Origin of the sequence: Bartonella sp. CL71SXKL (assembly GCF_042194935.1) — a bacterium.
Taxonomy (GTDB): domain Bacteria; phylum Pseudomonadota; class Alphaproteobacteria; order Rhizobiales; family Rhizobiaceae; genus Bartonella.
The window spans coordinates 1-230,686 of the sequence record NZ_JBHINI010000001.1; the positions used below are offsets into that span (position 1 = coordinate 1).

General features: G+C 37.2%; 171 protein-coding genes and 4 tRNA genes (1 of these 175 cut by a window edge). 90 read left to right on the plus strand and 85 right to left on the minus strand.

Annotated features, from left to right (window positions below):
- The first annotated feature begins 27 nt into the window (after nucleotides 1–27).
- The 4 genes from ACFILA_RS00005 (at nucleotide 28) to ACFILA_RS00020 (ending at nucleotide 2,663) form a co-directional block, all read left to right on the plus strand.
- Nucleotides 28–255, plus strand: a complete 228-nt coding sequence (locus tag ACFILA_RS00005) for a hypothetical protein (protein WP_375660454.1) — start codon at nucleotides 28–30, stop codon at nucleotides 253–255.
- Nucleotides 256–386: 131 nt separating this feature from the next.
- Complete coding sequence (locus ACFILA_RS00010) at nucleotides 387–599, plus strand: hypothetical protein (RefSeq protein ID WP_375620805.1); 213 nt, start codon at nucleotides 387–389, stop codon at nucleotides 597–599.
- Between the two features lie 324 nt (nucleotides 600–923).
- The gene (locus ACFILA_RS00015; RefSeq protein ID WP_375657463.1) at nucleotides 924–1,835 is read left to right on the plus strand and encodes a DUF488 family protein; all 912 of its coding nucleotides are present in this window, start codon (nucleotides 924–926) and stop codon (nucleotides 1,833–1,835) included.
- Between the two features lie 9 nt (nucleotides 1,836–1,844).
- Nucleotides 1,845–2,663, plus strand: a complete 819-nt coding sequence (locus ACFILA_RS00020; RefSeq protein ID WP_375657464.1) for a hypothetical protein — start codon at nucleotides 1,845–1,847, stop codon at nucleotides 2,661–2,663.
- 261 nt (nucleotides 2,664–2,924) lie between these two features.
- Here ACFILA_RS00020 and ACFILA_RS00025 read toward each other — a convergent pair.
- From ACFILA_RS00025 to rplU, 4 genes are all read right to left on the minus strand, one after another.
- A tRNA-Ser gene (locus ACFILA_RS00025) sits at nucleotides 2,925–3,014 on the minus strand.
- A 1,543-nt stretch (nucleotides 3,015–4,557) separates the two neighbouring features.
- A complete protein-coding gene (gene ptsP / locus ACFILA_RS00030; protein WP_375660455.1) occupies nucleotides 4,558–7,089 on the minus strand; it encodes a phosphoenolpyruvate--protein phosphotransferase in 2,532 nt (843 codons plus the stop codon).
- A gap of 1,406 nt (nucleotides 7,090–8,495) precedes the next feature.
- On the minus strand, nucleotides 8,496–8,765 hold the full coding sequence (gene rpmA, locus ACFILA_RS00035) for a 50S ribosomal protein L27 (RefSeq protein ID WP_100130483.1): 270 nt from the start codon (nucleotides 8,763–8,765) through the stop codon (nucleotides 8,496–8,498).
- Nucleotides 8,766–8,777: 12 nt separating this feature from the next.
- Nucleotides 8,778–9,257, minus strand: coding sequence for a 50S ribosomal protein L21 (gene rplU, locus ACFILA_RS00040; protein ID WP_273790289.1), 480 nt, complete (start codon nucleotides 9,255–9,257; stop codon nucleotides 8,778–8,780).
- Between the two features lie 285 nt (nucleotides 9,258–9,542).
- On the opposite strand from rplU, the gene ACFILA_RS00045 reads away from it, so the two are divergent.
- Nucleotides 9,543–9,632 (plus strand) — tRNA-Ser (locus ACFILA_RS00045).
- A gap of 318 nt (nucleotides 9,633–9,950) precedes the next feature.
- Here the strand turns inward: ACFILA_RS00045 and pgi are convergent.
- From pgi to ACFILA_RS00060, 3 genes are all read right to left on the minus strand, one after another.
- A complete protein-coding gene (pgi, locus tag ACFILA_RS00050; RefSeq protein ID WP_273790288.1) occupies nucleotides 9,951–11,615 on the minus strand; it encodes a glucose-6-phosphate isomerase in 1,665 nt (554 codons plus the stop codon).
- A gap of 190 nt (nucleotides 11,616–11,805) precedes the next feature.
- Entirely contained in the window at nucleotides 11,806–14,940 is a 3,135-nt protein-coding gene (locus ACFILA_RS00055) for an efflux RND transporter permease subunit (protein ID WP_273790287.1), read from the minus strand.
- The gene (locus tag ACFILA_RS00060) at nucleotides 14,937–16,076 is read right to left on the minus strand and encodes an efflux RND transporter periplasmic adaptor subunit (protein ID WP_375630490.1); all 1,140 of its coding nucleotides are present in this window, start codon (nucleotides 16,074–16,076) and stop codon (nucleotides 14,937–14,939) included. The genes ACFILA_RS00055 and ACFILA_RS00060 overlap by 4 nt, the downstream gene beginning before the upstream one ends.
- A gap of 355 nt (nucleotides 16,077–16,431) precedes the next feature.
- Between ACFILA_RS00060 and ACFILA_RS00065 the strand changes: the two genes are divergently transcribed.
- Nucleotides 16,432–16,508, plus strand: a tRNA-Arg gene (locus tag ACFILA_RS00065).
- A 365-nt stretch (nucleotides 16,509–16,873) separates the two neighbouring features.
- Here ACFILA_RS00065 and ACFILA_RS00070 read toward each other — a convergent pair.
- On the minus strand, nucleotides 16,874–17,155 hold the full coding sequence (locus tag ACFILA_RS00070) for a hypothetical protein (RefSeq protein WP_375654267.1): 282 nt from the start codon (nucleotides 17,153–17,155) through the stop codon (nucleotides 16,874–16,876).
- Between the two features lie 108 nt (nucleotides 17,156–17,263).
- Between ACFILA_RS00070 and ACFILA_RS00075 the strand changes: the two genes are divergently transcribed.
- The 3 genes from ACFILA_RS00075 (at nucleotide 17,264) to ACFILA_RS00085 (ending at nucleotide 21,538) form a co-directional block, all read left to right on the plus strand.
- Nucleotides 17,264–18,937, plus strand: coding sequence for a formate--tetrahydrofolate ligase (locus ACFILA_RS00075; protein ID WP_375642979.1), 1,674 nt, complete (start codon nucleotides 17,264–17,266; stop codon nucleotides 18,935–18,937).
- A gap of 186 nt (nucleotides 18,938–19,123) precedes the next feature.
- Nucleotides 19,124–19,357: a 30S ribosomal protein S21 gene (gene rpsU, locus ACFILA_RS00080; RefSeq protein WP_012754552.1), complete on the plus strand. Its 234-nt coding sequence runs from the start codon at nucleotides 19,124–19,126 to the stop codon at nucleotides 19,355–19,357.
- Nucleotides 19,358–20,977: 1,620 nt separating this feature from the next.
- Complete coding sequence (locus ACFILA_RS00085) at nucleotides 20,978–21,538, plus strand: SH3 domain-containing protein (protein WP_026500127.1); 561 nt, start codon at nucleotides 20,978–20,980, stop codon at nucleotides 21,536–21,538.
- A 45-nt stretch (nucleotides 21,539–21,583) separates the two neighbouring features.
- On the opposite strand, the gene irrA is transcribed toward ACFILA_RS00085, so the two are convergent.
- On the minus strand, nucleotides 21,584–22,096 hold the full coding sequence (irrA, locus tag ACFILA_RS00090; protein ID WP_273790284.1) for an iron response transcriptional regulator IrrA: 513 nt from the start codon (nucleotides 22,094–22,096) through the stop codon (nucleotides 21,584–21,586).
- 232 nt (nucleotides 22,097–22,328) lie between these two features.
- Between irrA and fabA the strand changes: the two genes are divergently transcribed.
- From fabA to ACFILA_RS00110, 4 genes are all read left to right on the plus strand, one after another.
- A complete protein-coding gene (gene fabA, locus ACFILA_RS00095) occupies nucleotides 22,329–22,838 on the plus strand; it encodes a 3-hydroxyacyl-[acyl-carrier-protein] dehydratase FabA (RefSeq protein ID WP_273722474.1) in 510 nt (169 codons plus the stop codon).
- 57 nt (nucleotides 22,839–22,895) lie between these two features.
- Complete coding sequence (fabB, locus tag ACFILA_RS00100) at nucleotides 22,896–24,116, plus strand: beta-ketoacyl-ACP synthase I (protein WP_375630494.1); 1,221 nt, start codon at nucleotides 22,896–22,898, stop codon at nucleotides 24,114–24,116.
- Nucleotides 24,117–24,164: 48 nt separating this feature from the next.
- Entirely contained in the window at nucleotides 24,165–24,983 is an 819-nt protein-coding gene (gene fabI / locus ACFILA_RS00105; RefSeq protein WP_273790282.1) for an enoyl-ACP reductase FabI, read from the plus strand.
- Between the two features lie 1,097 nt (nucleotides 24,984–26,080).
- Entirely contained in the window at nucleotides 26,081–26,272 is a 192-nt protein-coding gene (locus ACFILA_RS00110) for a hypothetical protein (protein WP_375660456.1), read from the plus strand.
- A 648-nt stretch (nucleotides 26,273–26,920) separates the two neighbouring features.
- On the opposite strand, the gene gpsA is transcribed toward ACFILA_RS00110, so the two are convergent.
- The 11 genes from gpsA to acnA form a co-directional block, all read right to left on the minus strand.
- A complete protein-coding gene (gpsA, locus tag ACFILA_RS00115) occupies nucleotides 26,921–27,928 on the minus strand; it encodes an NAD(P)H-dependent glycerol-3-phosphate dehydrogenase (protein WP_273790281.1) in 1,008 nt (335 codons plus the stop codon).
- A 398-nt stretch (nucleotides 27,929–28,326) separates the two neighbouring features.
- Nucleotides 28,327–29,175: a cytochrome o ubiquinol oxidase subunit IV gene (cyoD, locus tag ACFILA_RS00120; protein ID WP_273790280.1), complete on the minus strand. Its 849-nt coding sequence runs from the start codon at nucleotides 29,173–29,175 to the stop codon at nucleotides 28,327–28,329.
- Complete coding sequence (locus tag ACFILA_RS00125; RefSeq protein WP_273790279.1) at nucleotides 29,175–29,843, minus strand: cytochrome (ubi)quinol oxidase subunit III; 669 nt, start codon at nucleotides 29,841–29,843, stop codon at nucleotides 29,175–29,177. The genes cyoD and ACFILA_RS00125 overlap by 1 nt, the downstream gene beginning before the upstream one ends.
- Nucleotides 29,840–31,858, minus strand: a complete 2,019-nt coding sequence (gene cyoB / locus ACFILA_RS00130) for a cytochrome o ubiquinol oxidase subunit I (RefSeq protein ID WP_273790278.1) — start codon at nucleotides 31,856–31,858, stop codon at nucleotides 29,840–29,842. Before cyoB ends, ACFILA_RS00125 begins: the two co-directional genes overlap by 4 nt.
- Before the next feature lie 76 nt (nucleotides 31,859–31,934).
- On the minus strand, nucleotides 31,935–32,906 hold the full coding sequence (cyoA, locus tag ACFILA_RS00135) for a ubiquinol oxidase subunit II (RefSeq protein WP_273790277.1): 972 nt from the start codon (nucleotides 32,904–32,906) through the stop codon (nucleotides 31,935–31,937).
- 130 nt (nucleotides 32,907–33,036) lie between these two features.
- Entirely contained in the window at nucleotides 33,037–33,489 is a 453-nt protein-coding gene (gene aroQ, locus ACFILA_RS00140; protein ID WP_273790276.1) for a type II 3-dehydroquinate dehydratase, read from the minus strand.
- 54 nt (nucleotides 33,490–33,543) lie between these two features.
- A complete protein-coding gene (gene recF, locus ACFILA_RS00145; protein ID WP_375660457.1) occupies nucleotides 33,544–34,674 on the minus strand; it encodes a DNA replication/repair protein RecF in 1,131 nt (376 codons plus the stop codon).
- Nucleotides 34,675–34,694: 20 nt separating this feature from the next.
- A complete protein-coding gene (gene dnaN / locus ACFILA_RS00150) occupies nucleotides 34,695–35,816 on the minus strand; it encodes a DNA polymerase III subunit beta (RefSeq protein ID WP_273790274.1) in 1,122 nt (373 codons plus the stop codon).
- A 186-nt stretch (nucleotides 35,817–36,002) separates the two neighbouring features.
- Complete coding sequence (dnaA, locus tag ACFILA_RS00155) at nucleotides 36,003–37,574, minus strand: chromosomal replication initiator protein DnaA (protein ID WP_273790273.1); 1,572 nt, start codon at nucleotides 37,572–37,574, stop codon at nucleotides 36,003–36,005.
- Nucleotides 37,575–38,273: 699 nt separating this feature from the next.
- Entirely contained in the window at nucleotides 38,274–38,540 is a 267-nt protein-coding gene (rpsT, locus tag ACFILA_RS00160) for a 30S ribosomal protein S20 (protein ID WP_273790272.1), read from the minus strand.
- A gap of 238 nt (nucleotides 38,541–38,778) precedes the next feature.
- On the minus strand, nucleotides 38,779–41,466 hold the full coding sequence (gene acnA, locus ACFILA_RS00165; protein WP_375642984.1) for an aconitate hydratase AcnA: 2,688 nt from the start codon (nucleotides 41,464–41,466) through the stop codon (nucleotides 38,779–38,781).
- Between the two features lie 297 nt (nucleotides 41,467–41,763).
- Between acnA and ccmA the strand changes: the two genes are divergently transcribed.
- The 4 genes from ccmA (at nucleotide 41,764) to ACFILA_RS00185 (ending at nucleotide 44,684) form a co-directional block, all read left to right on the plus strand.
- Nucleotides 41,764–42,375 carry a heme ABC exporter ATP-binding protein CcmA gene (gene ccmA / locus ACFILA_RS00170; RefSeq protein ID WP_273790270.1) on the plus strand — a complete coding sequence of 204 codons (612 nt, stop codon included), beginning with the start codon at nucleotides 41,764–41,766 and terminating at the stop codon, nucleotides 42,373–42,375.
- An 11-nt stretch (nucleotides 42,376–42,386) separates the two neighbouring features.
- Nucleotides 42,387–43,052, plus strand: coding sequence for a heme exporter protein CcmB (ccmB, locus tag ACFILA_RS00175; protein WP_273790269.1), 666 nt, complete (start codon nucleotides 42,387–42,389; stop codon nucleotides 43,050–43,052).
- A 46-nt stretch (nucleotides 43,053–43,098) separates the two neighbouring features.
- Entirely contained in the window at nucleotides 43,099–43,878 is a 780-nt protein-coding gene (locus ACFILA_RS00180; RefSeq protein WP_375630513.1) for a heme ABC transporter permease, read from the plus strand.
- Nucleotides 43,879–44,069: 191 nt separating this feature from the next.
- Nucleotides 44,070–44,684 carry a DsbE family thiol:disulfide interchange protein gene (locus ACFILA_RS00185; RefSeq protein ID WP_375637349.1) on the plus strand — a complete coding sequence of 205 codons (615 nt, stop codon included), beginning with the start codon at nucleotides 44,070–44,072 and terminating at the stop codon, nucleotides 44,682–44,684.
- 847 nt (nucleotides 44,685–45,531) lie between these two features.
- Here the strand turns inward: ACFILA_RS00185 and ACFILA_RS00190 are convergent.
- From ACFILA_RS00190 to ACFILA_RS00200, 3 genes are read right to left on the minus strand one after another with little or no spacing between them, the layout of a single operon-like run.
- Nucleotides 45,532–46,533, minus strand: a complete 1,002-nt coding sequence (locus ACFILA_RS00190; RefSeq protein WP_375642987.1) for an Hsp33 family molecular chaperone — start codon at nucleotides 46,531–46,533, stop codon at nucleotides 45,532–45,534.
- A 36-nt stretch (nucleotides 46,534–46,569) separates the two neighbouring features.
- Nucleotides 46,570–47,505, minus strand: coding sequence for an ornithine carbamoyltransferase (argF, locus tag ACFILA_RS00195; RefSeq protein WP_375660458.1), 936 nt, complete (start codon nucleotides 47,503–47,505; stop codon nucleotides 46,570–46,572).
- Nucleotides 47,502–48,716 carry an aspartate aminotransferase family protein gene (locus tag ACFILA_RS00200; protein ID WP_273790265.1) on the minus strand — a complete coding sequence of 405 codons (1,215 nt, stop codon included), beginning with the start codon at nucleotides 48,714–48,716 and terminating at the stop codon, nucleotides 47,502–47,504. The genes argF and ACFILA_RS00200 overlap by 4 nt, the downstream gene beginning before the upstream one ends.
- A gap of 486 nt (nucleotides 48,717–49,202) precedes the next feature.
- Between ACFILA_RS00200 and ACFILA_RS00205 the strand changes: the two genes are divergently transcribed.
- Complete coding sequence (locus tag ACFILA_RS00205; protein ID WP_375660459.1) at nucleotides 49,203–49,739, plus strand: GcrA family cell cycle regulator; 537 nt, start codon at nucleotides 49,203–49,205, stop codon at nucleotides 49,737–49,739.
- A 913-nt stretch (nucleotides 49,740–50,652) separates the two neighbouring features.
- Here the strand turns inward: ACFILA_RS00205 and ACFILA_RS00210 are convergent.
- Nucleotides 50,653–51,243 (minus strand): Smr/MutS family protein, encoded by a 591-nt coding sequence (locus ACFILA_RS00210; protein WP_273790263.1) that lies wholly within the window; start codon nucleotides 51,241–51,243, stop codon nucleotides 50,653–50,655.
- A gap of 52 nt (nucleotides 51,244–51,295) precedes the next feature.
- Complete coding sequence (locus ACFILA_RS00215) at nucleotides 51,296–51,988, minus strand: Tim44/TimA family putative adaptor protein (RefSeq protein ID WP_273790262.1); 693 nt, start codon at nucleotides 51,986–51,988, stop codon at nucleotides 51,296–51,298.
- Nucleotides 51,989–52,162: 174 nt separating this feature from the next.
- Between ACFILA_RS00215 and ACFILA_RS00220 the strand changes: the two genes are divergently transcribed.
- Both ACFILA_RS00220 and secB read left to right on the plus strand, forming a co-directional pair.
- The gene (locus ACFILA_RS00220; protein ID WP_375630525.1) at nucleotides 52,163–52,657 is read left to right on the plus strand and encodes an FxsA family protein; all 495 of its coding nucleotides are present in this window, start codon (nucleotides 52,163–52,165) and stop codon (nucleotides 52,655–52,657) included.
- A 143-nt stretch (nucleotides 52,658–52,800) separates the two neighbouring features.
- Complete coding sequence (secB, locus tag ACFILA_RS00225) at nucleotides 52,801–53,277, plus strand: protein-export chaperone SecB (protein WP_375630527.1); 477 nt, start codon at nucleotides 52,801–52,803, stop codon at nucleotides 53,275–53,277.
- A 67-nt stretch (nucleotides 53,278–53,344) separates the two neighbouring features.
- Here secB and ACFILA_RS00230 read toward each other — a convergent pair whose 3' ends face one another.
- Nucleotides 53,345–55,645: an NADP-dependent malic enzyme gene (locus ACFILA_RS00230; RefSeq protein ID WP_375637207.1), complete on the minus strand. Its 2,301-nt coding sequence runs from the start codon at nucleotides 55,643–55,645 to the stop codon at nucleotides 53,345–53,347.
- 195 nt (nucleotides 55,646–55,840) lie between these two features.
- On the opposite strand from ACFILA_RS00230, the gene mutS reads away from it, so the two are divergent.
- Nucleotides 55,841–58,585 carry a DNA mismatch repair protein MutS gene (gene mutS / locus ACFILA_RS00235; RefSeq protein ID WP_273790258.1) on the plus strand — a complete coding sequence of 915 codons (2,745 nt, stop codon included), beginning with the start codon at nucleotides 55,841–55,843 and terminating at the stop codon, nucleotides 58,583–58,585.
- A 1,039-nt stretch (nucleotides 58,586–59,624) separates the two neighbouring features.
- On the opposite strand, the gene ilvD is transcribed toward mutS, so the two are convergent.
- The 3 genes from ilvD to ACFILA_RS00250 form a co-directional block, all read right to left on the minus strand.
- Nucleotides 59,625–61,463: a dihydroxy-acid dehydratase gene (gene ilvD / locus ACFILA_RS00240; protein ID WP_273790257.1), complete on the minus strand. Its 1,839-nt coding sequence runs from the start codon at nucleotides 61,461–61,463 to the stop codon at nucleotides 59,625–59,627.
- A gap of 994 nt (nucleotides 61,464–62,457) precedes the next feature.
- Nucleotides 62,458–62,709 (minus strand): DUF1150 domain-containing protein, encoded by a 252-nt coding sequence (locus ACFILA_RS00245; RefSeq protein ID WP_012754519.1) that lies wholly within the window; start codon nucleotides 62,707–62,709, stop codon nucleotides 62,458–62,460.
- 26 nt (nucleotides 62,710–62,735) lie between these two features.
- Nucleotides 62,736–63,167: an Hsp20 family protein gene (locus tag ACFILA_RS00250; protein ID WP_012754518.1), complete on the minus strand. Its 432-nt coding sequence runs from the start codon at nucleotides 63,165–63,167 to the stop codon at nucleotides 62,736–62,738.
- Between the two features lie 120 nt (nucleotides 63,168–63,287).
- Here ACFILA_RS00250 and nth point away from each other — a divergent pair, with 120 nt between their 5' ends.
- From nth to ACFILA_RS00300, 10 genes are all read left to right on the plus strand, one after another.
- Nucleotides 63,288–64,028 (plus strand): endonuclease III, encoded by a 741-nt coding sequence (gene nth, locus ACFILA_RS00255; protein ID WP_273790256.1) that lies wholly within the window; start codon nucleotides 63,288–63,290, stop codon nucleotides 64,026–64,028.
- Nucleotides 64,029–64,183: 155 nt separating this feature from the next.
- Entirely contained in the window at nucleotides 64,184–64,387 is a 204-nt protein-coding gene (gene rpmI, locus ACFILA_RS00260; RefSeq protein WP_183193590.1) for a 50S ribosomal protein L35, read from the plus strand.
- A 33-nt stretch (nucleotides 64,388–64,420) separates the two neighbouring features.
- Complete coding sequence (gene rplT / locus ACFILA_RS00265) at nucleotides 64,421–64,822, plus strand: 50S ribosomal protein L20 (protein ID WP_012754515.1); 402 nt, start codon at nucleotides 64,421–64,423, stop codon at nucleotides 64,820–64,822.
- 94 nt (nucleotides 64,823–64,916) lie between these two features.
- Nucleotides 64,917–65,993, plus strand: coding sequence for a phenylalanine--tRNA ligase subunit alpha (gene pheS, locus ACFILA_RS00270; RefSeq protein WP_375630537.1), 1,077 nt, complete (start codon nucleotides 64,917–64,919; stop codon nucleotides 65,991–65,993).
- A gap of 39 nt (nucleotides 65,994–66,032) precedes the next feature.
- Nucleotides 66,033–68,447, plus strand: a complete 2,415-nt coding sequence (gene pheT, locus ACFILA_RS00275) for a phenylalanine--tRNA ligase subunit beta (RefSeq protein WP_375659781.1) — start codon at nucleotides 66,033–66,035, stop codon at nucleotides 68,445–68,447.
- A gap of 290 nt (nucleotides 68,448–68,737) precedes the next feature.
- The gene (locus ACFILA_RS00280; RefSeq protein WP_273790253.1) at nucleotides 68,738–69,646 is read left to right on the plus strand and encodes a metal ABC transporter substrate-binding protein; all 909 of its coding nucleotides are present in this window, start codon (nucleotides 68,738–68,740) and stop codon (nucleotides 69,644–69,646) included.
- Nucleotides 69,643–70,473, plus strand: a complete 831-nt coding sequence (locus ACFILA_RS00285) for a manganese/iron ABC transporter ATP-binding protein (RefSeq protein ID WP_273790252.1) — start codon at nucleotides 69,643–69,645, stop codon at nucleotides 70,471–70,473. The genes ACFILA_RS00280 and ACFILA_RS00285 overlap by 4 nt, the downstream gene beginning before the upstream one ends.
- Nucleotides 70,470–71,336, plus strand: a complete 867-nt coding sequence (locus tag ACFILA_RS00290; RefSeq protein ID WP_273790251.1) for a metal ABC transporter permease — start codon at nucleotides 70,470–70,472, stop codon at nucleotides 71,334–71,336. The genes ACFILA_RS00285 and ACFILA_RS00290 overlap by 4 nt, the downstream gene beginning before the upstream one ends.
- Nucleotides 71,333–72,238 (plus strand): metal ABC transporter permease, encoded by a 906-nt coding sequence (locus ACFILA_RS00295; protein WP_273790250.1) that lies wholly within the window; start codon nucleotides 71,333–71,335, stop codon nucleotides 72,236–72,238. The genes ACFILA_RS00290 and ACFILA_RS00295 overlap by 4 nt, the downstream gene beginning before the upstream one ends.
- 408 nt (nucleotides 72,239–72,646) lie before the next feature.
- Nucleotides 72,647–73,033, plus strand: a complete 387-nt coding sequence (locus tag ACFILA_RS00300; protein WP_273790249.1) for a YbaN family protein — start codon at nucleotides 72,647–72,649, stop codon at nucleotides 73,031–73,033.
- Between the two features lie 1,562 nt (nucleotides 73,034–74,595).
- Here the strand turns inward: ACFILA_RS00300 and pncB are convergent.
- From pncB to aroA, 5 genes are all read right to left on the minus strand, one after another.
- The gene (gene pncB / locus ACFILA_RS00305; protein ID WP_273790248.1) at nucleotides 74,596–75,900 is read right to left on the minus strand and encodes a nicotinate phosphoribosyltransferase; all 1,305 of its coding nucleotides are present in this window, start codon (nucleotides 75,898–75,900) and stop codon (nucleotides 74,596–74,598) included.
- Nucleotides 75,901–76,033: 133 nt separating this feature from the next.
- Complete coding sequence (locus ACFILA_RS00310; RefSeq protein ID WP_375660460.1) at nucleotides 76,034–84,604, minus strand: GH36-type glycosyl hydrolase domain-containing protein; 8,571 nt, start codon at nucleotides 84,602–84,604, stop codon at nucleotides 76,034–76,036.
- 228 nt (nucleotides 84,605–84,832) lie between these two features.
- Nucleotides 84,833–86,533 carry a 30S ribosomal protein S1 gene (gene rpsA / locus ACFILA_RS00315; RefSeq protein WP_026500132.1) on the minus strand — a complete coding sequence of 567 codons (1,701 nt, stop codon included), beginning with the start codon at nucleotides 86,531–86,533 and terminating at the stop codon, nucleotides 84,833–84,835.
- 133 nt (nucleotides 86,534–86,666) lie between these two features.
- Nucleotides 86,667–87,314, minus strand: a complete 648-nt coding sequence (gene cmk, locus ACFILA_RS00320) for a (d)CMP kinase (protein ID WP_375617510.1) — start codon at nucleotides 87,312–87,314, stop codon at nucleotides 86,667–86,669.
- Nucleotides 87,311–88,639 carry a 3-phosphoshikimate 1-carboxyvinyltransferase gene (gene aroA / locus ACFILA_RS00325; protein ID WP_375660461.1) on the minus strand — a complete coding sequence of 443 codons (1,329 nt, stop codon included), beginning with the start codon at nucleotides 88,637–88,639 and terminating at the stop codon, nucleotides 87,311–87,313. The genes cmk and aroA overlap by 4 nt, the downstream gene beginning before the upstream one ends.
- A gap of 187 nt (nucleotides 88,640–88,826) precedes the next feature.
- On the opposite strand from aroA, the gene ACFILA_RS00330 reads away from it, so the two are divergent.
- Nucleotides 88,827–89,207: a TIGR02300 family protein gene (locus tag ACFILA_RS00330; protein ID WP_273790244.1), complete on the plus strand. Its 381-nt coding sequence runs from the start codon at nucleotides 88,827–88,829 to the stop codon at nucleotides 89,205–89,207.
- 117 nt (nucleotides 89,208–89,324) lie between these two features.
- A tRNA-Ala gene (locus tag ACFILA_RS00335) sits at nucleotides 89,325–89,400 on the plus strand.
- Between the two features lie 1,479 nt (nucleotides 89,401–90,879).
- Here ACFILA_RS00335 and ACFILA_RS00340 read toward each other — a convergent pair.
- The 3 genes from ACFILA_RS00340 to ACFILA_RS00350 form a co-directional block, all read right to left on the minus strand.
- Entirely contained in the window at nucleotides 90,880–91,002 is a 123-nt protein-coding gene (locus tag ACFILA_RS00340) for a hypothetical protein (RefSeq protein ID WP_375630550.1), read from the minus strand.
- The gene (locus ACFILA_RS00345) at nucleotides 90,993–91,580 is read right to left on the minus strand and encodes a hypothetical protein (protein WP_273790243.1); all 588 of its coding nucleotides are present in this window, start codon (nucleotides 91,578–91,580) and stop codon (nucleotides 90,993–90,995) included. Before ACFILA_RS00345 ends, ACFILA_RS00340 begins: the two co-directional genes overlap by 10 nt.
- A gap of 111 nt (nucleotides 91,581–91,691) precedes the next feature.
- Nucleotides 91,692–92,873 carry a DNA recombination protein RmuC gene (locus ACFILA_RS00350; protein ID WP_375660462.1) on the minus strand — a complete coding sequence of 394 codons (1,182 nt, stop codon included), beginning with the start codon at nucleotides 92,871–92,873 and terminating at the stop codon, nucleotides 91,692–91,694.
- Between the two features lie 96 nt (nucleotides 92,874–92,969).
- Here ACFILA_RS00350 and def point away from each other — a divergent pair, with 96 nt between their 5' ends.
- From def to truA, 3 genes are read left to right on the plus strand one after another with little or no spacing between them, the layout of a single operon-like run.
- Nucleotides 92,970–93,506 (plus strand): peptide deformylase, encoded by a 537-nt coding sequence (def, locus tag ACFILA_RS00355; protein ID WP_273790310.1) that lies wholly within the window; start codon nucleotides 92,970–92,972, stop codon nucleotides 93,504–93,506.
- Nucleotides 93,506–94,435 (plus strand): methionyl-tRNA formyltransferase, encoded by a 930-nt coding sequence (fmt, locus tag ACFILA_RS00360; RefSeq protein WP_375637218.1) that lies wholly within the window; start codon nucleotides 93,506–93,508, stop codon nucleotides 94,433–94,435. Before def ends, fmt begins: the two co-directional genes overlap by 1 nt.
- 1 nt (nucleotide 94,436) lies before the next feature.
- Nucleotides 94,437–95,180, plus strand: a complete 744-nt coding sequence (gene truA / locus ACFILA_RS00365; RefSeq protein WP_375630555.1) for a tRNA pseudouridine(38-40) synthase TruA — start codon at nucleotides 94,437–94,439, stop codon at nucleotides 95,178–95,180.
- Between the two features lie 32 nt (nucleotides 95,181–95,212).
- Here truA and ACFILA_RS00370 read toward each other — a convergent pair whose 3' ends face one another.
- A complete protein-coding gene (locus tag ACFILA_RS00370) occupies nucleotides 95,213–96,076 on the minus strand; it encodes an LOG family protein (RefSeq protein ID WP_375630557.1) in 864 nt (287 codons plus the stop codon).
- A 106-nt stretch (nucleotides 96,077–96,182) separates the two neighbouring features.
- On the opposite strand from ACFILA_RS00370, the gene dapD reads away from it, so the two are divergent.
- Nucleotides 96,183–97,031, plus strand: a complete 849-nt coding sequence (gene dapD / locus ACFILA_RS00375) for a 2,3,4,5-tetrahydropyridine-2,6-dicarboxylate N-succinyltransferase (protein WP_375630559.1) — start codon at nucleotides 96,183–96,185, stop codon at nucleotides 97,029–97,031.
- Between the two features lie 517 nt (nucleotides 97,032–97,548).
- On the opposite strand, the gene lepA is transcribed toward dapD, so the two are convergent.
- From lepA to argB, 3 genes are all read right to left on the minus strand, one after another.
- Entirely contained in the window at nucleotides 97,549–99,354 is a 1,806-nt protein-coding gene (lepA, locus tag ACFILA_RS00380; protein WP_375660463.1) for a translation elongation factor 4, read from the minus strand.
- A 1,424-nt stretch (nucleotides 99,355–100,778) separates the two neighbouring features.
- Nucleotides 100,779–101,690 (minus strand): DMT family transporter, encoded by a 912-nt coding sequence (locus tag ACFILA_RS00385; protein ID WP_375660464.1) that lies wholly within the window; start codon nucleotides 101,688–101,690, stop codon nucleotides 100,779–100,781.
- A 32-nt stretch (nucleotides 101,691–101,722) separates the two neighbouring features.
- Nucleotides 101,723–102,628: an acetylglutamate kinase gene (argB, locus tag ACFILA_RS00390; RefSeq protein ID WP_273790235.1), complete on the minus strand. Its 906-nt coding sequence runs from the start codon at nucleotides 102,626–102,628 to the stop codon at nucleotides 101,723–101,725.
- Nucleotides 102,629–103,823: 1,195 nt separating this feature from the next.
- On the opposite strand from argB, the gene ACFILA_RS00395 reads away from it, so the two are divergent.
- A complete protein-coding gene (locus ACFILA_RS00395; RefSeq protein ID WP_375660465.1) occupies nucleotides 103,824–104,003 on the plus strand; it encodes a hypothetical protein in 180 nt (59 codons plus the stop codon).
- Nucleotides 104,004–104,336: 333 nt separating this feature from the next.
- On the opposite strand, the gene dnaJ is transcribed toward ACFILA_RS00395, so the two are convergent.
- The 3 genes from dnaJ to ACFILA_RS00410 form a co-directional block, all read right to left on the minus strand.
- Entirely contained in the window at nucleotides 104,337–105,479 is a 1,143-nt protein-coding gene (gene dnaJ, locus ACFILA_RS00400; RefSeq protein ID WP_375660466.1) for a molecular chaperone DnaJ, read from the minus strand.
- 158 nt (nucleotides 105,480–105,637) lie between these two features.
- Nucleotides 105,638–107,530 (minus strand): molecular chaperone DnaK, encoded by a 1,893-nt coding sequence (dnaK, locus tag ACFILA_RS00405; protein ID WP_273790233.1) that lies wholly within the window; start codon nucleotides 107,528–107,530, stop codon nucleotides 105,638–105,640.
- Nucleotides 107,531–107,849: 319 nt separating this feature from the next.
- The gene (locus ACFILA_RS00410) at nucleotides 107,850–108,026 is read right to left on the minus strand and encodes a hypothetical protein (protein WP_273790232.1); all 177 of its coding nucleotides are present in this window, start codon (nucleotides 108,024–108,026) and stop codon (nucleotides 107,850–107,852) included.
- A 470-nt stretch (nucleotides 108,027–108,496) separates the two neighbouring features.
- Here ACFILA_RS00410 and ACFILA_RS00415 point away from each other — a divergent pair, with 470 nt between their 5' ends.
- Complete coding sequence (locus tag ACFILA_RS00415; RefSeq protein ID WP_273790231.1) at nucleotides 108,497–109,051, plus strand: copper chaperone PCu(A)C; 555 nt, start codon at nucleotides 108,497–108,499, stop codon at nucleotides 109,049–109,051.
- A 120-nt stretch (nucleotides 109,052–109,171) separates the two neighbouring features.
- Here ACFILA_RS00415 and lysM read toward each other — a convergent pair whose 3' ends face one another.
- Nucleotides 109,172–109,627, minus strand: coding sequence for a peptidoglycan-binding protein LysM (gene lysM, locus ACFILA_RS00420; RefSeq protein ID WP_375657972.1), 456 nt, complete (start codon nucleotides 109,625–109,627; stop codon nucleotides 109,172–109,174).
- A gap of 386 nt (nucleotides 109,628–110,013) precedes the next feature.
- Between lysM and ACFILA_RS00425 the strand changes: the two genes are divergently transcribed.
- The 6 genes from ACFILA_RS00425 (at nucleotide 110,014) to thpR (ending at nucleotide 115,054) form a co-directional block, all read left to right on the plus strand.
- On the plus strand, nucleotides 110,014–110,736 hold the full coding sequence (locus ACFILA_RS00425; protein WP_005774392.1) for a response regulator transcription factor: 723 nt from the start codon (nucleotides 110,014–110,016) through the stop codon (nucleotides 110,734–110,736).
- A 39-nt stretch (nucleotides 110,737–110,775) separates the two neighbouring features.
- Entirely contained in the window at nucleotides 110,776–112,560 is a 1,785-nt protein-coding gene (locus tag ACFILA_RS00430; protein ID WP_273790229.1) for a sensor histidine kinase, read from the plus strand.
- A 23-nt stretch (nucleotides 112,561–112,583) separates the two neighbouring features.
- Nucleotides 112,584–113,048 carry an HPr kinase/phosphatase C-terminal domain-containing protein gene (locus tag ACFILA_RS00435; protein ID WP_375630571.1) on the plus strand — a complete coding sequence of 155 codons (465 nt, stop codon included), beginning with the start codon at nucleotides 112,584–112,586 and terminating at the stop codon, nucleotides 113,046–113,048.
- A 135-nt stretch (nucleotides 113,049–113,183) separates the two neighbouring features.
- Nucleotides 113,184–113,585, plus strand: coding sequence for a PTS sugar transporter subunit IIA (locus ACFILA_RS00440; RefSeq protein ID WP_273790227.1), 402 nt, complete (start codon nucleotides 113,184–113,186; stop codon nucleotides 113,583–113,585).
- Nucleotides 113,586–113,595: 10 nt separating this feature from the next.
- Nucleotides 113,596–113,889, plus strand: a complete 294-nt coding sequence (locus ACFILA_RS00445) for an HPr family phosphocarrier protein (protein WP_012754483.1) — start codon at nucleotides 113,596–113,598, stop codon at nucleotides 113,887–113,889.
- A gap of 625 nt (nucleotides 113,890–114,514) precedes the next feature.
- Nucleotides 114,515–115,054, plus strand: coding sequence for an RNA 2',3'-cyclic phosphodiesterase (gene thpR, locus ACFILA_RS00450; RefSeq protein ID WP_375637228.1), 540 nt, complete (start codon nucleotides 114,515–114,517; stop codon nucleotides 115,052–115,054).
- Between the two features lie 108 nt (nucleotides 115,055–115,162).
- Here thpR and grpE read toward each other — a convergent pair whose 3' ends face one another.
- Together grpE and hrcA are read right to left on the minus strand one after the other, a co-directional pair.
- Nucleotides 115,163–115,825 (minus strand): nucleotide exchange factor GrpE, encoded by a 663-nt coding sequence (gene grpE / locus ACFILA_RS00455; RefSeq protein ID WP_375611384.1) that lies wholly within the window; start codon nucleotides 115,823–115,825, stop codon nucleotides 115,163–115,165.
- A 124-nt stretch (nucleotides 115,826–115,949) separates the two neighbouring features.
- Nucleotides 115,950–117,020 (minus strand): heat-inducible transcriptional repressor HrcA, encoded by a 1,071-nt coding sequence (gene hrcA / locus ACFILA_RS00460; RefSeq protein ID WP_273790224.1) that lies wholly within the window; start codon nucleotides 117,018–117,020, stop codon nucleotides 115,950–115,952.
- A 505-nt stretch (nucleotides 117,021–117,525) separates the two neighbouring features.
- On the opposite strand from hrcA, the gene rdgB reads away from it, so the two are divergent.
- Entirely contained in the window at nucleotides 117,526–118,173 is a 648-nt protein-coding gene (gene rdgB, locus ACFILA_RS00465) for an RdgB/HAM1 family non-canonical purine NTP pyrophosphatase (RefSeq protein ID WP_375660467.1), read from the plus strand.
- Nucleotides 118,170–119,369: a radical SAM family heme chaperone HemW gene (hemW, locus tag ACFILA_RS00470; protein WP_273790222.1), complete on the plus strand. Its 1,200-nt coding sequence runs from the start codon at nucleotides 118,170–118,172 to the stop codon at nucleotides 119,367–119,369. The genes rdgB and hemW overlap by 4 nt, the downstream gene beginning before the upstream one ends.
- A gap of 1,598 nt (nucleotides 119,370–120,967) precedes the next feature.
- On the opposite strand, the gene dapE is transcribed toward hemW, so the two are convergent.
- From dapE to ACFILA_RS00485, 3 genes are all read right to left on the minus strand, one after another.
- Nucleotides 120,968–122,140: a succinyl-diaminopimelate desuccinylase gene (dapE, locus tag ACFILA_RS00475; RefSeq protein WP_375660468.1), complete on the minus strand. Its 1,173-nt coding sequence runs from the start codon at nucleotides 122,138–122,140 to the stop codon at nucleotides 120,968–120,970.
- Between the two features lie 222 nt (nucleotides 122,141–122,362).
- Entirely contained in the window at nucleotides 122,363–123,109 is a 747-nt protein-coding gene (locus tag ACFILA_RS00480; RefSeq protein WP_375660469.1) for a M48 family metallopeptidase, read from the minus strand.
- A 31-nt stretch (nucleotides 123,110–123,140) separates the two neighbouring features.
- Nucleotides 123,141–123,920 carry an alpha/beta hydrolase gene (locus ACFILA_RS00485; RefSeq protein ID WP_375660470.1) on the minus strand — a complete coding sequence of 260 codons (780 nt, stop codon included), beginning with the start codon at nucleotides 123,918–123,920 and terminating at the stop codon, nucleotides 123,141–123,143.
- Nucleotides 123,921–124,115: 195 nt separating this feature from the next.
- Here ACFILA_RS00485 and infC point away from each other — a divergent pair, with 195 nt between their 5' ends.
- Together infC and ACFILA_RS00495 are read left to right on the plus strand one after the other, a co-directional pair.
- Nucleotides 124,116–124,634: a translation initiation factor IF-3 gene (gene infC / locus ACFILA_RS00490; RefSeq protein ID WP_273790218.1), complete on the plus strand. Its 519-nt coding sequence runs from the start codon at nucleotides 124,116–124,118 to the stop codon at nucleotides 124,632–124,634.
- 595 nt (nucleotides 124,635–125,229) lie between these two features.
- Nucleotides 125,230–126,996, plus strand: a complete 1,767-nt coding sequence (locus tag ACFILA_RS00495) for an ABC transporter ATP-binding protein (RefSeq protein WP_375628498.1) — start codon at nucleotides 125,230–125,232, stop codon at nucleotides 126,994–126,996.
- A 1,439-nt stretch (nucleotides 126,997–128,435) separates the two neighbouring features.
- Here the strand turns inward: ACFILA_RS00495 and ACFILA_RS00500 are convergent.
- Complete coding sequence (locus ACFILA_RS00500) at nucleotides 128,436–133,094, minus strand: translocation/assembly module TamB domain-containing protein (RefSeq protein ID WP_375660471.1); 4,659 nt, start codon at nucleotides 133,092–133,094, stop codon at nucleotides 128,436–128,438.
- Nucleotides 133,094–135,058, minus strand: coding sequence for an autotransporter assembly complex family protein (locus tag ACFILA_RS00505; protein ID WP_273790214.1), 1,965 nt, complete (start codon nucleotides 135,056–135,058; stop codon nucleotides 133,094–133,096). Before ACFILA_RS00505 ends, ACFILA_RS00500 begins: the two co-directional genes overlap by 1 nt.
- Nucleotides 135,059–135,465: 407 nt before the next feature.
- Here ACFILA_RS00505 and ACFILA_RS00510 point away from each other — a divergent pair, with 407 nt between their 5' ends.
- Entirely contained in the window at nucleotides 135,466–136,998 is a 1,533-nt protein-coding gene (locus tag ACFILA_RS00510; RefSeq protein WP_375630585.1) for a YifB family Mg chelatase-like AAA ATPase, read from the plus strand.
- Nucleotides 136,999–137,009: 11 nt separating this feature from the next.
- On the opposite strand, the gene ACFILA_RS00515 is transcribed toward ACFILA_RS00510, so the two are convergent.
- The gene (locus ACFILA_RS00515) at nucleotides 137,010–137,915 is read right to left on the minus strand and encodes a transporter substrate-binding domain-containing protein (protein WP_273790212.1); all 906 of its coding nucleotides are present in this window, start codon (nucleotides 137,913–137,915) and stop codon (nucleotides 137,010–137,012) included.
- A gap of 1,303 nt (nucleotides 137,916–139,218) precedes the next feature.
- On the opposite strand from ACFILA_RS00515, the gene gyrB reads away from it, so the two are divergent.
- From gyrB to coaBC, 4 genes are all read left to right on the plus strand, one after another.
- Nucleotides 139,219–141,651 carry a DNA topoisomerase (ATP-hydrolyzing) subunit B gene (gyrB, locus tag ACFILA_RS00520; RefSeq protein ID WP_273790211.1) on the plus strand — a complete coding sequence of 811 codons (2,433 nt, stop codon included), beginning with the start codon at nucleotides 139,219–139,221 and terminating at the stop codon, nucleotides 141,649–141,651.
- 118 nt (nucleotides 141,652–141,769) lie between these two features.
- Nucleotides 141,770–142,552 carry a bifunctional demethylmenaquinone methyltransferase/2-methoxy-6-polyprenyl-1,4-benzoquinol methylase UbiE gene (ubiE, locus tag ACFILA_RS00525; protein ID WP_273790210.1) on the plus strand — a complete coding sequence of 261 codons (783 nt, stop codon included), beginning with the start codon at nucleotides 141,770–141,772 and terminating at the stop codon, nucleotides 142,550–142,552.
- A 2-nt stretch (nucleotides 142,553–142,554) separates the two neighbouring features.
- Nucleotides 142,555–144,141: a 2-polyprenylphenol 6-hydroxylase gene (gene ubiB / locus ACFILA_RS00530; protein WP_273790209.1), complete on the plus strand. Its 1,587-nt coding sequence runs from the start codon at nucleotides 142,555–142,557 to the stop codon at nucleotides 144,139–144,141.
- A gap of 68 nt (nucleotides 144,142–144,209) precedes the next feature.
- Nucleotides 144,210–145,631, plus strand: a complete 1,422-nt coding sequence (gene coaBC, locus ACFILA_RS00535; protein WP_375630590.1) for a bifunctional phosphopantothenoylcysteine decarboxylase/phosphopantothenate--cysteine ligase CoaBC — start codon at nucleotides 144,210–144,212, stop codon at nucleotides 145,629–145,631.
- Nucleotides 145,632–147,504: 1,873 nt separating this feature from the next.
- Here the strand turns inward: coaBC and ACFILA_RS00540 are convergent.
- A complete protein-coding gene (locus tag ACFILA_RS00540; RefSeq protein ID WP_375630592.1) occupies nucleotides 147,505–148,224 on the minus strand; it encodes a sulfate transporter family protein in 720 nt (239 codons plus the stop codon).
- Nucleotides 148,225–149,198: 974 nt separating this feature from the next.
- On the opposite strand from ACFILA_RS00540, the gene accD reads away from it, so the two are divergent.
- The 6 genes from accD (at nucleotide 149,199) to tsaE (ending at nucleotide 157,633) form a co-directional block, all read left to right on the plus strand.
- Complete coding sequence (gene accD, locus ACFILA_RS00545; protein ID WP_273790206.1) at nucleotides 149,199–150,119, plus strand: acetyl-CoA carboxylase, carboxyltransferase subunit beta; 921 nt, start codon at nucleotides 149,199–149,201, stop codon at nucleotides 150,117–150,119.
- Nucleotides 150,120–150,123: 4 nt separating this feature from the next.
- Nucleotides 150,124–151,443 (plus strand): folylpolyglutamate synthase/dihydrofolate synthase family protein, encoded by a 1,320-nt coding sequence (locus tag ACFILA_RS00550; protein WP_273790205.1) that lies wholly within the window; start codon nucleotides 150,124–150,126, stop codon nucleotides 151,441–151,443.
- A gap of 43 nt (nucleotides 151,444–151,486) precedes the next feature.
- Nucleotides 151,487–152,485 carry a complex I NDUFA9 subunit family protein gene (locus ACFILA_RS00555; RefSeq protein WP_375657977.1) on the plus strand — a complete coding sequence of 333 codons (999 nt, stop codon included), beginning with the start codon at nucleotides 151,487–151,489 and terminating at the stop codon, nucleotides 152,483–152,485.
- Between the two features lie 713 nt (nucleotides 152,486–153,198).
- Nucleotides 153,199–154,596 (plus strand): adenosylhomocysteinase, encoded by a 1,398-nt coding sequence (ahcY, locus tag ACFILA_RS00560; RefSeq protein WP_375660472.1) that lies wholly within the window; start codon nucleotides 153,199–153,201, stop codon nucleotides 154,594–154,596.
- A gap of 34 nt (nucleotides 154,597–154,630) precedes the next feature.
- Nucleotides 154,631–157,096 carry a PAS-domain containing protein gene (locus tag ACFILA_RS00565; protein WP_375660473.1) on the plus strand — a complete coding sequence of 822 codons (2,466 nt, stop codon included), beginning with the start codon at nucleotides 154,631–154,633 and terminating at the stop codon, nucleotides 157,094–157,096.
- Nucleotides 157,097–157,147: 51 nt separating this feature from the next.
- Entirely contained in the window at nucleotides 157,148–157,633 is a 486-nt protein-coding gene (gene tsaE / locus ACFILA_RS00570) for a tRNA (adenosine(37)-N6)-threonylcarbamoyltransferase complex ATPase subunit type 1 TsaE (RefSeq protein ID WP_375637249.1), read from the plus strand.
- Nucleotides 157,634–158,300: 667 nt separating this feature from the next.
- On the opposite strand, the gene trxA is transcribed toward tsaE, so the two are convergent.
- The 3 genes from trxA to addB all read right to left on the minus strand — a co-directional run bounded on the left by trxA (nucleotide 158,301) and on the right by addB (nucleotide 165,400).
- On the minus strand, nucleotides 158,301–158,624 hold the full coding sequence (gene trxA / locus ACFILA_RS00575) for a thioredoxin (RefSeq protein ID WP_375611361.1): 324 nt from the start codon (nucleotides 158,622–158,624) through the stop codon (nucleotides 158,301–158,303).
- A 177-nt stretch (nucleotides 158,625–158,801) separates the two neighbouring features.
- Nucleotides 158,802–162,278, minus strand: coding sequence for a double-strand break repair helicase AddA (gene addA, locus ACFILA_RS00580; protein ID WP_375660474.1), 3,477 nt, complete (start codon nucleotides 162,276–162,278; stop codon nucleotides 158,802–158,804).
- A gap of 2 nt (nucleotides 162,279–162,280) precedes the next feature.
- Entirely contained in the window at nucleotides 162,281–165,400 is a 3,120-nt protein-coding gene (gene addB, locus ACFILA_RS00585; RefSeq protein ID WP_273790198.1) for a double-strand break repair protein AddB, read from the minus strand.
- A gap of 318 nt (nucleotides 165,401–165,718) precedes the next feature.
- Between addB and ACFILA_RS00590 the strand changes: the two genes are divergently transcribed.
- A complete protein-coding gene (locus ACFILA_RS00590) occupies nucleotides 165,719–165,835 on the plus strand; it encodes a type II toxin-antitoxin system RelE/ParE family toxin (protein WP_375645451.1) in 117 nt (38 codons plus the stop codon).
- Between the two features lie 547 nt (nucleotides 165,836–166,382).
- Here the strand turns inward: ACFILA_RS00590 and ACFILA_RS00595 are convergent.
- From ACFILA_RS00595 to ACFILA_RS00605, 3 genes are all read right to left on the minus strand, one after another.
- A complete protein-coding gene (locus tag ACFILA_RS00595; protein ID WP_375660475.1) occupies nucleotides 166,383–167,957 on the minus strand; it encodes a peptide chain release factor 3 in 1,575 nt (524 codons plus the stop codon).
- Nucleotides 167,957–169,618 (minus strand): lysine--tRNA ligase, encoded by a 1,662-nt coding sequence (locus tag ACFILA_RS00600; RefSeq protein ID WP_375660476.1) that lies wholly within the window; start codon nucleotides 169,616–169,618, stop codon nucleotides 167,957–167,959. Before ACFILA_RS00600 ends, ACFILA_RS00595 begins: the two co-directional genes overlap by 1 nt.
- A 373-nt stretch (nucleotides 169,619–169,991) precedes the next feature.
- The gene (locus tag ACFILA_RS00605) at nucleotides 169,992–171,227 is read right to left on the minus strand and encodes an argininosuccinate synthase (protein ID WP_375630607.1); all 1,236 of its coding nucleotides are present in this window, start codon (nucleotides 171,225–171,227) and stop codon (nucleotides 169,992–169,994) included.
- 171 nt (nucleotides 171,228–171,398) lie between these two features.
- Here ACFILA_RS00605 and ACFILA_RS00610 point away from each other — a divergent pair, with 171 nt between their 5' ends.
- Nucleotides 171,399–172,040: a LysE family translocator gene (locus ACFILA_RS00610; RefSeq protein WP_375660477.1), complete on the plus strand. Its 642-nt coding sequence runs from the start codon at nucleotides 171,399–171,401 to the stop codon at nucleotides 172,038–172,040.
- A gap of 779 nt (nucleotides 172,041–172,819) precedes the next feature.
- Here ACFILA_RS00610 and rlmN read toward each other — a convergent pair.
- From rlmN to lptC, 6 genes are all read right to left on the minus strand, one after another.
- Nucleotides 172,820–174,046 (minus strand): 23S rRNA (adenine(2503)-C(2))-methyltransferase RlmN, encoded by a 1,227-nt coding sequence (gene rlmN / locus ACFILA_RS00615; RefSeq protein ID WP_375654291.1) that lies wholly within the window; start codon nucleotides 174,044–174,046, stop codon nucleotides 172,820–172,822.
- A 42-nt stretch (nucleotides 174,047–174,088) separates the two neighbouring features.
- A complete protein-coding gene (locus tag ACFILA_RS00620) occupies nucleotides 174,089–174,592 on the minus strand; it encodes an invasion associated locus B family protein (protein ID WP_273790192.1) in 504 nt (167 codons plus the stop codon).
- Between the two features lie 1,841 nt (nucleotides 174,593–176,433).
- Nucleotides 176,434–176,898 carry a PTS IIA-like nitrogen regulatory protein PtsN gene (ptsN, locus tag ACFILA_RS00625; RefSeq protein ID WP_273790191.1) on the minus strand — a complete coding sequence of 155 codons (465 nt, stop codon included), beginning with the start codon at nucleotides 176,896–176,898 and terminating at the stop codon, nucleotides 176,434–176,436.
- 891 nt (nucleotides 176,899–177,789) lie between these two features.
- Entirely contained in the window at nucleotides 177,790–178,584 is a 795-nt protein-coding gene (lptB, locus tag ACFILA_RS00630; protein ID WP_273790190.1) for an LPS export ABC transporter ATP-binding protein, read from the minus strand.
- Between the two features lie 6 nt (nucleotides 178,585–178,590).
- On the minus strand, nucleotides 178,591–179,190 hold the full coding sequence (locus ACFILA_RS00635; protein WP_375643020.1) for an LptA/OstA family protein: 600 nt from the start codon (nucleotides 179,188–179,190) through the stop codon (nucleotides 178,591–178,593).
- 76 nt (nucleotides 179,191–179,266) lie between these two features.
- Nucleotides 179,267–179,911 (minus strand): LPS export ABC transporter periplasmic protein LptC, encoded by a 645-nt coding sequence (gene lptC / locus ACFILA_RS00640; protein ID WP_375660478.1) that lies wholly within the window; start codon nucleotides 179,909–179,911, stop codon nucleotides 179,267–179,269.
- Nucleotides 179,912–180,094: 183 nt separating this feature from the next.
- Between lptC and ihfB the strand changes: the two genes are divergently transcribed.
- The 7 genes from ihfB (at nucleotide 180,095) to ACFILA_RS00675 (ending at nucleotide 186,007) form a co-directional block, all read left to right on the plus strand.
- A complete protein-coding gene (gene ihfB / locus ACFILA_RS00645) occupies nucleotides 180,095–180,373 on the plus strand; it encodes an integration host factor subunit beta (protein WP_273790186.1) in 279 nt (92 codons plus the stop codon).
- A 7-nt stretch (nucleotides 180,374–180,380) separates the two neighbouring features.
- Nucleotides 180,381–180,677, plus strand: coding sequence for a lipopolysaccharide assembly protein LapA domain-containing protein (locus ACFILA_RS00650; protein ID WP_273790185.1), 297 nt, complete (start codon nucleotides 180,381–180,383; stop codon nucleotides 180,675–180,677).
- Between the two features lie 173 nt (nucleotides 180,678–180,850).
- Nucleotides 180,851–181,783: a class I SAM-dependent methyltransferase gene (locus ACFILA_RS00655; protein ID WP_375637260.1), complete on the plus strand. Its 933-nt coding sequence runs from the start codon at nucleotides 180,851–180,853 to the stop codon at nucleotides 181,781–181,783.
- Between the two features lie 2 nt (nucleotides 181,784–181,785).
- Complete coding sequence (locus ACFILA_RS00660; RefSeq protein ID WP_375630618.1) at nucleotides 181,786–182,640, plus strand: TrmH family RNA methyltransferase; 855 nt, start codon at nucleotides 181,786–181,788, stop codon at nucleotides 182,638–182,640.
- A complete protein-coding gene (gene lspA, locus ACFILA_RS00665; protein WP_375630620.1) occupies nucleotides 182,630–183,133 on the plus strand; it encodes a signal peptidase II in 504 nt (167 codons plus the stop codon). Before ACFILA_RS00660 ends, lspA begins: the two co-directional genes overlap by 11 nt.
- Before the next feature lie 1,124 nt (nucleotides 183,134–184,257).
- Nucleotides 184,258–185,031 (plus strand): Bax inhibitor-1/YccA family protein, encoded by a 774-nt coding sequence (locus tag ACFILA_RS00670; RefSeq protein ID WP_273790181.1) that lies wholly within the window; start codon nucleotides 184,258–184,260, stop codon nucleotides 185,029–185,031.
- Nucleotides 185,032–185,143: 112 nt separating this feature from the next.
- Nucleotides 185,144–186,007, plus strand: coding sequence for an endonuclease/exonuclease/phosphatase family protein (locus ACFILA_RS00675; RefSeq protein ID WP_273790180.1), 864 nt, complete (start codon nucleotides 185,144–185,146; stop codon nucleotides 186,005–186,007).
- Nucleotides 186,008–186,012: 5 nt separating this feature from the next.
- Here ACFILA_RS00675 and polA read toward each other — a convergent pair whose 3' ends face one another.
- The 6 genes from polA to ACFILA_RS00705 form a co-directional block, all read right to left on the minus strand.
- Entirely contained in the window at nucleotides 186,013–188,922 is a 2,910-nt protein-coding gene (gene polA, locus ACFILA_RS00680; protein WP_375660479.1) for a DNA polymerase I, read from the minus strand.
- A 299-nt stretch (nucleotides 188,923–189,221) separates the two neighbouring features.
- A complete protein-coding gene (gene dnaQ / locus ACFILA_RS00685) occupies nucleotides 189,222–189,929 on the minus strand; it encodes a DNA polymerase III subunit epsilon (protein ID WP_273790178.1) in 708 nt (235 codons plus the stop codon).
- A 4-nt stretch (nucleotides 189,930–189,933) separates the two neighbouring features.
- Nucleotides 189,934–190,518 carry a dephospho-CoA kinase gene (gene coaE, locus ACFILA_RS00690; RefSeq protein ID WP_273790177.1) on the minus strand — a complete coding sequence of 195 codons (585 nt, stop codon included), beginning with the start codon at nucleotides 190,516–190,518 and terminating at the stop codon, nucleotides 189,934–189,936.
- Entirely contained in the window at nucleotides 190,515–191,387 is an 873-nt protein-coding gene (locus tag ACFILA_RS00695; protein WP_375660480.1) for a shikimate dehydrogenase, read from the minus strand. Before ACFILA_RS00695 ends, coaE begins: the two co-directional genes overlap by 4 nt.
- Entirely contained in the window at nucleotides 191,380–191,976 is a 597-nt protein-coding gene (locus ACFILA_RS00700; protein ID WP_375611343.1) for a Maf family nucleotide pyrophosphatase, read from the minus strand. Before ACFILA_RS00700 ends, ACFILA_RS00695 begins: the two co-directional genes overlap by 8 nt.
- A complete protein-coding gene (locus ACFILA_RS00705; protein ID WP_273790174.1) occupies nucleotides 191,973–192,812 on the minus strand; it encodes a pyruvate, water dikinase regulatory protein in 840 nt (279 codons plus the stop codon). The genes ACFILA_RS00700 and ACFILA_RS00705 overlap by 4 nt, the downstream gene beginning before the upstream one ends.
- A 549-nt stretch (nucleotides 192,813–193,361) precedes the next feature.
- Here ACFILA_RS00705 and rho point away from each other — a divergent pair.
- From rho to ACFILA_RS00735, 6 genes are all read left to right on the plus strand, one after another.
- Complete coding sequence (gene rho, locus ACFILA_RS00710) at nucleotides 193,362–194,627, plus strand: transcription termination factor Rho (protein ID WP_015857121.1); 1,266 nt, start codon at nucleotides 193,362–193,364, stop codon at nucleotides 194,625–194,627.
- Between the two features lie 31 nt (nucleotides 194,628–194,658).
- On the plus strand, nucleotides 194,659–195,966 hold the full coding sequence (gene mnmE / locus ACFILA_RS00715) for a tRNA uridine-5-carboxymethylaminomethyl(34) synthesis GTPase MnmE (RefSeq protein ID WP_375660481.1): 1,308 nt from the start codon (nucleotides 194,659–194,661) through the stop codon (nucleotides 195,964–195,966).
- 106 nt (nucleotides 195,967–196,072) lie between these two features.
- Nucleotides 196,073–197,941 carry a tRNA uridine-5-carboxymethylaminomethyl(34) synthesis enzyme MnmG gene (mnmG, locus tag ACFILA_RS00720; protein WP_375660482.1) on the plus strand — a complete coding sequence of 623 codons (1,869 nt, stop codon included), beginning with the start codon at nucleotides 196,073–196,075 and terminating at the stop codon, nucleotides 197,939–197,941.
- The gene (gene rsmG, locus ACFILA_RS00725; RefSeq protein ID WP_375630633.1) at nucleotides 197,941–198,588 is read left to right on the plus strand and encodes a 16S rRNA (guanine(527)-N(7))-methyltransferase RsmG; all 648 of its coding nucleotides are present in this window, start codon (nucleotides 197,941–197,943) and stop codon (nucleotides 198,586–198,588) included. Before mnmG ends, rsmG begins: the two co-directional genes overlap by 1 nt.
- Nucleotides 198,589–198,594: 6 nt before the next feature.
- A complete protein-coding gene (locus ACFILA_RS00730; RefSeq protein ID WP_273790170.1) occupies nucleotides 198,595–199,392 on the plus strand; it encodes a ParA family protein in 798 nt (265 codons plus the stop codon).
- Between the two features lie 40 nt (nucleotides 199,393–199,432).
- Nucleotides 199,433–200,329, plus strand: a complete 897-nt coding sequence (locus tag ACFILA_RS00735; protein WP_273790169.1) for a ParB/RepB/Spo0J family partition protein — start codon at nucleotides 199,433–199,435, stop codon at nucleotides 200,327–200,329.
- 21 nt (nucleotides 200,330–200,350) lie between these two features.
- Here ACFILA_RS00735 and ACFILA_RS00740 read toward each other — a convergent pair whose 3' ends face one another.
- From ACFILA_RS00740 to dapF, 7 genes are all read right to left on the minus strand, one after another.
- Nucleotides 200,351–200,818 (minus strand): hypothetical protein, encoded by a 468-nt coding sequence (locus ACFILA_RS00740; RefSeq protein ID WP_375630635.1) that lies wholly within the window; start codon nucleotides 200,816–200,818, stop codon nucleotides 200,351–200,353.
- A 196-nt stretch (nucleotides 200,819–201,014) separates the two neighbouring features.
- Nucleotides 201,015–201,470: a hypothetical protein gene (locus tag ACFILA_RS00745; RefSeq protein WP_375643032.1), complete on the minus strand. Its 456-nt coding sequence runs from the start codon at nucleotides 201,468–201,470 to the stop codon at nucleotides 201,015–201,017.
- A gap of 44 nt (nucleotides 201,471–201,514) precedes the next feature.
- Complete coding sequence (gloB, locus tag ACFILA_RS00750; RefSeq protein WP_273790166.1) at nucleotides 201,515–202,276, minus strand: hydroxyacylglutathione hydrolase; 762 nt, start codon at nucleotides 202,274–202,276, stop codon at nucleotides 201,515–201,517.
- Between the two features lie 62 nt (nucleotides 202,277–202,338).
- Nucleotides 202,339–203,025 (minus strand): septation protein A, encoded by a 687-nt coding sequence (locus tag ACFILA_RS00755; RefSeq protein WP_375654297.1) that lies wholly within the window; start codon nucleotides 203,023–203,025, stop codon nucleotides 202,339–202,341.
- The gene (ftsY, locus tag ACFILA_RS00760; RefSeq protein ID WP_375660483.1) at nucleotides 203,022–204,275 is read right to left on the minus strand and encodes a signal recognition particle-docking protein FtsY; all 1,254 of its coding nucleotides are present in this window, start codon (nucleotides 204,273–204,275) and stop codon (nucleotides 203,022–203,024) included. The genes ACFILA_RS00755 and ftsY overlap by 4 nt, the downstream gene beginning before the upstream one ends.
- A gap of 14 nt (nucleotides 204,276–204,289) precedes the next feature.
- Nucleotides 204,290–205,573 (minus strand): tRNA (N(6)-L-threonylcarbamoyladenosine(37)-C(2))-methylthiotransferase MtaB, encoded by a 1,284-nt coding sequence (mtaB, locus tag ACFILA_RS00765; RefSeq protein WP_375660484.1) that lies wholly within the window; start codon nucleotides 205,571–205,573, stop codon nucleotides 204,290–204,292.
- Nucleotides 205,573–206,424, minus strand: coding sequence for a diaminopimelate epimerase (dapF, locus tag ACFILA_RS00770; protein WP_273790162.1), 852 nt, complete (start codon nucleotides 206,422–206,424; stop codon nucleotides 205,573–205,575). Before dapF ends, mtaB begins: the two co-directional genes overlap by 1 nt.
- Before the next feature lie 226 nt (nucleotides 206,425–206,650).
- On the opposite strand from dapF, the gene ACFILA_RS00775 reads away from it, so the two are divergent.
- The 8 genes from ACFILA_RS00775 to lpdA all read left to right on the plus strand — a co-directional run bounded on the left by ACFILA_RS00775 (nucleotide 206,651) and on the right by lpdA (nucleotide 217,787).
- Complete coding sequence (locus ACFILA_RS00775; protein ID WP_375660485.1) at nucleotides 206,651–207,196, plus strand: AprI/Inh family metalloprotease inhibitor; 546 nt, start codon at nucleotides 206,651–206,653, stop codon at nucleotides 207,194–207,196.
- Nucleotides 207,197–207,294: 98 nt separating this feature from the next.
- The gene (zapE, locus tag ACFILA_RS00780; RefSeq protein WP_273790309.1) at nucleotides 207,295–208,494 is read left to right on the plus strand and encodes a cell division protein ZapE; all 1,200 of its coding nucleotides are present in this window, start codon (nucleotides 207,295–207,297) and stop codon (nucleotides 208,492–208,494) included.
- A 288-nt stretch (nucleotides 208,495–208,782) separates the two neighbouring features.
- Nucleotides 208,783–209,745 (plus strand): malate dehydrogenase, encoded by a 963-nt coding sequence (gene mdh, locus ACFILA_RS00785; protein ID WP_273790160.1) that lies wholly within the window; start codon nucleotides 208,783–208,785, stop codon nucleotides 209,743–209,745.
- Between the two features lie 95 nt (nucleotides 209,746–209,840).
- On the plus strand, nucleotides 209,841–211,037 hold the full coding sequence (sucC, locus tag ACFILA_RS00790) for an ADP-forming succinate--CoA ligase subunit beta (protein WP_273790159.1): 1,197 nt from the start codon (nucleotides 209,841–209,843) through the stop codon (nucleotides 211,035–211,037).
- Between the two features lie 3 nt (nucleotides 211,038–211,040).
- Entirely contained in the window at nucleotides 211,041–211,943 is a 903-nt protein-coding gene (gene sucD / locus ACFILA_RS00795; protein WP_273790158.1) for a succinate--CoA ligase subunit alpha, read from the plus strand.
- 162 nt (nucleotides 211,944–212,105) lie between these two features.
- Nucleotides 212,106–215,105, plus strand: coding sequence for a 2-oxoglutarate dehydrogenase E1 component (locus ACFILA_RS00800; RefSeq protein WP_375660486.1), 3,000 nt, complete (start codon nucleotides 212,106–212,108; stop codon nucleotides 215,103–215,105).
- Between the two features lie 32 nt (nucleotides 215,106–215,137).
- Entirely contained in the window at nucleotides 215,138–216,349 is a 1,212-nt protein-coding gene (odhB, locus tag ACFILA_RS00805) for a 2-oxoglutarate dehydrogenase complex dihydrolipoyllysine-residue succinyltransferase (protein ID WP_375660487.1), read from the plus strand.
- A gap of 31 nt (nucleotides 216,350–216,380) precedes the next feature.
- Nucleotides 216,381–217,787, plus strand: a complete 1,407-nt coding sequence (lpdA, locus tag ACFILA_RS00810) for a dihydrolipoyl dehydrogenase (protein ID WP_375660488.1) — start codon at nucleotides 216,381–216,383, stop codon at nucleotides 217,785–217,787.
- A 1,155-nt stretch (nucleotides 217,788–218,942) separates the two neighbouring features.
- On the opposite strand, the gene ACFILA_RS00815 is transcribed toward lpdA, so the two are convergent.
- Together ACFILA_RS00815 and ACFILA_RS00820 are read right to left on the minus strand one after the other, a co-directional pair.
- Nucleotides 218,943–220,181 carry a saccharopine dehydrogenase NADP-binding domain-containing protein gene (locus tag ACFILA_RS00815; protein ID WP_375660489.1) on the minus strand — a complete coding sequence of 413 codons (1,239 nt, stop codon included), beginning with the start codon at nucleotides 220,179–220,181 and terminating at the stop codon, nucleotides 218,943–218,945.
- Nucleotides 220,182–220,235: 54 nt separating this feature from the next.
- The gene (locus ACFILA_RS00820) at nucleotides 220,236–221,333 is read right to left on the minus strand and encodes a carboxynorspermidine decarboxylase (protein ID WP_273790153.1); all 1,098 of its coding nucleotides are present in this window, start codon (nucleotides 221,331–221,333) and stop codon (nucleotides 220,236–220,238) included.
- A gap of 167 nt (nucleotides 221,334–221,500) precedes the next feature.
- Between ACFILA_RS00820 and ACFILA_RS00825 the strand changes: the two genes are divergently transcribed.
- From ACFILA_RS00825 to mnhG, 7 genes are all read left to right on the plus strand, one after another.
- Nucleotides 221,501–221,998, plus strand: a complete 498-nt coding sequence (locus ACFILA_RS00825) for a BA14K family protein (RefSeq protein ID WP_273790152.1) — start codon at nucleotides 221,501–221,503, stop codon at nucleotides 221,996–221,998.
- A gap of 227 nt (nucleotides 221,999–222,225) precedes the next feature.
- Nucleotides 222,226–225,147, plus strand: a complete 2,922-nt coding sequence (locus ACFILA_RS00830) for a monovalent cation/H+ antiporter subunit A (RefSeq protein ID WP_273790151.1) — start codon at nucleotides 222,226–222,228, stop codon at nucleotides 225,145–225,147.
- Nucleotides 225,147–225,488, plus strand: coding sequence for a Na+/H+ antiporter subunit C (locus tag ACFILA_RS00835; RefSeq protein WP_273790150.1), 342 nt, complete (start codon nucleotides 225,147–225,149; stop codon nucleotides 225,486–225,488). The genes ACFILA_RS00830 and ACFILA_RS00835 overlap by 1 nt, the downstream gene beginning before the upstream one ends.
- Nucleotides 225,488–227,110, plus strand: coding sequence for a monovalent cation/H+ antiporter subunit D (locus ACFILA_RS00840; protein WP_273790149.1), 1,623 nt, complete (start codon nucleotides 225,488–225,490; stop codon nucleotides 227,108–227,110). The genes ACFILA_RS00835 and ACFILA_RS00840 overlap by 1 nt, the downstream gene beginning before the upstream one ends.
- Complete coding sequence (locus tag ACFILA_RS00845; RefSeq protein ID WP_273790148.1) at nucleotides 227,107–227,592, plus strand: Na+/H+ antiporter subunit E; 486 nt, start codon at nucleotides 227,107–227,109, stop codon at nucleotides 227,590–227,592. Before ACFILA_RS00840 ends, ACFILA_RS00845 begins: the two co-directional genes overlap by 4 nt.
- Nucleotides 227,589–227,870, plus strand: coding sequence for a K+/H+ antiporter subunit F (locus ACFILA_RS00850; RefSeq protein ID WP_273790147.1), 282 nt, complete (start codon nucleotides 227,589–227,591; stop codon nucleotides 227,868–227,870). The genes ACFILA_RS00845 and ACFILA_RS00850 overlap by 4 nt, the downstream gene beginning before the upstream one ends.
- Nucleotides 227,867–228,277 (plus strand): monovalent cation/H(+) antiporter subunit G, encoded by a 411-nt coding sequence (gene mnhG / locus ACFILA_RS00855; RefSeq protein ID WP_273790146.1) that lies wholly within the window; start codon nucleotides 227,867–227,869, stop codon nucleotides 228,275–228,277. Before ACFILA_RS00850 ends, mnhG begins: the two co-directional genes overlap by 4 nt.
- A 16-nt stretch (nucleotides 228,278–228,293) precedes the next feature.
- Here mnhG and ACFILA_RS00860 read toward each other — a convergent pair whose 3' ends face one another.
- The 4 genes from ACFILA_RS00860 to ACFILA_RS00875 form a co-directional block, all read right to left on the minus strand.
- Complete coding sequence (locus ACFILA_RS00860) at nucleotides 228,294–228,686, minus strand: MliC family protein (protein ID WP_375660490.1); 393 nt, start codon at nucleotides 228,684–228,686, stop codon at nucleotides 228,294–228,296.
- Nucleotides 228,687–228,703: 17 nt separating this feature from the next.
- On the minus strand, nucleotides 228,704–229,099 hold the full coding sequence (locus tag ACFILA_RS00865; protein ID WP_273790144.1) for an MliC family protein: 396 nt from the start codon (nucleotides 229,097–229,099) through the stop codon (nucleotides 228,704–228,706).
- A 416-nt stretch (nucleotides 229,100–229,515) separates the two neighbouring features.
- Nucleotides 229,516–230,649: a 3-dehydroquinate synthase gene (gene aroB, locus ACFILA_RS00870; RefSeq protein ID WP_375660491.1), complete on the minus strand. Its 1,134-nt coding sequence runs from the start codon at nucleotides 230,647–230,649 to the stop codon at nucleotides 229,516–229,518.
- A protein-coding gene (locus tag ACFILA_RS00875; RefSeq protein WP_375660507.1) for a shikimate kinase crosses the window boundary here: on the minus strand, nucleotides 230,624–230,686 show its final stretch. Its footprint extends 570 nt past the window's final position; only the last 63 of its 633 coding nucleotides appear in the window; its start codon lies beyond the right edge, outside the window — the gene reads right to left on this strand; the stop codon is at nucleotides 230,624–230,626. The genes aroB and ACFILA_RS00875 overlap by 26 nt, the downstream gene beginning before the upstream one ends.

The following is a 230,686-nucleotide window of genomic DNA, read 5'->3' on the forward strand; positions in this document are numbered from 1 at the left end:
TGCTAAACGCTTTCAGGAGCATCGTCTATGATCTTATGGATGAAAAGAAATCTGATGCTAACAGGCGCGGCTTTAGCTGCTTTTTTTATGATTTTAGCAAGAGCTTTTACTCTTGGGAAAAAAGCAGAGCAACAAAAGCAAACAGAAAAAGCTTTAAAAGCAGCCACAACACGTCTGGAGGTGGAAAGTGAAGTTAATCAAAAAAGTGATGCTGATGTGCGTGCTGCTCTCTCTGACTGGTTGCACGACAAATAAATATGCTTCTTCTTGTGTTGGCTGGTTGCCAATTTATTTAGATAAGCAAGATCTGAACGCCATCAGTTCAAACTTAGCAAGAGAGATCTTAAAGCACAATAATCTAGGTGAACGCGTGTGTGGGTGGAAACATGGCTAGAAAAAAAACACAAGACGATACAGAGCTTACAGAAGCAGAAAAAGAAATCCTTCAAGAAATCATCATGACCTACAAAAGTGTAAAAGTGATGTCGCGTTATACGAAATGGATTGTACTCATTATACTCTTATTAGCGCTTGATTTTTCACGTATTATGGATGCGTTTGTAAGTATTTTTACACAAAAACCAAATATCCGACTCTAAACATACTCTGAGACGCGCGAAATTCTTTAGAAAATGGTTTCTTAATTTTGCTCGTCTCATGGAGACGATAGACAATGTCTTCTTCCATTTAAAACAGTGGATTTCAAAAAATTAAAATATAGTAAATATAGAGTAAATAAGTTATGCCTTCTCCAGCGCATGAAATTTATAACCGCAATCTTGTTTTTTTAGAATTTTTTTCATGGTATAATCTCAAATATTAGGAAGAAACTACGTTTTTTTGTTTTTATCTGGATTTGTGTCAGAAAATTTTAACTTAGTACAAACTTTTGATTTGATAGAGTGGGGTCTTGGGATGAACATATGGAAAAAATAAAAGGGAAAATTTTATTTAAACGGCAAAAAATATTATTGACTCTACTTCAAGAATTTGGAGGGTGTCTTTCAAGTACAGATTTTCAAAAATATTTATTTTTATTCACACAACGTGAAAAAATGCACAGTTATGATTTTGTGCCCTACAAATTTGGTTGTTTTTCTTTTCAATCTTATGCTGACAAACGTCGACTTGTAGAAATGGGAATCCTTGCTAACAATCATAATTATTGGCAGTTGGTGTCAGAAAATAATGATTACAGTACCAATATTGCACCTTCTATACAGAATAAAATTTTTTCATTTGTTGAAGAATTTAGTACGATAAGAGGTAATGAACTTATCCGGTATGTATACAAAAATTACCCATATTTTGCGATTAATAGTCAGATAGCAGATGAGGTTATGGATGAAGAAGACTTAGAAAAAATCGATGAATTTCGATCAAAGGATGAAAGCTTTTGTTTTTATACTATCGGTTATGAAGGAGCGTCTTTTGATGACTATCTTAACCGCCTCATCAGAAATAATGTCAAACTTTTGTGCGATGTTCGCAAAAATCCTATAAGCCGAAAATATGGGTTTTCCCAAATACAATTGTCCAATAACGTGGCTAAGTTTGGTATTGAATATGTGCATATACCAGAATTGGGCATTGTGTCTGAAAAGCGTCAGAACCTCAATACACAAAAAGATTATGAATGTCTTTTTGAAGATTATCAAAATACAATTCTCAAGAACAATAGCAACGCAATCAGCAGGCTATATCAACTTTTTTTAGATAATAAGCGTATTGCAATTACTTGTTTTGAAGCTAATGTATGTATGTGCCATCGAGGGCGAATCGCATTAGCCCTCACTCAATTGCCGAATTGGAACTATGAAATAAAACATATCTAAAGAATAAATATGGCAGTAATAAAAAAAGAACGAGTGTTGATTACGGTGAAAACTTATCCAACACCTTCTACGAAGTATATAGAATTAGTGTGTACTGCTGGCGTTAAGGAAGATGGTTCTTGGATTAGGATTTATCCAGCGCCATTCCGCTTTCTGAAAACAAAATACAAAAAATATCAATGGATAGAACTTTCTCTTGAAAAAAATCCCAAAGATTATAGGCCAGAGAGTTATAGGCCATGTAACATTGAAGATATTAAGCTTTGCGAGTTCATTTCATCTAAACGGGATTGGGAAGAACGTAAGCGTTTAATACTGGCTAAGAATACGATATACACCGATTTACATGCTGTAATTGCAGGGGCAAAATCTAATGAATTTTCACTGGCTATTTTTAAGCCATCACGAATTAAAAAGTTTGTTTTTAAACCGATTAATCCAATACTGAATCCTAAAAGGGAAGAAGTTGTTTGTGAGTTAATCCGGCAGGGTTCACTTTTTGAAAAAACGGACAATTTTATACGAACAAAACAATTGCCTTACAAATTTTCATATGAATTTACAGATGATAAAAATGTTAATAGCACGCTAATGATAGCAGATTGGGAAATAGGTCAGCTTTACTGGAACTGCAGGAAAAAGGTCGAATCCGACGAGAAAGCAATTCAGCTAGTTCAGCAAAAATACTATGACGATATTGCCAATACAAAAGACGTTTATTTCTTTTTAGGAACAACGTTTAAAAGTCATAGAATAGCGAAAAATCCATATATTATCATCGGAGTATTCTATCCACAACATACATCGCAACTACAGTTAGATTTTTAAGTTTACTTGAAAGAATCTGGAGTAGTAAGGATATTAATCACGGAATGCTCTACACGCCTCATGGAGGCGATAGAGAATGTCTTTGCACATTTAAAACAGTGGATTTCAAAGAATTCAAAAAATTATTAGAGAATGTTGGAGGAAAAAGATGAGCTTTGTAACGGTATGTTGGAAAATCCTATTCCCGAACTTTTGTTAACGCTCCCGAACCTTTAAAAAGATTACAAAGAATCAATACGTTATACATAGGAGAAAATTGTATGGCGGAGAGAGAGGGATTCGAACCCTCGATATGGTTTCCCATATACACGCGTTCCAGGCGTGCGCCTTCAACCACTCGGCCACCTCTCCAGAAGTTTGCACTATACCCAGAAAGAAATAACGTGCAAGTCTAAACTATACATTCAAAACCCAAAAAATAAATTCATTTATTAAAGTAAGAGCTTATATCTGTTGAATAACAAGCACATCCCTTCTTTTTAAGAAAAAACTTTTTTCGTGGATAGGTTTGTAGAATACAATAATGGGAATAAAAAGATTGTCACCAGTTATAAATTTTCATACTCATTTACGCACTTTCTGCTTCACAAAAAAATACTTCTCTTAAAATTGGCATACAGTCCATGGTTTTGCATAACCAAATAATTAATATCTCTCACTTAACACCATTGATTACCCTAATAATAAATAGAATAATAACGATATGAACTTCTTATATGTATATAATATTAAAATTGTTTATTCAGATAATAAATTTCATTTCAATAAAAATCGTTTTCAACCTTCTTCTTGCCTCCAAGGATGAAAATACTTAATCACTGTAACTTTGATTACAAACAACTCTCTCTTGAAATGAGATCTACCTGCTAATCACTTTTATGTTTCAGATAATATATAAATATTGATTTATAATAATAAATTATCGTTTATACGTCATAAGCGGGGATGGTATGTGGAGGAAGAACATTTTAAGAGAGGATAAGTGCCTCTTATGTATTTTTTCAAATAGCACGAATTCTTGCAACATTGAGGGCTGTAAAATAGTGTGATGGTGTCAGTTTCCTCTTTCATAGGATTACAGAATAAGCCCTACTCTAAATCCTCTATTCAATTTCACACTTCTATATTTAGTTGATACTAAAGAAAATAAAATTCAGACAAAAAAAACCTTTGCATTTTTAATTTAATATGTATGAATATATCTTATTTTCTGAAATGAAAAAATAGTCATTTTGGTCAAATACAAAATCATAAAAATGCAAACCTGTTTTCATTTTTACCATATACTTTTAAATTCAGCTTTACAGTTTTCAAAATATCTAAAGTAATCTCTATTATTTAAAAGAGATTACGTATTACTTCATACTTTTGATTATCGCATTCTTTAAGTGGGATATGGTCTCATAACAAAACAGAATACTCTAAAAATACTATTTTCTTTCTCATCCACACGTTTGTTAAAAAACATCTCTTAAAGCTTGTCACATCTACCTCATACGGTGTCTATGAATGGTATAAAATCTATTGGATAGAATCATCTTTCCTTAAATAAAAAGTAAAAGCCAAGTACCATCACGCTATTTATCACCTAATATTACAACATCCATTGCGATTTGAGAAAATGCATAAAAGGCATTTATTCTTTCTTAGAGTGTTTTTATCCATACATTACTCCTCTTTGTAATGTATAAAAGAATAATTTTTATTAATTTAATATAGAGAAATTTAAAACGAGAAAACCCTACAATATTTAAGGCTCTCATTATGTAACACGATAAATTACCATTACAAATTAATATGCTGCTTATAATTGTCCTAAAGGATAATGTTTTACAACACTAAAGATCTGATTAGTCTGAAAAATGAGCTCGTTTTTTCCCCTTAATGTTCTCTATCACCTTATATCCTTGCTTAGAGCACGTACAGCTCGTGCAGTTTCACATTGTAATGCTTTTTGTGCTAAAATTTTCATATCTTCAAAACTATGAGTCTGTAAACACGCCTTTACTGGAGAAATATCGCAAGATATCATAGAAAGCTCATTAATTCCCAATCCAGTCAAAATCATTGCACCAAAAGGATCTCCAGCCATACCACCACATACACTAACCCAACACTTATTTTGTGCAGCTCCCTGAATAGTCTGATAAATCATACGCAAAACTGCTGGATCAAGGCTATCAGCTTCAGACACAAGGTACGGATTTTGCCGATCAACAGCCATTGTATACTGTGTTAGGTCATTGGTTCCAATTGAAAAAAAATCAACATGGGCGCTTAATACATCTGCCATAATGGCCGCTGCTGGAACTTCGATCATAATACCAAGTTTTAATTTTGGTGCATCAATATCGTTGCGGATTTCCTCTGCAATCTTTTTTATAGCGACAATCTCTGAAACAGACATGACCATCGGAAACACAATCCATAGATCTCCGCCCTCTTTTGCTGCTCGATATAAAGCACGTAATTGAGGCACCAAAAGATCACGTCGACGTAACAAAAGCCGCGTTCCTCGAACACCTAAAAAAGGATTGTCCTCTTTAGATAAATGTAAATGCGTAACCTGTTTATCCCCACCAATATCAAGTGCACGAATAATTAATGGCTTATCTCCTACAGCTGTAATCATCGTCCGATATATATTAAATTGTAGCTCTTCATCCGGAATATGTGGATTCTCTAAAAACAAAAATTCCGTGCGCATGAGTCCAACACCTTCAGCCCCCAAATCAAGCGCAACAGGAACCTGATTTGCGTAGTTGACATTGGCCATGATACGAATTCTTTGACCATCTATCGTTTGCGCTGGTAATCTACACGCACTTATTTCACTGACACGTTTTTGCGCAACAGTATCAATATGCCTTTGAGCATCTTCAACGTCTTCAAGCGTAGGATCAAGGTAAATAAACCCGTTATCGCCATCAATAATAGCCTGAATATCAGACTGAATCGCTAAAATATCATCACCTGTAGCAACAACCATTGGAATACCAAGAGTACGCGCCAAAATAGCTGTATGAGATAATGGACCTCCCCATGCTGTTGCTAATCCTTTTACCCTTGTACAATCAAGTTGTGCTACATCAGAAGGAGAAAGGTCATTTGTAACCAGAATTACACCATGTGGAATATCATTTAAAAAGAACGATCTATAGGATGGATTGATTTCACCTAAAACACGTCGACCAACATCAACTAAATTAACAGCACGTGCTGCTAACAAAGGATTATCTACCTTAAAAAACATATCTGAAAATTGACGAACCGCTCTATCCCAAGACCAAGCGACACCATGACCTTCCGCTATAAAACGACAAGCTTGAGCTATTAAATTTTCATCGTCAAGCAAAACCATTTGCGCAGAAAAAATTGCAGCAGAATCTGCTCCCATACGCACTGTAATATCAGAAATTACAGATGCCATTTTATGTTTTGTTTTTGTAAGAGCATTTTCAAGACATGCTGCACCAGCTGCAAAATCAATTGGCTGGTCTATTATGGAAATATCATTTTGCCTTAAAACAAAAATCTTACCAAATGCTAATCCTGAACTCGCTCCAACACCAGAAATGCCTTTTTGCATAGAGCGTGGATACCAACCATGAAAAGCCTTTGTTTGAGATTCCATTGCTTTCATCAAGCATTTTTCACTAATACTCACTTTTTTTGCAATAGCAATGGCATCATTGAGAAGTTGTGCTCCTTCTGAAGCATCTGTAGAAAAAATCAGAACATCACCGTTTTTTGCTCCTAATTGCAATAAACCAACCAAATTTTTCATTTCAACGGTATATTGACCATGGCGAACTCTGATGGAACTTTGAGCCTTTTTCGCAAAATCAACCCAAAGAGAAGCTGGTCGTGCATGGAGACCACTTGGATAATCTAAAGTCCATTCCTGACACACAGAAAGGTCACCAATAAAAGTTTTTTCTATCTTCATATTTTGGTCAAACAAAGTTGTAACAATTTGTTGTTTGTCCATAGTGGTTGCAAGTACTTCAAGCTGTTTTTTATCAAATAAAAGAGACGTCAATTTTTTACAAATTTCTCTATAGCGATCTGGACACGCTGCAATGGCAATAACCAAATATGCTTTCTTGCCATCCTGCCACTCAACACCAGCAGGAACCTGTATAACAGCAACAGCATCCTTGATAATTAAATCACGATTTTCAGCCATACCATGAGGAATGGCTATACCATTTCCAAGCCAAGTATTGGTTGTTTCTTCACGTGCAAGCATGCTTGCCAGATAACACTTATCAACTGCACCAACCTGCACAAGCAATTCAGCAGCAGCATAAATTGCATCATTTTTATGATCAAAAGCAGCTGCAAGTTGTACAGATCTTATAGACAAGATTTCACCATCAGCAAAATCTACATTCATTGCTTCTGCTTTCTCATATCTCATCATGAATTCAAATTGCCTCACATTTGAACACCAATATCTCTGACACATTCCTTTTCAAAGCTGCATTTCCCAAAATACAAGCTATAAATACCACCACAGCTTTATTTATATTTTACGGAATATAGCTAAGTGAGGTGCTTAAATACCTCAATATAACCGATAAAACAATTGGATATTATTATCTAGCGAAGTGCTTAAAACCATTATAAGCAAATCTGCCTCTTACTCTTTTACTTTACAAAGACAAAACCCCATTTTCTACAGAACCAATCACCTGAAAAACTATGTTTTCGAAACGCTCTCATTATCCTAAGTTATTCAACATAACTTTTCATTATTTTTCCTACAAGAAAGCATCCTTCCCAATCATCCGTAACTTCAGCTAATATTTTGATTGATTCCTCAAAGTTTATTTAACCTATTATCCCTCTTTATAAATTCATTACATAATTACAAATTGCTCCATGCAACTTATCATCTTTAAAATTCCGTGCTGCCCATCTTATGATATCAAACCCTCGATATATAATATTTATATATTTTAAGCTACACCTTTACTTCAATCAATATCGCAAATACACAATACCCTCTGTCGCACATTTGCAAAGTACGAACATCCCCCCAAGCACCATCATCAATTACTAAAATAAAGAAAAACTCTACAAATAAGATAAATAAAGTAAAAAATGAAACGCAATGATTGCCTTAACCCTAGCTCTTATGCTTATTTACTTTCAACAATACACAATAATAGTGAAATCAGAAAAAATATTCTTGAAGGGCGCTGATTGCACGTTGGTTATTTTTATATCTTTAAACACCGTCCTCCTTAAAAATATAATTTCACTCTTGATTTACCGAAAATTCCTTAATGCACGTCACTTTCAAAGTAGTTTTGGCTGCCTTCTTATGGATTTTTTATCCCTATGTCTTTTTAAATGAATAGCCACACCTATCCACACTACCACCTAAAAACAGTATGACAACTCATCAATACCACAATGCCGATAAAAAGACCCATCTTTATCAAAATGATTACATAAAGAATGCTCTCATTAAATTTCTCATAATTTTCTGAAAACAAACTGCTTCTCTTATAAGAAATCACTAGACACTTCTTCATGCATAAAAAGAAAGTCTCTCTCACTATTATTATACAGAAATTTATCAACAAATTCTATCATAATATCAATATGTTCAGTACTAAATACTAACATAACATCGCACAAACTTTTTCCCTCATTGAGAAAAGCCATTTCCTCAATTCTACCTTTTTCGCATATCTTCTACATTTATTATAGTACCAACGCAAAAAGGGAAAGATAAGACTCTATCTTTCCCTTTTAATACTTATAAAACCACGACTATAATTCAATGAAATCCTGTTGATTGCTAGAGAGTGTTACAGATTACTCTGCTGCCTCCAGCATAGGAATGACTGAAACATAGGAACGATTACCCGCTTTGCGTTGAAAAGAAACCTTTCCATTTGATAATGCAAAAAGCGTATGATCTTTTCCAATACCAACATTGTTACCAGGATGCCAACGTGTACCACGCTGGCGAATAATAATATTTCCGGCAATAACGGTTTCACCACCAAATTTTTTAACGCCTAGACGTTTCGATTCTGAATCACGACCATTACGCGAGGAACCACCAGCTTTTTTATGTGCCATAGACGCTCTCCTTTAATCTTTCTTACTCTTTGATGCTACAGACGCTTTCTTCTGCGGCGCAGTCTTTTTTTCAACCGTTTTTTTAGCCGTCTTCTCAACAGAAGCAGCAGCTTTTGTTTCTTGTGGTGTAGTTGCTTCTTCTTTTATCGGTTTCGCAGCAACTTTTTTAGGTTTTGAACCACCCATTAAAATTTCTAAAACACGAAGCCTCGTAAATTCTTGACGATGGCCACGCGTGCGTTTAGAATTTTGACGACGGCGCTTCTTAAATGCGATAACCTTGCGCCCACGTGCCTGTTCTAAAATCTCAGCTGTCACCAATGCATCAGCAACGACAGGGGTACCAATAACCGCATTACCTTCTTGCCCAACCATTAATATGTCATTGAATTCAACAACATCACCCGCATTTCCACTAACTTTTTCAACTTTTACCACTTGATTAGCAACAATGCGGTATTGCTTACCACCAGTTTTAATGACTGCGAACATTTTTTATCCTTCCGTTCACTCCAGCTCTTATTTAATTTCTGCCTTGAAATAAGGGAAAATAGGCTGCTTTTTATCAGTCGTAATAAATCTCAAAGAAGGATAAAACCTTCTTCAACACAAATATGCGCAGATTTCCCCACGCTTATATTTTGTATATATGAAGGAATTTCTATTCTCTGTCAATAAAGTCCCATAAAAAAGAAAAAAAGGTTGTACCAAAAACAATTGAAGGTTATCTACCCCTTATACACTCAAATAGTGCCGATTTTTGTTTCACTTTATTATGGAGAGATGGCTGAGTGGTTGAAAGCACCGCACTCGAAATGCGGCATAGGGGCAACTCTATCGGGGGTTCAAATCCCTCTCTCTCCGCCATTAATTTATAAAACCATATTATTAAAATGTCTTCAATCGTAGCTTGCCGGTTGTAGCTTGTCAGCAAATTTTGTACCATTTTATTTTTTTCGAAGGATTTTAAGGGGGGCTCAAAGGGTCTTCAAAGACCTCTCAAAGGTCTTTATCGTTTTTGCGAATAAATTCTCCTTTTTACAATTTTTGCACTTTTTTGATTTTCTGTTACATAAATCTAGTTCAGATAATAAGAGAACGCATAGTAAAATTAAAGAATTATCTCATATTTCTCTCTCATTCTACTTTTGCTTAGTTAGTGCAAAACCTACTGTCAAATTATATTTATTTTGCACGTCTTGCTTGAATATGTGCTAGCAACCCTAATGTTGAACTATCGCGATTATCCGCTTTACTTTCTCCACGAAGAATTGGTAGTAACTCGTTTGCTAATTCTTTACCAAGTTCAACCCCCCATTGATCAAATGAATTAATATTCATTAAAATCCCTTCAACAAAAGTACGATGTTCATAAAGTGCAATAAGACGACCGAGTGCAAAAGGTGTTAATAAATCTTGAACCAACGTAATGCTGGGACGGTTTCCTTTAAAACTTCTATGAAGTGCTAAATGATCTGCCTCACCCTCACCAACTCCATTTTTTATCAAGATATGCCGAGCATCTTCAATACTACGCCCCTTCATCAATGCTTTTGATTGTGCTAAACCGTTTGCTAGCAACATCTCATACATAGAATGTAAATTTTTCTCATGCCCTTTTATAAATAAAATAAATTCTACAGGAATAATATCTGTTCCTTGATGCAGAAGCTGAAAAAAAGCATGTTGACTATTTGTTCCTGAATCCCCCCAAACAATTGGACCACTTGAAAAACTTAATGGTTTTCCATCCAGCGAAACTTGCTTACCATTTGATTCCATATCAAGCTGTTGTAAATAAGCTGGAAAATGTATTAAACGCTGTGCATAAGGAATGATCGAACGTGATGAATAACCACAAATAACACGATGCCAAAATCCTAAAAGAGCAAAACGAATAGGAATATTTTTATGCAAAGGCATAGTTTTAAAATGTTGGTCCATTTGCAAAGCACCGTTGAGAAATTTGCGAAAATTTCCACCACCTATTGCAAACATAACAACAAGTCCAATGGCTGACCAAATTGAATAACGTCCTCCAACCCAATTCCAAAATTTAAAAACGCTTGTGGAATCTATGCCAAATTCTGCCACTTTATCAAGCGCACTTGAAACAGCAACAAAATGCGTACAAACAGCTTTTTCTCCTAAATGTGAACAAATCCACTGACGTGCAACTTGAGCATTTACCATTGTTTCAGCCGTTGTAAAAGTTTTAGAAGCAATGACAAACAGCGTTGTTGCTGGATTCAAAATAGAGAGAGTATCAGAAATATGGGCACTGTCAGCATTCGAAACAAAATGACACTGTGGACCATCATGATAAGGTTTTAAAGCGTATGTGACCATTGCAGGACCAAGATCAGAACCACCAATACCAATATTGACAATATCACTTATTCTCTCGCCACTGCTTCCCTTATAGCTTCCATCACGCACCTTTTCAGAAAATCTTTCCATATCTTCAAGGACGTCTTGAATATCGCGAATAAGATTATGACCATCCAACATGAAAATTTCATCAGCAGGTAAACGTAATGCAATATGAAGAACTGAGCGTTTTTCAGTTGTATTAATCGCCTTACCAGAAAACATTGCATCACGCCGGCCTAACACATCTGCTGCGACCGCTAAATCATCTAGAAGTTGCAATGTTTTAAATGTCACACCACATTTTGAAAAATCGAAAAGAAGATCATCAAGTCTGAGGGAAAAATGGGAAAAACGCTGTTCATCTTCTACAAAATGCCGACGAATATCATAGACCCCATCCTTTGCGGCATGGTTTCTTAAAGCTTTTAATGTGGCTTCAAAAGCCATTTCATTTCGAATCGAAAAGCTATCTCCCATAAGCTTATCCTATACGGTTATTGATAATGAAATCTATGCCCAAACAATAACAAAGCAGAAAGCATCTCTTTTATTGCTCGCTATTTTCACTGCTCACATAAAAATGAAGGAATATACAAAATATAAAGGATAAGATCCGAAAATGATATTTTTACAAGAATAAATTTTCAAATCTTTTCTATCATATACATCATTTAACTTGATTGAGTTCTTTTGTTAAACGTAAATCTTCTTCTGCTTTTGGTCTTATAAAACGCCCTAGAAAAAGATAAACAACCGGTGTAACATAAAGCGTAAAAATAGTTGCTAAACCTAAGCCACCAACGATAACCCAACCTAAAGCTATACGAGCTTCTGCGCCAGCACCTTTGGCTAAAACCAAAGGAATACCTCCTAAAATGGCACAAATCATTGTCATACAAACTGGACGAAGGCGAATGTTTGCTGCTTCTTCTACGGCTTCACGCACGCTTCTTCCCTGATCACGTAATTGATCTGCAAATTCAACAATGAGAATACCATTTTTTGCCATAACACCAATTAACAAAATTAATCCAATTTGGCTGTAAATATTAAGACTCACACCACTTAATAGCATAGCAATTACAGCACAACCAATCCCTAATGGGACAGTGGCCATGATAATGAATCCTGAAATAAAACTTTCAAACTGAGCAGCCAAAATCAATAAAATAATCAAAAAGGCAATGCCAAAAACAATCATAAAATTGGAAGATGTTTCATTAAGCGTTTCGGCTTCCCCTAAGGGAACCAAGTAGGTTCCTTTTGATAACAAAGGAGAAGCAATTTTCTGTACAGTTTGGTAAGCTTCTCCTAAAGCGATATCTGGAGCAAGATTTGCGCTTAAAACAACAGCATTCATGCGTTTTTCCCGTTTTAATTGAGGAGCAATAGCTTTTTCATGTAAACGCGCAATAACCGATAAAGGAACATATCGATTGTCTTTGGTTTTTAAAAAAATATTTTCTAAATCGCTAGGACTCTTCATAGAATTTGTACGCGATATCAATTTAACATCGTAAGAATGATCATCCACGTTAATGGAACCAATCTTTTTACCATCCAACATTGTTTGTAATGTATCGCCCAAATTGGCGATATCAATCCCTAAATCGGAGGCTTTTTTTCGATTGATTTCAATAAAAAATTGCGGTTGTGTTGCATCAACAGTAAGGCGTGGGCGAATAAAACGCGGATCATCTTGTAAAGCACTCACCAGCTTATCAGCAATGGGTTGTAATGTTGCATAATCATTGCCAAGAATTGCAAATTGCAACCCTTGCCCAGTTCCTCTCACACCCAAAGAATTTCCCTGCGCAGCAAATACAAAAACTGCGGGAAACTGTTTAACCTTTGCATTAATATCTTTCACGATTTCTTGCTGACTACGTAAACGTTTATCCCAAGATGAAAGCAATAAAATCAAAAAAGCAGTATTGGGTGAACCGCCAGCACCCGCGATAGAGTAACTGTTAGCAATCTCCCCTGCATCACGTAATGGCTGTAGACTTGCTTCAATTTGCTCTATTTGCTCGTTCAAATATTGTGTTGAAATACCTTGTGGTCCATTAATAACCAAAAAGATCACAGCTCTGTCTTCTGCTGGCGTTAATTCCTGTTGTAGCTTCGTATAGCCTCCAACACAAAGACCCCCAAAAATAAGTGAAGCAAAAACAACAGCCCAAGGCTTTTCTAAACACTTATGCAAACTGTAAGTATATGCCTTATGAAAAAAAGTACCTAATTTATATAAAAAAGCAAAATGATGGGACTCTTCCTCTTTATCCTCAATATGTTCTTTGAGAAAACGTGAAGCCAACATGGGACAAAGCGTTAAGGCAACAACTGAAGAAAGCAAAATAGAAATTGCCAAAACAAAACCGAATTCTCTAAAAAGCCCTCCAACTTGCCCAGGAAGAAAGGAAATAGGAACAAACACAGCCACTAATGTCAGTGTTGTTGCTAAAACAGCAAAAAATACTTCACGTGTTCCTATCACCGCTGCTGCTCTGGAACCTAATCCCATGTTGCGCCACCGAACAATATTCTCAAGAACAACAATGGCATCATCCACAACAAGCCCTGTTGCTAAAACAAGTCCTAAAAATGTGAGAATATTCAATGAAAACCCTACAAGATAAATAGCCGCAATGGTACCAATCAAAGCGACAGGAAGAGATACAGCAGGTATCAGCGTTACACGAATGTCTCTGAGAAAAAGAAAAATGACCAAGATAACGCTCAAAATAGCAATGACCAACGCAACTTCAACCTCATGAAGAGCGCTTTTAATAAAAATTGCATCGTCATTAATAACGTCTATATGTACAGAAGAAGGAACAATACTTTTGAGATTATCAACAACGGCTCTCACACCTTCAGAAATATTAAGAGTGTTGGATTGTGCTTTACGCACGATACCTAATCCAATACCTGTCTTTCCATTGATACGAAGAATAACTGTTTCTATATCCGGCGATAAAGTAACATGCGCAACATCACCAAGGTGCACATGAGGCTTTAAAACAACTTGTTCAAAAGATTCTGGTGTTGTTAAACGTGCAGTAGCACGTACAACTAAAGTTTGCTTAGAATTGCGTAATGACCCTACTGGCACATCTGTTGTCATATCAGCAAGAACACGTGAAATATCTGCTACAGTTAATCCATAACTTGCAAGTTTTGCTTGATCTATATCAATCTGAAAAATCTTTGTGCGAGCACTATCGACCTGTACATCACCAACACCATCAACAGCAGAAATTGCATCAACAATCTGATCGTTTACAATCGTGGTTAAATCATCAACACTCATTGTTGGTGACGTCACAACCAAATACATCATGGCAGCAGCATTCGAATCTGCTTTAATAATCAAAGGCGAATCCGCATCTTTCGGTAAAGAATAGGTAATACGGGAGAGAGCATCACGAATATCAGATGCCGCAACATTCAAATCAACACCAACATTAAAATTAATCTGTACACGGGAGCGCCCAAAAGAAGACGTTGAAGAAATCGTCTTAACACCTGAAACACGAGAAACGGCATCTTCTATAACTTTTGTAACTTCACGATCAATTGTTTCTGCCGACGCACCAGAAAACACCGTCACAACCGTCGTTACGGGAGTATCAACATCGGGTAATTCTCTTACATCAACATTTAACCATGCTGCAAATCCTGCAATGATGATCATAGCATTTAAAACAAAAGTAAAAACCGGTCTGCGAATAAATAAGGTAATGAGACCACCTTGCTCCACCTTTGACGTAGGCTGTTTTGTGCTCAATTCTTGGCTCATTGTATATCCGTTCCGTAAACTGCTGGTAATTGCTGTTGATGAGACTTTGGATCATCAATAGTTACTTTACTTCCTGGATAAAGCATTTGCACCCCTTGAATGACAACTTGATCACCATTTTCTAGGGGTGCTTTTACGAAAACTTGATCTGCTTTATGCTGAATAATTGATACGGGTATAGCCTCTACTTTCCCTTCTCTCACACGCCAAACGAATGACCCTTTACTATTCCATTGAACTGCAAGAGGATTAACGACAGGAAAAGAACCACCATGAAATTGCAAGGCAACAGAAAAGGACATACCAGACATGAGCGTATCTTTTTCATTATTGATTTCAACCTGAACATGAAGTGTGCGACTTTCTGGATCAACGATATTATCAATCGCATAAATATGACCAACAAAAGACATATCTGGCTGCGCGACTAACGTTGCCGTTACCTCATCTCCTTTATGGATGCGCGACACATATCGTTCAGGGGCCCATATATCGACCAAAATACGTTCTCTATTCTCAATACGGCCTATTACAGTATTAAGGGTCACGTTATTCCCCGCATCAACGGGCAAAATACCAACAACTCCAGGAATCGGTGCTCGAATTGTTCGCCGATCGAGATCTAATTCAGCATTACGCAAAACTAAATTTGCGTTATCCAACTCTAAGCGTGCCATAATTTCTTGAACTTCCGTTGCTGTATTGCTGGCGCGTAATTTAAGAATGCGCGAAAGCGTTAACGCATTGTTATCACGTTGCACTTTTGCTTTTGCAGCCGCTATTTCTTCTTTTTTAGAATCAAGCTTTGCAATCACATCATCGGCTTGTACTTTTGTACCTGCTGATACAAAAAGCTTATCAATAACACCTGAGGATAAAGGGGTAAGCTCAACTTCTGCAAGAGCTTTTCCACTCCCTAAAACGTTAAGTTGTTCATAAAAATCTTGAATTTTTACAAGATCAACGACAACATTTACCGGTGGCCTTCCCATTTTTCCATTTGAAGTTTTATCTGATACTTTTGTTTTATCCACCATAGAAATGGGTTGTTCTGCACTCTTTTTTCCAGCCCAATAAGTAACCGTTAAAACAACGATTAAAAACACTAATGGAAAGCTCTTTTTTAATAACGCCATACATCCGCCCTTGCTGTGTCATGTTTATCTGAAATAGTTTTCAACAGTAATATCGGCGTTTTACACAAAAACCCAACAGCGGGTGTGTGTGTCTTACCCCCACCGCAAAAAACAGATCTCATCTCTGCTTGATTATCTTTCATCTATAAAAACGTCAAGTTAACTATCGTTCATATTGCTTTGTATGGTCACAACAAAAAAATGTTCATATCAAAACCAACTGAAGCCATAATATTTTTAAAATATCTCATAAAAAAGAGAGATTTTTTTATTACTATCCAAGTTTCACTTGCATTTCTTTAATGAAACGATTAGGAACCCTTTGTCTTAGACAATGTAAAAAATTGAAATATATGCACCCGTAGCTCAGCTGGATAGAGCACCAGACTACGAATCTGGGGGTCAGGAGTTCGAATCTCTTCGGGTGCGCCATCTATCAATATCTTACTTATAAAGTCAGACTTTTTAAATTCTTTATTTTGTGATTTGTTTTTATCTATCTTTGTATTTTGTTATTTCATTCTGTTGTGAGTCGTTTCTTTAGCCATTTTGCTAGAATAAGATGTTATGAGTCCTTCAATTCAGCCCTAAGGGCTTTTATTAGCTAATAATCGTAGCGATTGCATGAGTAGCGTGTATTGTTGTTTTCTTTTTTCAATCTACGCGCTTGTTTTTGGTCTCTTCCGGATTATACTCTCTAATCAGTTAGGTAATTTTTTACGTTCTTATTTCTAACTGTTCCATAACTGGATGTTGCTGGATATTTTATTCCTAGCAGTCCCATCTTAAGAGGGACTTCAAATGTGCCGCCATAAATTCCGGGTTACCACCATGTAAAACTTTTTCAGTGTGTTATTGGAAAGAATAAATAAACTACTTCTCAAACGTACCACTATAAAACACTTATGGTATCCATTAATATCATCAGCATTTTGTTGCAAACCACAGCTTCTTTCTGCAATATTTTTAATTGAATTAAACGTATTTTTACTGCTTAAAAGCAAAGTGATTCTTTTTCCTAAAAAACAATAAAACTCTTCTTGTGCTTCTTTAGCATTATCTCTTGCATGGCATATCATCGACTTCTATGATATCTTAATATTTTCTGTTCTCTATGAATTTTTCTAATTAACCCATGGGGTACAGATCTCGAATATTAATAAAAGATAAGTTTAAAGAATTTTTCCATGCCTAAAACTGATATTGAAATTGCTCGCACTGCTAAAAAGCAACATATTGTTGAAATTGCACAAAAAATTGGTATCTCACATGAAAATCTCATTCCCTATGGCCATGATAAAGCTAAAATTTCTTCTGAATACATAAAATCGCTTAATAAAAATCCAGACGGTAAACTTATCCTTGTCACAGCTATCAATCCCACACCTGCCGGAGAAGGCAAAACAACAACAACAGTTGGACTAAGTGATGCTCTTAATCTTATTGGTAAAAAAACAATAGCTACCTTGAGAGAACCGTCTTTAGGTCCCTGTTTTGGTGTAAAAGGTGGTGCTGCTGGTGGTGGTTATGCGCAAGTCATTCCAATGGATGACCTTAATTTACATTTTACCGGTGATTTTCATGCTATTACAGCTGCTCATAATCTTCTTGCCGCAATGATAGATAATCATCTTTATTGGGGAAATACTCTAAACATTGATCCACGTCGCATTGTTTGGAAACGCGTTCTTGATATGAATGACCGTGCATTGCGCGATATTGTCATTTCATTGGGGGGCATAACAAATGGTTTTCCACGTCAAGCAGGTTTTGATATTACTGTTGCATCAGAAATTATGGCGCTTCTTTGTCTCTCTGAAAATTTAGAAAACCTTACACAAAGACTCAAAAAAATTATTGTTGCTTATCGTTATGATAAAACGCCCATCACCGTTGCTGATCTCAATGCGGAAGGTGCAATGGCAGTTCTTCTCAAAGATGCTATACAACCCAATCTCGTACAGACAATTGAAAATAATCCTGTTCTCGTTCATGGAGGACCTTTTGCCAACATTGCTCATGGTTGCAATTCAGTTATAGCAACAAAAACTGCTTTAAAACTTGCGGATTATGTTGTCACAGAAGCAGGGTTTGGAGCAGATCTTGGAGCAGAAAAGTTCTTCAATATCAAATGTAGGCAAGCAGGTATTGTACCAAATGCTACAGTGATCGTCGCAACTATTCGTGCATTAAAAATGAACGGTGGTCTGGATAAAAATAACCTGACAGAAGAAAATATTACCGCTTTAGAAAAAGGAGCTGCCAATCTTTTACGACACATAAAAAATATGAAGCACTACGGTATTCCTTGTGTTGTGGCTATCAATCATTTTGACAGCGATAGCGATGCTGAAATAAAAACATTACAAAAAATAGTTGCAACAACTGGACACAAAGCTATTATCTGTAAGCATTGGGAACAAGGTGGAAAAGGCGCTATAGAACTTGCACAAGAACTCGTTACCTTGATTGAAAAGCACGATTCTGATTTTAAAGTTCTCTATCAAGATGATATTCCACTCGTTCAAAAAATTAATTGTATTATAACAAAGCTATACGGTGGACGTGGCGCCATCATCTCAGCCCCTATTCTCAAACAACTTGAATCTTGGGAAAAAGAGGGGTTTGGCGTCTACCCTATTTGTATGGCAAAAACACCTTATTCTTTTTCTTCTGATCCCAAGCAATACGGCGCTCCTGTTGATTTTGAAATTCCCATACGAGAAGTTCGTCTCTGTGCGGGAGCCGGTTTTATTGTTGTCATTTGTGGAGATGTTATGACCATGCCGGGACTACCCCATTATCCCGCGGCTGAAAAAATTCATCTTGACGAAAATGATCAAATACAAGGACTTTCATAAATTTATAACCGTAAATTCTATCATTCATTATAAAAAGCGTTTTATTGTAAAAAAATAGAATTTTAAAAAGCGATATAGACAAATGTCTTATTTATATGATATAAGTGCTTGTCCTTTTGGATATGCCTTTAAAAGGACGTAGGTTTTTTCCTATCATTTATGACACTGAAAAAAGCAGGATAGATAGTGCAAGTACTCGTTCGTGATAATAATGTTGACCAAGCGCTCCGTGCGTTGAAAAAAAAGATGCAGCGTGAAGGTATCTTCCGTGAAATGAAAATGCGTAGTTATTATGAGAAGCCATCTGAGAAGCGTGCTCGTGAAAAAGCTGAAGCTATTCGTCGTACACGTAAGCTTGCTCGTAAGCGTGCACAAAGAGAAGGTTTTGTTAGTAACGGACGAACTGTTGCGGTAAAGTAATATACTTTATGATATTATATAACTGCATAACCAATAGGTAATAAGCTACTAGAAAATTTTTCTTCATAGGCGATTGCAATAAATTGCTTGTGTGTAGGTTTTTGTGTACAATGTTATCTAATATGTTAGTTATTTGAAAATAATAAGATTTCTATCATAAAGGTGGTTTTTATTTCACTCTTATATTTTAAAAATAGATAACAAACTACACTTTAGATATTTAAGCGACTTTTTCCTATGTGAATTGAGTGTGAGGTGTTTTATTATCACTTTTCACTATAATTTTCTCCTTCTGGATATCTCTTACATCACTGCTTCTTATGTACAAATTTCATGATGAACTTCTTTTTTGTCATTAAATATTCTACATCTTTCGATCATCCTAGGTCTGATTACAAAACAAAAATAACTATCGCAATATGCGATTGTGTTTAAAATATAATATCAAATTCATAATCCTCTTTCCCTTCAGTTATGTAACGAAACGATATAATTCCATAACTTTTTATATCTCTTGATTCTGTCTCTCTAAAGGATGACGAATTTCAACCACTGCACTACAGATTCTTTTTTCTTGATAAATTTCTTCTATTCATCACTTATGTAATTACCCTCATAATTGTATCGAATAAGCCCTTCTATTTCTTTCAACTTTCTTCTATACTGAGTTAGAGAAAAAGAAATTTGACAATAAACAGAGAAAACACTGTATTTTAATATGGATGAATGTGCCTTTTATTACCATTGTTGATGGAAATATTTTTACAATTTAAATAACGAGTTAAAGTTTTTAACGCAGTGATTTGTTATTATAAGTAATTGTTTTTCATATTAATTAATAATTCTGAATAACGTAAAGTTTCTCAATGCCTTCTCATATTGAATCAATCAAGATTATCTTCTTGTACATCATAAGCGGGATCCGTATGCAAATAGAATAAAAGCTATTTAAGAAAAAACAAAAATGCTTCTTATGAACACTATAAATAATAGGAACTGCATAACATTGAAAGCTGGTAAATAGAACGATGAAGCCCGCTTATCTACCATACGGATAAGCATTATCATGGCATAAGATTAGAGTGTAGCAAATTTTATAAATGGAATTATCACGAAAAAGTGTCCTGTTAAAATTAGCCCTTCATATATCAATCTACTCTATAATGTAGCTCATATTTTTACGCTTAAATGTTTTATTTATCGTATTATTTTGTTCATTCAAAACTTCTTTTCAAGCCACACAATAATCCCTTTCTGAACAGCTCTTTGTTCGTAGTATGCATACATGCACTTTTACTTCGAGAAACAAACTCAGAAAAGAGATGCAATACTTTAGCCCTAATTTCCTGTACAAAAACTGCTAAGGCTCCAGTAATACTTTACTGTTTTATCACGCGTACAGCTACATAAAAATCCAATGTTTATTTATATCTATCCCCTCATAAAAAAGATACGCACTAAGAAATACAAGCTTTTGTTTTCCTTATTTTGATATTTTTGTAGCAATTTTTTCATCGTTTAGATCTCTTTAACGAGCAGTGTGTCATACTTTTTATCAGTTTCCAGTCTTATCTTTCAGATTTTAAATTTCCAATATATGATGAAATAAAGGAGTTCGGTGTGCAAAATTCTCGTTGGTTTCGCGTTTCAATACTCGCATCATGTATCTTAATAGCAACAGTCATTGTATTAGGTTCACCTCATTTGTTGCATGCACAAACATTTAATCAAAATTTAGGGCCCAGTGGTTTACCACTTCCGCGATTTGCTTCGATTAAACCCACCAGCGTTAATGTACGCGTCGGACCAGGAAGCAACTATTCTATCATTTTTACCTACAAAAAGAAGGGATTACCTATTGAAATCATTCAAGAATATGATCAATGGCGCAAAATTCGTGATGCAGAAGGCGATGAGGGATGGGTGTATCAATCACTTTTATCGGGAAAGCGAACTGCTATAACTATTCCATGGCAAAAAGATAAAACTAAAAGACTGATGCTACGAAAAAACCCCACCGACAACGCAGAACTTGTGGCAGAAGTAGAACCTAATGTCATTGGTAATATCCGCCAATGTGATGGACAATGGTGCGAACTAAATATTAATAATACGCGCGGATGGCTTCAACAACCACAGTTATGGGGAATCTATCCTGATGAAAAAGTAAAAGGCTGGTGAATACTCAAACTCAATAAGTTTAATTTTATTCCTTATTGAATATCCTCACTGCCTATCACAAGATCGATTTTTTGGTTTCAATCGCACGATTAAATCAACATGTGAAATTTCCATACCTTCTGGTGGCTTAGGCAAATTTCTAATAATGGGAGATTCTTCCAAATTGTAAGGAATATCAAGAATACGATTTTCACCTTCTATATAAAAATGGTAGTGATCAGAGGTATTGGTATCAAACCAAGTTTTTGAGCCTTCTACGGCAATAATCCGTAATAATCCCGCTTCCGTAAATTGATGAAGCGTATTATAAACCGTTGCTAAAGATACAGGTACACCTGCCCTCACCGCTTCCTCATAGAGCTCTTCAGCAGTAATATGACGATTTCCTTGAGAAAAAATCATATGTGCAAGTTCCAACCGCTGACGTGTTGGACGCAGACCATTTTGACGCAAACGTTTTTCTAACATAGAAATGGAATAATATTGCACCATTTTTCCACACTCTTTTGTGCACTGTTGCTCTTCATTCATATCTAAATTGTCTGCACTCACTGACATATTACAAACCCAAATACATTCCTGCTAAATAAGATCAAAATACAAAAAAATGGGAATAGTATGGTGTAATCTTGTATTCCATTTTTAAATAATTACCTATGTAGAATACATAAAAAAAGGCTTTTGTCATTAAAAATGATATAAAATCATTTCCCTCTCTTTAAAATTTGCTCTAAAAGTAGGTTGGGAAAAGCGCAGAAATTAAAGATATATGCAAATAAATGGAGTAACAATGGCTGAACAAAAGTCTCGCTACACATATGAAGAGCTTCTAAGCTGCGCTCGCGGCGAAATGTTTGGTAGAGGTAATGCGCAATTGCCAGCACCGCCAATGTTGATGATTCATCGAATCACTCAAATTAGTGAAACTGATGGTAAATACGATAAAGGAATGGTTCGCGCCGAATTTGACATTACACCAGACATGTGGTTCTTTAATTGTCACTTTATAGGCGATCCCGTCATGCCAGGATGTCTCGGACTGGATGGTATGTGGCAATTAACAGGTTTTTTTCTTGGTTGGCTAGGCGAACCAGGAAAAGGAAGAGCAATATCAACAGGTGAAGTAAAGTTATCAGGGATGGTAACTCCACAAACCAAAATTCTTGAATATGAAATAGATTTTAAGCGTATTCGACGTGGAAATTTAGTCTTAGGAATAGCTGATGGGTGGCTAAAAGCAGATGGAGAGACTATTTATAAGGCGAATGATTTACGCGTTGCTTTATTCAAAGAAGATTGAACGTTATTTCCGTCAGAAAGAACTTTTCACTATTCTGTATGGAACGAGGAGGTATGAATGCGTCGAGTTGTTGTAACCGGAATGGGAATTGTCTCCGCGATTGGAAATAACCCTAGAGATGTTTTAACCAGTTTACGTGAAGCAAAATCCGGAATTTCTTACGCACCTCAATATGCCGAATTAGGCTTTCGTAGTAGAGTTTATGGCAAACCCGATATTAATATAGAAGAACTCGTAGATCGACGTGCTCTACGTTTTCATGGGCGTGGAACAGCATGGAATCACATCGCCATGGATCAGGCGATTGCTGATGCGGGTCTAGAACCGCATGAAGTATCGAACGAACACACGGGTATTATTATGGGTTCTGGAGGTGCTTCAACACATTCAATCGTAGAAGCTGCTGACATTACACGCCAAAAAGGTCCAAAACGTGTTGGACCTTTTGTTGTCCCTAAAGCGATGAGTTCTACAGCATCTGCAACATTAGCAACTTTCTTTAAAATAAAGGGAATCAATTATTCAATCTCTTCAGCTTGTGCTACCTCCAATCATTGTATTGGTAATGCTTACGAAATGATTCAATATGGTAAACAAAAGCGCATCTTTGCCGGTGGCTGCGAAGATTTGGATTGGACACTATCTGTTTTATTCGATGCCATGGGCGCTATGTCCAGCAGATATAATGACATTCCTCACAAAGCTTCACGTGCTTATGATGTTAATCGTGATGGTTTTGTCATTGCTGGAGGGGCTGGCGTTTTAGTCCTTGAAGATTTAGAACTTGCTAAAGCACGTGGTGCAAAAATCTACGGAGAAATCGTTGGATACGGTGCGACATCCGATGGACATGATATGGTTGCCCCATCAGGAGAGGGAGCGGAGCGGTGCATGCGCATGGCTCTTGCAACAGTCAATAATAAAATTGATTATATCAATCCCCATGCGACAGCAACTCCTGTTGGTGATCCTCCTGAGATAGAAGCTATCCGTCGTGTCTTTGGAGCAGGTGATCAATGTCCCCCCATTTCTGCTACCAAGTCTCTAACAGGACATTCCTTGGGAGCAGCAGGTGTTCACGAAGCAATCTATACATTGTTAATGATGAATCATAATTTTATTTGTGAAAGTGCCCATATTGAAGAACTTGATCCAGCTTTTGCTGATATGCCAATCGTTCGTGAACGACGTGATCATCAACAACTGAATACCGTATTGTCGAATACTTTTGGCTTTGGCGGTACCAATGCAACGCTTGTTTTCCAACGTTATGTATAAACAAAAGCTCTTAGTAATTGAAAAAAGTACGGTCTTACGGAGAATAATATGAAAGGTTTGATGGAGGGCAAACGCGGCCTTATTATGGGAATTGCGAATGACCATTCAATTGCTTGGGGCATTGCCTGTCAGCTCGCACAAGCAGGAGCGGAATTAGCGTTGACTTATCAAGGAAATGCTTTTGGAAAACGTGTTCATCCCCTAGCAGATAAACTTGGGTGCAAATTAGTGCTAGAGTGTGACGTTGAAAAAAGTGAAAATATTGATTACGTCTTTGAGCAACTTGAAAAAGAATGGAAAACAATTGATTTTATTGTCCATGCCATTGGTTTTTCAGATAAAACTCAGCTAAAAGGGCGTTACGTTGATGTTACAACACGTGAAAACTTTCAACGTACGATGGTTATTTCAGCTTATTCCTTTACTGAAATTGCCCAGCGCGCGGGTAAGCTTATGCCCAATGGAGGAACACTTTTAACTCTTACCTACGGTGCTTCACAGCAAGTTGTGCCTAATTATAACATCATGGGTGTTGCTAAAGCAGCTTTAGAAGCTATGGTACGTTATTTAGCAGCGGACTTTGGTCCTCAAAATATCCGTGTCAATGCGATTTCCGCTGGTCCTGTTAGAACTTTAGCAGGTAATGGTATTGCAGCTGCGCGGGCAATATTTTCACATCAACGCCGTAATGCCCCATTACGGCGTACCGTAAATATTCATGAAATTGGAAAATCTGCTCTTTATCTACTCTCTGACTTATCATCAGGTGTTACAGGTGAAATCCATTATGTTGATTCAGGCTATAACATCATGTCTATGCCAATACTTGAAGAACTGAAAAAAAGTGACGATTCCCAAGAAGAATAAAATTTATTTCATTGCACTAAAAAAGAAAATAAATCATGTCCATAGTGCTTTAATCGGGTATTGAGTACTTTCTCAGCTATATAATAGTGTATTGACTTATAATAATATGACGTAAGGCATATGTGCAAATGTTTGTAAGAATAAGTCAATACAAAACCAGATGTACGATGCCTTGTTTCGCAAAATATTTTATAAAAAGCCGGAGTATTTCTTCAATCCATGGTTGATAAAGTGTGTATTTTATGACGTTATTTACCTTACTAAAGCATACGCTTTTGTCGTTGCTTATAAAGCAATATCCAGCCCTCATGCTACCGTAGTTTGAAACAGAGATTAGAGAATTATTAAAATCCTTAGTTTCAGCTTTTGTGTAGCAAATTGAAAAAAATATTCCTACCGTTTGATTTATTCTTGAAACGCAAATACAATCTAATTTAGGACGAATATGAAGGCGTAAAGAAATCAATCATTAATCTTACTATTATTCTTTAATGAGGCTTTACGATTTTAAAAGCATGTACATCAATGTTTTTTTAATAATGGAGGTTACGCTTTACCTCACACCTTTATTTTTCTTGTTCTTTAATGAAAGCATTTCTCTGATGTGTCAGGTAAAATAGAACACCCAAAAACACTATAGCTGTTTCTCCTTCATGCATTTTTTAAAGATATCTCTCAATGCACGCCATTCCATTTCACAATGGTACCTGTAGAACGTATAAAAAATCCCTGTGAAGTACATAAAATCCTTTTTTACCACCATTTTAATGTTTATACAGATGACAAACCGACACCGTCATTTTACTTGCCATGTTCTAATATTGAAACAACCCTTGACACTTGAGATGATTCATTAGAAGTATCTTTAATAATTTTTATCCACATACTAACCCGCTTGTGACAAGCAAACACATATTTTTAATTAACTCAATACAAAAATAAAATGAATTATTTATATAAATCAATTTTTTATCTTTATAATCACATTATTTTTCAGTGTAAATGACAGCCACAAACAAGTACAATAATATTTTTTTCAATCTTAGACTTTCAAAGTTATAATTCCAAAAATCATTTCTTGCATATAAAAAACAGAATTGACATGTGAGAAAATAAAAGACTTAAATATTTCTACTGAACAGCTTCAAGTGCTTAGAGCTGTCTCAACATTGGGGGGTGTAATGATGCTCGGCTTCCTCCTTCATAAACGTAAAGATGGGGATGTGCACAATGGCTTTATCGTTACACTATTCACGGTTACCGTCGCGAAGTGGACTTGGAAGTTTTAAGAGAGGTCTCTTTAAAACAAGCGCGTGAATATACAACAGCTATCGTGTTTTTTTGGGCGTTCTATTTTACCTGACACATCAGAGAAATGCTTTCATTAAAAAATGAGAAAATAAAGGTGTGAGATAATCTCCATTATTTAAAAGATATTGCTTTAGATAGCGTAAAACTGAATTTAAAAATGATTGTAGAAATGGGAACTGGTTTTCATCTTTAAAATTTCATCTTCTTCCCAAAACAGATTGTCTTCTTGTTTTAAAGAATTACAAAAACAGAGATACATAATATCCCTGCCCCGATATTCTTAACTTATACGTTACATAAATAAGATGCTTCTACCTAATGAGTCTTGTATTATTCTGTTTGCAAACATCATTGTGAGATGAATTTAAGAGACAATAAAAATATCTTGTTCATTACATTACATAAACATGTGTAAGTGGAAACGATAATTTATCTTCAAAGAGATAGCTCTTAGATAAAAGCAAAAACTTTTATATTTCAGCCATGTTTCATAAAGAATCGAATGATATGAATCTATAATTTGCTGGAATATGACTACCTTATACAACCATCAATAAAATCTATTTTATATGTCTATCATAGCATGTTTCTATTTTTTACGATTTGAATTATTAAAAAACAGGATATCATTGTATTTCGTCCTTGAGGGCGCGGCTTAGTAATGTATTTGCCGCTTCAGTTATGTTTTTACCACAATAGAGAATTTGATAAATTTGTTCTACAATGGGCATTTCTACCCCAATACGCTGCGCCAACGTATGTACTTCCTTGGTATTTAAGTATCCTTCCACAACCTGACCAATTTGTTTTTCCGCTTCTTTTATATCTATTCCTTTACCAAGAAGTATTCCAAAACGACGATTACGTGACTGATTATCAGTACATGTCAAAACCAGATCACCTAAGCCTGTCATTCCCATAAATGTGGAAAGCTCAGCACCCATAGCCCCCCCTAAACGACTGATTTCAGCTAGTCCTCGTGTGATAAGAGCTATTCGTGCATTTGCCCCAAAACCTATGCCATCTGATATTCCTGCACCAATAGCAATAACATTTTTGACTGCTCCCCCTAATTGAACACCAATCATATCTGAACTTTTATAAACTCTAAAACTTTTGTCACAATAAAAAAGTTGCTGCAATTCTTTACCAAACTCAACATCAGAAGCTGCTATCGTCATTGCAGTAGGCCAACCAATAGCTAGTTCTTGAGCAAAAGTTGGTCCAGAAAAAACAGCTAAAGGAATTTTTTCACCTAAAATCTCACGAGCAACCTCTTGTAAAAAACGTCCAGTACCATGTTCTAAACCTTTTGTAGCCCAAATAACACGTGAATACTGATCTAAATAAGGCTGAATATTACACAAAACTTGATGAAATACATGGCTTGGAACTGCGATTAATATATTGTGACTCGCCGTTATTGCAGTTTCAAGCGAAGCTTCAAGTAATAAATTGTCAGGAAATCGAATATCGGGTAAATATACTTGATTACAACGTTGTTCCTGTAATTCTTTGATATGTTGAGGACTATATCCCCAAAGTAAAACATTATGACCATTACGGGCAAGAGCTATCGCTAATGCAGTACCAAAAGAACCAGCACCAATAACTGTCATTGCAACGGTTTTCATTAAGTTTTCTGATTATTCTCTAAATTTTTGATTTCAATTGCATATTATTATTACAAATAACTTTAATGCTATCTTTAATATAAATTCTGTAAATCTAAAAACATTACTGCTTCGTGTTTTTTTATCTCACACAACATAAAAACTTGTTTCTCACATTCTCTTTCTTTGTAGTAAATTTTACAAACATCACTTTTTGTATATTCTACAAATAGCTATTTGTCTCAAAAATTAAAGCTTGACTAAATACCCCACGGACTTTCTCTTTTAAATTAAAAGTATATTCAAAATAATGATACTCATATCCACTGATATCTTGTATTTTTTCCCTTCTTTATATCCTACGAATTTCTTCTACGAGCTGATACATGCCGCATCAGCTCCATAGATATTTCTAACAACTACTCCACAGGAAACTGTGTATTTGGATCTTGATCCATGGGTATTTCTGAACCAGGCGCTTGATCTACAGGAGTTTGCGTACTTAGACCTTGCCCCATGGGTATTTCTGAACCAGGTGCTTGATCTACAGGAGTTTGCGTACTTAGACCCTGCCCCATGGGTATTTCTGAACCAGGCGCTTGATCTACAGGAGTTTGCGTACTTAGACCTTGCCCCATGGGTATTTCTGAACCAGGCGCTTGATCTACAGGAGTTTGCGTACTTAGACCCTGCCCCATGGGTACTTCTGAACCAGGTGCTTGATCTACAGGAGTTTGCGTACTTAGACCCTGCCCCATGGGCATTTCTGAACTAGCTTCTTGATCTACAGGAGTTTGCGTACTTAGATCTTGCCCAATGGGCATTTCTGAACCCTGTATCTTTTCTGGCTGTTTTCTTACGGATATATCTTTGCTTGATAACTGCTCAGACACTGAAGAATCATCTCTACTTGATATTTCCGGTTCAATAACACGTCCTGAACCACCCATCATATTATAATTTAAATGAGAAATAGCCCACCAAGTTCCCCCAATAATAACAAAAACGCAAATAGCAGCAAACCATAACGCGCTTAAATTCCACTTGGCGTCTGGACCAGAATTCAAGTGCAAAAAGAAAACAATTTGTACTATAATCTGAATGATCGCCATCCCAATAAGATACGCAACCTTTGTACTAACTGCCCAACTTTCCATCATTCCATACATCACAGGAACAAAAGAACCCAAAGTGAAAAATACAGCCAGAATAAAACCAACCAAATAGGAACCAGTACTGGGACCATGTGTTTCATTTTGCACGCTCATCACAACGCTCCTAATAGATAAACCATGGTGAAAACACCAATCCATACAATATCAAGTAAATGCCAAAAAATGGAAAGGCATGCTAAACGTGTTTTATTGTTCTGATCCAAACCATTACGACGAAGATGAAAAAACATCACAACCATCCAAAGAAGACCAACACTTACATGAAGTCCATGGGTGCCAACCAAAGCAAAAAATGCTGACCAATAAGCAGAGAGAATTTCCCGTCCAAAAAGCTGTAAACCTGTTGCAGGATCAATACCCGCATAAGCATTTGGATCGTAATAAAAAACCTCACTCAAAAGTTCATGAAATTCGTAAAGTTCCATACCAATGAAGCAACACCCCAATACAAAGGTAATAGCCATCCATAAACGCACACCACTGATGTTATTTTTATGTGCTTGTACCATTGCAAAGCCATAAGTGACGGATGAAAACAACAAGAAAGCAGTCTCAACCAAAACAAACTTTAAATCTATAAACTCATTACCCGCTTTACCACCGCCATAAGAAGCAGAAAATACAGCAAAACTTGAAAACAATGTCGAAAACAGGATTAAGTCTGAAAGAATATAGACCCAAAAACCAAACGTCATTACCGAGCTACTATCGTGGTGAAGTTCATCTATAGTACTCGCGTTATTCATTATTACAGCACTCATACTGTCACTCCTTGTTCTTTAAGAACAGCCGTAAAGGCATCTTCAGTTTTTTGCACTTCTTCAGCTGGAATATAGTAACCATGATGATCACCTGTTAATGAATGACACACAAGCGTTGCAATAAAACCAACCAGTCCAACCGCAACAAGCCACCAAATATGCCAAACAAGTGCAAAACCAACAACTAATGAGAAGAATCCCGCAATAATTCCAGCAGATGTATTTGATGGCATATGAATTTTTGTAAATCCACTTGTCGGCCGTTGATAACCACTTTTCTTCATATTCCAATAAGCGTCATCAGACTGTATCTTTGGAAGGAGGGCAAAATTATAGGAAGGAGGCGGTGAAGAGGTAAACCATTCAAGTGTACGTGCATCACCCCAAGAATCATTTAATGTTACCGGTAAGTGACCTTTATGCTTAATACCGTACCAAATCGCCAAAACAACCTGTAACACAAAACAAAGAATACCAAGTAAGATAATACAAGCACCTAATGCAGCAATAATAAACATCGGCTGCCAACTAGGTTCCATGTAATGCTGAAGACGACGCGTCGCCCCCATTAAACCAAGCGCATAAACGGGGAAAAAGGCAAGGTAAAAACCAATAAACCAACACCAAAAAGATGCAATACCTAGTATGCGATTTGGTTTATAACCAAAAACTTTTGGAAACCAAAATGCAATCCCCGCTAAGTACGCAAAAACCACACCTCCAATAATTGTATGATGGAAATGTGCTATCAAAAAGAGCGAATTATGAAACTGCCAATCAGCAGGGACAATAGATAATAAAACACCGGTTAATCCACCACCAACAAATGTAAAGATCATGCCCATGCACCAAAGCATTGGAGGCTCAAAGCGAATTCGACCTTTATACATCGTAAGCAGCCAATTAAAGACTTTTACACCTGTTGGAACTGCGATGATCATTGTCGCAATACCAAAGAAAGTATTTACAGCTTCACCGCCACCCATTGTGAAAAAATGATGTCCCCAAACAAGAAGCGAAAGAATCAAAATAACCAACATGGCCCATACCATCGAAGTATAACCAAAGAGGCGCTTTGAAGAAAAAGTTGACACAACTTCAGAAACAATTCCAAAAGCAGGAACAACCAAAACATAAACCTCAGGATGACCAAAAACCCAAACATAGTTAATCCATACCATCGGATTTCCGCCACCAACATTAGAAAAGAAATTCATGCCCAAATAACGATCGCATGCCAAGAGTGCAAATGCTACAGCCAAGACAGGGTAAATAACTAAAATAAGAACATTGCTGACAAAAGCACTCCAACAGAAAATAGGCATTCTCATCATTGTCATTCCAGGAGCACGCATTTTAATCATCGTTGCAATAAAATTTACTGATCCCATTGTTGTTGCAATACCAGAAAGCTGAAGTGACCATAAATAATAATCTACCCCTGTATCTGGACTCGTTTGCAATTCTGTAAAAGGTGGGTACATCAGCCAACCACCACGACCAAAATTACCAACACCTAGGGATATGTTAATTAATATTGCCCCCGCAGCCGTAATCCAAAAACCTAGATTATTTGCAAAGGGAAAAGCAACATCACGCGCACCAATTTGAAGCGGTATAAGATAATTAAAAAGACCAAATAAAATAGGCGTGGCCATGAAAAAAATCATGATCGTACCATGCGCCGAAAAAATTTGATCAAAATGCTCAGGGGGCAAATAACCAGCTGTTTCACTCCCAAGAGCTAAAGCTTGATGCGTTCGCATCATAAGTGCGTCCGCAAAACCGCGAACAAGCATAATAATTCCAAGAACGATGTACATAATACCTATGCGTTTATGGTCAACCGTTGTAATCCAATTTCGCCATAGAATCCCCCACCACCCAAGTGCTGTTAAAGCAATAACAGCAATTAAACCAACCAAAACAATCGCAATACATGTATACAAAACGATCGGTTCATGTGCAAGCGCATGAAAAGCACCTGCCGTAGGATCTGTAAGTCTTCCAAACATTTCTCAACCCATTTCAAATGAAATTCAAGTTTAAAAGAAACCTTTGTTAAAAGGGCTCTTTACTTTATTGACTCTGTTAAATAACATCAGGATCAAATACTGAACATAGTGCACCCCACAGCGTCTGAGCAGCAGCACGTTTCATTAAATCTTCATTACATACCGTCTTTTCATCGACACATCGATTAACAACACGATAGTAAAGCCGCTTCTCAACAGGTGCAAAATAACGAACTTCAGCATCTTTTTCCTTCGCAGCAATATCACCCATACGAGGCGCAATAGAAAGTTGACGATAAGATGCACGATCAAGTACTCGACCATTAGCCCGAGCTTTTACAATCCAATCCTCAAAATCCTGCAAAGACACAGAATGCCACTTAAACCGCATACTCGAAAAACCATCACCACTGTAATTTGCTGAGGCTCCTTTGAATACTCCTTGCTCTTCAGCGACCAAATGCAACTTAGCATTCATCTGCGGCATAGCGTAAAGAACTGTACCCAACTTGGGAACCCAAAAAGCATTGACAGAATTCTCTGACGTTAATTGCAATAAAACTTGACGTCCTTCAGGCGCATAAATCTCATTAATCGATGCAACACCATATTCAGGATAAATAAAAAGCCATTTCCAATCAAGAGCAACAGCATCAATCTGTAATGGCTTTCCTTCACCCACAACTTCCACTGGAAGAGGATTTGTAGGTTCAAGCTTATAGGTATAATAAGCTGTTAATGAACCTAAAACCATTACAATTACAACTGGAATACCCCACATCAATGCTTCAATTTTATTTGAATGCGCCCAATCAGGAGAATAGTCCGCTTTCATATTCGATGCACGATATTTTATAGCTAAAAATACCACACTCACCATAACTGGGATGACAATACAAAGCATCACCACCACACAAACAACGATCAAAATGAGCTGTTGACGTGCAACATAACCTGATGGCTGTATAACATCAATTTTACAACCAGACAAAAGCAGTGCTCCCCCTAAAATCACAAGCATTTCTAATTGTCTAACAAAGCTTTTCACCTTTATTTACCCCCGTCATACGCACTAAAAATTGTCATAAATATATACCTCACATTGTACAGATTTGAAAATAATTATCAAGAGAATTCAATGCCTATATTACTCTTATTAAACGCCTACTCTTTATCTATCACAATTTAATTGTTTTGCTTAATTGTTTTGCAATATACTCAAGTGCAAACCAATATCCATCACCTCCACACCCAGTTATGACAGCGTCTACACCTGCAGATGTATAAGAATGGTGACGAAAAGCTTCACGCTGATAAATATGAGATAAATGAACTTCTACTTTCGGCCCTGAAAACATTTTTAGGGCATCAAGAAGTGCAACAGATGTATGACTGTAAGCCGCTGGATTAATGATCAATCCAGAACTTGCCTCTATTGCTTCTTGTATCCATGCTACTAATTGCCCTTCACAGTTACTTTGATAAAAATTTATTATAATATCATTTTTTTTTGCCCATTCTCTGCATCTTTTTTCAATATCTTCTAGAGTTTCAATTCCATAAATTTCTGGCTCACGTTGACCTAGAAAATTTAAATTAGGACCATTTAAAATTGTTATTATCTCTGACATAGCAAGCCTTTTCTTTCAGACCTATCACTTATTAAAAAAATATTTAGCATGTTTTTATGGCAATAAAGCTCCATCCTTAATCTCAAAGAATTCTGCGCGTCCTTTTAAGTCATCGAATAAAAGACGATCTGTTCCTGTCATAAATGTTTGTACAGCTAAATCATCAAGAATATCAAATAGAGCAGCACGTCGATGCGAATCAAGATGGGCAGCCATTTCATCAAGAAGAAGAATGGGAGATCTTTCCGATATCATACCTGTTAGACGTGCATGACACAAAACTAAACCTGTCAGCAGCGCTTTTTGTTCACCTGTTGAACAAGATGTTGCTGCTCTATTTTTATCAGCATAAAAAACCTGCAAATCTGCACGATGTGGTCCTTCTAACGTCCGACCAGCAGCACGATCCATTGCGCGATTATGCCGTAATCGATCACAAAATTGTTCTTCAACTTCAGTTGCTGATATTTCACTAAGAGCTGTTTCCAAAAAACCATCAATTTGCAAAAAAGCTCGTGGAAAAGGTATCTGTGATGGCATTTGTGTAAACATGTCATTTAAAAGACGAATAACATCAACACGCGCCGCAGAAATAGCTATCGCCAGTTCTGCCATCTGCTTTTCTAAAGCATCAAACCAAGCACAATCTTCATTTCCATCTAAAAACAAACGATTACGTGCGCGCATAGCTCTATCATAATCGGCTATGCGGCGCCTATGCAAGGGATCAATCGCCAAAACCATACGATCCAAAAAACTACGGCGCTCAAGTGAAGGACCTGTAAAAAGACCATCCATAGACGGTGTTAGGACACTAATATGACAATAATCTGTTAGGCAATCACTCGACTCATTCACACCATTAATATGGATATTTCGACTGTTATCGCTAACCTCGAAAGCTGTACCAATCTTTACTTCACCATAAAGAGCGCATTCAAGACGCGCAAATACAACAAATCCTCCACCACCATCTACAAAGCTAACGTCAGAATAAACAGCGCGCCGCAAACCACGGCCAGGAGAAAGAAAAGATAATGCCTCTAAAAGATTCGTCTTACCAGCACCATTATGGCCAGTAAAAACCACATGCTGACCAGAAAAATGAATATTGAAAAAAGAATAATTGCGATAACGTAAAAGCTTCAGCTGCCTCACTGCCACTTTGTGCACATGACCGGCCATACATTGCAAAACAACCGCCCCTAAACGCGAATAGGCATCAGTACATAGAGCACATCCACATCATCATTATCACGAATCAGAGCGGGTGCTCCAGCCTCAGCCAACATAAAAACCATCTCATCGCTTGAAAGCTGCCCAGCAATATCCAAAAGATAACGTGAATTAAACCCTATCTCAAGCGGTTCAGATGCATAAGTTACTGATAATTGATCTTCTGCACTGCCCGAATCTGGGCTATTAACAACAAGCCTTAACTGTCCATGCTCAATCGTTAATTTAACTGCACGCCCCCGATCACTTGAAATCGTTGAAACACGATCAACGGCAGAAGAAAAGTCCTGCCTATTAACAATTAATTCTTTATCATTTCCAAGAGGGATAACACGTTGATAATCTGGAAATGTTCCATCAATTAATTTTGATGTAAAAATCACAGAGCCTATAGAAAAACGAATTTTTGTCTCTGAAAGCTCTATACACACATCACTATCATTTTCTTCTGAAAGAAGTTTTTGCAATTCTCCTACAGCTTTACGGGGAACAATAACACCAGGCATTCCCTCAACGCCCGAAGGAGCTTCCATCTCAACTTGTGCCAAACGATGACCATCAGTTGCAACCAAACGCAATTTCAAAACATCATCATTAATAATATGGAAATAAATACCATTAAGATAATAACGGGTTTCTTCAGTAGAAATAGCAAATTGTGTACAATCAAGTAAATGTTTTAAGCCTGATGCCGATAAAGAAAAACGATAACCAAACTGCCCAGGAAGCGACTCTGGAAAGTCTGACTTCGGAAGACATTGAAGCTGAAAATGTGCACAACCCGAAACCACGGACATTGTACCTGCTTGATTCTCATCGACGGATAATACAACTTCATTGCTATCAGGAAGTTTTCGAATGATATCATAAAGCAAATGTGCTGGAACAGTTGTTGCTCCAGCTTGTTTAACATTAACTGCAAAAGATTCCATAACCTCTAAATCAAGGTCTGTTGCTTTTAACTGTACACGGCCATTTTCTGCATCAATCAACACATTCGATAAAATAGGAACAGTATTACGGCGCTCTACCACACGGTGAACCCGACCAAGAGACTTGAGAAATTGACTGCGATCAACTGTAATACGCATAAAAGCCCCGTATGATTTACTAAAAACTATAAGAATTCTTTAGACTTAAAGAATAGACCCTCTTTAAGAATCGCCTGCTAGAGTTTATTAAACCTCTCTTAAAATGGCAAGTCACTCCTGCATAAGAAAAAATAAATCTTTTCATTAAATTCTTTAAAGTCTCTCCAAGGAAAGAAACGATAAACACTATACAGCCTGTTCTCCAATCAACCGCTTAAGCAATTCAAGTTCCTTAGCCAAGGTCTGATCACCACAAACCAAATCTTCAATTTTACGCACAGCGTGTAAAACTGTTGTATGATCACGCCCACCAAAACGGCGCCCAATTTCTGGCAACGAGCGAGGAGTCAATACTTTTGCTAAATACATTGCAACTTGCCGTGGCTTCACAACCGTGCGTGTTCGACGATTAGATAACAAGTCCTGTTTAGAAACATTATAATGGCGTGCTACCGTACGCTGAATTTCTTCAATCCGAATACGCTTAGGTTCACCAGGACGTGTCAAGTGACCTAATAACTCATCAATCCGCTCTAAAGATAAATCAGACTCAAAAGATTGACGAAACAAGAGCTGATTAAATGCACCTTCAATATCACGCCCCGACCCTAAAACCGTTTTCGCAATATATTCCAAGATATCATCAGAAATTGATACCATGCCATCATCTTGTTGTGCCACCTTCAACCGCTGGCGCAACATTTGCAAACGCATTTCATAATCTGGTGCTTCAATTTCAAGGGCCACCCCTCCCTGAAGACGAGAACGAACGCGAAGATCAAGCGATTCTAATTCTGCTGGTGGACGATCTGCAGCGACAACAACCTGTTTTGCACTATCAAGCAACATATTAAGCAAATGGCAAAACTCGTGTTGTATCGACTTACCCTGTAAAAACTGCATATCATCAATAATTAAAAGGTCGATATCACGAAGCTGTTCTTTAAAAGAAAGAGCATCATTATCACGAATAGCTGTTGCAAAACGCCACATAAAATATTCAGCAGTTAAATAAATAACGCGCGCAGACGTTAAACGCTTCAATGCAGAAGCAGCAATCGCTTGAAGCAAATGTGTTTTTCCTAAGCCAACAGATGCGTGAATAAAAAGAGGATTAAAACGTAAAGCACTTTTATGCCCCTCCGCAATAGAACGCGCAGCGGCTAAAGCAACACGATTAGAAGCCCCCTCAACAAAACTTTCAAAAGTATAACGAGAATCAAGTGGAGATCCAAAAACTCCCGTTTGAGAACTCTTAACTGAATGCTCTGCGCAACTTTCAACAAAAGATGAAGTCGCCTGCTCCTCTAGTACAACAGAAGGAACACTTCTTTTACAAACGACATCTCTTGAAACGCGTTCCATACCACGAACAATAACTTCAACACGAAGAATTGCTGAATTCTCTTGTTTCCATAAATGAGTCAAAAGAGAACCATAGTGATTATTAATCCATGAACGTAAAAAAGCAGTAGGAACAGAAAGCTTTACAAGAGTATGACTATATTCAGCAAGCTTCACGCGCCCAAACCAACTGGTATAAGCCTCAACACCAACCTGTACCTTTAATTGCGCCATAACACGTATAAAAGCCGCTGCACTTTCCTCCTCTGAAACAATAGAATGCCCTATAGGAGCACTTCTACAAACATTCTCATCACTCTCCGTCATCCTATTCTTTATTATGTTCTCTGCCGACAGGATATTTACCGAAACCCTTTTAAAGGAACTAGCTTTAGAGTTCAATTTATCCACCATCTTCCATCCTGATAAAAATAAAATTTTGTCCTGCCAAACAGCTAAAATAAATCTAGCGAAGGCAAAACGCCCTACCCCAAATAAGATTACTCACCCTCCCCTAGGATAGCCTCATCACAACCCCACTAACAAAGATGACCAATAAGATTTACTTGCACTCATGATATGACCCACCCTTCTAAAATGGTAAACATATCCATTAAGAAAACTAGAAAACCGTCAGAAAACCTCTCCAACACAAAAGTTTAGAAAAGCCTAAATCAAAACATCTTGTATTCAACAAAGTACAGAATAATACGCTGATGTGACCCCTTCATGCTTTTTAGTCTTCATAAGAACCATACAAAACAGCAGAGGTAAAATGCAAGAGGTCAAAATAAAATCAAAAAACCCAAAAAAAATGCTTATATTAATGAGGACTGAAAAAAATATTGATTCAATTCATTTTTTTTCTCTAAATTTACCAATAATTAAAGAATCTCTTCAGATTTAAAAAAAAAAATAAAATGCTTGACAAAAAAGACTCTGTAAAAATCCACAAAGCTTGTGGATAACCATACCCCCCTCTATAAACTTTCTCTCCTTTTTCAAGTGGAGAATCATTATCGATTCTTATTTCAATAGAAACTTTTTGAAAATAAACAAAAAGCCAGCATCCTCATGGATACTGGCTTTTTTCTCAATTAAAGGAGAAAAAGTTTAAACGCTGAGAGCCTTCAACCGTTTAGCTAAACGCGATACTTTCCTCGCAGCAGCATTTTTATGAAAAACCCCTTTAGAAACTGCACGCATAATTTCAGGCTCAAAATTCTTAAATGCAATCTCCGCAGATGCCTTATCGCCACCCGCCAAAGCATCATCAAACTTACGTATAAAAGTACGAACGCGTGAACGGCGGGCCTTATTAACCTGTGTGCGCGCCGCAACCTTGCGCACCGCTTTTCGAGCAGAAGGTGTATTCGCCATAAATATAATCTCTCTTTCAACACCTTGGTAAAATGAGTCTCAATAACAACTCTACCAATATAAATAAATCCAACCCAAGCAAAACTATAAAGCTGCCTATAACTCGTGTGGTTTATAACGCAATCCCAAAGCTAACGTCAATTAGATTTTCAAAGATAGTCATAAAAAAACGAAGCCAAACTCTTTGATCCGCAACTTTATAGCCTAATAATAGATATTCCTTAACAAACAAAAGAATCTAAACAGCTAATTTACGCAAGACATATTGCAAAATTCCACCATGATGCAAATAATCTAGCTCATCTTCAGTATCAACACGGCATAATAATGGAACGGTTTTTACCGTACCATCAGAAAAAGTAATTTTCGCTACAGTCTTTTGACGAGGTTTCAAGTTATGAATCCCTTCAATTGTCACCTTTTCATCTCCCTTTAAGCCTAAAGATTTCCAACTTAGCCCCTCCTCAAAGACAAAAGGGACAATGCCCATACCAACAAGATTAGAGCGATGTATCCTTTCAAAAGATTGCACAATCACCGCTTTGACACCAAGAAGATTGGTCCCCTTGGCAGCCCAATCGCGTGATGATCCATTACCATATTCAACACCTGCAAAAACAACGAGCGGAATACCTTCTTGTTTATACGCCATTGCTGCATCGTAAATGGTTTGTTCTACCGCTGACGGATAATGAACCGTATAACCTCCTTCTCGACCATTTTCCCCTAACATAAAATTACGAATGCGAATATTGGCAAAGGTCCCACGCACCATAACTTCATGATTCCCACGACGCGTTCCATACTGGTTAAAATCAGCTACTTTAACACCATGATCCATTAAATATTTTCCGGCAGGAGAAGCTGCTTTAATAGAACCAGCAGGAGAAATATGATCCGTCGTGATTTTATCACCAAATAAACCTAAAATCCGTGCATCTCTAATATCTGGTAAGATATCAGGCGTTTTCTGCATATCATCGAAATAAGGTGGATTGCGTACATAGGTGGATCGCTCATCCCAAGAATAGGTAGAACCCGTAGGAATCTGAACTTTTTGCCAATTTTCATCTCCCTTAAAAACATCTGCATACTTTTCGGCAAAAACCTTACGCGTGACATTTTTTTCGATAAACTCCTGTATTTCTTGAGAAGTTGGCCAAATATCTCTCAAATAAATGGGTTGGCCATTTGAATCTTCACCAAGAGGCTCCTTGGTTAAATCCTTACACACCGTCCCGATGAGCGCATGTGCAACAACTAACGGTGGTGAAGCTAAATAATTCGCTTGCACATCAGGGGAAACACGCCCTTCAAAATTACGATTTCCTGAAAGAACCGCAGATGCAATTATACCATTGTCATTAATCGTTTTGGAAATAGCTGGATGCAAAGGACCAGAATTCCCAATACATGTTGTGCACCCAAATCCTACTAAGTTAAATCCCAGTGCATCTAAATCTTTTTGCAGACCCGAATTTTGAAGGTAAGCTTCAACGACTTGTGAACCAGGTGCAAGAGAAGTTTTTACCCATGGTTTACTCTTGAGCCCCTTTGCCACAGCATTTCGTGCCAAAAGACCCGCTGCAATAAGAACACTTGGATTCGATGTATTCGTACACGACGTAATCGCAGCGATCACCACATCACCGTGACCAAGCGTATATTCTTCACCCTCGACCTGATAACGCTTATCTTGTCCAGAAGTCTTCTTATAGTCTTCGACCAATGCCTTCTCAAAACCCTGCCCAACGTTTTCCAATGCAATACGTCCTTCAGGACGTTTAGGACCAGCCATAGAAGAGACAACAGTTCCCATATCTAATTCAATTGTATCACTAAAAATGGGATGAGCTACCATTTCATCATGCCACATCCCTTGTGCTTTGGTGTAAGCCTCCACTAAGGCAATCCGATTTTCATCACGCCCTGTCATATTGAGATAACGCACTGTCTCCTTATCAATTGGGAAAAAACCACACGTTGCTCCATATTCAGGTGCCATATTTCCAATCGTTGCCCGATCAGCAAGTGTCATATGCTCCAAACCAGGACCAAAAAACTCAACAAATTTACCGACAACACCCTTCCGACGTAGCATTTGAGTCACCGTCAATACGAGATCGGTGGCTGTTACACCTTCCTTAAGTTTACCTGTTAGACGAAAACCAATCACTTCAGGTAACAACATAGAAACAGGTTGGCCTAACATTGCTGCTTCTGCTTCAATACCACCAACACCCCAACCTAAAACCCCTAAACCATTTACCATAGTCGTATGCGAATCAGTTCCCACACAGGTGTCAGGATAAATCGTCTCACACCCCTCTTCATTCTTCATCCATACACATTGTGCTAAATATTCTAGGTTAACCTGATGACAAATCCCTGTTCCTGGAGGAACAACACGAAAATTTTGAAAGGCTTGCTGCCCCCATTTAAGGAAACGATAGCGTTCACCATTGCGTTCATATTCATGCTCGACGTTTTCCTTAAAAGCCATGGAAGTGCCAAAAGCATCAACAATAACTGAGTGATCAATGATGAGATCAACGGGAATGAGAGGATTGATTTTTTCAGCGTTACCACCAAGTTTAACCATAGCATCACGCATTGCAGAAAGATCAACAACTGCTGGAACACCTGTAAAATCCTGCATAAGAACACGCGCAGGACGGTAAGCAATTTCTGCCCCGGCACTCCCTTTGTCGTTTAACCACTTAGCAACATTGAGGATATCCTCTTTTTTAACTGTGCGACCATCTTCAAATCGCAATAAATTTTCGAGAATAACTTTCATCGAAAACGGTAAACGAGAAACACCTTCAAGTCCGTTCTTCTCCGCTTCGATCAAACTATAATAAATATATTCTTTGCCACCAACATTTAATACTCTGCGACAATTAAAGCTATCAATTTGAGTCATGACTGTCCACCCTCAATACTATAACCACCCAATTTCCAGGAATGAACAACACAAACTACGAGTCAAGGTCGCAGCTTGAGCGCAGACGCAATTACCTCCGCTATCCATTTCCCCTCCACCCTCTCATAGGCAAATGCGGAAATCAGCGCCAGAAACCATTTTACACCAGATATTGATGTAAGGTATCCTTTATAGAACTATTTCTAGAACTATTCTAGGTACAATTGCATAAAAAATGTGTTTTTTATTCTATAATACAATAAAGAATATGAAAATAAAAACAAAATAGGCAATCACATGGTGTTATCAGGCAAAGATTTAGCCGCTTACAGAAACGAAGAAATTCTGTTTAAAGGTCTTTCTTTTTGTTTATTTTCACAGCAACTTATGACAATCACCGGTCCTAATGGTATCGGAAAGTCTACATTACTCCGAATCATTGTCGGTCTTCTTGAAGCTGCTGAAGGTCATATAATACTTAAAGACCATGATCAAATATACCCTGTTGCAACTGCCTGTCATTATCTTGGTCCTCAAAATGCTATGAAACCTCTTTTATCTGTCATTGATAATTTGCAATTTTGGGCAGATTTTTACGGTCAACATTTACGTTTTGCGCATGAAGCTCTTGCCGATATTGGTCTTTCTAACCTTGAACATTTACCCTTTAACGCTCTGTCAACTGGACAACAAAGACGCGTAGCTATTGCTCGCCTTTTGCTCTCCTATCGTCCTCTTTGGATTTTAGATGAACCAATATCTGGGCTTGATAACCATGCTCAAAAACTCCTTGCTCGTATTTTCCAGCGTCATCTCAATCAAGGTGGTATGATTATCGCTGCAACTCATAATTCCATAGGCATTCCAGAAAACCATAAAATCGCTCTGGAAAAATTTTTACCTCTCTAGGAGAGAATAAAATGAAAGCACTGTTCTGGCGTGATCTTAAACTATTATTAGCGCTACAAGCCTCTTCACTAACAGGATTATTGTTTTTTATCGCTGTTGTTGTCATAACCCCCTTTGCCATTGGGCCAGACCCAAAAATCCTTGCACAAATAGGACCAGGTATATTGTGGTTTGGAGCCCTTCTTGCAGGGCTTCTCAATCTGAACAAACTTTTCCAAATCGATCGCGATGATGGTAATCTCGACCAATTTATCCTTTCAGGACAAAGACAAAGTTTTACTCTAATTGTCTTTACCAAATGTTTTGCCCATTGGGTAGGAACAATGCTTCCTCTTATTTTTGCCACACCTATTTTAGCCCTCATGCTCCATTTAGATGTAACAATAACTTTTACAACAATACTCACCCTTTTATGCGGAACACCAGCTATTATTTTTATTGGTGCTATAGGCGCTGCACTCGCAACCTCATTGTTGCACAGTACTTTGCTTATTTTTATCATTATCTTGCCGTGGATCATTCCAATTATGATTTTTGGTGTTTCGGCTGCTACAGCCCCAATAAACCCAAATACCTCTTTTCTTACTTCCCTAGCTCTTCTCAGTGCTTTTTCACTTCTTTTGAGTCTCTTTAGCTCTTTTGTTGCTGCAATAACGCTTAAACTTTTATCAGAATAATAAAAGATGATTGCCGCATAGCAAAACTCTGCCTATTATGAATTTTATGAATGAACTATCTCGTACATATAAAATCAGGTCACTCCCTGCAAGTTTCACCCTTTTCATGAAAATAAGCAGTATCGTCTTACCTTGGTTGGCCGGCATAACATTGTGTTTCCTTATCTTAGGGCTTATGCTGGTGATGCATTCTCCTGATGACTATCAACAAGGCATTACTGTTAAGATTATGTACCTTCATGTTCCCTTTGCGTGGTTGTCTACATTCTGCTATGTAACGATGAGTGCAGCGGCATTAGGAAATCTGATTTGGAAATATCATCTTGCTGACGTGGCACTTAAATGTGGAGCGCCTATTGGGGCAATTTTTACCGCCTTGGCTCTCATGACAGGAGCGCTTTGGGGGCGACCTACATGGGGAACATGGTGGGTCTGGGATGCACGGTTAACATCAGTTTTAATTCTGCTTTTTATCTATCTCTCCATTATCCTGCTTGGGCGTGCTTTTGACAACCAAGTAAAAGCCGCTCGTGCTACTGCAATTCTTACACTTGTTGGATTTGTTAATATCCCTGTTATTAAATTTTCCGTTAATTGGTGGAATACATTGCATCAACCAGCATCATTGTTACGTGCTGGAGGATCAACAATCGACAATGCTATGTTATGGCCCCTTATAACAATGCTCTTTTGTTTTATCTTTATGTTTATTGTGCTTTATTTGATGGCTATGCGAAATGAAATCAATAGTCATTATATCCGAATACTTCAGATTAAAAAATCCCGTCGTGCACAACAACAGGACGCTTCATCATGCTCGACCTAAATGGCATCCACAGCGGACTTTTAGGAAATCTATCTCAGAAAATTGATTTTTTCCTTAGCACCCTTAAACACGAGCAAATTGTTGTTTTAAGCTATGTGCTTTCTGCAATATCCCTCTTATGTCTTATTGGATATATTCTTTGCAAAGCTCTATACCAAAAAAAAATTCTCCAACAACTAAACAAAAAAGAGCTGTCACAAAAAGAAAAGTATAATGAAAAACATCCCTCCAAACTTAAAAAAAATATATCTTTGCCTGTTCTGCTTGTTTTTTTTGGACCATTTGTTCTTTTTCTTCTTCTCATGGTGTTTTTTTTCAACTTTATGGATAAAAAACACCTTCAAGATTCTTCTCTTCTCGCAAACGCATTGGCTGAAAAACCTGCTCCCAATATTCATCTTCCTCTTCTTGATAAAGAAAGTTATCTCAATTCAAAACAGTTTAAAGGACGTGTCACATTGGTCAATTTTTGGGGCTCTTGGTGTCTGCCCTGTCGCGAAGAACATCCTATTCTTATGCAAATTGCACAAGATAAACGTTTTGATCTGATTGGTATTAATTATAAAGATAATAAAACAAATGCCCTGCGTTTTTTAAACAGTTTTGGTAATCCTTTTAAATTTATTGGCTTTGATGTTTCAGGATATACAGCCATTGATTGGGGAATATATGGCCCCCCAGAAACCTTTCTCTTGAATAAAGAGAGCATCATTATTGCCAAACATGTTGGTCCCTTAACGTGGCAAATTTATCAAAAAAAAATTCTACCAAAAATTGAACAAGCGATTATGACAGAAGAAAAATAAAATAATGCAGGTTTGTAAAAACATAACGTTTTATCATGCTATGTATACTATTTTATTTATACGGACCATCATTCTTCTTAGAAAAATTTTACAAGAGCATTACCATTGTTGATTCAAAAACATGTGTAAAGAAATATCTGTTGGGAGCTTTATTTTTGATTACTTGGACAAAAACAATATTGCTGTAGAACCATCGTTAGATTAGTGACAGCAACCAACTATTATTTTCAAAGTCATATAGTATTTTGTCTTCGCATTTTTATCTAAAATGCACATTGTTATGAGGGGACTTCACCACTATTCTCATCTTTTTTATAAAATAACAAACCCGTTCCTTCGCAGCGTCATTGTTATATTTATTCCCATTACACTATCTGTTCGTAATAGACTCTATAAAGTCCATATTGAGTCTATACATTCTTATTCTATCGATAATTTCTCTTATGATTATAACTAATGAGCTTTTTTGACTCTTAATAAGATAAATTCGAGTAAGAAAATATGACTACAATCAAAAAGTCTCATTTAACAGAGAAGATAAGTTATGAATACATAATCAATCTATCAATGAACATTATAAAAGAATTCATTGTAAGAAATAAACTTTTGAGATGTAAAAAGTATAAAAGAAGCTTTTTCGAGAGGAGAAAATATATTTTACAGAGAACTCTTTTTTAAGCACTCTATAACGTAATTACTGATCTCAACAGAAAAATCACTCGTATACATTAAAAAACTCTAAGACAAAAAATATTCTAGAAGTTCATATGAGCTTATGCGCAAACTTTTATGACGCAAATAAAATAGGCTTTTGTTGCAATCATCATTTTTTATGAAAAATATTTGATTATGTTTTTTCTTCTAAAAATTCTTGCGGTGTAAAACAATATGTTTTTGAGCAAAATTCACATGTGACTGAAATATATTTATTTTTAACCATTTTATTGCGTTCATCAATAGAAAAGCCTTCTAGGATTCCTTTAATTTTTTCGTGTGAACAAGAACATTGATCGACAAGAGAAAAAGGATTAAAAACTCTAACACCTTGTTCATGAAAAAGACGGAACAAGAGCTGTTTACTACCGACTTGGGGATCTGTTAATTCTGAACTTTCAATCGTTTCCATGAGTATTTTAGATTCCTGCCATTGGTTATCCAATTGGGTATGAGTTTTCGTTTCTTCTCGCTTTTGATGAGGGGCATCTATTTTATGATGAGACGATTCTTGGGGTAAAAGTTGGATCAAAATACCTCCAGCTCGCCAGCTTTTCTGCGGTTTTCCTTGTTGGTCACGATTAATTAATATAGCAACAGCCAGACGGATATCGGTAGGAATTTGTTCTGATTGATCAAAATAAATACGAGAAGCTTCTTGTAAATTTGATCCATCTAATGCAACTATCCCTTGATAGGGTTGCATATGGGGACCTTGATCAATTGTGAAGGCTAAAGTGCCTTTTCCTAAAAGTGTTTCTGAAGAGGTTTGACCATTGTCTATGGCTTGTTTCAGCTGTTCTTTATCAAAACGAGCGTATCCACGTAAACTGGAAGGAGGCGAAAAATCGCACACCAACATATTAACCGGTCCATCGGAATGGGTTTGTAGAATAAATTTTCCCGTAAGTTTTAGAGAAGTTCCAAGCAGAACCGTTAAAAGTAAAGCTTCTGCCAGAAGATAAGAAACCGGTTCAGGGTATTGATGTCTGTTAAGAATAGAATTTAAAGTTTCCCCAAGTTGTACGGCACGTCCACGGATATCAAGTTCTTCAACTTGAAAGGGAATAACACTATCATCTTCACGCAAGAAGTTGTTGTTGGGAGAGGCTTCATCTTTAGCTTGTTCACTCATAGCTTTGCCTTTTTTATATAATTTGTTGTAGGGAGGCTATTGTGGAGAGAAAAACGCATCTTGTAAACACCAAGAAAGAATTGCTTTTTGAACATGAAGACGATTTTCAGCCTCATCGAAAACAACGGAGTGCGGTCCATCAATCACAGAATCAACAACTTCTTCACCGCGATGAGCAGGAAGACAATGCATAAAAAGAGCATCAGATTTTGCTAATTTCATGAGAGATTCATTGACTTGATAAGGCTGAAAAGTAGAACGACTGCGAGCACGAAATTCTTGTCCCATGGAGACCCATGTGTCGGTCATAATACAATCAGCATCTTGAGCTGCTTTTTGGGGATTATGGGTTAGTGTAAGATACGCTCCTCGTTCACGTGCCCAATGGATAAATTTTTCCTGTGGCTCACTGCCCTTTGGAGTAGCAATACGCAAATGAAAATCAAAAAGAGCTGCAGCTTCAATTAAGGAATGGAGTACATTATTACCATCCCCCATCCACGCAAATATTTTACCAGAAATAGGCCCCCGATGCTCCTCATAGGTTAATATATCTGCTAGAATTTGGCAAGGATGTGTATCATCTGTAAGGGCATTAATGACAGGAATTTGTGCATATTGTGCCAATTCGAGCATACGTTGATGTTTTGTTGTTCGTAATATCACGATATCCACAAAACGAGATAAAACACGAGCCGTATCAGCTATAGTTTCACTGTGACCAAGCTGCATTTCTGAACCCGTGAGCATGATTGTATCTCCGCCAAGCTGGCGCATACTGATATCGAATGAAATACGGGTTCGTGTGGATGGTTTTTCAAAAATCATCGCAAGTGTTTTACCTATAAAAGGTTTTGAACCTTTTCCTGCTTTAAAAGATGCTTTAAGGATCTTCGCATAATCGATCAGTGCGCGTGCTATTGCTGGCGTTAAAATGGATAAGTCCGTGAAATGACGAAGAGCATTTGTCATGTGTGTGATATTTGTCTTTCTTTGTTTACTTGCGAAAGATAAGCTATTGCTTTTTCAATACGATGCAAACTTTCATCTATTTCTTCTTCCCTAATGATAAGAGGAGGCAATAAGCGCACAACATTGTTGTTGGCAGCAACACTTAAGAGATGTTCATTTTCTAAAGCATTAACGACAAGATTTGAAGACACAACACATTGAATACCCAACATTAGCCCCATCCCCGGAACTGCGCGGATAATATCAGGATAGATATTGAGAATATGCAAAAGTCCACTTTTTAGTTTATCCCCCATGCGCTGAACATGGTTGAGAAAACTTGGCTCTAACAAAATATCAAGAACACTATTTCCTACAGCCATTCCAAGAAGATTTCCTCCAAAGGTTGAACCATGTGTCCCAAGTGTCATGCTTTTTGCAACTTTATCCGTTGCAAGGCAAGCGCCTAATGGAAATCCCCCTCCTAATCCTTTTGCGAGGGTAAGAATATCAGGTGTGACATCACTCCATTCATAAGCAAAAAGCTTTCCTGTTCGTCCTATACCCGTTTGGACTTCATCTAAAATCAATAATAGACCATTATCATCGCATATTTTGCGCAAAAATCTTAAATATTCATGAGGGACCGTTCGTATTCCTCCTTCTCCTTGAATAGGTTCAATAAGAATAGCGGCGGTATTTTTATTAATAGCATTACACAAAGCGATTTCATCACAAAAAGGTACTTGAATAAATCCACCAGCTTTAGGTCCAAAGCCTTCAAGATATTTTTCATGCCCAGTCGCAGCAAGTGCTGCAAGTGTACGTCCATGAAATGCCCCTTCAAAAGTAATTATTTCAATGCGTTCTGAATGACCAGCAGCATAGTAATAATGACGTGCCGTTTTGAATGCGCACTCCAATGCTTCAGTACCTGAATTGCAGAAAAAAACCTTATCCGCAAAACTATTTGCACAAAGCCGCGTGGCAAGAGATGCTTGTTCAGGAGATTGAAAAATATTAGAAACATGCCAAAGTTTTTCAGCTTGTATTTTGAGCGTATCAACCAATTTTGGATGTGAATACCCTAATGCATTAACAGCAATGCCAGATGTGAAATCAAGATAATGTTCTCCTTTATCGGAAATAAGCCATACACCATGCCCCTGTTCAAAATGCAAATTTCGTCGTGCGAAGCATTCATAAAGTGGTTGTATAGAGACAGCATCCATCATAATTCCCTTTATATTTTAACCTTTTCAATATATATACAAAGCAACACTACAAATAAAACAGCATGGTACATTTCGTTACGGTGCTTTCAATATTTCATTACGATTAGTGATTACACCTATAGAATAGATCATTACACCAATTGAAAAAAAGTCAATGAAGGTTCTACAAATAAGCATTTTGGGGAAAAGCCTTAAACAAAAGTGAAAGTTTAACCTATGATTGATTTGCAAGTTGGGGAAAACATTCTAAATAAACTCTTCAAGAGGTAAAGACTCTTGTCATAGAGTGAGTGCATATTGTAATTTACAATATAATAAGCAAGATGATGTGTTTTGATTTGTAAGTCCACAGGCTGGATGATTTTCTTATGCTCGTTTAGAGTGTAAAGTTCTTTCATTCAGCGTAATGAAAACATTATTTAAACATTTGAAGATGCAACGGGGGAGAGCATCTTAGTGACGTAATCGGAATGGAGTGCTGGTATGGGTTGGACATGTGAACGCGTTGAGCTTCTTAAAAAGCTTTGGAGTGAAGGGTTAAGTGCAAGTCAAATTGCTGCTCAATTAGGTGGGGTCAGCAGAAATGCAGTCATCGGCAAAGTACATCGATTAAAGTTACCAGGACGTGGTAAGACAGCTCAAGGAAGCACGCGTGCGCAAAAAACTCCCGTGGGAAGCAGCAGCTCATCATCTCCACGTGTGCGTCGCAACACATCCACGGTATCGCCAATAAACACATCATCTGTAAGTATTGAAGAAACAGCTTTAAAGACAGAGTTTGTAGTGGAAGATGTAAAAGAAGTTGATATGTCCACAAAATCCAATGTAGTGGTGCCTATATCACGTCAACTTAATCTTCTACAATTGAGTGAAAATACATGTAGATGGCCGGTTGGCGATCCATTATCAGCAGATTTTCATTTTTGTGGTGCAGATTCTGATGAAAGTAGCCCCTATTGTGCCTTTCATGCTAAGCTAGCATTTCAACCAATATCTGAAAGACGTCGGATAAGAGTGTAATATCCTCAATTGAATCTCGTATTTTACGTCTTCTGCGCTTCGTTATTAAATTTTAATTATCGAATTATTATGAGAACGAAATTTGATGGAGCTTTTAATGAATGAAAAAATTTCTTCATGAAATTATTCAACGAAACTGTATCTTTTGATGCTACTGCGCAGCTATGTGTTGTAAAGTTATATTCTTGTTTATTTTCACGATTCTCTTTAATTTAGTTGTACTGCTGTTAACACTATCCATAGCAATATCTTTTGAATAATACAGTTCTCAATTTCTCATGTTTTTATTCTTCGTGTATTTAATAGAGTAATGCTGTGGTTTATAAAAATAATTTATCGCTTTGCAACCTGAATGAGATCCATCTATATCTCTCTCATTTTAAGTCCTCTTATATTGAATCGATCAAAATCTTTCGTTTGGGCGTCACGCGCGAGATGAGAACTGCGGAGAGTAAAAACACTTAAAGAAAAGCATGCCTCTGTATAAACGCTTTAAAATACCAAGGACTTAAAGGGTTGTTGCAACATTGGGAGATGGTAAAGTGTATGATGATGCCAGCTTACTCTTTTACTAAGCATAAAGATAGGGGGGGTGCTTCATGGATTTATCATTATACTCTTCACGGATACTGTCGCAAAATAAGCTTGAGAGCGTTGAAAGATGTTTCTTTAAAACAAGCCTGTGGATATATTCAATTCAATGTCGTTCTGTTTTGTGTGAGGGATGTGCCCCGTTAACGAATGCTATAAACAAAAGCGTGAAGCAATACGTAGAATGTAAAATAATATCTTTATAATTCTTTATAAAAAATTATAACGAAGGGAATATTGTATTCAAGGCTCTTACGAAATATACGAAAACAATAAATTATAAGTATAAATAAATATTAAACCTGAAACGACCATAATGACATCACATTCCTTCTCCCGACATAAAACGGCGCAACCAAACATAAAGCGCACCTTCTCCGCCATGCTGACGTGCTGCTTGCTCAAACGCGTGGACATAATATCGAAAAGCTGGTGTTGATAACCAATACGGAACAAATCTATACAAAGCTCCATCACTCCCAACGGATCGTCCTTTTCCTGTAATCACAAGGACATAACGCAATCCTCTCTGCTGAGAGGATTGTAGAAATTTTTTTAAGAAAAAATAAGCTTCTTCCTGCATATAACCATGAAGATCAAGACGCGCCTCAAGAGGATAACGACCTTGGGAAATTTTACGATATGCAACATGATCAAAGAAATGAATCTTTTGTGCTTGTATAACTGCCCTCTTTTCTCTTTTAATAATTGTCGAGGGTTGTTGATTTTCCTGAGACAATGAGGAGATTTGAGTTACAGGTTGATTTTTATCATTAATATTTGCAATAATTTCTGAAGTAGAAGAGAGCATCTTACCGTGAAGCGGTGTTATCGTACGACACACCATCTCCCATAAAAGGCGATCTTGTGAAGCCAATAAATCTCTTTTTTGTCTCCATTTACTTGAGGACATTTTAATTTCTCATAAATCATTGAATGCTTATGGAAGAAAAACAAAAAGTATTTTAATTTTCATTTTCTGTAGCAAAAAGCTTCCAGTTGGGATCTGACGATAAACTATTGCGAACAAAAGTCCAAATATCTCTGATTTCTACAATAGCGTCAGGATCACCGTCTATACGCTCGCCCTGTTCATTATAAGTAACAGAAATCATCTCACTGACAATACGTATCGTTAAAAGTTCATCCTTTTCTTGTATTGCCGCCGCAATAAATTCGATCTTATTAATTCCAACAAAAGTGAATTCTATTCTTTCTTTATTTTTTTCTCGTTGCTCAATAGCCGTACAAAAACTCTCAAAAACATCCTGACAAAGTAAGCTTTTAAGCTGATTGCGATCACCTTTGGCAAAAGCTGTTACAATCATTTCATAAGCAATTTGCGCACCTTTTATAAAAAGTTGAGGAGAAAAATGAGAATCAATTCTATGCAATTCCCGCAAATTTTTATTCAAAAGACTCCCCTCCGGTGAAATTTTATCAATTTCACTAAAGTCGTCTTTTTGTGAATTTTTCTGATGAGGGAACGAAACAATATTATCAGCCGTTTCTGCTTCAACCTGTTTTTTAGAACGACGTGAATAAGGATCAAAGGGTGGCTTTTCAAACCCAATTCGTTTCCCTAATACATTACGGAGTTGCACAAAAATAACAACCATAACAACAAGAGCTATGACAAGTATAACGTCAAATTCCATAGGCGCTGTCAATCTCCAAAGCTTAAGTCTCTAATAAACATTGCAGTCAATACCATTTATCAATAAATATGTAAAATAAGGAATCTTATCATTCAAATATTTTTATAGATTTTGTATTTAAACGGAGTGCTCTTAAGAATTTCTCCCCCTACTCATCCAGAAGGAAATTTTCATGTGATAAAACTTTATTCTATAAATCCTCGTTTTTTTGTTGTTATCTTTCTTTGCATTCTTTTAATCGAGATTGCTGGTTTTATCTTTGTTGGTCAAGAAATTGGTATTTTGGCAACTTTGAGTTTGGTTATTCTCACAACCATAGTTGGGGTTGTTTTATTGCGAATTCAAGGGATTAGCCTTTTAAAAAATATACAAACTGAACTTGTCCAAGGACGCACATTAGAGAATAATATTATTAATGATGCTTTCATCATCTTTAGTGCAATTTTACTTATTCTTCCCGGCTTTGTAAGTGATTTCTTGGGAATATTACTTCTTATTAAACCAATTCGCTCTGTTGCTTGGCATTTCTTTATATCATTAAAAAACAAAATGAATCCCAATACTAAAAGAAAAAATGACTCTGAAAAAATAATTGATCTTAAAGCAGAAGATTACACAATTCATGATACGACAGAATCTCCATGGCGCAAAAATGATGATAACCATTGAAATGCCTAAAAAATCTGCAACAAACTAAAAAAATATTCAAGATAAAGAGCGCATTTCTTGCAACCTTTTGCAAGGCGTGATAACCAATCTGGTCTTTAGATCTAAAATAAATTATACATATTATAATAAGAGAGGTTCGTCGTATGGCCGAAGGTGAAATGAATAACAGTGGTGGAGAGCCGGTTTTTGCTGTATTAACTCAATATTTAAAAGATTTATCATTCGAAAATCCAGGTGCTCCTCGTTCATTGCGTGCACGTGAAAAATCACCACAAATTGATATCAATATTAACGTCAATGCTAACCCAATTGGTGATGACAATTATGATGTCGTTTTGTCTCTCTCCGTCAAAGCCAATGATGAAACTGAAACCTTATTTCATGTAGAATTGATTTACGGTGGTGTTTTTCACCTTAAAAACATTCCACAAGAACATGTTATGCCTCTGGTCTTTATTGAATGTCCCCGTCTTTTATTTCCATTTGCTCGCCAAATTATATCTGATGCTACTCAAAACGGTGGCTTTCCACCTTTGTGGATTGATCCTATTGATTTTGCAGCACTCTTCCAAAAGCGTCTTTCTGAAGAACAAAAAGACAGTCAAATACAGCCTTCTTAAAAAGTTTATTCTTTTGTTATTAAAAAGCCCCTTGATATATTCTTGGTATAGTAGGGGCTTTTTTCCTTTAGACGACTTTTGCGGCATGATAAGCCGCAAGCATTGCAATATTGACAACATCTGTATCGCTTCCACTAAATGGTACAATTTGGACAGATTTTTCCAATCCAATTAAAATAGGACCAATGATGGTTGCTTCACCAAGTTCTTGTAACATTTTGCTTGCAATGGAAGACGCGTGATATCCAGGCATAACCAAAATGTTAGCGGGCTCCGTTAATCCCATAAATGGATATTGCTGCATCAATTTGGAATTGAGTGCCACATCAGCACTCATTTCTCCATCAAACTCAAAGTCAACTTTGCGTTCATGCAAAATATTAATCGCATCCTGAATTTGCTGCGTCGTCTGCCCTTTCATATAAGCAAATGTAGAAAATGCTAAAAATGCTACCCGTGGTTGATATCCAAATCCTCGCACAAATGAAGCTGCTTGTTCCGCTATATCCGCAAGTTCTTCAGCATTAGGATTTTCATAAACGGCTGTATCCGTAATAAACACAATTCGTCCACGGCAAATAGCCATTGAAATACCAATCAATCGTTCTTTTGGTTTTTCATCAATTGCACGACGTATATCGATTAACGCTGTTTCATAATTGCGTGTCACCCCTGTAACCATTGCATCAGCATCTCCTAGTGCCACCATACACGCAGCAAAATAATTGCGATCATTATTGATACGATGATGACAATCACGCAACAGCCAGCCTTGACGCTGCATCTTTTTATAAAGATAATTCGCATAAGCATCTGTACGGCAAGAAAGCTTAGCATTCATAATAGAAATACCTTCACGCTCCAGATCAATTCCAGCGATAACAGCCGCTTCTCTTACTTGCTCTTCACGACCAACCAAAATCGCTTGTCCTAATTTTTGATGGACATAGGAAACGGCTGCCCGCATAACTTGCTCTTCTTCACCTTCTGCAAAGACAATTTGTTTTGGCGCTTGACGAACATGGTTATAAACCCCACGCATCATCGAGGAAGTAGGATCACGTCTCGCATTCAAATCGCGCTCATAGGCCTCTAAATCATCTATGTTCTTTTGCGCAACACCGCTTTCCATTGCTGCTTTTGCTACCGCTATTGAAACAACCGTAAATAAACGCGGATCAAAAGGAACAGGGATGATATAATTAGGACCAAATTTTAATCGCTTTCCATGATAAGCTTCTGCAACGCTGTCAGGCACTTCTTCGTGCGCTAAATTAGCAAGAGCCTTTGCCGCAGCAATCTTCATGTCTTCATTAATAACTCTTGCACGCACATCAAGCGCACCACGAAATATATAAGGAAAACAGAGAACATTATTAATCTGATTTGGATAATCGGAACGTCCTGTTGCGACAATGGCATCATGACGCACTTGCATAACCTCTTCCGGCGTAATTTCTGGATCGGGATTAGCCATAGCAAAAATGATCGGCTGGGGTGCCATGGATCTTACCATTTCAGGAGTCAGAGCACCTTTAGCAGAAACCCCAAAAAATATATCTGCACCTTCCATTGCTTCCATAAGCGTACGTTTATCTGTTTGAATAGCATGCGCAGATTTCCACTGATTCATTCCCTCTTTGCGGCCTTCATAGACCACACCCTTTGTATCACATAATATGATATTTTCGGAACGAAAGCCCATCGCTTTAATCAGTTCAATACAAGCAATTCCTGCAGAACCAGCACCATTACAGACTAACCGCGTATTTTGCATATCGCGCCCTGTTAAAGTCAAAGCGTTGAGAACACCAGCAGCAACAATAATTGCTGTACCATGTTGATCGTCGTGAAAAACAGGTATATTCATTACCTCGCGTAGGCGGCTTTCAATCATAAAGCACTCTGGCGCCTTAATGTCTTCAAGATTAATTCCACCAAAAGAAGGTTCTAAATGGCGCACCAAATTGATAAAACTTTCTGTATCGTTTATATCAATTTCTAAATCAATGGAATCAATATCCGCAAAACGCTTAAACAGCACTGCTTTGCCTTCCATGACCGGCTTAGAAGCAAGTGCACCTAAATTGCCTAACCCTAAAATAGCTGTACCATTTGAAATAACAGCAACAAGATTGCCTTTTGCTGTATAATCATAAGCTAGCGCTGGATTTTGAGCAATTGCCTTAACTGGAACGGCAACACCTGGTGAATAAGCAAGTGCTAAATCATGCTGTGTTGCCATAGACTTTGTTGCAACAATCTCAAGCTTTCCTGGTCGACCACGACTATGAAAATCTAGAGCTTCTCTTTCGCTCGCACTGTAAACAGTTTGAGATATTTTCTGATCTTGCTCGCTCTTTTTCATCTCACTTTATTTTCTCCAAAAACAGTGTAAATTTTGCTTGATAATGCGTATAGTCATTAAATCTGATTCATATATTAGAAATCGCTATTCTTGCCTTAGCAAATCTGATGATGCGTTGCAATTTAGAGATAAATAGATATTGAAGTAAATAAAAAAGAGTAAAAACTTCACTTAAAGGAAACAGGCCTCGTACAAATGGATAAAAAAAACAATCATAAAAATAATTTAATTCCACAGCCTGCCTCCTCATCTGCTTCCTCTCAAGAACGTCTTACACCTATGATGGAGCAGTACATAGAAATCAAAGCCGTCCATCATGATTCCCTTCTCTTTTACCGAATGGGGGATTTTTATGAATTATTTTTTAATGATGCGATTGAAGCTGCTCAGGCTTTAGGAATCACACTCACAGCACGCGGAAAACATTTAGGACAAGATATTCCTATGTGCGGTGTTCCCGTTCATGCTGCTGATGATTATTTACAAAAACTGATTGCTTGTGGTTACCGAGTTGCTGTTTGTGAACAAATAGAAGATCCTGCTGAAGCAAAAAAACGTGGCTCAAAATCTGTTGTTCGGCGTGATGTTGTTCGCCTTGTAACACCTGGAACGATAACAGAAGAAAAGCTCCTTGATCCAACACGTGCAAATTATTTGATGACACTTTCCCGTATAAAAACTAGCGATGGAGAGGAATTTGCTCTTTCTTGGATTGATATCTCAACAGGCATATTTCGTGTAACAGAAAGCCGCCAAGAAAAACTTTTAGCAGATATTATGCGTGTTGATCCACAAGAAATCATTGTTGCTGATTCATTTTTTCATGATAAATCTCACAAGTCACTTTTTAGTGTTCTTGATCGTATCGTTTCACCTCAACCTGCTTGTCTCTTTGATGCACTCACCGCTGAACGCGATATTTGCAATTATTTTAAACTCTCAACTCTTGAAGGCGTTGCCGATTATTCACGTTCCGAACTCTCTGCAATTGTAGCTGCTATTCGTTATATCGAAAAAACACAAATCACGCATCGCCCTCCCCTCATGCAGCCTGAGCGCCAAAATGAAAGTGCGACTCTTTTTATTGATGCCGCAACCAGATTAAGCCTTGAACTTATTCGTACGACATCAGGTCAACGGGATGGAAGTTTATTAAAAGCTATTGATCGCACTGTAACAGGAGGAGGATCACGCCTTCTTATTGACCGCCTTATTGCTCCCCTCACCACTCCTTCGGCTATTGATACGCGTTTGGATTCTATCGATTTTTTTCTACGTAATCCTTCTCTTGCAGAAGCGATAAAGCTTATTTTAAAGGGGGGACCAGATATGCCCCGCGCCGTTTCACGTTTGGCTCTTGGACGAGGAGGTCCCCGTGATATGGCAACAATCCAGCGCGGCTTTGAAATCATTCGTGAATTGCATCAACTTCTTGATAATGAGCTTCTGCCTCAAGAAATAAGTGATGTACAACAGGTGTTCTCAAACTTACCCACAGCGTTATACTTTCATTTAGAACAGGCATTAGCTGATGATCTCCCACTCCTTAAACGTGATGGTGGTTTTATTCGTTCTAATTATCATAAAGAGCTCGATGAAATGCGTGCTTTACGTGATGAATCTCGCCGTGTCATTGCTGAACTTCAAGCGCAATATGCCCAAGAAACAGATATTAAGACGCTTAAAATAAAGCATAATAATATTCTAGGTTATTTCATTGAAGTAACCAGCACACAAGCATCTTCCCTTACAAATAATCCACAAGCTAAAGCGCGTTTTATTCATCGGCAAACAATGGCAAACGCTATGCGTTTTACGACAACAGAGCTCGCTGACCTTGAAAGCCGTATTGCCCATGCTGCCAATCACGCATTGACACTTGAACTAGAGATTTTTGATATTCTCGTTCAGGAAATTACCGAACAAGTTGATTTTATTCGTAAAGCCTCTGAAGCACTTGCTATTTTAGATGTCTCTGTCGCTTTAGCATATCTTGCTGAAGAACAAGGATATTGCCGCCCTAAAATTGATCTTTCACTTACCTTTCATATTACAGCAGGACGCCATCCTGTCGTCGAGCAAGCACTCCGCAAACAAGCAGCAGAACCTTTTATTGCCAATAATTGTGATCTCTCTGTGCAAGAAAATCAGCAATATGCAGCAATCTGGCTGTTGACAGGGCCTAATATGGGAGGAAAATCAACTTTTTTGCGGCAAAATGCTCTTATTGCTATTATGGCGCAAATGGGGTCCTTCGTTCCAGCAACTTCAGCACATATTGGTGTCGTTGATCGCCTATTTAGTCGCGTTGGGGCTTCCGATGATCTTGCACGGGGGCGCTCAACCTTTATGATGGAAATGGTTGAAACAGCAACGATTCTCAATCATGCTAGCCACCATTCCCTTGTTATTCTTGATGAAATAGGACGTGGAACATCAACCTTTGATGGACTTTCTATTGCTTGGGCTGCTGTTGAATATCTCCATGAAGTTAACCATTGTCGTGCTATTCTTGCTACCCATTTTCATGAAATGACTGCACTTACCGAAAAACTTGACAGACTGCATAACGTAACCATGAAAGTCAAAAATTGGGATGGTGATGTAGTTTTTCTTCATGAGGTCACACCAGGAGCCGCTGACCGTTCCTATGGTGTACAAGTCGCAAAGCTTGCTGGACTTCCCCCAGCCGTTATTACACGAGCAACAGATGTACTCCATCAATTAGAACAAGGCGAAATGGCTGGAAAAGGACATAAACTCATTGATGATTTACCACTCTTTTCTCTTAAAGCAACATCTCCAGTCAATGAAGCAAAAAACAAACATTGTATACTTCACGAAGCTTTAAAAAATATTCATCCCGATGAACTCTCTCCTAAACAAGCTTTAGAAGCAATTTACCACCTCAAACAACTTGAAAAGAGTAACCCTTTATAGAAAACAGATGTTATTTTTTATTAAAAAACCTTCTTAATAGGAGATAACGTAACCATTTTTGATATACCACAGCATAAACAGTTATTTATCGTATTCCCATCGCTTTTCTACATAATATATTTTGTAAGTATAATTGCCTATAGAAGCAAAACCATATGCATTATATTTCATATTCCCTTAGATTAATATTGGCTCTTATACAAAAAATTGGTCAAGATCGACTATTTTTACAAGATAGTCGTTTTTTGTAAAGATTGTCATGAAATCTCCTCCACCTTGCAAATACGCCATATTTAGTGAATTATGCTTTTTCACGATCGATATTATTGTTATCATAGCAACATTTCTAGTTTAAAGCTGTTGGTGTTGGGATACCATCCCATTTTGCATAATAAATTCATGGATAATGGGTCTCGTATTTTCTTCACATTTTAAGCTATAAAGAGCTCTTTTACTGTTTTCATATGGAACATATAATCAGATATATCACAGCAGCATTTTATTTTCCTAAATATCCTTAAACTCCTTCTTACATCTCAAAGGATAAAGATTTTCATTCGAATCAAGTCTGCAAACAATCCAGATTCTAAGGAATTTATCTTGATTTCCTAGTCATGTGATTCACTTAAACTAAAAGCTTTACAAACAAGTCTAAGAATATTCACCACGCACTAAGAAACACTTAATATTTAAGGAGGATGCCGTATATCACAGTCCTAAATGACAGTGTTTTACGGTACAACAAGATAATGCCACCAGTACAATAAATATCTTCCATAAATATGAGAACAGGAAATTGTAATTTCGTATAAGATTGGAATATGATATGAAAAGTAATGATACTGTATCTATCTTTATCTGTCTTACATAGCTGCTAAAATAAGCAATCCGCAGCTGCTTTTAGTTGTATTGATAGCTTTTTAATCATACTCATCCATGACTCGAAATATTCTGATAAGTTCATAAACTCATAAAATAATTAGCTCAGAATATCGTGCAAAAGATGCAAAAAATCAGAGTACTGTCTCTATTCAACTCATCAAATATTACGTACTGCACCTTTTGAAGCAGATGTAGTCATCGCTGCATAAGCTTTGAGAGCCTTTGAAACTTTACGCTGACGCTTCTCAATCGGTTGCCAAGCGCCTTTTCCTTTTGCTTCCATCTTAGCACGGCGCTGCTTCATCTCAACGTCATCCACCAACATATGAATTCTACGATTTGGAATATCAATTTCTATGATATCCCCTTCTTCCACTAACGCAATTTCTCCTCCTTCCGCAGCTTCTGGAGAAATATGTCCTATCGAAAGCCCTGAACTTCCTCCTGAAAAACGTCCATCCGTAACAAGTGCACAAACCTTGCCTAATCCTTTAGATTTGAGATAACTCGTTGGATAAAGCATTTCTTGCATTCCAGGTCCACCACGTGGACCTTCATAACGGATTAAAACAATTTCACCTGTTTTAATCTTATCAGTTAATATAGCTGAAACAGCTGAATCTTGGCTTTCAAAAATTCTTGCCGGACCTTTAAAAGTTAAAATTGATTGATCAACGCCTGCTGTTTTTACAATACAGCCATCTTTTGCAAGATTTCCATAAAGAACTGCCAATCCTCCATCTTGTGAATATGCATGTTCTCTATTGCGAATCACACCTTTTTCACGATCAAGATCAAGGGTCTCATAGCGACAAGATTGGCTAAAAGCTGTTTGTGTCGGAATACCACCTGGAGCAGCACGATAAAATGCACGAACTGTTGGCTCATTAGTTTGCTTTACATCCCAGCGGTAAAGAGCTTCTTTCATTGTTTTTGCATGAACCGTATAAGTTGATGTATCAATGAGTCCCGCCGCATCCAGTTCGCCTAAAAGCCCCATAATACCACCAGCGCGATGAACATCTTCCATATGTACATTTGCAACAGCAGGAGCAACCTTACATAAAACAGGAACACGACGTGAAAGATGATCAATATCCGTCATGGTAAAATCCACCTCACCTTCTTGCGCCGCGGCTAAAAGATGCAGTACTGTATTGGTTGATCCCCCCATGGCAATATCAACAGTCATTGCATTTTCAAAAGCCTTGCGTGAAGCAATAGAGCGTGGCAAAACTGTTTCATCATCATTTTCATAATAACGCTTAACCAATGCAACAATCTGTTTTCCAGCTTCTTCGAAAAGCATCCGCCGATCTGCATGTGTTGCTAACATTGATCCATTTCCAGGAAGAGAAAGCCCCAATGCTTCCGTTAAGCAATTCATGGAGTTGGCCGTAAACATTCCTGAACAAGAACCACATGTAGGACAAGCTGCACGCTCCATTTCAGCAACTTCTTCTTCTGAATTTTGTTCTGAAGCTGCTGCAACCATGGCATCGACCAAATCAACCCTTAGATCTTGATCCTTCCATTTAATCTTACCTGCTTCCATAGGACCGCCAGAAACAAAGATTGTCGGAATATTCAACCGTAAAGCAGCCATTAACATACCAGGCGTAATTTTGTCACAATTAGAAATACAGACAAGTGCATCCGCACAATGTGCATTAACCATATACTCTACAGAATCAGCAATGATCTCACGTGAGGGCAAAGAATAGAGCATTCCATCGTGCCCCATCGCAATTCCATCATCTACAGCAATGGTATTAAATTCTTTCGCAACACCACCGGCAACAGCTATCTGTTGTGCGACTAATTGCCCAAGATCTTTTAAATGGACATGCCCTGGTACAAATTGTGTAAAAGAATTCGCAATCGCAATAATGGGTTTACCAAAATCAGTATCTTTCATCCCTGTTGCACGCCAAAGTCCGCGGGCTCCTGCCATATTACGCCCGTGGGTTGATATTCTTGAACGGTAAGAAGGCATTATTTTTTTCCCCTCAAATAATTCCATTTTGCTTGTTGTGCTGTAACTTCATTATAAAAACAAGAGCTTTAATATTTAAAAGAGCAAAATACCTCGTACTGAGGCATTTGAAGCACAAAATTAAAAGCTCTGCATAAACTTTTTCATAAAGCCTTTGTTTTTTTCTTACCTGTTAATCAACATCTAATCCCTGTGCAAGTCCACGTTTGAGACAAATATCAAAACGCTTCAGTGTGGAACGAACTGTTCCAGATTTTTGTATGCCAGATTTGGTCAGTATATTGCATCTATCTGTTTGCGTAATTTCTGGAACAAGAAGACAGCCTCATTTGGAAAGAATATAAAGGCATCGTGGTAAAAATCTATCATCTCCTTACAATTCAGCTTTACACCTTTCAAACGCATTCATAGAAATATCTTTTAAATAATTATGACGCATTATCTCATGCTTTTGTTTTTACACTCTTCAATAGAGCTACTCCCCTCAGGAAGAACAAAACACACCAAACAAAATACACTTGTATAGCCTTTATGTACTCATTTTAAAGAGACATCTTTCAATGTAACTCGAGCCCATTTCACGATAGCGCCCATGAATGGTATAACAGCCCTCGTGAATAATATAAATCTATAAGGGACATCTTCACACTTATGAAGAAGAAAACTGACACCATCATACATTTTTTCATCCCCATATTGTGAATGTCTTTGGTAATTGAGACAATTAAAAAGAGATATTTTTATTCCTTTCTTCAAGTGTTTTTATCCACATGGCTCTCCCTGCTTATGACATCAAGCAAGTGACTTTGAATTGTTTCAATACAAGAAGATCTCAAATGAGAGAACCTTATGATATTCGGGACTCTCATTCCAGTTGTAAAAAATTAATTATGAATATAAATCAATACTTAATCTCATTATAACCCACATTACACCCTTTACGAAAAAACAGATAGAATTTATAAAAGAGTACAGCTTTTTCTCGTAAGGTAATCTAGTGCAGAGTTACAATTTGTAGTTCATGCTCATTGGCTCCAGCAAGAGCGATAGAACGCTCATCGGATAAAATGATAGGATAACCTGTTTCACCAAAGAGAGCCCATATCGTAATGCCTGGGGTCATCGGTGGAAGATCTGGAAAGTTTTTAGCCAGATCATCTGTACAAACTTTTTTTAAATAGGCAATCTGTCCCGCATCAGAGTAGGATGTGTTCTGAAACGACAAGTTTTGTTTATGTTCTCCCATTTCACTGTTCCTTTACGCCTTAACTTTTATGACTCACCACTACTGACTTTAATTGGAATCTGTTTTATTTCTTTTTTTAATTTTGGTTGATACAGATTAATTGATAAAAGACCATTTTTCAACTCCGCATTTGTAACATGCATCCCTTCCGCGAGAACAAAGGTTCGCTGGAATTGTCGCGCAGCTATACCGCGATATAAATATTGATGATTTTGGTTGTCTGTTTGTTTACCATGAATAACCAATTGATTATCATCAAGCAAAATATTAAGATGGTTAATCTTAAATCCAGCAACAGCCAAAGTTATCCGGATATGATTTGCATCATCATTTTTATGCAAACGTTCAATGTTATAGGCTGGGTAAGCCTCATCAGCTTTACCGATACGTTGCAATATTTTTTCTACGGTTTCAAACCCTAAAAGAAAGGGATTGGAGAAAGGCGTCACATGTGTCATTCATGAGTATCCTCTTTAAAACGGCTTTACTTGACCACACTCTATAAAAGTGTTCGCTGCATTTCTCTCATATGGCGAGCGTGAATGATAACTTCAAGAGAGAAGATTTAAGAGAGTTCAATGCCTCAACGTACCATAAAATTGTCAAAAGTGCGAAATTTATCTGGTATATTATATAATGAAAATGAAATTGCAGAAATATTTCGCCGTTTTTCTGTGCAACGCCCAGCGCCTAAGAGTGATCTTATCTATACAAATATTTTTACGCTTTTGGTTGCCGTTGTGCTTTCGGCTCAAGCGACAGATGTAAGCGTTAATAAAGCGACAAAAGAATTATTTCGCCTTGCTGATCAACCGGAAAAAATGGTTGCATTAGGAGAAGAAGAAATAGCACATCATATCCGTTCAATTGGTCTTTGGCGTGCAAAAGCACGTAATGTTTATGCGCTTTGCAACTATTTAATTGATTATTATGGCGGTCAAGTACCCGATACGCGTGAAGCACTCATGGCCCTTCCTGGAGTAGGGCGCAAAACGGCTAATGTGGTCTTGAATGTTGCTTTTGGTCAACCTACATTGGCAGTAGATACACATATTTTTCGCTTAAGCAATCGTCTTGGTTTAGCGCCTGGCAAAACACCAGAAATTGTTGAGAAAAAATTATTAAAGATTATACCGGTTCATTATATTCGCCATGCACATCATTGGCTGATTTTACATGGTCGCTATATTTGTCAAGCCCGTAAACCACAATGTACGCAATGCATTATTGCCGATTTATGTAAAGCAGCCATCAAAACAAATGCAATTCCAGCACCTTTAGTTGAGCTTCAAGGCAATGGAGCGCCGATTTTTTTGTAATACGGTCTTGCAATTTTGTGTATACTAGCTTATGAAAACGTCTTTAAGAGCCGCCCGGCAGGGCATGCCGTGGCTGTTTAAATGCTTGTTCAAGCGTTGGTCCGCTTGAGTGAATAAAATGTTTGATTGAATAAATTAATGTACGGAGTAGCAAAATGCCCAAGATGAAGACCAAATCATCCGCTAAAAAGCGGTTTAAAATCACTGCGTCAGGCAAAATTAAAGTAGCAGCTGCCGGTAAGCGCCACGGCATGATTAAGCGTTCGAATAAATTTATTCGCGATGCACGTGGAACAATGGTTTTGTGTGAACAAGATGCTAAAAAAGTCATTCAGCATTATTTGCCGAATGGTATTTAAACCTTACGCTTTTGATTTTGAGGAGATTATAATATGGCTCGTGTGAAAAGAGGTGTGACAGCACACGCTAAGCACAAAAAAGTTCTTAAACAGGCTGAGGGTTTTTACGGTCGTCGTAAAAATACCATTCGTGCAGCTAAAGCAGCGGTTGATCGTTCAAAGCAATACGCTTATCGTGATCGCAAAAATAGAAAGCGTACTTTCCGTGCTTTGTGGATTCAGAGGATTAATGCGGCTGTTCGTGCAGAAGGTTTAACTTATGGACGTTTTATTGATGGCTTATCAAAAGCTGGTATTGAAGTTGATCGTAAAGTTCTTTCAGATATAGCAATCCACGAGGCGGAAGCATTTTCTGCTTTAGTTGCCTCGGCAAAAAAAGCTTTAGAATATTTAAAAGATACGACACCTAATGCTTTCGAAGGCGCTGTCAAATAAGCCAGTCGTGTTCTCTTAAAGCATTCATTTATTTGAGGTCCCGTGCTGGCTATTGCAAGTGCGGGTTTTTCTTTATTAAAAAATAGGCAAAAATATGAATGATATTGAGCGTCTGGAACAAGAAATTTGTTTAGCCTTAGAGGCAGCAGGTGATGAAAAAGCACTTGAAGAAGTGCGTATTGCAGCATTGGGTAAAAAAGGTAGTATCTCTGAAAAATTAAAAGAATTAGGAAAAATGGATGCTGGCGAGCGTCATAAAGTTGGACCAGTTCTTAATGGATTAAAAAATCGTATTTTAGAATTATGGGCGCAAAAGCGTGATCTTCTGAAAAGACAGGCAATGGATGCCCGTCTTTCTCGTGAAACAGTTGATGTTACCTTGCCTATTCGCTCTTCACCTATAGAACGGGGACGCATTCATCCTATTTCACAAGTGATTGAGGAAATTATTGCCATTTATACGAAGTTGGGTTTTTCTCTTGCAGAGGGACCTGATATTGAAACAGACTATTATAATTTTACGGCATTGAATTTTCCTGAAGGGCATCCAGCACGCGAAATGCATGATACCTTCTTTTTTGATGTTGATAAAATGGGAGAACGAAAATTATTGCGGACCCATACATCACCTGTACAAATTCGCACACTAGAAAGACAAAAAGCACCGATACGGATCATTATTCCTGGAAAAACTTACCGCATGGATTCGGATGCAACACATTCTCCCATGTTCCATCAGGTAGAAGGTCTTGTCATCGATAAAACCTCCACCATTGCCCATATGATGTGGCTACATGAAACCTTTTGTAAAGAATTTTTTGAAGTTCCCTCTGTAAAAATGCGTTTTCGTCCCTCTTTTTTCCCTTTTACCGAGCCATCTATGGAAGTGGATATTCAATGTGATCGTTCTGGTTCAGACGTAAAGTTCGGAGAAGGGCAGGATTGGTTGGAAATTTTAGGATGCGGAATGGTGCACCCTCATGTGTTGAAAAATGTTGGCTTAGATCCCGATGAATATCAAGGCTTTGCATGGGGAATGGGCATTGATCGTATTGCCATGTTGAAATACGGTATGCCTGATTTGCGGGCTTTTTTTGATGCTGATCTGCGTTGGTTAGACCACTATGGCTTTCGTTTCTTTGATATGCCTGCTTTTTTTCCTAATAGATAATGTGTGATCTTAGTCATCGCTTTCATGTGAGGTTTTAAAATGAAATTTACATTGTCGTGGTTAAAAGATCACTTAGAGACAAATGCATCTTTGGATGAAATTTGTGAGAAACTAACAGCTATCGGTCTTGAAGTTGACTCCGTTGATGATCGATCTTCTTTAAAAGGTTTTGTGATTGCAAAAGTTTTAACAGCAATAAAGCATCCTGATGCAGATAAACTCCAGATTCTGTCCGTCGATACAGGGACTTCCACACCTGTTCAAGTTGTCTGTGGAGCACCAAATGCGCGTGCAGGTCTTATTGGTGTTCTGGCACTACCAGGTACTTATATTCCAGGACTTGATGTAACATTATCTGTAGGAAAAATCCGTGGTGTTGAAAGTTTTGGGATGATGTGTTCACAAGCAGAGCTTGAATTATCGAATGAGCATGATGGGATTATTGAACTTCCAGAAGATAGTCCTATTGGAGGTTCATTTGCAGCTTATGCTGGTTTAGATGATCCGGTCATTGATATTGGTTTGACCCCTAATCGTTCCGATTGCACAGGTGTTCGTGGTATTGCCCGTGATCTTGCCGCTACAGGAATCGGACAATTAAAAGAATTGTCTTTACCAAAATTTGAGCCTTCCTTTGAAACACCTCTCAATGTTTCATTAGATTTTTCGCAAGATTCATCATTATGTTTAGGTTTTGCTTGGCGTGAAGTACGCAATGTTCAAAATGGCGAATCACCCCAGTGGATGCAACAGCGTTTGAATGCAATTGGTTTGAGACCGATTAATGCGCTTGTTGATATGACCAATTACATCAGTTTTGACCTTGGTCGTCCACTCCATGTTTTTGATGCAGATAAAATTAAAGGTAATTTGTGTGTACGTTGTGCGCGTGAGGGAGAACAGCTTCAAGCACTGAACGGAAAAATCTATCATTTGGGCGCTAAGAATTGTGTCATTGCAGATGACGAGGGAGTTGTTTCGATTGCCGGTATCATGGGCGGAGAAAGAACGAGTTGTGATGAAACAACACATCGCGTTATTATTGAATCGGCGCTTTGGGATGCGCAAAGCATTGCACAAACAGGAAGAGCATTAGGTCTTATCAGTGATGCACGTTATCGATTTGAACGAGGTGTTGATCCGGCTTTTATAGAAACAGGGCTTGAGATTGCAACAGAATTGGTCTTGCATCTTTGTGGTGGTGAAGTATCTAAGAAGAGGATCGTTGGCTATCAGCAACAAGAAATCAAACAGATCGCTTTTCCTTTTTCTGAAATTAAACGTTTAACAAATTTGGAAATAGAGCCTGAAAAAATCATCTCTATTTTAACAAAACTTGGATTTTTTGTTGAAGGAAAAGGAGATGTCGTTACGGTAAAAGTACCATCATGGCGCCCTGATATTATGGGTAAAGCCGATTTGGTGGAAGAGATCATGAGAATTTATGGGTTAGATAAAATTAAACCTATTCCTTTGGAAAACTTCGTAGAAGAAAAAGATCAGATTGTAACATGCGCACAAATTCGTTCACGTGCTACACGTTTGGCTTTAGTGCAACGCGGTATGAAAGAAGCGGTAACATGGTCTTTTATTTCTGAAAATCAAGCTCTTGCTTTTGGAGGAGGTCAAGAAGAGCTTAAATTGGTTAATCCTATTGCTGCTGATATGTCAATGATGCGTCCTTCCCTTTTACCTGGTTTGATTATGGCGGCACAAAGAAATGCTGATCGTGGTTTTTCCGATCTTGCTTTGTTTGAAGTTTCCAGTATTTATGAGGGCGACACCCCTGATAAACAACACCGTGTTGTTAGTGGGATTCGTCGCGGAACAGAGCAATTTAAAGGTGCTGGGCGCTTTTGGAATGGAAATGCAACCGTCGTTGATGTTTTTGATGCCAAAGCAGATGCTTTAGCTATTTTAGAAGCATGTGATATGGATATTGGGAAAGTGCAGATTGAAGTTGGAGCACCAGATTGGTATCATCCTGGTCGTTCAGGTGTCATAAAACTTGGATCAAAGATTATTCTTGGTTTTTTTGGTGTTTTTCATCCTGCTACATTAGAAAAGTTAGATGTCAGTGGCCCTTTATGCGGCTTTGAAATTTTTCTAGACCGAATTCCAGAATCAAAGAAAAAAACGACCAAAAGCCGTCCTCCTTTGAAACTCTCACCTTTTCAAATGGTGCGGCGTGATTTTGCCTTTATAGCGGATAAAACTGTTGCCTCTTCTCTTATTATTCGTGCGGCAAGTGGAGCCGATAAAAAACTTATTCATTCAGTGCAAGTTTTTGATGTTTTCGAAGATTTAAGCTTTGGTGAAGATAAAAAATCTGTTGCAATTGAAGTAACTATTCAGCCCATAGAACGGACTCTAACGGATGAAGATTTAGAAAAGCTTGCCTCAAAGATCGTGGATAATGTTACCAAAATGACAGGTGCATATTTACGCTACTGAGTATTCTCATTTTTTATGAGATATTTTACATGAAGTGGGAGCATCTTTGAGTGCTCCCTTTTTGTTTGGCATTCAAGAGCTATAGAGCTTCTTGAAAGGGGACCTTCTTACCAAAACAAGCTGCTTAAATCATCAATTTTTTCAATATGAAAAAACTGTTTTTAAACATTTTGAAAAGTTATTTTTTCTCTTAATCCTTCATTGCAAATGTAAAAGATAACTGCTATTGCTAAATGATAATGCAAATTATTTGCAATAAAAAGAAGGCATATAAAGGAAAGAGAAAACCAATGAACGTAAGAACGTTTTTCACCATAGTTTTTGGAAGTGTTATTTTTTTTACACCCAATTTTGCTTTGTGTGCTGGTAAATTTAAAGCTGTTACGACATTCACTATCATTGCTGATATGGCACGCAATGTAGCAGGTGATGCCGCTGATGTTGAATCCATTACAAAACCAGGTGCGGAAATTCATGAATACCAACCCACCCCACGCGATCTTATGCGTGCTCAGGGAGCTAACCTTGTATTGTGGAATGGTTTAGAGTTAGAGCTTTGGTTTGAAAAGTTTTTTCAAAATATCAAGGATGTTCCAAGTGTTGTTGTTTCAAAAGGTATTGTACCCATTAAAATTGGTGAGGGCCCCTTTAGCGGTAAACCTAATCCTCATGCGTGGATGTCACCGACCTCTGCTTTGATTTACGTTGATAATATTCGCGATGCTTTTGTAAAATATGATCCTGAACATGCTGAAATTTATAAACAGAATGCTGAAATTTATAAACAGAAAATTCGTGCAACGATTGATCCAATTAGAGCTGAATTAGAAGCTGTACCGCAAGACAAACGTTGGCTTGTGACAAGTGAGGGGGCTTTTAGCTATTTGGCGCGTGATTTTGATCTAAAAGAACTTTATTTATGGCCCATCAATGCTGACCAACAAGGAACACCACAGCAGGTCAAGCATGTTATTGATATGGTTCGCAAATACAATATTCATGCAGTTTTTTCTGAAAGCACTATTTCCCCTGCGCCTGCTAAGCAGGTTGCCAGAGAAACAGGGGCTAAATACGGTGGTGTTCTTTATGTTGATTCTTTAAGTGAGAAAAATGGTGAGGTACCCACTTATATTGATTTATTACGTGTCACGAGTGGGCGTATTAGCAATGCTTTAGTAGAGGGAGTAAAAAGCCAATGACGGAATGTGGAATATTTGCCCAAGGAGTAACGGTAACATATCGTAATGGACATACAGCTTTACGCGAAGTGAATTTTGAAAGTCCAAAGGGTTCTATTACGGCATTGGTTGGTGTTAATGGATCCGGTAAGTCAACGTTATTTAAAGCGATTATGGGGTTTGTACGCCCCTCAAAGGGAAAAATTCGCATGTTTGATTTACCTGTTGATATAGCTTTGAAAAAAAACCTCATTGCTTATGTTCCTCAAAGTGAAGATGTTGATTGGAATTTTCCTGTCTTGGTCGAAGATGTTGTATTGATGGGGCGGTATGGTCATATGAATTTCTTTCGCTATGCCCGTACACAAGATTATGAAGCCGTTCGTATTGCCTTAGAACGCGTTGATATGTTGGCTTTTGCCAAGCGCCAAATTGGAGAACTTTCTGGTGGACAGAAAAAGCGTGTTTTCCTAGCGCGCGCTCTTGCACAGAAAGCAAAAGCTATTTTATTAGATGAGCCGTTTACAGGGGTTGATGTTACAACAGAAGATAAAATCATTGCTTTGTTACAAGATCTTCGTAAAGAAGGAGCAGTGATCTTGGTTTCAACTCACAATTTGGGTTCTGTTCGCGAATTTTGTGATCATACAGTTTTAATAAAAGGGACCGTTTTAGCTTCTGGGTTAACAGAAAAAATCTTTACAAAGGAAAATCTGGAGAAAACTTTTGGAGGGTCTTTGCACCACCATATTTTTGATCTTCAAACCACAAAAAAAAATGATGTTTTCATGGGAAGAAAGCAGTCTGCCGTTTGTGAAGATATTGAAAGAGTGGAGCACGTTGCATGATTTCTTGGTTGCTTGAGCCACTGAGCTATCAATATATGGTGAATGCAATGTGGGTTTCTGGGTTAGTTGGGTGTGTTTGTGCCTTTCTTTCGGCTTTTTTGATGTTAAAAGGTTGGTCATTGATTGGTGATGCACTTTCCCATTCGATTGTTCCTGGTGTAGCAGGAGCTTACCTTTTAGGGTTACCTTTTTCACTTGGCGCTTTTTTTTCTGGTGGTCTTGCAGCAGCAGCAATGCTCTTTTTTAACCACCGGACAAAACTTAAAGAAGATACCATTATTGGGCTCATTTTTTCTTCCTTTTTTGCCTTTGGGTTGTTTCTCAAATCATTAAAACCAATGGCTGTTAATATTGATACGATTGTTTTGGGAAATATTTTAGCAGTTAGTTCAACAGATATTCTACAATTGGCTTTTATCGGCTTTGTTTCGTTGCTTATATTGCTTTTGAAATGGAAAGATCTTCTTGTTTCGTTATTTGATGAGACGCATGCGCATGCCATTGGATTAAACGTAAAATTTTTAAAGATTCTCTTTTTCACATTGCTTGCCGCTTGTACCGTTGCTGCGATGCAAACCGTTGGAGCGTTCTTAGTCATTTGTCTTGTTGTGACACCTGGGGCAACGGCCTATCTTTTAAGTGATCGTTTCGTGAACATCTTGGTTATTGCAGTTGTAATTGGAACCTTCACAAGTATCTTGGGTGTTTATGTGAGTTATTTTTTGAATGCACAAACGGGGGGGGTTGTTGTGCTTTTTCAAGCATCTTTATTTGTTTTAGCTTTTATTTTTGCTCCTAAACATGGGTTTATTGCCGCGCGCTTACGCATAAATGCAGCAAAAAAGGGTGTAATATTATCATGATTGATCAATTACTGCTTCCGTTTCAGTTTTCTTTTATGCTTAAGGGTATGCTTATTGTCATGATTCTTTCTATTCCCATGGCGATGCTTTCCTGTTTTCTTATTTTGAAAGGATGGGCGCTGTTAGGCGATGCCATTTCTCATGCAGTTTTTCCAGGTGTTGTTGTTGGTTATATGACAACACCATGGGTAATCGCATTTTTAACTTCTTTGCCATTTGCTTGGTTTCAGCATATGCGTCCAGAGAATATTACAATGACTTTGATTACTTGCGGTGCTTTTGTTGCAGGAATGGTGTGTGCACTATTAACGGGTTTTTTAGGGAGCAATAGCCGTATCAAACAGGATACGGTGATGGGCGTGGTCTTTTCTTCAATGTTTGGTTTAGGGCTTGTTTTAGCCACGTCTATTTATAGTAGCTTAGATTTGAATCATATTCTATTTGGTAATCTCTTGGGTGTTAACTGGCTTGATATAACGCAGACGGCAATCATTTCTGCTGTTGTCACTTTTATTTTAGCAGCAAAATGGCGCGACTTTATGCTATATATTTTTGACACAGTTCAAGGACGTGCAATGGGGTTACCAATATCTCTACTCCACTATACCCTTCTAACGATGATTTCTCTTACAATTGTTGCAGCTTTGAAAGCTGTCGGTATCGTGCTCGTTATTTCTTTACTGATAGCACCAGGAGCAATTGCCTATCTTGTCACAAAGCGGTTTTCTTTTATGTTAATGATCGCGATACTTGTTGCAGCTTTTTCTGGTTTTTTAGGGATTTATCTCAGCTTATTTATCGGCTCTGATTCTGCTTCCACAATTGTGTTGATCTTGACGTTGATTTTTATGGCTATTTTCATGATGATTTTCTTTCGTCGAAACACAGTTCAAGAAACTTGAAAGTGTTAAAATTCATGCATATCAGCCATGCATTTTTATATATTGTTTCTCATTTTTATTTTAATTAGAGTCTGGGGTGCTAGGTTGTTTTTCCTCCTAATATCTAGCAGATGAGTGCAGTACATTTTCTCCCCCCCAACACTGCATTCTTAATTAAGAGGCTGCATTGATTTCTTCTGCAGCCTTTTTATTTTTTTGTTTTTCTAAAATCTCTCCTCTTTTCTTGAAATCATTTAAAATGATTATCATATTGTGTAAGCTATTCGGTATTTTCAAGGAACTTATAACAGCAAAGACACTTACGCATGAAGGGGTAGAGCGTAATTGTGCACTCAAACATGTAAACAGAAAAAAACAGATACAATGTTTTTGTATAGGGTTTTGCGTAGAGGAAAATAGTACGAGAGAATGAAAAAAGATTCGAAGATATCGCACCCTTTACGTATCTGCTATTATATAGCAGGGTGGGCGATGGTTATATTAGGTATTATCGGTGTCGTATTACCTATTATGCCAACGGTGCCTTTTTTATTGGTTGCCTCATGGTGTTTTACGCGTTCTTCTCCACGTTTTCATCAATGGTTGAATAATCATCGTATTTTTGGTCCCCCTATTAAGCGATGGGAAGAAAAAAAAGCAATCTCTCCATTCGTTAAAGTTTTTGCAATGATGAGTATGACAGGAGGATTTTTATCCTTTTTCGTAATGCTACACCCTCCTTTATGGATTTCCTTACTTGTTGCGGTTATATTATTGCTGATTGCCATTTATATTGTAACACGTCCATCTTCTTAATGATAAAAAAGGCTTTATGAGATACTCTTTTTAGCTTCGACTTATTTGTAAAAACTATGAGGACTTTTAAGTTTTGAATATAAGCTCTCCATATCCAAAATACATATGAAATAGCAAGCTTTTTGAGCGCAATTAATTAATAATATGTTTGTGAAATAATTTTTATGAACAAAGAAGATTGTTTACGAACACTCAAAATGTTCTCACTTGGTAAACAATGATAAATCACATTCATGGAAGAGAGTCATTATTTTTGTAAAGCATGTTTGTATGAATCTCTATATATACATCATTGAAAAGTCATTGATATGATAGACATTTCGTTTGTTTTCATATCTCTTAATGAGGATATAATACAAAGCTTACTAAATACCCTCATTTTTATACTTATACAGTTAAGAAGCCGGTCTATTATATCAATCTTTAAGGTTACATCTGTTCTTAACTTAAGAATAATTCATAAGAAACAACAGAATTTTTCAAATGGTTTATACATACACGCATTCTTATTATAATATGCGAATAAATAATTTCTCTGTCTTGATATAAAGCTTATTCGAAATAAAAATATTATTGCATTCTCTGTTTTTTAATGAAGTCATGCCCCTCACGTAAAACAAAAGGTCTCCCAAATCATGTTATTTACACATTTATTTTAATGAAACATTTCTCAACGCTTTACTCATTTCATAATAGCAGACCATACATGGATAAAGTAAAATCTCCTGTAAAGTGTATAAAATCTATTTGAGCACCATCATCCTTGCCTTGCAAAATGCATACCGATAGTCACCATGCTATTTATCATCCTCCAATGTTGCCTTAGTAATTTCTAATGTTGCAATTGTAGCTTGTCATCTGGTTTTGTATATTTTGACACTAGATTTTGTACCAATTTATTTTTTTCAAAGAGTTTTAAAGGTGTTCTCAAAGGGTTTTGAAAGCCTTTTCTCATTTTTACTATGGAAACGCACTTTTTTCTGATTTTCGGTAATTTTTGTAATTTTAGGTGTCAAAATCTATTTTGATAAAACGCGCATTTAATGGTAAAAATTGTACATAAAACAACAAATTACCACGTATTCCTACTTAATCCCGCCTCTTTCCACTTAGTATAAAACCTACTGTCAAACTACAACAATAACTCTTAAAACTTGAAAACCTTCATATATGCAAGGGGATTAGTGTGCTTGATTTAACAGGATTGAAATGAGAAAAACTTATGATACTCGCGCACGCTCATTCAACATGCAAAATGATAGTATCTTGTTATGCTGTATAACACTGTTATTTATGACAAATGATATAAGGAAGCCTCCTTGGCTAAACTTCCCTAGCGCGTTAAGTATTTTTTTAATGCGTAGTGAATATTTTTAAGTCTTATCTATCGCGCCTTATGTAAGTGAAGCGTATGCGTTGATAGACTAAGTAGAATCTGCTCAAAAAACAGCCGAACTATTTCAGACCAGCAAAGGTTAAGAATCCTCATCCTTAGGGCAGAACAAAAATCAATCTTATAAACAATATGTTGAGGCAATATACTTGTTTTAAAGAGCCGAAAACTACGTCTTTATAGGTCTAGCAATTCGCTTTGTATTACCAAAAAAATTGATATAACGTTGTACTTCTTTTGAATCACCGATCGTTTTTTCAGGATTATCTGAAAGTTTCACGGCTGGTCGACCATTGGCATAGGTCACCTTACAAACAAGGGAAAGAGCATCAAGAGTTTCGATTTCCTGAGGTGCACAGCCTGTAAAGTCATTGGTAAGATCCGTGCCCCACCCAAAACTCATGCGCACTTTACCATGGAAATGATGATAGGTTTTTTCAATTGTATTGACATCAAGAGCATCAGAAAAAATTAGAAGTTTTTTGCATGGATCTTTTCCTTTTTCTTTCCACCATTGAATAATACGTTCGCCACCTTCAATAGGGGGCGCACTATCGGGTCTGAAACCCGTCCAATCAGCTACCCAATCTGGTGCATTGCGTAAAAATGCTTCTGTACCAAAGGTATCAGGTAAAACAATGAGAAGATTTCCACCATAATAACGGTTCCAATCCTGCAAGACTTGATACGGAGCTCTGCGTAATTCATCATCGTTGTTGCTGAGAGCCGCAATAACCATGGGCAATTCGTGTGCATTGGTTCCAAGAGCTTCTAAATCCGTATCCATGGCAAGAAGAACATTAGAAGTTCCAGTAAAAGAATTACCAATCCCTTCTTTTAATGCTTCCACACACCAGCGCTGCCATAAAAAAGAATGGCGGCGCCTTGTCCCAAAGTCAGATATTTTAATATCAGGCAATTTTTTGAGACGTTCAACTTTACTCCACATTTTTGCTTTAGCACGCGCATAAAGTACATCAAGAGCAAAACGATCTAGTTTTTTGAGAGCAGCACGTGAACGTAATTCACTTATAATAGCAAGGGCTGGAATTTCCCACATAGAGCTATGAGCCCACGAACCATAAAAATGAAGAATATACTGGCCATCTTTACGGGTTAGTTCATATTCTGGGAGTTGAAAATTCTCAAGCCACTGAAGAAAATCCGGTTCAAAAATTTGTTTGCGTCCATAAAATGTATTACCAGCAAGCCAAATCATTTCTTTTTTTGTAAAGTGCAAACTAAGAGCATGATCAAGTTGAGCACGTAATTCACTCTCATCAATATCATCGGCAAGACGTATTGTTTTAGAGCGATTTATGAGGGAAAAAGTAACATCAACATTAGGATATAACCCCCAAATCATCTGCACCATAAGAAGCTTATAAAAATCCGTATCGAGAAGTGAACGAATAATGGGATCAAGTTTCCAAGTATGATTGTAAACACGTCTAGCAATATCCGGATGATTCATAACCTTTTTCTTTCAGTTTCATAAAATCTAAAATATTATGCACCAACACGGCTAATATAGGCGGTGCAATATAACAACTCTACAGTTTTGGGCAAGAATAAAAAAGTCTGCTCTCTTTTTTCATCTTTCATCTTTAATATTTGACAATACGTATAATTTCATGCTGACCTGTTTTTTGTAACTTTATCCCTGTATGAAATTCGGTATATTCTTTGCTATTAACATAGAGCATATTTTTAGGTCCCCATTTTACTTTAATGCTATAAACGGCATCATAAAACTTCATTGTTGCTTCATATTTTGGCCAAATAGAGGGTAAATGTGGCTGCAAAAACAAGAGGTCTCCCTGACGCTGTATTCCAAGAATAGCTTGTGTTGCGGCGCGATAAAACCAACCGGCTGAACCTGTATACCAAGTCCAACCGCCTTGACCACATCGTGGTTCAACAGCATAAATATCTGCGGCCATCACATAAGGTTCAACACGATAAATTTCAGGATCTTGTCCGTGGGTAATTGGGTTTATCATAGAAAATAAAGCATAAGCTTTATCGTTTTGTTCCATTTCAGCCAACGCAAAAATACTCCAAATGGCACCATGCGTGTATTGACCACCATTTTCTCGAATTCCTGGAGGATAACCTTTTATGTAACCAGGCTCGAGCGTACTTTTATCAAAAGGCGGCCAAAAAAGGCGAATGAGTCCACCTTTTTTATCATAGAGATGTTCCAGCATTGATGTCATTGCTTGTTTTTGGCGCTCAAGCGATGCCATTTGAGAAATGACAGCCCAAGATTGAGCAATGGTATCAATTTGACATTCATCATTGACTTTAGAGCCCAGAGGCGTTCCATCATCAAAATAACCACGTCGATACCAAGCACCATCCCAACCATTTTTCTCTAGGGATTTTGTTAAATGTTCAAGGTACGTACTCCATATTTGCATATGGCTATTGTCACCACGTTTTTTGGCTAAAGAGATAAATGCTTGTAATGTGTGCCCAAGAAACCATCCTAACCAAATGCTTTCGCCTTTTCCTTCCACACCGACCAAATTCATGCCATCATTCCAATCCCCACCTAAAATAAGAGGGAGACCATGTGGTCCGCAGCGTTTAATGGCAAGGTCTAAAGCTAAAGCACAATGTTCATAAACTGTTGCAACCTTTGAGGATTGGGTGGGTTGAAAATAAGCATCCTGTTGCCCACTTTTGAGAACATCACCTTCAATAAAAGGAATCAGCGTATCAAGAAAGGCATTATCGCCAGTGGTATTGACATAAAGAGCTGTTGCATATGCAAGCCAAACGATATCATCAGAAATATATGTACGAACACCAGCATTTGTGTCAGGCAACCACCAATGTTGCACATCACCTTCAAGAAATTGGTGCGCTGCTGCATTTAACAATTGTTCACGTGCTAATTGTGGTTCCAGCAATAACAAAGACAGGCTATCTTGTAACTGGTCACGAAAACCAAATGCACCACTAGCTTGGTAAAAGCCTGCGCGTGCCATGATGCGGCATGAGTAGATTTGATAAGGAAGCCAATGGTTGACCATAAGATTAAAAGAAGCGTCCGGTGTTTTGACTTGGAAAGGAGAAACAAAATCACTCCATTGCTGTTTTTGTTTTGTGAGCTGAATCTCAAAATCACTTGCACGTACTTGATTAAGTAATTTTTCAGCTTCTTGCCTATTTTCAGCACTGCCAAGATAGAAGATGATTTCTTTTGTTTGCCCTGGTTGAAGATCAATATCATAGGCGAATGCTGAACAAGGATCACATCCTGCTTCAATGGTATTCGAAAGAGCACCGGCTTTACGGATCGCATTTGGACGTGTTACGGTTCCCGTTGCACCAATAAATTCAGCGCGATTGGTCGTAGTGCTGGTTGGCATTTCGGATGCTGATAAAAATGTAACTTGTTGAGATTTCTCGATGTGATAGGGATTTTGAATAAAATGTGCACCCCATCTGGCCTCATAAGAGGAAACAATAAAGGGGGCATATTTTGTACGGATATTTCCCAAAACCCATTCAACATAATTATAAAGGCGTAAACTACGTGGTTTTTTCCCTTCATTCGTAAGGATAAGACGTGAAAAGCGAATAGGTTTTTCGGGATCAAGTGTATGAGTCAGTTCTAATGCGATTTCTGAATGTGTTGATTTAAAAGTTGAGAATCCAAACCCATGACAAGCCTCATAGACAATATTTTCGTCACATTCAACAGTAGAAACGGGTGAGAAACGTTTTAAAGACTGGCGATCAACCAGATAAAGAGCTTCTCCTGGCCGGTTAGACGTTGGATCATTCGCCCAAGGAGTTAGTTGATAATCGCGGCTATTGTTAGCCCAAGTAAAAATTGCACCTTCAGCAGAGACATGAAAACCAAATCTGTGATTAGCAATGACATTAATCCACGGATGTGGTGTGGTGGTACGTCCATGAAGACGTATTACATAATGATTGTGCTGATTAAAACCACCGTAACCATTCCAATATCTTAGATCTTCTCCATTTGGGAGAAAAGAGGATGGTTTTTGTTGGCTAATAAGACCAATGGAAGAAAAAAGATTTTGTTCAGTTTGTGTTGTAAATTGCTGTCCTTCGTTATATCTTGGCAAGTCTAATTGATCATAAGATTCTTGATAATTTTTACGAATTGTGAGATTAAAATCATTCTCATCAAGTCGTTTAAGTTGTTCAGATAAAGAGCCATTTTGGGCATCAAGAACGATACGCGCTGATGCAAGAAGCGTTTTAAAACTCTGTTCACTCATTTGATCGCGTCGAAGCATGAAAATATGTTGGCGTTCATCTGCTTTTTGCGTGTGGTGATAATAAGTTTCACAGACCCACTCGAGAGCGCGTTGTGTACTTTGTATATAAGAAAATGTTTGTTCATTAAGAATGACCAAATCAACAATGAGTCCGCGCATACACCAATATTCGTGTGCTTTAAGGAGCTCGCGCAGTACGGTTATATTTCCCTCGTTATTTAATCTAAGAAGACAGAGTGGATTGTCTCCTGAGATAGACATGGGCCAAAGATCAGACTGTTTTCCTAGCGTTTTTGCTAATATTTCAGAAGGAAGACGCCACGTTCTTTCTGGATAGATAAGCGGTGTTGCATATTTTTGATAGATAATAGCTTCTTTAAGCTGGGTTCCGCTCTGATACAGTGCGACTTGTGAGCGCGTCCATGCCATTGAAAGTTCTTTTTGAAACATATCAGGTTGTCGATAATGTTTAATATGATTATTTAGCGCTTCTTTTGTATGAGCAGCAAAGGTCCAAAAAATAAGTTCTGCTTTTTCATGGGCTGAAATTTTTATACGGCATCGCAATGACATAACAGGATCAAGAACACAACCTTGACTGTTACTGAAACGAGCATTTTGGTCAAATGCAGCGGGCCGATGAATGGATCGCCCCCGACCAATAAACAGAGAGCGATCTGTTTCAGCTTCTGTCTCTTGGAGAATATCTGTTGTACTAGAAACAAAATGGGCAACATAGACTTCAGGATCATTAGGCGAGCGTTTGCGCCTTTTGGCAAAAATTGTTTTACCTTCTTCAGCAATTTCTGTCTCTATAAACATACGGGAAAAAACAGGATGAACTTGGTCTGTATCCATCGTGGCAAGCGCTAATTCACCATAAGAAGTCACTTCAATGAATCGGTCTTTATTTGTCGTATTCATCAATTGAATACGTCTCCCTTCGCCACATCCTTCAGATGTAATAAGACATTCAAGTGTTGATTTAATACCATCAACCATTTTTGTATATTCAGCCTTTTCATCTGTAAAAATGCTGACAGCTTCTTCTTCAATAACACGTGTTGGCTCACCAGTAACAGACCACCACCGTCCACTATGCGTGTCACGCAAGAAGAATAAAATACCTTGTTGATCTTCTGTTGCATCAGGAATAAAGCGCGTAATCGCATAATCGTGCCAACGGCTGTAACCAGAACCATTCGCTGTTAACATGGTAGAATAAAAGCCATTAGACAAAAGTAAAGTCGCTCGTGGTTTGAGTAACGGGTTTGTAATAATGCGCAAAGGGGCTGCATCAAATGCTTGAGACTTATTGCGCATACGATTAACAGCTTTGGTATGAATAATAGGAATGAGATGAGGCGCTCTTTCCTGTAAGAGCAATTGTGTTGCCTCAATAACGGGATCACGGTGAAAACGATCACGCATTCGCCCTTGAAAAATAACATTGTTAAGAGCAAGGATAGACATGCCATGATGGTGCGCATAATAATTGCGTACAACGGCGTATTTTTCCCCTGTTTTCACGCGTGAAGGGGTAAAATCAACAGAGTCATAATAACCATATGTTCCTAAAGCTCCAAGATCACGAAGTCGTTTTAAATTAGCGACAGCGCAAGCAGGAGCATATTGTGCCGCTAGAAGGCTGGCATAGGGAGCAATGACAGCATTGCGTGAAAGACCACGTTGGAGTCCGAGGTTTGGAACACCAAAATGAGCGTATTGGTAATTCATTAAATGATCGCGAGCATTAAATGCGGCTTCTGAAATACCCCATGGCAATTCCCGTTTATGGGCATATTGTATTTGACAACGAATAATCAATCGATTTGTTTGATCTAGGAGAGACCCTAAAGGTTCATGCATTACGAGAGATGGCATAAGATATTCGAACATTGATCCAGACCATGATAGGAGTGCACCTTTCCCACCTATGGGTACGAGAAGTCGACCAAGACGAAACCAATGTTTAAGTTTTATATCTCCTTTTGCGATGGCAAAAAAGCTTGCAAGACGTGCTTCTGAAGCAAGCAGGTCATAACAATTTTCATCGAGTTTGTTTTCTTGAACACGATATCCAATGGATAAGAGATGCCGTTTAGGCTGTTCTAAAAAGTCAAATTTCATATCAAAGGCTATTTGCCGTGCCACTATAGCCAGCCTGTTTAGTTTTTTACGTAATTTTTCAGTATCACAATGAGCAGTCGCATCATGATGATAAGCGTTACAGGTATCGATAAGGCATTTAGCCCAAGAAAGTGCACGAGCAGATTCTATCGTTTGAATTTTGTGGTCAAGTTCATCGACTAAGTGCACAATATCGTGGGCTGCAAGTGAAAGATTTATGACGTGAGAAGGGATCGTATTTTCTTGTTCTATAAAAGTGAAGACAGAATCATGAAAACGAGTGATGTTTTCTTCGATTTTTTGGCGTAAAGAGCGTAAACTGGGTTGATGATCTGGAATTTCTCTGACAGTTTCTTCAAGAATAGCAAGAACATCCGATAAGCCTTCTCGATCACTTTGAAAAAAAAGAGGCGGTTTTTCAGCCCATTCACTTAAAGCAGAAGAGAGTGTTACCAAATGACCGGCAAGATTTCCCGAATCAACGGTTGATACATAAGTAGGCAAAAGAGGCCTGAGTGTATCCGTTTCATACCAATTATAGAGATGACCACGGAACTTTTCCATTTTTGTAAGAGAGCGTAATGTACATTCAATACGGGTGATGGTCTCTTCAAAACCAATCCAGCCAAAATCACGTGCTGCAATAATAGAAAGGAGATAAACGCCAATATTCGTAGGCGATGTACGTTGAGCAACAAGAGGTTCAGGATCTTCTTGAAAATTATCGGGAGGCAAATAGTTGTTTTGTTCATTGACAAAGGTTGCATAATAAAGCCATGTCCGCCGTGCAATAGAGCGGAGTTTTTTTTCATCTTTTGAAGAAAGATAAAGGCTATCTTGAAAGGTTGAAGGTTGACTCACAATCCAAGCAATAAAGGGTGAAAAAAACCATGCTATCCCAAAAGGTAAAGCAACCAAGCTTGCAAAACTATCAGAAAAAAGAGGGAGTGCTATAGTAAGAACACCGATAAGCGATGCTGGTGCCATTGTAAAAACATAGAAACGCAAACTATTGGGCATTGATTTTGTTGCGGCAGAAGTTTGCCATTCAAGAAGATGCTGTTTTGAAATCGTCATACGATAGAGTGTACGAATAATCGCATCGGTCATAAAATACGCCGAATGAGCAAGAAACGTCGTTTTAAGAAATATATCAGCGCTTGTAAGAGCAATTTTGTTCCCAATTAATTGAAAATGTCCACGCAAAGAATGATCTATATTAGATGAGACAAACGTTTTTAATACACATAGAATGGGTGAAATGAAGGAGCTAAACAACAAGAATATTTGCCAGACGATTGCACTCTTTAAAGACAAAAAAGCCCATCCTGCAAATGCTGCGATTAACCACATAAGTGGAGTGAGAGAACGACGTAAATTATCCTGCATTTTCCAACGCGTCACGAAACTTATTTGACGGTAGGAAAAAAGATAAGGCAAAAGCTGCCAATCACCGCGGACCCAACGATGATAACGCATAACATCAATATTGTAAGCGGTTGGATAGTCTTCAATGACTTCTATGCTACTTACCAGAGCAGTACGAGCATAACCTCCCTCTAAGAGATCATGGCTAAGAATAGTATTTTCTTTAATTTTGCCATCAAGCGCTTGTTCAAATGCATCAATATTATAAAGACCTTTACCGATAAAGGTGCCTTCTCCTAAAAGATCTTGATAAGTATCAGAAACAGCAAAAACATAAGGATCAATGCCACGGTTGATAGAAAAAACCCGTTGGAGAATTGATGTTTTTTTTCCTGTTGTAAGAGAAGGAATAATGCGTGGTTGTAAAATGCTATAGCCCTTTACAACCTTTCCACTTTGTGGATCAAAAACGGGATGATTGAGTGGATGGTTAAGCTTTCCAACAAGTTTCGCGACGCTCTCTGGAGTAAGACGTGTATCACAATCCAGCGTCATAACAAAACGGCAATCCATAGGAAGATGTGGATTGGGAGGATAAAAGCTTGTATTTTTATCGCCTCTTAAGAGCCGATTAAGTTCATGAAGTTTTCCTCGCTTTCGTTCCCATCCCATCCAACATTTTTCGCTTGTATTATAAAGGCGTCGGCGATGTAAAAGGAAAAAAAGCGGAAGTTCATCACGATGATAACGACTATTGAGTTTATCAATACTCTTTTGCGCATAGTGCAATAAATCAAGATCATCTTGCGTTTCTCTCAATGGAGCATCCACCCAATCTGTAATGAGCGCAAAATGAATGGCACCTTTAGGATTGGAAAGATAGTGCACTTCAAGATTGCGCACTTGTTCATCAACATTAGCGCGTGATGTCATCAAAGTAGGTACAACAACCATTGTCCGTGCATGTTTTGGAATACCTTCTTTATATTCATAACCAATGAGCTGTCTTGATGGGACAAACCACGAAACAACAGTGTTAAATAAAGCAAAAGCAGCATCCATAGCAGGAAAAAGCGCCAATACAGTAAAGCAAAAAGACATCCATTGTGTCATGCCAGATATTTGTAAAAGGGCGTAAATTACCAGCAAAAGAGCAAGCGTCAGAAAAGAGACAGGAAGGGCGATGACTCTCAATTTTGAGCAACAAGAAGCGCGTGTCCATTTTATGAGAAAGGGCGGAATATATCCACAAGCCTTTTCAAATATGCCACGACCATCATCAACAAGGTACCACCCCACACAAGAATGATGAGGCATATCTTTAGAAGTGGAATTTGCCATTTCTACAACTTTATGTGCAACTTCCAGTTCACTAAGAGGCGAAAAGCGTGAAACTTTTTCAATGACTTGTCGATAAATATTGCGTGAGTGAGCATCAATTTCAGAAAAATCACTATTTTTACGCAAAATAGAATCGACACAACTCACTGTTTCAAACCATGCTATCCAATCAACATCATCTATAGCTTTAAGAGCACGGATAATATTTCCCATGGTCACACCATCTGCTGCTTGTCGGGTATGTTCATCAGCTGTTGCAATCTCTAAGCTACTGCCTTGGCTTTTCAATTGCTTTTCAAGCCAAGTTAATGCTACGGTTGAATCGACAGATGCACTGCGCAGGCGATAGAATAAATGTGCTGAAAAAGTTGGATCAACAGTAAATGGTTTATACTGCGTAAAAAGAGAGTGTAGATTTGTTTTATTTTCTAAAAGAGAGATTTTATCAGCTACTTGACTAGCAAGATGGCGCATATGTCGCGCTTTTTCGATACGGACTGAAAGACGACGGACATTTTCAATGAGCAGCATTTGCATAACAGAAGGAAGAGCCCACAATTCACCAATTGTGAGCGCACAAACTTCTTGAAATCCGTTGGTCATAGCAGTGAGTGTTTCTTGTGAAAAGCTGCTATCGGTATGCGCAATATAAAGCCAAGTTAAAGCAAAAATTCGTGGTATTCCCGCTTTGTGTGTAGAAAGAGGAAGTTGCTTTATGAAGGACTTGGGTAGATTACGACGTAGCTTTTGTATGGTTTTATCAATGGTGTAATGATTATCAATGAGCCATTGAGCAGAAGGTGCGATGGTTTCATCATTTCGGGCAGCAAAATCACTGGTGTGAAAGGCATGAAGAATAAGTTTAGCATTTTCATTCAATCTCTTGCGAAAATCTTCTACTCCTTCATATTCAGGGAGTAAAATTTCTTTACCAGAAGCTATATCATGCCCTAAGTTATAAAGATCTTCCTGTACCTTATAAATTGCACGAAGAGGAAAATCCGTATTAATAAAATGGTCTTTTTTCTCTTTTTGAGAAAAAAAGCACTTTATGAAAGGTCTTATGCACGTCATAATGTCCCATTGTTATTCAATTACATCGTTTTTTATTTAAATTTTAAGCATTTTATCTGAATAGTGAACCGTTGTTAGACAAAAAACAAACTTTTTGTTTTTATTTGCAAGCATTTATAATTTTTGTTTCAATAATTTAAAAATAAGCAGACAATTTCTTTAGAAAATAAAAAGGTCACTCCTAAAATGAGTGACCTTAATAATAACACTAACTTTAATGATTGATGATTAATCTTGTTCTTGTTTTTTCAAAGCTGCACCAAGAATATCACCAAGAGAAGCACCTGAATCTGTAGAACCATATTGTGCAACAGCTTCTTTTTCCTCTGCAATTTCTAAAGCTTTAATCGATACTGAAATTTTACGTGTTTTTTTATCAAATGCTGTGATGCGAGCATCAACCTTTTGCCCAATTGCGAAACGCTCAGGACGTTGCTCATCACGATCACGCGCGAGATCAGCACGCCGAATGGTTGTCTCAAGGTTGTGATCAATCAATTTCACACCAATGTCATTGTCGTTAACAGCAATCACTTCGCATGTTACAACAGCACCTTTTCGCAATTCGCCAGAAGCAGCTGCTTCTCCAACTTTATCGCTGGAAAGCTGCTTAATTCCAAGAGAAATGCGCTCTTTTTCAATGTCAACATCAAGGACCACAGCCTTAACGATATCGCCTTTATTATAAGTATCAATAACTTGTTCACCAGGACGGTTCCAATCAAGATCAGACAAATGAACCATACCGTCAACATCGCCTTCAAGCCCAATAAACAGACCAAATTCTGTTTTATTTTTAACCTCTCCTTCAATTTGCGAATTGACAGGAAATTTATTGGCAAAAGCTTCCCATGGATTTTCAAATGTTTGCTTTAAGCCAAGAGAAATACGCCGTTTAGAAGGATCAATCTCAAGAACAACCACTTCTACTTCTTGTGATGTAGACAGAATTTTTCCAGGATGAACATTTTTCTTTGTCCAGCTCATTTCAGAAACATGGATCAGCCCTTCGATTCCTGGTTCAATTTCAACAAAACCACCGTAATCAGTAATGTTGGTAACAGCACCCGTAATTTTTTTACCAATCGGATACCGGACACTGATGCTTTCCCAAGGATCACTTTCAAGCTGTTTCATTCCAAGAGAAATACGGTGCGTGTCTTGATTAATGCGAATAATCTGAACTTTAATCGTTTGGCCAATTGTGAGCACCTCAGATGGGTGATTAACACGCCGCCATGCCATATCTGTAACGTGCAAGAGACCATCAATCCCACCAAGATCAACAAAGGCACCATAATCTGTAATATTTTTCACCACACCTTCAACGATTTGGTTTTCTTCAAGATTTTGTACGATTTCTGAACGTTGCTCAGCGCGACTTTCTTCTAAGACAGTGCGACGTGAAACCACAATATTGCCACGACGACGATCCATCTTCAAAATTTCAAAGGACTGTGAATTATGCATGAGGGGTGAAACATCACGAATGGGACGAATATCAACTTGGCTGCGAGGCAAGAAAGCAACGGCACCATCAAGATCGACTGTAAAACCACCTTTTACTTGGCTAAAGATCACTCCATCAACGCGTGCACCAGCATTGAATTTTTCCTCCAAACGGACCCAACTTTCTTCGCGCCGTGCTTTTTCACGCGATAAAACAGCTTCACCCATCGCATTTTCAATGCGTTCAATGTAAACCTCAACTTCATCGCCAACTTGCAAAGAACCATCTTTTGCTTTAGCTCCAAATTCTTTGAGAGGAATACGTCCTTCAACTTTAAGACCAGCATCAATAATGGCCATGTCTTTTTCGATTGCAATAACACGACCTTTAACAACAGATCCTTCATTAAGATCATTAGTTTGAAAAGATTCTGTTAAAAGGGCTTCAAAATCCGCTGTTGTGGGATTGTATTGTGACATAAGAACTCCTAATATATACCTTGTATTATAAGGTATGAGCGCTGGGTTAGTGTTAACATAAGCAACTTCTTAGCCTTTTTCCTTGAATAAAGGAAAAAAAGTTAGCGCTAGGCTGGAAGTTACCTTAACGAATTTATCCAATTATATGCATTTTTATGATTGGATCAATAAAACTGCATGCAACTTCAAATGTTGCTTCTATACTCAATTCTGACGTATCAAGCAAGTGGGCGTTTTTTGCTGGTTTTAATGGACTTTGTTTGCGCGTTATATCGCGACTGTCGCGCTGTTCAAGTTGAGCTAGGATTTCATGATAATTTGCTTGAACACCTTTTTTTAAAATCTCTTGGTAGCGACGTTTGGCGCGTGTTTGGACATTGGCTAGAATATAAAACTTGATATCGGCATCAGGACAAACAATAGTTCCGATATCACGCCCATCAAGCACACAGCCGGGCAAAACTTTAGCAAAGTTGCGTTGTTTTTCGACAAGAATTTTGCGTACAGCAGGATTAATTGCTATTTTTGAAGCCGCTTCACCAAGTTCATGAGAAGAAAGAAGAGAAGGATTTAAGGTATTAAAATCAAGTTCTTTAGCATAAATAATAGCATTTTTTTCATCATTAAGAGCTAAATTTTGTTGTAAAAGCGTATGAGCAACACTACGATAAGTAAGACCAGTATCGAGATGGCGAAGGCGATAATGTGCAGCAATTTTGCGTGCTAAGGTTCCTTTGCCTGAGGCTGCAGGTCCATCAATGGCGATAACAAAAGGCTTCAAGCGATTTTTCCCCCAAGTTGTTTTATAAAAGGAATAAATTCTGGAAAGCTCGTAGCGATCATTCGTTTATCATCAATAGTAACAGGTTTTTCTGATACAAGCCCAAAAATGAGAAAACACATAGCAATTCGATGATCAAGATGTGTGGAGACATGTCCACCACCCAAACCTTTGGCAGAACCTTTTCCATAAACAATAAGAAAATCTTGACCTTCTTCACAGTCTACGCAATTAATTTTGAGTCCTTGAGCAACAGCAGACAGTCGATCTGATTCTTTTACACGCAACTCTTCAATTCCTAGCATTACTGTTTTGCCTTCTGCAAAGGCTGCTGCTACTGCCAAAGCAGGATATTCATCAATCATCGATGGAGCACGTTCTTTGGGCACCGTAACGCCTCTAAGGACCGATGATTTTATTCGTAGATCAGCAACATCCTCTCCACCTGTTTGACGTCGGTTCAAAAATTCAATTTGAGCACCCATTTCCCACAATGTTTCGATAAGTCCTATTCGAGAGTTATTTATCAAAACATTTTCAATGGTGATATCAGAGTCTTCTACAAGAAGGGCTGCGATAATTGGAAAAGCAGCAGAAGAAGGATCCCCCGGAATATGAATCGTTTGCCCAGTAAGATGGGGTTGACCATTAAGGTGAATCAAACGCGCACCTTCGTTATCTTTTTCTATTTCAAGTTGCGCACCGAATGCTTTTAACATTTTTTCCGTATGATCTCGTGTCAGAACTGGTTCAATAACAGTTGTAATGCCGGCGGTATTGAGTCCAGCAAGCAGGATTGCTGATTTAATTTGGGAGGAAGCTATTGGAATACGGTAACGAATCGGATTAGCCATTTTCGGACCATAAAGCGTTAAAGGAAGATGATCGTCGCGCGTTGCCTCAATTTCAACCCCCATGAGACGCAGTGGATCAAGGATACGTCCCATTGGACGTTTAGAGAGAGAAGCATCACCAATAAAGGTTGTTTTCATATGATACGGACCAACCATTCCCATAACCAAACGAGCACCTGTTCCAGCGTTTCCAAAGTCTAAAGGTTTTTGTGCAGCTAAAAGGCAACCATTCCCTGTTCCTCGTATGATCCAGAAGTCATCTTTTTTAATAATACAGGCACCCATAGCTTGCATAGCAGCAGCTGTATTGAGTACATCAGCGCTTTCAAGTAATCCATGAATATATGTCTCACCACTTGCTAATCCTCCCAATATAAGAGAGCGGTGAGAGATTGATTTATCTCCTGGTATTTGAATTTTTCCAGAGAGACTACTCGATTTATAGGTGGTTATAGGGATTGCTTTTTGCATGGAAATTCTATTTAATTCTATCTAACTTTTATGAAATTGTGCATCCTTTAGCACATGCTTTAAAAGACGTCATGAAAAAATCACTGTGGAACAGTGTATTTATCTTTGACAAAGGTATTATTTTTCGATTAAGCACCATAAAATTTATCTTTTAATGGAATAATAGTTAATCAAAGAGGCACGGTTTATGGCAAAACAAGAACTTGGAACTAAACGTGTTGATCCAGAAACAGGAAAAAAATTTTACGATCTAAATCGCGATCCTATTGTGTCGCCCTATACAGGAATTTCTTATCCGCGTTCTTACTTTGAAGTTGCAGCAGCTGAAGCAAACAATGAGGAAGAAGTTGATACTGAAGAGCTTGATACAGCACTTGAAAAATCTGCTTTTATGCTTCTTGAAGAGGATGATGAGGATTCTAAAGATGACGATCTTCCTGATTTAGAAGATAGTGATGTAGATCTTGGTGATGATGATGATACATTTTTATCTCATGATGGTGACGATGAAGATGATGACGTTACTAATATTCTCGGAGGCGGTGTTTCTAATGATGACGATGCTTAAGAGAAATAAAAAAGGACATCTTTTCCATTGAATGTAAATTCTTCTTGATCTTCAACTTTGATCGTTCTAGAAAAGTTGGAATTGTATACTGTCCTTTTGGAAAAATTTGTTTTTATAGGGGCTATAGCTCAGCTGGGAGAGCGCTTGCATGGCATGCAAGAGGTCAGCGGTTCGATCCCGCTTAGCTCCACCAAAAGGACAAACTGTTCTATCAAGGGAATCAATTATAATAAAGGATGTGTACATCAATTTAAAAGGTTTATTTGCTATTTAATCATAATTCCAATAGCGCTTGTTCCTTGCATTTTAATGATATTATAATACGTTTTTAATCATTTGTTGGATTATAAAATTTTACTGTTGCAACCGTGAAAGTAGATAATTCTTTTATGTTTTGCACAGAAATAGAAAATGTGCTGTTTAACCTACGCCTTGTCTTCAAGGACAAAGTTTGAATTTCCTTTACCACAATATTTCCACAAAATCATAATATGTTGGCTACCGATATCTTTTTAAAAGGTATGAAGTGCTTAAACAAAGAGTAGAGAATAAAATATTAAAATATACTTCTCAATTATTGAAAATTAGAGCTTTTTTTGAGTATTTTTAATCTGATCAGATGTCCTGCCAAAAAAATTACTCACTTTGATTAGCATCTACCTGCTCAATACTAAGGTATATTAACGCTTAAATAATATATTGAATCAATTGTTTTTTTCCTTGTGCATCACAAGAAAGGTTGAGGTGTGAGAGCAAAGTAGCGCCATCATTATTGTGCTAATTCCCAATGTTGGCGATAATTCTTACATTTTAGAATGTTCATAAAAAACATTTTTAGTCTTTTCTTTCACAGTTTTTATCCACATGCCAATTGCGCTTGTTATGTGCAAACCAATGGTTTTATTGATTCAACCTCAAGAGATCTGAAACGATAAAACCCTACGTCATTCGAAATTCTTACTTTAATATGAATAACGATATATTATCTTTATAAATCAATATGCTTAAACAATTTAAGAAAAAGAATAAAAATGCTTCTCATAAATATTCTCAAATGCAAAAGCTATCACAACATTGGAGACTGACTTGTTACTTCATAGGCGCTACAAATCTTTCTCTGAATACTCCCTACCCTGAATATTCATTGTGTGTAAAGTTGCATATACCTTATCATCCTATAAACGATAGTGTTTTTACAATACAATAAGATAACGTCTTTCAATTAAAATGGACTGGATGGACGAGTATGTTTTATTTCATACAATACTAAATATACTTAGTTCTTTTGAGGACTGTAGCGCCCTCTTTATACAAAACAACGTTTTTTCGTTTAATGCATTTCTCGTTTTTTTATATTGAATATTTTACCCTTTTTATGATGCCCGAATTGCATTTGTTTTAATTGCTATTTTATACGCTTAACAAAGAAAATATTCATATAATAATCAGCCAGTAATACGCATAATGAAAATAAAAAATGATATTATATTTTAAAATTTTTCTTCAATAACCTCTAGTACTTAGCCCAATGCGAAATGCCAGCGCTAAATAGAAGATAGTTTCCATTGTAAATTTTTTAAACAAAGGAGGTAAAAATGTCGAGAGTATCTTCAAATATATTGTGTATTGCAAAAGCTTTCTGTTACTTGAGTTTATTCTAAAAAATAACAATTTATTTCATTGAATGATCAGAAAAACGAGACAGCCTTGTCGTATCATAAAAAATTTTTCCCTCAAATGATTTTACCACATCAATTCCCTGATTGAGATTTTCAAAAATCTTCCCTAATGCCATCCACATCTTTTTAATTGCTGTTCATAGAGCCTCGATATCCTTGCCATGCGCTGTGCTGCCTGTGAGAGTGCCGTAGTGGCATGCCCGCCACTACGCGCATAAGCACCATGTCCCATATGATAATTTAAATAAAGGCTATATGCATCATCAAATCTCACCCCATTGCGTTGAACACTTTGGCGATGATACCAAGCAACAAAATCAGCAGCATCTGCGAAATTCGTACGCCATGCAAAAGACTTTCCTGTCGAGCGAAGATACATTGCCCATGTACTGTCAAGCGCTTGAGCATAACCATAAGCTGTCGACCGACGCTTCCATGGGATAAAACCAAGTAGTTTTTTGCGTGGAGGACGTGCATTGTGACGAAAGCTCGATTCCATCTTAATGGTTGCAAGAATGATAGGCATAGGAATTCCATAGCGCATTTCCGCTCTTTGAGACACTTTACCCCAATTGTCAAAAAAACCATTTTTTTGTGCCAAAATAGCACAAGCATTATTTGTGTGGATGGGAGTGGTTGTTGCACATCCCTCTAGCAAAAACACCAGTGCCCCTAAAAACAAAAGGTGTCGCATATTCCTATTCCTCTCGTTTAAGAAATAAAACAAGATAGAGATACTAAAAAATGATTACCAATCAATAAAGAACATGATCTAACTTGTGATATTTAAGAAGCTTGCTTTGCTTTATTCCTCATCAGCAAAACGCAATGTTTGCGACTGAGCTAATGTTGTCATTTTTGTTGGTTCAGAGTAATTTTCTTTTAATTCAACAGTTTCAATGCGATTTGCCCGTTTCATAATTTTGGAGGACGATATCAAAATTCCCTCTATATCTTCACCTGCTTTGTGAAAGTGCTTCTGTAATGCGCGAACACGCATATCCATTCGTCCAAAATCTTCCATCAATTTTGCTACTTCTGATTGAATTAAATGCGCTTGTTCACGCATCCGCGCATCTTTCATAATGGTTTGTACCACTTGGACAGAGAGCATCAACAAAGATGGTGAAACAATAATCACATGAGCTCTATTGGATTTTTGTACCAATGCCTCAAAGTCCTCATAAATTGTTGCAAAAATCGATTCAGATGGCACGAAAAGGAAAGCAGTGTCATGAGTTTCTCCAGGAATCAAATATTTTTGTGCAATATCACGAATATGGACTTCCATATTGGTACGAAATTGGCGTTCTGCCTCTTGACGCTCTTGCGCTGATTCTGCCTTACGCATAGCATTCCAAGCCTCCAGAGGGAATTTAGCATCAACAACAAGAGAAGGGGCTTTATTGGGCATATGAATGAGACAATCTGGGCGCTTTCCATTAGAAAGAACGGCCTGAAAAGCATAAGCGTTTGTTGGTAAGGCATCGGCAATAATTGCTTCCATCCGCCCCTGACCGAAAGTACCACGTGTCTGCTTATTGCTTAAAATAGACTGTAACTGAACAACTTGTCCCGTAAGCGATTGAATATTATTTTGTGCCGCATCAATCACTGCTAAACGCTCTTGCAAACGATTCAAATTTTCATAAGTGGATTTAGTCTGTACCTGAAGTGTTTGGCCTAAGCTTGTTGTCATCCCATTGAGTTGCTCACTGAGTGATTTATTCAATTCAGCCTGCCGTTGACCAAAAATTTCCGCCATCGCTTGCATTCGCCCTTGCATTTCAGCTTGTGTTTTCAGCAAGGTAGCCATCTGCATTTGTGCCTCACGTGCGCGTTCAGCAATTTCATTTTCCAAAAATGCTTTTTTTCGATGAGAATGTATCAACATAAAAAATGCCAAACAGACAAGTATAAATAAAAGCAAAAGCACTAGTTTAGAAAAAAAATAACCAGCGAGTATGGAAAAAAACGAATCAAACATAAATTGTAATATAACGCTCTTATTGTAAAAAAACGCAAGAATCCGTTATTCAATATTGACCAATAACAAACCATTGATTAATCTCTACTTATGCCTATGCCAATGAGATCTTTAATTACTTTACCTGATCCGATTTTACGGGAAGTGTCCAAACCTGTTGAGCAGGTCGATTCATCTCTCCAAAAACTTGCAGATGACATGTTGGAAACCATGTATAATGCTAAGGGCGTTGGTCTTGCTGCTATTCAAATTGGTATACCGCTACGTATGTTGGTTATAGATGTCTCTGGAAATTCTGAAGATGAGCAGAAAAAACCACTTGTTATTATCAACCCTGAAATTTTATGGCTTTCAGATGAGCGTAATATTTACAAAGAAGGTTGTCTTTCTATTCCTGATTATTTTGCAGAGGTTGAACGTCCTAAACGCCTTCGTGTTCGCTATCAGAACCGTGAAGGAAAACAAACAGAAATTGAAGCAGACGATCTCTTGGCAACTTGCTTGCAGCATGAAATTGATCATTTAGATGGGCGCCTTTTTATTGATTACATTTCAAAGATCAAACGCGATATGGTGATACGAAAATTTAAAAAACGCGCAAAAGAAAAAAACATGCAGGAAGCAGTTTTGTAATGGCTTTACGATTAAGTTTTATGGGAACACCAGATTTTTCTGTTCCTATTTTACATGCTTTACTGGATGCAGGTCATGATGTTGTTGCTGTTTATAGTCAACCCCCTCGCCCAGCAGGACGTCGAGGGCTTAAATTAATCCCCTCCGCTGTTCACACCGTAGCAAAAGAGAAATCTATACCCATCTTTACACCTCAAACACTTAAAACAATCGAACAACAGGAGCAATTTGCAGCACTTTCTGTTGATGCTGCTATTGTGGTGGCTTATGGACTCCTTTTACCCAAAGCTATTCTCGAAACGCCGCGTTTTGGTTGTTTTAATGCCCACGCCTCACTCTTACCACGTTGGCGTGGTGCTGCGCCTATTCAACGAGCAATTATGGCTGGTGATAAAGAAACAGGTATCATGATCATGAAAATGGATGAAGGACTTGATACGGGGCCTATCGCTCTTTCTCGCTCCATCCCCATTACGGATAACACCACCACTGCTGAGCTTTCAAACAGACTTTCACATATTGGCGCAGAACTTATGGTAGAGACTTTATCCACTCTTGAAAAAGGACGACTTAAACTGACCCCACAATCAGAAGAAGGCATCACCTATGCCGCCAAAATTAGAAAAGAAGAGACCCGCATTGATTGGACAAAACCAGCAGAGTTTATTCATAGGCATATTCGCGCGCTCTCTCCCTCTCCTAGTTGCTGGTGCAATATGAATATCGGTGGACGAGAAGAACGTGTAAAAATTTTTGATAGTCGCTTAACAACAGGTCCTTCTCTTGAAATTGGACGGATAGAACCAGATTCTTTGATTATCCATTGTGGGCAAGGACGGATAGAAATAACCTCTCTCCAAAGATCTGGCGGTAAAATTCTTGATAGCGCAACCTTTTTGCGAGGTGCTCATATTTCTGCTGTTTTTTAAGATGCCACGTTTTAAACTCACTCTTGAATATGATGGTTCAAATTATGCTGGTTGGCAGCGTCAAGCAAAACTTCACACGATACAAGGAGCTCTTGAACAAGCGATTTTTTGCTTTAGTGGACAACAATTGACCATAACAACAGCAGGACGAACGGATGCGGGCGTACACGCTACCGGACAAGTTGCGCATGTTGATTTTGAAAAAAACTGGCTCTCCCATACTGTGCGAGATGCGCTCAATGCTCTTTTACGTAAACAAGGAGAGGCGATTTCAATCTTAAATGTAGAAAATGTCCCTGATGACTTTGATGCACGATTTTCCGCAACCAAACGCCATTATCTTTTCAAAATCCTCAATCGTCGCTCTCCACCAGCTTTAAATGCCAAACGCGTGTGGTGGTTGCCAAAGCCTCTTAATGCTGACGCCATGCATGAAGCTGCGCAAAAGCTTGTAGGACAACATGATTTTACAACTTTCCGTTCAGCACATTGCCAAGCCAAAAGCCCTATTCGCACCCTTGAACGCCTCGATATTCAAAGAGAAGGTGAAGAAATTTTTCTTTATGCACAAGCTCGTTCTTTTCTTCATCATCAAATCCGTTCATTCGCAGGAAGCCTCATGGAAGTGGGTATTGGACGTTGGACAGCTCAAGATCTCGAAGCAGCTCTTCATGCTAAAGATCGTAAACGTTGTGGTGTTGTTGCCCCCCCCTCAGGACTTTATTTAACCAAAGTAGAGTATTAATGATCCTTCAAGAGTGAGCGTCTCAAAAGTCGTTAAGGCAGTTTATAAAAAGAACGAATTTCTTCAAAAGCTTCTGCTGCTGTATTAACAAATTTCACAAAATTAACATCAGTAGGAGAGATTGTACCTTGTGCAGACAGATACTCAAAATTGATAGTATTGCTCCAAAATTCTTTGCCAAACAATAAAATTGGTACCTGTTTCATACGCCCTGTCTGTACTAAAGTTAACGTCTCAAACAGTTCATCCAGAGTCCCAAATCCGCCAGGGAAAATGGCTAGGGCTTTCGCTCGTACTAAAAAATGCATTTTGCGCATCCCCAAATAATGAAAATTGAAACACAAATGCGGCGACACATACGAATTAGGCTCTTGCTCATGTGGTAAAATAATATTCAAGCCAATCGTTGGGGCACCAACATCACAAGCACCACGATTTCCCGCCTCCATGATTCCTGGTCCGCCTCCCGTAACAACCACAAATTCACGATATTCTGTCGTAGCAGAATAAAGTGAGCACAAACGCGCAAACTCTCTTGCTTCATCGTAATAATGTGACATAGCATGCAAATTTTTCTTTTGTATTTCATTTTTTGCAGCCCACGCTGCTTGCCCAGGTTCAGGAATACGCGCACCACCAAACAAAACAACTGTTGATTGAATATCATATTCTTTAAGGGTTATTTCCGGCTTTAAAAATTCAAGACTAATACGTTGTGAGCGCAGCTCTGGACGCATCATAAAATCTTGATCGGTATAGGCTAAACGATAAGTAGACGAACGCATTTGTGCTGAATTAGAAACTTTATGTATTTGTTGTAGAGCATCCTTCGCATGGAGAAGTGGTGCCCAGTTTTCTTGCTCTGCTTTTCTTTTTTCTTTACAGCTTTTTTTCATACACCTGTCCTACTTCCTCATCGTTTTATTGACTGAACACATTTCTTCGCGTAGTTCATAGAGAATAAATCTTGAAGCTTTCAACTTGTTTAACGGAACTCTCGTCATGACCCATATCACACAACTTGAAATTATTATCGAACAAGCTTTTGACGATCGCGATTCTATCGATACTACCACAAAAGGCGAAATACGTGAGAGTGTTGAACATGCATTGAACCTTCTTGATAAAGGTGAAATTCGTGTTGCAGAACGACACAAAAATGGACAATGGCATGTTCATCAATGGTTGAAAAAAGCGGTTTTACTCTCTTTTCGGCTTAATCCTATGCAAATTATTACTGGTGGAATCAATGGGACACATTGGTGGGATAAAGTTCCTTCAAAATTCTCTGGTTGGCAAGAGGCAGATTTTAAAAGTGCTGATTTCCGTTCCGTTCCTGGAGCCATTGTACGTCATTCTGCTTACATTGCACCCAACGTTATATTGATGCCTTCCTTTGTCAATCTTGGTGCTTTTATCGATGAGGGCACAATGGTTGATACATGGACCACCGTTGGTTCTTGTGCACAAATTGGTAAACATGTCCATCTTTCTGGCGGTGTTGGTATTGGAGGTGTTTTGGAACCACTGCAAGCAAATCCAACAATCATTGAAGATCATTGCTTTATCGGTGCTCGCTCTGAAATTGTTGAAGGCTGTATTATCCGTGAAGGTGCTGTTTTGGGAATGGGAGTCTTTATTGGAAAATCAACAAAGATTATTGATCGTACAACAGGTGAAATTTTTATTGGTGAAGTACCAGCCTATTCAGTGGTTGTACCAGGTTCTCTCCCTGGAAAACCTTTACCAAATGGTGAAGCAGGACCTAGCCTTTATTGTGCTGTTATTGTAAAACGTGTTGATCAAAAAACACGAGAAAAAACATCCATTAATGATCTTTTACGTTCTTAGACACAAGATTAATGCATAATAATATTTCATCGTTTTTTAACTTGAATAATAACCTCGAATACAAGGATTCTCTCATTTCAAATCCTTTCATAGTGAATCAATCACTATCATTTCCTGCTCGTCTCATAAACACTGTTGGTGTATGGATAAGAAGCACTTTAAGAAAAGAATAAAAATGTCTTTAATGAATTTTCTCAAGCACCATGTGTCTTTATGACAATAAATATGGTTATGAGTTTTATGTCATTCACGGAAGCTTTACCGTTATACTTTCTACGCACGCTATCGTGAAATGAGGTCGAGTGTATTGAGAGATATTTATTAAAATACGTGCACAAATATGCAACACAAACGCATTTTGTTTAAAGCATTCTGTTTTACATGAGAAAGTGACACCTTTACGCAATACACAAAAACATGAAGCACGGCGCAATTCTATTTAAAGTGTCCTTTAAACACCTGAACCAATCGACAAAAGCAAAAGCGCAATCAATGAGAGAAAATACTCCTTTTTTCATTATTTGTTCATTTTGAGCGCTTGAATAAATGCTGATTGTGGAATTTCTACTTTTCCAAATTGGCGCATCCGCTTTTTGCCTTCTTTTTGCTTTTCCAAAAGTTTGCGCTTACGCGTAACATCACCCCCGTAACATTTCGCTGTTACATCTTTACGCAAAGCACGAATCGTTTCGCGCGCTATAACTTTACCACCAATAGCCGCTTGAACTGGAATCTGAAACATATGCTGGGGAATAAGATCTTTCAGTTTTTCACACATGGAACGCCCGCACTTTTCTGCAATCGTGCGGTGAACAAGCATCGATAATGCATCAATAGGCTCTCCATTCACCAAAATAGACATTTTAACTAAATCACCTTCTGCATAATCTGTCATTTGATAATCAAAAGAAGCATAACCCTTTGAGATTGATTTTAGCCGGTCATAAAAATCAAAAACAACTTCATTCAGTGGTAAATCATACGTTACCATAGCACGGGTTCCAACATAGGACAAACCAACCTGTACCCCGCGCCGCTCTTGGCATAGTTCTAAAATTGACCCAAGATAATTATCAGGAGTCATGATTGTCGCCCGAATCCACGGTTCTTCTATGGAAGAAATTTTAACCACATCAGGCATATCCGCTGGATTGTGCAACTCTTTAACAGAACCATCATTCATATTCATGCGATAAACAACCGAAGGTGCTGTCGCGATTAAATCCAAATTAAACTCACGCTCTAATCGCTCTTGAATAATTTCAAGATGCAGAAGTCCCAAAAATCCACAGCGAAAACCAAACCCCAAAGCCGCAGATGTTTCCATTTCAAAAGAAAAACTCGCATCATTTAAGCGTAATTTGCCCATGGCTGCACGCAAATCATCAAAATCGGCAGCATCAATTGGAAAAAGTCCACAAAAGACAACCGGTTGCGCAGGCTTAAAACCAGGTAAAGCATTTTCACAAGGACGGCGCTCTTCAGTAATCGTATCCCCAACCCGTGTATCTGCTACCTCTTTGATAGAAGCAGTGATAAAACCAATCTCGCCCGGTCCTAATTCATCAACCTGTACCATTTTAGGTGTAAAAACCCCAACGCGCTCAACTGGATATTTTGCTCCTGTACCCATCATACGAATGGTTTGGCCTTTTTTTAAAATACCATCTATCACCCGTACCAAAACAATAACACCAAGATATGCATCATACCAGCTATCAACCAACATTGCTTTCAAGGGATTTGCAACATCGCCTATATGTGGAGGTGGTAATTGTGCAACAATTGCCTCCAAAACATCAGGAACACCCAAACCTGTTTTTGCTGATATTTCTACTGCTTGAGATGTATCAATGCCTATTACATCTTCAATTTGTTCTTTAACACGCTCAGGTTCTGCTGCTGGAAGATCAACTTTATTGAGAACAACAACCAACTCATGGGAATTATCAATGGCTTGATAAACATTTGCTAACGTCTGCGCCTCTACGCCTTGGCTTGCATCCACCACCAACAGAGAACCTTCACAAGCTGCCAATGAACGCGAAACCTCATAAGCAAAATCCACATGACCAGGTGTATCCATAAGATTTAAAATATAGGTTTCACCATTCTTTGCCTTATAGTGTAAACGTACCGTTTGTGCTTTAATAGTAATTCCACGTTCACGCTCAATATCCATGGAATCGAGTACTTGTTCTTTCATCTCACGTGTATCAAGCCCACCTGTTATTTGAATCAAACGATCAGCTAAAGTTGATTTGCCGTGATCAATATGCGCCACGATGGAAAAATTACGAATATAATTACGATCTATTGTCATATAAGGCGATTTAGCAAAGAATAATACAAAACGCAAAGACCAATTATGTTCCGGCTTCTATCAAAATAATATAAACCTAAAAAGCTTCTCAAAACACAACTTTTTATAGCCTAAAAAATGATGCTTTTGTTTGCTAAATTAAATCCAAGGGTGCTAAAATGATCCTTTCACATCTTATTTGATAACTCATATGCTGTAGTAAGCCGGCACCATCACACACTTTGCCAGCCTCCAATATTACGACGATCCTTTACACTTGAAAAAGTTTATAAGAGATATGCCTTTCTTGTACAGTCTTTACCCACATGCCCCCCACCCACTTGTGATGTGTAAGCAAGTGATTTGGATTGATTTAACATGAAAATGATTTGAAGTGAGAAAATTTTACAGTATTCAGGGTTCTAATTCAATGTGAATAGTGCTATATTATAATTATAAATCAATGTATTATCATATTTATATGATGGGCGTGTATATCACTTAGGCTTGCAATAAAATTCGCAAGAAATGCTTTTTTATTTGTACGCAATAATCTTCTTTTTTAGTAATCTTATATAAAATAATATGAATATCGCGGGAGTTTCTTCTCAATTTTTAAAACTTTAGAAATATGCTCTATTGAGTCATGTTTTTATATAACTCCTTCCTTCCTCCATTAAGCATAAAGCACACCAATCCTCTTCGATTCATTGGATAACACATTGATTTATAATGATCGTTTATTGTTTTGCGATTTAAATTAAAACTCTGAATATCGCGAGCCTCTCTCATTTTAAATCTTCTCATAATGAATCAATAAATTTTTTGCTTCCCCATTATAAAACAGAGCTAGTGTATGGATAAAAACGTTTAAGAAATGAGTAAAAATGCCTCTCTCTTTCAAATGCCAAAGGCTATCATAATATTGAGAACTGATAAAGAAAATGCTAGTGCCCTTTATTTTAAGTAAAATGATGATGCTCTGTGGTTTTTCTATACTTCATGCGGACTGTCAATGAATATGATGTATATTGAGAAAATTATCTTTTAAAAAACGATTTAATGTACAACGTTATGGGGATACTTTGGGCGTTCTATTTTGCATGAGAAGCGTAACTCTATTAAAGGACAAAAGAAATAACGTGCGACAGTGCGTAATTCTCATTATTCAAAAACATTACCGTAGATGTTTTTGAAAGTTGTTAAAGCCAAATTTAAACATGATCGTAAAGATGAGCGTTAATTTTTACCTTTATATCACCTCATGCTTTGGCTCAATAAAGGTTGTCTTCCCGTTTCAGAAGTTAGGCAAACAGATACATGCAAAAGCTGGAATAACTTATAGAACTTCTTAATCATCTTAATATTAAAAAAGCTTCAAAAATGAAAACTCTACAAGAAAAAATCTCATGCAATAAAATCATAATAAAAAAATGTATAGCTAATCATTTTTTTTTAATTGCTTTATTTTTTTTACGCCATTGTGAAGGTTGTAATTCAGCCACAATTATCCCAATCAGAATAAGCAAACCGCCCAATAAAGCTAAGGGAGATAAATGTTCTCCAGCCAAACGCCCAACAATACCAGCCCATACCGGTTCACCTGCGTAAATGAGTGTCGCACGCGTAGGGGAAATAGACTTTTGTGCCCAATTCATAGCTAATTGAATGATGGCACTCATTAATGCCAATCCTATACCAATATTAAACCACACCCACGAAAATTCAGGGATGCTTTCACCCATCAAAGGCATACAAGCAAATGAAAAAAAACCACTAAAAAATAACTGAATAATGGTTACACGCCGACTATCAACCTTGTTCGCAAAAATTCCGATGAGTATGACTTCTCCAGCAATCGCTAAAGCGCCTAACAAAGTTAAAATTTCGCCTTTTGAAAAATCAAAATTTCCCGGCTTTTGCCCTGAAATAAATACAAGCCCAATAAAAGCGAAAATAATACCAATCCAACAAGCTAAACGGGGAGGTTTTTTAAAAACAATCCATTGCAAGATTGGAACCATCGGTACATAAAGCGCTGTGATAAAAGCTGACTGACTACTAATAATTGTTTGAAGTCCAGCTGCTTGAAAAGCATAACCAAAAAACATGGCTAAACCTATCGCCATCCCAGCGAAAACTTCATAAACAGTTATACCTTTTATAGAGCGCCAAAAAATTACCCCACATATAAGAGATGCAACAATAAAACGAAATCCAACAAAAAACAGAGGACCACTATAGCGTACCGCAATGTGAATGACTAAAAATGTAACGCCCCACAATATTGTCGCAGTAAATATTGCCAATTCTGGCTTACTTAATAAAGGATATTTAAACTGTTTTAGATTCACCATGAAAAACTTTCTCTTCCAATTTTCCCCACAATTTATGAAACAATAAGCGTTCCAACTCCCTGTTCGGTAAACAGCTCTAGTAAAACAGAATGAGGAGTTTTACCATTTAAAATGACAACACCTTCCACGCCATTTTGAAGGGCTTTTATACAAGTCTCTACTTTTGGAATCATGCCTCCTGAAATTGTCCCATTTTTAATAAATTTCTCAGCTTCAGAAACTGTCAATTCTTTTAAAAGTTTACCCTGGTTATCCAAAACACCAGGAACATCAGTGAGAAATAAAAGGCGTTTAGCCTCTAATGCACCAGCAATAGCTCCAGCAAAAATATCAGCATTAATATTATAAGTTTTACCATCGCGTCCTGGAGCCACAGGAGCAAGAACCGGTATCATTTCAGAACATGCTAAAAGATCTAGCAATGTGCGGTCAACTTCAACAGGCTCACCAACAAACCCCAAATCTAAAACACGTTCAATATGCGAATCAGGATCAATGACAGTTTTATAAGCCTTTTCGGCAAAAACCATATTGCCATCCTTGCCGCATAATCCTATTGCCCATTCTCCCTCAGCATTGATGAGAGCAACAATTTCTTTATTTATGGAACCCGCTAAAACCATTTCAACCACTTCAACGATCCGCTCATCGGTTACCCGTAATCCGTTTTCAAATCGCGATTCAATCCCCATTTTCATTAAAATTTCAGCAATTTGAGGCCCACCACCATGAACAACAACAGGATTAATCCCCGATTGCTTTAATAGAGCAATATCACGCGCAAATGCTCGCCCCAAAGCAGGATCACCCATAGCATGGCCGCCATATTTTACCACGACCGTTTCATTTTCATATTTTTGCATATAGGGTAAAGCAGACGATAAAAATGCTGCTTGTTTTTCCAAAACATCTACATCACCGTTTTTAGCATCATCCATCAATAGAGCCTCCTCATCACTTTTTACCATCTCTTAATGAAATTTAGGAAAAGTGAAAACAATAAAACCAAACTTTACTCTACCCACCCCCCTGAAAATCGTCAATTTTCCTCTAAATTACGAAAAAGGAATAGCGAAATGAAATACAAAAACTTCCTTTAAAAATTGACAGCGAAAAATTAAACAAAATAGGCGTAAAAAAACGTCATTATTTTATGATCTTATATATAAAATTGAAAAGCAAAATTTTGAAGCTACGCTGCACATTCAACTCATTATTTTATCCCTATGGATACTTAACAATGAATAGGAATATATACAACCATTGATTTTGTAAGATAAAAATAAAGTTTCTTATAATAATAAAATTAACATATTCCTAAGATAAGAAATCACTCAACTGCTTTATAGCTTATCCCAATAAACTATAACTTTGGTTTTAAAAATTTGACTTTTTCTCAATCATTAAACATGAGGAAATGTCGATTGAACGCTCCTCATGGAGAATCATAATAAGTTGATTTATAATAATAATTTATCTTTTTATATCGTAAAATCGAAAAAAGGCTTTGCAACTTTATCCATATATTGTGATAGCTCTTCAAAAGCATCTTCGTAAAAGCATTTAATTGTTTAGATTACTCTCTTCGTAAGGTTTTATAAAACTTCTCATTTTTCATGATCGGTCATTAAGTTTTTCTTTCTGCATAGCAATACATGCTTGAATTATTCAATGTTTTTTAGAATTGTTAATTCTTTTAATGTATTATTTTAATTATGTTATTTTATGAAAAAAGATTCATTTCGTAAATTTCTCTTTCCATATCACTAACAATTTCAATAATATATCGTGCTGTTTTCTAAGCATATTGTGCTATTTTTTTATTGTATTTATTTTTTCTTTTTAAAGGTAACTTCCTCTATCTTCCCACCAACTTTTTATTATGCCAATAAATTCAATTAAGTGAATTCCATCGAATCTGTTTCCCTACAAGAGAGATACATCGAATACCTCAAAACGTGTTTTGTTATGTCTTCTTTAGCATTAAACACACATTATCTCATTCCACAATTTCTTTGGAACAAAATAAACTTGATTATAGCGTTTTTTATTATCTGGAAGAAGTATTTATGACATCAGAAATACAAAACTAAATCCGCATCTAAAAAGACATGATTACGGCTAAAAGCTAAGATGAGGCATGTAAAAGCTATTCCAAATAAAATAACCCTTATTTTAAAGGAAGCAGTGATTAAAACTATGAAAAATGCCAAAAATAAAATCGGTTATAAGAAGTTGATACTTTATTTGAAAAAGATGGATTGCCTAACAGCTTATTTAGCGTTTCTTGGCAAGCCGCTACCTATTTTATAGTTTTATTATAGAGCCTTTAAAAAGAAATACAAAAAATACTGAATGCATAAAGGCAGTTATCATGACACTGGCAATATTTATTATCAATCACTCAATTGCGTTCTTATATGGATAAGCCCTTTTTAAAATGTCATAGACACTCAAAAATAAGACTTATCCATAAAACTCATGAAATATAAAAACTATCAGCAGCAGGAGTTTATCCTAAATTAGCTGTCTCTCTCTTTTCTTTTCAAGAAAAAATGCTTTTCAAAGACAATGAGATAATAGAAAACTTAATGAAAATAACTTTCCTACAGCTCTCTCTAATTATTCTGAGAACATTCACATATTTTAACCAGAAATATTTTCAAAAAATTCTTTCATACGTGAAAAAAAACCATGTGATTGCGGTGAATTTTCATGATTTGAGAGCTTTTCAAATTTTTGCAACAATTCACGTTGTTCTTGCGTTAATTTCTGCGGTGTCTCAATCGTGATATGGATGTAAAGATCACCCCTTGCTTGCTGACGGCGCAACATGGGCATACCTTTGCCTCTAAGGCGGAATTGACGTCCATTTTGTGTCCCTTCTGGAATCTTAACGCGTGCTTTAACACCATCAAGGTCGGAAACTTCAAACTCTCCTCCTAAAGCAGCTGTTACCATTGAAATAGGAACGCGACAGTGAAGATCTGCTCCTTCTCGCTGAAAAAACTCATGCGGTTTAATGGAAAGGAAAATATAAAGATCACCATTGGGGCCACCACGAATACCAGCATCACCCTCACCAGAAAGGCGAATACGCGTTCCATCTTCAATACCAGCTGGAACATTTACGCTCAATGAACGTTTTTTCTCTATGCGTCGTGTCCCCTGACATTTGGGGCATGGATCCGTAATAGTTTCACCACGTCCATGACATGAAGGACATGTTCGCTCAATAGAAAAGAAACCTTGTGCTGCACGCACACGACCAGATCCATGACATATTCCACAAACTTGCGGCTTAGAGCCCTTTCTCGCTCCTGATCCCTCACAAACATCACACGTGACGGAACTGGGAATATTAATTTCTGCAGTTTTTCCTGAAAATGCCTCTTCTAAAGTCACTTCCATATTATAACTCAAATCTGCACCACGTTCGCGACTATCACCACGCTTACGGTGTGTCCCTCCCATAATCTCACCAAAAAAGTCTTCGAAAATATCCGCAAATCCACCACCAGCAGCAAAACCGCCAAAGGGATTTGCTTCCCCTTGACCACCGCTATTTTCAAAGGCCGCATGGCCAAATCGATCATAAGCAGCACGCTTCTGAGGATCTTTAAGAACTTCATAGGCTTCGCCAATTTCTTTGAATTTTCGCTCTGCCTCTTTATCCCCCGCGTTGCGATCAGGATGATATTGCATTGCCAACTTACGAAAAGCAGATTTCAACTTTTTATCATCACATTCGCGAGTCACGCCAAGAATTTCATAATAGTCAACCTTCATCATGTATTCCTGATAATTTTTCTGTCATCCATCTTTATGGATAATATTGCTTTTAATTTATATTTTTAGCAACAAAGTTGCAACTTATCTCAAATAATAAAGCCCAGCCTTATATTTCAAAGGCCGGGTTTATAAATTAATCAACACATATGCTGACACTATTTCTTCTTATCATTAACTTCTTCAAAATCAGCATCAACAACATCATCATTCTTTGCCTCTGTTTCAGTGTCAGCGCTCGCTGCTTGTGAGGCTTCGTACATAGCCTGTCCAAGCTTCATACTGACTTCTGCTAATTTTTGCATCTTTGTTGTTACTTCTTCCGTATCACTGCCTTCAAGCGCAGATTTCAAATCAGATATTGCTGTTTCAATCTGTCCCTTTTCTTCAGCTGATACTTTATCGCCATATTCATTGAGCGACTTTTCAGTTGAATGAATAAGAGCCTCCGCTTGATTTCTAGCTTCAACACCTTCACGGCGTTTTTTATCCTCAGCCGCGTGCTCTTCTGCATCCTTTACCATTTTTTCAATATCAGCATCACTTAAACCACCTGATGCCTGAATACGAATTTGATGCTCTTTACCTGTTCCCTTATCTTTGGCCGAAACATTAACAATACCATTCGCATCGATATCAAAAGTAACTTCAATTTGAGGTATACCACGTGGTGCTGGAGGAATACCAACAAGATCAAATTGAGCCAATAACTTATTATCACTTGCCATTTCCCGTTCACCTTGGAAAACACGAATCGTCACAGCACTCTGGTTATCATCAGCTGTCGAAAAAACTTGCGATTTTTTTGTTGGGATAGTGGTATTGCGCTCAATAAGGCGTGTGAAAACCCCACCCAAGGTTTCAATACCCAAAGATAAAGGCGTTACATCTAGCAACAACACGTCTTTGACATCGCCTTGCAATACACCTCCTTGGATGGCAGCACCCATTGCGACCACTTCATCAGGATTAACACCTTTGTGTGGATCCTTACCAAAGAAGCTCTGCACGACTTGCTGAATCTTGGGCATACGTGTCATACCACCTACTAAAACAACTTCGTCAATTTCACCAGCCTTTAATCCAGCATCTTTCAACGCAGCTTTACAAGGCTCGATGGTACGCTGCACTAAATCGTCAACGAGAGATTCAAATTTTGCCCGAGTCAATTTCATTGTTAAGTGCTTGGGACCTGATTGATCTGCCGTGATAAATGGTAAATTGATTTCTGTTTGCTGTGACGAAGAAAGCTCAATCTTTGCTTTTTCTGCCGCTTCTTTTAAGCGCTGTAAAGCTAATTTATCATTTTTCAGATCAATTCCTTGCTCTTTTTTGAATTCATCTGCAAAATAACCAACTAGGCGCATATCAAAGTCTTCACCACCTAAAAACGTATCTCCATTGGTTGATTTAACTTCAAAAACGCCATCTCCAATTTCAAGAACTGAAATATCAAATGTACCACCACCAAGATCGTAAACTGCTATTGTTTTTCCGTCTTTTTTGTCCAAACCATAAGCTAAAGCAGCAGCTGTTGGCTCATTAATAATCCGTAAAACTTCAAGTCCAGCAATTTTACCCGCGTCTTTCGTAGCTTGACGTTGCGCATCATTAAAATAAGCAGGAACCGTAATAACGGCTTGTTCAACTTTTTCACCAAGATAAGATTCTGCTGTTTCCTTCATCTTTTGCAAAATCATAGCTGAAATTTGCGACGGAGAATATTTCTTTCCCGCTTCTTCAACCCATGCATCACCATTGTCACCTTTAACAATTTTATAAGGCACAAGTGCTTTATCTTTTTCAACCATAGGGTCATCAAAACGGCGCCCTATCAAACGTTTAACTGCAAAAACTGTCCCTTCAGGATTTGTCACCGCCTGCCGTTTAGCAGGCTGCCCAACAAGCCGCTCCCCCCCATCAGTAAAGGCAACAACGGAAGGTGTTGTTCGCGCTCCTTCTGAGTTTTCAATAACTTTTGCGTTTTTGCCATCCATAACAGCCACACAAGAGTTCGTTGTCCCCAAATCAATACCAATTACTTTTGCCATATTATAATCTCCATTCAGCAAGCTACCTCAACCTTCATAAAGCATCTTTTTAAGATAGCTCCTCATAACACCTAAAGCCCGTATATTGCTTCAAGCAACATAAATAATAATAAACTGCAAGTCGCAACAAGCCTTGCTGCCTCGTATATAAGAACAGGCTTTTATTGCTACAAGAGAATAATGAGAGAAACATCTCTAAAATAAAAAATTTATTTTAAAATAGGCACTCTAATGACCCATAAATACCATATTTATGAGAGACTTGAGATCATAATATATTTTTCTTGCAATTCTCAACAAATATATCTTTCTATAAAAATTAAAAAAATAAAAGAGCGATTGCACTCTCGCTCTTGATCTTCTCATCATTGATAAAATCATACTCCCGTAAAAGCTTTTTAAAAGGCGAATAATTTATATCGCGAATATTATAAATTTTTCTTGGACTAAAATAGTCATCATATCTAATGCTCACATCTGTAAAGGTATTATCCATCGATCTCCTTTCAAAAATTCTCCTTCTAACGGTCTCATTGTTTGCGGTTATTTGAAATCTATGCTTTAAACTCACCTAAAGCGTTTTGTCTTAACTATATAATTTTGAACTTTGAAAATATATAAAAATGCCTCTGTATAAACGCTTTAAAATGCCAAGAGCTGTCATAATATTAAAATTGGTAAAGTGGTTGATGATTGTTCTATATTATATTTATTAAGCAAAATAGCAGTGCATCATAGATTTTATACCATTTACAAATATTATTTATGAGATGAACACGGAAGCGTTGAGAGGTGTGTTGTCGTTGTAAACCTTACTGCCTTCCTTTAAAATCAAATAATTCTATGATTTTTATTCTCATATTCAAATCAATTTCATTTTAGTATTTCTTTCTTTTATTTTAAATAAAAGCTCTGCTAAAATAAAAAAATATTCAAAGTGTGAATCTTATGAAGGAGGGTAAATCAATGATGACATCTATTATTAAGAAAATAACAAATCTCATCTTTAAGAATATAATCCATACACAATATCCATACAAAAAGGTTATCATAAATATCGTGTGTGCTCTTCTCTTTGCTGGTATAACCCTGCCAGCAGGTGCTCAGCAATATAAACTTGGCGACATAGAAATTCTCAATCCTTGGACACGAGAAACACCTAAAGGTATAAGAGTTGGTAGCGGTTATCTCTATATTATTAATCACAGTAATACCCCAGACCGTTTGGTTTCTATTTCCACAAACGGAGTAAAAACAACAGAGATACACTCTATGGCTGTCGTTAATGATATTATGAAAATGGAAAAAATGCACAATGGCATTGAAATTCCGGGAAATGGAGAAATCACGCTTAAGCCTGGCGGTGATCATATTATGTTTATGGGGCTTTCAAAACCATTCAAGTTAGGTGATAAAATTAGCGCAAAATTGACATTTGAGAAAGCAGGAACCATTGATGTTGATTTCTCTGTAAACGCTATGAAAGTACCATCACCTTCTAAATCCTCTCTTGTTCACTAAGCTCCTTTTATATAAATACACAATAAATACACACTTTATAAAATGAAGGAGCGTGAATTTTTTTACGCTCCTTTATTTTTTGTTTAATGCCATCAGTAAAAAATTATCCTCTTTGATGAATTAACTATGGTCAATTTCAGGAATACGTATAACTTGTCCAGGATAAATTTTATCGGGAGATTTTAGCATTGGCTTATTGGCTTCAAAAATAAATGTGTTTTTATTACCTTGCCCTTTTCCATAAACCTCTTCAGCAATTTTCCAAAGATTATCACCAGATTTAACCTCATAAAAGCGAGAAGTTTTTCTAGGCGTTGTATCTATAACCTTTAATTGATCAACATCTACAGAAGAGATACCTTGTGAATTGCCAACAACCAGCAGTGCTTTTTCAAGTGTTTCCCTGTCTGGAACTTCACCGCTTAAAATAGCTTTACCGTCTTCAACTTGAATATTGACTTTTTCTGTACCGAGTTGAAAATCATCAAATGCTCTTTTAAAATCTTTTTCTTTTGGTTCATGGTCCCCAATACCTAACTTTTCCCCTACAGTTTTAATAAAATTAAAAAATCCCATTACGACCTCCTTTCGTGTAGCAGAAACAAATTTTTGTGCATATATTGCCACATTCTTTTCTTTGCTCTTAAAACACATAGGCAGATTTTCTAAACTTCAACAATCAAAACTACATCTGTTCAATTATGAGACAAATACAATAATAAACTTTGTAATAAACCTTGATAAAAAAAGCCTTTATGAAAATTTTCTCTCAAATGAAGGGATCTTAATAGACATAGAAACATTATAAATTATGAAAGCAAAACAAGATTTTACAGTAATGACAAAAGGTTTTTTACTTTGCTACAATTTGTATCATATTTGTTTTGCAAAAAAAATATGAACTCCCATATAAATAAGTGTGGGTAATTTGCTACCACAGCAATAGAAAGGTCTAAGAAACCATGAAAGATACACCAACAATCACACAAACGATTGTACTTGTTGATGATGATCGCAATATTTTGACATCTTTATCTTTTGCGCTTGAGACAGAAGGATATCGGGTTGAAAGCTATACAGATGGAGCATCTGCACTCAAGGGTCTCACACTTCACCCTCCACACTTAGCTATTTTTGATATTAAAATGCCCCGAATGGATGGGATGGAACTTTTGCGTCGTTTGCGTCAAAAATCTGATCTTCCAGTTATTTTTCTCACCTCTAAAGATGATGAAATTGATGAATTATTTGGTCTCAAAATGGGAGCTGATGATTTTATTACTAAACCTTTCTCCCAACGTCTTCTTATTGAACGCGTGAAAGCTATTTTGCGCCGTTCTAATGCACGTAACCAACCGCTTTCTACAGGAACTTCTTCCACCTCTTCTCTCAAACGTGGAGATCTTGTGATGGATCAAGAACGCCATACCTGTACATGGAAAGATAAACCTGTTATTTTAACCGTTACGGAATTTTTGATTCTGCAAACCTTAGCACAAAGACCAGGAGTTGTAAAAAGTCGTGATGCTTTAATGGATGCTGCCTATAGTGATCAAGTCTACGTAGATGATCGCACCATTGATAGTCACATTAAACGTCTGCGTAAAAAGTTTAAACAAGTGGATGATGATTTTGCAATGATTGAAACACTTTATGGTGTAGGTTATCGTTTCCACGAGGTATAAAACTACTTTGTCGCAAAAATTTGAACGGCAATCAAATCGATGACAGACAATTCTCAACTGGAAACTTTACAAAAAACAACCGTTAATGGTACATCCTCAACGCCATTTCTTATGTTTTCTCGTTTGCATCTTCGAATACAACGTCTCTTTAGACAATTGCTTTTTTCCAGCCTTACACGTCGCATTGTTATATTAAACATTGCTGCCCTTGCCGTTTTAGTTACAGGCATTTTATACCTTAACCAATTTCGCGATGGTTTAATTGAAGCAAAAATTAAAAGTTTATGTACCCAAGGAAAAATTATTGCTGGGGCTATTGCTGCTTCTGCAACAGTAGATACAAATTCTATCCTCATTGATCCCCAAAAACTCTTAGAGTTACAGACTGGTGAAAGCGTTACACCAGCCCCTCAATCAACCGATTCTTGGGATTTTCCTATTAACCCTGAGCAAGTTGCCCCTCTTTTACGGCGTCTCATCACACCTAAAACGACAAGAGCACGTATCTATGATCGTGATGCTACTCTCCTTCTTGATTCGCGCGTTCTTTATTCTAGTGGAGAAGTTTTTAGTTATGATTTACCCCCACTTAAAACAGAACAAAACATGTGGGATCGCCTTACTTCATGGTATTCAAGCGCATTTTATGGTAAAGGTATTGCTCTTGACAGAGAACAAACAAAAACCAGTGGTATTGCTTATCCAGAAGTGTACCGCGCATTAAACGGATCTCTTGCTACGGCTAAAAGACGCAACAGACAAGGGCAATTAATTGTTTCTGTTGCCGTTCCTGTTCAACGCTATCGCGCAGTGGTTGGAGCTCTTCTTCTTTCAACCACTGGTTCCGATATTGATAACATTGTAAAAGGCGAAAGACTGGTTATCTTTAAAGTTTTTGCCGTTGTAGGTAGCGTACTTTTGGTTCTTTCTCTCTTTTTGGCCCATACGATTGCCCATCCATTAAGTAAATTATCTGCCTCGGCTAATCGAGTGCGTAATGGCAATAATCAGCGTGTAGAAATTCCTGATTTTTCAATGCGTGAAGATGAAATTGGTCACCTTTCAACTTCTATTCGTGATATGACCAATGCCCTTTATATGCGTATTGAAGCCATTGAACGCTTTGCTGCTGATGTAAGCCACGAATTAAAAAATCCTCTCACCTCTCTACGCAGTGCTGTTGAAACGCTCCCTCTGGCTAAAAATGAAGAAGCACAAGAGAAATTGCTTGAAATTATTCAACATGATGTGCGCCGCCTTGATCGGTTGATTACAGATATTTCTGATGCATCACGGCTCGATGCAGAGCTTGCACGAGAAACCGCAGAGATTGTTGATATGACACCGCTTTTGGAAAGTCTTGTTCATGCTGTTCAGGAAGTGTATCGTAATACGCAAACCATTGATATAAGCCTTAATATTGTCCCACGTCCTCATGGAAAAGCCTATCTTGTATTGGGACACGAACTCCGTTTAGGACAAGTGATTTCAAATCTTCTTGAAAATGCGCGTTCTTTTATTCCTCGGAATCGTGGCAAAATTTGCATTACTATGAAAAGTCATGCTTCAACCCTTATTTTAACCATTGAAGATAATGGCCCAGGTATTCGTTCAGAAAATATTGAACGCATTTTTGAACGTTTTTATACAGATCGACCAAATGAAGATGCTTTTGGGCAAAACTCTGGACTTGGCCTTTCTATTAGTCGGCAAATCATCGAAGCTCATAATGGGACAATTACAGCCGAAAATATTATTGATCCTACACTTGGGAAGTGTAAAACTGGTGCACGTTTTACTATTATGCTTCCGCTTGCTAAATAAATCTTTTATCCAAAGTAAAAGACATGAAAACAAAATGTGAAATACTCCACGCAAATTGCCTTCAACTAGGCGGCAAGGGGCTGTTAATTATAGGTCCATCGGGATCAGGAAAATCAACCCTCACCCTTTCTTTGCTTGACCGCGCTGAGTGGTCAAAACGTGAAGCGAAGCTTATCAGTGATGATTATACAATGTTGCGTGCGGAAAATGGAAAGCTTCACGGATACACTCCCGATAATTTAGAGGGCGGCATCGAGATTCGTGGCGTTGGTCTTTATATGATAGAATTTGAAAAGCACACAACTATCGATTGTGTTATTTTTCTCGGTCCGGAATATGAACGTTTTTCCACAAATAAAACTTTTCAATTTGAAAATTTGCACATTCCTCTTTTAAAACTTCCCTCTCTTCGTGAAGCCGATTGTACCGCCATTTGTCAAGCTATTGAAGCATTTTTGTTTAAAAAAATATGGCAAAAATCTGTCTAATTTTTTTCTAAAGATAAAAAAATCACAATTTTTGCCTTTTTTTTGCAAATTTTTCTTGGCAGCAAGATAAAGCCTTGTACAATGTCTTTCCCACCAATATGGTTGGGTCTTATTAGTTAACAGGAGTTTGCGTAAATGATTGGACTCGTGCTTGTAACGCACGGTGAGCTGGCTGTCGAATTTTTACATGCCGTGGAACATGTTGTTGGAGTACAAGAAAAGTTCGCAACAATATGCGTTTATCCCGATGACGATATAGATCAGCGCCGAGGTGATATTATAGCCGCAGTAACCGATACAGATACGGATCATGGCGTCATCATATTAACAGATGTGTTCGGTGGAACACCATCAAATATAGCTATTCCTGCTATTGAAAAAGGACGCGTTGAAATGATTGCGGGTGTTAATTTGCCCATGCTTATTAAACTGATTTCTATTCGCAAATGTCCGGATATTTCATTATCAGACGCGTTAAGAATAGCACAAGAAGCAGGGCGTAAATATATTAATGTACCAAGTATGATTAGCGGATAATAAAATACCAATGTTTTCCAAAGATACCCTCCCGTGTATAAGTCGTCATTTCAATATCTGTAATAAACGTGGGTTACATGCACGTGCTTCTGCAAAATTTGTACAAACTGTTGACAATTTTAATGTTACTGTTGAAGTTGAAAAAGATGGAAAAATTGTTGGCGGATCATCAATTATGGGACTTATGATGCTAGCGGCTTCATCCGGTTGCAACCTCACCATTCGTGTTTCAGGACCAGAAGCAACAGATGCTCTTAATGCTCTTGAAAAGCTCATCAATAACAACTTTGGAGAGGAAAACTAGTGCTTTTTCATCATAAACAAGGATGATAATTCTTAGAAAATAGGAACTTTCCATCATTATTTTGAAATTTAATTTCTCTTCCCGCTTTTATACCAATATTCATATCCATTATGGATTGGTATAATTATCATAAATGTAAAAGCTTATAGTAATTTTGTTATGCTGGTTTTTTTCTTCCTTTCCTAACATTATTTGACCAATTTGAATAGTTTTGCGTATTATGGCTATTCCCCGACTTAATCATATAATTAAATCTTTACAGAAAAGAGAACTCTTCACCTTGTATTAGAATATGCTTTATTTTAGGCTAAAGATAAATGTCAAAATAATTTCGCACATCAACAATCTATCAACTTTTCTTATTTTCTGCTAACTTTGTAGCCTTTATAATACACAAGTAATCTTCCATTGCACATCATTGTGATACAGATCATGAAAACGCAATTCTTATCAATGTCATAACCATTTTCTTAAAACGAATAAGCTTTGTACGCTCATAATTATAGTAAGCATTTTTTAGACATTCTTTTTCTATACTATTGCCTTGTTTTATGTGGTACGTGCCCCGCCCTTATTATCTATATTGCGCTTGGGATAGCATCTTTCATTATAAGGAGATAATATCATGGGTCGTCTATTTAGTGCTCTCCAGATTCCTCAACAAACAACAAAAGCCCTCGTATCATTGCAAAATGGCTTACCAAAAGCGCAATGGATCAACCCGCAAAATTTTCATGTCACCTTATCTTTTTTTGGCGAAGTTGAAAGTTCTACAGCAGATGAAATTATGCATACCTTTAACACTATAGAACTTCCTTCTTTTACGCTACAGATAAAGGGTTTTGAAGTTTTTGGTTCAGAAAATGCTCCCCATTCTCTTGTGGTTCGCATTGAACCTTGTGAAAAGCTTACTCTTTTACATGAAAAGATGCAATATATTCGGAATAAATTAGAGTTAAAGCCTGATGAAAGACTGTTTATTCCGCATATCACTCTTGCACGAATATTTGATATTAATCTTAAAGATCTTTCTTCTTATCTATCTTTTCAAGATGATTTTTTTGTCCCTCCTTTTGAAGTTGATCATTTTGTTTTATTGTTATCGGCCTCTCCCTTAAATAAGGCTCCCTATATTGTAAAAGGAAATTGGCCACTTCAAAAATAAAAGGGTGTTTGTCACACCCTTTAAAAACTCTTTGAGAAAAGACCCTATATATATATGAAACTGCAGGGAATACTGCATTTTACGATAGAGGTTTGTTATTGATGTGTTTTAAGCCGAATCAGCTTCAACAGAAGCTTCTTTTGCTCCTCCTTTAGCTACACCCACTATAGCTGGACGTAACACCCTTTCCCCGATAATATAACCTGCCTGAACCACTTGTTGAACAGTATTATCTGGAACATCAGCATTGGGAATTTCAAACATCGCTTGATGAAAGTGAGGATCAAATTTTTGCCCCTCTGGATGAATTTTTTGCACCCCATGACGTTCTAATGCTGCCATCATGGCACGTTCAGTCATTTCAACGCCTTCTGCCAATGATTTCAAACCAGCATCACTCTCCCGTGCACCTTCTGGAATGGCTTCCAAAGCACGATTGAGATTGTCAGAAACCGATAACATATCCCGTGCAAAATTAGCAATGGAATAAGCTCTTGCATCCGCCACATCTCGCATAGTACGGCGTCGAAGATTTTCCATATCTGCAACAAGACGTAAAAGCTGATCTTTCAGTTCTTTATTTTCATCCTGCAAAGACGCTAAAAGATCACTAACCTCATTGCTTTCTGTTTCAACGACTTCGTGTTCCTCTGTTTTATGTGTTTTTAAAAATTCATCGGCTGCCTGTTTAAGTGTATTACGATCAGCTGGATTTTTTAAATCACAATTTTCAAATGAAGCGTCAGTAAATTTGTTTTTTTCATCAGACATAAAAATTTTATTCCTTCATAAGATTCGTTATTCTCGATATCGAAATTCTACAGACAAAAATCAAGGGGTAGCGATGTATATAATACAATGAGCTTTTATAGTACAAATACTTACTTGCATCGTTTTAACGCAATAACTGTGACACAAGTTGAGCTGTATAATCAACCATGGGCACAATCCTTGCATAATTAAGCCGTGTAGGACCAATAACACCTAAAGCACCAATGACTCTTTGTTGTGAATCTCGATAAGGTGCTACAACTAAAGAAGAACCAGAAAGAGAAAATAACTTATTTTCTGAACCAATAAAAATTCTAACCCCAGAACCTTCATCCGTTAAATCGAGAAGCTGTGCCATACTCTCGCGCGTTTCAAGATCATCAAACAAATGGCGTAACCGTTCTAAATCTTCTTCTGCTTTTACATCTTCAAGTAAATTGCTACGCCCGCGAACAATGAGGTGTATTTTATGATCAGCATCTTCTCCTCCCCAAAGAGCTAATCCCGTTTCAACAAGATGATGTGATAAATCATCAAGTGCGGCCCTTGTTTCTGCGCATAAGCGGGCAATTTCCCCTTTAGCTTCACTCAATGTACGCCCTTGAATATGGGCATTGAGAAAATTCGTTGCTTCCGTCAATTGTGCATGGGTAACCCCTTCTGGTAAATGAACAATACGATTTTCAACTTCACCTTGTTGAGTCACCAAAACGGCAAGAGCGTGCTCCCTATCAAGGCGCACAAATTCAATATGTTTCAATGTTCCTTCTTGTTTTGTTGCTAAAACAAGCCCTGCCCCACGTGAAAGATCTGAAAGAACTCGGCTTGCTTGAACAAGAAAATGTTCAACCGATTGTGCATGACCAGCCTCTTTGACTTGCATTTCAATATTTTCTCGCTCTTCGTTTGGCAAATCACCCGCTTCCATAAATGCATCAACAAAAAAGCGTAAACCTGATTGTGTCGGCATTCGACCCGCAGAAACATGTGGTGCATAAATCAAACCGAGATGTTCAAGATCACTCATCACGTTGCGAATCGTCGCAGGCGATAATGTCTGTTGTAAAAGCCGCGAAAGATTACGTGACCCTACAGGTTCACCATCATTAAGATAAGCTTCAACAATATGGCGAAAAATATCACGCGAACGTTCATCAAGATATTTTAGTTCATTATCAATAGTTTTGTGCTTCATCACAATTGTTTCACTACTTTTAAAATCCTCATCTCTTATATAAGTTTTGTCAAGGTTTGGTCAAATAGTCTAAAGTAGTATAAAAATATATTATCCTATTGAGCTGTAAAATGCTACCTTTCAGAGTGATGCTTGATAAATTACGCAGGAAATATTTTTTGTTAGAGTGTGTGAGAAATATTTAAGATAAGAGTTGATCTGTAAAGTGGTCTGCTGTAGGGACTTATCAAGAGAATCTAGATTGATTAAAAACCGCTGTAGATAGAAAATTTCACCCTTTAGAGCAAGCAGGAAATTGGAAATTTACCATAAAAATGCTATCATAAATAAAGAGATGTCTTTCATATCTTTGCAAGGTTATCTTCATACAAGATAAAAAATTTTATTGGAATAAAATATCATTAAACGTGTAAAATAATCATATCATGTAAAATGTGTGTGTATGAGCATTAAAGTCGGTTTTTAGCACAAAAATAATTCCCCTTTCATTTTTGGAGAAATCTATATGAGAAGCATAGCAGATAAAAAACTTGTCATTGCTACACATAACACCGGAAAATTGCATGAAATCACTACTTTAATTACGCCTTTCGGTTTAATAATACAATCGGCAAAAGAACTGGGCTTGCCAGAACCACAAGAAACGGGAAAAACATTTGAAGAAAATGCTTATATTAAAGCTTTTTCAGCAGCAAAAAAAACAGGACTTCCTGCCCTATCTGATGATTCAGGCTTAGAGGTAGATGCATTGGAGGGTGCGCCAGGCGTTTATACCGCTGATTGGGCAATTCAAGCCGATGGTACACGTAATTTTCCAAAAGCTATGAAAAAAATAGAAAATGAACTCCAAAAAGTCGGAGCACGAGAAAAAAGTCAACGGAAATGCCGTTTTATATCCGTCATTTGCATTGCATGGCCTGATGCTCATGCAGATTACTTCCGTGGATGCGTTGAAGGAACGTTCATTTGGCCTCCACGGGGAGATAAAGGCTTTGGTTTTGATCCTATTTTTTTACCCGATGGATGTGAAAATACCTTTGGAGAAATGTCAACAGAGCAAAAACACAACTGGAAACGTAATGATATTCCCCCTCTTTCACATCGCGCACGTGCTTTCAAACTTTTGGCAGAAAACCTTTTAGCATTCTCATGAAAGAACCTTTTGGCATTTACATTCATTGGCCCTTTTGTGCAGCTAAATGTCCTTATTGTGACTTTAATTCGCATGTTCGCATCCATGGTGTTGATCAACCACGTTTTGTCACCGCCTTTAAGCGCGAAATAGAAACACAATACCACAAAATAGGCCCACGCCATATTACAAGTATTTTTATTGGTGGAGGAACCCCTTCCCTTATGGAGCCGCAAACTGTCGATGCCCTATTGCAAGCACTTGCAAAAAAATGGGTAGTCGATGATAAAGTTGAAATTACATTAGAAGCTAATCCATCCAGTGTGGAAGCAGAGCGCTTTCGTGGATACCGTGCGGCAGGTGTTAATCGCTTATCTCTAGGGATACAAGCGCTCAATGATAAAGCATTGCGCAAACTTGGCCGACTCCATAATGTGGAACAAGCTCTTTGTGCCATTGCTTTAGCACGGCAAATTTTTCCACGTTTATCCTTTGATCTCATTTATGCCCGCCCCGAACAAACCCTTGAACAATGGAAATCTGAACTTGTACAAGCAATTGATTTAGCAGCGGACCATCTTTCTCTTTATCAATTGACGATCGAAGAAGGAACTGCCTTTAAACGGCTTCATGATGCAGGAAGACTTATCCTTCCCCCATCAGAGCTAGCAGCAGATCTGTATCATCTTACTCAAGAAATAACGACACTACATGGACTTCCTGCCTATGAAATCTCAAACCACGCAATGCCCGGTGCCGAATCAGCACACAATCTTCTTTATTGGCGTTATCACCAATATGCAGGCTTTGGTCCAGGAGCACATGGACGTTTCATTGAGCACGCATCGAATCATTCCTCTTTCTGTTCAAAAACATTGTCATCACACCTTGAAAACCGCGAACGTTATGTCACAATAAATGAAAAGCATCCCGAGCAATGGCTTAATTTGGTAGAAACAACAGGACATGGCTGTATTGAAACGGAACATTTAACCACTGAACAACAGGCAAATGAAATGCTCCTTATGGGATTACGCCTTTGCGAAGGCTTAGAACTTATACGCTATGAAACCTTAAGCCCTAAACGTATCCCAATGGAAAAACTGATCGATTTACAACACCAAGAATTGATAGAAATGGTGGATAACCAACGCTTAAAAGCAACAACCAAAGGACGTATTGTTCTTGATCACATCATCAGCCAACTTGCAAATTAAAGTTTTTATAACAACATACTTATTTTAATCATAATTATCATTTTTCATAGCAAGGTGAGATTAGAATATTGTGAGCTTCTCTCATTTCAAAACTATTTATAGCAAGTTAGTTATCGCCATTTGCTTACACCTTAAAAATAGAGAAGCATGTGGATAAAAACTATAAAAAAGGAGTAAAAAGGCCTCTTATGAACACTCTTAAGTGCTAAAAGCTATTGCAATATTTTGAGCTAGAAAGTGTATGATGCTCTAACTTTATTTTTCATAAACATAAAGATGGGGAGGCATTATAGATTTTATATTACAACATTCATAAGCACCGTAGTAGCACAAATGTGACAAACATTGAGAAAATTTCTCTAAAACAAATACGTGAATGCATAACACGATAATGTATTTTTTCTTTATGAAATCGTGGCACCATTAAAAGAACCATAGAAATAAGCATGAAACCATGCATCAATTTCTGATTATTTAAAAAGATCTTACTCTATTTACTTTTGAAAACCGTAAAGCCGAATAAAAAAGAAAGTAAAAAAGCACGCTGATTTTCACCTTTATACCTTTATATTTTTCCTCAATGAAATTGTATGTCTGTTTCAGAGATTATAAAAAATAGATATACGCAATACTTTTATCCTATTCTGGCATGTAAAAGCGGTTATCGCAAAAAGTACTGAACCAATATTTATTTGAGATACGCGGCTGTATGATTGGTATTGATTTATAGGTCACAGCAAAATCACGAGCTTTATTAAACAAATAATGCACTCAAATGGCAAATATACCAGATATGAATCGAGATTGCTTTGTTAGCGAGCGAAACGATGTTAATCCCATATGATCTTACTTGTATGCATAATACTTATGAGTATCTGTACGCGTCCTTTAAGGTTATTTTATTAAAAAATTGAGAATAATACTAGGACAATCCTTGGCTCAAGAAGTCAACGTGCTGCTACAAAAAATTCTGTGTATCTTTATCATAACCAAGATTCAAGCTGATTAAATAAGCTCACCTTCTATCTCGTAATGATTTTGCAACGGAAGTTCTTGGGGACAAAAAAAGCATGGCAAAATATATGAAATAAAACAAACTTAAAGCGCTTTTCCTATAGGCTTTATTCTAAGAGAGTCTAATTGGAACAAGAAGTACCTTTTATGAGAGTGCAGAAAACATATCAAAACATGAGCTGTGAATGAGCGCATTTATGTTGTACAAACTTTTTACAATAGCAGCATGTTTTTGTGTGTCTTTATGGCTTCAACCTGTCATCACACAATGATGATATAATATTCATTGTTTTCCATATATGATTGCGTGTGACTTCCTTTCTACACTTTAAAGAACGAATATTTTCAATCCAATATGGTCTAAACAGTTCTACTTCTTCAAGCAGGTCTCTCTTGGCTTTCCAATTATGTAATTCACTTAACTAAAAACTCTACAGGCAAGAATCCCAACTTAAGAATATTCATCACTTACTCTAAAACCACTTAATATATTAAGTCTTACGAGACTCATATCACCACACCTTAAATGTCAATATCTTATAGCTCAACAAGATAAAGGTATTTTTGAACCAAAAATCTTTTCTTTATGCAAAAAATTCAATAATAAAACGCTCATAAATAGCAGTAAGAGTTTCCACTGCATCAAGGGCCACACACTCATCTACCATATGCATCGTTTGCCCTGGTAAGCCAAATTCAACCACTGGGCAATAATCCTTAATAAATCGCGCATCTGAAGTACCACCAGAAGTGGAACATTCTGGTATATTCCCTGTTACACTTTTAATAGCATTGGATAAAGTTTGAATGAGTTTATCATTTTTGGTCAAAAAAACATCTCCTAAACTTGGAATCCATTCAAGCTGATAAGAGGGATATTGGTCACCATTGTTTTTTGATTGCACCAAAGCAAGACGCTTTTCAATTTCCTTCATCAGTGTTTCTTTTGTCCAAAGATCATTGTAGCGTATATTAAAATGAACTGTTGTCTGCGCTGGGATAACATTGACCGCTAAATTACCGGTATCGATGCTTGTTAGCTCTAGATTACTGGGTTGAAAATTCTCTGTCCCTTTATCTAAAGCAGTTTGTGTCAATGCTTGAATAAGCTTACTTGCCAAAGGCAAAGGATTAGCAGCCCGCTCTGGAAAAGCAACATGACCTTGGCGACCTTTCACGGTAATGATACCAGAAATCGATCCGCGGCGACCGATTTTGATGACATCCCCAACAGTCTTTACACTTGTTGGTTCCCCCACAAGAGCCGCAGTCCATTTTTCGCCTTTTTTTTCTGCCCATTTGAGAAGTTTGACGGTACCATTAACAGCAGGTCCCTCTTCATCACCGGTAATCAAAAAACTTACCATTCCTTTAATGGATCGTTTCTCAAGAACTCGCGCTAGCGCCGCAATAAAACAAGCGATTCCGCCCTTCATATCAACAGCACCCCGCCCATATAATTTCCCCTGATCTATGACAGCTTCAAAAGGTGAATAAGTCCAATCTTCCAATGCACCTGGTGGTACGACATCTGTATGACCCGCAAACATAAGATGGGGTCCTTCATTTCCCATTTTTGCATAAAGATTTTCAACATTATCTGTATTTTTATCCGTAAAAATAGGGCGCTCGACGTGAAATCCCATTTTTTTCAAAAATTGTTCCAAAGTTGATAAAGCCCCCGCTTCATGAGGTGTAACAGAAGGACAACGGATAAGTCTCTTTAATAGCTGAAGTGGATCTGTAAGAACAGGCATAAGGTCCCTTCCCATTTTTTATAAGTCATCGGAACTTAAGGTTATTACGCTGAATTACAAAAAAGATAAAGAAAAAACATTGAAGACACTCAGCAAACCAAGCAGGGGAGAACAATCGTGCTGAGAGCTTCAATGGCTTCCTCATTATACATGAGCAAGCACACACACAACAAAACACTCAACAAAAAGTTCCGTTAAATGTTGCCTTCATTTGAAAGTTTTTTACGCCTCTAAATTATATGAATCAAAATTAATTGCTTGCAATCTATGGGCATTTTCCTTCAACCAAGCACGGTACGTTTTACTATCAGGACATAGCTCTTCACAAAGAGCCCAAAATCTTGGTCCGTGATTCATTTCAACAAGATGAGCAACCTCATGAGCAACAACATATTCCACAACTTCTTTTGGTGCCATAACAAGGCGCCAAGAAAAAGAAAGACGCTTATCTATTGAACAAGATCCCCAACGACTTCTCGTATCTTTATAACAAATTGATTTGACTTTACGCTCTACTTTATGGGCATAATGTGCCACCAAAGGTGTTATAATAAGTGCTGCTTGTTTTTTCAAAACGTCAGCAATGCGTCTTGGGAGGTATTCTAATTGACCATAAACGATAATTTTAGGTCCTTGCTCCGCATCTGCTGTAATGATTTCTGTTACCCCACGCCCTTCTCTATGCTTTATGGTATGGGAAACACCTAATAAAGGAATCATTGCCCCCTCTTTGAGATAAGCATTTTCATGAGAGATTTGTAAACGAGCAAGACGTGCCTCAATCCAAGATCGATGCTTTTCAATAAAACTTTGAATCGTACAGAGACTTATCGCTGGTGGTGTTGTTACACAAATCTCTTGACTGCTGGCATCAATACGTAAGGTAAGACGGCGTGCATACTTATTTTCCCGCACCCGTACAGGTACAGAGCGATCAGAAAAAATAAAATGCTGTTTAGAAATGCTCATATATTTTTATCTTCATCAATAAATGTACCCCTTATTTTGCATTAATCTGATTAATAAAAGATCTCAATACTGTTTCAAGGCAATCTAAATCTTGTGGACGAGAAAAGCGATGATCAGCATCACGAACAAGTGTCAACGTTACATCATGGAGAGGTAAATGATCAAGTAAAGTCAATGTATGCTGATAGGGAATATCTTCATCTTCCATCCCTTGTAGAATATGGACTGGACACCCAACATCAATGCATCCTTTCATAACACAATTCTCGCGCCCATCTTCAATTAATGTTTTTGTAAAGGGCATTGGCTCTGTATCATCAACAGCAGGTCGTTCAATATAGCCTTTTTCTTCCAAAATCTTCCATTCTTCTGGGCCTAATTTTGGTTCCACCAATGTTTGTGTAAAATCAGGCGCTGGAGCAATCAATATCATGCCAGCAAGCTTCTTATTTTTCTGTGCTAGCATCATAGCAAGCCTTAGTGCAATCCACCCACCCATAGAGGAACCAATCAAAATTTGTGGACCCTCACAATAGGTTTCAAAAGTCGCTAAACTTTCCTTAACCCAACGCGAAATTGTTCCTTGAAAAAAATCACCTTCAGATTCTCCATGTCCAGAATAATCAAAACGTAAACAAGACAAATCATTCTTCTGAGCAAATTGATCAACTAACGTTGCCTTACTTCCCAACATATCGGATTGATAGCCAGGAAGCCAAACCAAACCTGGAGATTGTCGCCCCTTGCGATAGCGTACTGCAAGTGTGGTGTTCTCAAACGAAAAAAACTGACAAGGAATATGTTGATCCATGATTCTTTATCCTCCATAAAACAATTTCTTTAAATTAAGAGAAAACTTTTATAATCTAAATCATTCCAAAAAGTAATAAATCAAATAATGAAAATAACACGAATTATAGTTGTTTTTAGGAGCATAATTGTATATTAAATTAACTGTAGTTGAATCAAAATTTAAGGAGCATAAACCATTCGTAAACCGTTTAAAATGACACCTACCCAAAAAGACGGACCACGTTCAAATAAGGATATTCGGGTACCTCATGTTCAGCTTATCAATGATGAGGGACAACATCAGGGAGTTGTTGCGATACAAGAAGCTCTTGCTATGGCTGCAGATGCGGGACTTGATTTGGTTGAGATTGTACCAAATGCAGAGCCACCCGTATGTAAAATCATCGATTTGGGAAAATTAAAATATCAAACCCAAAAAAAAGCTGCTGAAACACGTAAGAAGCAAAAAGTCATCGAAATCAAAGAGATTAAGATGCGCCCAAATGTTGATGTCCATGATTATGGAGTCAAGCTCAAGGCTGTTCATCGCTTTATTGATCATGGTGATAAAGTAAAGATTACTTTGCGTTTTCGTGGTCGTGAGATGGCTCACCAAGATCTTGGATTAAAGCTTCTTCAGCGTGTGAAAGAAGATACAAGTGAAATTGCCAAAATCGAATTGGAGCCAAAGCTTGAAGGCCGGCAAATGATGATGGTGATAGCACCTAAATAGTTTTGCATTAGAATAATATTCGCATGCAACTCATTAGCATGGGCGTATGGTATTTTTAGAAGCACCACATAGAGTTTTTGTGGTGCTTTTAAGGTTTTATAAATGTGTATAAAGCCTTTTAAGAGTTTAATAATGCTTGATCGATTTATAAGAAGAATTCGTTATTTTGCATATTAAATGAGAAAGCTCAAACATCGTAAGGCCTTCTTATTTCAAGCACTCTTATCATGCAATGCGGCGAAATTGTTTGCTTACACATCACAAATGGAGATGATACATAAAAAATTATTAAAAAAGCAGAAATGTTTTTTGTGAGCCATTTCAAGTGCCAAAGGCTATCACAATACGGAAATTGGTAAATACAATAGTGAAACTCGCCGGTATCTTTTATTGAAAACTAAAAATAATGATGAACAACGAATTTTCGTTATACCTTTTACAGAAACTTTGCACTACATTCTTCACTCTCGCCGTCGTGAAATTGATATGATGAGCCTTGAAAGAAAAGACTATTTTTGTAAAAAAGATTAAGGGGCTTTTTAATTAAGAGTGTTTCAATCTTGCATAAAATAATGAGAGAATATAGAAGCACTTCATGGCTAAAAAACAAATTTCCTCTTTCGACAAACATCTTATTATCCGCCTTTTACGAGAAAATTTTCGTAAACATATGCGTTGGTACAGTGCGGCTATCTTCTCAATGATCATCATTTCTTGTACCACAGCAACCAGTGCATGGATTATGCGGGATGTTGTTAATCAGATTATTGATGCACAAAATTTTCCTATGATTGTTTTGATTTCTAGCTTCATTGCTTTTATCTTTATTCTCAAAGGAGTTGCAACTTTTTTCCAAACTTACTTTCTAAACAAAGCAGGCAACAGTATCATTGCTGAACAACAGCGTAAAATTTTTGCACGACTTATGGAACAAGGAGTCTCTTTTTATCATAATAATACTTCATCTGATCTTCTTGTTCGTGTAACTCATAATGCAACAGCCGTACGTAATATAATTGATACTATTATCACAACTTTTGTACGTGATTTGCTTTCCGTTAGTGGTCTGTTGCTTGTCATGTTCATTCAAAACTTTGTGTTAATCTCCATTACTTTAATCGTAGGACCACTAGCTTTTTTAGGCGTTCGAATGGCTTTAAAACGCGTTCGCAGCTTGATGGAAAAAGAGCTCCTTTCACTTGGTGAAATTATCAAAATCGTACAGGAAACGGCTGTTGGTATTCGAATCATCAAGGCCTTTTCACTAGAAGAAGTCATGAAAAAACGGATGGACAAAGCCATTTGTGATGTTGAAAAACAAACAAACAGTATTGCAACACTCGAAGCTATTACCAATCCAATTATGGAAACACTCACGGGTGTTGCCATTGCAGGTATTATTTGTTTTTCCGGTTATCTTGCAACCCAACGCGCAGGTGTTCAAGGTGAATTTATGTCCTTTATTGTTGCTTTACTTTTAGCTTATGAACCCGCAAAAAGACTAGCAAATGTACGTGTTAAAATTGAATCTGGCTTGGTCAATATCCGTACGATGTTTGAAATACTCGATTGTCCCCTTACAGTTGTAGAACATAAAGAAGCTAAAGATCTGAATAAAACGCAAGGAACTATTCGTTTCGAACATGTTTCTTTTGCATACACTAATAACAAAATGATATTGAAAGACATCAACCTAGAAATAGAAGCCGGAAAAATGACAGCATTGGTGGGACCATCCGGTTCGGGAAAATCAACCCTTATCAACCTTATTATGCGCCTCTATGACCCCACAAAAGGACGCATATTGATTAATGATCAAGACATTCGCTACACAACATTTCGCTCTCTGAGAAACCTGATGGCCTATGTAGGACAGGATACTTTTCTCTTTCAAGGAACTGTTAAATATAATATCGGGCTTGGAAAAGAAGGGGCTAGTGATGACGAAATTATCGAAGCAGCAAAAGCAGCAAATGCTCATGACTTTATTATGAGTTTGCCAAATGGTTATGATACACAGATAGGTGATAATGGCTGTAATCTTTCAGGGGGGCAAAAACAACGACTCGCTATCGCTAGAGCAATGATTCACGATAGTGAAATTCTGATTCTTGATGAAGCAACAAGTGCGCTCGATTCACACACAGAAGCACAAATTAATGAAGCCATTCACCACCTTACTAAAGGACGCACAACGATCATTATTGCTCATCGCCTTTCAACGATTGCTCGTGCTCATAAAATTGTGGTCATACAAAATGGACAACTGATTGAACAAGGTACTCAAAAAGAATTGCTAGCAAAAGAACATGGGTTTTATAAAAAACTTCATAATATCCAGTTCAAAAAACATACCCCCTAATTTCTAGATCCTTAAATAAGATTTGAAATAAAAAATGGATAGAAGGTAATGCTCCATTTATAAAAAAAGACTTGTTATCAAGAAAAAGCATTACTTCAATCAAGAATTGGTAAAGAATTTATGGTTTATTGAAAATAAAATTCTTGGATTTAGATGAAAACTTTACTCGTTGTTTTGTTGAATGCAAAAGATAAGATGTAATTTGCTTATTGCAAATTTTCTTTATATTTATGATGAATCAATCAAAAGCGCTTGTTGTACGTCATAAGAGATATTGGTATATGCATAAAAACTCTTAAGATAAGCAATAAAAATACCTCTACACTTTCAAGTGAAAAGATTGTCAGCAACATAAAAAGCTGGAAAATAGAATGATAATGCCGGCTTATAGCTTTAGCAAATACTTATACCTTTATTAATAACGGTAGTGTAGATTTTATACCATTCATAAGAGGTACTTTATACCATTTCACAAGCAATCTTATGAAATAGACTCAAGCGCACATTGAGAAATGTTCCTTTAAAACAAGTACATAAACTTGCAACACAATAATGTTATATTTTGGAGTATTCTGTTTGGGGAGCTATTCGTTATAAGAAAAGTGATCTCATTCAAGACACAATAAACAAAAATCTAAAATAATAGGTAATTTTTATTATTAAAAAATATTGCTTTAAATGCGTTTGACAATAAAATCGATATCTTATGAATTCTCTACTTGCCTCATGCTTTTGACGGTCTTTAATGGAATCATGTCCTTCACGTAAAAACAGAATGCCATTGTGTTGCAAATTCACGTACTTGTTTTAAAGAGACCTCTCTCAAAGTCTTCCCTAAGCCCATTTCGCGATAACATTCGTGAATTGTATAACGATAAATCCATTAACCCCCTCTATCTTTACGCTTATGGAGTAATAAACCGGCACCATTCACACTATTCTGCCAGTCCCTAATGTTGCGACAGCTCTTAGCTCTCGAGATGATTCATAAGAGGCATTTTTAGTCATTTCTTAATAGTTTTATCCACACAGGATTCCCCGCTTGTAGCATACAAGCCGAATGGTTTTGATTGATTCAATACGAAAGAGATTCGTACGATATTCAAAGTTCTAATTCAAGTTGAATAACAATAAATTATCTTTATAAATCAATATATTGCACACACTACATTCTTTAGGCAACAGCACGATATGGGCTTGAAAACAAGGTAAGGTATTTCTCTAAAATAAATATATAGCAGCAAAATAACATACTATCTTTCGTGAAGATTTTGTCCCTTTAGAGAATAGCATAACAAAAAATCGAATATTTCAGATATATCTCTTCACGCCTCAACAAAAAGCTTCTTCTTTTATAGGATTTCTAGTCTATGCCTCCTTCCTCAGATTTAGAAATGAAAGACAAAAAACGAAGAAATTGTTTTTTTAAAATTCAATCTTTAATAATCTCTTTCATAAAAGAGACCTATACTAGAATTTTGTTCATTTCCTATAGCACCTTTAGCTTTGAGATGACGCGAAATATCTAAATTAATTGTCCCTTTCGTCGTTCCATCAGACCCTGCTTCAAAGCCCAAATAAATATTATTGTGTATGTAGCGTCCAATACGTAAGCCTGTATTACCCTTCTCATTAACGATAACATCAAGATCATCAAGTCCAATTTTAGTTCGTAAAGTATTCAACAAAGATGTATTAGAAGCACCTGCAAGATCAGCCGCTGCTGCTGCAAGTTGAGCAATCTGAAATGGTGATAATTCATTAAGAGAGCGATTAAAAATCAAACGAGCCAAAATCTCATCCTGAGGCAAATTTGGTTGTGAAGAAAAATTAATATCAAGATTATCAACCGTCCCACTTACAGTTACAGTGACGCGAATATCACCACTGTTATTGTTGGTTACAAAATAAACCGTAGGATTAAGATTACCACTAAAACTCGCTTGTCCTTGATCAAAATTAAGACGTTGCGACAGGATATCAAAACGTCCACGAATCATTCTAAATTCACCAACTGGATGCACATCATTCAATGGACCTGCTAGATTAATACGTCCTCCCAGTTCAGCATCTAAGCCTTTTCCGCGTACAAAAAATTGATTGCGTGCTGTAATACGCATATTTGATAGCACGACAGATGACGATTCTTGTGTAACTATACGGCTTTTGCTTTTGTTCGTGTTCTTAACATCAGCACGTTCAAGTGTTGTTTGAATCGATTTAGTTAAATTCTTATTTCTAACATCAAGAAACTTGGCACTTTTAAAATGATCAGGAACAAAAACTTCAGCTTTTTCAACGATGATATCACCACCAAGAACAAGATTATTTAAAAAATGACCTGTCATTGTCATCTCACCTGATAATGTTGCCAGAATCATAGAACCATCATTATAATTGGCATTATCAAGATGAAATATCAAATCTGTCTCTAGACTATTAGAGATACGACCTGAAGCAGAAATTCCCCCCCCCTCAAACGAAGAAGCTGAAGCTTTCTCTATAAGGATATGATCACCTTTCAATTTGCCTTCAAGCTTTATATTATTCAATCCTACATTTGTTTGTGAATCAAAAAAGCTACCGTCGCCTATAGAAATATTTCCTAACAATTGTGGCTTTGATAACGCCCCATTAAGAGATGTATCAATTCTTGCTGTACCCGTTATATGTGCACCACGCTTGGCTAATAAGAGATTAACAAAATCAAGAGGCATTATCCCTTTAACGTTTAATTTTGCCTCTGAACCATTAAGAGACACAGGCCCATAGATGGAAAGATCTAATCCTTTATCTCCAGTAGCTATCATATTTTCAATATGAAATGTCGATTTTTTATAAGAACCACGAGCATTTATATTGATTGACATCGGTCCTTTATGCGTCATAGCGGTTAAATTTTGACTAGAAAGCTTAAAATGAGCAGATGGATCCTTCATTGTTCCACCAATATCAACTTTACCTATCACTGTCCCATCAAGCGCTTGTCCTGCAATAAAACCATTCGCCAAACGTGCAGATAAATTTTGCAAATTAATATGAAGATCAAGCGCATTTTTCTCTAGAGATACATGCCCCTGAGCTTGTGCTTGTACTCCTTCTCCGGTTAAATTTGCATTCAAAGTAAGATTTTGATCTACAGTGTTCCCCGTAGCAGAAAGAGAAAAAGGCATAATTTTTTTATCTTGAAAAGCAACGGTTGTCAGTCCCTCACCTTTTATATCGTAAGTTATATCAGGTTTTTTTAAATGACCACGAATCATAACCTGCCCTGTTACACTCCCTGCTGCTCCAAGATCGGATTTCCACAGATTGACTAAAGCAGCAGGAAGCGCATTCATTGTAAGTTGCAAATTCATGGTATCTTGAATATTCCCTGCTAAGATGATGTTGCCTCCATTTATTGCAATTCCTAATTCATTGATTGTCATTCCATCTTTATCAAAAGCAATTATGGATGGCTTCGGCAATGTTGCATGAAAAGTATGTTGTTTTAAGTCCACAGTTTCAATTTGCACTTCTCGTTTTATACTTTCTGGAAGTTCCTCAACCATTAAACGACCAGAAAGCCGTGCATTGAGAGTATCATGCAACATCGCTTGGACAGTAAAAACCGTTTGTCCATTATTCCTATCAGCGTGAGCATTTAAACGATTGACCATTACCAAAGGTGTTTGAATATGTTCTGCATTGATAACTCCTTCAAACTGAGTCATGCCAAAAGGATCGAATATGTCAGCATCTATTGCCAATTTTTTTATTTTATTCTTGGAAAAATTCAAATGGTTAACATGCGCCTTCACATTGGTTTTTTGTCTGCCATTTTGTTCATCAAAAATAAAATCTCCTTTTACTTTTCCACTACCATCCTGCAAAAATAACGCTGAAAGTACGGAAATATCATCGGCATCAATATGCAGCGCTCCTTTCAAAAAACCGCCAAGTTGTTGAGAAAGATCACCCGTTATTTTTGCACTTCCCCCTCTAATATCGATATTTTTAAGTTTTCGAATTTTATGAGAATCTTCAAAAGAGGCCGATACATGCAAAGGTTTCTTAGCAAAAATCCCTTCACCTTTTACCACCCCCGTTAAAGAAGTAATTGGTGCTGTATTATCTACAAATGCATCTATGTTAAGTGTTGTGTTTTGAAGTTTCTTCCCTACAATTAATGCTTCAGCAATATGGGCACGTGTATTTAGTTTTATATGGCTATTGCGCCCTCTCGCCGTACTTTGAATTGTAAGCGCACCGCTTATCTTTGGATCTAATTTGGACAAATCAGATATTTGAGCAGATAGATCCATTTTAGCGCTTTCATCTGAAAAATAACCATTAGCCTCTATGTTTGTATATTGATTTTTCAAATTAAAATGACGAAAAATGACACCCCTCGTATTTCGAGTAACACCACCTGAAAGAGTGATGTTTCCTTTGAATAAACGATCAAAAGACTGCATGCCTATTTTCATATCGTCAGCCATTCCTGATAATTGGAGATCAAAAATGCCACTCAATAAACTGATCGTTCCTTTGGCTTTAATATCTGCACTACCAGAAAGTGATTGTTTACTGAACACTTCCAAAGGAGTTAATGTTTGAGCTTTTAAACCGAGATCGCCTTTAAAAACAAAATTCTCCATTGTCCCTTTTAACCAAGAAGAAAAACCCTGAGCCGTAACACTCAGATCATGAATCAAAATTGGTTTGTTCGAAACAATATCCGTATCTAAATGCACATGAACCGCTTGGCTTAAATTTTCTACTAACGCTCCCTTAATCTTTTTAACCCCTTGAAGCGTCCCTTTAACCTGAACACCAACATGACGAGAAGCTGCATTATCAAGATTTTCGCTTACTCCTCCCATATCAAAAATTGCATCGCGAATATAAATATTTTTATTGCTTAAATGATTTACAACCAACCGCCCACTCCAAGATTGTTGACCTTCGCGACCATAATCAATGTTCAAAGCAAGAGTATTCGCAGATTTTGGCACGTCTGATATAGGTAAATGAACAGAATCCTTTTCGTTATCAAGAGCCATTTTTCCATCAACAAAAAGCCGTCGCAAAAATCCATCGGCGGTTATTTCAGCATTGGCTATAACGTTCATTGCTTTGTTCTGAATAACCATCTGATCAAGGTGTGTCACACCTTCTTTTGTTCTTCTTGCCTTTGCTTTTAATGTTATATTAGATTCGAAGAGACTACGATATTGAGAAGGTATTAAAGGGCTCAGTGTTCCCTCTAGTTTCGTAGAAAAACTCTGTCCTTCTGGAACACTTGCAAGAATAACATTACCATCTACAATAGAATGATGATCAGACTCTAAAGAAAGTTTGATAACCAAATCATCAAAAGTACCATCACCTTTCAGGACGAGATTTAATGCTGGACATTGTTCAATGTTAAAAATATTCGCCAAAATACCATTTTGTGGTTCGTTAGCAGAAATATCAATTTGAGCTGTACGATTACTATCAGATATCTTGGTGAGAACAGAAAAAGAACCCGGTGCATCTAAACGATGCGCCGCTATATCGACATCAAAATTACCACTAGCCAAGGTGAAATTGCCTTTTAAGGACATATCAGCAGAAAAACCAAAAAGATTCTGTTCAAATGTCACATGTTGAGCAGTAAGCGTATTGATAGAAAGAGCAAGCGGCAATTTTGGTAAAGAAAACTTACCCGTCTCAAGGGAAGAAACAAAAGAAGAATTGCCTTGCGGTTTGCGTAAAAATGTAACCTGTTCTGCCGAAAGCTGGTTAATATCCATCCGCCCTCTCAGCAATGCTAGACGATTCCAATCCATTTTAGCATTGGTAATTTTAAGCCAAACCCCTTTTTTATCACTGACAGTAATAGTATCAATTGATGTTTGAGAAGACAGTGTCCCTTGCATATTGTGTAAACGAACTTGACGATTAGGCGCTGAAAGCTTTCGTTCAATTAAAGAAACAAACCATGAGCGATCATCTGTTTTCATTTCGCTAGAGGGAAGAATGTCTCCTCTTTGCGCAAAAACAAAACCACCCACCCCAAAAAACAAAAATACAAAGAAGAAAGCTGATAAACGTACACCTTTTTTCATTAAAATGCTTGCCCTATACCCACATAAAAACCAATGCGAGGGTCACCCTTCTCTCTCTTTAAAGGAAAGGCTAAATCAACGCGTAAAGGACCAAGACCCGTCATATAACGTCCTCCTATACCGGCTCCCCATTTAATTTTTTGAGAAAAATCAAAATTCGCCTTTTCCCCTACTAAACCTCCATCAAGAAAACCGACAACCCCTATTTTATCATTTAAAGAAACACGCAATTCTGCCGATCCCTCAATAAGCGCCCGTCCACCAACAACCGCATCATTTTCTATTTTGATACCAATATTACGGTAAGCATAACCACGAACAGAGCCCCCACCACCAGCAAAAAAAAGCGTATTTGCGGGTACTTGTGCTGTATCATTCCCAAGAATTGTACCAAGCTTTGCCCGCGCAGCAACAACAAAACGATCCCCTTCATCCAACGCCCAATAAGAACGACCTTCTGCTGTTACTTTTGCAACAAAGTTGCTAAAACGCATCTCATAAAAAGGCTCAATGAAAACTTCACCATATAAACCTTTTGTTGCATTAAACTTATTATTACGACTATCGTAAATCAAGCCGCTAGGGAAACCGATTGTTGTAAAATTACGGCTCCCAAAATAGATATCACGTGAATAACCATTTGAAACTTCTACAGCAGCCTGTCCCGATAGATTACCATTGAAAATATGCGTAATACCTAATTTTCCTTTGATGGCTTTTGTCGTATAATTTTCTAAAACATCTTGTTGTATTTTTAATTCTGACCTGAGATCTGTATCTGGCGTGAGTACACCAGGCTTTATAAACGTGCCACCGAAAAGATAATCAAAATTTTTAAAATTATATGATTGCTTTTTATTGCTACCAACACCACTTATTTTTGTTTCAATTTTAAGAGTCTCTGCATGACCCAAAAGATTGTTATGCATCCAATAAGTCTCAAAACCAGCACCATCTAATGTTGAATAGCTACCGCCTACACCAAAACGACGCGGTTTACGTTCTTGTACAACAAGCATAAGCGGTAAACTACCATCTAGATTAATAGTATCAGCCTCACGTATATTGATAGCACGAAAAACACCAAGGCGCGCAAGACGTTCATTTGCCTTAGCTAACGCATCGGAATCGTATATCTGCCCTGGTTTCAATCCAGTCATCCACGCGATATAAGCTGAATCTACACGTGGTTTCTTACTTATATTACGCACACTTAAAGGACCATAATGAGCCTTTTGTCCAGGACCAACAACAATCCGTCCTTCAACACGCAATGTAGCATGATCAGCCACGACTTCACTCTTCATAATTTTAGCTTTAGCATAACCTTGTTGCCGCCATCCTTCTATCGCCCATTTTTCTGCTTTCAAAATGGTTTCAGATTTAGCAATAGCCCCAACTTTATAGCCCAATTCTTCAATTGTGGGCATTTTATGCGCTTTACGTTTTTCAAACGGAGCTACTTTATCAATATTGGCAATACTAAAAACATATTGTGGACCAGCATTAATTGTAATAACGATATTCGATTGTGCTGGAAGTTGAGTTACCGGACTTAAATCAGCGACTTCTAAGCCATTAATTTTAATACTAATAACACCACCATAGCGTCCATCAGCATAAAGAGCAGAAAGAATTGCTCGATAATCTGAACGCGCCTTGGCTAGCAAACCAGAAGAACTGGCGGATGCTTTCTCTTTATCAGCAACAAGAGAAGAAACAGATTTAACTATTTTTATACCTTCTAATGGCGCACCTGGCGGTGCAACAACATCAACTTTATAAAATCTCTCTGTACTTTTTGCATAATGTGAAGGAGAATTTGTTTTCTTTTTACCAAAAAGAGGAATGCCGAAAAAATCAAATGCAGCAAGAGGCTGTGGAAAAGAAAAAGAAAAACACAAGCCTATAAAGACACAGCGCACAGTCCCTGATTTTAACAAAATTCTTGTCTGGTATACCATAAAATCAGATACCTTATAATACACTTTGCATCTACTACGCTTTAAATAATATAAAAATAAGAAAGGTAAATATAATTACTTTGCACATTTTACGCGTTTTATCACATCAAATAACACTCTGCGATACATAACGTCACCCTCCCCTTATATTTTCATAAAATTCTGCACTGTTGTATAACACGAACAGCCTCATTCTTTTTTTCTTAACATATTTATTTAGCTTATTATAAATGTTTTATTGCGTCCCATATTATCATGGTTAAATTTGTACAAATGACTTTCCATGAGAACGCTAAAAACTGCCCATGTATATAGATCTCTCTATAAAAAAAACCATAGAGATGCTTCTTGATTTTTATAAATAGATATGATTGTCTCTACCAAGTCTAAAGGGGGAAAATAAATAAATGATCGCACGTATTACAACTGTTGCTTTTCGCGGTCTAGAAGCAGTCCCTGTCGATGTACAGGTTATGATTTCGTCTGGTAAAATAGGAATGGCTATTGTTGGATTAGCTGATAAGGCAGTTGCAGAAAGCCGTGAACGTGTACAAGCAGCCCTCCACGCTTGTGGACTTTCTATGCCTACTAAACGAATTACGATTAATCTTGCACCAGCTGATTTGCCTAAAGAGGGATCGCATTATGATTTGCCAATCGCCGTAGGCTTAATGCTTGCTATGGGAATCCTCCCTCCTGAAGTAGCACAAGACTATATCATTTTAGGAGAATTATCACTGGATGGTTCGCTTACCGCTGTTAATGGTGTTTTACCAGCCGCCATGACAGCTTTATCACTCGATAAAGGGCTGATTTGTCCCTTCCAATGTGGACCTGAAGCAGCATGGGCAAATGCAGAAATAAATATTCTTGCTCCAGAGACTCTGCTCACTATAGTCAACCATTTCAAAGGAACCCAAATTCAAAAACGTCCACAACCGCGCCAATATACTATCGAAACTGAACTTCCAGATCTTTGCGAAATCAAAGGACAAAAAACAGCCAAACGTGCCTTAGAAGTTTGTGCTGCTGGACGCCATAACCTTTTGTTTGTAGGCCCCCCTGGTGCTGGGAAATCTATGTTAGCGCAACGCTTACCTTCCATTTTGCCACCTCTTGATAGCCGTGAGCTTTTAGATGTCTCTCTGATTGCTTCTATTACAGGAGAAACGGTTCATAATACCATTTCACTTCATTGCCCCTTTCGTTCCCCACATCATTCTGCTTCCATGGCCGCAATGATTGGTGGGGGGCTTAAAGGACGACCGGGAGAGGTCTCCCTTGCCCATAATGGTGTGTTATTCCTTGATGAATTGCCTGAATTTTCTCCGCAGGTTCTTGATTCTCTTCGTCAACCTTTAGAAAGTGGGGAGTCAGTTATCGCCCGCGCTAATCACCATATTAGCTATCCTGCTCGCTTCCAACTCATTGCCGCAATGAATCCTTGCCGATGTGGTATGGCAGGCGAAAAAGACCATGTTTGCCCTAAAGGAATACGCTGTCAAATCGATTATCAGTCCCGTATTTCTGGTCCTCTGCTTGACCGAATTGATTTACGGATTGATGTCCCTGCTTTGACAGCTATGGACCTTATGCAACCAGAACAATCAGAAAAAAGCTGCGACGTTGCCAAACGCGTCGCACGATGCCGTACCATTCAAGCTAAACGTTTTTCAACAATGGGGTTTGATCATATTCGTACCAATGGCGATTGCCCTGCCAAAATTATAGAACAGATTGCCATTCCTGATAAAAGTGCGACCATACTCTTACGAGATGTGAGTGAAAAAATGCACCTCTCTGCACGCGCTTATCATCGCATTCTCAAAGTTGCACGCACAATTGCTGATCTTGACGGATCAGATACTCTTTCACGCTATCATCTCGCAGAAGCTATTTCCTATCGACTAGGTGCAGAAAGATTAACAGCCCTTAATTAAAAAACTATTCATTAATAAAAACTTATTGGAAAATAACGCAAATAAAGTTCTGTGAGTTTACCATCTTCTTCTAGTGATTTTAGCGCATAATTGAGTATATCAACCAATTTTTCATTCTTTTTTGCAACAGCAAGCTGCATTCCTTGCCCCAATAACTGTGGCGCCATATATGCCCCCCCAACAAAATGGCAGCAATCAACAGATTTTTGTTTTTTGAACCATAATGATAAAGCAAATCCATCATCAAAAATAAGGTCAATTTTACGCTCTTGTAACGCTTTATAGAGTTCTTCTCTCTTTTTAAATCCTTGCCATTTGGCTTTAGGAAAATAATGTTGAAAGAGTTTTTCGTGAACACTTTTAGACAAAACACCACTGGTTAAATGTATCAATTGATCGCTTATTGGCTCATCGAGATTTAAACGTCGAGAAGCAACAAATCGCGCTGGAAAACGTAAATATGACTTTGTAAAAACAAGATCTTGCTGGGTTTTACTTGTTTCTTTTAAACCCGCAATAATGACTTCCGCATCACCATTTTCAACATGTTCTACAAGCTCTTTCCAAGGAATCACTTCTACTTCACAAAGCTTCTCTAATTTTAATTTTGAACAAATAGCGCGCAATAAATCGATATTATAACCTGCAAGATGCCCCGTTTGATCAATAAAATTAAAAGGAGGAAAATCAAAAGTTGTTACAAAACGCAAACGAAAGATATCCGTTGTATCAGGTTGTACCAAGTGTTCATGCGAATCAAAAAAAGAAGGCAGCCTTTCAGCTTCTGCGTAAGAGGAAAATAGAACCCCCCCTGCTACAAATAAAATACGAATAAAAATATTGTATGGATTATTGAATAAAAGATACCGTAAACGCAATTGAAGATGTTTTACATATATAGATTTTTTTATTTTCAAAATCTCTCCCCCATTTTTCAAAACTAAGATGCAACTCTTCTTAACTATTATCTAACGCACTTCACCAAAATATCTGGCGTTTAATAAATAAAATTCTTGCTATTTTTTAAAACTGTTAAAAAATTTAACAGTTTTCATATATTTTTTTTGAAACCATTGAAAATGCTTAGATTTCTGATGTTAATTTTCCAAAATAAATATATAAAAGGTAATTTTAGAGAAAGGCGATTTAATTTTTTAAATATAAGAAATAGGCTGTATATACTTTAGTGGCACACTTTATTTTATCAAAATATCTCGCGTATCTTAAAATATTAAGACCATTTCCTTGCGTATCACAACTAGGGAAGTATATAGATACTATTGAAGAAAAGAGTAAAAATACCCCTCAAATGCCGAGGTTTTTCTCAACATTAAGGTTGCATCAACATTTAAGAGTTGAAAAATAAAATGATGATTCTGGTTTGTGCTTTATTGTCAAGATGGGAAAGGTGGGAGACATGAATCTTGTAGTATTCACAGGGTATTTTGCGCTATACTATTCAAACATCGTTGTAAAATGAGTTTGGAAACATTGAGAGATGTTCCTTAAAAAGCGCGAGAATATCAGCGCAATGGTGCTTTGTTTTAAATGAGGGACGTAACCTCCATTACAGGAATGAGAAAAACATAAAGCGTAAGATAATGCGTCATCACCCTCATTATTCAAAAACATCACCGTAGACGTTTTTTAAAATTGTAAAGTTGAATATAAAAGATGATCGTGGAAACGTGTTTTTATATTTACGCGTTTATATTTTCCTCAAATGAGGCTTTTTTCACATTTTAAAGATGACACAAACCAATATACACAATATTTTCGCCTCAATCTAACATACAAAAGTTTGAACTGCTTAGAGAGCTCGTAACCTTTGTTTTAAATATATGGTAGAATTAGGATTGAAAATTGATTTATGGATAAAACAAGTAAGACCTCTGTTAGAGTAACACAAAAATGCATAACTAATTTTAAAACATTACGCATATGCAAAAATAAACAAAGTAAATAGCATCGTTTTATGAAACAACTTTTTGTATAAGTCAAAAGTGTTTATTCGCCTTATATCACCGCCCTCGTGTTTTACAGCATAACAGTACACTATCATTTCATCATTCTCTCCATTATATATCGACAGATATTGAATCTAGATCTGATATACGGTAAATATTTAATGTGGTTATTCCATAAATAACTGATCAGAACATTGAGCTTTGAAAAAAGCGGATAAAATATTGTAAATTGAACACAGGAATGGACTAACTTATGAGTGATGAAATAACCTCACCAGTACAAAGCAATAACTATGATGCCGCTTCTATCAAAGTTCTCAAAGGTCTTGATGCTGTACGCAAACGTCCTGGTATGTATATCGGTGATACTGATGATGGATCGGGTTTACACCATATGGTCTATGAAGTTGTAGACAATGCTATTGATGAAACTCTAGCCGGTCATGCTACTCTTGTAAACGTCACGCTCCATGCTGATGGTTCTTGTTCTGTTCGTGATAATGGACGTGGAATTCCGACAGATATCCATCCAACAGAAGGTATTTCTGCAGCTGAAGTTATTATGACACAGCTTCATGCTGGCGGAAAGTTTGATCAAAACTCTTATAAAGTTTCAGGCGGATTACACGGTGTTGGTGTCTCTGTTGTGAATGCATTATCCGTTTGGCTTAAATTGCAAATCAAACGCAATGGTAAAATTCATGAAATATCATTTACCCACGGGGTAGCTGATGCTCCATTAAAAGTTATTGGCGATTGCGATAGAGAAAGTGGAACAGAAATCAGATTTTTACCAAGTTCTGAAACTTTTACTATGGTTGAGTTTGATTTTGAAACTTTGGAGCGCCGCTTACGGGAATTAGCCTTTCTAAATTCTGGGGTTTATATTCTTCTTGTTGACGAGCGTCATGCTGATATTAAATCAGTTGAATTGCATTATGAAGGTGGATTAACGGAGTTTGTCAAATATATTGACCAATCAAAAAAAGCCCTGCTTGATAATCCTATTTATATTGCAAGTGAAAAGGATGGTATGAGCGTTGATGTTGCCCTATGGTGGAATGATTCCTATCATGAGAAGGTCTTGTGTTTTACCAATAATATTCCTCAGCGTGACGGTGGAACTCATTTGATAGGTTTTAGAAGTGCCCTTACGCGCCAAATTAATGGCTATGCTGAATCTTCAGGTATTGCTAAAAAAGAAAAAGTGAACTTAACCGGTGATGACTGCCGTGAAGGATTAACAGCTATTCTTTCTGTCAAAGTTCCTGATCCAAAGTTTTCTTCACAAACAAAGGATAAGTTAGTCTCTTCTGAAGTGCGCCCTATTGTTGAAAATTTGGTCAATGAAGGTCTTTCAGTATGGCTGGAAGAACATCCTCATGAAGCAAAACTTCTCATTAGTAAAGTGGTAGAAGCTGCAACAGCACGTGAAGCAGCGCGCAAAGCACGTGAACTCACAAGACGAAAAGGGGCACTTGATATCACTTCTCTGCCAGGAAAGCTTGCCGATTGCCAAGAACGTGATCCTGCAAAATCAGAAATCTTTATTGTCGAGGGGGATTCGGCTGGCGGTTCAGCAAAAAGTGGGCGCTCACGTCAAAATCAAGCAATTTTACCCCTTCGTGGTAAAATCCTCAATGTTGAACGAGCACGTTTCGACCGCATGCTCTCATCTGATATGATTGGAACACTTATTACAGCTCTTGGAACGTCTATCGGTAAAGATGAATTTTCACCGGATAAATTACGTTATCATAAGATTATTATCATGACGGATGCGGACGTTGATGGAGCCCATATTCGAACTTTGCTGCTTACTTTCTTTTTTAGACAAATGCCTGAATTGATTGAACGTGGTCATCTTTATATTGCTCAGCCTCCTCTTTATAAAGTATCGCGTGGAAAATCTTCCCAATATATTAAAAATGAAGCAGCGTTTGAAGAATTCTTGATCGATACTGGATTAGAAGAAACAACGCTTGAGCTTTCAACGGGAGAAGTTCGTGCAGGGGCTGATTTGTATCAACTCGCTAAAGATGCTCGTATATTACGTCAACTTTTAAATGGTCTTCATACCCGTTATGATCGTAATATTGTTGAACAAGCAGCAATTGTTGGCGCTTTTAATCTTGAAGTCTTTGCATCACAAGAAAAAGCGCAAAAAATAGCAGATACTATAGCACACCGCCTTAATCTGATTGCTGATGATATGGAACAAGGTTGGAGTGGACAATATACAGCAGATGGAAGTTTATGTTTTGAGCGTATTTTGCGTGGTGTTAAAGATGTTGTTACGCTTGATGTGGGACTTATAAATTCAACTGATGCACGTCAAATTGATCGCATTTCCCAAAATTTTATCGACATATATCATCCTCCTGTTCTTTTACGTCGCAAAGATAAAACAGAGCGTATTTTTGGTCCTATGAGCCTCTTAGAAAGCATTTTTACAAACGGTAAAAAAGGTGTTACTCTTCAACGTTATAAAGGTCTTGGGGAAATGAATGCTGAACAACTTTGGGAAACAACGCTTGATCCCAATGCACGTTCTCTTTTACAAGTAAAAATTAATGATGCAACCGATGCAGATTCACTTTTTTCTCGTCTCATGGGTGATGAAGTTGAACCTAGACGTATTTTTATTCAAGACAATGCCTTAAACGTTGCCAATCTTGATATCTAAAGGTACTCTTCTGTTTTTGGCTGTGTAAATGTCGTAGTTTTATACGTTGTTTTTTCGTAGTTGAACATTCCCTCTCTATTTCATTTACGATAAAAGAAAAATAAGGAAGATCATATACATGGCAATTGAAACAGAACGTGTAGGAACCAAGGGTGGCATGGAGCACTCTTTTGGTTTTACAAGAGTAGATGAAACGCAAAAACAATCCATGGTGGATGGTGTGTTTCATTCTGTCGCTGAAAATTATGACAAGATGAATGATATCTTATCCTTAGGGCTACACCGTGTGTGGAAAAATTCCATGGTTGCTTGGCTTTCCCCACCAGCACTTTCTCATTGGAAAGTTCTTGATGTCGCTGGCGGTACAGGTGATATTGCTTTTCGTATTCTTAATGCTTCACGCCAAAAAGCCCATGCTACAGTACTTGATATTAATGGCTCAATGCTCAGCGTTGGCAAAAAACGCGCACAAAAAAATGGTCTTGCCCCTCTGATTGATTTTGTTGAAGCCAATGCAGAAAATCTACCTTTTGAAGATCAAAGCTTTGACGCTTACACGATTGCTTTTGGAATTCGCAATGTTCCTCATATTGATCAAGCTCTTAGAGAAGCTTTTCGTGTTTTAAAGCCCGGTGGACGTTTCTTATGTTTAGAATTTTCAAATGTCGAGATGCCTTGGCTCGATAAAATTTATGATCTTTGGTCTTTCCATGCTATCCCTACGCTGGGTCAATTTATCGCAAATGATGGCGATGCTTATCGTTATTTGGTTGAATCTATCCGCAAATTTCCTAAGCAAGATGATTTTGCCCATATGATCAAGCATGCGGGGTTTTCGCGGGTATCGTACCGCAATCTCACCGGTGCGATTGCAGCGCTGCATTCAGGTTGGAAAATTTAAAAATGGTGCAAATTTCCCCTTACTTTCAATTGATGCGTGCAGGATGGGTTTTAACACGTGAAGGTGTTTTAAGTGCTCTTCCTCATGATGATCTTCAAGGATTTCCAGCGCTATGTCATCGTATAGCGGGCGCATTAGCAAGACGCAAAACAAAAAAGAAACAGCGATCTGAAAATATTTCGTATGCCATTAATAAGCTTGGACCCTCTTACATAAAACTTGGTCAATTTCTTGCAACAAGGCCTGATATTGTCGGCCATGATATTGCGAAAGATTTGTCACAACTACAAGATCGCGTCCAAACATTTTCTTGTACCGCCGCTATTGCTCAAATTGAAAGTTCTCTTGGTCGCTCTATTGATGATTTATTCGTAAATTTTTATCCCCCCATTGCCGCCGCTTCTATTGCTCAAGTTCATCCAGCTGAATACAGTGATGAAACTGGCCATACGACAAAATGTGCTGTAAAAGTTATTCGTCCCAATATCAGAGCACGTTTTTCTAAAGATCTTAGAGGATTCTATCTCATTGCTCATTTACAAGAGCGCTATATCCCTGCCTCTCGAAGGCTTCGTCCTGTTTGTGTAGTGGATACTTTAGCACAAACAACACGGCTTGAAATGGATTTACGCCTAGAAGCAGCAGCTATATCTGAAATGGCTGAAAATATTCAACATGATACAGGCTTTCGGGTTCCACGTATTGACTGGGAACGGACAGGACGTAATGTCCTTACAATGGAATGGATTGATGGTATAAGAATATCCGAAACTTCCAAACTTAAAGAAGCAGGTTTTGATTTGAAGGCACTCGCTATTACGCTTATTCAATCTTTTCTTCGCCATACACTGCGTGATGGTTTTTTTCACGCCGATATGCATCCTGGTAATTTATTTGTAGATGAAAAAGGATGTATTGTTGCTGTTGACCTAGGCATTACAGGAAGGCTTGGTAAAAAAGAAAAGCATTTCCTTGCTGAAATCCTTTATGGCTTTATTACCCGCGATTACCATCGGGTTGCACGCGCCCATTTTGAGGCAGGTTATGTTCCTTCCCACCATAATATTGAAAGCTTTGCGCAAGCCAACCGCGCTATTGGCGAACCAATTCACGGACAATCAGCACAAAGCATTTCCATGGCTAAATTGCTCACTTTATTGTTTGAAGTCACTGAATTATTTGACATGCAAACGCGACCTGAACTTTTATTGTTGCAAAAAACGATGGTTGTTGTGGAAGGCGTTGCCCGCACATTAGACCCCACTTTTAATATGTGGAAAGCTTCTGAACCCGTTGTCAAAGAATGGATTAGTAAAAATTTAGGACCCGTAGGCGTTGCCAAAGACTTTAGTGAAGGAGCACAAGCTCTCCTTTCGCTGGCACGCAAAACACCACAATTGGTTCAAAATTTCCAACGGATAGAAGAAGATTTTAATCAAATGAGAAAAACAGGTTTTAATCTTTCTCCTACTACCCTCAAACAACTTGCTGTGGAACAAAGTCATCGAAACCGTTATGGTCGTTATAGCCTTTTCATCATTGCACTTTGTTGCACTTTTCTTACTTTTTACTTTTTTCATCTTTTCTAATCTCCTTAATATGCTAAAAATATCAACAATGAAATCATTGCAATCATTTTATTTCTTGGAGGTATTTTATGGCCAGTATTACCATTCGTAACCTGTCTCCTGAAACCAAAGAAGCTTTGCGTATACGCGCCGCGCAAAATGGTATTTCTATGGAAGAAGAAGTCCGACGCCTTTTAAGCAATCCCACTCCTCTCACCACACAACCCCTTCATGCTAGTGCTGTTGAAGTGAAATCATTGAAATCAAAATCTCTCCTTCTTATTATTGGTGGAAGTATTGCATCCTATAAAGCACTTGATTTGATTCGCCGTTTACAAGAACGTGGAGCACACTTAAAAGTTGTAATGACAAAAGCAGCGCAAAAATTTATTACGCCTTTAGCCGCTGAAGCTTTAAGCGGTGGTACTGTATATACTGATTTATTTTCACGCGAAGAAGAACATGATATTGGACATATCCGATTAGCACGTAATGCTGACCTTATTATTTTAGCCCCTGCTACAGCCAATCGCATTGCAAAAATAGCCAATGGCATAGGAGATGATCTGACTGATTGCATTCTTTTAGCGGCACGCTGTCCACTCTTAATTGCACCCGCCATGAATCCGTCCATGTGGGCGCATCCTGCCACTATTCGCAATGTTGCACAACTGCGCGCAGATGGCGTTCATATCATCGGACCAGAAATCGGAAATATGGCTGAACGTGACGAGATAGGATATGGGCGCATGAGCGAACCTTTAACTATTGTTGCTACCATAGAGGCTCTTTTGAATGGGCATGAAAAACCTCTCTCTGACCGCCATTTCATCGTTACCTCTGGCCCTACCCATGAACCAATTGATCCAGTACGTTATCTTGCTAATCGGTCTTCAGGTAAACAAGGCCATGCCATCGCAACCGCTCTTGCGCATTTGGGTGCAAAAGTAACACTTATTTGTGGACCTGTTAATCTTGCAGACCCACAAGAAGTAAAAACCATTCATGTTGAAACAGCACAACAGATGTTACAAGCCGTTCAAACCGCATTGCCTGCTGATGGTGCCATCTTTGTTGCCGCTGTTTGTGACTGGCGCAGTCAAACGCAGTCTTTACACAAAATTAAAAAGAATGCTCATAAAATACCACCATCCCTTCATATGGTCGAAAATCCTGACATTTTAGCAACGATTGGACACGCTCCAAACCGCCCCTCACTGGTCATTGGTTTTGCTGCAGAAACATGTGATATCATTGCCAATGCGCAAAAAAAATGTGTTGAAAAAGGAGCTGATTTCATTCTTGCTAATGATATTTCTCTTCAACTAGATGGTACAGGTGTCATGGGTGCTGATACAAATCAAGTTTATCTCGTAAGTAGAAAAAAAGTTGAACAATGGCCCCATATGAGTAAACAACACGTAGCGCAAAAATTAGCAAACGTGATTGTATCATTTTTTGCCCCCAAAACACCTACTCCTCATGAGGAAAATATACCCCTTTGCAAATAATAACTCTTCAAACGCGTTGATATTAAAAAAACCTATAAAATAGAACTGACAATAGGTGTCTATCCATCTCGATTGTTATACAATATTTTTGATTTATAATGATAATCTCGCATTGTTCATATTAAATTAGAACCCAAATATCGTAAGATTCTCTCATTTCCAATCTCTCTCATGTTAAAGCAATAAAAATCATTTTCTTGCACATTGCAAACAAGGATAGCTGTATGAATACAAAACGTTTAAGAAAGAACTAAAAACGCTTATAATGGACCGTCTCAAGAACCAAGGGCCGTCTTGGGCAACACTGAGGATGATGGTGCCAGCGTGCTCTTTTTATTAAGCGTAAAGATAGTGATGCCCTATAAGTTTTATATTATTCACGAAAGCTTTACCCTTATACCATTCATGGGCGCGATTGCGAAATGGGTGTGACGAGCGTTGGGAAATATTTTTTTAAAATCCCGTATCACCTTAGCCTTCATAAAAGTAGGATCTCTTGCACCACTGTCTCCCCAGCTTATAAAAAAACAAGCTATCATTCACTTTGGCTACCATCAATTTTGACAAAGCTCTTGCACTGGATAAAATTTATAAAAAGCATTTTCTTTCTTCAATGTTTTTATCCCCATATTGGTCATATTTATGATATGCAAATAAATGATTTTGATTGTTTCATGATGAGAGCAGCTAATGAGAAAATATGATAGCTTTATTTGGAACTCTTATTCACTATGAAAAATAATATATAAATCAATATATTATAATATCTCAATGCAATTTAAAGCATATCTCACACTGACGCTTATAAAGAGTATAGACAAAATTCATTGCACCACTGTCTAAACTGACGCCTTTATTATTTTCCTCAGTGATCGGTCTTTAAGATTAAATGTGTGTGTCCTCTCTCCAGCACACCAAGACCACAAAGACTAGAATTTTATCCATGATATCCTCACATTGTAATGATTCATGAAAAGCATTTTTATTCCTCTATCGAAAGCCTTGTATCCATACATTGGTCTCGTCTATAATGTGCAAGTAAATAATTTTTTGATGTTGAATAGAGACTTTGAAATTAAAGAATATTTCTATATTTTGGATTCTTATTCAAGTTGAAAATGATCAATTCTCTTCATAAATTAATGGTGTTATTATCTAAAAATTATTTGATACAGTGCACCACTTGTACGAAAAGTGCTTCAATGAATTCTTATTTCATTGCACTTATAGCTTTTAAAATCTCATCATTTTTAATCATCAGTGGTGTCTCTCATTCTTTGCCTCTTCTTAAGAAAGAGCTCTTCCATGGGATCGGACGGTCAATCGCCTAAGCTTATTTTTTCCACCATATTAATCATTTTCTATCTGTTGCCAAAAATCAGAATATCTACGGCGCTACTACGTTACTCCTATATAACTACGTGCTTGTTTTACACAGATATCTTTCAATAATTGCCAAAACACTCTTATGAAGAGTATACACTCTCCATGAATGGTATAAAATACATTATGCTATCCATTTTTACTGAAATAGAAGGTACAAAGCGGCACCATCATACTCTTTTTCAGTTTTCAATGCGACGATAATGTTTGCATTAAGAGGATTCATAAAAGATATTTCACGCCTTTTTGAAAGTACTCTTATCTGCACACCACCTCCGTTTATGACATATTAACAAACGATTTCAATTGATCTAATATGAATAGGACTAAAATGAGAAATCCTCATGATATTTAGGTTTTTCACTCATGTTGTGAAACAATAAATTATCATTATAAATCAATATATTGCTTTAATAAAAGATAAAGTATAAAATTTTATATTATGCTTTCTTTGGCTAGCAATTTTTATTAACCTTAAAGCCAAGGAACACTATTTTTGTGTAATGCGTGCCATGGTCTTTTGGGAAAGCATTTTGTGTAAATATGTCATAAAGGCGGCTGCAAAAAGCGGTGTTGCTAAATTAAGAATTGGAATTGAAACAAAAAGCGCTATCAATAATCCTGCACCAAAAACCGTTGTGTAATGAGTATGTAAAAAAGCACGTGCATCTTGCTCTGTTCGAAAACGATAAGCAGCAAACAAGAAATATTCATGACCGAGCAAATAACCATTAATAAGATAAAAAGCAATTAAATTAATACCTGGTATGAAGAATAAAATAAAAGCAATTCCATTACCAAGAAGGCTTAAAATAACAAATTTAAAGGAAATGATAAGAGAACGCCGAAACGGCAAAGCTTGTCCAATAGGCTCGTTTGGGTAATCCTCTTTTTCAATAATTTCAGCAGCAGAGTCAATGAAAAAACCACCAATCATAGCTGCGATTGGTGCAATCAAAAAAGCCAACAAAAGAGCCAAACCAAGATTAAAAATGATAAGCATGCTAAAACCAATCCATCCTGCCCAACTAGGGAGTCCAGGAAGAAATTGAGCAATCCAGGGCCAAAAGTAAGACACAAAAAGTTGGTGCACACATAACCATAAAATGGTGAGAGTGAAAAAAGTAACCCCCAATGCTTTCAGTATCATAATACGATATTGCGAGGTCAAAAGACGTTGTAAAGCACGATAAGCAGCAGTAAAAATCATAGATTAATAAACTAAGGAAAGACGCAAAAAAAACAAGAAATATATTTAAAGAATGTACTGTATAATTTTTTCTTTCTTTGAACTACAAGATTTTTTTCAAGAACATTATAAAAAACGGCTAGGGCTTCTTTGTTTAAAATAAAGTTTTAATGAATAGAAATTTTGAATTTTAAAAACCAAGAAGAATTTAAAAAGCAGCTGTTGTAGAAGAAATTTTTAATATTTTTGTACAGAGTGTAGATTATTGCATTTGTATGATATATGTAAAAAATTAAGGAATAATAACTATTTGGGAGGAAAGTTGTTTACTTTTATTTATTCAGTAGAGTTGTTTAACTTCGTTTAGCTACGTGCTTAATTGTTTTGCACAATTCCTAATACTCTGTACTTTTCTACTATTTGGCGGCATGCTTTTTCCTCTTGTTTTTATTCAAAACAATATTGAGTTCAATGGAATAGGAATATTTTGAGCGTATTCAATTTTAATTGTAAAAAGCATACGCTTTAAAGAAACCTTTTGAAAAAAACCTTGCTCTGATGTTAGCGTTTCGCTAATATAGCGTTGTCGTATTCATTATCTTTAATGGATTATTTTAGCCTTGTTAGCGCCTTATACTATAAGGTTTCTTTTCTTCAAAACTGTTGATACGAATGATTAATTGGATATTCATTTTTATTAAAAAATAAGGCGTTTGTTAACCACACAAGGAGTGAATTTTAATACCAAAGTAAAAAATAAAAAAATGTAAGTTCTTAAAACTTATGAGAAATTTATTATAGGAAATACTCTTCATGATGCATATAATTGTTATGATATGGGAAAAATTAAAAATTAAAAAACAAGCTATACGTACACTGATAAAAGTATTAAATAGACTCCTTTGTTCAACCGGTAAAGCAAATGTGACTGCTTAAGTTCTATATTCTTTCAAATCATGCAAAAGATGCACAATATTTAAAGGAAGGTTATAAAGATGAACTGGATTACAAATTATGTTCGTCCTAAAATTAACTCTATATTGGGGCGCCGTGAAATTCCAGAAAATCTATGGATTAAAGATCCTACCAGTGGTGAAATGGTCTTCCATAAAGATCTGGAAGCTAATCAATTTGTAGCTCCCAATTCTGGCCATCATATGCGTATCAGTGCTAAAAATCGTCTCATGCATTTTTTTGATGATGGTGTTTATACAACTCTTGAAAATCCAAAAGTTGTAACAGATCCTTTAAAATTTCGTGACGAAAAACGCTATATTGACCGGTTAAAAGATTATCGTTCTAAACTTGGTGTTGATGACAATATTTTAAGTGCACGTGGTACGATTGAAGGCTTACCAATTATTGCAATCGTTCAAGATTTCGCCTTTATGGGTGGATCACTCGGTATGGCTTCAGGAGAAGCTATTATCAAAGCTTTTGATACTGCTATTGCTGAAAGGCGCCCGCTGGTTCTTTTTGCTGCTTCTGGTGGTGCACGCATGCAAGAAGGAACACTCTCGTTGATGCAAATGCCTCGTACAACAGTAGCGATTGAAATGTTGAAAGAAGCAAAACTTCCCTATATTGTTGTGCTGACCAATCCAACCACCGGTGGTGTTACTGCTTCTTACGCCATGCTTGGTGATATTCACATTGCCGAACCTGGCGCTATGATTGGTTTTGCTGGTCCACGTGTAATTCAACAAACTATACGCGAAACCCTACCAGAAGGTTTTCAAAGTAGTGAGTATCTGCTTGAACATGGTATGATTGATATGGTTGTATCGCGTTTAGACATGAAAACAACCATTGCACGTCTTTTACGCTTGATGATGAAACGCCCTGCTGTTTTTAACCCTTCCGATCCATCCCCAACAGACTCTCAAACATCGCTTTCTACAACAAAAGCAGCTTAAATTTATGCAACAAAGCCAAATACAAAGGGTGGTGGATGATTTACTAAAAAATTATCCGAAAAAATTTGATCTTTCTTTAGAGCGTATTGTTCACCTTTTAGAGCGTCTTGGTAATCCACATTTAAAACTTGCACCTGTTATTCACATCGCTGGAACAAATGGCAAAGGATCTGCCTCAGCAATTTGCCGTGCTCTTTTGGAAAGTGCAGGCTACCGCGTTCATGTCTATAGCTCACCTCATCTCGTCAACTGGAATGAACGCTGCCGGTTAGGTCAAAAAGGAGGTGGTCAACTTGTTACAGAAAACCAATTAGCTGAGACAATCCATGAAATTATAAAAGTAAATCGTCAAGAGCCGATTACTATTTTTGAAATTTTTACAGCCGCTGCCTTTATGCTGTTTAGTATACATCCAGCTGATGTTGTCATTTTAGAAGTTGGATTGGGAGGACATTTTGATGCTACCAATGTCGTTAACAAACCAGCTGTATCACTTATTATGCCCATTGATTATGATCATGAGATCTTTCTTGGAAAGACAATTGCTCAAATCGCTTTTCAAAAAGGAGGGATTATCAAACCAAACGTTCCTGTAGTCATTGGAAAGCAAAATTATGAAGAAACTCTTGCTACTCTAATACCCCTTGCTAATAAAAATAAAGCATCTTATTCTCTATTTGATCAAGATTATCAAAGTTATAAAGAACATGGACGTATGGTTTTTCAAAACAATCAAGGTCTCATGGATCTTCCCCTTCCTAACCTTATTGGAGACCACCAAGTTGCTAATGCTGGCGCGTCTCTTGAAGCAGTCTTTCAAGCAGGTTTTCAACTTTCAGAACAAGCCATAAATGATGCTTTGAAAAATATTTATTGGCCCGCACGAATGCAACATCTTACCCAGGGACATTTGGTTGATCAACTGTCTCCTAATATCGATTTATGGTTAGATGGTGGTCATAATCCTGCTGCTGGAAAAGTTATTGGAGCAGAACTTGCACAATGGAGAAAAAAAACAGATCGTCCTATTATTATGATTGCTGGCATGCTCAATACCAAAGATGCTGTCGGTTATTTTCGTTCCTTAGCAAACCTTGTCGATAAAGTATATACGATACCGCTGATTAACAATAATGCAAGTATCTCTCCAATAAACTTAGCTGAATCAGCGCAAAAAGCAGGAATCCTTGCTACTCCACAAGCTCATCTACAAGATGCTTTGCATAAGATTAAGGTGGAATATAAAGAGGCAATTGTCCTTATTGGTGGTTCCCTTTATCTTGCGGGCGATATTTTGCGTGACAATAAAACACCTCCGTGCTAAAAATTAGCCATTTTTAAAACTTTGAAAGATAGACTTTTTCATCATGCAACTTGATTGTGCACTTTATCAACATCCTAAACTTATTACTGTTTTTGGCGGATCTGGTTTTGTAGGACGACATGTCGTTGAAACTTTGACTAAGCGGGGGTATCGCGTTCGTATCGCTGTTCGTTGTCCACAAAAAGCTTATTACATGCTTCAAATAGGAGAAGTAGGACAAACCCAAATGCTTAAAACAGATATCAAGCATCGTGCTTCTGTTGCACGCGCATTGCTTGGAGCTGATGCAGCAGTGTTTTTGCCTGGTAGCTTAAAACAAGCAAATCAATCGAATTTTAAAAAAACACAAATTGATGGTGTTTACAATGTTGCTGAATTAACAGCAGAAACTGGTATTCCGCTAATCTATATGTCAACACTTGTGGCTAACGAGAATGCTTCATGTCTTTATGCACGTGTTAAGCTTATGGGTGAACAAATCATTCATAACAAGCATCCTCAAGCAATTATTATCCGTCCATCCGTTATCTTTGGACCAGAGGACTGTTTCTTTAACACCTTGGCAGATTTGTCACGTTTTTTACCAATTATGCCTCTTTTTGGAGGTGGGCAAAGCAAATTGCAACCCGTGTATGTTGGTGATGTTGCTGAGTTTATCGCGCGCGCTTTAGATGGACAAGTTGCTTGGGGAAAAAATTATGATCTTGGTGGTCCCCAGATTATCACCTTCCAAAATACTCTTGAAAATATACTCAAAATTATTCACCGTAAAAAAACAATCCTATCCATGCCCCTTTCTGCTGGTCTATTGATTGGAGGAATTTTGGGAACAGTCGGTAAATTGCCTTTTGTACCAACACTCGTAACAGCCAATCAGATACGTTTTTTGCAAATGGATAACATTGTTTCTAAAGAAGCTATAGAGAATGGATATACTCTAGAAGGTGTGGGAATTACCCCCAGAGCAATGGCAGCATTCTTGCCAAGTTATCTTTGGCGATTTCGTCCACATGGTCAATTTTCCCAAAATCTATTCGTTTAGAATAAATTCTTCTAAAACTGAGTTAATTATTTGATTTATAATTCATCGCTCGTTGTTAGCAGTTTTAAAATCAGAGTGTTCAATAGAGTGATGTTTTTACATTTTAAATACTCTATTCAGTATCACAAAAAATGTTTAATCGTATATCTATAATCTTTTGATAAAAATCGTTGAAAACAAGAGAAAAGCACTTCTTATAAACTGTCTTTATCCAAGAGCAGATGCAATATTGGAATCCTAAAGAACCGATTCTGAATTGCCTATTCATAAACATGATAGCCTATGGCTTTGCATTATATTATTTTGCTAAAAAGCTTAATAATGAGATTAAAGTAATACTTCCTTTTTCAACAACCGCATAAGTGAGTAGAATATGGGTATACTACTTTCGATATTATCCCATAAAAAATCGATATAAAAACTGTGAAGCAATGCACCATTTTTATTATTTAAAAGGTATTCCCTCTAGAGATTTTTAAAAGCTTTAAAGTTACGTGAAAAGGATAGAGTTTTGTTTATATAATAAGACTTATCATGAAGATCTCTTATTCTGTTAGTAACATCACTACTCAGATCCGTAAATGCATATTTGTTGCAGAAATTTATGGAGATTTTAAAAGAGCTTTTTCACATAGAGAAGTCCTCTTCTTGTCTTGCATTTTTTTTTAATTTCTCCTACCGTCTTGGAAAAACTTATTTTAAAGGAATGAAGAATGGCAGCTCAAGATTTTGTTGTCAAAGATATTGCACTTGCCGCTTATGGTCGTAAAGAACTTAATATTGCTGAAACTGAAATGCCTGGTTTGATGGCTTGTCGTAAGGAGTTTTCTTCCAGCCAACCTTTGCGCGGAGCGCGTATTTCTGGCTCATTGCACATGACAATTCAAACAGCTGTTTTAATTGAAACATTAAAAGCGATTGGCGCCGATATACGGTGGAGCTCTAGCAATATTTTTTCTACGCAAGACCATGCAGCAGCAGCTATCGCCGCAACTGGCATTCCTGTATTTGCCGTTAAGGGTGAAACATTGGAAGAATATTGGACTTATATAGATGCAATCTTCCAATGGCCAGATGGTAATCCTTCCAATCTTATTTTAGATGATGGAGCTGACGCCACAAACTATATTTTAATGGGAAGTCGTGCAGAACAAAATAAAGATATTTTATCGCATCCCAAAACAGAAGAAGAAGAAATTTTTTTCAAACAAATACAAAAGCGTATGTATGCAACGCCAGGTTTTTTTACACGACAGCGTGCAGCAATTAAAGGTGTAAGCGAAGAAACCACAACAGGTGTAAACCGTCTTTATCAGTTACAAAAAGAAGGACTTCTACCTTTTCCTGCTATTAATGTTAATGATAGCGTCACTAAATCAAAGTTTGATAATAAATATGGATGTAAAGAATCATTGGTCGATGGTATTCGACGTGGAACAGACGTGATGATCGCCGGTAAAACTGCCATTGTCTGTGGTTATGGTGATGTAGGTAAAGGTTCAGCAGCATCTCTTTCTGGTGCTGGGGCTCGTGTTAAAGTAACAGAAATTGATCCCATTTGCGCTCTTCAAGCCGCTATGGATGGCTATGAAGTTGTTAATTTGGATGATGATGCTTCCAGTGCTGATATTATCATCACGACAACAGGCAATAAAGATGTTGTTCGTTTAGACCATATGCGACAAGTAAAGGATATGTGTATTCTTGGAAATATTGGTCATTTTGATAACGAAATCCAAGTCGCTGCCCTTAGAAATTTGCCATGGACAAATATAAAACCACAAGTTGATATGATCACCTTTCCCGATGGAAAACGCATCATTTTGCTCTCTGAAGGGCGTTTGTTAAACCTCGGGAATGCGACTGGGCATCCTTCTTTTGTCATGTCAGCCTCGTTTACTAATCAAGTTTTAGCGCAAATTGAACTTTTTACCCGTGCAGAACACTATACAAATGAAGTCACTGTTTTGCCTAAACATCTTGATGAAAAAGTTGCACGTCTACATCTTGATCGGTTAGGAATAAAATTAAGTGTTTTATCAGAAGAACAAGCCGCCTATATTGGAGTCTCACCACAAGGACCTTATAAACCAAACCATTACCGTTACTAATACGTTTCCTTGGGTTAAAAAAGGGAAAGATGCCGTGCCTAGCTTTGGTGACTATAACCCCAAAGAAAAAGCTCAAAAAGAGATCCGAATCTATACGTATATATTTTGCCTTTTTTTCTTTTTTTCTCCAACATGCGCTGTTGCTCAGTCATTGGAAGGTTATTTACCATTTTTCTTCACTTTTCCAAATAGTCCATGGCTGCTTTTAGCGCTGTGTGGAGGAATTTCTTGTGCTTCACTTCTCTCGTGCATAGCTGTTACCGTGCGTGCAAAAAAAACTGCACAGAAGCCTTTGAAGATACTTCAGGCAAATTTTTCTGAAAAACTTAAATATTATGAATGGCTTCTGAAAGAAACCGAGCAATTCCTTCTTATTTGGGAAAATCCAACAACCTTACCCCGTGTTGTTGGTGCTCTTTCTGCATTGCAAAAAATAGGAATCGATCAGAAAGATTTTCAGCGTTTTGAGCTCTGGGTTGAAGAAAATTCTCTGCGAGAACTTGATTATGCATTGACTCAACTACGTTGTAAATGTCACCCTTTTGATCTTTCTATCACCACCACAAACAATGTACTGCTACAAGTTACAGGAGTCATCGCAGGAACAGTCGCTATTGCTCGTTTTCAAGATATCTCAAAACAACAGAGTGAAAATGCTCGTTTACAGAAAGATATAGCCCGCCTTCTTACTGAACTGAGAATGCAGCGTAATCTTCTTGATCTTATTCAAGAGCCCGTATGGATAAAAGATTGTGAAGGAAAAGTTTGTTTTATCAATCGCGCCTTTAGAGAAATGACAGACTTTCCTGAAGACAGTGATGACGTGGGGGATCTTTTCAATGAAAATACACAACGCAAAACAGATGAAACAGAAACAATTTTTCAAGAACATGTTCATACGGTTATTGGTGGAGAACGGCACCGTTTTCATCTCACACGTATTACAACAGCTGAAGGAATGGCAGCTTTTGCACGTGATGACAGCGCATATGAAAATCTTGCTCATGAATTAAGATATGTTCTTCAAAGCCATTGTGAAACACTTGACCAAATTTCAACAGCTGTAGCCATTTTTGATACAAACCAAAAATTAAAATTCTGTAATCATGCTTTCAAAATTTTATGGCCGTTGGAGAGTTCTTTTTTAGAAAGTGAACCAAGCCATACATTGTTTCTTGAACGTTTACGTGAAAAGGGGCTCATTGCTGAACACCCTGATTGGCGCGCATGGAAAGAAGAACTTTTAAAAGCCTATTGGCAAACAGAATCAAACCAACAAATTTGGAATCTTCCAGATGGGCGTACGGTGCGTGTTGTCTCGAACCCTCATCCACAAGGAGGTGTCACTTGGCTTTACGAAAACCTTACAGAAAAAATTGATCTTGAGCGCCGTTATAATACACTTATTAAAATACAAGGTGAAACACTTGATAAACTTTCTGAAGGCGTGGTCGTTTTTGGTACTGATGGACGCCTTCGCTTATCGAATCCTGCCTTGTCGAAATTGTGGTCTCTTCCTTATAATTTACTGGTAGAAGGAACCCATATTACACAGTTACAAAGCCATTGTTCAGCCTTAACCTTGGGGACAGAATGGGATCAGTTTACCAAGTTCATTACCGGTTTTGCTGAAAAACGTGAAACATTTTCAGGTCGTATAGATCTTAAAAATGATATGATTATTGACTATACTCTGGTCCCTCTTCCTAATGGACAAACGATGCTTACTTTTGTGAATGTTACGGATACTGTCCATGTTGCTCGTGCTCTTCAAGAAAAAAATGAAGCATTAGAAAGTGCTGATCGTTTGCGTAATGAATTTGTCCAACATGTTTCTTATGAATTGCGCACACCTCTCACAAATATTATTGGATTTTCCGATATTTTACGTGATCAAATTTTCGGCTCTATCAATGAACGTCAACAAGAATATCTTGAACACATTCATTCAGAATCAGGAACTCTTTTAAATATTGTTAACGATATTCTTGATCTTGCTACCCTTGATGCAGGCATTATGGAGTTGGACATAAAATCGGTTAACATTGCCGATGCTATGATACAAGCAGTAGCACGCGTAGAAGATCGCCTTAATGAACGTCATATTACGCTTTTACAACAAATTTCCCCTTCCTTAAATTCTATTTCTGCTGATGAAAAACGCTTGCATCAAATTTTTGTGAATGTACTGAGCAATGCTATTAATTTTGCAACGGAGGCGAGTACTATTGAATTTTGCGTCGATGAACAAGATGATAACATTGTCTTTAGCGTTCACAATCAGGGCTCTGACATCCCAGAAGACGTCCTTGATCGTATTTTTAAACGTTTTTCTTCCCATTCACACCATGGTGGGCGTGCGGGAGCGGGTCTTGGCCTTTCCCTTGTGAAAAGTTTCGTTGAACTACACGGTGGACATGTTGAAATTCTTACCGGTTCTGGAAAAGGAACAACAGTTAAATGTTTTTTCCCACTCTCCAAAGGAGATAAGATTTTTTAATTTTAACTTTTATGATAACAAAAAATTTTCATCCATTTCATGGAACTTTTAATGAATTTTAGTTTTTTTCTTGAAAATGAAGAGGCAACAAAGCTTTTTGCACAAAATTTAGCTCTTTCTTTAAAGCCAGGAGATCTTGTAACGCTGCAAGGGGATCTTGGAACTGGAAAGTCAACCATTGCACGTACAATCATCCAAACACTTGCAAACGATAACACTATGGATGTTCCAAGCCCTACTTTTACTCTTGTTCAAAGCTATCAACTTCCAAAGTTTGAAATTATTCATGCTGATCTTTATCGCCTTTCTATGGCAGAAGAAATTGATGAATTAGGGCTTCATGAAGCTCGTGAGAAAAATATTTTACTTGTTGAATGGCCAGAAAGAAATACAGCTCTTTTAGAGCTTGCCACTTTTGCACTCACCTTACACTATAAAGAACATGGGCGTCATGTAACAGTTAAATCAGCACAACATTCCATTGAGTGTTTGCAACAGTCTTTACAATTCGTACATTTAAAAAAAACATCGACATGAACATCATCATTTTAATTTATAATACCTCAGTACGTACCTATGAAATTTGAGATGATGAACAACATAAAGAAGGCTTCATGGAGGCACCAACCATGGAAGATGAAACGAAGTGCTGACTCTTTCATATAACAATGACATAAATTGCAAAGGACAGCCGTTAATTTATAGGAATTCATCAATTTATTTTAGAGAATCTGATACCTACAATTTTGATTCTAGAGAATAGTATAAGAGAATTTTAAATTGAAGTGGTAACCCTTTAGAAGAGCATTCTATAACCTGTAGTGAATTGCTTGTTTCTTTCTGCTTAAAAATTGTGAGCTTCAGAAAAGTAATTTGCAAAGTTTTTGCTTAAAATCTCCTTTTATGTGTTGAAAGCACTATCTATCTCAATAGTCTTATCTAAGAAAAAATACCTTTATGAAATTATCATTCACCCAATATTTTTTAACACGCATATAAGGAAAGAATTGCCTATATTCTTCATACAAAGCAATTTTTTATAAAAATGGTCAATTGAATCATGCATAAAAGCACGAATTCTTAAATTCATTTAAAATTTTGATTTTTATTGTCTTTTCATTATAATATAATGCAAAAAAGAATATTTTAAAAAAGTCAAAAGGAGAGACAAAACTTCTCTCCTTTATAGTGATTATATGTGGAATTAACTAAGCCCATCTTTTATCCATTCAGAAAGACGTCCTTTAGAGGTAGCGCCAACCATATTCGATGAAATATTTCCATTTTTAAACATTAATAATGTAGGGATAGAACGTACTCCGTATTGGGTAGCCAGTTCCGGATTTTCATCAATATTTACCTTAGCAATTTTAACTTGATTTTGCATTTCTATTGAAATTTCATCCAAAATTGGAGCAATCACTTTGCAAGGGCCACACCATTCTGCCCAAAAATCAACCACAACAGGGGTGGAAGAGGTTAGAACTTCACTTTCGAAATTGTCCTTATCAACTTTTATACACGTCATTGATTTATCCTTTATATTCACTTTTTATAGATTGGTATAATAACAATTCATATCAAGTTATTGCAAAGATAAATTATTAAAGGACTTTTTTACACTAGAGATTGTGCATTGTGTTTGTTTGGGCGATTTTATGAAAGTAAATAAAGTGTAAAGATGATTTGCAAGGAAAAGAGTAGCTTATAAAGCAACTTCACTAAGAAATGCCTCAAGTTTTTCTGGAGGAAGTTTAAAAATTTTGGCTTCTTTACTGTAGATAAGCAGAGCCTGGATATCTTTATCGGGATGAATAGCTTGCAACAATTTTCGGTAAAGAGCCATTTGCAACCAGTGATGGGAAGCAATAGCAGCTTCATTTTCTGGTGGGGTTCCTGTTTTAAAATCGGCAAAGATAATGCTGTTTTGCGTGATGTAAAGACGGTCAATTTGACCAGAAATTGCTTGTTCTTTTCCACGAATTTTCACAATACCCATTAAGGAGACCTCAGCACGTGAATGCTCAGAGAAAAGGGGCTTGAGGTAAACATGATCTAATATTTTCCAAACATGGCGAAGAGCATCTTCTCTTTGGCTTTCATCCCAATGAGAGGCTTTGATATTGAGATAGTTTCGAGCATAATCTCGACGTTTTTGTGGGGGACAATTGGGTAAGTATTGTAACAATCGGTGAACGAGATTACCATATTCAATGGAAAAAGCCCTGTTGGTATTTTTTTCTCCCAAAACAGGCGAGACGCTATGATATTTTGAATTAGAAGAAATATCGGTATCAGCCTCAATGGAAAGACTAGCAACAGAGGGTCTCAACGGTTTTGGTAGCACTGGTTCTTCTGGTATTTTATGGGAGAAAAAAGCAGGTAAAGGTGGTAAGGTTTGGCATTCAGCACAAGGGACTTTTGAGTTTATAGAAGCAGAAGAAGCAGGTGTAATGCAATAACGCAAAGCTGCAATATCTTCCGAAGAATCTTTTATAGCAAGGGCATGCGGTTCGAGGGCTTTTTTTACGAGTTGTAACCATGTATGAGATGGCGTTTTCGGGCCTTTATATCCACAAATAAACAAGCGATCTTCAGCACGTGTCATTCCTACATAAAGAAGACGCCTATATTCTTCTTCTGCACGCTCTTTTAAATATGAAATTGCTTGTTTAGAGAGTTTTGTATCAAACTTTTCATTGGGATGCCAAATAAAGGCTTGTTTTCCATTCCATTGTGCATTGTTTAAAGGAACTTTAAGCAAGTGAGGCGCATGCTGAGGATGCCAAATCGCACTACCTGGATCGACTAAAAACACAACAGCAGCCTCTAGTCCTTTTGCAGCATGAACAGTCATGATGCGAATTTCTTCATTACTTTGTTCAAATTCACGTTTAATTTCTGGTTCGCTTGCACTTAATGTTTCTAAAAAAGCTTGTAATCCTGGTAATCCTGTTTTTTGAATAGTGAGCGTATAATCCATAAAAGCATCGAGCACATCATTTGCTTCAGATCCTAAACGAGACAGAATTTTTTGTCTTCCCTTATCATTATTCAAAATATGGCTATAAAACTCGAAAACCGGTATTTTATCCACTAAAGCGCGATAATGGTTTAGCTTTTCAAAAGCATCTTTAAAAGATGCCTGCGATGATGTATGCGCACACAGACTTTGCCAAAGAGAGCCGGTGCGGTGTGCAGCAAGCTGATAGAGTTCCTCTTCACTAAGAGCAAAAAGTGGGCTTTTTAAAACACAAGCAAGAGAAAGATCATCTTGTGGCTGTAAAACAAAACGCGCAAGCGCCATTAAATCACGGATACTAATATGTTTGGTAAGCTGTAAACGATCAGCTCCTGCTACGGGAATATTACGGTGTTTAAGAGCACGGGAAAGAGCTGAGACAAATTGATCACGTTTACGGACCAAGATCATAATATCACTTGCACGTATTAAGCGTCCTTTTGCTGGAAGCATTTCGCCTTTTTGTAACCAGTCGGCAATCGTTTCAGCAATTTTTTCTGCTAAACGCACTTCAGGTGTATCTAAATGATTAACAGTTGTATGCCAATCTTGAGGAAAGTCACTCGTTTCTTTGGAAATGGCATCCCATATAACAACTTCACCGGGACTATGAATACGAATAGCTTCATGCACCGTTTTTGTATTTTCTGCCGAAAGTCCTTTATAGTTTTCTGGTGTTTCAAAAACAAGATCAACACTTTTAAGAACATCTGCTGTAGAGCGAAAAGAATAATGCAGTTGTATTTTTTCAAATTGCTGATTTGTTTGCTGCACTTTTTTTTGAATAATTCGTCCATTTGCAGCAAAATTTTCTGGAGCAGCGCCTTGAAAAGAATAAATAGATTGCTTTTCATCTCCAACAGCAAAAAGAGTGCGTATGTTTGTTCGTTGGCTATACCCTGAAAAAAATTCCTGTGCCAACAGTTGAATAATTTGCCATTGCTCAGGGTTGGTGTCTTGTGCTTCATCAAGTAGAATATGATCAAGTCCCTGATCAAGTTTATAGTGCACCCATTGGCTTGCACCTTTGCGCTGTAACAAATGAAGTGTACGCTCAATAAGATCATCAAAGTCTAAGAAGCCATTGGACTTTTTTAGATTCTTATAAATTTTGAGATAAATAGCACAAAGCTGAAAAGCAGCCATATTGAGAGTGGCAACCTTTGCGCATTGATATTTTTCTAAAAGAACAGAAAGCTTGTTTTGTTTATCTTCAAGCATTTGTTGAATAAAAGGCCAAATTTCGTCTGATTTTTTACGAGATAAATTTGAAAAATTACGCGGCTCACCTTTGATTGTAAAATAAATATCAGAAATAATATTGAGAATATTTTTCTCATCATGCACCTTTTCTAATTGGGAAAGTTTTTCCACCATATCCTTAAAGCTTTGACTACCATTGATTTCACAATGCTTAAGAGCATAAAGAGGAAGGCGCGCTGTTTGTTTAATTTGTTCCAGCAGATATTGATTTGTTTCATTGGGCGCTAAGTTAAAAAGCGCGCGCAATTTTTCTTCTCCATTTTCAGATAAAAGAGAAGATAAAAAATCAGACAATTTATGTTGCTTTTCAACTGCTTCATAGAGCAATTGGTTAAAAGTATGTTCGCTAATAACTTGAAGTAACTGTTGCAAAGCAGGTTGTACATCACGACGGGCTAAAAGTTGACGACGGGATTCTTGTCGTAATTTTTTTCGACCGATATCATCGGGAAGTTCAAAATGCCCTGCAATATTGGCTTCTAACATAAATTGATGTAAGAGAGCTTCACAAAAAGCATGAATCGTTTGAATTTTTAAGCCACCAGGCGTTTCGAGAGCACGCGCGAAGAGTTGTCGTGCATAAGTTAGTTTTTGCGCATTAACAGGCTTTTTTTCAAACCGTGTTAAGGTTTCTTGCAGCTGTGCATCATCGAGCTCATTCCAACTGGAAAGCGTGCGAAAAATTCGCGATTGCATAACAGCAGCAGCAGCTCTTGTATAAGTAAGGCATAAAATACGTGCTGGAGGCGTACCGTTTAAAAGCAAACGGATAACACGTTCACTTAAAACGTGGGTTTTTCCAGATCCAGCATTTGCAGAAACCCACACGTTTTTTTGGGGATGTGTTGCTGTTGCTTGTGCATCAAGAGCGGCTTCAGGAATAGAAAAAAACGTCATGATTACTCTTCTTTATGAAAACCACTTGACCATTCCCACAACCGAGCCAAATGGTCGTAGTCACCTTCATATCGTTTTGACATAGGGACAGCATGTGAGAGATAACCTTGTTGTGGATTTTGATAATAAGTTATGAGTGCGATAAGATTTTCCCATGCATTGTCAGCAAGATCAACAGCACTTAGATGAGTTTTTCCGTCTTTTTTCTTTAAAAGAATTGATTGGGATTTAATTTCACCTTTTTTGTTAAGAGGAATGTAAAATAAATTTGAGGGGGTAAAATCTTGAAAATCTGGGAAGCCCCCTTGTATGAGTAAAGCTGTTTCTAAAGCCAATTGCGGAAATAATAATTCACGAACTTGTTTTGATGAAGGAGGGGTTCCGGTTTTGAAATCTAGAATTTCAACCGTTTTATCTGGCAAAACATCAAGACGATCAGCACGTCCTGAAAGGGTTACTCCTGTTGTTCCTATAGGAATTTTTTGTGATACCACTTCCGAATATCGCTCTCGCAGTCCTAAACTTTGTTCCCATTGAATAAAGCGTGGAGCAAGGTTTTCAAAACTATTCCACCAAATTACTTCAATATCGGGTGGAAAATTGAATTTATCAAACTCTTTACGCCCAATAGCAAGCAGTACATTGAGTGCATTTGCAGCATTTGGATTTTTCATTTGTGTGCAAAAAGCTGCAAGAATAGCGTGATAAAGTGTTCCTCGTTCTGAAGCGCTAGGATCATGAATAAGTTCTTTAAGTGGTTTGAGCCTTAAGATTTTTTTAGCATAAATAGCATAGGGATCATATCGCAATGTTTCTATTTCAGTAACTGAAAAATGACGCGGGCGTATATCAAGAGGCGGAGCAGGGCAAGGACGTTCCACCTCAGAAGTTATGCTTGTATGATCAAGCATCTTTGCCCAATGGCGTAGTATTTCACCTCGTTCACGGATTTGTTCCCAAACCTGTTTTCCTACAACTGTTTCCATGCGTTGTAGCCAGCGTGAAGGAATGGAAGGCGTATGATTAACGCGCAATGCGCGACTCATCACCACTTTTTCCATTCCCATCGCCCATTGAAAATCATGCGCAGAAATACCAATACGCTGCTCTGGTGGTTCCAGAGTTAACATCATTTTCATCGGTCGCGATAAAAAAGCATCATTTCGGGTTGATATCGGCCATGACCCTTCATTAAGACCGCCGATGACCACTGTATCAACCGTTTGCAAACGCGATTCCAAAGTACCCCAGATGAATAAACGTGGATGTCCTCCAGGCGAAGGTGCGACGGAACGGGTTGCTATTATGGCAGAAAACATAGCGGGCCATTCACAAAGATGAAATGTTAATCCTGATTGATCACTGACCAATTCACGCAAAAAATTTGATAAGGCTTGTCCTGCTTCATGTTGATAAAGATGTGCAAGAGAATTATCCTCATTGCGACCAAAATTTTCAAAAACCTCAACAGTTGCTATTGCAGCCTCATTGATGGTGCATTCTTTCTCTTGTTTCATAAGAGATGTTAAAGGTTCAACAGCTTTTTTCAAAAGATGACAAAGGAGACGTGCTTCTTCACATTTCTGCTGATCAAGGGTGTTGACTTCAGAACTATTATGAAAGGATGTATCAATCCATTTTTCGAGAAATTGATCACACTCGCAAAGATTGATGCGCCCTGTATTCCCTCGAAGAACAAAAAGTTCAAAATTTTCTGCCATTTCCCGTAAACAATGACGGTTTTGTTGGAGTGTTGTAAGGGGATGTTTAAGAAGAGAAAGAAAAGCAATGGGATCATCAGCTTGCAATACATTTTCTAAAATAAGTCGTAAGAGAGTTACAGGCAATGTTTGTGCAAGTGGTATTCCGCCTGAATCATTTGCTTCAATTCCAAATCGCTGTAATTCCACAGCAACACGGCGTGCTAAATTACGGTCATTTGTAATAAGGGCTGCAGTTTTTTTGGGTTCTTCAATAGCTTTGCGTAAGGTAACAGCTATCGCAAGAGCTTCTTCACGTTCATTTATAGCTTCAATAAATGACCAATCTGCACAAAGATTTTCATAATCGTTACGGACAATTTGTACCCATTTGTCTGTTGTAGAAGCTGGTCGAAGTGCTTCTGATAAAAGAGCCATTCGTTTTTTCTTTATGCTACTCTGTTGGCCAATTTCGCAAACATGATGACGTTGACACTCCATGAGAGTTAGAAGTTTTTTTAAATGATATTGAGGATGGCTAAAAACATTTTCTGCAGGATCAAAAAAATCACAAGCTGTTTTTTCTTTATTGCTTGTGCTTAGTGCATTCCATTGTTCTTCATCCATATGAAGATCAAGACCAGGAAGAACAACAGCCCCTTTGGGCAGAGAAGATATAACCTTTAAAAGATGAGAAACTGCGGGCATAGAACCTGACACACCAGCTGCAATGATCGGTTTATCAGGCTGCATGCATCGCAAAGTCTCTGCATGCATTGTGAGTACTTGATTACGCCATTCAGCGGGATTACTTCGTTGTTTTTCTTTCAAGATTTTTGGCCAATTTTGCGTAACAATAGTCAAGAAATCGAGCGTTATTTGCCACCATTCAGCGACCATATCAGGTGCAATATTTTTAAGTTCTGACCAATCTGCTCCTTCTGCTTCAATTTCGTCCATCAAATGTGCTAAATCTTGCGCAAGCCAAATCGCATCAGCACTATGAGCCGGAATAAGTACATCTTCTGTACCAAACATGGCACGCAGATGCGCAGGCAAATTTTCACGCCATGGACGGATAAGGCGCGCTAAAAGTAAAAGACGTTCGCTTTCTCCAATAGGTGGATCGAGAGCGCTGGTATGATTTTCAACAAAAAGAAAACTGTCTTCATCGACATCTCCTAGAGCACGAATGGTTGGCAAAAATGTTGATTGTGTATCACTTCTTTCAACAAAGGCTAAACGCAAAGCGCGAGCAGCACGACGTGTCGGAACATAAATAAGGCTATCGGCAAGGGCAGTTTGAATGTCTCCACTTGAAGCGAAATTATCAATAAGGCTACCAGAAAGTAGTGCATCAACAAAGTGAGGCAAAAAAGCAGTTCCCGGAGAAATAGAAAAGACATGCGGTTTATAGGTCATATGATCTCATATTTGGGATAACAAATTTCAGCTTATTGATTATTTGTATTATTTTGACTGTATACAATATTTATACAAGGAAAAACTGAAAAGCTATGTTTATAAAGCAGATTTTTTAGTTTAGATTTAAAAAATATCGAAATAAATTATATGTCTTAAGTCATCGCGAAAAAATATATAAAATTTTTCTGATATTTTTCAACGTAGAATTGGCTACAGTTTATTCTCTAACTCAAATAGGTAATATAAAAATAAATATTAAAGTTTTAAAAGGTTCTAGAGGTACCAGTGCACTGTAACTCTTTTAATAATAAATAAATTTACCGTATTTTTTATACAGTTCAATCTAAAAATATCCTTTACATACTCCATCACTTTCAGAAAAAAATAGATATCATGATATTGCAAAACTTAAAAAATCAGTTTCATAAATAATATTTTAGAATCCCATAAAAAGCTTGGAAAAAAATAATAATATTTCCACATTTCACAGCGAAAACAGATTACTTTGAGGGAGAGAGTTTTGCGAAAGTTTATCGTGCAAGCCTCTATCTTGCTAGGATTACATCCCTTATGCAAAATAGAATGCCCAAAAATATCATTATGTTGCAATTTTATATGTTTGTTTTTAAAGGGACATTTTTCATTGTACTTGATCTTACCTCGTCATGTCATCCCGTAAATAATATAAATGAATAGTATAACGTAAACTTCCGTGAATGGGATAAGATACATCACACACCACCATCATTACATCATAACGCTATAACCACCATCATCATTTTTACCCTCACCCAATATTTTGAAAGCTCTTGGCTATAGAGAAGATCTATAAGAGGTATTGTATTTCTTGCTTCAAGTGTTTTACGCACACACCAATCCTACTTATGATTTTTAAACAAATGATTTTGATTGTTCCCATATAAAAAACGATAAATTATCATTATAAATCAAATTATTGTAGAAAATATTTTTCTTTATTTTAAGAGCGTACTTGATAATCTTTAAAAGCAGAAAATTTTATTTTAGGAGCTCTTTCTGCCTCATAATTCAATGAAAAATGGTTCTCCGCTAAAAAAACTGGATCACCTTCTAAATCATACGCAATAGCAGAGCGGTGATTGCTGAGAAACTTTTGCAACTCATCTTTGCTCTGCGCTGAAATCCAACGGCATAAATTAAAGCGCGCAGACTCAAAATTCACTGGCAAAGAATATTCTATTTTTAATCGTTCTTTTAAGACATCAATTTGCAAAGCACCAATAACACCAATGAGAGAAGGCGACCCATCATCAGGAATAAACAATTGTACAACCCCTTCTTCAGCCATTTGTTGCAAAGCTTCTTTGAGCTTTTTTGCTTTCATTGGATCGCCTAAACAAACACGACGCAAAATCTCTGGTGCAAAATTTGGTACTCCCTTAAAGAGGATATATTCTCCTTCAGTCAAAGTATCGCCGATACGCAATGTTCCATGATTAGGGATCCCTACGATATCACCAGCATAGGCTTGATCAGCAATTTGGCGCGAACGCGCAAAGAAAAATTGTGGAGCCGAAAGTGTCATCGGTTTTCCTGTTCGAACCAACTTTGTTTTCATACCACGTTCAAGCGTTCCCGAACATACCCGAAAAAATGCAATACGATCACGATGATTAGGGTCCATATTCGCTTGAATTTTAAAAACAAATCCCGTCATTTTAGGTTCAGTTGCTATGACATTGCGCTGATCTGCACTTTGATCACGAGGACTTTGACCAAAATCTATAAGCGCATTGATCAAATCACGAACACCAAAATTTCGCAAAGCTGAACCAAAATAAACCGGTGTCATATGACCTTCACGGAAAGCTTGCAGATCAAAATTCTTGCAAACACTTTGAGCAAGTTCTACCCCTTCAATAAAAGTTGAACGTTGATATTCAGGGAGTAAATGGACAACCTCTCTGGGATTTGAAACTATCTGCTGTATTATCTCATCATCTTTTTGACGAAAACGATTATGATGAAGGTCATAGGTACCAACAAAATCTTTACCCGACCCAATTGGCCATGTTATAGGCGCGGTATCAAGAGCAAGCTTTTCTTCAATTTCATCTAAAAGCTCTATAGGATCACGTGCCTCACGATCCATTTTATTGATAAACGTAACAATAGGAATATCCCGCATCCGACACACTTCAAACAATTTTAATGTTCTAGGCTCAATCCCGCGGGCCCCATCCAATACCATGATAGCACTATCAACAGCTGTGAGAGTGCGATACGTATCATCCGCAAAGTCCTCATGTCCTGGGGTATCTAGGAGATTAAAAATATGATTTTCATATTCAAACGTCATCACCGAAGTCACAACGGAAATACCACGATCACGCTCAATATTCATCCAATCAGAACGGGTTTGAATACGATCTTTTTTGGCTTTTACTTCTCCTGCAAGTTGAATAGCACCACCAAACAATAAAAGCTTTTCTGTTAATGTTGTTTTCCCCGCATCTGGGTGAGCAATAATTGCAAATGTACGGCGTCGCTTTACTTCCTGCACTCTTCGTTCCATTATTCCTCCGTCGGCCGTGCAAGTGTTTCAGCAATCAGTGCACGCATTTCATTAATCCCATAAAGCGCTATAAATGATCCCCATCGTGGACCTCGCTCTTGTCCAAGAAGGACTTCATACAACATTTGAAAAAAAACATTAGAAACACCAGGCCCACCTTCAGGGCTTTTTTTGCTATGATCTTGATAGCGTTCCGTTAATCGTGCAACATCAAGAAGCATATTTTGTAATATGTTGCCATCAATAGTTTCAGGTAAATGAGCTAATTTTTCCTCAATTTGTGCTAATGTTTCTCGTTCGCTATCATCTGGTATACGAAATTTCTTGTTTGGTTTAACAAAAACATCAAAATATTTAATAGCAAACTTCACCAATTGATCAAGTTCTGGATAAGTTTGTGCATTTGCTCCTTTAGCGTAACGAGAAATAAAACCCCAAAGAACTTCTGCATTCTCCGCATTTGAAGCACTTACCAAATTTAAAAGCATCGCAAAGGATACAGGCAAATCAACCTGCGGCGGACAACCATTATGAATATGCCATACAGGATTATTCAGACGCTCTTTCCATTCTTGGCGACCATAGGCTGAAAGATGCGCATAGTATTCATCAACCGCTTTAGGAATGACATCAAAATAAAGCCTTTTTGCTGTTTTAGGCTTTGAAAACATATAAAGCCCTAAACTCTCTGTTGGAGCATAAGTAAGCCATTCATCAATGGTTAAGCCATTTCCCTTGGATTTGGAAATTTTCTGCCCTTTCTCATCTAAAAAGAGCTCATAGTTGAATCCTTCTGGGGGTTTTCCACCTAATACTTTACAAATTTTAGAAGAAAGATTTGTGGAATCGATAAGGTCTTTTCCGGCCATTTCATAATCAATGCTAAGTGCTGTCCAACGCATTGCCCAATCTACCTTCCACTGACACTTAACTTTGCCCCCCGTAACCTCTGTTTCTATGGTTTCTCCTGTTTCTGGCTCAATATAAGTGACTGTACCTTTTTCAACATTACGCGCAATCATCGGTACCTGTAATACTTTTCCAGAAAAGGGAGAAATCGGTAGAAAGAGTGAATAGGTCGCTTGCCGTTCTTCACCTAATGTTGGTAAAATAATTGCCATAACCTTGTCATAACAGGCAAGGATTTTCAAAAGTGTTTCATCAAAACGACCAGAATTGTAATAATCCGTAGCACTTGCAAATTCATAATCAAAACCAAAACGATCAAGGAAAGCCCGTAACCGCGCATTATTCGCTGCCCCAAAAGAAGGATAATCATCTCCAAAAGGGTCGGGTACACGACTCAACGGTTGACCAAGATAATGTTCCATCCTTTCGCGATCAGGCACATTCTCAGGAACCTTGCGCAAACCATCCATATCATCAGAAAAACAAAGTAATTTTGTTTTTACTTTATTCTCCGTGAGAATATGAAATGCATGACGCACCATGGTTGTACGTGCAACTTCCCCAAAAGTTCCAATATGCGGTAAACCAGAAGGGCCATAACCTGTTTCAAATATCACACTGTCTGGATAACCCGTTTTTTCATACCGTTTGATAATCTTACGTGCTTCTTCAAATGGCCAAGTTCTCGATTGAGAAGCTGCATCTTTTAATTCAGGCGTAAGGTTGAGGGTATCACACTGATCACACATCATTATTTATCCTAAAAATTACACTCTTTTAAAATAGGGTGTATGGTTCTTGAATTTATTCGTCAATAATAGCAAGCAAAAAGATGAAAATTTCTTTATACTCTTAAGTCACAATACAAAAACCGCCCTCGTTATAAACATGTTTTGTTCTGATAAAAATCAAAAACATTCAATATTATAAAGCAAAACTGACTTGTTTTGATTATCGAAGCCTTCATTGCTATTATTATCATGGGTTTTGCTTATTATATTTATTAGCGCAGAAGATAAGCTTCTAGTATTGAACGAAAGAACGGTAAAAACCAACAGAAAAATGCTTAAACTAGGCATTTCATACAAAAGCACTAATCCATATTACACTTGTCACCGTAATTTTCTATTTCTTTTCTTTATCACCTTGATGACGCATTGCTAATGTACGCAAACGTAGAGCATTTAATTTAATAAAACCAGTTGCATCTCTTTGATCATAAACACCTTGATCATCCTCGAAAGTTACCAACTCACTAGAATAAAGTGATTTTTTACTTTGGCGCCCTTCAATAATTACATTCCCCTTATAAAGCTTTAACGTGACTTCACCTTCAACATGTTCTTGAGATAAATCAATAGCTGCCTGCAACATCTTACGTTCCGGCGAAAACCAAAATCCATAATAAATGAGTTCTGCATAACGTGGCATCAATTCATCTTTCAAATGAGCTGCGCCACGATCTAACGTTAAAGATTCTATCGCTCTGTGAGCCGTCAAAAGAATGGTTCCACCTGGTGTTTCATAAATACCCCGCGATTTCATACCCACAAAGCGATTTTCTACCAAATCTAACCGACCAATACCATTATCGCGCCCATAATGATTTAATTCTGCAAGTAAAGTTGCAGGAGATAAATTTTTTCCATTGATTGAAACAGCATCGCCTTTTTTAAAGCCAAGAGTAATTCTGGTTGCTTGATCTGGAGCATCTTCCGGCGAAAGAGTACGCATATGGACATATTCAGGAGCAGGAAGTGCTGGATCTTCTAAAATCTTTCCTTCTGATGAAGAATGCAATAAATTTGCATCCACTGAAAAAGGCGCTTCACCTTGCTTATCCTTTTCTACAGGAATTTGATGAATACGAGCAAATTCAAAGAGATCTGTCCGACTCTTAAAATCCCAATCACGCCATGGAGCAATAATCTTTATATCAGGATTAAGCGCATAAGCGGAAAGCTCAAAGCGTACCTGATCATTGCCTTTTCCTGTCGCCCCATGAGCAATCGCATCAGCCCCTGTTTCCTTAGCAATTTCAATAAGGCGTTTTGAAATAAGTGGACGTGCAATTGATGTTCCTAAAAGATAAGTCCCCTCATAAATGGTATTGGCTCGAAACATCGGAAAAACAAAATCACGCACAAATTCTTCACGCAAATCTTCAATATAAATTTCTTTAACACCTAGCATTTCAGCTTTACGACGAGCAAGTTCCAGCTCTTCCCCCTGCCCCAAATCTGCTGTAAAAGTTACAACTTCAACACCTAGCGTACTTTGCAACCATTTAAGAATAATTGACGTATCCAATCCACCTGAATAAGCCAAAACAACTTTTCTAATATTTTGCCACTTTTTCATTTTAACGTTCTATATGAGCTACTTTTTTTATTTCTACCCAAAAATCAAAACGATACAAGAAATATAAAAATAAATTCTTTTTAAGCAACATTAAAAAGACGTAAAAAGCGTAAATAAAGGTGCCTCAAAGTATAAATAGTGAACACTGCTTAAAAATAAAAGGAGATTTACGTGTCATTTCTACCGGAGTGGTCTATTGTTGTACAATTTGCTTTAGCATCGTTGATTTTAGCACTTATTCCAGGACAAGATATGATGCTTTCTGTAGGACGAACCATTACACAAAGCAAAAAAGCTGGAATTATGTGCGCCTTGGGTAGTGCAACAGGGTTTGCCATTCAGGTTACCGCTGTAGCACTTGGCTTATCAGCGCTTATTTTTGCTGCACCACATACTTTTGTTCTTCTGAAAATTGTTGGCGCCTTTTATCTTTTATGGTTTTCCTTTCAAGCGTTACGGAGAAACCCCACTTTTTCCTTTGAACAGACATCTTCTAAATCTCAAAGCGCTAAACGTAACTATCTTGCTGGTATTGGAATTAATCTTCTCAATCCTAAAGTTATACTCTTTAACGCGACATTCTTACCACAATTTATCAATGCGAATGATCCTATGGCAACACAAAAATTGCTCTTTTTAGGACTCTCTTATATTCCTATTTCTTTCCCCATTACAATTGCAATCGTTTTTACAGCGCATAAACTTACCAAAACTCTCAAAAAGAACCCTCTTTATATTCGCTTTCTCGACTGGCTTATTGCTGGTACTTTTACCAGCTTTGCCCTCCATCTCCTTATCGTTACAAAACATTGATTTATATGTGTAATGTATCGCTTTTAATTTAAATAAAAAAACAAATATTATAAGATTTTTTCATTTCAAACCCGTTTATGTTGAATAAAATAATACCTTTCCTTTGTACATCACAAGCGAAGCTGGAGTTTTCGTATGGATAAAAACTGTCTAAGAAAAGAATAAAAATACCTCTTATGAACCATCTTAAGTGCCAAAAGCTGTTTACAACATTGGGAGCTAAAAAATAGAATGGTGGTATCAACTTACACCTTTATTAAACATAAAGGTGTAGGAGTATAGTACATTTCACAGAGCCTTTTTGTTATACTCTTCACAGGCATTGTCGTGATATAAAGAGTGCACTCAGAGATACCTAAAAAACATATCAATGGACAACACAATGGTATTTATATTTTAGATCCTCTGTTGTGCTTGTGAAGCGTGATCTTATTAAAGAACGTAATAAACAAAAGCATGAGGCAGTGCACCATCTCCACTTTTTAAAAGATATTACCGTAGATGCTTTTAAAAGACATAAAACCGAATTAAAGAGTATGATAATAAGGTAGAAATTAGTTACAATCCTTAAGACCTCATATTCCCTCTAAATTAGGCTTCCTTCTTATTTCAGAGATTATGCAAACAGACTATAGACAATATCTTACCCCATTTAGCATATAAAAGCTGAGACTGTTCGTCTAGCACTTATCTATCTTAATCTCTGTCTCACACATGCTATTATATGATGATTTACTGAAAAAAAGCATAGGCATCGATATCGCTGAAAATTGCGTTAACTAATGACCAATGGCATTTTCAAGTCGTAACCGTTCAGATTTACGTAAGCGCTCTGAAGCTGATTTAAGCTGTCCACATGCAGCTAAAATATCGCGTCCACGCGGTATCCGAATAGGAGAAGCATAGCCCGCTTGATTAACGACATCAGCAAAACGCTCGATTTGCTCCCAATCAGAACACTGATAATTACTCCCTGGCCACGGATTAAAAGGGATTAAATTAATCTTAGCAGGAATCCCTTTCAATAACTGAATCAATCGCTTAGCATCATCTAAACTATCATTAATATCTTTCAGCATAACATATTCAAATGTGATTCGTTTTGCATTGGAAAGACCAGGATAATTACGGCAAGCCTCCATTAGTAAAGCAAGCGGATATTTTTTATTAATGGGAACAAGCATATCCCTTAGTGTATCGTGTACTGCGTGGAGTGAAATTGCTAACATAACACCAATTTCTTCTCCGGTTCGGATAATTCCAGGAACAACCCCACTAGTTGAAAGCGTAATTCGACGTTTTGATAAAGAAAGGCCATCGCCATCAGAGGCAATCAATAAAGCTTTTTTAACAGCTTCAAAATTATAAAGAGGTTCTCCCATTCCCATCATAACAATATTGGTAATTTTTCGTCCTTCAATGGGAACAATTGCTCCATCAGGGGTATTCTTATCAGGAAAATCACCCAAACAATCACGTGCAACTAATAGTTGTGCTAAAATCTCTTCTGCGGTCAGATTACGAACAAGCATCTGCGTTCCCGTATGGCAAAAAGAGCAGGTTAACGTACACCCTACTTGCGATGAAAGACATAAAGTACCACGTCCTTCTTCAGGGATATAAACCGTTTCAATTTCAACAGGTCTTCCAGCTCCACGTGCAGGAAAACGTAAAAGCCATTTACGTGTACCGTCTTTTGATATTTGTTCTCCAACAATTTCTGGACGCATAATGGAAAAATGACACTTAAGTGTTTCTTGCATTGCTTTAGAAATATTCAGCATCTCATCAAAATTTGAAACACCACGCACATAAAGCCAATGCCAAAGCTGACGCATACGCATACGCGTTTGATGCTCTGGTACACCAACTGTCTTTAAAGCTTGTATCATTTCATCTTGCGACAAACCAATTAAAGAGAGCTTAGAACTCTCCTTCACGACCACATTATCTGTTTTTCGTGCAAAACATGAACCAACTGGTCTAAGGTCATAGGAAATGGCCATTGCTTTCCAATTCACATCACTATTTTAGAAGTTATCGAAACCTTAATGGCACTTTTGAGCTGCGTTTAATGCAGCAGTGACCCCTTTTAAGGAATAAGTGTAGGTGGTATGCGTTCCTCTTTTTGATATCGCTTGCACTGTCATATTGTTTCCAGCACGTATAGCAGAAACAAGCTGCTTTTCTAGCTCTGATGACGCCAACCAAGCTGAGGAATCCTTCGTGAAAAAATTAAAGTCCTTATTTCCAATGGTCACTGTCACTCTCGATCCTTCTTGAAGCGTATAACCAGCCATAAACTGCGGTTCGAACGAAACAGGTGAATGAGAACGCTTGGTAATTAAGAAAAAATTATCACCATGATTAACCGTCGTTGGAAGAGCCTTCAAAGGTACCGATAACACATAGCAAATCGTATTTTGGGGCGATTTATAAGAATAGACCCCCCATGCTTCAAATTGATTTAAACGATTTGGCGTTTGTGCACATGCTGCCCCAGCTGTAACCAGAACCATTACAGATGCAGCAATAACAGTCTTTTCAAACATCTTTATTTAGCTCACTTCTTTAGTCTCTAACAAGATTCTCTTCATTGGAAAAATTCAAAAAAACCTCGATACTCATGTATCACTGTCCTAATTCTTCCAATAAGCAAAATATTTTTACACCAATTAAAATAGATCTCTACGTTTCATTGTGACCTTTTAGGTGTTACCAAAATATAAACTTCTTATTCAATAACCACATTAAAAAATAACATTTTCATTTTATGCTACTCATTTCGTTTTTGTATAAAAAACGATTTCTTTAAGCAATAGAACTTCAAAACGAGATGAAAATACACTACCACTCTGTTAAGAAATAAACTATACTCTTTAATATCACAAGAAATCTGCTGCAAAATTTTGCAAACATACCCTGAGCTCCCCAAAAATTTCACAGCCTTGCGAATATCACTTCTCGACTTCACACATTCAATACATTTATGTTCGTAAATACCTCACCTTTTATCCATTATAGTGCATTCATACTTCGTATTCAACATCGTTCCCATATCGCCTTTTCATAATCTTCAAAATATCTTAAAAAAATAATAGACTATTATCACTACATTGGTCATGAAACATAAAGTACTAGATTTTGTCTCAACAACTACATGTAACTTTGTTTCTTTTGCTCCTATTAACTCTTCCTATATATTTCATCTCCAATTTTTAAGTTCTAAAGTGATTCTAGTAGCTTATAATAGCTTAAACATATTATTTTAAATGTATTAGACAATTCCTTTCTTCCTGTTACCAAAAATGTTTTAAGAATTTTTTGACAAGTTCTCTTATCTTATTTCTCAGTAATTTATAACAAGAAATACAAAACTTTTTTCTATAGAAGTTCTAACATTACCGTTTTTTAAACAACATTTTAATCAATTAAAGACACTTGAATAAATCTTCTTATGCATAAAAACTCTTTCACCCAACCTAAAGGTATAGTTTTCATTCTTACCGTACAAAATTATTTTTTAGTATGAGCTTTATACAACAGCTGACATCTAAATCATACTTAATCACACTTTGCCAGCTTCCAATATTGCTACAGCCCTTGGCATTTGAGACGGTTCATAAGAAGCATTTTTACTCCTTGTCTTATACAGTCTTATCCACACGGCTTTCCTTGATTGGAATCGTGTAAGTGAATGGTTTTGATTGATTCAACATAAATAGGTTCGGCATGAGGGAATCTTATGAACTTCGGATCTCTCATTCAACATGTAAAACAGTAAATTATCTTTATAAATCAATATGTTGACACACACAGGATACAATATCCCCTATTTTCTACTTGAATCTTAATAATATTATCCCTAAGTACCAAAATTTAATTTACTAAAAAATTCAATGCACGAATAAACTTTTCTATTGATTTCTTCCCAACCCTCAGAGGGTGAAGATTTTTAACCCAATTTGGTGTATAAGAAGTTTGGATTCTTGTTGAGTCGAGTTCCCCTTGCCTTTCCACTCATGTGATTCACTTAACTAAAGGCTCTACAGACAAATCCTGCTTAAAAATATTTACCACGCACTCTAAAAGCACTTAATATATCAAGAAGATTTCCAGAATTTATCTCACCACACCTCAAATGATAGTGTTTTTACAGTATAACAGGATAAAAGAATCCATGAACATAATAATTAGGTGCTTTAATATACGAGAACAAGAAAGGACAACTCCTTCGTTTTTGTTGCTTGCTCTTTAAAAAGAAGGTTCACTTAGAAATGATTTTTTTTAAATCTCATGACATAACCTTTTGTTATTAGTCTTAAGATGCAAATTATATTATTTCCTACGCTCTGTGGTGCATACCTCGCAATTTATACGCTCATAATACCTTTTAAGCTGCATTTGATTCTGAAGTTTGAATCAATAAAGCATAAAGCGCATTGGCATTATGCGTATTGCGCAACTTTTGCACAACATCAGCATGGCGCAAAACACGTGCAATCTGAGATAAAGCTTTTAAGTGATCTGCACCAGCATTTTCAGGTGCCAAAAGGAGAAAAACGAGATCTATAGGTTCGTCATCGAGAGCTTCAAAATCAACAGGACTTTCAAGACGTGCAAATATACCAACAATCCGATCAATATCAGGTAATTTCCCATGAGGAATCGCAATACCACCACCCAAACCCGTTGAACCAAGCTTCTCGCGTTGCAAAACAACATCAAAAATTACATGCTCACTAAGACCTGTCAGCTTAGAAGCCTTTTCGGCTAAAATTTGTAGAACTTGTTTTTTCGAATTAGCCTTAAGAGCCGGAATGATCGCTTCCGGTGCTATTAACTCACTCAAATTCATACTTTAATTTTCCTCTTACACGCTCAAATGCTCATCAATAAACCTATAAACGGTATAGATACTTAATGTTCTTTCACTTTTCGCAACATCGCATGTGTTTTTATTTTTCAATTTATAACGGATGATAACTCAATACATGTCATATCACTTTTAACACAACAATAAATAGTATTTAGCTCCTCATTAACGGCATGAGAAAACAAAGAAATGAAGTTGTTCATAAAGTTAATTTCCTTACGACTCTAGAAAAGGTCATTATTCATAAATTTATTAAACTTGTCATAAGAATTGATGTATAATTCGCTATCAGAGTTTTTCTTTTCTTAAAAATGATCCCTTAAATTAAAATGAAAAGCATACTGAGCAAAATGGACCTTTACTTTGAAAATTACTGTATAGCTCGAATACCGCCTTATAACAAGAATATAAAGGTTTTTAGAGATTTAATGGTTATTTTAAAAGATTTATAGATTTAGCCTGATATCTGTAGTCAAGCTCCTATTTTTTAATAGGGCCATATAAACCAATAAAATACGACAACTCCTATTGAATAACCGGCGCTCCTATTAAAATACCTAAACCAGCATCATCGATATATTACAGAGAAAAATATGATAAACATCTCTTACCTTTCAATAACACACGCATTTATTGAGAGTTTCATTTATCACTCATTATCACGTTAATCTAGTGATATCTTTTCTATGATACAATCATGAGTAAGCTAAACTTATAAAAAAACAAACTAACTCTTTAATGATGAAGCTTTTTTCACCACTCAATAAAAACATTCTAAGGTTATAGTCATAAAAGAAGTTTTGGCATAAATAAGGAGATTTTCAGTAATAATGTTTGGTTAAACTTAAATGGAAACTCGTGAAAGCTGTAAAATCAAAGAGAAAACTGATTTCCTAAATAAATTCTGCGTACATCAACGTTGTTGATAATATCGTTAGGACAACCGTGAACTAACACCCGCCCTGTATGAATAATATAAGCGCGATCGACAAGCCCTAATGTCTCACGCACATTATGATCCGTTATTAAAACACCAATGCCACGCTTCGTTAAATGACGAATAAGTTGTTGAATATCGAAAATAGCGATAGGATCAATTCCTGCAAATGGTTCATCAAGTAACATAAAATGGGGACGAGAAGCTAAAGCGCGCGCAATTTCAAGTCGCCGACGTTCACCTCCAGATAACGAAAGTGCAGACATTTTACGTAAATGATCAATTTTAAATTCATGTAAAAGGCTATCTAACTCTTCACGCTGTTTAAGGCGATCTTTTTCAACGACCTCTAAAACAGCTTTAATGTTATTTTCTACTGAAAGACCACGAAAAATAGACGCTTCCTGTGGAAGATATCCAATACCTAAACGCGCACGTCGATACATCGGAAGATGCGTAATATCAAATCCATCAATTTTAATGGATCCTCCATCAGATTTTATAAGCCCCGTAACCATATAAAAACAAGTTGTTTTACCTGCCCCATTGGGTCCTAAAATGCCAACGGCTTCTCCCGTACGAATGCCAAAAGAAACACCATTAACAGTTCGTCTTCCTCGATAAACTTTAATCAAATTACTGGCAATCAAGGTCCCTTTTAAGGGGTTTTTTGAAGCTTCACTTTCAAGATTATACCTATCGGTCTGTTTTTTTATTTTGATTCCAAACATGAAATCTTAATGACCATTCTTTTGATTTTGTTTTAAAATAATAGAAACACGACCTTTTTTCTTAGGTGTCTCACAACCTTCTAAAAAAGCCTTTCCGCTTTCCATATTTGCCGTTAGTTTGCACCCCGTTGCCACATTGTCACCATCAGTTAACACAACATGATTCCCTGTCAAACTCATCATTTTTGACTTTCCATCAAAAACGCCTTTATCACCCGTAGCAACTTGCGTAGCAATTTTTATATAAACTTTTCCTAAAGCTTCCATTTTTTGTATACTCGACGAACCAAATAAAGAAACAGATGATGCCTTTGTATTTTCCTGATTTTTATCAATTTCTTTATATGCTTTATCGTAGTAAACAACTAATTCTGCCGTTCTTAAAAGACGTTCACCTTGCACCACTGAAACATCACCCTTAAAAAGTGCTATCCCTTCTTTATCACGTATTTCTAAAGAATCTGCATGAAGTTCTACCGGTTCTTTATCGCTTGATAGACTTATTCCAAAATGGGCCACTTCAGCATATCCTAAAACTGCTCCTCCTCCTAACATTCCCATGCTAAAAGCCAACATCACACCTATCCATCTTTTGTACGATTTCATTATTTCAATTCTTTTGTTTGTATATACACATACTTCTCTTTATAAATATCCTTTAAAGATTTGTATTGATATTGCGTTATTGCTTTTGAAGCACTAAATGCACTCCACCATGGAAATACATGTTTTTTCCTTTTTCTCGAATTTGTAAGGCGTTTGCGGCAAGATGAAAACCGGCTTGCTGAATATTAACACGTTGATCTGTTTTTAACTGTCCCTCGGATAAGTTAATACTAGCTGACATAAATTGTACCATCATCCCATCATTCGTCGTAACGGTGAATGGCTTGTCCAACTGTAAAAAACCATTAATGTTATCGTAAACCCCCCCTTGTGCTGCGAGAAAAATCTGTCTTTGTTGGCCCATAAATGCTCTAGCTGTAATGTTTTGCAACCCAATCATTCCAGCGTGTGTATGGTCTTGAAATGCCTTTTCTGCTTTAAGCCAATAAGGTTCATGAGCACGCGTATACCCTTCTAATTTTGGATTGAGCATCGTCAAATTCATCACGCCACTTTCTCCATTGTTCAAAGGCATAGAATCAGAAGTAATGGGAACCAAGAAAAACGTAAACCAGCAAAAAACCAGCGCTGAAATCAACGCTAAGAGAGGTAAAAAGATTTTTAATATGCTAATGCGACGCGAATGACGGGATGCTTTTTTTAAAACATCTCCACAAGATGATTGCGTTGAAAAGGCTTCATAATGATTGTGTACGGACATACTCTCCTGATCTCTTAAATACTCCGCATTTTTAATCTGTATAACCTTTATAGAAGGTATTTTCAAATTTTGTTTCTTGCAATTTGTTTTTTCTTGATTTTATTTTGCTTTTATCCGTTTATATATTGTAATATGCATGGAGTGCACAATTACAAAATTTTTTTGTGTGAAAGTGAGGCTATAGTGGTAAAATCAGAGCTTGTGCAAATTATCGCTCGTCATAACCCGCATCTTTTTCAACGGGATGTGGAGAATATTGTAAACGCTATTTTTGAGGAAATTGCAACAGCACTTGCAAATGGCAATCGCGTTGAACTTCGTGGATTTGGAGCTTTTTCTGTAAAAAGCCGTTCAGCCCGTAATGGACGTAATCCACGAACAGGTGAAGCTGTTTCTGTTGAAGAAAAGTGGATTCCTTTTTTTAAAACTGGCAAGGATTTACGCGACCGTCTTAATCAGTGAGAAACTTATGATAATTAAACGTATTCTTCTAACAAGTATCGGTGTGATTCTCGCAGCGGTTTTGATTGTTTTTATCGTGGCTAATCGTCAAATGGTTCCGTTAACCCTTGATCCTTTTCGAGCAAATCCTGAAAGTTTTACTTATCATGCTCCCCTCTTTATATGGCTCTTTATTTTCTTTGGTTTTGGTATTTTATTAGGAAATCTGATAAGTTGGTTTTCCTATCACAAATACAAAAAAGCTCTCAAAAAAAGTAAAGCCGAGATTGAAAAATTGAAAACATCTATCACAAATCTGGTGTAATGGTATTTAAATGAAATCTTTTCTCTTTAGTATTTTATATTCAGTACAGAGTTAAAAGTGCTCTTTTTCTTTTTTTATACATGTTTTAATTGACTTTAGCTTTTTTGCACTTTTACGAAACATTTAAGAGCTTTATAATATCTTTTTATACCTCATATACCGTGATACAAAACATGCCCGCACAATACTTTCAATCCTCCCATAACAATAGATATCCGCAGGAAAAGTTGCCCCTTATTTTAGAAACGGGTATAAGCGAAAACTATGCTCTCATTGATTCTGGTCATGGACAAAAATTAGAACGTTATGGAGCTTACCGCATTATTCGACCAGAAGGTCAAGCACTATGGAAACCCGCTTTACCTCAACAACAATGGGCTGATGTTGATGCTATTTTCACAGGAAACCTTGATGAAGAAGGGGTTGGGCGTTGGCATTTTCCTAAAAAGCCACTTGATGAAACATGGGCTCTTGCTTGGAATGGATTGTCTTTTCTAGGCCGTTTTACTTCCTTTCGTCATGTGGGGGTTTTTCCTGAACAAGATGCCCATTGGCGCTCTATGGAAGAACAAATTGTTCAAGCCAAACGCCCTATAAAATTGTTGAATCTTTTTGGCTATACAGGTATTGCCTCTTTGATTGGAGCACGAGCGGGTGCGAATGTTACCCATGTTGATGCTTCTAAAAAAGCCATTGCGTGGGCAAAAGCTAATCAAGAAAGAGCAGGATTACCAGATCATTCTATTCGCTGGATTTGCGATGATGCTATGAAATTTGTCGAGCGTGAACTGCGTCGTAAAAAAAGCTATGATATGATTCTTCTTGATCCCCCTGCTTATGGGCGTGGACCCCATGGTGAAATTTGGCAACTGTTTGATCATTTACCCGCCATGATCACAAATTGTCGTAAACTTCTCTCTGATAAACCGCTCTCTGTTGTCCTTACAGCTTATTCTATTCGTGCTTCCTTCTTTGCACTTCATGCTTTAATGCGTGATGCATTTGTAAATCTTGGTGGTACAGTCGAATCAGGAGAACTCATTTTGCGTGAAGAAGTTGCAGGACGTGCTCTTTCTACTTCTCTTTTTAGCCGTTGGATTGCTTGAATATGTGTAGACCCAAAACTGGTAGAGTGAAAGAAATTACCTCTCTTAGCAACCCCATCATAAAAGATCTTAAAGCACTTAGCCAAAAGAAAAACCGTAATAGAGAAGGTCTTTTCATGGCAGAAGGATTGAAATTGGTCATTGATGCTCTCAATCTTGGCTGGACAATACAGACGCTTATTTTTTCTAAAAGTAAAATCGGTAATGCTACTATCGAAAATACTGCCGCACGTGCTGTAGCCAACGGTGGTTTTGTTATTAAAGCCTCACAAAAAGTTATGGAATCACTTACCCGACGCGATAACCCACAAACAGTTATTGGTATTTTCAAGCAAAAATGGCACTCTTTTGAAATGATAAAAGGACAGATTAAAGATGTTTACATCGCGCTTGATCGTGTGCGTGATCCTGGAAACCTTGGTACCATTATTCGAACCGCTGATGCTGTAGGTGCTAAAGGTGTTATTTTAATTGGTGAAACAACAGACCCTTTCTCGCCTGAAACGGTCCGTGCAACCATGGGATCTATTTTTTCTGTACCACTTTATCGTTTTGATGAAAGCGCCTTTTTAAACTGGTCTTCTCACTTTAAAGGTATGATCGTTGGAACACACCTCAAAGGATCTCTGGATTATCGCACACTTGACTTCAAAAATGGCCCTATTATCCTTTTAATGGGGAATGAAAAACAGGGATTATCAGATCTTCTTACGAATCGGTGTGATAAACTTACGCGCATTCCACAAAGCGGACGAGCAGACTCGCTTAATCTAGCTGTAGCAACAGCTGTTATGCTTTATGAAATCCGTCGCCCCTATTTAATACTGGAACCATGTGAGGAAAAACATGATTCGTAAATCACTCCCTTTTCTTCTCTTGGGCTTGGCTTTTACAGTAGTACTTGATCAAGCTGTCAAATACTGGGTTATGCACAATATGCCTTTAGGAACAGAAATTTCGCTTATTCCTTTTCTTTCCCTTTATCATGTGCGCAATTCTGGCATCGCATTTTCGTTTTTTTCTTCCTTTTCTCAGTGGGGAATCATCGCCATCACGATCATTGTGATTATCTTCCTTCTATGGTTATGGAAAAATACTGAATATAATAAGTATTTAATGCGCTTTGGCCTTATTTTTATTATTGGAGGAGCCATCGGCAATCTCATTGATCGTATTCGCTTTCATCATGTCACTGATTATATACTTTTTCATATTGATGATATTTTTTATTTTGCTATTTTCAACCTTGCAGATAGTTTTATCACTCTCGGTGTTATTGCCATCCTTATTGAAGAATTGCGTACTTGGATGAAAGGAAGGCGTCATTCCAATAGTACATCTCCTCATTGATATGTTCATTGCCTTAGAAAACAGAGAGCTTTGATCATCACAAGTCTGATTACGCATTGATTTCTCTTAATCAATTCTTGTTGCTCGTCATTTCACGTGTTTCTCTTCATGGGACGATAAGATCTTACTTTCTTTTCAACTTCACATTTCTACACTTAGTTAGTGCAAAAGAAATGAACTCAAATAGAAATCAATATTTTTTATCCATGTGTCCTACATCATAATTTTTGAGGAGATATTTCACAGCATTTAAAGTTCCATTTATTTAATTAGAACAATTGCTTTTCGTATGTTTTTTAGTTTTTACAGATATCGCTTTTACAGAGCTTTTCTTAAGTGCTTCGTTTAAAAACTCTCCTTTTTTATTTTATATATTGTTTAATAAAAAACATTTTTTCAACTATTTTCAATGGTACCTTGTTAAAGCAACATATTGATTATAAATATAAATTACCTTTTTTCATATTGAATAAAAGCCCTTAATAGCCTAAATCTCTTTTATTTGGAATCTGTTCATGTTGAATCCATAAAAACCCTGTCTCTTGCAAGACACAAGCAAGTTAATAATCTTGATTGATTTGATATGAACAGATTTGAAACCAGAGAAGCTTGTGATATTCAGAGTATCATTTAGCATTCAAAAAGACAATTTATCATTACATATCAATATATTATATAAAAATCCAATTCAATAGCTCTTATAACCGTGCAAAACAGATGCAATATTGGAGGTTGAAAATAGTGTGATGATACTTGCCGCTCTTCTCATAAACGCAAAAATAGTGAATATTTTATAAGGGATTGTATTACATAGTTTCTGTGAAAATAGAAAAGTTTTTAAGTATAGTCTTTTTATCTTGCAAAAATATGGCAAAAAATGGAAATATTTTTTATTAAAATGAACTATTTCCTTACCAATTTGTAAGGTTCCTTCTTCATATAAATCTCTTGTAATTTTTAAATAAATCTCCATAATAAGAGCATATATGCTGGAATTCTGTCAGTGATTCTTAAGGGTTTTTGTATTTGCCCAATTAAGGCTTATACCAAGCTTATCTGTGTAATGACAGAGACACTTTTAAAGCCCTATACCTGACAGAACATATGCTAAAGGATTTTATATTATGGCTAATTTTAAAGATTTACGTTCGGCACCTGCTTCTCATGCCGATGCATCAATTGATCAGGGATTACGCGACTATATGTTGGGTGTCTACAATGCAATGGCCATTGGTTTGCTTATTACAGCTGCTGCCGCTTATGCAATTGTATCATTAGCAACGACAACAGATATGAGCCAAGCAGCAGCTCAAATCAATAGCAGTGTTTATCTAACACCACTTGGAGTAACATTTTATACATCACCATTCTCTTATATTGTTATGTTTGCACCACTCATAGCAGTCTTATTCCTCAGTTTTAAAATTAATACATTGAGCACAAATGCTGCTCGTAGTCTCTTTTTTGGTTATGCTGCTCTGGTTGGTCTTTCACTGTCTTCAATCGTTTTGCGCTATACGACAGAAAGTGTTGTGCAAACCTTTGTCATTTCCGCCGCAACTTTTGGAGCTCTTTCACTTTATGGATACACAACAAAGCGTGATCTCACAGCAATCGGTTCCTTCTTATTCATCGGATTGATCGGCTTGTTTCTTTCCATGATTGTGAACATTTTTCTTGGATCAAGCGCTTTGCAGTTTGCTATCTCTGTGATTGGTGTTTTTATCTTTGCTGGTTTAACAGCCTACGATACCCAGAGCATTAAGTTGATGTATTATGAAGGAGATGAAAGCGATACCAGAGGACGTAAAGTTATTATGGGCGCGTTGAATCTTTATCTTGATTTCATCAATATGTTTGTCTTCTTGCTACAGTTTCTTGGCTCAAACCGTGATTGATTGCAAAAATCATAACTTAATTAAAGAACCTTGTTTCTAAAAGAGACAAGGTTCTTTTGTTTTTAGTGTAAGTCTTTACCCTTGGCCTCTTAGGGACTATTCTTTTCGTAAAATGACAAAAATACCTTATAAGCAAAAATTCCCTTGGTTTACCGGTTTTATCCAACAAAAACTCCACAGCTCCCTTTTTAATGCAATTCACAGCCGCTCTCATCATCAATCAAACATCATCAATCAAAATAGTAATTATGATCTGACCGTTGCTTCCTATAATGTGCATAAATGTGTAGGTGTTGATAAAATTTTTAATCCTACAAGAATTGTCCGTGTTATTACTGAATTACAAGTTGATATTCTTGCTCTTCAAGAAGCAGATAAACGTTTTGGGGAACGCATTGGTTTGATTAATCTTCAGCTATTAAAAGCTGAAACCGGTTTGATTCCTGTACCTCTTAATACTATGTCACCTCATGGCCATGGTTGGCATGGGAATGCTCTTTTTTTGCGAAAGGGATATGTACGTGATACTTTACAAGTCACTCTTCCTAGTATTGAACCACGTGGGGCTGTAGTTGTAGAGTTGGAAATGGAAGCAGGCCCTATTCGTATTATTGCGGCTCATTTTGGCTTATTACGTTACTCTCGTAAACAACAAACAAAAATGCTCCTTGAAATTTTCCAAAAACGCCCCCTTATGCCTACACTCCTTATAGGAGATTTTAATGAATGGCGGATGGGAAAAGGCTCATCTTTAAATCATTTTTCTCCCTATTTTGATAGCACTTTTGAAGTTGTACCAAGCTTTCCCTCTCGCTTTCCTTTTTTAGCCCTTGATAGAGTTTTTTCTTTCCCCCACCAATTGGTAACAAGTATTGAAAATCATCTTTCACCGCTTGCACGCATTGCTTCAGATCATTTGCCTATCAAAGCCTATCTTAATCTTTCTAACGCAATCAACATTCTTAAAAATAAATAAAAAAATTAATGTGCCTCATCCCAATTTTGAGCCGTCATGACTTTTACTTCAAGCGGTACAGATAAAGATAGAACCGGTATTGTAGCATTTTCCATAACATTTTTAACAACAGTCATGGTTTTTTTACTTTCTTCTTCTGGTACTTCAAAAATCAGTTCATCATGCACTTGCAGCAACATTTTTGCTGATAGTTTTTCTTCTTTTAAAGCATCTTCCATATGTATCATAGCGCGGCGAATGATATCGGCCGCAGAACCTTGAATTGGAGCATTGATAGCTGCTCGCTCATTAAGAGAACGAATTTTTACATTCTTTGCTTTTATTTCTGGATAATGGATACGACGTCCAAAGATTGTTTCTACATAACCATTTTCACGTGCAAAGATTTTAGTTTTCTCCATATAATCTTTAATTCCTGGAAATCTTTCAAAATACAGTTGAATATAACGACCCGCTTCTTGGCGTGAAATTCCCAATTGATTGGCTAATCCAAAAGCTGAAATACCATAAATAATACCAAAATTAATCGCTTTTGCACGCCGTCGTATATCTGAATGCATTCCCTCTATCGCAACACCAAACATTTGTGATGCCGTTATAGCGTGAATATCATGCCCTTTAGCAAAAGCTTCTTTTAATGCTTTTATATCCGCAATATGTGCAAGAATGCGCAACTCAATCTGACTATAATCAGCAGAAAGTAACACACGTCCTTTGGGAGCAATAAAAGCTGTTCGGATTTTACGCCCTTCAGCAGTTCGCACTGGAATATTTTGTAAATTTGGCTCTGATGATGATAACCGACCTGTTGATGTTATTGCCAAAGAATAATTCGTGTGAACTCGCCCTGTTTTTGAAAAAATATAAGAAGGCAAGGCATCTGTATAGGTAGATTTTAGCTTTGCAAGTTGACGCCACTCAATAATTTTACGCGGTAAAATATGACCTTCAGCAGCCAACTCTTCTAAAGTCTGTGCAGAAGTTGACCATTGTCCACCCTTAGTTTTGGCGCCTCCAGGCAATCCCATTTTGCCAAAAAGGATATCCCCTAATTGCTTTGGCGAAGCAATATTAAACTTTTCATCAGCTTGTTTATAAATTTCCTCTTCTAGAATCAAAGCAGCTTGTGCCAACTCTCCAGAAAGACGCAATAAAATCTGCCTATCAATAAGAATCCCCCGTTCTTCCATTCTTGCAAGAACTTTTACAAGGGGTCGATCAAGACGCTCATAAATTTTTGTCATCCCACGAGCAACAAGTTGCGGTTTCAATACTTGCCAAAGGCGCAGCTTTATATCAGCATCTTCCGCCGCATAAAGGGTTGCTTGTTTTAAATCTACTTGTGCAAAAGAAGTAATTTTTTTTCCGTTATGCGTTAAATCTTTATAGGCAATTGGTTTATGCTCAAGCCAACGTTCAGACAAATCATCCATATTATGGGTTAAAGTTCCAGCATCAAAAGCATATGATAAAAGCATGGTGTCGTCAAAAGAGCTTATCATAATGTCGTATTGCTTCATCACCAACCAATCATATTTTATATTATGACCAATTTTTAACACCGCTGAATCTTCTAATATCGGTTTTAAAAGTGCTAAAGCTTTTCGGGCCTCAATCTGTGAGGCAATGCGCCCGCCCCTCAAAAGGTCCTCTTCTCCTTCATCAAAATGTTCAAGAGGTATATAAGCTGCTTTTTCCGGCTGTAATGCAAGTGAAAAACCAACAAGCTTTGCTTGCATCGGATCAAGAGATGTTGTTTTAGTATCAAAAGCGAAAAAACCCTGCTCTTGTGCTTGTGATAACCACTCTTTTAAAATTTTCTCATCAAGAATTGTTGTATAAGCAGCTCTTGTAATTTTTTGAGTCAGCGCTTGATCTTTACGTTTTTGTGCAAAAACTTGTGGAGAATTTTCAGAAAAACTATGAAGAGATGCGTGCTCAGTATTCTTGATCTCAGAATCATGCCTGGGACTTAGTTTTTCCCATTCAACATCTATATCAAGTGCGTCAATAACAGCTGCATCGCATGACGTTGCCTCTGCCACGCGACGCGTTAATGTTGAAAACTCCATCGCTTTCAAAAAAGCAATTAAACGTGGACCATCTTGTGGCTCCAAAACAAAATCATCTAAATCATTATCTATAGGAACATCTGTTTTAAGCCTGACAAGTTCACGAGACATTTTAACTTGTTCTCTATAAGCTTGAATGTTTTCACGCCGTTTTGTTTGTTTAATTTCTGTTACGCGTTGCAATAAAAGATCAAGAGAACCAAATTCATTTAACAACTGAGCTGCAGTTTTTGGACCAATGCCTGGAATACCCGGTACATTATCTGTTGAATCTCCAATTAATGCTTGTAAATCAATCATTTTTTCAGGCGCAACACCCCATTTTTCTATAACTTCTGAGATACCTATATGCTTATCTTTCATTCCATCATACAAAGATACATGCGTATTTACGAGTTGCATAAGATCCTTATCAGAAGAAATAATGGTTGTTTTTGCCCCAACCTTTGTTGCAAATTTTGCATAGGTAGCAATTAAATCATCCGCTTCAAAGCCTTCCTTTTCAATACAAGGCAAATTAAAAGCCTTCGTTGCTTGGCGTATTAGCGCGAATTGAGGAATTAGATCTTCAGGAGGTTCAGCGCGATTCGCTTTATATTCAGGATAAATTTGTTTCCGAAAAGTATCAGATGAATAATCAAAAATAACAGCAAAATGTGTTGGAACAACACCCATAGCTGTATTACGAGCATCACATAGTAATTTCCATAACATATTGCAAAAACCAGCTACTGCTCCTACAGGAAGTCCATCCTTTTTACGTTTTAAAGGCGGCAAAGCATAATAAGCACGAAAAACATAGCCTGATCCGTCAACCAAAAAAAGATGATCTGTTGCTTTCATTACAATTTTTTCTCCATTTCAGCTAAAAAAACAATTTGTCCTTATATATTTTTTCACTTTGCCTCTAAAAAGCCATTTTTTCTTTTCATAAGACATGAAGTCGTTGCACTTTATATTAAGTACCTAGAGCTTTTCTTTGCTGTTACAGGATTAATAGCTTTCATTTTGCTCCTCCTATGATAGCTGAGGTACGATGTAGCGACAGGGTCGTTGTGGTGTTCCCCTCCCCACAACGACCGTTTTTTTTGACATCGATATTCTTTAATTTCAATCGTGACTTTTTTAGAGAAAAGATGATGTTATTCATGAATTTTGAAATTATTCCACAGAGCTTTTTCACCCATTTTGTAGATAAAATCAGCGTGTAACTTTTTTTCTTGCGTACTCAATCTTGAAGGTAAAGCCTGTGGGCGAATTTTAACGGCATAAGATGTATCTTTATCATTCTGGATATGTTCATCAACACCCCTTCTGTTATCAAAACCCAATACACCTTGTTTTCCACCGATAAGCTCAATATAAACATCGGCTAGAATCTCTGCATCAAGCAAAGCACCATGAAGAACACGATGGCTGTTATCAATTCCAAAACGTTTGCATAAAATATCAAGAGAATTAGGACCCATAGGAAATTTACGCCGCGCCATAGCCAGTGTATCAAGAATATTATCAACACTGATAAGCGGTTTGTTGACACGTTTTAATTCTGCATTAATAAAACCAATATCAAAACTCGCATTATGCGCAATCATTGTCGCGTCTTTGATAAATTCTAAAAACTCATCAACAATATCACTAAAACTTTTCTCGTTTTTTAGGCGTTCATTGGTTAATCCGTGAATTGCTACAACTTCATCAGGAATAATAACGCCTTCAGGGTTTAAATAAACATGAAATTGGCGCCCCGTAAGATAACGATCAACCATTTCTACACAACCAATTTCGATTATGCGATCTTTTTCTTTATCTAAACCTGTTGTTTCTGTATCAAAAATAATTTCCCGCATAACTTCAATTCTTTAGTTTTTTTATTACATCAAAAACCTGTTGACGTGTATTCTCTAAATCTTTCCCTGTATCAATAATAAAATCAGCACGTTCTCGTTTTTTTTCATCTGGCATTTGTTGAGCATTGATAAAGGCAAATTTTTTCTCATTCATACCTTGGCGAATCATGACACGTTCTTTTTGTATTTCTGGTGGAGCAGAAACAACAATAACGCTATCCACACGACTTTCACCATTTTTTTCAAACAAAAGTGGAATATCAAGAATAACGAATTTTTTCCCTTGTTCACGCGCTATATCAATAAATTCCCTTTCTTTTTCTTGCACCAAAGGATGAATTATTTTTTCTAATGTTTGTAATTTTTCTTTATCATCAATCAAAATTTCAGAAAGTTTCAAACGGTTAACTTCACCGTTTTCAACAACACCAGGAAAAATACGCTCTATGAATGACAAAGCTGGCTCACTTTTATAAAGCTGTTTTACTGCTTCATCAGCACTAAAAACAGAAATACCCGCTTGCTTGAAAAAATCAGCAACTGTTGATTTTCCCATAGCAATTGATCCCGTTAATCCTATGATCTTCATTCTCTTTTTTCACTCATATCCTCTAAAATAGCTGTCCGTAAAGCTTTTGTTACCTGTGGTCTTATTCCAAACCACTGTTCAAACCCTATAACAGCCTGATGTAGAAGCATCCCAAGCCCATCAACCGTCTTGAGATCACAAGCCTTTGCCTGTTGTAAAAAAGGAGTTATCAATGGTGTATAAATAATATCTGTTACTAACGCCGTTTTTTTTGCTTTATGAAAATCGCAAAAAAAAGAATCACTTTTTTCTTCTGGACTTTTTATACCAATAGAGGTTGTATTAACAATCAAATCAGCTTGATGAAGTATTTCATGGATTTTATGCCAATCGTAAACTTTAATGATTTTTCCAAAATGCTGAGCTAAATTATCAGCACGTTGTTTTGTACGGTTAATCAGATAAATCTGTTCAAATCCGCGTTTTTTTAAGGCATATATGATAGCGCGTGCGGCACCACCTGCTCCAAAAACAAGAGCTGTTTCCCCTCCCCAATCAGATGCAAAATCATCAAGATTAGCGCTAAAACCATAGGCATCGCTATTCGTGGCACAAAGCTTATCTCCTTCATACCAAAGTGTATTAACAGCACCAATCATTGTTGCTCTCTCATCTTTATAATCTGCTAAACGAAAAGCTTCCTGTTTATAAGGTAAAGTAACATTTCCTCCACAAAAGCCTATTTTTTGTAAAGACGCAATAAAATGACTGAATTCTTCAGATGTTACTTCTTGTGCAAGATATTCTCCTTGTAAACAATATTGTTTAAGCCAAAAATTGTGAATTTTTGGCGATTTTGAATGATGAATTGGAGAACCAACAACAAAAGCACGCGGATAATTTGTTTTTTTTATTGTTAAGTCAACCATCAATAATTCCTAAGTGGCGCAGTTTTATGAGTAGAGGCAGTAAAGGTAAACCAACAATGGTAAAAAAATCTCCTTCAATTTTTTCAAAGAGATGAATTCCTTCTCCTTCAATTTGATATACTCCCACGCTGTTTAAAACATCTTTTCCTACGCGTGCTAAATAACGTTCAATAAATTCTGATGAGAGTAAACGGACAGACATATGTGCACTAAAAGCTTCAACCCAAATTTTTTGACCATTTTTAAATAAAGCTACCGCACTATGAAGAGAATGGGTTTTTCCTGATAATTCACATAAACGTTGATGTGCTTCTTTAATATTTGTTGCTTTGTGAAAAACTTGACCTTCAAAATCAAGAACTTGATCACAACCAATAACGAAAGCATCAGGAAAACGATCTGAAACATTTTTTGCTTTTGCGCTCGCAAGAAAACAGCTGAGTTCTTTAGGTGTTTTTTCTTTTGCTTTTTTTTCTACTTCTCTTTCATCAAAAGAAGCTCCTTCAATGGAAAAATTTAAGCCTGCTTTTTTTAATAATTTTGCACGATAAAAACTAAGAGATGCTAATATTAACGTATCTGCGTTCATGAGAATTTTCTCTCATTTCCTTCACGAAATCGTGATAACAGTTCAAATATTGCAGCAGCAGTTTCTTCAATAGAACGTCTTGTGACATCAATAATAGGCCAACCAAAACGTTCGCAAATGCGTTTTGCATAGATTAATTCTTCAGCTATGTTGATACGATTTGTATAATTATCAAGAGCAAAACTTTCTCCCAAATCTCGATTTTGGCGGATATGTGAGATTCTTTCAGCTGAAGCAATTAAACCAATAATTAAAGAATTTTTTGCCTCTAAAAGGGATTCTGGCAAATCAATATTAGGAATAAGAGGAATATTAGCCGTTTTTATTCCGCGATTTGCTAAATAGATACTTGTTGGCGTTTTAGAGGTTCTTGAAATTCCCACAAGAATCACATCTGCTTCGGATAAGCTACTGGAAGACTGTCCATCATCATGCTCTATTGTAAAATCCAGTGCCTCAATACGGCGAAAATAATCCGCATTAAGATCATGTTGTGCGCTCGCACGTAAATGTGTTGGCATTCCAAGGTAAGACTGAAAAGCATTTAAAACAGGATGTAATATATCAATACAGGGAACTTTTATTTTTTTACACATTTTTTGAAGGAGAAGTTTAAATTCTTCATCAATCATTGTGTAAAGAACAATACCTGGTTCTTGTTGTATTTCATCAAGAGCTTTTTGTAACTGTATTCTATTACGAATCATAGGATAGATATGCTCTGTTGCCTGACTCATTGCATATTGCGATGCTACAGCTCTTCCAACAGAGATTAATGTTTCTCCCGTTGCATCAGAAAGCATGTGTAAATGAAAGAATTTTTTTTCTTTTGTCACAAAAATTTTAACTCCTTGTTAAGACATGTGTATATATCTTCACCGTTTTTTATAAAACTAAAATTTAGGAAAAATTCTCCTTTTTTATGCACAAATTAAATGCTTGTGATAATTTAATCCCTCTTATAAAAAAAGAGGGGATAATATCTTTAAGATAGTGTTATTTTTATTCTTTTTTAACTTCCTTTTGTGGATAAAATTGAGGATAAATAATAATCCACACTAAACACAGTTATAAATAAGAATAATCCTTTCTTTAATATAAATTTATTAATATAAATTTCTGTAAAAATACTTTTGAATAGCATTTCATTAATGCTATAAATTTAACTTACATTTTTGTTATTAAAATAATTAAATACTATTTGGATTTTATATTTTTTCAAGTTTTTCATATAATTACTTAATATTACAGGAATAAATTTCATATAAATGGTACTTGCAGATTAAAAAAATTGAGTGTAGAATATTTTTTTCTTAATAATATTTCACTCATAAATTTCCATAAATTATTTAGAACAATCTTCTCCATTACAAAGAGCATATTTCATGCAAAAAATGAAACTACAAGAACTTAAAAGCAAAAATCCCGTTGAGCTTGTTTCTTTTGCTGAAACATTAGAAGTTGAAAATGCCTCCCTTATGCGCAAACAAGAATTAATGTTTGCTATCTTGAAAAAACTTGCTCTACAAGATGTAGAAATTATAGGAGAGGGTGTTGTTGAAGTTTTACAAGACGGATTTGGATTCTTGAGATCTGCTGATGCTAATTATCTTCCTGGTCCTGATGATATTTATCTTTCACCTGCACAAATACAGTCGTTTTCTTTAAAGACAGGTGATACAATTGAGGGTCCTATACGCAGTCCAAAAGAGGGAGAACGTTATTTTGCTCTCCTTAAAATTAATACAATTAATTTTGAAAAACCTGAAAAGATTCGTTATAAAATTCACTTTGATAATCTTACTCCTCTTTATTCAAATGAACGTTTCCAAATGGAAATACAAGATCCTACAGAGAAAGATATGTCATCACGCGTGATTGATTTGATATCTCCATTGGGAAAAGGACAAAGAGGGTTAATTGTAGCTCCTCCTCGGACGGGAAAAACAGTTTTACTTCAAAATATTGCTCATTCTATTACCACTAATCATCCTGAATGTTATCTCATTGTTCTTTTAATCGATGAACGACCAGAAGAAGTTACTGATATGCAGCGTTCAGTGAAAGGAGAAGTGGTTTCTTCTACTTTTGATGAACCAGCAATACGTCACGTACAAGTGGCAGAAATGGTCATTGAAAAAGCCAAACGTCTCGTTGAATATGGGCGTGATGTTGTTATTCTTCTCGATTCTATTACACGTCTTGGGCGTGCATATAATACAGTTGTTCCTTCTTCGGGTAAAGTTTTAACAGGTGGTGTGGATGCAAATGCTCTCCAGCGTCCAAAACGTTTTTTTGGTGCAGCACGTAATATTGAAGAAGGCGGATCTTTAACCATTATTGCAACGGCTTTGATTGATACAGGAAGTCGTATGGATGAGGTTATTTTTGAAGAATTTAAAGGAACAGGTAATTCGGAAATTGTTCTTGATCGAAAAGTTGCTGATAAGCGTATTTTCCCTGCTATGGATATTTTAAAGTCAGGAACGCGTAAGGAAGAACTTCTGGTAGAACGACAAGATTTACACAAAATTTTTGTTCTTCGTCGTATTTTAGCATCTATGAATGTAACAGATGCAATTGAATTTTTGATTGATAAATTAAAGCAAACAAAAAACAATAGTGAATTTTTTGATTCAATGAATACGTAGAGTCATTAAAGTTTTTATTAGGATAAAACCTGTGGATACAATCTTTGCTGTTTCGAGTGGATTGTTACCTTCAGGGGTTGCAGTCATTCGGCTTTCTGGTCCTCATGTTGTAGATATAGTTAAAACGCTTTGTGGTCGTTTACCTAAAGCACGTTTTATGCATTATGGAAATCTTACTGCTCGTGATGGTAGTTTTTTAGATTCTGGTTTAACTGTTTTTTTTCCTGCTCCTCATAGTTTTACGGGGGAAGATTGTGCAGAATTCCATTTACATGGAGGAAAAGCCGTCGTTAATCGTTTTCTCGATGAATTGTCGACATTTTCTGGATGCCGTATTGCAGAGGCAGGTGAATTTTCACGTCGCGCTTTTATGGAAGGAAAATTAGATCTTGTTCAAGCAGAAGGTCTTGCTGATTTAATAGAAGCAGAAACGGAAAGCCAACGGCGTTTAGCTGTTATGGGTACAAGTGGACATTTAACGACGCTTTATCGTGATTGGCGTCATAAGCTTATGAAGGCGCGTGCTTTTATTGAGGCAGAACTTGATTTTGTTGATGAAGCAGATATTCCCAACGCAATATCTGATAAAGTTTGGAAAGATATTGAAGATCTTTGTACCTCTCTTCGAGAATATATTACTGAAGGAGAGCGTGCGAGTATTTTACGTGATGGATTAAAAATTGTTATTGCTGGTGCTCCTAATTCTGGAAAATCAAGCATTATGAATCGTCTTTCAGGAAGATCTGTTGCTATTGTAACGGAAGAAGCAGGAACAACCCGTGATGCTTTAGAAATGAGAATTATTCTTGGTGGTTTACCTATTTTTTTAACGGATACTGCTGGTTTTAGAAAAACAGAAAATAAAATAGAACAGATGGGAATAGAAGTTGCTAAACAGCATGTTATGGAAGCTGATTTGGTTATTTTGGTTTATGATATAGGAAATCCTAAGCAAGTTGATTTACCAGAAACATCGGCTGAAATATGGTGTGTTGGCAATAAGCTTGATCTTTATGAAAAAAATGATCAGCGTTGGTCTATACAATTTTCCGCATTAACTGGTTTAAATTTTGATTATTTTATAAAAGAAATTGAATCATTTTGTCATCATCGTGCTTCTGAAATTGGAAATATTGTTCCAGCACGTAAAAGGCAACTTCAATTGTTAAAGGAGGCTGTTAAAGAGATTGAATTTTCTCTTAATTATCATTCTCTTGATCTCAGTTTACGTGCAGAACATCTCCGTTGTGCAAGTGATTTTCTTGGTAAAATTACAGGAGATATTGATGTTGAAGATTTGCTTGATATTATTTTTTCAGAATTTTGTGTTGGTAAATAATGATTCACGTGAAACATTGATTATTTCATAGACAGATTATAAAGATTATGTAATTTATATATTGTTTCACGTGAAACCTTAGAATATTTTCTACGGAATGAATTAAATGCAATCATATGATGTTGTTATTGTTGGTGGTGGTCATGCTGGCTGTGAGGCAGCTTCAGCTTCAGCACGTGTAGGAGCCAAAACAGCGCTTATTACACATAAAATATCAGCATTGGGAACAATGTCGTGTAATCCTGCTATTGGTGGACTTGGAAAAGGGCATCTAGTTCGTGAAATAGATGCATTAGATGGTCTCATGGGAAGAGCAGCAGATGCTGCTGGAATTCAGTTTAGACTACTTAATAGACGTAAAGGACCGGCAGTAAGAGGACCACGAACACAGGCAGATAGAAAACTTTATAAAAAAGAAATTCAAAAATTATTAAAAGAACAAGAAAATCTTACTCTTATTGAGGATGAAGTTATTGATCTGGTTGTTAAAGATAATTGTGTATCAGGTGTTATTTTAAAAAAACAAGAAATAATTTTATCTGGTGCTGTTGTTTTAACAACAGGGACATTTTTAAATGGCTTTATTCATATTGGTGATAAAACATGGGCTGCTGGACGTATGGGGGATCAGTCAAGTGTAAAACTTGCTAAACGTTTAAAAAATTATCATATAAAACTTGGTCGATTAAAAACAGGAACCCCTGCTCGTTTGAGTAAAAAAACAATTGCTTGGGATTATCTTCCAAAACAACAAGCAGATGAAAATCCCATTCCCTTTTCTCTTTTAACAGAGAAAATTGAACAACCACAAATTGAATGTGCAATAACACGTACAAATGAGAAAACACATCAAATTATTCGCGAGAATATTTATCGTTCTGCTTTATATTCTGGAAATATTGAAGGGTTAGGACCACGTTATTGTCCTTCTGTTGAAGATAAAATTGTTAAATTTGGAGAACGTGATGGACATCAGATTTTTCTAGAACCAGAAGGATTAAATGATGATACCGTTTATCCAAATGGTCTTTCTACTTCTCTTCCTGAAGATGTGCAAATTTCTCTATTGAAAACCATTGAAGGATTGGAAAATGCTATAGTTTTGCAACCTGGTTATGCTATTGAATATGATTTTGTTAATCCACAACAATTAACGAGAAGCTTAGAATTACGCTCTTTACCAGGTTTATTTTTAGCAGGACAAATTAATGGTACAACAGGATATGAGGAAGCAGCAGCACAAGGACTTTTAGCTGGATTAAATGCTGCACGTAAAGTAGGTAAATTAGATGAAATACTTATAAGTCGATCTACGGCTTATATTGGTGTTATGGTTGATGATTTGGTTTCACGTGGTGTTTGTGAACCTTATAGGATGTTTACATCACGTGCCGAATTTCGTTTATCTTTACGATCTGATAATGCTGATACGCGTTTAACACCTTTGGCACAAAAATGGGGTATTGTGAGTAAAATACGTTGGGAATGTTATCAGAAAAAACAACAACGGCTTGATCAAGCACGATCAATATGTCAAAATATTTTTTTTACACCTAATGAAGCTTCTGCTCATGGATTACATGTTAATCATGATGGAATTCGGCGTTCGGCTTATGATTTTCTTGCTTATCCTCATATGACTTTAGAGCGTCTTTCAGATTTTTGGCCACAATTACAAAAAATTGATTCTAAAACAGCAGAATCTTTAGAAATTGAAGCACAATATGCGGTTTATTTAGATAAACAAGCACAAGATATTGCTTCTCTTCAGAGAGATGAGCGTTTAGAAATTCCTTCTTCTCTTGATATTCAGGCAATTTCAGGTCTTTCAAATGAACTTAAATCAAAAATTAAAGAAGTATCGCCGCGTTCAATTGCTGATGCACAAAAAATTGATGGCATGACACCCGCTGCTTTATCTCTTATTATTACATATATTCAACGTCAACGACGTGAAAAGGCTAAAACAGCTTAATGGATTTTTCTATAGAAAAAAAATATCAACAATTATTAAATATTGTTCCTTCTGTTTCACGTGAAACAATGGAAAATTTAATTCAGTTTGAGTCTTTAATACTTCAATGGAATGCGCATATTAATTTGATATCTGCTACAACAATACCAGATCTATGGACACGACATATTCTAGATTCAGCACAAATTTTTCCTTTGTATGCTCATTCTTTACATTGGTGTGATTTAGGATCAGGAGGAGGTTTTCCTGCAATTGTGATTGCTATCTTTTTGAAAGAAAAAAAAGAAGGACATATTAATCTTGTTGAAAGTAATGGGAAAAAAGTTGCTTTTTTGCGAACAGTTATTGCTCAACTTAATCTTCCAGCAACGGTTTATCACGCTAGGATTGAAGATATATATCAAAAAATTCCCATGTCTGATATTATAACGGCACGGGGATTAGCGCCGCTTAATACTCTTTTACAACTTATTTTTCCTTTATTAACAGAAAAAACTATAGCTCTTTTGCAAAAAGGTCGGGATTACGCTACAGAAATAAAAAATGCCTCTGCCAATTGGCACTTTGATCTGTTAAAACATAAAAGTAAAGTTGATGAAAATTCTGTTATTTTGGAAATTTCTCATATTCGATCATATAGAGGGTAGAGCAAAATGAGCGAAACACGAATTATCGCTATTGCAAACCAAAAGGGTGGAGTCGGAAAAACAACCACAGCAATTAATCTTGCAACAGCTTTAGCAGCCATTGGTGAAAATGTTCTTATTATGGATGTTGATCCACAAGGTAATGCAAGTACTGGTTTGGGGATTGATCGTAATAGCCGTCCTTTATCGTCTTATGATGTTTTGGTTTCGGGCGTTTCAATTACACAGGCGGCTTTAAAGACAGCTGTACCCAATCTTTATATAGTTCCCTCTACACTTGATCTCTTAGGTGTGGAAATGGAAATTTCTTCATCAAAAGATCGCATACAACGCTTACGTAAAGCTCTCTATGATGATCCGGAAATGGAAAAAAAATTCAATTATATTTTAATTGATTGTCCTCCCTCCCTTAATCTTTTAACACTTAATGCTATGGGGGCCGCGGATTCTGTTTTGGTACCTATGCAGTGTGAATTTTTAGCACTTGAAGGTTTAAGTCAATTACTTGAAACAGTAAAACAAGTGCGATCCGTACTTAATCCATCTTTAGAAATCCAAGGTATTGTTCTAACAATGTATGATGGACGTAATAACCTTTCAAATCAAGTTGTTGAAGATGTACGTTCTTTTATGGGAGATAAAGTTTATCGTACTGTTATTCCACGAAATGTAAGAGTATCAGAAGCACCTTCTTTTGGCAAACCTGTATTGCTTTATGATCTCAAATGTGCTGGAAGCCAAGCTTATTTGCGTCTAGCATCAGAAATGATACAACGTGAAAAACAAGCACGCGCTGCTGCTTAAAAATATAAAAAAATAATCTAAAAATTCAAAGAGAAAAATTATGAATGATGATCTCTCAAAAAAAAGACTAGGACGTGGATTAGCTGCATTGATTGGAGATATCAATTTAAACAACAATATTGCACGTTCATCAAGCTTTGATAAATTAAATGAATCCGGTAGTATTTCTGAGCGATTTATTTCTATTGAATCTATTTCATGTAATCCTCACAATCCTCGGCGTCATTTTACTGAAACAGAGCTTGATAATTTGGCACAATCAATTCGTCAACACGGTGTGGTTCAACCGGTTATTGTAAGGCCTTTAAGAGATCATCCTCATCGGTTTGAATTGATTGCGGGTGAACGGCGCTGGCGTGCAGCACAACGTGCAAATTTAAGTCAATTACCCGTTATTATTCGTGATGTGGACGATAAAACCGCTTTGGAATTGGCTATTATTGAAAATGTTCAGCGGGCAGATCTTAATCCTATCGAAGAAGCAAAAGGATATGAGATGCTTTTGAATGAGCATGATTATACACAAGTAGATTTAGCACAAGTTATTGGAAAAAGTCGTAGTCATGTTGCAAATACGCTTCGTTTATTAAAACTTCCAGAAAGAGTACAACAATTCTTAACGGATGGACAACTTTCTGCTGGTCATGCACGTTGTCTTATAACCGTTGATGATCCACAAAATTTAGCTGAGAAAATTATTCGTGAAGGGCTTTCAGTACGTCAAACAGAAATACTTGCATATGAGAAAGCCAATCCTAAAACTAAAAAGCGTACCAATACGGAAAAAGATGCTGAAACAAAATCTTTAGAAAAATTACTTGCAGATGTGATAGGAATGAAAGTTATTATTCGACATGGTAAAAAAGGTGGCGATTTAAAAATACATTACTCTTCATTAGAACAATTAGATGAAATTTGTCGGCGTTTACAAAGTTAATCAATTGTTCTAAAAAGATTTTTAACAGTTATCTCTTAAAATTTGGATTATTCTATACATATGTTCTTTAACAAATTCTAGATTTCTTGAAGGTAAAGAGTTTTTTTCATAAGTATAATTTTCCTCATCAGTAAGTACATATAATGTCGCTTTAAGTGCTAGGTGAGCAACAACAAAATCTTTTGGTGTGATATTATTTTCTTTTAAAATATTCACAAGTTTTGGATTATTAGAAATATAGGCAGCATATTTTTCAATATGATCATCATAAGTATTGATATCACTTTTTGTATTTGTTTGTTCTGGTTCTGAAGATAAATTTCTACATTCTGCTTTGATTTTTTCCAGCTTTAAAAGAATATCTTCTGTTAAGGGATAATTTGCAATGAAAGTCGGTATAAAAGAAGGATCATCTATTTCTTGTTTTTTTTCTTGAGCGTATGATACAAAAGGAAAAATGAAGAAAAAACACAATAGAAGTTTAAACATGACTAAAAATTATCCTTTCTTTTTTGAATTTCAATAAATACTTTTCCGTCTGTTATTCTTTATTTTTAGAAAAACATTTGTAAATATAATCAAAATAAAAACAATTATTAGAAATGATAAAAATACGGTGATTTTTTAATGCACTGACTCCTTTATTAGATTAAAGGGGTGATATTTTCTAACATTTCATAACTGATTAGTTGCTCAAAATGAGTTTTTCACAGCTATCTAAAAGAATTGTTGCTTTGTAAAAATGTTTTTTAACAAATTCAAGATTGTTTAGAAATATAATATTTTTCTCAGTAGAATATTCCTTTTCAGGTGCAAATATGAGAAGCGCGGATATTTCTTTAAGTACTAAGGTTCCAGCAGCAAAATCTTCTGGTTTGATATTATTTTTTTTTAAAATATTCATAAGTTTTGGTTTACTAGAAATATAGGTAGTGTAGTTTTCAATATTAGAGTGGATACTAGAATCATAAGTGATAAGATCATTTTTTGTTTCTGGAAGTAAATTTTCACATTCTTTTTCAATTTTTTCCAGTTTTAAAAAAAAATCTTCTGTTAAGGGATAATTTGCAACGAGAGGGGATATAAGAGAAGAATTATCTGTTTCCTTTTCCTCTGCTCTTGTTAGTTGAATATGTATCACGAAAAGAAAAAGGAGAAACAAACGTAATACGAACTTAAGCATGGTTAAAAATTATCCTTTCTTCTTCGAATTTCAGCAAAAACTTCTTCATCTGTTTCTTCTTCCATTACAAGGTTCCTTCGCAACACACTATCATCCCAGCGGAGAAAGGGATTGGTGGCTTTTTCTTGCCCTAAAGTGACAGGTAAAGTCATAGCGTTTTTTGCACGTAGCAAAAAAACTTCCTCTATTCTTTGGTGGAGTTTTTTATTATGTGGGTCAATTGTTAGTGCGAAAAGAGCGTTATTTTTTGTATATTCATGTCCACAATAGAGAAGTGTTTCATCAGGAAGTTTACGAAGTTTTTTTAAAGAATTTAACATTTGTGCAGGTGTTCCTTCGAAAAGACGTCCACAGCCCAATGAAAAAAGTGTATCTCCAGCAAAGAGTAAACTCTTCTCAGGAAAATAGTAAGATAATGCGCCTAAAGTATGACCAGGTGTTGAAAGAGCTAAAAGCAGGTGTGTGCCAAAAGAAAAACTTTCATCAGGTTGAAGTGTTTGATCAAGATAATTGATCTTTTCTTTTTCTGCTTCTGGCCCGATAACCATAGCGTTGTAAACTTGTTTTAATTCTGATAGGGCTTCTACATGGTCGTGATGATGATGAGTTACAAAAATAGTGTTAAGTGTCCAATTGTGGCGCTTTAAAGCATTGTGGATCGCTTTGCTTTCAGGAGCATCTATTGCAGCTGTCATACCACTTTTTTCATCATGAATGAGTATACCAAAATTGTCTTCTCGACAAATAAACTGTTCAATCAACATATTTTTTCTCCCGAACAGTGTTTGGCGATGAATCTATAAAATAATCGGTAGTGGTGATTTTTTTAAGAATCAGATTTGTCCTCTTCTGTAAAAAGTCCTTTTGAATGTTTTATAATTATAGGCATTTGGGTAAGCATGAAAAGGACTGTTATAGGCATGACGCCAAATACTTTGAAACTTGTCCAGAAATTATCGCTAAAATTACGCCAAATTATTTCATTCAAAAGGGCAAGAAAAATGAAAAAAAACGCCCAACGATAGGTAAGTTTTTGCCAACCTAAATCATCAAGTTTTAAGGTAGAATCAAGAGCATAACGTAAAAGTGGTTTTTTAAAAAACATCCCACCAAAAAGTATAAAAGCAAATAAGCTATTAATGATTGTCGGTTTCATTTTTATGAAAGTTTCATTATGAAGCCAGAGAGTTAGAAAGCCAAAAACTAAAACAAATATTCCCGAAATAAGAGGCATAATAGGAATTTGTCTTGCAAGGATCCATGATAAGCTTAGGGAAATAATTATCGCTACCATGAAAATAGCTGTTGCAGGGAAAATAGATTTGTTAAAATTTTGAAAAAATCCAATGTTTTTTATCAGCCATTCTCCCTTATAATTGGCAAAAAAGAAGGCAACCAATGGACCCATTTCCAAAAGAAACTTAAGTGTTGGTGAGAGAGATTTTTTATTATTATTATTCATTTTTTTTTCAGAACTATTGTGTAAATTAGGATTAGATAAAGGCTGTTTCATGCATGTTTTCCTGCGATAGTTTCGGCAAAGTCAGAAGCAGAAAAGGGTTGAAGGTCTTCAATATCTTCTCCTATACCGATAAAATAAACGGGTAATTTATATTTTGCTGCGATAGCGACAAGAATTCCTCCTCGTGCAGTCCCATCTAGCTTTGTCATGATTAAACCATTAACACCAGCAATATCGCGGAAAATATCTACTTGGTTGAGTGCATTTTGTCCGGTTGTTGCATCAAGCGTTTGAAGGATTGTATGGGGTGCTTGGGGGGTATGTTTTTTTAAAACACGAATAATTTTTGCTAATTCATCCATCAATTCAGATTTATTTTGTAAACGCCCTGCTGTATCAATAATTAATACATCACTGTTTGTTTTTTTTGCTTTTTCATAAGCATCAAATGCTAAGCTGGCGGCATCTGCACCCAATTTTGTTGAAATAACAGGAGAATTGGTACGTTCACCCCAGATGTGTAGTTGCTCAATAGCTGCGGCTCGGAAAGTATCACCAGCTGCCAGCATAACTTTTAATCCCCCTTCTGTTAATTTTGCTGAAAGTTTTCCAATAGTTGTCGTTTTTCCAGTGCCATTTACACCTACCAGCAAAATAACATGCGGTTTATGGCTGAGATCAAGTTCCAATGGTATTGCAACAGGTTCCAGAACTTTTTTGACCTCATCCGCTACAATAGTATGAATATCATCTGGGGAGAGGTCTTTTCCGTAACGACTGGAAGCTAAAGTATTTGTGATGCGTGTTGCCGTCTCTACACCTATGTCAGCTTGGATAAGAATATCTTCGAGCTCTTGCAATGTGTCTTCATCAAGTTTTCTTTTAACAAAGAGATCGCTAATTGATCCGCTTAAGCGTTGTGAAGAAAGGGATAGACCTTTTTTAAGGCGCCCAAACCACGCTGTCTTTTTTTGTTCAACAGAAGGTTCAGATAAAATTTCTTCATTCTTTTTTTCACGGATGTTGTCTGTGACAATAATTTTACCAGAAAAAGGAATTTTATCAGAACGGGATTCTAGAAATGGAGATTTTTCATCATATTTTGTAAGTATTGACTCTGGATTTTTTGTTTGTTCTTCTTTTTCTGTGTCTATAGAAACTTGGTTATTTTTTGTCTTTTCATTTTTGTCTTTATTTTCTTCTATTATATCGCTTTTATCAGGAATAGAAATCTGTTGTTCAATTTCTTGCTCTTGAGATTTGTTAAAAGAGAATATTTTTTTAATAAAAGATTTCGTCATAAGAATTTTCCTGCTCAAGCAGCGTTTAATTTTGGAAGGACAGCAATCAATTTATCGCCATCATGATCAACGATAAGGGCTTGAACAATTGTTCCTGCTTTTGCACCCTTAACCTGTACAAGGGTATAATCTTCTGTTCGTCCGATTTCATCTTTTTCAACGAGAATTGTTTGTAGACTGTTTTGTAAATGAGCAAGATGCTTTTGGTAAGCCATCTCACCTGCTTTACGCAATTTTTTAGCACGCATCTTAACTATTTTACGGTTTATTTGTGGCATACGTGCGGCAGGTGTTCCTTCTCTTGGACTAAAGGGGAAGACATGGAGATGGGTTAAATTACAATCTTTGATTAAAACAAGACTGTTTTGAAACATCTCTTCTGTTTCTGTAGGAAAACCAGCAATTAAGTCAGCACCATACACCATTGTAGGACGTTTGGCACGCAACTCTTGGCAAAATTGAATGGCATGTTCGCGCAGATGACGCCGTTTCATCCGTTTTAAAATCATATTATCACCTGCTTGCAAAGATAAATGCAAATGGGGCATGATTCTTGTTTCATAAGCTAAAAGATTGATGAGTTCTTCGTCTGCTTCAATAGAGTCAATAGATGAGAGGCGTAATCGCGTTAAGTCAGGAACATGATGCAAAATTGCTGAAGTTAATTTTCCTAGAGTAGCTTTTCCAGGAAGATCGTGGCCATAACTTGTAAGGTCAACACCTGTAAGGACCACCTCTTGGATACCCCCACCTATCAGCTTTTTAATTTGTTCTATGACAGCACCCATGGGAACTGAACGAGATGGTCCTCGTCCATAAGGAATAATGCAAAATGTACAGCGATGATCACATCCATTTTGTACCTGTACAAAAGCGCGGGTGCGCTCTTGCATTGCACTGACCATATGTGGGGCAATTTTTTGTACTTCCATAATGTCATTGATACGCACCTTTTCAGAATTATTAATACCAAAATCAGGAAGTTGACGATAAGAATGGGCGTGAAGTTTATCTTCGTTTCCTAAAACGAGATCCACTTCTGTCATTGAGGCAAAATTTTGTGCTTCTGTTTGGGCTGCACACCCTGTTACAATGATACGCGCATGAGGATTTTCACGTCGTGCTTTGCGGATAGCTTGTTTTGCTTGTCGTACGGCTTCGGCAGTGACAGCACAAGTATTAAAGATAATAGCACCATCTTTAAGTTGATCTAGCCCTGAAGAAGTACTTTCTTTGCGAATGATTTCCGATTCGTAGCTGTTAAGTCGACAACCAAAAGTTACAATTTCTATTGCCATCAGGAGTGATCCTTTTTGTAGGATCCTGTTAAAGGGCTTAAAAAACCACTAAATTGATATTTTATTGGTCCTGTCATAATAATGTGATCGTCTTCTCGGTAAAAAATATTAAGTGTTCCCTTTGGTAAGTTCACATCAATATGGCGCTCTGTAAGTCCACGACGATAAGCAGCCACTGCACTTGCACAAGCAGCACTCCCACATGCTTGTGTTAATCCTGCTCCTCGCTCCCATGTACGTAAATTTAGACTTTTCTTTGACGTTATGCAAGCAATGGAAATATTGCACCGTTCGGGAAACAGGGGATCATGTTCAAGGTTTGGCCCATATTCCTCTAATGGAATATGTTGAATATCATTTTCAACAAAAAAGATAGCATGGAGATTGCCAATGGATATGAGACAAGCGTCTTTTAGGGGACCAGCCGTAATTTCTACGTGATTGGTATCAACTATTTCACGTGAAACAGGCATCTCTTTTGCATTGAAATTTGGGCATCCCATATCAACAGAAATGAGATTGTCGGTTTGGTATTTCCCTTCAATAATTCCAGCGGGAGTTTCTAAATGAAATTTTTCACCAAAATTGTGATCTTTAAGCCATGCGATGACACAGCGGGTACCATTGCCACAAGCTTTAGCCATTGATCCGTCGGCATTCCATATTTCGATGCGGAAGTTGGCTTTTTTCTGGGTTGGTGTGTGGATAGCCATGATTTGATCAAAATGCATTTCAGGATCTGCTGACAAAGCAAGGATTGCTTTTGGTGTAAGAGCATGAGTGCTTTCACGCATATCAACAACAATAATTTGATTTCCAAGACCGTCCATTTTGCTAAATGGCGTTTTCATGAAACTTCTCTATTTCTAATGATTACTTATAAAAGAGATATATGGCTGAAAATCTTATAAATTTCCAGTGTTTAATAAATATAAAATTTGGTACATAAGTTATTTCGTTTAAAATAAGTGATTTTAACCTGTTTTTTTTAATTTGTTAATTTATCTTTGTAACTATAACAAATATTCGCTTAATTTTTTTGTGAACTTATTTATTGTCGTGGGAGAGAGTACAGACATGGCGTTTTCAAAAGTTTCGTTTTTCGTTGCACTATCAACTGTAATGTTTTTAGGGGGATGTTCAACAACACGGTTTGATGGTAATGACGATAATAACGCATTAGAAGTTTTTTATCCATCTCAACAAATGACAATATTGGAAGCGTCTGATCTGTCGTCTCCTTCTTCGTCGATATCTGAAGACGCAAACGCTTCGGTGTATGAAAAAGGAGATTCTCAGAGCGATGGACGAATGGCTAGTCTCGAATTGCCAAGCAATGCCACTGATTTATTTCCTGCAAGTATTGCTGGGGTATGGAATCTTTCTATGGGAGGAAAAGTTTGCCGGATTGCAACTCCACAAACAAAGTTTGGAAAAGGGTACCGTGCTGGTCCTTTACACTGTCCAGGAATTGCTTCCCAAGTGAGATCGTGGGATGTTAAAGGAAAAAGATTATATTTTTATAATAACTCTGGACGTGTTATCCTCGTTCTTTATTCTTCAAATGTTGATCGTTTTGAGGGACGTACACTTGATGATCATCCCGTTGTTTTAAGTCGTTAAATCATTTTTGACCGTTTATGACAAGCTAAGCTAGACGGACAGATTCGTGAAAAGTATTTGTATTTTTCATTGAGATCGGTTTGAAAAAGGTTTTTTGGATGATTCTCGTTTCAACACGTTATAAGGAGCTTGTCGCTAAAGGAGAGGTTTGTTTTGATCCCGCTCAATTAGCTATAACAGAATATTTTGATCATTTATTAAAAAAAATTACGGAACAAAATATCTCTCGTCCTTGGACTTGGATATTTTGCTCTTTCTTTAATAGAATATTTAAAAGGAAAAAACAAAATATTTCTTGTGTTGTAAAACAAGGAGATGAAACAGGTTTTTTTCAGGGACTGTATATTTATGGTGAAGTAGGACGGGGCAAAACCATGCTGATGGATTTGTTCTTTTCTTGTTTGCCTAAAGGTCATAAAAAGCGTGCCCATTTTAATGATTTTATGGCTGATGTGCATGAGCGTATTAATTTTTATCGTCAAGCATCTGGGTGTGCAAAATTTAAACAAGATAATCCTATTTTAGCTGTTGCTGAGGATCTTGCACGAGAAGCAAAAATACTTTGTTTTGATGAGTTTAGTGTAACAGATATTGCTGATGCTATGGTATTGGGGCGGCTTATTTCTGCTTTGTTTGATAAAGGAATTTTCTTTATTGCAACCTCAAATGTGGCGCCGGATAACCTTTATTGTAACGGTTTAAATCGTGAACTCTTTTTGCCTTTTATTCAAGTTTTGAAAGCATATGTTCGCGTTGTTAATCTTGATGCAAAAACAGATTATCGCCTTGAAAAATCAAATCTACAACAGGTGTATGTGTCGCCGTTGGGGGTCCCAGCAAATGAATATATGGATCAAGCATGGGCACTTGTATTGCAAGGACATAAGGAGACATCTGATGAGCTTTCTATAAAAGGGCGCCTTATTCCTATTCCGCGCTTTGGTGCAGGATGTGCTCGTTTTGATTATGGGGATTTATGTGCAAAGCCTTTGGCCGCGGCTGAATATTTGTTATTAGGAGAGCGTTATCATACGATTTTTATTGATAATGTACCGGTCATGGATGATACATGTCGCAATGAAACAAAACGGTTTATTTTGCTTATTGATATTCTTTATGAACGCCACATACGGTTGTTTATGTCGGCTGCGGCAGGGGTAGGGGATTTGTATAAAGGGCATGCGCAGATTACGGAAACATTTGAATTTAAAAGAACACAATCACGTCTTTTCGAAATGCAAAGCTACGATTATTTAAAACTTTGGGAAGAACATTTTCTTTTGAAGAAGAAGCATTGATTATACTTTTACCTTTACGTAAACTGTAAAAACAATAACTTTTTGAAATTAAAGAAATATAATAATTCTGTTGTATTTTTTTTAAATTCACTTTATCGATACATCGTGATAATTTTCTAATAGTTGTTTCAGCGGAGGGTTGTTGTTTCTGTAAAGAGAGAAATTTGTAAATTTCATTTCTTTACTCCTTTTTATGATATTGTTTGAATATGGTTGAAGTCAAAAATATTCAGTATACGGACGCTGATGGGTGTGCGCTGAATTATCTAAAAGTTAGGAAAAAATAAAATGGCACGGAAAAAAATAGCTCTCATTGGTTCAGGTATGATTGGTGGTACTTTAGCACATATTATTGGGCTTAAAGAGCTTGCTGATGTGGTCTTATTTGATATTGCAGAAGGTGTGCCACAAGGTAAGGCTCTAGATATCGCCGAATCTTCTCCTGTTGATGGTTTTGATATCAGTCTAAAAGGTGCTAATGCTTATGAAACAATTGAAGGTGCTGATGTTGTTATTGTAACAGCAGGCGTTGCGCGAAAACCTGGTATGAGCCGTGATGAACTTTTGGGCATTAATTTAAAGGTTATGGAACAAGTTGGAGCTGGAATTAAAAAATACGCTTCTTCGGCGTTTGTTATTTGTATTACTAATCCCCTTGATGCGATGGTGTGGGCTTTGCAGAAATTTTCAGGTCTCCCTACACATAAAGTGGTTGGTATGGCAGGTGTTCTTGATTCAGCGCGTTTTCGTCATTTCTTATCTGAGGAATTTAAGGTCTCTATTAAAGATGTGACAGCGTTTGTTTTAGGGGGCCACGGTGATACAATGGTTCCTCTCGTGCGTTATTCAACGGTTGGTGGTATTTCTTTGCCTGATCTTGTAAAGATGGGCTGGACAACACAGGAAAGAATTGATCAAATTATCCAGCGTACCCGCGATGGTGGTGCAGAAATTATTGGTTTGTTAAAAACAGGTTCTGCTTATTATGCACCAGCAGCTTCTGCTGTTTCTATGGCTGAGGCTTATCTAAAGGACACTAAGCGTGTTGTGCCTGTTGCAGCTTATCTTTCAGGGGAATATGGGGTTAATGATACCTATGTTGGTGTTCCTGTTGTACTTGGTGCAGGTGGTGTTGAACGAGTCATTGAAATTGATCTTGATAAAGAAGAAAGAGGTGCTTTTGATCATTCAGTAAATGCGGTTAAAAAGCTTTGTGAAGCTTGTATTGCTCTTGTACCTAGTCTCAAGTAAATTGAACAAGGTTTAATTCATTAAAATAAGTATTTAGAATATTAAAACTTTAGGATTAATAAGATCCATGATCCATAAAAGAAAAGGACAAATGCATGAATATCCATGAGTATCAGGCCAAACGTCTGCTTCATGAATATGGAGCACCAATTGCAAATGGTGTCGCTGTTTATTCTGTAGAGCAAGCGGAAAAATGGGCGGAAAAATTGCCCGGACCTCTCTATGTGGTTAAAAGTCAGATACACGCTGGTGGTCGTGGTAAGGGTAAGTTTAAAGAACTTGATCCTGATGCAAAGGGTGGTGTTCGGCTTGCACAATCTGTTGAAGAAGTTGTTGCAAATGTTCAAGAAATGCTTGGAAAAACTTTGGTAACCAAACAAACTGGTCCAGAGGGTAAGCAGGTCAACCGCCTTTATATTGAAGACGGTGCCGATATTGAACGGGAGCTTTATCTTTCACTTTTGGTTGATCGTAGCATTGGTCGAATTGCTTTTGTTGTTTCAACAGAAGGTGGAATGGATATTGAAACGGTTGCTGAAGAGACACCAGAAAAAATATTCACGCTTCCCATTGATGCTGGAGAGGGTGTTACTTCTGCTGATTGTGCAAGACTTTGTGATGCGTTGAAACTACAAAGTAGTGCGCGAGAAGATGGTGAAAAGCTTTTTCCGATTCTCTATAAGGCATTTTGTGAAAAAGATATGAGCCTTTTAGAAATCAATCCACTTATTGTGATGAAAGATGGTCGTTTGCGTGTTCTTGATGCGAAAGTTTCTTTTGATAATAATGCTCTGTTTCGTCATCCAGATATTTTAGAATTACGCGATCTTTCAGAGGAAGATCCAAAGGAAATAGAAGCATCAAAGCATGATCTTGCTTATGTTGCTCTTGAGGGTACGATTGGTTGCATGGTTAATGGTGCTGGGCTTGCTATGGCAACAATGGATATCATTAAGCTTTATGGAGCAGAGCCAGCGAATTTTTTGGATGTTGGTGGTGGAGCATCAAAAGAAAAGGTGACAGCTGCTTTTAAGATTATTACGGCCGATCCAAATGTTAAGGGCATTTTGGTTAACATTTTTGGTGGTATTATGCGTTGTGATGTCATTGCTGAAGGTGTGGTTGCTGCTGTTCGTGAGGTTGGTTTAAAAGTTCCCTTGGTTGTTCGTCTTGAAGGCACTAATGTTGAGCAGGGTAAAGCAATTATTAATGAGAGTGGTTTGAATGTTATTCCTGCTGATGATTTAGATGATGCTGCCCAAAAAATTGTTGCAGCCGTGAAGGGAGCTTAAGCTATGTCGATTCTTGTGAATAAAGAGACAAAAGTTCTAGTTCAAGGGCTTACAGGAAAAACAGGAACATTTCATACAGAACAGGCGCTTGCTTATCATGGTACGCAAATGGTTGGTGGCGTTAATCCTAAAAAGGGTGGAGAAACATGGGAAGGTTCAAAAGGTGAAACTCTTCCTATCTTTGCTAATGTTGCAGAAGCAAAAGAAAAAACAGGCGCGGATGCTTCCGTTATTTATGTTCCTCCTGCAGGGGCTGCGGCAGCTATTATAGAGGCTATTGAAGCTGAAATTCGTTTAATTATCTGTATTACGGAAGGTATTCCCGTTATGGATATGGTTAAAGTGAAGGCGCGATTAGAAAACTCAAAGTCTCGTCTTATTGGTCCTAATTGTCCCGGTATTCTTACACCAAATGAATGTAAAATTGGTATTATGCCTGGTTCTATTTTTAGAAAAGGTTCTGTTGGGGTTGTCTCGAGGTCGGGAACTTTAACTTATGAAGCCGTTTTTCAGACGAGTCAGGAAGGTCTCGGACAAACAACTGCTATAGGGATTGGTGGTGATCCTGTTAAGGGTACTGAATTTATTGATGTGTTGGAAATGTTTTTAGCAGATGATGAAACTCAGTCTATTGTTATGATTGGTGAGATTGGTGGTTCTGCTGAAGAAGAAGCAGCACAGTTTCTGCAAGATGAAGCAAGAAAAGGTCGAAAAAAGCCAGTTGTTGGCTTTATTGCTGGCCGTACGGCTCCTCCAGGACGGACAATGGGACATGCCGGTGCTGTTATTTCTGGTGGTAAGGGTGGAGCAGAAGATAAAATTGCAGCAATGGAATCAGCAGGGATTCGTGTGTCTTCTTCACCATCACAGATAGGTAAGACTTTGATGTCAGTTTTGAAAGGCTAAAAGAAAGTTTCACCTGAATAAGCAAAGGTTCTTAGATTCAGGTGAAAAGACTTGAGTATAAAAAGGTAAAACTTTTTTGAATGTTCAAATCACTGCTTGTTTGTAAGCATTTAAAGGTCAAAAGAGATATAAGGAGACGGAATAGATGTTCCGGAGAGGTATATGGCAAGGCAGGACGAAATAAATAGCCTTTTTGCACAGACATCATTTCTTTATGGTGGGAATGCGGATTATATAGATCAACTTTATGCTCAATATGAAAAAGATCCTACCAGTGTTGATTCACAGTGGCGTGCTTTTTTTGAAGGACTTCATGATAATAAAGAAGATGTTCTTAAAAATGCTGAAGGAGCAACATGGCAGCGTGATCATTGGCCATTAAAAGCAGAGGGTGAATTGGTTTCTGCTCTTGATGGTGATTGGTCTTCTCTTGAAAAATATCTTGGCGATAAATTAAAGGAAAAAGCAATAACAGGTGCTGCACAAAAGGGAAAAACTTCCAGTAAACAAGATATTATTCGTGCAACACGTGATTCCGTTCATGCAATTATGATGATTCGTGCGTTTCGAGAACGGGGACATCTTCATGCGCAGCTTGACCCTCTTCAATTGGCCGAAAAACAAGAAGATTATAAGGAACTTTCTCCAGAAGCTTATGGTTTTACTCCAGCTGATTACGAGCGTCCCATTTTTATTGATAATGTTTTAGGATTGGAATATGCAACTATTCCGCAAATGCTTGAGATTCTCAATCGGACCTATTGTTCAACAATCGGTGTGGAATATATGCATGTTTCTGATCCAGTTCAGAAAGCATGGCTTCAAGAACGCATTGAAGGGCGAGATAAAAAAAATTCTTTCACACAACAAGACAAGAAAGCTATTCTGAATAAGCTTATTCAGGCAGAGGGATTCGAACAGTTTTTAGACACTAAATATAAAGGTACAAAGCGTTTTGGACTCGATGGTGGTGAGGCGCTGATTCCCGCTCTTGAACAAATTATCAAATGTGGTAGTGCTTTGGGGGTGCAGGAAGTTATTTTAGGAATGGCACATCGTGGTCGTTTAAATGTTCTTTCACAAGTTCTTGCCAAACCGCATAGGGCTATCTTTCATGAATTCAAAGGGGGATCTTATAAGCCTGATGATGTGGAGGGATCCGGTGATGTCAAATATCATTTGGGAACTACCGCTGATCTGGACTTTGATGGTAAAAAAGTTCACTTATCGCTGTTGGCTAATCCATCTCATCTTGAGATTGTTGATCCGGTTGTTATGGGGAAAGCACGTGCTAAACAAGATCAACTTATGGGACCTGCGCATACTGATTTACTCCCATTAAGTGAGCGTTCAAAAGTGATGCCATTGCTTATTCATGGTGATGCTGCTTTTGCAGGACAAGGCGTTATCCAAGAAACTTTTGGTCTTTCAGGTCTTAAAGGTTATCGTGTTGCAGGCTCACTTCATGTTATTATCAATAACCAGATTGGTTTTACAACATCTCCACGTTTTTCACGTTCTTCGCCTTATCCATCAGATGTCGCAAAAATGATTGATGCACCAATTTTCCATGTGAATGGTGATGATCCTGAGGCTGTTGTTTTTGTTGCCAAAATAGCAACAGAGTTTCGCCAAATTTTCCATAAACCAGTGGTTATTGATATGTTTTGTTATCGCCGTTATGGGCATAATGAAGGTGATGAACCTTCCTTTACGCAGCCGCTTATGTATAAAGCAATTCGTAATCATAAAACAACACTTCAACTTTATAGTGACCAATTGGTAGCAGAAGGAATGATTTCTTCAGAAGAGATTGAGCAACAAAAAAAATTATGGCGCGATAAGCTTGAAGGTGAACTTGAAGCGAGTGCTTCTTATAAGCCTAATAAGGCTGATTGGCTTGATGGAAGCTGGACGGGACTCAAAGCTTTTAGTAGTTCTGATGAGCAGCATTCTAGAGCAAGCGGTGTTGAATTAAAAACTTTAAAGGAAATTGGTCAGAAAATTGTTGAAATTCCGGCGAATTTTCATGTTCACAAAACCATTCAACGTTTTTTAAATAATCGTGCTAAAATTTTTGAAACCGGTGAGGGTGTTGACTGGGCAACCGCTGAAGCTTTAGCTTTTGGTTCACTTTGTTTGGAAGGTGCACCGGTTCGTCTTTCCGGTGAAGATGTTGAGCGGGGAACTTTTTCACAACGTCATTCCGTTCTTTATGACCAAGAAAATGAGGCGCGTTATATTCCTTTGAATCATTTACAAAAGGGGCAAGCGCTTTATGACGTTGTTAATTCTATGCTTTCTGAAGAAGCTGTTCTTGGTTTTGAATATGGATATTCTCTTGCTGAACCACGAGGATTAACACTTTGGGAAGCACAATTTGGTGATTTCTCTAATGGTGCACAGGTCATTTTTGATCAATTTATTTCATCTGCAGAGCGTAAGTGGCTTCGTATGTCTGGTCTTGTGTGTTTATTGCCTCATGGTTTTGAAGGGCAAGGGCCGGAGCATTCTTCTGCACGTTTAGAACGATTTCTTCAACTTTGTGCGGAAGATAATATGCAGGTTGCTAATTGTACAACCCCTGCAAATTATTTTCATATTTTGCGTCGACAAATTAAGCGTGATTTCCGTAAGCCATTGATTTTGATGACACCGAAATCACTCTTACGTCATAAGCGAGCGGTTTCTCTTCTCAATGAAATGGGGCCAGAAACAAGTTTCTGTCGTGTGTTGCTTGATGATGCAGAATGTCTCAAAGATTCTGTCATTAAGTTGCAAAAAGATAATAAAATTCGCCGTGTCGTTCTTTGTACTGGTAAGGTTTATTACGACCTTTATGAAGAACGTGAAAAAAAGGGTATTGATGATGTTTATCTCCTTCGTATTGAACAGCTTTATCCTTTCCCTGCAAAAGTTTTGGTGAATGTGTTATCGCGCTTTTTGCAGGCGGAAGTTTTTTGGTGCCAAGAGGAACCAAAAAACATGGGGGCTTGGTCATTTATTGAGCCTTATTTGGAATGGGTTTTGACGCATATTAATGCGCAATATTCACGTGCTCGTTATGCAGGACGTCCTGCGAGTGCGTCACCGGCCTCTGGGTTAATGGTGAAACACCTTGAACAACTGGCTGCGTTTCTTAAAGACGCGTTAGGTTCTTAATTTATTACTACTCTGATGTATGGAAAAATATTATGACTACTGAAATTCGTGTTCCTACTTTGGGCGAATCGGTTACCGAAGCAACGGTTGGCAAATGGTTTAAAAAACTTGGCGAAGCTGTCGCTATGGATGAGCCTTTGGTTGAATTAGAAACTGATAAGGTAACCGTTGAAGTTCCTTCTCCTGTTGCTGGGAAATTATCTGAAATCATTGCAAAAGAAGGCGATACGGTTGAAGTAAATGCTCTTTTAGGAGTGGTGAAAGCTGGAGAAGCTGGTGTCTCCCAATCATTTTCACCTTCTGCTACACTTGTTCCAGCGGCTTCATCTGAATCGGAGAAGTCTGCTTTGAGCAGTGCAATGCCTCCTTCTCCTTCAGCAGCAAAATTGATGGCTGAAAATAATGTTGCAAAAAGCGATATTTCAGGTTCTGGAAAACGTGGACAAATTCTTAAAGAAGATGTTCTTGGTGGATTAAAACAAAGTACAAATGCCCCTACACCCTCTTCTTCTGCGACGAGTTCTTCGGCAATTCCTGTCCAAGAAACACGTGAAGAGCGGGTTCGTATGACGAAATTGCGTCAAACAATTGCTCGCCGTCTTAAAGATGCACAAAATGTAGCAGCGATGTTAACCACATTTAATGAGGTTGATATGTCAGCTGTGATGGATTTGCGCAAGCGTTATAAGGATCTTTTTGAAAAGAAACATAGTGTTAAACTTGGTTTTATGGGGTTTTTTACCAAGGCTGTTTGTCATGCATTAAAAGAACTTCCTGCTGTTAATGCCGAGATTGATGGGACAGATATTGTTTACAAAAACTATGTCAATGTTGGAATTGCTGTTGGAACGGATAAAGGGCTTGTTGTTCCAGTAGTGCGAGATGCAGATCAAATGTCATTGGCAGAGATTGAAAAAGAGATTGGTCGTTTGGGACGTCTTGCGCGTGATGGAAAATTAGCCGTTTCTGATATGCAGGGCGGAACTTTTACCATTACCAATGGTGGTGTGTATGGATCGTTGATGTCAACACCGATTTTGAATGCACCACAATCTGGTATTTTGGGAATGCATGCGATTAAAGAGCGAGCAATGGTTGTTGAGGGCCAAGTTGTGATTCGTCCCATGATGTATTTAGCGCTTTCTTATGATCACCGTATTGTGGATGGGCAAGAAGCTGTGACTTTCCTTGTGCGTGTTAAGGAAAGCTTAGAAGATCCGGAACGCCTTGTTCTTGATTTGTAAAATACAGTTTTCAGGATGAAAGGAGAAACGGATGTCTTATGATGTGGCTGTGATCGGAGCGGGTCCAGGTGGTTATGTAGCAGCAATAAAGGCGGCACAACTGGGACTTAAAGTAGCGATTATTGAAAAGCGTACAACATTAGGAGGAACATGTCTCAACGTTGGTTGTATTCCTTCTAAAGCGTTGTTGCATGCTTCAGAAGTGTTTTCTGAAACCCAGCATGGTTTTGAAACGCTTGGTATTTCTATTGGTAAATCTAAGCTTAACCTTGAACAAATGATGGTTCATAAGAAAGCTGTGGTAACAGCCAATACGAGTGGTGTTTCTTTTTTGATGAAAAAAAATAAAGTTGATACTTTTTTTGGGACAGCCAAAATTTTGAGTGCGGGTCATGTGGAAGTTGTTGCCAGAGATGGTAATAAACAAACAATTGAAACAAAAAATATTATTATTGCTACCGGTTCAGAGAGTTCAGGCATTCCAGGGGTGAATGTTGAAATTGATGAAAAGACTATTGTTTCTTCTACGGGAGCTCTTTCACTTGAAAAAGTACCAGCGCATATGATTGTAGTGGGTGCTGGTGTTATTGGTTCAGAACTTGGATCAGTTTGGAGCCGTTTAGGTGCTAAGGTGACCATTATTGAGTATCTTAATAAAGTTTTGGGCTCAATGGATGGTGAAGTTTCACGGCAATTTCAGAAATTAATGGAAAAACAGGGGATTGAATATAAAACGGGTGCAAAGGTGACAGCTGTTACACAATCTGGCTCAACTGCTCAGGTGAGCTTTGAATCTATCAAAGGTGGTGAATCTGAAACTTTAGAGGCTGATGTTGTGCTTATTGCTACTGGACGTTCTCCCTATACAGAGGGGCTTGGCTTACAAGAGGCTGGTGTTCAGTTAGATGAACGCGGATTTATTGCAATTGATGCTCATTGGCAGACGAATGTTCCAGGAATTTATGCAATTGGTGATGTCGTAAAAGGACCAATGTTAGCACATAAAGCAGAGGAAGAAGGCGTTGCTGTGGCAGAAATTTTGGCAGGTCAAAAAGGACATGTTAATTTTGATGTTATTCCTAGTGTTGTTTATACACAGCCGGAAATTGCGAGTGTAGGAAGGACAGAAGAAGAGCTAAAAACTGCTGGTATTGAATATAATGTTGGCAAATTTCCTTTTATGGCTAATGGTCGTGCACGTGCAATGCAAAAGAGTGATGGGTTCGTTAAAATCCTTTCTGATAAAAAAACAGATCGGGTATTAGGGGGGCATATTCTTGGATTTGGTGCTGGTGAAATGATCCATGAAATTGCAGTTTTAATGGAATTTGGTGGTTCATCAGAAGATCTGGGACGTTGTTGCCATGCACATCCTACCTTATCAGAAGCCGTGCGTGAGGCAGCTTTGGCAACATTTGCTAAACCACTTCATATTTAAAAAGCTTTTAAAAAGTACATTTTAAAAGGCACATGAGGCGGAAAATATTAGTGAAGCATGCAACAACATTTTAAAACTTTAAAAAGGAATATAACCAATTGTATTAAAATGTTCCATTTGTTGTATGCTTTTCGATAATTACTGTTTTAGATATCTGTTGTGCAGTTTTGATTGATTATTCTGTTGTGCACTATCGTTTAGAGCGGTGGTGTTTAGTCTATGTAAAGTTTTATATATAGGGTAGTTTTTATACTGTTATAAAATATTTAAGATAGGATTCTGAGCCTATCTGCGTGCTTTGTGTTAAGAAAACATCTCTCAAAATGCCCAAATCTACTTCGCAATGGTGCTCGTGAATGGTATAGCTGTAAAGTTTCTCTTGAAATATATGAAATTCATTCAAACTGTTATAAGACCTATTGTGCACCATCATCTTTATGTTTAGTAAAAGTACACGCTGACATTGATAATACACTTTTTCAGTTCTCAATATTGCTAAAGCTCTTTATTATTTGAGAGTTTTCATAAGAGAATTTTTATTCTGTTCTTTTATCATTTTACCTCACACGCTCGCTTTGTTTGTGATGTGCAGACAAAAGATTTTAATTGCTTCAATGTGAGAAAGTTTGTGATAAGAAAATCTTACAGTATTCAGCGTTATGAATCAAGTTGAAAATGATATTTTATTGTTATAAATCAATGTGTTATATATGATGATGAATCATATGAAGAGAGAAGCCAAGAGGAATTCACCCAAAGAAATTGAATTGTTTAATGATTGGTGTGGGTTAAGGATCTTTGTCATTTAAGATGAAGAGGGGAGGGATTGGATATTCTACAAAATACCGCTCTTCTTTAAAAAAGCGGTATTTTTATATCTTTTGTTTATGACACTATCTTTTTGATGATAATGACAAGTCATACAGTGTGATTAAGTTAGTTTTTTCTTCTCTGCTTTTCTTGATCATTGCTTGCTATGTCTTAAAAAGATGATATGTCTCTTCTTTAAGGTTGTTAAGAAATCGTAATGTTGCCAAAATATAACGAATAGCTAAAATTTTTTTGAAAACCATAATTACACGAGAATATTAAGTTTGTTTTCATTGGGCAGTTTTGTGATAACTTAAAAAATCAAGCATATGCTTTCTATAGGTATTAAAATTGTAATTTTTTATCTTCTTGTTGTTCTCTTATAAAAGTGGGAAGCCCCATATGATCAAGATATTTAAGGAAAGGGTGGGGTGGTAATTCTTCTACATTGACCATAGTTTTAACATCCCATTCGCCTGTGGCAATAAGAAGAGCTGTTGCGGCTGCTGGTACGCCAGCTGTATAGGAAATGCCTTGTGCCCCAGTTTCATGAAAAGCTTGTTTGTGATCGGCTATATTATAGATAAAAATTTCTTTCGAGTTTCCATCATTTTCGCCTTTAATAAGATCTCCGATACAGGTTTTTCCTGTGTAGTCTGGGGCGAGAGAGGAAGGGTCGGGTAAGACGGCCTTCACGACTTTCAAGGGCACGACTTCTTGACCTTCTGCCGTTTTAATTGGTTGTTCGGATAAGAGTCCGAGGTTTTTTAGAACCGTAAAAACAGTGATATAACGATCACTAAATCCCATCCAGAAACGGACATTCTCTACATCAAGATTTTTGGAAAGTGAATGAATTTCATCATGTCCTGTCATATAGGCTTTTTGTTTTCCCACAACGGGAAGATCCCATTCATGGCTGATTTCAAACATTTTATTGGAAGTCCATTTTTTATTTTGCCATGACCATACTTGTCCTGTAAATTCACGGAAGTTAATTTCTGGATCAAAATTTGTAGCAAACCAACGCCCATGATTTCCGGCATTAATATCAATAATATCAATATCTGTGATTTTATCAAAATAATCATCGCGCGCTAATGCAGCATAAGCGTTCACTACACCTGGGTCAAAACCTGCTCCTAAAATAGCGGTTATACCAGCTTTTTCACATTCTTGACGTCGAGGCCATTCATAATTGCCATACCAAGGAGGTGTTTCACAAATTTTCAATGGGTCTTCATGAATTGCGGTATCGATATAAGCGCATTTGGTTTCAATACAAGCTGAAAGAACAGACATATTAAGAAAGGCAGAACCAACATTAATGACAATTTCGCATTTGGTCTTTTGGATGAGCTTTATAGTTTCTTCTACATTCATGGCATTGAGCGAATGGCTTTTGAGAACACCCTGTTCTTTCATTGTGTTTTTTTCTTTAATAGAAGCAATGATGGCCTCACATTTTTTGAGTGTTCGTGAAGCAATATGAATTTCACCAAGAATATCGTTGTTTTGAGCGCATTTATGCGCAACAACTTGTGCAACACCTCCGGCACCAATAATGAGAACATTTTTTTTCATTGTAGGTCCATCTCCTTTTTAATACTGTTGTATGACGTTTTTTATGGTTTATCTTTATGAAAGGCTTTCCTGATAGTCGTTATAGCTGAATTGGCGTTGAAGTGTTAATGTACCATCGCACTCTTTGAGAACAATAGCAGGCATTGTAACGCCATTAAACCAGTTTTTTTTGACCATTGTATAACCTGCTGCATCCTGAAAAGACAGTCTATCGCCTATTTTAAGAGGTTTTTGAAATTGAAATGTTCCAAAAATATCGCCGGCAAGACAAGACTTTCCACAAATCATAATTTCGTGTGGACCTTGATTGGGTTCTAATTTGGCATTCTCACGATAAATTAAAAGATCAAGCATATGAGCTTCAATGGAGCTATCAACGATGGCAAGTTTTTTTTCATTATACAATGTGTCAAGAACGCTTACTTCCAGTGTGGTGCTTTTGGTAATAGCAGCTTCTCCTGGTTCTAGAAAAAGAGTGACACCATGAGTTTTAGAAAATTGTTTTAAGCGTTTTGCGAAAGCTTCTAGAGGATAATTTTCAGCCGTAAAATGGATTCCGCCGCCAAGGCTTATCCAGTCAACAGCAGAAAAAAGTTCTGCAAATTTTTCTTCCATATACCCAAGCATTTGGTTAAAAAGATTAAAGTCAGCATTTTCACAATTGTTATGGATCATCAATCCGTTGATAAGAGGCAGAACTTCTTTGATAGCGCTTTGGTTTGTTTCTCCTAAGCGGCTAAAAGGGCGAGAGGGGTTGGCAAGATCAAAATTTGATGCGCTCATTCCTGGGTTTAACCTTAAACCTCTTTGAATGGTTTTTGTTGCATCAGAAAAGCGTTGAAGCTGTTGGATGGAATTAAAGATGATTTTATCTGCATAACCACAGGCTTCATCAATTTCATCATCTGCCCAAGCCACTGAATAAGCATGGGTTTCTTTGCCAAATTTTTCTCTTCCTAAACGCAGTTCATAAAGGGATGATGATGTGGTTCCATCCATGAACTCAGACATTAAATCAAAAACACTCCATGTGGCAAAACATTTCAAAGCAAGTAAAATTTTAGCTCCGGACATTTCCCGTAAACGAGAAATTGTTTGCATGTTTTTGATGAGTTTCGATTTGTCTATAAGATAGTAGGGGGTTTTTATCATTATTTATTCATTCTTTTTTGTAGGATCTTATTGCCAAGATCAACGTTTAGTACAAAGAGTAACAGAATGTCTCAAGAAAAAAGAATCTTAAGAAAAGAATCTGTTTCTGTCCAGCAAGAGAAAGGCTTTCTGTAATTACTGTTGTTTATTATGTTGAGTTTTTTGTTATGAGTATGAAAAAAAAATTATATTATGCTTTAGCTTTTGTATTTGTTAGCAGTTTTTTCATTATAATAACCACTCTTGTTAATTGGGGGCAAAATAGGAGTGATGCTAAAGCCAAACTGGTTACTCAGACCTCTCTCCAAGATAGTTCGGTGCCTTTGATTTTTACGGGGCGTAGAGAACTTAATGGTTTTAAAGGTTATCGTCATTATCGGCGTGGTTATCGTAAATACAGTGATAATTGGTGGTACCCTGAAGTGGCATTTATTACATCACCGCACTTAAGCACAAAAGGCGCATCATTAAAAGTTGTACCAGATGCTAAAAAAGTGTTTTTAACTTCTTCTTCGGAAAAATTAGAAAAAAAAGAGCCATGGATGCTTAAACAACATATTGAATCTTGCCTTGCGCGTTATCGCTCTTATAATAAAAATGATAATAGTTTTCAGCCTTTTCATGGGGGGCGTAAGCAGTGTTTATCACGCTTTTTTAAAGGATAGAAATTATTAAATAAAATTTTAATTGCTTCTTGTCGTGGGCGTTATTGTTCTTAAAATAAAGAGAAGACTTGTGTGGTGCGCAGTATTTTCATGCCAGCATTGTTTTTTTTAAAATTTTAAATGCTTTTAAGTTTTATTAAATCTTATTATCATTAAGTGTGGAATGGGGGGTGAGAATATAAGTTTTTGTCGATGACAAAATATTAAGGCAAAATGGAGTTTAAAGAATGACAACACGGGAAGCAATGTTGGTATTGCTCGTTTTGCTTCCCTTTGGTGGAAGTGCTGTCATTGGCTTTTTTCGTTCGACAGCAAAAAATAATGAAGCCTGGTTTGCTGGGATTGTCGCGCTTTTCTGTCTTATTTTTACAATAATGCTTTATCCGGAAGTTCGCGGAAACCACATAGTGCGTTTAGATATTTCTTGGCTTCCAGAATGGGGAAGCGATTTGATTCTTCGTATAGATGGTTTATCGTGGCTTTTTTGCTTGCTCATTACAGGGATTGGGCTGCTTGTTGTCATTTATTCACGTTATTACATGGATCCAGCGGATTCTGTACCTCGTTTTTTTTCCTTTTTTTTGGCTTTTATGGGATCAATGATAGGAATAGTTTTATCAGGTAATCTCGTCTTTTTGGTTGTTTTCTGGGAACTCACCAGTATTTTTTCTTTTTTGTTGATCGGCTATTGGTACCATAATGCAAGTGCGCGTGAGGGTGCGCGTATGGCTCTAACGATCACAGGTTTTGGCGGCTTTGCCCTTTTTATTGGAGTTTTATTGATTGGGTATACTGTTGGCAGTTTTGATTTGGATAAGGTGCTACAGTCTGGAGATATGATCCGGTCAAGTTCTCTTTATAGTCCTATCCTTATTTGTATTTTATTGGGAGGGTTAACAAAAAGCGCGCAATTTCCCTTTCATTTTTGGCTACCCAACGCGATGGCTGCTCCAACCCCCGTATCGGCTTATTTGCATTCGGCAACAATGGTAAAAGCGGGATTGTTTTTGCTTGTTCGTTTATGGCCTGTGCTCTCTGGAACAGAATCTTGGTTTTGGCTGGTTGGCTTTTCAGGACTCTCGACATTGCTGCTAGGTGCCTATTTTTCCATGTTTCAGCAAGACTTAAAAGGACTGCTTGCTTACTCGACTATTAGTCATCTTGGATTAATTACAACGCTTTTAAGTCTTGGTAGTCCACTTGCATGTGTTGCGGCGATCTTTCATATGGCCAATCATGCTACTTTTAAGGCCTCTTTATTTATGGCTGCTGGCATTATTGATCATGAGACAGGAACACGTGATATGCGTAAACTGTCAGGGCTTTATCGTTCTATGCCTATTACAGCAACTCTTGCTTTAGTTGCGAGTGCAGCGATGGCTGGGGTTCCTTTGTTGAATGGTTTTTTATCGAAAGAGATGTTTTTTGCTGAAGCTGTTGAAACGCATATGGAATCATGGCTCGATTGGATTGCGCCTTATGTGGCAACGCTAGCTAGTCTGTTTAGTGTGACTTATTCTATACGCTTTATTCATGGTGTTTTTTTAGGACCAAAGCCTGACAATTTACCCAAGACTCCCCATGAACCACCGCATTTTATGCGTTTACCAATGGAGCTTTTGGTGTTTATTTGTTTAGCGGTTGGTATTTTCCCTAATTTAACAATAGGACCTATTTTAGATAATGCGGTCGTGTCTGTTTTAGGACCAATGACAATTCCTTATAGTTTGGCTGTTTGGCATGGGTTTAACACTCCATTAGTGATGAGTTTTGTTGCATTATTAGGGGGCGGATTGCTCTATGCTGTCGGGCATCGTTATTTTTTATCCTGTGATGATGGGGCTCCTTTTTTCCGTCACTTAAAAGGACCGCGTATTTTTGAACGCATTCTCGTAATTATTTCTTGGAAATGGGCCCGTGCGGTGGAATCTGCTTTGTCAACACGCCGTTTGCAGATCCAGTTGCATTGGATTTTTTGGGTCTGTTTTGCATTTGTTGGTCTTTTACTTTGGTGCGATGGTTTCATTCCAGTGGGGACATTACCGCTTTTTCCACTTGATATTCCTTTTCTCGCTCTTTGGCTGGTTGGCGGATTATGTGCGCTTTTAGTTGCTTGGCGAGCAAAGTTTCATCGTCTTGCTTCACTTATGCTTTTAGGGGGAGCTGGTTTGATGACTTGTGCAACCTTTTTATGGCTTTCTGCTCCTGATTTAGCAATAACACAATTGGTTGTTGAGGTTGTTACAGTCGTTTTATTATTGCTTGGTTTACGGTGGTTGCCTAAACGTTTGCATGATCCTGGGCCAGCTGCTGTTCATTTTTGGATTCGTTTGCGTCGTTTCCGTGATTTCATCATATCCCTTGTAGGAGGTGCTGGTGTAGCATGGCTTTCTTTTGCAGTGATGACACGTCCTCAAGGTACAACGATTTCTGATTTTTTTCTAACGCATGCTTACTCAGATGCTGGTGGTCGCAATGTTGTGAATGTGTTGTTGGTTGATTTCCGTGGTTTTGATACCATGGGAGAAATTGTGGTTTTGGGTGTTGTTTCCCTTACTGTTTTTGCCCTCTTACGACGTTTTCGTCCTGCGCCTGAGAGTATTGATGCGCCTTTTCAACAACGTATCCAGAAAGCCTTTGATATAGCACAGCCTAATCGAAATGTGGGAGATACAGTATTAAATTATTTAGCTGTTCCTGCTGTTATTATGGGTTGGCTCTTTCCGATTATTATTGCTTTTGCTATTTATTTATTCATGCGAGGGCATGATCTGCCAGGAGGTGGATTTGTCGGTGGTATTACTTTGGCGATAGGGTTTATTTTACAATATCTTGCACGCGATATTCGGTGGGTGGAAACGCATTTGAGAGTTTTACCTTTGCGTTGGATAGGCTTTGGCTTATTGTTGTCAGTTGTAACGGGGATGGGCTCTTGGTTTTTTGGATATCCTTTTTTAACATCCTTTTTTCGATATATTCATCTTCCGTTAATTGGGAAAGTTCCCATGACATCTGCTTTTTTGTTTGATTTTGGTGTACTTTCTCTTGTGTTGGGAGCAACTGTTCTCATTTTAATTGCACTTGCACACCAGTCAATTCGGAGTTACCGAATCGGTAAGAAACCTATTTTAAAAGAGAAGGAAAATTAATGGAAATTGTTCTTTCTTTGGGTATTGGTGTTTTTGTCGGATCAGGTATTTGGCTTGTTTTGCGTCCACGTACTTTTCAAGTCATTCTTGGTTTGTCCTTGATCTCCTATGGTGTTAATCTTTTTATATTTTCAATGAGTAGACCGCGTAGTAATGCTGCTCCAATTGTTGATCCTACCACTGTTATTAATCCAGCTAATTATGTCGATCCTCTCCCACAAGCCTTGGTGTTAACTGCGATTGTGATTGGTTTTGCAACAACAGCTTTATTTTTAGTTATCTTGTTGGTTTCACGTGGTTTAACGGGTTCTGATCACGTTGATGGACGTGAGGTGCAATAATGGAAGTAGGGGTGCATCATCTCCTTATTTTGCCTATTCTTTTGCCGTTAATCACTGGAGCACTTCTTCTTTTTTATGATGAACGTCGTGCAAAACTTAAATCATTCATCAGTCTTTCTTCTGCGGGACTGTTGGTCGTTACTGCCATTTTATTGATTATACGTACTCTTGAAATAGCACCGGCTTGTGATGTTTATCGACTTGGTAATTGGCCGTCTTCTTTTGGAATTGTTTTAGTCCTTGATCGCTTAAGCGCTATGATGCTTTTACTTTCCAGCTTGTTGGTGACTAGCGTGTTGGTTTTTGCGCGGGCTCATTGGTACAAAGCTGGTTCTCATTTTCAGTCACTAATGCAATTTTTTATGGTGGGAATAAATGGTGCTTTTTTGACCGGCGATTTATTTAATTTATTTGTGTTTTTTGAAGTTATGTTAACGGCTTCCTATGGGCTTGCTTTGCATGGTTCTGGTCAGACACGCGTGCGCGCAGGGTTGCATTATGTCGTGGTTAATCTTGTTGCTTCATTATTTTTTTTAGTGGGTATAGCGCTCATTTATGGAGTCGTTGGTACTCTTAATATGGCCGATTTGGCTGTTAAAATAAAATATATATCTTCTACAGATATTGTTTTGTTCGAAATAGGTGTTGCACTTTTAGGTATTGCTTTTTTGCTTAAAGCGGGTATGTGGCCGCTTAATTTTTGGTTGGTGCCAACTTACAGTGCAGTAGCAGCACCCGTTGGAGCTTCTTTTGCACTTTTGAGCAAGGTGGGTATTTATATTATTTTACGTTTAACGTTGCTATGGTTTAGTCCTGAAAGTGAATATTTTAACCATTTTGGTCATACGGTTTTGTTTTATGGTGGGCTTGCCACTATGATTGTTGGTTTTATTGGGGTATTGGCGAGTCAAGTTTTGGTGCGTTTGGCAGCTTATAGTGTCCTTGTCTCTTCTGGTACATTGTTGGCCGCGATCGGCATCGGCAATGCAGCACTGACAGCAGGTGCACTTTTTTATATTGTTTCTTCAACTTTAGCACTGGGAGCTTTTTTTCTTTTGGTAGAGTTGGTTGAGCGCTGTCAAGATGTGGCTGCTAATGTTCTTGCTGTCACAATGGAGGTTTATGGCGACGATGAAGAGGAGGAAGAAGATGAAGTTGGCACATATTTTCCTGTAACCTTGGCAATTCTTGGGGCTTGTTTTGGTATCTGTGCCATTTTGATTATTGGATTGCCACCTTTTTCTGGTTTTGTTGCTAAACTTATGATGTTCATGGCAATTTTAAACCATAGTAGAGAGGATTTTTTTGCCTCTCTTCCGGTTTACCAAGATTGGCTTTTTGTAGTTTTTGTCACCCTCTCTGGCTTTGCAGCTTTGATTGCACTGACACGAACGGGTATCCGAACTTTTTGGATTTCTCTTGAAGGTCGCGTTCCCCGTGTGCAGGTGATAGAATTTGCACCTATTGCCGTTCTTCTTGCCTTGTGTTTTCTTATAACAATTGTAGCCAGTCCTGTTAGTCATTATATGTCTGAAACCGCTAAGACTTTGTATGAACCTCAAAACTATATTGGGAGCGTTTTAACGGATTTTTCTCTCGAAAATAGGGAGATGAGTAAATGAATCGTTTTTATACTTCCCCTTTTTTCAGTGGTGGCATTGTCCTTATGTGGCTTATTTTAAATGGTTTTAGTTTAGGGCAATTGCTTTTAGGGATTTTAACCGCTTTGTTTTGTGGTTGGATGATACGGCTTCTGGAGCCAGAGAAGGCTGTTATTAAAAGCTGGAGTGCGGTTTTTCGTCTCGTTTTTCGAGTATTTATAGATTCTATATTCTCAAATGTTTCGGTGGCTTGGTTTGTTTTAACAAAAAGGTCTCGAGAGCAGAAGTCTGGTTTTATTGTAGTACCTCTTCTGCTTCATAATCGCACTGCTTTGGCTATTTTAGCGTGCATCCTTTCGGCAACCCCTGGAACTGCTTGGGTTGCCTATAATAGTAAAAAGGGTGAACTTTTGCTTCATGTCTTAAATTTAAAAAATGGATATGATTACAAACAGTTGATCAAACAACGGTATGAGCAATTGCTTTTGGAGATTTTTTTATGAGTATGGTGATTCTTTATTGGGGGCTTTTCTTTTCACAGTTTTTTTTAAGTTTAGCGGTGATTTTCGCGCTGTTTCGGTTGATTCGTGGTCCACGGGCACAGGATAGAATTGTTGGTTTGGATGCCCTTTATATAACCACTATTCTTTTGTTTCTTACATTCGATATTCGTTCTGGAACAACCATTTATTTTGTCGCAGCTCTCATTATTGGGTTGTTGGGTCCTGTCTCGAGTATTGCTTTGGCGAAATTTCTCATGCGAGGGGAGATTATTGAATGAAAGATGATGTATCGCTTGTGGTTGCTATTGCTATCACGATTTTCTTAATATTAGGGTCGGGACTGACATTGATCGCAACAATAGGTTTGGTGCGTTTTTCCAATTTTTATAAGCGTTTGCATATGCTTTCAGTATGTACGAGTTGGGGCGTTGGTAGTATTCTTATTTCTTCATTTCTTTATTCAATATTTGTGGACCATTATTTTGTTTTTCATGAAGCGTTGCTGATGTTTTTTTTGTTTTTAACAGCGCCGATAGCTTCTATGTTGCTTTCACATACAGCAGCTTATCGACATCATTCAGAAGAACAGTCAGAAAAACCGCTGGCTCTTTTATTACACCAGACGGAGGAAAAGTTACCCACATCAGAAGGAACATCAAGAGATGAGAGCCAGCGCGGTTCTTGAAATGTAAGAACCTTCCTTATTCTGTGCTTTTTTCTTCTACACAGTGGATGGGCTTTTCTTCTTTTGGATCATTAATAAGATCGTAAAATATGGCTTCATTTTTAGTTATCCACCAAATGTATTGACCACCCACATATTTTCCTCCAGAAGCGGTCATTACATTAGAACCAACGATGCGCTTACCGTTCCATTTTAAATCAACAAGCGCAATATTGCCAGCATTATGATAAGTTGCTTCAACATGCTCTTTGCTTGTTCCCATATCGCATTGATAGGAGACGGTCTCTGTTGTTGGTTCTGGGTCATCTGGTACTTTAATGACTAAAGAACTTGCTAATGCATTAATTGAACCGAGGAGGAACACACTTAAAGTAATGAAAAATTGTTTAGTAAAAGAAATTTTTTTCATAATATTTCCCGTGTTATTTAAAATAATAATGTTGACTCATCTTTACAGAGGATAGGTTTTTTTTCTTCTGGATCCTGAGCAAGGTCATAAAGCGTGACTTCTTTGTTCTTCTCCCACCAGATATACTGAGCTCCTGCAAATTTTGCTCCTGTCGCAGCGATGACATTAGCAGCAATGACACGATCACCGTTCCATTTGAAATCAACCAACGAAATATTGTCAGCATTAAGATAGACTGCCTCAACGCGCTCTTTACCTGTTTCAGTATCACACTGATAGGTAATGATCTCTGTTTTGGGCTCTGGATTGTCTGGTACTTCAATGATTAAAGAACCAGCTAAGCTATTGTTTGAGCTGAAGAGTGATAAACTTAAAGCGGTGAAAAATCCTAAAATGTGCAAAGTTTTTTTCATGATGCTTCCCTATATTCCTAATATTGTGCACAAAGAATAATTTGACTGATACGATGGTGTCTACGGCAGGATTCGAACCTGCGACCCCAGGATTCATACCACTTCGATTTTCACCGCCAGCCTTATCGGCTGTTTGTGGTCTGGACTGTCTCTTCACCTTGAAGCTTTTGCTCTTTAGGTGCTGCCCGTTCAGTCTCTACACCTTTCTCTCATTTGAAGAGAGACTTGGCTCGGGATTGGCATATAGTCGCCCATGAAGCTTTCCCCGAATTTGAGCAGATTCACTTTGAGGATTTCTCCTCAAAATGCCCAATTTCTTTAGGAATCCTGTGCTCTATCCTACTGAGCTACGCAGACATCATCATATTTAATCTTTAATAGAAGTATAAAAACGAATCAATTATATTCAATATGAATTAACGAATTTCTGTTAATTTTTGTTCCAAAAAGGATAAAACTGCATCTGGTGAAACATTTTTTGCAATAAATGATTGGCCAAGTCCGCGCGTTAAGATGAAGGTCAAATTATTTTGTAAAACTTTTTTATCTTGGGCAATGAGAGTCATTAAAGTTTCAGCATCTGGTAGACACCCTGGGATATCCTTTAATTGTGTAGGTAATCCTATTGCTTTAAGGTGTGCTTCAATGCGTTGTGTAAGCGTGGGGCTTATTAAATTTAATTGAGCAGAAAATTGATGCGCTAGAATCATTCCAATTGCTACAGCTTCACCGTGAATTAAACGCTTTGAGTCATAAGCGGTTGCTGTTTCAAGCATGTGTCCAAATGTATGGCCAAGATTTAAGAGTGCGCGCTCTCCTGTTTCGTGTTCGTCACGTGCTACAATGGCAGCTTTAAATTGGCATGAGCGGACAATGGCTTCTGTTCGCATAGGGCCATTAGAAAAGACTTCTTGTCCATTTTTTTCAAGCCATTCAAAAAAATCAGGTTGGTTAATGAGTCCATATTTGACCATTTCCGCGTAACCAGCACGAAATTCACGCAGTGATAGGGTATCAAGGACACAGGTGTCAGCAATAACGCATTGCGGTTGAAAAAAAGCACCAATAAGATTTTTGCCATATCGGCTGTTGATGCCCGTTTTTCCACCAACAGAGGAATCAATTTGTGCAAGAAGCGTTGTGGGTATTTGAATGAAGTTCATACCACGGCGGATTATACTTGCCGCAAATCCTGCTAGATCGCCAATGACACCACCGCCAAAAGCAATAACACAGTCGCCTCTTTCTAAACGCGCAGCAAGAATTTGATCGATGACAACTTGCAGGGTTGAAAATGATTTTGATTGTTCTCCCGCTTCTACAATAATAGGGACAGTATGAATTTTATTTTTTGTTAATTCTGCTTGCAATATCTCCAAATGAAGGGAAGCAACATTTGTATCTGTAACAAGTGCAAAGCGCGTTGGATAAGGATCTTTTTTGTTAAGAGCATGTTTAATCTGTGAAGCAGCTTGTGTAATCAGACCCGGACCAATGATGATATCGTAACAGTGTTTGTCCAGTTTAACAGTGACGGTTTTGGTTTGCATGCTGGTTATCCTTATTGTTAATTTCTGTGTATAGGTA

What these genes read in the sequence shown, in the direction of transcription:
- gyrB (WP_273790211.1), top strand. Translation starts at nt 139,219, where the DNA reads ATGAGTGATGAAATAACCTCACCAGTACAAAGCAATAACTATGATGCC.
- ACFILA_RS00245 (WP_012754519.1), bottom strand. Translation starts at nt 62,709, where the DNA reads ATGGGAGAACATAAACAAAACTTGTCGTTTCAGAACACATCCTACTCT.
- aroB (WP_375660491.1), bottom strand. Translation starts at nt 230,649, where the DNA reads ATGCAAACCAAAACCGTCACTGTTAAACTGGACAAACACTGTTACGAT.
- ACFILA_RS00550 (WP_273790205.1), top strand. Translation starts at nt 150,124, where the DNA reads ATGCAACAAAGCCAAATACAAAGGGTGGTGGATGATTTACTAAAAAAT.
- ACFILA_RS00445 (WP_012754483.1), top strand. Translation starts at nt 113,596, where the DNA reads ATGTTTTCCAAAGATACCCTCCCGTGTATAAGTCGTCATTTCAATATC.
- addA (WP_375660474.1), bottom strand. Translation starts at nt 162,278, where the DNA reads ATGACGTTTTTTTCTATTCCTGAAGCCGCTCTTGATGCACAAGCAACA.
- trxA (WP_375611361.1), bottom strand. Translation starts at nt 158,624, where the DNA reads ATGACGTGTATAAAAGTTGATAAGGACAATTTCGAAAGTGAAGTTCTA.
- ACFILA_RS00180 (WP_375630513.1), top strand. Translation starts at nt 43,099, where the DNA reads ATGAATGAACTATCTCGTACATATAAAATCAGGTCACTCCCTGCAAGT.
- ACFILA_RS00850 (WP_273790147.1), top strand. Translation starts at nt 227,589, where the DNA reads ATGAGTATGGTGATTCTTTATTGGGGGCTTTTCTTTTCACAGTTTTTT.
- ACFILA_RS00555 (WP_375657977.1), top strand. Translation starts at nt 151,487, where the DNA reads ATGCAACTTGATTGTGCACTTTATCAACATCCTAAACTTATTACTGTT.
- addB (WP_273790198.1), bottom strand. Translation starts at nt 165,400, where the DNA reads ATGACCTATAAACCGCATGTCTTTTCTATTTCTCCGGGAACTGCTTTT.
- zapE (WP_273790309.1), top strand. Translation starts at nt 207,295, where the DNA reads ATGATTCTCGTTTCAACACGTTATAAGGAGCTTGTCGCTAAAGGAGAG.
- ubiE (WP_273790210.1), top strand. Translation starts at nt 141,770, where the DNA reads ATGGCAATTGAAACAGAACGTGTAGGAACCAAGGGTGGCATGGAGCAC.
- ACFILA_RS00860 (WP_375660490.1), bottom strand. Translation starts at nt 228,686, where the DNA reads ATGAAAAAAATTTCTTTTACTAAACAATTTTTCATTACTTTAAGTGTG.
- truA (WP_375630555.1), top strand. Translation starts at nt 94,437, where the DNA reads ATGCCACGTTTTAAACTCACTCTTGAATATGATGGTTCAAATTATGCT.
- ACFILA_RS00675 (WP_273790180.1), top strand. Translation starts at nt 185,144, where the DNA reads ATGACAAAAATACCTTATAAGCAAAAATTCCCTTGGTTTACCGGTTTT.
- dnaN (WP_273790274.1), bottom strand. Translation starts at nt 35,816, where the DNA reads ATGCGTATTACAGTTGATCGCAGTCAATTTCTCAAGTCTCTTGGTCGG.
- gpsA (WP_273790281.1), bottom strand. Translation starts at nt 27,928, where the DNA reads ATGAAAACCGTTGCAATGACAGTTATTGGTGCTGGTTCTTTTGGTACT.
- secB (WP_375630527.1), top strand. Translation starts at nt 52,801, where the DNA reads ATGGCCGAAGGTGAAATGAATAACAGTGGTGGAGAGCCGGTTTTTGCT.
- ACFILA_RS00350 (WP_375660462.1), bottom strand. Translation starts at nt 92,873, where the DNA reads ATGTTTGATTCGTTTTTTTCCATACTCGCTGGTTATTTTTTTTCTAAA.
- lysM (WP_375657972.1), bottom strand. Translation starts at nt 109,627, where the DNA reads ATGGGATTTTTTAATTTTATTAAAACTGTAGGGGAAAAGTTAGGTATT.
- fabA (WP_273722474.1), top strand. Translation starts at nt 22,329, where the DNA reads ATGGCTGAACAAAAGTCTCGCTACACATATGAAGAGCTTCTAAGCTGC.
- rsmG (WP_375630633.1), top strand. Translation starts at nt 197,941, where the DNA reads ATGGATTTTTCTATAGAAAAAAAATATCAACAATTATTAAATATTGTT.
- ACFILA_RS00505 (WP_273790214.1), bottom strand. Translation starts at nt 135,058, where the DNA reads ATGGTATACCAGACAAGAATTTTGTTAAAATCAGGGACTGTGCGCTGT.
- mnmG (WP_375660482.1), top strand. Translation starts at nt 196,073, where the DNA reads ATGCAATCATATGATGTTGTTATTGTTGGTGGTGGTCATGCTGGCTGT.
- dapF (WP_273790162.1), bottom strand. Translation starts at nt 206,424, where the DNA reads ATGAAAACGCCATTTAGCAAAATGGACGGTCTTGGAAATCAAATTATT.
- ACFILA_RS00310 (WP_375660460.1), bottom strand. Translation starts at nt 84,604, where the DNA reads ATGACGTGCATAAGACCTTTCATAAAGTGCTTTTTTTCTCAAAAAGAG.
- ACFILA_RS00330 (WP_273790244.1), top strand. Translation starts at nt 88,827, where the DNA reads ATGGCAAAACAAGAACTTGGAACTAAACGTGTTGATCCAGAAACAGGA.
- grpE (WP_375611384.1), bottom strand. Translation starts at nt 115,825, where the DNA reads ATGTCTGATGAAAAAAACAAATTTACTGACGCTTCATTTGAAAATTGT.
- ACFILA_RS00430 (WP_273790229.1), top strand. Translation starts at nt 110,776, where the DNA reads ATGACAGACAATTCTCAACTGGAAACTTTACAAAAAACAACCGTTAAT.
- ACFILA_RS00825 (WP_273790152.1), top strand. Translation starts at nt 221,501, where the DNA reads ATGAGTATGAAAAAAAAATTATATTATGCTTTAGCTTTTGTATTTGTT.
- ACFILA_RS00755 (WP_375654297.1), bottom strand. Translation starts at nt 203,025, where the DNA reads ATGAAACAGCCTTTATCTAATCCTAATTTACACAATAGTTCTGAAAAA.
- ACFILA_RS00280 (WP_273790253.1), top strand. Translation starts at nt 68,738, where the DNA reads ATGAACGTAAGAACGTTTTTCACCATAGTTTTTGGAAGTGTTATTTTT.
- mutS (WP_273790258.1), top strand. Translation starts at nt 55,841, where the DNA reads ATGGATAAAAAAAACAATCATAAAAATAATTTAATTCCACAGCCTGCC.
- ACFILA_RS00290 (WP_273790251.1), top strand. Translation starts at nt 70,470, where the DNA reads ATGATTTCTTGGTTGCTTGAGCCACTGAGCTATCAATATATGGTGAAT.
- nth (WP_273790256.1), top strand. Translation starts at nt 63,288, where the DNA reads ATGCCTCAACGTACCATAAAATTGTCAAAAGTGCGAAATTTATCTGGT.
- ACFILA_RS00425 (WP_005774392.1), top strand. Translation starts at nt 110,014, where the DNA reads ATGAAAGATACACCAACAATCACACAAACGATTGTACTTGTTGATGAT.
- sucC (WP_273790159.1), top strand. Translation starts at nt 209,841, where the DNA reads ATGAATATCCATGAGTATCAGGCCAAACGTCTGCTTCATGAATATGGA.
- sucD (WP_273790158.1), top strand. Translation starts at nt 211,041, where the DNA reads ATGTCGATTCTTGTGAATAAAGAGACAAAAGTTCTAGTTCAAGGGCTT.
- ACFILA_RS00660 (WP_375630618.1), top strand. Translation starts at nt 181,786, where the DNA reads ATGTGTAGACCCAAAACTGGTAGAGTGAAAGAAATTACCTCTCTTAGC.
- ACFILA_RS00735 (WP_273790169.1), top strand. Translation starts at nt 199,433, where the DNA reads ATGAATGATGATCTCTCAAAAAAAAGACTAGGACGTGGATTAGCTGCA.
- cyoB (WP_273790278.1), bottom strand. Translation starts at nt 31,858, where the DNA reads ATGTTTGGAAGACTTACAGATCCTACGGCAGGTGCTTTTCATGCGCTT.
- rplU (WP_273790289.1), bottom strand. Translation starts at nt 9,257, where the DNA reads ATGTTCGCAGTCATTAAAACTGGTGGTAAGCAATACCGCATTGTTGCT.
- ACFILA_RS00205 (WP_375660459.1), top strand. Translation starts at nt 49,203, where the DNA reads ATGGGTTGGACATGTGAACGCGTTGAGCTTCTTAAAAAGCTTTGGAGT.
- ACFILA_RS00190 (WP_375642987.1), bottom strand. Translation starts at nt 46,533, where the DNA reads ATGAGTGAACAAGCTAAAGATGAAGCCTCTCCCAACAACAACTTCTTG.
- ACFILA_RS00830 (WP_273790151.1), top strand. Translation starts at nt 222,226, where the DNA reads ATGACAACACGGGAAGCAATGTTGGTATTGCTCGTTTTGCTTCCCTTT.
- ACFILA_RS00620 (WP_273790192.1), bottom strand. Translation starts at nt 174,592, where the DNA reads ATGTTTGAAAAGACTGTTATTGCTGCATCTGTAATGGTTCTGGTTACA.
- ptsP (WP_375660455.1), bottom strand. Translation starts at nt 7,089, where the DNA reads ATGATGAGATATGAGAAAGCAGAAGCAATGAATGTAGATTTTGCTGAT.
- rpsT (WP_273790272.1), bottom strand. Translation starts at nt 38,540, where the DNA reads ATGGCGAATACACCTTCTGCTCGAAAAGCGGTGCGCAAGGTTGCGGCG.
- ftsY (WP_375660483.1), bottom strand. Translation starts at nt 204,275, where the DNA reads ATGACGAAATCTTTTATTAAAAAAATATTCTCTTTTAACAAATCTCAA.
- ACFILA_RS00435 (WP_375630571.1), top strand. Translation starts at nt 112,584, where the DNA reads ATGAAAACAAAATGTGAAATACTCCACGCAAATTGCCTTCAACTAGGC.
- ACFILA_RS00020 (WP_375657464.1), top strand. Translation starts at nt 1,845, where the DNA reads ATGGCAGTAATAAAAAAAGAACGAGTGTTGATTACGGTGAAAACTTAT.
- ACFILA_RS00605 (WP_375630607.1), bottom strand. Translation starts at nt 171,227, where the DNA reads ATGAAAAAGTGGCAAAATATTAGAAAAGTTGTTTTGGCTTATTCAGGT.
- ACFILA_RS00840 (WP_273790149.1), top strand. Translation starts at nt 225,488, where the DNA reads ATGGAAGTAGGGGTGCATCATCTCCTTATTTTGCCTATTCTTTTGCCG.
- ACFILA_RS00695 (WP_375660480.1), bottom strand. Translation starts at nt 191,387, where the DNA reads ATGGTTGACTTAACAATAAAAAAAACAAATTATCCGCGTGCTTTTGTT.
- dnaK (WP_273790233.1), bottom strand. Translation starts at nt 107,530, where the DNA reads ATGGCAAAAGTAATTGGTATTGATTTGGGGACAACGAACTCTTGTGTG.
- hrcA (WP_273790224.1), bottom strand. Translation starts at nt 117,020, where the DNA reads ATGAAGCACAAAACTATTGATAATGAACTAAAATATCTTGATGAACGT.
- dapE (WP_375660468.1), bottom strand. Translation starts at nt 122,140, where the DNA reads ATGCCTGTTCTTACAGATCCACTTCAGCTATTAAAGAGACTTATCCGT.
- ahcY (WP_375660472.1), top strand. Translation starts at nt 153,199, where the DNA reads ATGGCAGCTCAAGATTTTGTTGTCAAAGATATTGCACTTGCCGCTTAT.
- dnaJ (WP_375660466.1), bottom strand. Translation starts at nt 105,479, where the DNA reads ATGAAGGTTGACTATTATGAAATTCTTGGCGTGACTCGCGAATGTGAT.
- ACFILA_RS00015 (WP_375657463.1), top strand. Translation starts at nt 924, where the DNA reads ATGGAAAAAATAAAAGGGAAAATTTTATTTAAACGGCAAAAAATATTA.
- rdgB (WP_375660467.1), top strand. Translation starts at nt 117,526, where the DNA reads ATGAGAAGCATAGCAGATAAAAAACTTGTCATTGCTACACATAACACC.
- ACFILA_RS00440 (WP_273790227.1), top strand. Translation starts at nt 113,184, where the DNA reads ATGATTGGACTCGTGCTTGTAACGCACGGTGAGCTGGCTGTCGAATTT.
- ACFILA_RS00385 (WP_375660464.1), bottom strand. Translation starts at nt 101,690, where the DNA reads ATGGTGAATCTAAAACAGTTTAAATATCCTTTATTAAGTAAGCCAGAA.
- def (WP_273790310.1), top strand. Translation starts at nt 92,970, where the DNA reads ATGCCAATGAGATCTTTAATTACTTTACCTGATCCGATTTTACGGGAA.
- ACFILA_RS00740 (WP_375630635.1), bottom strand. Translation starts at nt 200,818, where the DNA reads ATGTTTAAACTTCTATTGTGTTTTTTCTTCATTTTTCCTTTTGTATCA.
- ubiB (WP_273790209.1), top strand. Translation starts at nt 142,555, where the DNA reads ATGGTGCAAATTTCCCCTTACTTTCAATTGATGCGTGCAGGATGGGTT.
- ACFILA_RS00210 (WP_273790263.1), bottom strand. Translation starts at nt 51,243, where the DNA reads ATGTCCTCAAGTAAATGGAGACAAAAAAGAGATTTATTGGCTTCACAA.
- acnA (WP_375642984.1), bottom strand. Translation starts at nt 41,466, where the DNA reads ATGACTCAAATTGATAGCTTTAATTGTCGCAGAGTATTAAATGTTGGT.
- rpsA (WP_026500132.1), bottom strand. Translation starts at nt 86,533, where the DNA reads ATGTCACAATACAATCCCACAACAGCGGATTTTGAAGCCCTTTTAACA.
- ACFILA_RS00800 (WP_375660486.1), top strand. Translation starts at nt 212,106, where the DNA reads ATGGCAAGGCAGGACGAAATAAATAGCCTTTTTGCACAGACATCATTT.
- recF (WP_375660457.1), bottom strand. Translation starts at nt 34,674, where the DNA reads ATGGCCGGTCATGTGCACAAAGTGGCAGTGAGGCAGCTGAAGCTTTTA.
- ACFILA_RS00595 (WP_375660475.1), bottom strand. Translation starts at nt 167,957, where the DNA reads ATGGAACGAAGAGTGCAGGAAGTAAAGCGACGCCGTACATTTGCAATT.
- lepA (WP_375660463.1), bottom strand. Translation starts at nt 99,354, where the DNA reads ATGACAATAGATCGTAATTATATTCGTAATTTTTCCATCGTGGCGCAT.
- ACFILA_RS00485 (WP_375660470.1), bottom strand. Translation starts at nt 123,920, where the DNA reads ATGGATCAACATATTCCTTGTCAGTTTTTTTCGTTTGAGAACACCACA.
- ACFILA_RS00125 (WP_273790279.1), bottom strand. Translation starts at nt 29,843, where the DNA reads ATGAGTGCTGTAATAATGAATAACGCGAGTACTATAGATGAACTTCAC.
- ACFILA_RS00415 (WP_273790231.1), top strand. Translation starts at nt 108,497, where the DNA reads ATGATGACATCTATTATTAAGAAAATAACAAATCTCATCTTTAAGAAT.
- dnaA (WP_273790273.1), bottom strand. Translation starts at nt 37,574, where the DNA reads ATGGTGGATAAATTGAACTCTAAAGCTAGTTCCTTTAAAAGGGTTTCG.
- ACFILA_RS00010 (WP_375620805.1), top strand. Translation starts at nt 387, where the DNA reads ATGGCTAGAAAAAAAACACAAGACGATACAGAGCTTACAGAAGCAGAA.
- dnaQ (WP_273790178.1), bottom strand. Translation starts at nt 189,929, where the DNA reads ATGCGGGAAATTATTTTTGATACAGAAACAACAGGTTTAGATAAAGAA.
- pheT (WP_375659781.1), top strand. Translation starts at nt 66,033, where the DNA reads ATGAAATTTACATTGTCGTGGTTAAAAGATCACTTAGAGACAAATGCA.
- polA (WP_375660479.1), bottom strand. Translation starts at nt 188,922, where the DNA reads ATGAAAGCAACAGATCATCTTTTTTTGGTTGACGGATCAGGCTATGTT.
- ACFILA_RS00635 (WP_375643020.1), bottom strand. Translation starts at nt 179,190, where the DNA reads ATGAAATCGTACAAAAGATGGATAGGTGTGATGTTGGCTTTTAGCATG.
- pncB (WP_273790248.1), bottom strand. Translation starts at nt 75,900, where the DNA reads ATGAATCATCCGGATATTGCTAGACGTGTTTACAATCATACTTGGAAA.
- aroA (WP_375660461.1), bottom strand. Translation starts at nt 88,639, where the DNA reads ATGCAAAAAGCAATCCCTATAACCACCTATAAATCGAGTAGTCTCTCT.
- pgi (WP_273790288.1), bottom strand. Translation starts at nt 11,615, where the DNA reads ATGGGAGATAGCTTTTCGATTCGAAATGAAATGGCTTTTGAAGCCACA.
- ACFILA_RS00730 (WP_273790170.1), top strand. Translation starts at nt 198,595, where the DNA reads ATGAGCGAAACACGAATTATCGCTATTGCAAACCAAAAGGGTGGAGTC.
- ACFILA_RS00865 (WP_273790144.1), bottom strand. Translation starts at nt 229,099, where the DNA reads ATGAAAAAAACTTTGCACATTTTAGGATTTTTCACCGCTTTAAGTTTA.
- ACFILA_RS00395 (WP_375660465.1), top strand. Translation starts at nt 103,824, where the DNA reads ATGAGGCATGTAAAAGCTATTCCAAATAAAATAACCCTTATTTTAAAG.
- ACFILA_RS00200 (WP_273790265.1), bottom strand. Translation starts at nt 48,716, where the DNA reads ATGGATGCTGTCTCTATACAACCACTTTATGAATGCTTCGCACGACGA.
- lptC (WP_375660478.1), bottom strand. Translation starts at nt 179,911, where the DNA reads ATGTCCGTACACAATCATTATGAAGCCTTTTCAACGCAATCATCTTGT.
- hemW (WP_273790222.1), top strand. Translation starts at nt 118,170, where the DNA reads ATGAAAGAACCTTTTGGCATTTACATTCATTGGCCCTTTTGTGCAGCT.
- mtaB (WP_375660484.1), bottom strand. Translation starts at nt 205,573, where the DNA reads ATGGCAATAGAAATTGTAACTTTTGGTTGTCGACTTAACAGCTACGAA.
- ACFILA_RS00300 (WP_273790249.1), top strand. Translation starts at nt 72,647, where the DNA reads ATGAAAAAAGATTCGAAGATATCGCACCCTTTACGTATCTGCTATTAT.
- ACFILA_RS00845 (WP_273790148.1), top strand. Translation starts at nt 227,107, where the DNA reads ATGAATCGTTTTTATACTTCCCCTTTTTTCAGTGGTGGCATTGTCCTT.
- ACFILA_RS00070 (WP_375654267.1), bottom strand. Translation starts at nt 17,155, where the DNA reads ATGATATGCCATGCAAGAGATAATGCTAAAGAAGCACAAGAAGAGTTT.
- ACFILA_RS00215 (WP_273790262.1), bottom strand. Translation starts at nt 51,988, where the DNA reads ATGGAATTTGACGTTATACTTGTCATAGCTCTTGTTGTTATGGTTGTT.
- rho (WP_015857121.1), top strand. Translation starts at nt 193,362, where the DNA reads ATGCAAAAAATGAAACTACAAGAACTTAAAAGCAAAAATCCCGTTGAG.
- ACFILA_RS00650 (WP_273790185.1), top strand. Translation starts at nt 180,381, where the DNA reads ATGATAATTAAACGTATTCTTCTAACAAGTATCGGTGTGATTCTCGCA.
- ACFILA_RS00655 (WP_375637260.1), top strand. Translation starts at nt 180,851, where the DNA reads ATGCCCGCACAATACTTTCAATCCTCCCATAACAATAGATATCCGCAG.
- ACFILA_RS00775 (WP_375660485.1), top strand. Translation starts at nt 206,651, where the DNA reads ATGGCGTTTTCAAAAGTTTCGTTTTTCGTTGCACTATCAACTGTAATG.
- argF (WP_375660458.1), bottom strand. Translation starts at nt 47,505, where the DNA reads ATGACAAATGCTCTTCGTCATTTCACGGACTTATCCATTTTAACGCCA.
- fabI (WP_273790282.1), top strand. Translation starts at nt 24,165, where the DNA reads ATGAAAGGTTTGATGGAGGGCAAACGCGGCCTTATTATGGGAATTGCG.
- ACFILA_RS00250 (WP_012754518.1), bottom strand. Translation starts at nt 63,167, where the DNA reads ATGACACATGTGACGCCTTTCTCCAATCCCTTTCTTTTAGGGTTTGAA.
- fmt (WP_375637218.1), top strand. Translation starts at nt 93,506, where the DNA reads ATGGCTTTACGATTAAGTTTTATGGGAACACCAGATTTTTCTGTTCCT.
- argB (WP_273790235.1), bottom strand. Translation starts at nt 102,628, where the DNA reads ATGGATGATGCTAAAAACGGTGATGTAGATGTTTTGGAAAAACAAGCA.
- ACFILA_RS00540 (WP_375630592.1), bottom strand. Translation starts at nt 148,224, where the DNA reads ATGATTTTTACTGCTGCTTATCGTGCTTTACAACGTCTTTTGACCTCG.
- ACFILA_RS00815 (WP_375660489.1), bottom strand. Translation starts at nt 220,181, where the DNA reads ATGAAAAAAAATGTTCTCATTATTGGTGCCGGAGGTGTTGCACAAGTT.
- coaBC (WP_375630590.1), top strand. Translation starts at nt 144,210, where the DNA reads ATGGCCAGTATTACCATTCGTAACCTGTCTCCTGAAACCAAAGAAGCT.
- lspA (WP_375630620.1), top strand. Translation starts at nt 182,630, where the DNA reads ATGATTCGTAAATCACTCCCTTTTCTTCTCTTGGGCTTGGCTTTTACA.
- rpmI (WP_183193590.1), top strand. Translation starts at nt 64,184, where the DNA reads ATGCCCAAGATGAAGACCAAATCATCCGCTAAAAAGCGGTTTAAAATC.
- ACFILA_RS00370 (WP_375630557.1), bottom strand. Translation starts at nt 96,076, where the DNA reads ATGAAAAAAAGCTGTAAAGAAAAAAGAAAAGCAGAGCAAGAAAACTGG.
- rpmA (WP_100130483.1), bottom strand. Translation starts at nt 8,765, where the DNA reads ATGGCACATAAAAAAGCTGGTGGTTCCTCGCGTAATGGTCGTGATTCA.
- ACFILA_RS00670 (WP_273790181.1), top strand. Translation starts at nt 184,258, where the DNA reads ATGGCTAATTTTAAAGATTTACGTTCGGCACCTGCTTCTCATGCCGAT.
- ACFILA_RS00295 (WP_273790250.1), top strand. Translation starts at nt 71,333, where the DNA reads ATGATTGATCAATTACTGCTTCCGTTTCAGTTTTCTTTTATGCTTAAG.
- ccmB (WP_273790269.1), top strand. Translation starts at nt 42,387, where the DNA reads ATGAAAGCACTGTTCTGGCGTGATCTTAAACTATTATTAGCGCTACAA.
- irrA (WP_273790284.1), bottom strand. Translation starts at nt 22,096, where the DNA reads ATGTCAGTGAGTGCAGACAATTTAGATATGAATGAAGAGCAACAGTGC.
- thpR (WP_375637228.1), top strand. Translation starts at nt 114,515, where the DNA reads ATGGGTCGTCTATTTAGTGCTCTCCAGATTCCTCAACAAACAACAAAA.
- ACFILA_RS00410 (WP_273790232.1), bottom strand. Translation starts at nt 108,026, where the DNA reads ATGGATAATACCTTTACAGATGTGAGCATTAGATATGATGACTATTTT.
- ACFILA_RS00230 (WP_375637207.1), bottom strand. Translation starts at nt 55,645, where the DNA reads ATGAAAAAGAGCGAGCAAGATCAGAAAATATCTCAAACTGTTTACAGT.
- ACFILA_RS00005 (WP_375660454.1), top strand. Translation starts at nt 28, where the DNA reads ATGATCTTATGGATGAAAAGAAATCTGATGCTAACAGGCGCGGCTTTA.
- mdh (WP_273790160.1), top strand. Translation starts at nt 208,783, where the DNA reads ATGGCACGGAAAAAAATAGCTCTCATTGGTTCAGGTATGATTGGTGGT.
- ACFILA_RS00055 (WP_273790287.1), bottom strand. Translation starts at nt 14,940, where the DNA reads ATGAGCCAAGAATTGAGCACAAAACAGCCTACGTCAAAGGTGGAGCAA.
- ACFILA_RS00480 (WP_375660469.1), bottom strand. Translation starts at nt 123,109, where the DNA reads ATGAGCATTTCTAAACAGCATTTTATTTTTTCTGATCGCTCTGTACCT.
- tsaE (WP_375637249.1), top strand. Translation starts at nt 157,148, where the DNA reads ATGAATTTTAGTTTTTTTCTTGAAAATGAAGAGGCAACAAAGCTTTTT.
- dapD (WP_375630559.1), top strand. Translation starts at nt 96,183, where the DNA reads ATGACCCATATCACACAACTTGAAATTATTATCGAACAAGCTTTTGAC.
- ACFILA_RS00835 (WP_273790150.1), top strand. Translation starts at nt 225,147, where the DNA reads ATGGAAATTGTTCTTTCTTTGGGTATTGGTGTTTTTGTCGGATCAGGT.
- rlmN (WP_375654291.1), bottom strand. Translation starts at nt 174,046, where the DNA reads ATGGCCATTTCCTATGACCTTAGACCAGTTGGTTCATGTTTTGCACGA.
- pheS (WP_375630537.1), top strand. Translation starts at nt 64,917, where the DNA reads ATGAATGATATTGAGCGTCTGGAACAAGAAATTTGTTTAGCCTTAGAG.
- rplT (WP_012754515.1), top strand. Translation starts at nt 64,421, where the DNA reads ATGGCTCGTGTGAAAAGAGGTGTGACAGCACACGCTAAGCACAAAAAA.
- ACFILA_RS00700 (WP_375611343.1), bottom strand. Translation starts at nt 191,976, where the DNA reads ATGAACGCAGATACGTTAATATTAGCATCTCTTAGTTTTTATCGTGCA.
- odhB (WP_375660487.1), top strand. Translation starts at nt 215,138, where the DNA reads ATGACTACTGAAATTCGTGTTCCTACTTTGGGCGAATCGGTTACCGAA.
- ccmA (WP_273790270.1), top strand. Translation starts at nt 41,764, where the DNA reads ATGGTGTTATCAGGCAAAGATTTAGCCGCTTACAGAAACGAAGAAATT.
- ACFILA_RS00340 (WP_375630550.1), bottom strand. Translation starts at nt 91,002, where the DNA reads ATGGCATTAGGGAAGATTTTTGAAAATCTCAATCAGGGAATTGATGTG.
- gloB (WP_273790166.1), bottom strand. Translation starts at nt 202,276, where the DNA reads ATGTTGATTGAACAGTTTATTTGTCGAGAAGACAATTTTGGTATACTC.
- coaE (WP_273790177.1), bottom strand. Translation starts at nt 190,518, where the DNA reads ATGAAGATCATAGGATTAACGGGATCAATTGCTATGGGAAAATCAACA.
- ptsN (WP_273790191.1), bottom strand. Translation starts at nt 176,898, where the DNA reads ATGAATTTGAGTGAGTTAATAGCACCGGAAGCGATCATTCCGGCTCTT.
- mnhG (WP_273790146.1), top strand. Translation starts at nt 227,867, where the DNA reads ATGAAAGATGATGTATCGCTTGTGGTTGCTATTGCTATCACGATTTTC.
- accD (WP_273790206.1), top strand. Translation starts at nt 149,199, where the DNA reads ATGAACTGGATTACAAATTATGTTCGTCCTAAAATTAACTCTATATTG.
- aroQ (WP_273790276.1), bottom strand. Translation starts at nt 33,489, where the DNA reads ATGTCAGAGATAATAACAATTTTAAATGGTCCTAATTTAAATTTTCTA.
- cyoD (WP_273790280.1), bottom strand. Translation starts at nt 29,175, where the DNA reads ATGAGCGTGCAAAATGAAACACATGGTCCCAGTACTGGTTCCTATTTG.
- ACFILA_RS00495 (WP_375628498.1), top strand. Translation starts at nt 125,230, where the DNA reads ATGGCTAAAAAACAAATTTCCTCTTTCGACAAACATCTTATTATCCGC.
- ACFILA_RS00820 (WP_273790153.1), bottom strand. Translation starts at nt 221,333, where the DNA reads ATGATAAAAACCCCCTACTATCTTATAGACAAATCGAAACTCATCAAA.
- ACFILA_RS00600 (WP_375660476.1), bottom strand. Translation starts at nt 169,618, where the DNA reads ATGATGTGTGATCAGTGTGATACCCTCAACCTTACGCCTGAATTAAAA.
- infC (WP_273790218.1), top strand. Translation starts at nt 124,116, where the DNA reads ATGACACCTACCCAAAAAGACGGACCACGTTCAAATAAGGATATTCGG.
- ACFILA_RS00060 (WP_375630490.1), bottom strand. Translation starts at nt 16,076, where the DNA reads ATGGCGTTATTAAAAAAGAGCTTTCCATTAGTGTTTTTAATCGTTGTT.
- lpdA (WP_375660488.1), top strand. Translation starts at nt 216,381, where the DNA reads ATGTCTTATGATGTGGCTGTGATCGGAGCGGGTCCAGGTGGTTATGTA.
- ACFILA_RS00285 (WP_273790252.1), top strand. Translation starts at nt 69,643, where the DNA reads ATGACGGAATGTGGAATATTTGCCCAAGGAGTAACGGTAACATATCGT.
- ACFILA_RS00345 (WP_273790243.1), bottom strand. Translation starts at nt 91,580, where the DNA reads ATGCGACACCTTTTGTTTTTAGGGGCACTGGTGTTTTTGCTAGAGGGA.
- ACFILA_RS00075 (WP_375642979.1), top strand. Translation starts at nt 17,264, where the DNA reads ATGCCTAAAACTGATATTGAAATTGCTCGCACTGCTAAAAAGCAACAT.
- lptB (WP_273790190.1), bottom strand. Translation starts at nt 178,584, where the DNA reads ATGTTTGGAATCAAAATAAAAAAACAGACCGATAGGTATAATCTTGAA.
- ilvD (WP_273790257.1), bottom strand. Translation starts at nt 61,463, where the DNA reads ATGCCTTCTTACCGTTCAAGAATATCAACCCACGGGCGTAATATGGCA.
- ACFILA_RS00510 (WP_375630585.1), top strand. Translation starts at nt 135,466, where the DNA reads ATGATCGCACGTATTACAACTGTTGCTTTTCGCGGTCTAGAAGCAGTC.
- fabB (WP_375630494.1), top strand. Translation starts at nt 22,896, where the DNA reads ATGCGTCGAGTTGTTGTAACCGGAATGGGAATTGTCTCCGCGATTGGA.
- ACFILA_RS00500 (WP_375660471.1), bottom strand. Translation starts at nt 133,094, where the DNA reads ATGAAAAAAGGTGTACGTTTATCAGCTTTCTTCTTTGTATTTTTGTTT.